This is a genomic window from Amycolatopsis sp. NPDC005961, assembly GCF_040629235.1.
Lineage (GTDB): Bacteria > Actinomycetota > Actinomycetes > Mycobacteriales > Pseudonocardiaceae > Amycolatopsis > Amycolatopsis camponoti.
The window spans coordinates 1-222138 of sequence record NZ_JBEXVF010000002.1; the positions used below are offsets into that span (position 1 = coordinate 1).

Genomic DNA, 222138 nt, shown 5'->3' on the forward strand with positions numbered 1-222138 from the left:
CCAGAACACGGCCGGCGGCGCCGGGTCAAGGCATCTTTCCCGCCTTGACGCGGTGTCGCCGGCCGTAGTCACAATGAGGGCTTCGGGGTGCCGGAGGGGCACAGAGGGGGCAAGCCGCGCCAAAGGCGCGTCGAGCACCCCGCGCCCCGAGCGGGTTCCGAGCCACCACAGGGCCGAGCCAAAACCGGATCAACCACCCATGCACCACTGACCGGGAACCACCCCAAGGCCCCCGCGCCAAGGCCCACCCCCGTCACCCACCCACCCTTAATTCGGGTTGAAAAAAAATGACCGCCCGACAGTTGCCCGCCTTGTCTGGACCATGCATACTTTGTTGCCAGGCACAACAAAGGTCTGAACCAACTCCGTGACCCACCCCCGCCCCGGGCCGCGGTGTCCGGTCCCGCCTGCCGCCGCCCCGGCATGCGAGGCCACCTCCCCCTCCCGCGTTTCGTGCTGCGCGCGGAACGCCGGTCCCCCTGGTGAGAGAGGCGACAAAGATGTCCACCTCGTTCCGCAAGTTCCGCGGCCTCCGAAGAGCAGCAGCCCTCTTCGCCGCCGGCTCACTGCTCTTCCTCGGGCAGCAAGCGCTGACCGCCCCCGCCGCCGAAGCCGCCGCCACCTTCACCGACGACTTCAACGGCCCCGCCGGGTCCGCCGTCGACGGGTCCAAGTGGCAGCTCGAAACCGGCGACAACGTCAACAACCACGAACGCCAGTACTACACGTCCGGCACCAACAACGCCCAGCTCGACGGCCAGGGCCACCTCGTCATCACCGCGAAGCGCGAAAACCCCGGCAACTACAACTGCTGGTACGGCCGCTGCGAGTACACCTCCGCCCGGATGAACACGGCCGGCAAGTTCAGCCAGGCCTACGGTCACTTCGAGACGCGCATGAAACTCCCGCGCGGGCAAGGCATGTGGCCGGCGTTCTGGATGCTCGGCGGCGGCAACTGGCCGACCGACGGCGAGATCGACGTCATGGAGAACGTCGGCTTCGAGCCGAACACCGTGCACGGCACCATCCACGGCCCCGGCTACTCCGGTTCCGGCGGCATCGGCGCGGCCTACAACGGCCCGAACTTCTCCGACGACTTCCACACCTACGCCGTCGACTGGGCGCCGAACCAGATCAAGTGGTACGTCGACGGCAACCTCTACCAGACGCGCACGCCGTCCGACCTGAACGGCAACCGCTGGGTCTACGACCACAACTTCTTCATCATCCTCAACCTCGCCGTCGGCGGGTACTGGCCCGGCGACCCCAACAGCAGCACGCAGTTCCCGCAGCAGCTGGTCGTCGACTACGTCCACGTCACCAACGACACCGGCGGCGGCACCCCGAGCGGGCGCACCGGGCGGATCACCGGCATCGGCGGCAAGTGCGTCGACGTCGCGGGCGCCAGCACCGCCAACCTCACGCCGATCCAGATCACCGACTGCAACAACAACGCGGCCCAGAACTGGACCATCGGCACCGACGGCACGATCCGCGCCCTCGGCAAGTGCATGGACGTCAACGCGGCCGGCACCGCGGACGGGACCGTGGTGCAGCTCTACGACTGCAACGGGACCGCCGCCCAGCAATGGGTCGTGACCGGCGCCAAGGACATCGTGAACCCCAACGCGAACAAGTGTCTCGACGCCACCGGCAACTCCAGTGCGAACGGCACCCGCCTGCAGATCTGGACCTGCGGCGGCGGCGCCAACCAGAAGTGGACCACTCCCTGATCCACCACCACGGGTAGGCGAACCCCGCCCGGTTCGCCTACCCGGCACTGTTTCCTTCCCCCACAAGGAGAATCCAAGTGCGACGATTCCTCGTCGCGCTAATGGGGTGTGCCCTGTTAGCGCTTTCCTTCTTGACCACCGGCTCCGCCCAAGCCGCCGTCGAGGCCGGCCCGTCCGCGAGCCAGCTGCTCGCGAAGACGACGTCCTGCCAGCAGATCTCGAACGGCAAGTACTCCTTCGACGAAGGCGGCGCGGCGACCGTGCCCGTCTGCCAGGCCAACGGCGCGGTCTTCTTCAAGGCCGACATGGACATCGACTGCGACGGCGTCCGCACTTCGCAGTGCAACGAGCAGACCGACTGCTGCTTCTACCCGGACACCGCGTTCCACACGTCGACCGACCAGCCCCTCAACGCCGCGCAGCTGCCGTACATCGTCCTGCCGCAGCCGACGTCCACTTGGGACTACCGCAATTACGGCATCGACGGCGGTTCCGTCGTGGCGGTGATCTACAACAACCAGGTGACCTACGCGGTGGTCGGCGACACCGGCCCGACGAGCATCATCGGCGAAGCGTCCTACGCCACCGCGGTCAACCTCGGCATCAACCCCGACCCGTCCAACGGCGGCACCGAGGGCCCGGTGACGTACATCGTGTTCCCGAACACGCACGTCAACCCGATCGAGAACCACGCCAACGCCACCAGCCTCGGTGAGCAGGTCGCCACGCAGTTCGCCGGCGGCACCACCACGCCGCCCACCCAGAACGCGGGCCGGATCACCGGCGTCGGCGGCAAGTGCGTCGACGTCGCGGGCGCGAACAACGCCAACGGCACCGCCGTGCAGCTCTACGACTGCAACGGCTCGACCGCTCAACAGTGGACGGTCGGCACCGACGGCACGGTCCGCGCGCTCGGCAAGTGCCTCGACGTCACCAGCGCGGGCACGGCCAACGGCACGACGGTCCAGCTGTACGACTGCAACGGGTCGAACGCGCAGAAGTGGTCGGCCAACGGATCGCAGAACCTCGTGAACGCCGGCTCGGGCAAGTGCCTCGACGCCACCGGCAATTCGAGCGCCAACGGGACCCGGCTCCAGATCTGGACCTGCGGCACCGGCGCGAACCAGAAGTGGACACTGCCATGAGGAAGCGCTCTCTCTTCAGCATTCTCGGCGTGACCGCGCTTGCCGCGGCCACCTTCGCCGTGCCCGCGCAGGCCGCGGGCGAGACCGTGAACGTCTGGCTCACCACGACCGACGACGCCAAGGGTGTCAACGTCACCCGCGGCCTGCAGCAGCAGACACCGATCAGCTTCACCGCGGGCACCGGCACCGGCGGCCAGACCATCAACGTCAACGAGAACACGACCTACCAGCAGTTCGAGGGCGCCGGCGCGTCGTTCACCGACTCCGCCGCGTGGCTGCTCAACTCGAGCAACCTGCTCAGCTCCACCACCCGCAACCAGGTCATGCAGAAGCTGTTCGACCCGAACGCGGGCATCGGCATCAGCTTCCTGCGCAACCCGATCGGCGCGTCGGACATCGCGCGCTACAGCTACACGTTCGACGACGTGCCGGCCGGGCAGACCGACCCGAACCTGACGAAGTTCTCCATCGCGCACGACCAGACCGACGTCCTGCCGCTGACCAAGCAGGCGCTGCAGCTCAACCCGCAGATCAAGGTCATGGCGTCGCCGTGGAGCGCGCCGCCGTGGATGAAGGACAACGACAGCTACCTGCTCGGCTGGGTCGAGTCGCAGTTCTACCCGGCCTACGCGCAGTACTTCGTCAAGTACGTCCAGGCGTACCAGGCCGCCGGCGTCCCGATCAACTACCTGTCGATCCAGAACGAGCCGACGTGCTGCGCGAGCTACCCGTCGACCAACTGGAACGGCGCCGGCCTGGCGTACTTCGCCAAGAACAACCTGCTGCCCGCACTGCAGAACGCCGGACTGTCCACAAAGGTCCTCGCGCTCGACTGGAACTGGGACCAGTACCAGTCCTTCGCGGCACCCACGATGGACGACGCGGCCATCCGCAGCCACCCGAACTTCGGCGGCATGGCCTGGCACGGCTACGGCGGCGACATCTCGCAGCAGACGACCGTGCACAACCAGTACCCGAGCGTGAACGCGTACTCGACCGAGCACTCCGGCGGCACCTGGGTGTCGAACCAGCAGGCCGAGGACATGACGAACATCGTCGACTACACGCGCAACTGGAGCCGCACGGTCACCAAGTGGAGCCTGGCGATGGACCAGGCGCACAACCCGCACAACGGCGGCTGCGACACGTGCACCGGGCTGGTGACCGTCCACAATGGAGACGGACGCAACGGCCAGGTCGACTACACCGTCGAGTACTACACGATGGGTCACCTGACGAAGTTCGTGAAGCCGGGCGCGTCCCGGATCGACTCGAACGACAACTCGACGGTCCGCAACGTCGCGTGGAAGAACCCGGACGGCTCGAAGGCGCTGATCGCGTACAACACCAGTACCGGCAACCAGAGTGTGCGCGTGAACTGGGGCAACTCCTCGTTCACCTACACCCTGCCCGGCCACACCTCGGCGACGTTCACCTGGAACGGCACCCAGGGCAGCGGGGGCGGCGGCACCGGCAAGACCGGCCCGATCACCGGGCTCGGCGGCAAGTGCCTGGACGTCGCGAACGGCAGCAGCGCGAACGGCGCCGCCGTCCAGCTCTACGACTGCAACGGCTCGGGCGCGCAAGCGTGGACGGTCGGCACCGACGGCACGATCCGCGCGCTGGGCAAGTGCCTCGACGTCACCGGACAGTCCACAGCGGACGGTGCGCAGCTGCAGCTGTGGGACTGCGGCGGGACGGCGAACCAGAGATGGGCGGCGACCGCGGCGCGCGACATCGTCGGGGCAGCGTCGAACAAGTGCCTCGACGCGACCGGCAATTCCAGCGCCAACGGCACCCGGCTGCAGATCTGGACGTGCACCGGTGCCGCCAACCAGAAGTGGAACGTGCCCGCATGAAGAAGACAGCAGCATTCGGCGCCCTGATCGCGGCTTCAGCGCTCGTGTTCGCCCCTGGCGTCGCGCAGGCGGCGACCGGGCCGATCACCGGCCTCGCCGGCAAGTGCGTCGACGTCAACGCGGCGAGCACCGCGAACGGCACGGCGATCCAGCTGTACGACTGCAACGGCTCGAACGCCCAGCAGTGGACGACCGGCAGCGACGGATCGCTGCAGGCCCTGGGCAAGTGCCTCGACGTCACCAGCGCCGGAACCGCCAACGGCACCACGATCCAGCTCTGGGACTGCAACGGCTCCAACGCCCAGAAGTGGACGGCCAACGCGGCGAAGAACCTGGTCAACACCGGTTCGGGCAAGTGTCTCGACGCCACCGGCAACTCCAGCGCGAACGGCACCCGGCTGCAGATCTGGACGTGCGCGAGCACGGCCAACCAGCAGTGGACGCTCCCCTCCGGCGGCACGACCCCGCCGCCGTCCGGGCCGGGCGTGATGGCCGTCGCGCCGTACCTCTACAACGGCTGGGGCAACCCGCCGAGCCCGCAGACGATCCAGAACGCCACCGGCGTCAAGTGGTTCACGCTGGCGTTCGTCCTGTCCAACGGCTACTGCAACCCGATGTGGGACGGCGGCCGGGCGCTGACCGGCGGCGTCGACCAGAACACGATCAACGCGGTGCGCGCGGGCGGCGGGGACGTCATCCCGTCGTTCGGCGGCTACTCCGGCAACAAGCTGGAGTCGTCGTGCGGCAGCGCGGGTGAGCTGGCCGCGGCGTACCAGAAGGTGATCAGCGCCTACGGCCTCAAGGCGATCGACATCGACATCGAGGCCGACGCCTACAGCAACCCGACGGTGCAGCAGCGCACGGTCGACGCGCTGAAGACGATCCGGGCGAACAACGCGGGCATCAAGCTGTACGTCACGTTCGGCACCGGGCAGTCCGGACCGGACAACAGCCTGGTCAACCGGGCGGCCCAGTCGGGGCTCACGGTCGACGGCTGGGTGATCATGCCGTTCGACTTCGGCGGCGCCGGCCAGAACATGGGCACGCTCACGCAGCGCGCGGCCGAAGGGCTCAAGAACGTCGTCAAGTCGGCTTACGGCTACGACGACGACACGGCCTACCGGCACATGGGCATCTCGTCGATGAACGGCATCACGGACAACAGCGAGACAGTCACGTTGAACGATTTCACCGCGATCTTGGCCTACGCGAACCAGCACCACCTGGCCCGGCTGACGTTCTGGTCGGCCAACCGCGACCGGCCGTGCCCGGGCGCCTACCCGAACGACGACACGTGTTCGGGTGTTTCCCAGCAGGCGTGGGACTTCACGAGGATCTTCGCCCGCTACGCCGGCTGACCCCGGTCCGACGACGAAGGCCCGGCTCCGGCCGGGCCTTCGTGCGTTCCGGGCTGCCGGACCGTGACACTGGGGAGGCCCCGGCCCGGCAGCGAGGTGGTTCCGCCTGCCGCTGGGGGTCTCCGGCGGCGAAACCGCTCAGAGGTTATCCAGCCGGGATCGCTTTTGGGGAGTCCGGAAACCAGAGATGCCCGAAGGGGCACCCTAGACTGGCCGCCGTGCCCGAACCGACGGTGAACGACGTCCTGGCCGAGCTGGCCGCGCTCGACGAGCCGCGTGCCCGCGAGATCAACGCGAAACACGGCGACGACCACGGCGTGAACCTCACCAAGCTGCGCGCGGTGGCGAAGCGGCTGAAGACGCAGCAGGAGCTGGCCCGCGAGCTGTGGGCCACCGACGACACGGCGGCAAAGCTCCTGGCGACGCTGATCTGCCGCCCGAAGGCGTTCGAGCGCGCCGAGCTGGACGCGATGCTGCGGACGGCACGCACGCCGAAGGTGCACGACTGGCTCGTCAACTACGTGGTGAAGAAGAGCCCGCACGCCGAGGAGCTGCGCGTGGCGTGGTTCGCCGACCCGGACCCGGTGATCGCGAGCGCCGGCTGGGCGCTGACCACCGATCGCGTGGCGCAGGGGCACGATGATCTCGGCAACCTGCTCGAAATCATCGAAAAGGAAATGAAGGACGCGCCGGAACGCCTGCAGTGGGCGATGAACCACTGCCTGGCCCAGATCGGGATCGAGCACGCCGAGCACCGCGCCCGAGCCATCGAAATAGGCGAACGCCTCGAGGTTTTGAAGGACTACCCGACGCCCCCGAACTGCACGTCGCCGTTCGCGCCGATCTGGATCACCGAGATGGTGCGCCGCAAGAGTTAGTCACTCCGCCGCGACCGCCGCCCGAGCTGCCTCGGCTCGGTCGGCGTACGCCTCGACCAGCTGTTCCTCCGCGTCCTCGAGGTACTTCATCAGCAGCTGCTCCGCGCCCGGGCCATCGCCGGCCTCGATGCGGTCGAGGATCTCGTGGTTGCGGGGCAGGTAGCGCTCGTGGAAGCGCCGGGGCTCGGCCATGATGTGGAACACCAGTCGCAGCTCGGCGGTCAGCCTGCCGACCAGCTCGTTGACGCGCTCGCTGCCCGACAGGGCCGCCAGCTCCTGGTGGAACCACACGTTCGCGGTGCCGAGGTCCTTCCAGTTGCCGGTGCGCGCGGCCTCGTCGCCGATCTCGACCTTCTCGCGAATCCGGGCGAACGAAGCCGGCTTCGCCGTCACCCCCCGGACGGCCGCGCACTCGATGATCTTGCGGACGCGGTAGATGTCGACGACGTCCTCGATGCTCGGGATTCGGACGAAGACCCCGCGGTTGAGCTCGTGGGCGAGCAGCCGCTCGTGCGTGAGCAGCCGGAACGCCTCCCTGAGCGTGTTGCGCGAGACGCCGAGCGCGTTGCCGATGTCCTGCTCCGACAGCCGGCCGCCGGGCAGGAAGAAGCCCTCCGCGATGCGCTTGCGCAGCACGCCCGCCACCCGCTCGGCCGTGCTCTTGCGACTGACCAGGCCCCGGTCGGCCTCCAGGCCCGGGAGCCCGCTGTCTTCGATGACCACGAGACAGATGGTACCCGTCACACTGAGGACGATGTAATTGCCGTCTTGTGGAATTGTTCAACAATCCCTAGTGTGTGAGGCACGCCACGATGAGAGACTGGCCAGGAGGTGCCCATGACTGCGACAACTGCTACCGAGGCCCGGCCGTTCGACTGGTTCCGCACGCTCGGCAAACGCGGGCAACGCGCGTTCGCGGGCGCTTTCGGCGGCTACGGCCTGGACTCGTTCGACTACCAGACCCTGCCGCTCGGCCTCGCCGCGATCACCGCGTACTTCGGCATTTCGAGCGGTGAAGCCGGCCTGCTCGGCACGACGACGCTGGTCGTGTCAGCCATCGGCGGGGTCGGGGCCGGCATGCTGGCCGACCGGATCGGCCGCGTCCGCACGCTCCAGATCACCATCGCGATGTACACGATCTTCACCGTGCTCTGCGGGTTCGCGCCGAACTTCGAGACGCTGCTGATCTTCCGCGCACTGCAGGGCCTGGGCTTCGGCGGCGAGTGGGCGGCCGGCGCCGCGCTGGTCGCGGAGTACTCGCAGGCCCGCTACCGCGGCCGGACCGTGGCCTTCGTGCAGAGCGCCTGGGCGGTCGGCTGGGGCCTGTCGGTGATCGTCTACACCGTCGTGTTCAGCCTGGCGAGCCCCGACCTGGCCTGGCGCATCATGTTCTGGACCGGCGTCATCCCGGCCCTGTTCGTGCTGTGGGTCCGCAAGAGCGTCAAGGACGCCCCGCGCGCCGAGGAACGCCTGAAGGCCGAACGCCCGAAGGGCACGCTCGTCAAGATCTTCAAGGCCGACCTGCTGCGCACGACGTTCTTCGCCGCGCTGCTCGCCACCGGCGTCCAGGGCGGGTACTACACGATCTCGACGTGGCTGCCGTCCTACCTGAAGAAAACGCGCGAGCTGACCGTGATCGGCACCGGCGGCTACCTCGCGTTCCTTATCACCGGCGCCTTCGTCGGCTACGTCTGCGGCGGCTACCTCACGGACCTGATGGGACGCAAGAAAACGTTCCTGACGTTCGCGCTGCTGTCGGCCGCGCTGATCGTCGCGTACACGCAGATACCCAAGGGCGCCAACGGGCTCGTGCTCGTCCTCGGCTTCCCGCTCGGCTTCTCGATGTCCGCGATCTTCAGCGGCTTCGGCGCCTACCTCGCCGAGCTGTACCCGACGTCGCTGCGCGGTACGGGTCAGGGCTTCACGTACAACTTCGGCCGTGCCGTGGGCGCGATCTTCCCGACCGTCGTGGGCTTCCTCGGCGCGGGCGGCGCGATCGTGTTCGGCGCGCTCGGCTACGGCATCGCCGTGCTCGCACTGCTCGGCCTTCCCGAGACCCGGGGTATCGAACTCGTCGACTGAATCTTGCGGGGGTGCAACCCCCACACCCCCGGGGGCCCGCCCCCGGACCCGGAAATTTCCCTGAGGGGGAACTCATGACGACCTTTGACGAACCCGCGACGTTCACTCCCGCTCAAGCGCGAGAAGCGTTCCGCCGCGGCACCGCCCGGCCGACCACCGGCTGGGCCAACGGCTTCACCCAGACCAACCTGATCGCCGTGCCCGAGGACTGGGCCTACGACGTCCTGCTGTTCTGCACCCGCAACCCGCAGCCGTGCCCGCTGCTCGACGTCACCGACCCCGGCGACCCGGAAACCCGGCTCGCCGCGGGCGCGGACCTGCGCACCGACCTGCCGCGCTACCGGATCTGGCAGAACGGCGTGCTGGCCGGCGAGGTGTCCGACGCGACCGGCCTGTGGCGCAGCGACATGGTCGCCTTCTCCATCGGCTGCAGCTTCACGTTCGAGACGGCCCTGGCCGCCGAGGGCGTCCCGCTGCGGCACGTCGACCAGGGCCGCAACGTCGCGATGTACGTGACGAACCGGCCGTGCGAGCCCGCCGGGCGGCTGTTCGGCCCGATGGTCGTGTCGATGCGGCAGATCCCGGAGGACCGCGTCGACGACGCCATCCGGATCACCCGCGCGATGCCGGCCGTGCACGGCGCGCCCGTGCACGTCGGCGACCCGGGCGCGCTGGGGATCGAAGACCTCTCGCGGCCCGACTTCGGGGACCCGGTGGAGGCGGAGCCGGGCGACGTCCCGGTGTTCTGGGCCTGCGGGGTCACCCCGCAGGCGGCGCTGATGGCGTCACGGCCCCCCTTTGCGATCACCCACGCGCCGGGGTACATGTTCATCACCGACCGCCACGACAGCGAATACCGGGTGGGCTGAAATGGATCTGAACAGCGATCTCGGCGAAGGCTTCGGCGCCTGGAAGATGGGCGACGACGAAGCCATGCTCGACATCGTGACCAGCGCGAACATCGCGTGCGGCTTCCACGCCGGCGACCCGTCGGTGATGCGGCGGGTGTGCGACCGGGCGGCCGAGCGCGGGGTCGCGATCGGCGCGCACGTCGGGTACCACGACCTGGCCGGGTTCGGCCGGCGCGCGCTCGACATCGCGCCGGCCGACCTGGCGGACGAGGTGCTCTACCAGATCGGCGCGCTCGACGCGTTCGCCCGCGCGGCGGGCAGCCGCGTGACGTACGTGAAGCCGCACGGCGCGCTGTACAACACCGCGGCGGTCGACGTCGAGCAGGCCGCGGCGATCGTCGACGGCCTGCGCCGGTACGACCCCGGGCTCGCGCTGCTCTGCCTGCCGGACTCGGAAATGCAGCGGCAGGCGGAAAAAGCGGGCGTGGTGGCGTACGCGGAGGCGTTCGCCGACCGGGCCTACACGGCCGACGGCAAGCTCGTGTCGCGCAAGAAGCCGGGCGCGGTGCTGCACGACGCCGACGTGGTGGCCCGGCGCGCGGTCGGCATGGCCACCGGCGGCGTCGTCACGGAGGACGGCACCAAGCTCGAGCTGCGCCCGGACTCCCTGTGCGTGCACGGGGACACGCCGGGCGCGGTGGAGCTGGCCAAGCGGATCGCGGCCGCGCTGACCGAGGGCGGCATCGAACTGGGGGCGTTCACCGGATGACCGTCCGGCTGCTGCCGTGCGGGCGGCGCGCGGTGCTGGTGGAACTGGACGACGTGCTGGGGTTCCAGGCCGCGCTTGCCCACCTCGCCCCGGCGGGCGTCGAGGAGCTGGTCCCGGCGGCGCGGACGCTGCTGGTCCGCTTCGACCCGGCGGTGACGGACGCGGACCGCCTGGGCGCCCTGCTGCGCGAAGTGTCCCCTGTGGACAGTGCGGTGTCCGCTTCGGCCGAGGTGGTGATCCCGGTGCGGTACGACGGCGAGGACCTGGCCGACGTCGCGGCCGAGGCGGGCTTGCGCATCTCCGAGGTGATCGCCCGGCACAGTGCGGGTTCGTACGTCTCGGCGTTCTGCGGGTTCGCGCCGGGGTTCGCCTACCTGTCCGGTTCGGACCCGGCGCTGCACGTCTCGCGCCGGTCGACGCCGCGGACGCGCATCCCGGCGGGGTCGGTGGCGATCGCCGGGGAGTACAGCGCGGTCTACCCGAGCGCGTCGCCCGGCGGCTGGCGGCTGCTCGGCCGGACGGACGTGCCGGTGTGGGACGTCGAACGCGACCCGCCGAACCTGCTGCCACCGGGCACGAGGGTGCGGTTCGAGGCGGTGACGGCGTGAAGCTCGAAGTCGTGCGGCCGGGGTTCACGACGACGGTGCAGGACCTCGGCCGGCCCGGGCACGCGGCGCTCGGCGTCGGCCGGTCCGGCGCGGCCGACCGCGCGTCGTTCCGGCTGGCCAACCGGCTCGTCGGGAACCCCGCGGACGCCGCGGCGCTGGAAGTGACGCTGGGCGGTCTGGTGCTGCGCGCTTCGGCCGTGACGACGGTGGCGGTGACCGGCGCGCTGTGCCCGGTGTCGCCGGGTGGCATGAACGCGCCGATGACGTTGTGGCCGGGCGACGAACTGGTGCTGGGCACGGCTTCGCACGGTTTGCGCTGCTACGTCGCGGTGCGCGGCGGGATCGACGTCACGCCGGTGCTCGGCTCGCGGTCGACCGACACGCTCGGCAAGCTGGGCCCGCCGCCGCTCGCCGCCGGGATGCTGCTGCCGGTGGGCACGCCCGGCGCCTTCCCGGCGGCCGACCTGGCGCCGCGTGCGGCGTTGCCGGCCGCGCCGGTCCTGCGCGTCACGCAGGGACCACGTCGCGACTGGTTCACCTCGCCGGACGACTTGCTGTCCACTGTGTACACGGTTTCGCCGGACTCGGACCGCGTCGGGATCCGCCTGATCGGGCCGCCGCTTTCCCGCGCCCGGGAAGGGGAACTGCCGTCCGAGGCGTGCGTGCCCGGGTCGGTGCAGGTACCGCCGTCGGGCCGGCCGATCCTGTTCCACGCCGACTCCCCGACGACGGGCGGGTACCCGGTGATCGCCGTCGTCGAGGAGGACGACCTCGACGTCGCGGCCCAGCTGCGGCCGGGCCAGACCGTGAGCTTCCGTCCCGCGTCGTGAGTGGGAAACCGGGTTCTAACCCGGTTTCCCACTCACGACCACCAGCAGCCAGACCACGTTCGTGAGGACGATCGCGAGCCACAGCGGCCACCGGCGCGGGATCCGCAGCCGGCCCGGCTCGGCCAGGTAGGCGTCGAGGGCCTCGGCGACCTGGTCGTCGATCTCGTCGCGCAGGCGCGGGCTCAGTTCAGACATGCGCCGGCACCGGCCGCGGGACCGCCACCGCCAGGCACGCCAGCGCCAGCGGGACCTCCAGACCGGCCATGAGCAGCGAGAACACCACGTCGTCACCGGCCGTCACAACGTCGAACCAGGCATCGGCCAGCAGGAGTGTCGCCGTGCCGATCGCGGCGAACGGCACCCGCGGGTCGTCGCGGCCGAGCAGCCAGGCCGTCGCCAGCAGGCCGATCGCCTCCGCCGCGTCGAAGCCCGTCCACGCGAGCCGCCAGTGCTGCGCCTGCACGACGTCCGGCAGCGTCACCCCCAGTACCGCGATCCACGGCAGCAGGCAGAGGCCCGCCGCCCAGAAGAGTCTTTTCATCGAAAACCCCCGTTCGCCGACCACGGTAGCGATTGCAGAGATTCTTTGCAAACATCCTCTGTAGTACGCTCCGGCCATGGTCGAACGTCCCGAACGGCGCGTCCTCACCGGCGCGGATCTCAAGGCCTTCTACAAGGCCCTGGCCAACCCCGTCCGCCGCGACATCCTGTCCTACCTGGGCAAACACGGCGAAGCGAACTCGACGAGCGTCGCGAAGGCCCTCGGCGAGAGCACCGGGACGACCAGCTACCACCTCCGCAAGCTCGCCGACCTCGACCTCATCGCGGAGATCGAAGACCGCGGAGACGGCCGCGAGCGCTGGTGGAAGTCGCTGATGAAGGACATCTACACCCCGCCCGGCCTCGAGATGACCGACGACGAGCGCGAAGCCGCGCGCAAGCTCGGCACGCTCAAGATGAGCCACGACCTCGGCCTGGTCGCGCGGGCGTACGCGGGCTACGACGACGCCAAGGGCTGGAACCAGATCTACCGCGGCGGGCTGACCCTGACGAAGGAGCAGATCGCGTCGTTCGTCGAGGAGTACCAGGCCCTGCTCTGGAAGTACGTCACCGAGCCGGGCCACCACCCGCCCGGCTCGCGCGCGGTCGCCGTCCGGCTGATCGTGGTGCCGGAAGAAGAGTCCATCGAGGACTAGAGGCCCGAGACCCGCAGCGTGATGTTCAGCCGGCCGGTCAGGCCGAGCGCCGGGTCCGCCGTGCCGGAGAGGGTCTTCGGCACGCCGTGGTAGGCGTACCGGGATGGGCCGCCGAACACGAAGACGTCACCCGAGTGCAGCTCGACGTCCGTGTAGGGCTTGTTGCGGGACTCGGTGTTGCCGAAGCGGAACACGCACGTGTCGCCGAGGCTGAACGACACCACCGGGGCCGAGCTGCGCTCGTCCTTGTCCTGGTGCTGCCCCATCTTCGTCTTCGCGGCGTAGAAGTTGACCAGCGCGGTGTCGGGCTCGTAGCCGTCGGCCGGCTCGCCGTACGCGTCCGCGAGCGCGCGGCGGCCCAGGTCGCCGAGCCAGTCCGGGAACGGCAGCACCGGCTTGCCGTCGTCGGTCGTGCGTGAGTAGCCGTTGGGGTACCAGTGCCAGCCGAGGCAGACCGTCTTGACCGACATCACGCCGCCGTTCGGATACGTCGTGTGGCGGTAGCCGGGCCAGCCGCGGCAGGCGGCGACGAGCTCGCGCTGTTCGTCGAAGCCGAGCCAGTCGGGCACGTGCACGGCACCGGGCGCGAGTTCGGCGCGCGGGCGCGGCAGGAGGGCGTCCATCACCTCGATTGTGCCGGAGACTCCAGCCGCACACGGTCGGTGATCGTCGACGGGACGACGTGGTGACCGCGGAACGTCACGTCGGCGATGGTGAACAGCCGCAGGAGACGTCCCAATGGACCAACGGGACGCTCCTGCGGCCGAATCCCCTCGCTTTGGGCCACCATGGCTAGACATTCCCACACCTGAATGTCACAAGCCAGCGTGGATCAGCTACGAACCGGTCACTTGACCTCGCCGCCGTGGATCAGTCACGAAAAGTCACGACGGTGACGCCCGGCTGAGCCGGTACCGGGTCGTTCATCGCGGCCAGCGCGGCCGGGACGTCGTCGAGACCGATCCGGCGGCCGATCAGCGCGCCGAGGTCGATCCCCGCCGTCTCGACGACGCGCAGCAGCTCCGGGTACTCGTGGGCCTGGAGCCCGTGGATCCCGACCAGCTCCAGCTCGCCGCCGATGACCCGGTGCATCGGGATCGGGGCGACGCCCTGCGCGGGCGGCATCAGCCCGGCCTGGACGTGCCGGCCGCGCTTGCGGAGGCTGCCGACGGACGCCGCGCAGGTCGACGGCGCGCCGAGGCAGTCGAGCGAGACGTGCGTGCCGCCGCCGGTCAGCTCGCGCACGTGCGCGGCGACGGCTTCGGGGCCGTCGAACTCCGATGAGTCGACGGTCGAGGTGGCGCCGGACTTCGCGGCGAGCCGGAGAGCGGCCGGCGAGACGTCGACCGCGACGACCTTCGCGCCCGCCGCGACGGCCAGCAGGACCGCGGAAATCCCGACCCCGCCGCAGCCGTAGACCGAAACCCACTGCCCCGCGGTGACGCGCCCCTGCCGCAGCACCGCGCGGAACGCCGTGCCGAACCGGCAGCCGAGCGCGGCGGCTTCGGCGGCGCCGAGCGTGTCCGGCAGCGCGACGAGGTTCGTCTCGGCGTGCTCGATGGCCACGCGCTCGGCGAACGAACCCCAATGGGTGGCGCCGGGCTGGAACTCGCGGTCGCAGATCTGCTGGTCACCGCGGGCGCACTGGGGGCACGTGCCGCAGGCGCAGACGAACGGCACGGTGACGCGCGCGCCGATTTCCCACCCGCGCACGCCCGCACCGAGCGCGACGAGGCGCCCGGCGAGCTCGTGCCCGGCGACGTGCGGCAGCTTCACCGCGGTGTCGTGGCCCTGCCACGTGTGCCAGTCGCTGCGGCAGACGCCCGTGGCGTCGACCTCGATCACCGCGCCTCCGGGCGGCGCGACCGGCTCCGGCACGTCCCGCACGACCGGCGGGACGCCGAACTCCTCCATGACGACAGCACGCATGCCCGCGAGCCTACGTGCTCACCTGAGCGGTTTCCGTTGGTGCCGCTCAATTGAGCGGCGGCGCCTGCACGTGGAAGCGCGCTCTTCCCCGCGGCGGCCCGAGGAGCCTGCTGAGCGCGCCGTCCGGCACGTTCAGGATGTCCTCGAGATTCCGCAACGCCTCCAACGATTCCGCCCGTTCGGGCCGGCACCGCCCGGACTGCCAGTGGCTGAGGGTGGCCAGGCTGACCGTGGTTCCCCTGCCGCGCAAGCGATAGCGGATCCGGTCGAGCCCGAGCCCGCGGGCCCGGATCGCCGCCCGCAGGGCCACGTCGAACGGCCCGGCGGAGAGCAGCTGGCTCAGCTCCGCCTGTTCCCCCCGGTCGATGGTGCGTGTTCGCTGACCGGTCATCACAACGCTCCGAAGCACTCCCGAGTACGAAAATTGGAGCGTAGGCCCAGCTTCGCAAGATCGGAAGGGCCCTCACCCACCTGCGAGCCGTGCCCGTTCGGCGATGGCAGCGAACGGTTCCGCGTAGCCCGAGTTGATCGTCACGTAGGAAATCCCCCACCGCTCCCGCCAGCCGAGAAGCCTTTCCACCGCTTGACCTGGATCAGCGGGCAGCACGGTGACGGCGCCGGCCGCGGCGAGCTCCGGGACGTCGACCCCGGCCCACCGCGCGATCCCGGGCGACGGCTCGTCCCCGACGGCCATGAGGTTCAGCCCGAGCTCGATGTCCGGCAGCCTTTCCTCAGCAAGCTTACGGAATCGATCCACAATGGACTCGGCTTCGGCTTCGGTGGTCTTGGGCGCCCACGTGAAGGTCACGGTGTCGGCTTCTTGCGCGGCGAGCGCGAGCATTTTCGGTCCCCCGGCGGCGAGCATCAGCCGCGGGCGGTCGATCGATCGCTTGAGGTGGGCGATCGTCTCCGCCATCCGTGTGATGCGCTCACCCGGTTCGGCGAACTCCCGGCCGAGGCTTTCGGTGTGCGCCTTCGCACCCGGCCGTCCGACGCCGAGCCCGAGCTCGAAGCGGCCGCCGGTCTGCTGGTGCAGGGTCTGGACCTGCCAGTCGAGTGCCTTCGGATCCCGGAAGGGATCGGCGAGGACGAAGGTGCCGACGGTGAGGTCCAGGGTGACCGCGGCGGCGGCCCCGAGCAGGACGAAGGGATCGGCCCGGCCGACGGGATCGGTGGCGAGCAGGGTGTCGAAGCCGAGCTTCTCGACCCGCTCGGCCTGGGCGGTCCACGAGGTCAGGTCGCGCGCGTGACCGGCGACGATACCGAAGCGGAAGGGTTTCATGCGGTCATGGTCGGGGTGGTGGGCCGGTCACCACATCCGCTTCACGACGTCACTCGCGCGTACGCACCCCGACGTCATCACGGCTTGGTCACCTTCCGTAACAGCGGCCATGGCGCGGCCGTCTGAACGCACATCCGGCGAGGTAGCAATCGCGGCTGTCGTTGCCGTCGTCCTCATGACGTCGGGCAGCACATCGGTCAACGGCACCCTGTCCCTGCTGTGCGACATGCAGTGCACCAAGTCCACAGCTGACGGTTACGACGGCTACACCGACCTGAGCAATGGCTCGCAGGTCACCCTCGTGAACGAAAGCGGCAGAGTCGTGGCCACGACGGAACTGCACCGGACTCCCGGCGAAGAGACGAAGATCGTCGACGGGATGTGGGTGCGCACGTTCACCTTCACGTTCGCCGACGTGCCGAGCGCCGAACGCTACGGAGTTCACGTCGGCAACAGCAACCGTGGCACGTTGTGGAAGGACGCCGACGAGGCCGAACGCGCCGGTTTCCAGCTCTCGATCGGCGGGTGAATCCACAGGTCGCCGGCACGGAGCGGGCTCAGCGCAGGGTGACCGACAGGGCCTGCGCGATCTCCTTGCCGATTGCGTGCGTCGCGGCGTCCGGCGGGGAGCCCACCTTCACCACCATCGGTCCCCCGAACGGCTGGCGCTCGACGACCTCGATGCGTTCGCCCAGGTTGATCGCGTGTTCCGTCAGGTAGCGCAGCAGCTCGGGGTCCGTGTCCCACACCCGCACGATCTCGCCCACCGCGCCCGGCTCGAGGTCGTCCAGGATGCGGACCGACAGCTCCTCGACGCTGCCGTCGGCGGCCGGGATCGGGTCGCCGTGGGGGTCGCGGACCGGGTTGCCCAGCTTGGCCGCGATGCGCTCGACCAGCCTGTCCGACACTGCGTGCTCTAGCGCGTCGGCCTCCGCGTGGACCTCGTCCCACGTGTAGCCGAGCTCGGACACCAGGTACGTCTCGATCAGCCGGTGCCGCCGCAGCACCGAGCGCGCCAGGAGCCGCCCGTCGGCGGTGAGCTCGATCCCGCGGTAGGGCACGTGGGTGACCAGCCCGAGCTGGGACAGCTTCGTGACCATCCCCGACGCCGAGGACGGGCTGACCTCCAGCCGGCCGGCGAGCGAGGTGTTCGTGACCGCCTCACCGCGTTCGACCAGGCCGTAGATCACCCGGACGTAGTCCTCGACCGACGAGGACCTCCGGACCGAACCATCTCCCATGCCGCACACGATACGGGGCCGGGATCTTTCTCGTGAAAGTTCAGGGTCGCCAGCGGTAGCGGACCCAGCCGGGGACGGGTTCGGCGCCGAGCTGGGCGTAGAACGCCTCGCCTTTCTCGTTGCCCGCCTGCATGTCCCACTCGACGCGCCCGGTCGTGCGGTTGCGCAGCTCGTCGAGCAACTCGCCGCCGAGGCCGTGGCGGCGGTGGGCGGGCCGGACGAACAGATCGTCCAGCCAGATTCCGGGCCGCGCTTCCCAGGTCGAAAAGTTCCAGCTGCAGAAAGCGAAGCCGGCGACGGTCCCGGGCTCGCCCGGCGGGGTCGCGATCAGCACCCAGGCCTTCGGGTCCGGCCCGAAGAGGTGACCGCTCATCTCGGCGCGGTCCAGCTTGAGGTCGTGGTTGTCCTCGTAGACGGCGTGCTCCTCGATGAGCGCGCAGATCTCTTCGATGTCGTCGAAGACGGCGTCGCGGACGGGCATCTCGCCTCCCGTTTCTGTCGGTGGTGGTCGTTACTGTCGGGCTTGAAGGATGCGGAGGTGGTCGATGTCACCAGAGGAGAGGTTCGAGGAGCTGGTCGACGAGTTCACCGGACGCCCGGGCATCACGCCACCCGGCGCGACCGGCGGCTTCGGGCGCACGGCCCTGCGCGTGCACGGGCGGATCTTCGCGATGTTCGTCCGCGGGCAGCTGGTGCTGAAGCTGCCCCGGAGCCGGGTCGACACGCTGGTCGAGGGCGGGCAAGGGGTGCGCTTCGACGCGAACAAGGGCACGCCGATGAAGGAGTGGCTGGCGCTGGACGTGGCGTCGCCGCAGCCGTGGGCGGAGCTGGCCGAGGAGGCGCTGGCGTTCGTGGGGAGGTGAGTCATCAGGCTTGGTAACGCAGTTCGCCGCCGACGGCTGTTCCCTGCACGGTCAGCTCGTCCAAAGCGGACTCCTCCAGCGGCGACCCCGACAGCACGGCGAAGTCGGCGAGCTTCCCCTCCTCCAGCGTGCCCAGATCACGCTCGGCGAAGGTCGCGTACGCCGACCCGTACGTGTACGCGCGCAATGCCTCCTCCGGCGTCAACGCCTCCTCGACCCCGAAGGGCGCCCCCGACGCCGCACGCCGGCGAACCATGTCGGCCAGCGCGAGCAGCGGAGCGCCGTCCACGACCGGGCGGTCCGAAGAGGCGGGAAGCACGCAACCCGCGTCGAGGACGCTTCGCAGCCGGTAGCACCAGGGGACGCGAGACTCGCCGAGCGCTGCGCGCATGCCGTCGCCAAGCTCGTTGACGAAGCGTCCCTGCGGCGAAGCGAGCATTCCCAGCGAAGCGAGCCGGGACAGCTCCGCGGGCTGAAGCACCGCGCAGTGCTCGATGCGGTGCCGGTGGTCCGTACGCGGCGAAGCGGCCAACGCGGCTTCGTACGCGTCGAGGACCACCGTGATCGCGCGGTCGCCGATCGCGTGCGTCGCGATCTGCCAGCCGGCGTCGTGCGCTCGCCGGATCGTCCGGGCCAGCTCGTCCTCGGGCACCTGGAAGTAGCCGACGTTGTCCGGTTCGCCGTCGAACGGCTCGTGCATCGCGCACGTACGCCCGACCAGCGAGCCGTCCGCGAACAGCTTCATCGGGCCGACGCGCAGCCACTCGTCGCCCAGGCCGGTGCGCAGGCCCAGGTCGAGGCCGAACCCGGCGCCGTCGGGCAGGTCGTGCAGCACGCTCGCCGCGACCATCACCGTGCTCCGGACGCGCAGCACCCCGGCCTCGCGCGCCTCCTGGTAGGCGGCCAGCTCCGCGGGCGTCTCGCCGACCAGCCCACCGCCGATCCCGGCCTCCTGGACGCTGGTGATGCCCTCCGACAGGTACCGCTCGGACGCCCGGTCGAGCCCGCGGACGACGCGCGAAACCGGCGTCGGGTAGGTCAGCGGCCGCAGCAGCAGCTGGGCCTGCTCGCGCAGCAACCCCGTCGGGGAGCCGTCCGGATCGAGCACGACGTCGCCGCCGACCGGCACGTGCGCCAGATCGAGCTGGTCGAGGACCGCCGAGTTCACCACGGTCATGTGCCCGGACGTGTGCTTGAGCCGCACGAGCATCCCCGGCGCGGCCCGGTCGAGCCCGTGCCGGTCCGGGTGCCCGCCGGCGAGCTTATTCTGGTCGTACCCGCTCCCGACCACCCAGCTCCCGGCCGGCAGCGTCGCGGCCCGCGCGGCGACGGCGTCGTACACCTCTTCGACGCTGCGGCAGCCGCCCAGCGCGACGTCGTCGAGGCCCATCCCGAACCACGCCATGTGGTTGTGCGCGTCGTGGAACCCGGGCACGACGAACCCGCCGCCGAGGTCGACCCGCGAGCGAGCGAACAGCTCGACGGCGTCGGAACCCAGCGCGACCACCCGGCCGTGCAGGACAGCAAGGGCGCTGGTCACACCCGCACCCGTCCACACTGTGGCGTTCTCGTACACCGCATCGACTCGCACGACTCCGAGGCTATCGATCGATCGATCGAACGTCTAGCATCGGCCGCATGCCCACCGTGGAGTTCGCCGTCGAGGACGGCATCGCGCACATCCGGCTGAACCGGCCCGAGCGGCTGAACGCGGTCGCCGCCGTCCTCGTCGACGACTTCCTCGCCGCGCTCGACGCCGCCGCGCGCAGCGATGCCCGCGTCGTCGTGCTGTCCGGCACCGGCCGCGCCTTCTGCGCCGGCCACGACCTCAAGGAACCCACCCCCGAGGGTGATTCGCGGGCGCGGCTCGACCGGCTCCAAGACGTCACGCGCCGGCTGCGCGGGCTGCGCCAGCCGGTGATCGCGGCGGTGCACGGCTACGCGATCGGCGCCGGCGCGGAGTTCGCGCTCGGCTGCGACCTGATCCTGGCCGCCGAGGACGCCGTCTTCGCGTTCCCCGAGGTTTCGCTGGGCCTGAGCGTCACCGGCGCGGCGTCGCGGCTGCTCCCGCTGCTCGTCGGCCCGCTCAAGGCGAAGGAGCTCCTACTGCTCGGCGAGCGCTTCGACGGCCGGAAGGCCGCGGAGCTGGGCATGGTCAACGCGGCCGTGCCCGCCGAGCAGCTGCAGGCCGAGGCACTGAGCTGGGCGAAGCGGATCGCCGAGCACCCGCCGGCGGCCGCGGCGATGGCGAAGCGCGTCCTCGACGCGCCGATCGACGTCGAGCCGGCGCTCGAACTCGAGGTCAGCCACGCGCTCATCACCGAAACCTCGGCCGCGGTCGCCGCGTCCACGGAGGCTTTCCGGAGCCGGACATGACCCCCCTCGCCGAGATCGGCACGCTCGCGCAACTCGCGACGCGGGCCGCGCGGCTCTGGCCGTCGCGCACCGCGTGGATCTTCGACGAGGGCGACCGGCGCTTCACCTTCGCCGAGGTCGATCGCGAAAGTTCACGAATCGCGGCGGCACTGGCCGAGCGCGGAATCGAGCCCGGCGACCGGGTCGCGGTGATGCTGCGCAACCAGCCCGAGTTCCCCCTGATCTGGCTGGCGCTGGCCAAGATCGGCGCACAGCTGGTGCCGGTCAACACGAACTACCGCGAGTTCGACGGCGCCCACGTCCTGCGCCACTCGGGCGCGAAGCTCGCCGTCGCCGCGCCGGAGTTCACGGACCTGCTCGGCCGCATCGGGCTGACCGAAGTGATCACCCCGGACCGGCTCCGCTCCGACGCCGAGCCGCCCGAGTTCACGCCGGTGCCCGAACTCCCGGTCAACATCCAGTACACCTCGGGCACGACCGGCGCCCCCAAGGGCTGCGTCCTGCCCAACCGGTACTGGACGACCCTCGCGGTGAGCCTGGCGACCGACTTCCCCGCCGTCGGCGAGGACGACGTGATGCTGACCGCGCAGCCGTTCCACTACATCGATCCACAGTGGAACGTCGCGCTGGGGCTCGCCGCCGGCGCCACCCTCGTCGTGCTGGACCGGTTCCACCCCAGCACGTTCTGGGCGAAGGTGCGCGAGCACGGCGTCACCTGGTTCTACTGCCTCGGCCTGATGCCGACGCTGCTGCTGCGGCAGGAGCCGTCCGAGGCCGACCGGGACCACCGCGTCCGCGCGATCTGCGCGTCCGCGATCCCGCACGAGCTGCACGCCGAGCTGGAGGCGCGCTGGGGCGTGCCGTGGTACGAGGCGTTCGGGATGACCGAGACCGGCAGCGACATCCGGATGACGGCGGAGGACCACGACGAGACCGTCGGCACCGGCTGCATCGGCCGGCCGAGCCGCGACCGCGAGGCGATGATCGCCGGCGAAGACGGGAAGCCGCTGCCGCGCGGGGAAACCGGCCGGCTGCTGATCCGCGGCATCGGGCTGATGCACGGCTACCACGACGACCCCGAGGCGACGGCCAAGGCGTTCGAGGACGGCTGGTTCCACACCGGCGACCTCGCGCGGATGGACGACGCCGGCCGCGTGTACTACATCGGGCGGACGAAGGACATGATCCGCCGCAGCGGCGAGAACGTCTCGGCCGACGAGGTCGAGCGCGCGCTGCTGCTGCACCCGGCGGTGCGGCTGGCGGCCGTCGTCGCGGTGCCCGACGAGCTGCGCGGCGAGGAGATCAAGGCGTACGTGGTGTGCGACGGCGAGCGCCCGGAACCGGCCGCGCTGGCCGCGTTCTGTTCGGAAAAGCTGGCGTACTTCAAGGTTCCGCGGTTCTGGGCGTTCGCCGACGAGCTGCCGATGACGCCGTCCGAGCGCGTCGCCAAGGGCGAGCTGCGGAAGGTGGCCGACCCGCGCGCCGGTTCGTGGGACGCGAAGGCGGAAGCGTGGCTGTGACCAGCCGGGAGCGCGTCCGCGCGGCAGCGGTGAAGCTGTTCGCCACCAAGGGTTTCCACGGCACCGGCATCCGGGATCTGGCGCAGGAGGCGGAACTTTCCTCGGCGAGCCTGTACCACTACATGGGCACCAAGGAAGATCTGCTCGCCGAGATCATGCACACGGCGCTGAACCGCCTGCTGGACGCGGCCCGCGAAGCGACGGCCGGCAGCGCGGACCCGGTGCACCGGCTGCGGACGCTGGTCGCGTTGCACGTGCTCGCGCACGCCGTCGGCCCGGCGGAAACCCGGGTGGTGGACAACGAAGTCGACGTGCTGTCCCCGGCCGCGCGCGAGCCGGTGGTGGCGTTGCGGGACGCGTACGAAAACCTGTGGGCGGCGGCGATCGAAGAAGGCGTCGCGGCGGGGGTGTTCCACACCGAACACCCGGCGGTGACCCGGCTCGCGCTGCTGGAGATGTGCAGCGGCGTCGCCCGGTGGTATTCGCCGCGTGGACCGCTGGCGCTGGACCAGCTCGCCGAGCACTACGCGGAGCTGGTGTCGAGGGCACTGGGCTGCACGTCTCCGCCAGGCGTGGCCGACTTGCGACGCTGCCGGGAAATCGTCGCGAAAGAGTGGGGCATGTCCGTTTAGCGGCGCTTTTACCTGTGTACGCCTTGCCCAGACGGCGTGCGTGGGGGACGCTCGAAGGGTGACTGAGGAAACGATCCAACTGGAACTGGACGACTCGGGTCTCGCGCCGGGCCTCCCGACGCCGGCACACCCCCGCGATCAGGTGCAGGACGTACCCTACCGCCCCGTCGAGTTCCGCGATGACGATCTCCCCACCGCCCTGGAGCGGTGCTCCAAATGGCTACGGCAGGCACAGGAATGGCTGGGCGAGCCCCTCGACGTCCTGGCGATCCACCTCGACTACGACGACCGCCAGGGTTCGCCGTACTACGACGTGAAGCTGCTGTGCAACGAAGAGGACCTGGCCGGCGTCCCGATCGCCATTCGCAACAAGAAGTAGCCCGAAGCAGCGCCGAGGCCGCCTCCCGGACGTCCGGGAGGCGGCCTCGTTCGCTTTCCGGGTACCTCAGCCGAGCACACCGCCCACCTTCACGTGCCCCTTGAGCAGGTTGCGCGCGATGGTGCGGCGCTGGATCTCGTCGGTGCCTTCGTAGATGCGCAGCAGCCGCAGCTCGCGGTACCAGCGCTCGATCGGCAGCTCGCGCGTGTAGCCCATGCCGCCGTGGATCTGCAGGACGCGGTCGACGATTTCGTTGGCCTTCTGGCCGCCGTACAGCTTCGCCATCGACTGCGCGTGCCGCGAGTCGACGCCCTGGTCGACCTGCCAGGCGGCGTTGAGCACCAGCCAGCGCAGCGCCTCGAGCTCGACGCCGGAGTCGGCGATCATCCACTGGATGGCCTGGCGCTCCGCGATCTTCTGCCCGAACGTCTCGCGGGTGTTGGCGTGCTCGATGGCCATCGAGATCAGCCGCTCGCACGAACCGATCGCGCGCGCCGGCAGCAGGTAGCGGCCCTGGCCGATCCACTGCATGGCCAGCTCGAAACCGCGGCCCTCCTCGCCGAGGATCTGCGTCTCCGGGACGCGGACGTCCTGGAAGATCAGCGAAGCCGGGCCCCACTCGCCCATGGTGTCGATGTACTCGGACTTCCAGCCGGCCTCGCGGTCGACGAGGAAGCACGTGACGCCGCCGTTCGCGCCCTTCTCCGGGTCGGTGATGGCGAAGACCATCGTGAAGTCGGCTTCGTTGCCGCCGGTGATGAAGGTCTTCTCGCCGTTGATGATCCAGTCGGTGCCGTCCTTGCGGGCGGTGGTCCGGATGGCCTTCGCGTCCGACCCGGCGCCCGGCTCGGTGATCGCGAAGCACGACTTGCGCTCGCCCGAGATGGTCGGCAGCAGGTAGGTCTGCTTCTGCTCCTCGTTGGCGTGGAACAGGATGTTGTCCGCGGCGCCGCCGAAGCGGAACGGCACGAAGGTGCGGCCGAGCTCCGCCTCCAGCAGCGCGGCCATCACGGCGGACAGGCCCATGCCGCCGTACTCCTCCGGCGTGAAGACGCCCCAGAAGCCGGACTCCTTCGCCTTCAGCTGGAGGTCCTTCAGCTCCTCGCCGGTCAGCCCGGGCTGGTGGGCGCGCTCGCGCCGGAGGACTTCCTGCTCGAGCGGGATCAGCTCCCGCTGGACGAACGTGCGGACCCAGTCGCGCACTTCACGTTCTTCGGTGCTGAGTGAAAAGTCCATGGGTGAGCTGCTCCTCCGACACTGGCTAAGCGCTTGCTTAGTTCAGGGTACCTCTTGGGAGCGTGATTACCCCAGACCTCTCCCCGAATTCGTGACAACCGCTTCGCCGCCCGGAAGGATCGGAGAGGTGATGGAGATCGTGGTCCGCTGGTCGTCCCTGCTGCCCGCCGAAGAGCGTTTCCTGCGCCTGCTGGACGACGTCGAGCAAGGCCGCTTCGAGGCGTACCGGCAGGACGCGGACAAGCGCCGCTTCCTCACCGGCCGCGTGCTGGCGAAGACGGTGGCGGCGGAGCGGCTCGGGCTGCCGGTCGACTCGGTGAAGTTCGACGCGACCTGCGAAGACTGCGGGAAGCCCCACGGCAGGCCGCGGGTCCCGGGCGCGGACCTGACGCTGTCGATCTCCCACTCGGGCGAGCTGATCGGCGTGGCGGCGACCCCGTCGGTCCCGGTGGGCCTGGACGTCGAGACAGCGACCCGCAAGGCCGACGACGGCCTGATCGAGTACGCGTTGAGCCCCGCCGAGGCGGCCCACCTGACCGGCCTGACGGACGCGGAGAAGGCGTCGGCGTTCTTCGTCTACTGGACGCGCAAGGAGGCCGTGATGAAGGCCACGGGCAAGGGCCTGCGCATCCCGCTGAAGAGCATCACGTTCTCCCGCTTCGACGAACCGGCGCGGCTGGTGGAGTCGGGAGACCCGGCTTTGGACCCGTCGACGACCCGCTTGGTGGACCTCAAGGCCGCGGACGGCTACCGGGCGGCCATCGCCGTCCTGACCACCGACGAGCTGTCGGTGACCGAGGAACTCTGGGCCCCCTAGACCGGCAGGTCCGCCAGGCCCATCGCGGCCAGCAGGGTCCGGAACTTCGCCGTCGTCTCGTCCAGCTCCGCCCGCGGGTCCGACGCCGGGACGATCCCGCCCCCCGCGTACAGCCGCATCGACGTCGACGCGATCTCGGCGCAGCGGATCGCCACCGCCCACTCGCCGTCGCCCGCGGCGTCGACCCAGCCGACCGCTCCCGCGTAGTAGTCGCGGTCGAACGGCTCCAGCTCCTGGACCAGCTCGCGCGCGCCCTCGGTCGGGGTGCCGCAGATCGCCGGCGTGGGGTGCAGGGCCGCCGCCAGGTCGAGCGCCGTGACGTCCGGGTCGGCCAGCTCGCCCGTGATCGGGGTGCGCAGGTGCCAGATCGCCGGGGTCGTGACCAGCTCCGGCTCCGCCGGGACCTCCAGCGTCCGGCAGAACGGCCGCAGCGCCTCGACCAGGTAGTCGATCACCACCGCGTGCTCCAGCTGGTCCTTGCGTGACGTCCGCAGCGCCTCGCCGTTGGCGCGGTCGGTCGCCGGGTCCGCGGACCGCGGCATCGAGCCCGCGTGGGGCGACGAGAACACCGTCCGGCCGGTGCGGCGCAGCAGCAGCTCGGGCGTGGCGCCGACGAGCGAGCGGCCGCCGGGCAGCTCGGCCGCGTACGTGAAGTGCCGGGGGTTCCCGACCGCCAGGTTGCGCACGATGCTCTCCGCGGACACCGGCGCGGCGAACTCGAGGTCGAGAGCACGGGCCAGGACGGCTTTGCGCAGGTCACGCGCGGCCAGCGCGTCGACGGCCGCCGAGACGGCCGCCATGTGCCGCTCAGGCGAGGGCACCGCACGCACCCGCACGGGCGCCGGCAGGACCTCACGCGGCAGCGAAGGCGCGCCCTCGGAGCGGTGGACGGTCCGGGGCACGACGAGGTGGCCCGGCACCTTCGTGGCGGGCCCGGTGTCGAACGGCAGGACACCGACGGCCAGCGGAGCACCGGTCTCGGCCAGCACGCCGGGGATCGCCGAGGCGAGCCGACGGGGGTCCGTCTCGGTGACGGTCCGGATCGTGCCCTGCGCGAGGAGTGCGCGCTCGGCCGTCGTGAAGAGGAAGTCGCCACGCTGGTAACGGGCGGCGAGGTCGAGTGCCGGGGTCGCCGGGTCAGGTGAACTCACGACTCCAGCGTCCCAGGCTTCGGGAGATCCGCGGGGGGAGTGTCACGAGCGACACTCCCCCCGCGGGAGCTCCTGATGACGGCTACTTGAGCGCGTCGATGAGCGCCTCGCGCTGGCGCTCGCCCAGGCCGGCCGCACGCCGGTCCGGGTCGATGCCGGCCTGCTCGAGCAGGGCGGCGACCTTCACCGCGCCGAGGCCGGGGACGGCCTTCAGCAGCTGGGTGACCTTCGTCTTCCCGATGGTCTTGTTCTCCTTGGCCTGCTTGAGCACCTTCTCGATGCTCTCCTTGCCGGACTTGATCGACGCAAGCAGTTCCGAACGCGCCTTGCGAGCCTCGGCGGCCTTGGCCAAGGCGTCAGCGCGCTGCTCCGGAGTCAACGTAGGCAGAGCCAACGTAGTAGTCCTTTCCTCTCAGGTCTCCGCTTTCGCGGCCGACGGCTTTTCGACGTGCTTGCTGATGCAAGCGCTGGCCAGCCGTCTCTTACCACGGCCCCAGTAAACGCCACCGGCTTCACGGCCGTGCAACCGACACGCACTTATTACCCCCCGAGGTGATACCGGGCAACCCGCTCCGGCCTGCGGAAACGCTCCCAAGAAGCGTCCCGGGTGGCGTCACTCACCCGGAAGTGAACCTTCCACTCGATGCTGTTCCCGGGCGCATTTCCTTGTCCACAAGGAAAAGCGTAAGAATTGATGATCATGATCATCGTCCGGTCGTCGCCCGATCGCGGGACGACCGTGACCGAACGGAGCCGTTGTTGACCATGCCCGCTTCACCCGATCCGCACTAGAGTCGGCCCAACCCCAGTTCACCGGCGAACAACCCCCGGGAGCGACCATGTTGAGCACCATGCAGGACGGCCAGCTGTCGCTGGCGAACCTGCTCCGCCACGGCACGTCGGTGCACTCGGCGAGCGAAGTCATCACCTGGACCGGTTCAGAAGCCCGCCGCGAGAGCTACGGCGACCTCGGTCGCCACGCCGCCCGCCTCGCGAACGCGCTCCGGAGCCTCGGCGTGACGGGCGACCAGCGCGTCGGCACGTTCATGTGGAACAACGCCGAGCACCTGGCCGCCTACCTGGCCGTCCCGGCCATGGGTGCGGTCCTGCACACCTTGAACATCCGGCTGTTCCCCGAGCAGCTGGTGTTCGTCGCCAACCACGCCGAGGACCAGGTCGTCATCGTCGACGGCACGCTGGTCCCGCTGCTGGCGAAGCAGCTGCCGGAGTTCAAGACGGTCCGGCACGTCATCGTGGCCAACGGCGACGCGGCGTCGCTGCAGGCCCCGGACGGCGTCCAGGTCCACTCCTACGCCGAGCTGCTGGCCGCCCAGCCGGACACCTTCGACTGGCCGGACATCGACGAGCGGTCCGCGGCCGCGATGTGTTATACGTCGGGCACGACGGGTGACCCCAAGGGTGTCGTCTACTCGCACCGGTCGATCTGGCTGCACTCGATGCAGGTCTGCATGAGCGACAGCATGAACCTCGCCCAGCACGACAAGGCGCTGGCGATCGTGCCGCAGTTCCACGCGATGGCGTGGGGCCTGCCGTACGCGGCGCTGATGGTCGGCGCGTCCCTGGTGATGCCGGACCGGTTCCTCCAGCCCGCCCCGCTCGCCGCGCTGCTGGCCGCCGAGAAGCCGACGTTCGCCGGCGCGGTCCCGACCGTCTGGCAGGGCCTGCTCGCCCACCTGGAAGCCAACCCGCAGGACATCTCGCACCTGCGCGAGGTCGTCGTCGGCGGGTCGGCGGTGCCGCCGTCGCTGATGCACGCGTTCGAGGAACGGCACCACGTCCGGATCCTGCACGCCTGGGGCATGACCGAGACGTCGCCGCTGGGCAGCGTCGCGCGCCCGCCGGCCTCGGCGACCGGAGACGAGGCCTGGCGCTACCGCTACACGCAGGGCCGCTTCCCGGCGGCCGTGTCGGCCCGGCTGATCGGCGACTCGGGCGAGGAGCTGCCCTGGGACAACGAGGCCGTGGGCGAGCTCGAGGTCCGGGGTCCGTGGATCGCGGGGGCGTACTACGGCGGCGCGGATGTCGACCCGGACAAGTTCCACGACGGCTGGCTGCGCACCGGAGACGTCGGCAAGATCAGCGCGGACGGCTACCTCACGCTGACCGACCGCGCCAAGGACGTCATCAAGTCGGGCGGCGAGTGGATCTCCTCGGTCGACCTGGAGAACCAGGTCATGGGGCACCCGGCGGTGGCCGAGGCCGCCGTCGTCGGCATCCCCGACGAGAAGTGGGACGAGCGGCCGCTGGTCGCCGTCGTGCTCAAGGAGGGGCGGACCGCGACCGCCGAGGAGCTGCGGGAGTTCCTGGCCGACAAGGTCGCGAAGTGGCAGCTGCCGGAGAACTGGACGTTCGTGGACGAAGTGCCCAAGACGAGCGTCGGCAAGTTCGACAAGAAGCGGATCCGCGCGTCCTACTCCGAGGGAAAGCTCGACATCGCACAGCTCTAACGGGTAAATCTCCGGCGTGCCTACAAGTCCGTGAAGGCCATCGTGAGGGACTCTACGTTCCTCACGATGGCCTTCACGTTCACGGAGGGGTTCTGGGGATGCAGCGGAACAGGCGGAGCTTTCTCGCGCTCGCGGGAGCGGGCGCGGCGGGCGCGCTCGCGGCGGCGTGCGGGTCGAACACCGGGCGGCAGGGCACCGCGCCGCCGTCGACGGCGTACTCGGCGGGTCCGCCGCCCTCGGCCGCGCCCAAGGTCACGCTCCAGCAGTGGTACCACGCATACGGCGAAGACGGTGTCCAGGAAGCGGTCAAGCGCTACGCCGCGACCTATCCCGCGGCCACCGTCGACGTCCAGTGGAACCCCGGCGACTACGACTCGAAGATCGTCACGGCGCTGCAGAACAGCAAGGTGCCGGACGTCTTCGAGGCGCAGGTCAAGATCGACTGGGTGCGGCAGAACCAGGTGGTGCCGCTCGACGACGTGATCGCGCCGGTCAAGGGCGACTTCAGCCCGGCCGTGCTCGCCGCGCAGACCGTCGAGGGCAAGGTCTACGGCATCCCGCAGGCCATCGACACGCAGGTGCTCTTCTACCGCAAGAGCCTGCTGCAGGCGGCGGGCGTGCAGCCGCCGCAGACGGTCGACGAGCTGATCGACGCGGCCGCCAAGCTCTCGAAGGACGGCGTCAAGGGCCTCTTCGCGGGCAACGACGGCGGCGTCGGCGTGCTCACCGGGCCGCTGCTGTGGTCGGCCGGCCTCGACTACCTGAAGAACGGCAACCGCGAGGTGGGCTTCGACGACCCGCGCGCCGCGACCGCGCTGGCCAAGCTGCACACCCTCAACAGCAACGGTTCGCTGCTGCTCGGAGCGCCCGCCGACTGGTCGGACCCGGGCGCGTTCATCGACGGGCTCGCGGCGATGCAGTGGACCGGGCTGTGGAACGTGCCGAAGATCCGCCAGGCGTTCGACGACGACTTCGGCGTGCTGCCGTTCCCGAAGCTGGACGGCAGCGGCGCGCCGTCGGTGCCGGTCGGGGCGTACGGCGCGATGGTGAACGCCAAGAGCGCGCACATCGCCGAGGCCAAGGCGTTCGTCAAGTGGCTGTGGATCGACAAGACCGACGACCAGCTGGAGTTCGCGACGAAGTTCGGCTTCCACGTCCCGGCGCGCCAGAGCCTGGTCGGCCAGGCGAGCAGCCTCGCGTCGGGCCCGGCGGCCGACGCCGCGAGGTTCGTCAAGGAGAACAGCCACCTGGTCGGCGGTCCGGTGTGGACACAGCAGGCGAACACGGCGCTGTCCGACGCGGTCGCGAAGATCGCGAAGGAGGGGGCCGACCCGGTCGCGCAGACCAAGACTGCGGTCGAGGTGGCGAAGTCCGAGCTGAAGCGCCTGTTCGGATGAGGGGGCGCGACGCGCGCGCGTTCTGGCTGTTCGTCGGGCCGTTCCTGCTGGGGCTCGCGGTCTTCGCGTACCTGCCGATCGGGTGGAGCGCGTACCTGTCCTTCTTCGACGCGCGCAACACGGTGACGCCGACGGAGTTCGTCGGGCTGGACAACTACGGGCACATGCTCACCGACGAGCCGTTCCTGTCGAGCCTGGGCACGTTCAGCGTGTTCGCGGTGTTCATCGTGCCGCTGACGTTCGTCCTTTCCCTCGCTTTGGCGCTGGGCGTCAACCGGCTTCGGCTCGCGCGGGCGTTCTTCCGGTCGGTGTTCTTCCTGCCGTTCGCGTGCTCGTACGTCGTCGCGTCGCTGATCTGGAAGACCTCGCTGTTCTCGGGTGTCCGCTACGGACTGGCGAACACGGTGCTCGGCCTGTTCGGTGCCGACCCGGTGGCCTGGACCGGCACGGTGAACCCGCCGCTGTACTGGATCGTGCTGGTGACCGCGCGGTTGTGGCTGCAGCTCGGGTTCTACATGATCCTGTTCATCGCGGCGCTGCAACGGATTCCCCGGCACCTGTACGAAGCGGCCTGGCTCGACGGCGCCAAGCCGGGCTGGCAGGTGTTCCGCTACATCACGTTGCCGCAGCTGCGCGCCACCGCGGTGGCGGTGCTCCTGCTGAACCTGATCAACGCCTACCAGGCGTTCGACGAGTTCTACAACATCATGGGCGACGCGCGCGGCTACCCGCCGTTCGCCCGGCCGCCGCTGGTGTACCTGTACTACACGTCGCTGGGCTCGGGCGGCCAGGACCTCGGCCGCGGCAGCGCGGGCGCGGTGATCCTGGCGCTGATCATCGCGCTGGTGACCCTGCTGCAGGGCCGCGTCTTCCGCTTCGGGCGGGTGGCATGAGGGCGTTCCTCCGGTGGACGGCGTTGGTCGTCGCCGCGGTGCTGTTCCTGCTGCCGTTCTACCTGCTGGTGCGCAACGGCCTGGCTTCGCGGGCGGAGATCACCGCTCCACAGTGGACGTTCTTCCCGTCCACAGTGCACTGGGAGAACTTCACGCGGCTGTTCTCCTCCGACGACGTCCCCTTCGCGCGCAGCCTGCTGAACTCTGCGGTGGTCGCCGCTCTGCAGACGGTCGGCCTGCTGGTGGTCTGCTCGCTGGCGGGCTACGGCCTCGCGCGGATCCCGTACCGGCATTCCCGGATCGTGTTCTACGCGGTACTGGCGACGCTGATGATCCCGACGTCGGTGACGTTCGTGCCGAGCTTCGTCGTGGTCTCGTCGCTCGGCTGGCTGTCGGACTTCCGCGGGCTGGTGATCCCCGGGCTGTTCAGCGCGTTCAGCGTGTTCCTGTTCCGGCAGTACTTCCTGGACTTCCCGCGCGAGCTGGAGGAGGCCGGGCGGGTGGACGGGCTGACCCGCTGGGGCGTGTTCTGGCGCGTCGTGGTGCCGAACTCGAAGGGCTTCTTCGCGGCGATCGCGGTGATCACGGTGATCGGCAGCTGGAACGCGTTCCTGTGGCCGCTGATCATCGCCCAGTCGCCGGACTCCTGGACGGTGCAGGTGGCGCTGTCGGGCCTGCTGACGGCGCAGAACCCGCAGCTGAACCTGCTGTTCCTGGCGGCGGCGGTGTCGATCCTGCCGATCGTGCTGCTGTTCGCGTTCCTGCAGCGGTACCTGGTCCGCGGGGTGACGGAGTCCGGTTTGGGCGGGTCGTAACACGCCCCGGGCCGCGGCCGACTCCGGGAACGTCCCGAAGGAAGCAGGTGCTCGATGACCACGCCCGACCACTATTCGCCGCCGCAGCCGGAAGACCCCGCGGCGCACGCGCCCATCCCGGTCCAGCCCGGCTGGCAGCCCCAGCCGAACCCGATGTCGGTGCCGTTGCCCGCGCAGCCGTACCCGGCGGTGGCGGGCCCCTACCCGATGCTGCGCACCAGCGGACTGTGCGTCGCGGGCATGATCGTCGGCATCCTCGCCCTGCTCGGGTTCTGGATCCCGTTCGGCGACGTGCTGATGGGCCTGCTCGCGATCGGGCTGTCGTGGGCCGGCATGGCCCAGGCCGCCAAGCCCGGGTTCACCGGCCGCGGCATGGGCGTCGCCGGCCTGGTGTGCGGCATCATCGCGATGATCCCCGCGATCATCGTCGTGGTCATCTTCGTCACCGCGGCGACGACCTGCGGTATCTACTGCTGACGTAACACCCGGGGCCGGCGCACCGACGACTCCGGGTAACGAGAGAGACAGGTGCGCGATGACCGACTTCGACCCCTACCGGCAGCCGGACCCGGCGAACCCGGGCTACCCGCCTTCGGCGCCGGTTCCGCAGCTGTGGGGGACGCAGCCGTACCCGGTGCAGCCGTACGCCCAGCCGTCCTACGTCTCCCAGCCGTACCCCGGGTACCAGCCGCTGGTCACCAGCGGAATGGCGGTGGCGGGCATGGTCATCGGCATCGTCGCCCTGGTCCTGTTCTGGGTCCCGTTCCTCGACCTGCTCCTCGGCTTCCTGGCGATCGGCCTGTCGTGGGCCGGCATGGTCCAGGCCGACCGGCCGGGGTACACGGGCAAGGGCATGGGCATCGCGGGCCTGGTGTGCGGCATCATCGCGGTGATCCCGGCGCTGATCGTGATGTTGTTCTTCTTCGGCCTGTTCGCGGCGGCCGGAACGGCGTGCGGCATCGCCTGCTGAGCGGTCCTGTCGCCCGAAATCACCACGACGTTCGGCGGTACTCCCCGCCCCGACACCTGTGACAGGGTGGCTCGAAACGTCACGTTCACCGACCGGACATCGGCGTCCGGCACGGTGCTGGGCAGCCGAGAAACTGGGGAGCGAACAACCATGGCCGAACTCACCCGGCGCACCTTCGCCACCGCGGGCGCCGCCGGTCTCGGACTCCTGCTGTGCACGCCGACCGCGAACGCCCTCGACCGCGCGCTGCGGCTGACGAGCGCCCGCTCGGTCTCCACCGCCGGCACCACCCTCGAACAGGTCGCCACGGGCGGCGGCACCGGGAGCTACAGCCGCCTGTCCGCCGGGCCCGGCTGGCCGCTGGTCGTGCGCGGCGACCTCGCCGCCCCGCAGACCGGCCGCGACGACCGGCGCCGCGCCCTCAGCGCGTTCGTGCAGTTCACCGACCTGCACATCACCGACACCGAGAGCCCCGCGCGCTTCGAGTACCTGCACCCCTTCATCGGCTCGGCGCACCGGCCGCAGGAGGCCCTCGGCACGGTCGCGACCAGCGCGCTCGTCGAACGCGTCAACAGCGTGCGGCAGGGCCCGTTCACCGGACGGCCGTTCGACCTCATGGTCACCACCGGCGACAACACGGACAACCACGAGCTGATCGAGCTGGACTGGTTCCTCAAGGTCCTCAACGGCGGCAGCGTCACGCCGAACTCCGGCGCCACGAACGCCTACGAAGGCGTCCAGAGCTCCGGCAACAAGGAGTTCTGGAACCCGTCCATCGCGGGCGTGGGCGACGACTACTCCGCCAAGGGCTTCCCGCAGCTGCCCGGCCTGCTCGAAGCGGGCATCGGGACGTTCACCGCGCCCGGCCTCGACGTCCCGTGGTTCTGCACCTTCGGCAACCACGACGACAGCATCGTCGGCTCGCTGCCGGCGCAGATCCCCGGCATCGACGCCTGGTACACCGGGAAGTACAAGGTCATCGGCAAGGACGAGACCACCGCGAAGAAGCTCGCCGACGCCATCAAGAAGCCCGGCTCCAGCGTGCCGGTCGCCGAGCTGTTCGGCGGCTCGGGCACCATCCGCGAGATCACGCCGGACGCGCGGCGCCGCCCGTTCACCACCGGCGAGTTCGTCCGCGCGCACCTCGACTCGGCCAACACCAGACCCGGCCCCGTCGGGCACGGCTTCACCAGCGCCAACGCCGACGGCAAGAACGTCTACTACACGTTCCGGATCGCGCCGGGCATCACCGGGATCAGCCTCGACACGACGACCGACGCCGGGTTCGCCGACGGCTCGATCGGCCTCGCGCAGTTCAACTGGGTCGAGGCGACGTTGAAGCGCAACAGTTCGACGTACTACGACTTCTTCGGCCGCAAGGTCACCCACGCCGTCACCGACGAGCTGTTCCTCCTGTTCAGCCACCACACCAGCGGCTCGATGGGCAACGTGCTGCCGGATTCGCGCCACCTGCTCGACCCGCGCCTGAACGGCGACGCGTTCGTCGGGCTGCTCAAGCGGTTCCCGAACGTGCTGGCGTGGGTCAACGGCCACACGCACCTCAACAAGATCACCCCGCACGCCGGGAACACGCCGCAGCAGGGCTTCTGGGAGATCAACACGGCGTCGCACATCGACTTCCCGCAGCACGCCCGGATCGTCGAGGTCGCGGACAACGCGGACGGCACGTTGTCGCTGTTCACGACACTGATCGAGGCGGAGGCCCCGTACGCGGTGGACTACGGCGATCGGACGCCGCAAGCGCTTGCGTCGCTGTACCGCGAGCTGTCCTACAACGACATCCACGTCGACCTCGGCCGCGTCGGGGACGCCGCCGACCACAACACCGAGCTGCTGCTGGTGAACCCGCTGAGCTGAGCGCGTTACCCGCGAGGTAATCGCCCCGCGGCCGGTCTTCGGGCAGGCTGCGGGGCATGACCGATCCCGAGGGCACCCAGCTCTTCCACCGCACCATGCCGTTCTCCGAGCGCCTCGGCGTCGAGGTGCTGGAGCACGGCAAGGCACTCGTCCGCAGCCGGCTGAAGTGGGACGAGAGCCTCTGCACGCTCGGCGGCGCCCTGCACGGGGGCGCGCTCATGGCACTGGCCGACTCGACCGGTGCCGTGTGCGCGTTCCTCAACCTCCCCGAGGGCGCCCAGGGCACGACGACCGTCGAATCGAAGACGAACTTCCTGCGTGCCGTGCGTTCGGGCTACGCCGTTGCGTCGTCCAGACCACTGCACGCCGGGCGCAAGTTCGTCGTGGTGGAGACGGAGATCCACGACGACGACGGCAAGTTGGTCGCGAAAGTGACACAGACGCAGGCCGTCCTGTAGGTACCTGTTTACATACCCGGCTCGACCGGCGAAAATCCCTGGCTACTGGGTGGGTCTATCAGGGAGCCGGGATGCGCGTACGCAAGTTGTTCACCTTATTGTCAGTGGTTGTGTTGACCGCTGTAACCGCGCAAGTCGCCGAGGCCGCGCCCGCCCGGCCCGGCGAAGACGAGGCGATCGGCTACCACGAGTGGAACGGCGGCGCGTTCTACGAAGGCCATTTCGCCGGGCTCGCACTGACCCACGACGGCCTGCGCATCACGCGCCCGGCCGGCACGGTCGAGCACACCGAGCCGGAGCTGGGCACGACGAGAACGTACGAGTACGGCCAGTGGACGTCGCCGTCGTACCGGCAGGGCTTCGGCGCGACGCAGCTGGTCGCGTCCTGGAACGCGCAAACGCCGGCGAAGACCTGGCTGCAGGTCGAAGCGCAGGGCAAGACGTCGGCCGGCGTCGAGACCGCGTGGTACGTGATGGGCCACTGGGCCAGCGGTGACGCCGACATCCTGCGCACCAGCGTCGACGGCCAGGACGACGCGAACGCGCTGGTCGACGTCGACACGCTGGTCATGAAGACCGGCGTCACGCTGAAGTCGTACAAGCTGCGGATCACCCTCTACCGGGAGAAGGGCTCCCGCGCGACGCCGTCGGTGACGTCGCTGGGCGCGATGACTTCGGCCGTGCCGGACCGGTTCGACGTGCAGACGACGAAGCCGGGGCGCGCCACCGGGATCGAGCTGAAGGTGCCGGCGTACGCGCAGAACCTCCACAAGGGACAGTTCCCGCAGTACGGCGGGGGCGGCGAAGCCTGGTGCAGCCCGACGTCGACCGAGATGGTGGCCGAGTACTGGGGCAAGAAGCCCTCGGCGGCGGAGATGTCCTGGATCCCGGCGGACTACGTCGACCCGTCGGTGGCGTTCGCGGCGCGCTACACCTACGACCACGCGTACGACGGCACCGGCAACTGGCCGTTCAACACGGCGTACGCGGCGTCGCGCGGGCTGCGGGGGCACATCACCCGGCTGCACTCGCTGAACGAGCTGGAGACCTACATCGCCCGCGGCATCCCGGTGATCACGTCGCAGTCGTTCCTGGCTTCGGAACTGGACGGCGCGGGGTACGGGACGGCCGGGCACATCATGGTGGTCGTCGGCTTCACGAAGGACGGCGACGTGATCGCGAACGACCCGGCGTCGAGCAGCAACGACCGCGTGCGGAACGTGTACAAGCGCGACCAGTTCGAGAAGATCTGGCAGCGGACCAAGCGGTACCGCGCCGACGGGACCGTGGCGAGCGGCCCCGGCGGCATCGCGTACATCATCACCCCGGCCTGACCCGGGACCGGTGCGGCGACCGGCCGGCTTCTACCAGGTCCGGCCGGCCGGCTGCCGCGTCGTGCGGTTGATCCGGTTGAAGAAGTTGGTGAGCGCGATGTTCAGCGTGATCGCGGACAGCTGCCGCTCGTCGAAGTGCTTCGCGGCTTCCGCCCAGATCTCGTCGGTGACGCCGGGTTCGCCGTCCTGGATCCGGGTCGCGGCTTCGGTCAGCGCGAGCGCCGCCCGCTCCGGCTCGGTGTAGAACGGCGTCTCGCGCCACGCGACCACGTTGTGCAGCCGTTCCTCGGTCTCGCCGTGCTTCTTCGCCGACTGGACGCCGCCGTAGACGCACGGGCTGCAGCCGTTGATCTGGCTGGCCCGCAGGTGGACCAGCTCCAGCACCAGCGGGTCGACGCCGCCGGCGTGCACCGCCTTGATGATCTGCTGGATCGCGCCGAACACCTCGGGGTTCCCCGAGTCCTTGAGCCGTGCTTCCATCGGTCCTCCCTTTGTTACCTGTGCCCCTCCGGGCCCGTCATCCCCATGACGGAGCCGAACGGAGGAAGGTAACGACATGCCCGACACGGTGACCGAGGCCTTCGAAGCGCAGCGCGACCGGCTGCGCGCGGTGGCCCACCGGGTGCTCGGCTCGCACGCCGACGCCGAGGACGTCGTCCAGGAGGCGTGGCTGCGGCTGTCACGCCAGGACGCGGGGAGCATCGACAACCTCGACGGCTGGCTGACGACGGTGGTCGGCCGGATCAGCCTGGACGTCCTGCGCTCGCGCCGGTCCCGTCCGGAGGCGCCGTACGACGAGATCGTCGTGGCGGTCGACGAAGGCCCCGAGGAGGACGTCGCGCTCGCGGATTCGGTCGGGCTGGCGCTGCTGGTGGTCCTCGAGTCACTCGGGCCGGGCGAGCGGCTGGCGTTCGTGCTGCACGACCTGTTCGCGGTGCCGTTCGAGGAGATCGGCCGGATCCTCGGCAAGTCGACCGCAGCGGCCAAGATGCTGGCCAGCCGCGCCCGCCGGAAGGTACGGACGCCTGCTGCTCCACCGGACGCGGGGAGGTCGCAGCGCGAGGTGGTGGACGCGTTCCTGAGGGCGGCCCGCGACGGCGACTTCGAGGGATTGCTGCGCGTCCTCGACCCGGACGTGCGGCTGACAGTCGACACCCCGGACGGCGTGGTGGTGGTCCTGGGAGCGACGAACGTGGCGGCGGGAGCCCGGTTCGGCGCGGCGGGCGGAGGGCGGGCAGTGCTGGTGGGCGGCCTGCCGGGAGTGGTGGCCTGGCGCCCGGACGGGACACCGCTGTCGGTGGTGGCGTTCACGGTGACGGACGGGCGGATAGCGGGGATAGCGGCGGTGGCCGACCCGGCACGGCTGGCGTCGATGGACCTGCCCGAGCCGCCCGAAACTGTCGGTACCTCCCGATAAGCTGGAAACCGGGGGCCGGAGGCACGCGCTCGTGCCAGACTGCCGAAGCCATGCGCCGCCCCCTGCTGTTCCTCGACGTCGACGGCCCCCTGATCCCGTTCGGCCGCGGTTCCGGCGCGTACCCGGTCTTCACCAACGCCGACCTCGGCAATCCCTTGCTGTCCCGGGTCGACCCGGCTCTCGGCCCGCGCCTGCTCGCGCTCGGGTGCGACCTCGTCTGGGCCACCACGTGGCTGGAGGACGCCAACGAGTGCATTGCGCCGTTGCTGGGCCTGCCGCCACTGCCAGTACTCGATTTCCCCGACGAGGACGCCGGCCCCGGGCTGCACTGGAAGACCCGACGCATCGTCGAGCATTCGGCGGGAGGCCCGTTCGCCTGGATCGACGACGAGACCACCCACGCGGATCGGGCCTGGGTGGCGGACCACCACCCGGGCCCTGCCTTGCTCCACACCGTCGATGCGAGCGCCGGCCTCACCGCCGGAGACCTCACCACCATCGCCACCTGGCGCGACACAGTTGCGTGAAGCGCAACACGTTGCGCATGAATCACCGAACCTCACTCATGCGGATGTCGCCATCTCCGCATGATCCGTGATTAGCTGCGGGCTGAGCCAGCAAAGCCGGAAGGGTGGATTCGCATGCCGTACGAGGTCCAGGGGGTCGTTTCGCGGGCGAAGGGCGAGCCGGTCTCGCTGGAGACCGTCCTCGTCCCCGATCCCGGGCCGGGTGAAGCCGTCGTGAACGTGCAGGCCTGCGGGGTCTGCCACACCGATCTGCACTACCGCGAAGGCGGGATCAACGACGACTTCCCGTTCCTGCTCGGCCACGAGGCCGCGGGCGTCGTCGAGGCGGTCGGCGAGGGCGTCACCGACCTCGAACCCGGCGACTACGTCATCCTCAACTGGCGCGCCGTCTGCGGCACCTGCCGCGCCTGCAAGCGCGGCAAGCCCTGGTACTGCTTCTCGACCTTCAACGCCACCCAGCCGATGACGCTCCAGGACGGCACCAAGCTGTCGCCCGCGCTCGGCGTCGGCGCCTTCCTCGAGAAGACGCTCGTCCACAGCGGACAGTGCACGAAGGTCAACCGCGAAGCCGAACCGGCGGTCGCCGGGCTGCTCGGCTGCGGCGTGATGGCCGGGCTCGGCGCGGCCATCAACACCGGCGCCGTCACGCGCGGCGACTCGGTCGCGGTCATCGGCTGCGGTGGCGTCGGCGACGCGGCCATCGCGGGCGCGAAACTGGCCGGTGCCACCACGATCGTCGCGATCGACCGGGACGACCGGAAGCTGGAGTGGGCCAAGGACTTCGGCGCCACGCACACGGTCAACAGCAAGGGCCTGTCCGAAGAAGCAGTCGTCGAAGCCATGCAGGACGCGACGAACTCCTTCGGCCCGGACGTCGTGATCGACGCCGTCGGCCGCCCGGAGACCTGGCGGCAGGCCTTCTACGGACGCGACCTGGCCGGCACCGTCGTCCTCGTCGGCGTCCCGACGCCGGAAATGCGCCTGGACGACCTGCCGCTGATCGACTTCTTCTCGCGCGGCGGCTCGCTCAAGTCGTCGTGGTACGGCGACTGCCTGCCCAGCCGCGACTTCCCGATGCTGGTGGACCTCTACCTGCAGGGCCGGCTGCCGCTCGACAAGTTCGTCACCGAGCGCATCGGCGTCGACGGCGTCGAGCAGGCCTTCGAGCGCATGCACCACGGTGACGTCCTGCGCAGCGTGGTGACCTTCTGACCCTCTTCACCGACGACGAATACCCGGCCGAGCCCTACCCGGGCACCCGGCCGGGCTATTCGTTCGTGCACGTCGACGGCGTCGGGCACCCGCTCGACGCCGCCCCCGCGGGCTGGCGCGACCGGATGGCCGTCCTCGCCTACGGCTCCAACGCGAACCCGTCGAAGATCACCTGGCTGCGCGGCCGGCTCGGGCTCGAAGGCCCGGTCGTCGTCGCGCACGCACGCTGTGGCGGGCTCGCCGCGGTGTGGGCCGCCGGGTTCCGCGTGGTCGACGACCAGCGCCCGGCCACCCTCACCGCGCTCGACGGCGTCGAAGAGCACGCCATCTGGTTCGTGACGCCGGATCAGCTCGCCGTGCTCGACCGCTGCGAGGGCCGCGGCACGCGCTACCACCTGGCCCGGCTGACCGAACCCGACATCACGCTCGAAGACGGCACCCGGCTGACCGAGGTCCACACCTACGTCGGCGCCGCGCCGATCCGCTACCCGCTGCTGGTGGACGGCAAGCCGGTGCGCACCGCCGACGTCCCGCAGGCCGACGCGGCGAAGCTCGACGGTGTCGCCGCGGACGGCCACGGCGTCCCCTGCGAAGTGCTCAGACCAGCTTCCCCGGGTTGAGGATCCCGGTCGGGTCGACCGCCGACTTCGCCGCGCGCAGCACCTCGACGCCCAGCGAACCGATCTCCGCCTTCAGGTACGGCGCGTGGTCGACGCCGACGGCATGGTGGTGCGAAATCGTGCCCAGCCCGGTGATCGCCTCGCACGCCGCCGCTTTCGCGCGCTGCCATTGGCCGACCGGGTCGGTCTCGTCGCGCGCCGTCAGCACCGTGAAGTACAGCGACGCGCCCGTCTCGTAGGCGTGCGAAATGTGGCACATCACGATCGACGGGCCCAGTGACGCCGTCAGCGCCGCGCGGACGTCGTCACGCAGTTCGTCCACAGTGGACCAGTAGGCCGCGGTCTCCAGCGTCTCGACGCAGACTCCCTGATCCAGCAGGGCATCCCGCTGCCGCGGCCCGGCGAACCGGCCGTGCCGCCAGGACTCGCCGAGCGCCTTGCCGACTCGCACGGCGCCCGACGCCTTCAGCCGGCGCGTCGTCTCTCGGCGGCGCAGCGCGACGTCATGCGCGGTGCCTTCCCAGCCGACGATGAGGAAGCACGGCCGCCGCACGCCGCGCGCGGCGAGGTACCGGCGCAGCGCCGTCGTCTTGAGCCCGGCGTTCAGCGACAGGGAGACTTCGGTTTCGTCCCCGTCGGACAGCCGGGTGATGTCGGCGAGCGCGTGGTTCTGCGCGAGGTCGCGGACGGCTTCCCGGCCCGCTTCCCAGCTCGGCAGCGCGTAGCCCTCGTACCGCTTGACCGGCGGCGCCGGCCGCACCCGCAGCGACACCTCGGTGATCACGCCGAGCGTTCCCTCACTGCCGACCGCGAGCTGCCGCAGGTCCGGCCCGGCGGCCGACGCCGGCGCGACTCCGAGCTTCCACTCGCCGCGCGGGGTGGCCAGCCGCACGCCGGCGACCATGTCCTCGAAGCGCCCGTAGCCCGACGACGCCTGCCCGGCCGAGCGCGTCGCCGCGAAACCGCCGATCGTCGCCCGCTCGAACGACTGCGGGATGTGCCCGAGCGTCAGGCCGTGCTCGCCGAGGAGGCGCTCGGCCTCGGGACCGCGGACACCGGCCTGCAGGACGGCGAGGCGCGACTCGGCGTCGACCGACACCAGCGCGTCGAGCCGGACGAGGTCGAGCGCGATCACCGACGCCTTCTCACCACGCAAGGCCGCGACCCCGCCGACGACCGAGGTGCCGCCGCCGAAGGGCACCACGCCGACGTCGTGCCGGACGCAGATGTCGAGTACCGCTTGGACCTCATCCGGGCCGGCGGGCAGCACGACCGCGTCCGGCACCGGGAAGTCCACCGAAGACGACCGGCGGCGCAGCAGATCCAGGTAGGACAGCCCGGTCGCGCGCGCCAGCCGCGCCGCGTCGTCGACCAGCACGTTTTCCGCGCCCACCGCCGCCGACAGCGCATCGACAGCAGATTCGTCCAGTTTCGGTGACGGTATTTCCACCGGCAAATCCGCCGGTGGGGCAGCACTGGGAGCCGCTTGGCCTATACGCTGTTCAAGCCACTTGGCCGCCCGCGCGGGCAGCCGGGCGGCGTCGGCGGCTTCCGAGGTCCAGGACCGTCGAAGGCGGTGGTCAATGAGCGCGTTCACCGATACAGTGTGACACATGGACGTGAAACGTCACACTATGGAGACCGCGGGATCGTCCGCGCTCGCGGACACCCGCAACCGCCAGACAGCAACGAGAGTGGCCGACGACGTGCTGCTCGACGCCGCGCGCTCGTGCGTGCTGGCCGTCGGTGTGCGCCGCACCACACTCGCCGAAATCGCCCGCACCGCGCGCGTCAGCCGGATGACGGTCTACCGCCGCTTCCCCGACGTCCGCAGCGTGCTCGCCGCTTTGATGACCCGCGAATTCAGCGGGCTGCTGCGCACGGCGAGCGAACGCGGCGCCGAGGCCGCCAACAGCCGCGAGCGGCTCGTGCTCATCGCGTCGGCCGGCGTCCGCGCGCTGTCGGACGACCCGCTGTTCCGCACGCTGCTCGACGTCGATCCCGAGCTGGTCCTCCCGTACATCGTGGAGCGGCTGGGCGCGACGCAGAAGTTCGCCGAGCAGGCGTTGCACCAGCTGCTGGAGGCCGGCCACCAGGACGGGTCGATCCGGCGGGCGCCGGTCGCGGCGCAGTCGCGGTCGGTGCTGCTGGTGGTCCAGTCGTTCGCGTTCTCGCTGCGACCGGCCACGGCGGACGTCGGCGAGGCGGCGTTGCTGGCGGAGTTCACGCACGTGCTCGACGCGGCGCTGAAGCCGTGACGTCCGGCTCGCTCAACGCGCGGCGCCGCGAACGCGAGCTCGCGGAGCTGGCGGCGGGCGAGCGCGTCGACATCGTTGTCGTCGGCGGCGGCGTCACCGGCACGGGCATCGCCCTGGACGCGGCGTCGCGCGGGTTGTCGGTGGCGCTCGTCGAGGCGCACGACCTGGCCTTCGGGACGTCGCGCTGGTCGTCGAAGCTCGTGCACGGCGGCCTGCGGTACCTGGCGCACGGCGAATTCGGCCTGGCGCACGAGAGCGCGGTCGAGCGCGGCATCCTGATGACGCGCACGGCCCCGCACCTCACGCGGGCGATGCCGCAGCTGTTCCCGTTGTACCCCAGCACATCCCGCGCACAGCAGGCACTGGTGGCGGCGGGCCTGCGAGCCGGCGACGGCCTCCGCCGGGCGGCGCGCACGCCGTCGTCGGTGCTGCCGCGACCGCGCTCGATCCCGGCGGCGGAAGCCTTGGCGCTGGCTCCGGGACTGTCCCCGGCCGGCCTGCGCGGCGCATTGCTGGCTTACGACGGCGCTTTGGTCGACGACGCGCGCCTGGTGGTTTCCCTCGCGCGCACGGCGGCATCGTTCGGCGCCCGGATCCTGACGCGGCTTTCGGCGTCCTCGGTGTCCGCGGACCGGGTGACGGCCGTCGACGGTATTTCGGGCGACACGGTGGAGATCCACGCGCGCCAGGTGATCAACGCGACGGGCGTGTGGGCGGGAACGCTGACCGGCGCGGTGCGCTTGCGCCCGTCGCTGGGTTCGCACTTGGTGCTCGCGCCGGGGACGGTGCCGATGGGCACGACGTCGGTGAACATCGGGGTGCCGGGCGAGAGCAACCGGTTCGTGTTCCTGCTCCCCCAGCCGGACGGCCGGGTCTACTTGGGACTCACGGACGAGCCGGTTTCCGGTTCGATCCCCGACGTGCCAGTGGTTCCCGAGTCCGATGTGGACTTCTTGCTGTCGTTGGCTTCCACAGTGCTGGCCCGGCCGCTGACCCGGGCGGACGTGGCCGGTTCGTACGCCGGTCTCCGGCCGCTGGTGGAAGGTGGCGGGCGTTCGGCCGATCTGTCCCGCAAGCACGCGGTGCTGGCGGGATCGGACGGGCTGCTGACGGTGGTCGGCGGGAAGCTGACGACGTATCGCCGGATGGCGGAGGACGCGGTCGATGCCGCTGTGCGCCTGGCCGGTCTTCCCTCGTCGCCTTGCCGGACCGCGCGGTTGCCGTTGCTGGGGGCGGCTTCCCGGGCCGACCTGTCTCTTGTGGACGCTGCGCCGCGGCTGGTGGCCCGGTACGGCACCGAGGCTCCGCGGGTCGCGGCGTTGGGTGAGCTGGACGCGGAGTTCGCGGCCCCGGTAGCCCCGGGCGCGGACATCACGGCGGCCGAGGTCGTGTGGGCGGTCCGCAACGAGGGGGCGCTGGACGTGGCGGACGTGCTGGAGCGCAGGACCCGGCTGGCGCTGATCCCGGCGGACGCGGAGGCTGCCGCGGGGCGGGTCGCGGAGCTGGTCGACAAGTCGCTCGCCGGCCTCGCCTGACACGGGCCCGGCAGCCGCTTCACCCGGCAAACCGCCAAGAACGGGACCGTATCGGCGTAGCGGCGGCAAATTGCCGCCGAGGCGGGTGGCCCCGTGACTCAGCGGGACAGCTGATGCCGCGCCAATGACTCATTCGCAACCTTCCCCGCCCGACACAGCCCCCGCCCGACACAGCCCCCGCCCTCCCGGGGGGGGCGTGCCCACGTCCAGCCTATCGGCGCCCACCGACAGCAACCCCCGCCCAACGGCCACACGCCAGACCTGTCCACATCGCGCCGACCCTGTGTACAACCCGACTTGATGTTCACTTAACTTGACGACCTGTTGGGTTTTTGCAACAGTTACCCCATGAGCCCGGTCAGACGCGGCAAAGAGCTGCCGATCTACAACCGGCTCCCCGTGCTCCGAGCCGAGCGCGGGCTGAGCAGGGTCGCTCTCGCGAACGCCGTCGAGGTCAATCCTCAAACCATCGGCGCTCTCGAACGCGGCGATCACTATCCGAGCCTGGACCTGGCCTTCCGGATCTGCGCGGTCTTCGACCTGCCGGTCGAAGCGGTGTTCAGCCGCGTGCCGTTCACGCCACTGTCCACTCAGGTCTACCGCGAGGGGGGAGCATGACCGAGCAGCCCGGCCGGCTCGCGGCCTACTGGGAACGTCAGCTGGACAAGATGGACGAGCGCGAACTGCGCCACTCCCGGCGGCTGCCGGGCTGGCGGACCCGCCGGCGCCGCCGGGCCCTCACCGCGGCGCTGGCGCTCGCCGATCTCGGGCTGATCGCCGGCGCGGCCGTCTTCACCACCGCCGGCGACTGGCTCTTCGGCGCCGTCTGGGTCGGCAGCGCTCTCCTCGGCGGCGTCTCGTTTCTGCTGCTGCGGATCCTCACCGGCCGGATGAGCGGCGGCTTCTCGCGGCTGCTGGACGAACGCGAGCGCGAGTGGCGCCACCGCGTCACCTACATCGGCTTCCAGGTCCTGAGCTACCTGATGATCGCCGCGATGATCTACAGCCTCCTGGTCGCCCACGCCGAAGACGGTGGCCTCCGCGGCGCGATGATGATCTCCGCGCTGCTGGTCACCGGGACGACCGTCCCGTCACTGCTGCTGGGCTGGTCGCTGCCGGACGACGACCCCGAAGACTTCGAAGAGGGGATGCGGAATGACTGAGGGGACACTGGAGATCGACGGGATCTCCAAGCGCTACGGCACGAAAGTCGCGCTGGACGGCGTCACGTTCGACGTCCGCGGCGGCGAGCTGTTCGGCTTCGTCGGCAGCAACGGCGCCGGCAAGACCACGACCATGCGGATCGTGCTCGGGGTGCTGGCCGCCGACAGCGGTGAAGTGCGCTTCAAGAACGAAAAGATCACGCACGAAGCCCGCACTCACATCGGCTACATGCCCGAGGAACGCGGGCTCTACCCGAAGATGAAGGTCCTCGAGCAGCTGATCTACCTCGCCGAGCTGCACGGCCTCAGCGCGAACGAAGCCCACCGCAACGCGGAGAACTGGATCAGCAGGCTCGGCCTGGCCGAGCGCCGCAAGGACGAGGTGCAGAAACTGAGCCTCGGCAACCAGCAGCGCGTCCAGCTGGCCGCCGCGCTGGTGCACGACCCGGCCGTGCTGGTGCTCGACGAGCCGTTCTCCGGCCTCGACCCGCTGGCCGTCGACGTCATGAGCGGCGTGCTGCGCGAGAAGGCCGCGGCCGGGGTGCCGGTCGTGTTCTCCAGCCACCAGCTCGACCTCGTCGAGCGGCTGTGCGACCGCGTCGGCATCATCCGCGGCGGCCGGATGGTCGCCGTCGGCACCGTCGGCGAGCTGACCGCCGGCGCGAACAGCAAGCTCGTCGTCACCGCGCCCGCCGCACCGGAGGGCTGGGCCGGGGGCCTGCCCGGCGTGCGCGTCCTGGAGAATCACGGCGCCACCACCGTGCTCGACCTCGACCCGGGCGCCGACGACCAGGCCGTGCTCGCCGCGGCGCTGGCCACCGGGCCGGTCACCGAGTTCAGCCGCCGCCACCGGTCGCTGACCGAGCTGTTCCGCGACGCCGTGTCTTCGAGTGCCACCGCCGACGAGGGGGTCAAGCGATGAGGAAGCTGAGCGGCCGGCGCGCCGTCTGGCTCGTCATGAAGCGCGAGCTGAACACCCGGCTGCGCACGCGGTCGTTCGTCATCGGCACCGTCGTGATGCTGGTGCTGCTGCTGGGGTACGTCGGCTTCCAGACGTCGCTGGCGGGGTCGGCGGACAAGAGCACGGTCGGGCTCACCGGCCAGGCGACCGGGATCGCGCGGCAGCTGCAGGTCGAGGCCGCCCAATCCGGGCGGCAGATCTCGACGGTCACCATCACCGACCCGGCCGAGGGCCGCCAGAAGATCGAGGACGGCGATCTCGACGCGCTCGTCTCGGGCAGCGCGGCGAAGCTCACCGCCACCTACAAGTCCTCTTTGGACGACCAGCTGCGCAAGGTGCTCGACCAGGTCGCGCAGCAGCAGGTGCTCGACGGCGTGCTGTCGTCCGCCCAGCTCGAACCGGCCGACGTGATGGCGCAGGTCGACGGCACCCACGTGCAGGACGACCCGATCTCGCCGGAGCCCGCGGACCACACGCAACGGCTCGTCGTCGGGCTGATCGTCGCGTTCCTGCTCTACATCAGCATCATCACCTACGGGATGATGGTGGCCCAGGGCGTCGTCGAGGAGAAGTCGAGCCGGGTCGTGGAGATCCTGCTCGCCAGCGTGCGGCCGTGGCAGCTGTTGCTGGGCAAGGTGATCGGGCTCGGCCTGGTCGGGCTGACGCAGCTGGTGATCCTGGCCGCGGCCGGGCTGGTCGCGGCGTCGGCGACCGGGGTGTTCACGCTGTCCGGCTTCGCCACCGGCGCGATGCTGTGGGGCCTGCTCTGGTACCTGCTGGGATTCCTGTTGTACGCCACGATCTACGGCGCGCTGGGCTCGCTGGTGTCGCGGCAGGAGGACACGCAGTCGGTGGTCGGGCCGCTCAACATCGTGCTGATCGTCGGGTTCGTCACGGGGTTCAACCTGCTGCTGCAGGACCCCGACGGCACGGGGACGAAGGTCATCTCACTGGTCCCGCTGTTCTCGCCGATCCTGATGCCGGCCCGGATCGCGACCGGCGCGGCGACGGGCTGGGAGATCGCGCTGTCGCTCGGGCTGACGGCCGCGCTGGTCGCGCTGCTCACCTGGCTGGGCGGCAGGATCTACGGCAACAGCGTGCTCCGCATCGGCAGCCGCATCAAGCTGTCCGAAGCCCTGCGCGGCTGACACTCACGAGGTGATCTTCCCGTACCGTTCCAGGGAAACCTGCCGCTCGTGGGCGTGGTCGACCATGGGCTCCGGGTACTCCTCGGGCCGCTCCTTCAGCTTGTGGACGGCCTTGCCCCCGACACCGCGCAGCTCCGGCACGTACTTGCGGACGTAGTCGCCGTTCGGGTCGAACTTCTCGCCCTGCGTCGTCGGGTTGAAGATCCGGAAGTACGGCGCCGCGTCGGTGCCGGAACCCGCGACCCACTGCCAGTTCAGCTGGTTCGACGCGAGGTCGCCGTCCACGAGGTGCTTCATGAAGTGCCGCGCGCCGAGCCACCACGGCAGGTGCAGGTCCTTCACCAGGAAGCTCGCGACGACCATCCGGACGCGGTTGTGGATCCAGCCCTCGGCCAGCAGCTGCCGCATCCCGGCGTCGACGATCGGGTAGCCCGTCTTGCCCGCGCACCACCGCTCGAAGGCGTCGCGGTCGTCGTCGTGCTTCATCCCGTCGAACCGCTTGTCGTAGTTCTTCCGCGCGGTTTCCGGGCGGTGCCACAGGACGTCGGCGTGGAACTCGCGCCAGCAGAACTCGCTGCGCAGCGACTTCGCGCCGACGCGGTCGTCACCCGCCAGGTCGGCCAGCAGCGTCCGCGGGTGGACGCAGCCCCAGCGCAGGTACGGCGAAAGCCGCGTGGTGCCTTCGCGGTCCGGGCGATCGCGATCGGAGTCATAGGTCTCGATGCCGTCGTCGAGGAACGCGTGCCAGGCGTCCAGCGCGGCCTGCTCACCCGGCTCCGGCAGCGTCGCGGAAACCTTGGGCGGCTTGGGGATCTTCAGCGACCGCGGCGGTTCGACCCAGTCCACAAGGGACGGTCCGGTGTCGGCGGGCGAGTGCCAGCCGTGCGCGGTCCACGCCCGGAAGAAGGGGGTGAAGACGCGGTACGGGTCGCCGTCCGGCTTGGTGACGCGCCCCGGGGTCACGGCGTACGACGAGCCCGTCTCGACCCAGTCGATGTTGTTGTCCGCCAGCGCTTTCGCGACTTCGGCGTCCCGGCGGCGGCCGTACGGGCCGGTGTCCGTGCTGACGTGCACGGCCGCGGCGCCGATCTTCTTCGCGGCCTTCACGACCTCGGCCGCCGGTTCGCCGCGCACCAGCATCAGCCGGCCGCCGAGCTGCTCGTTCAGCTTCTCGAGGCATCCGTAGAGGAACGCCTCACGCGGTGCGCCGCCCGGCTTCAGCAGCGCCTCGTCGAGGACGTACAGCGCGAGGACGTGCTTGCTGTGCTTCGAGGCTTCGAGCAGGGCGGCGTGGTCGCCCAGCCGCAGGTCGCGACGGAACCACAGGACGACGGGTGCTTCTTTGGTCACGACGGGCAACGATAAACGCCCCGTCGTGCGGGTGCACGACGGGGCGTTTATCAGGGTGAGCGGATCAGCGCTCCGACATCGGGGTGTAGTCCCGCGAAGCGTGGCCGGTGTAGATCTGCCGCGGGCGGCCGATCTTGGTGGCCGGGTCGTTGATCATCTCGCGCCAGTGCGCGATCCAGCCCGGCAGGCGGCCGAGCGCGAACAGCACCGTGAAGAACTTCGTCGGGAAGCCCAGCGCCCGGTAGATCAGGCCGGTGTAGAAGTCCACGTTCGGGTACAGCTTGCGCTCGATGAAGTAGTCGTCGGAAAGGGCGGTCTCTTCGAGCTTCTTGGCGATCTCGAGCAGCTGGTCGCCGCCCTTGAGCTTGCCGAGGATCTCGTCCGCGGTGTTCTTGATGATCTTCGCGCGCGGGTCGTAGTTCTTGTAGACCCGGTGCCCGAAGCCCATCAGCTTCACGCCCTTTTCCTTGTTCTTCACCCGCTCCACGAACTTGGCGACGTCGCCGCCGTCGTTCTTGATGCCCTCGAGCATGTCGAGGACCGCGGCGTTCGCGCCGCCGTGCAGCGGGCCGAACAGGGCGTTGATGCCGGCCGAAATCGAGGCGAACAGGTTCGCCTCGGACGAGCCGACCAGGCGCACGGTCGAGGTCGAGCAGTTCTGCTCGTGGTCGGCGTGCAGAATGAACAGCAGGTCGAGCGCCTTCGCGACGTCCGGGTCGACCTCGTACGGCTCGGCCGGGAAGCCGAACGTCATGCGCAGGAAGTTCTCCACCAGGCCGAGCGAGTTGTCCGGGTACAGCAGCGGCTGGCCCACGGACTTCTTGTACGCGTACGCGGCCAGGGTCGGGACCTTGGCGAGCAGGCGGATCGTGGACAGCTCGACGTTCGGCTCGTCGAACGGGTCGAGCGAGTCCTGGTAGAAGGTCGACAGCGCCGACACCGCGCTGGACAGGACCGGCATCGGGTGCGCGTCACGCGGGAAGCCGCTGAAGAACGCCTTCAGGTCCTCGTGCAGCAGCGTGTGCCGCTGGATCTTCTCGGTGAAGTCGGCCAGCTGGGCTTCGGTCGGCAGCTCGCCGTAGATCAGCAGGTACGAGACCTCGACGAAGGTCGACTTCTCGGCCAGCTGCTCGATCGGGTAACCGCGGTAGCGGAGGATCCCGGCGTCACCGTCGATGTAGGCGATGGCGGACGACGCGGCGCCGGTGTTGACGAAACCGGGGTCGTAGGTGATGTACCCCGTCTGCGCCAGCAGCTTCCCCAGTTCGATCCCGGGCGCGCCCTCGACCGGGTGGACGATCTTGAACTCGTGCTCGCCACTCGGCAGGGTCAGCTTCGCGGTTTCGCCGCCGGACTGCCCCGCAGTCGTCGCGTCGGACATACAAGTCCCTCTCACGTTCGGCACGGGGACGGCGGCGCCTGCGGGTTCCACAGGTAGCCACGTGTTCACGCGAGGAAACACTGGCGCCTCGCTGCACACCGCCCCGCTGGGGTATGAAGAATGCCCCTCTACGCTAGTCGAGAAACGTGTGTTCGCGCAGCGGTGGCGTTGCTCATGGGGCCCCCTTTGGGACCAGGTTCACACGACCGCCGCCATATCGGCGGACGTGGGCGGCTCGGCCCCGCTCCGCGAAACGGTGATGGACGCCGCCTTCGCCGCGAATCCCAGCGCCTCGCGCCACGCTCCCGCGTCGAGAGAGGCCAGGTCGGTGACCTGGCGGGTGTGCAGCCAGGCCAGCAGGGCGCCCTGGACGGTGTCGCCGGCGCCGATGGTGTCGACGACGTCGACCTTCCGCGACGGCACGTGGGCCAGCTCACCTGCGGCGGTGATCACCGCGACGCCGTCGGCGCCCCGGGTCAGCACCACGGCGTCCACACCGGACTCGATCCACGTCTTCGCGGCGGCGACCGGGTCGGCGCCTTCGGTGAGCCACGCGGCGTCGTCGTCGGAGATCTTGAGCAACCGGACGTCCGGCAGCCAGGACGCGAACCGGGCGCGGTAGGCGGCCGGGTCGGTGATCAGCGCCTCGCGGATGTTGGGGTCGAGAACGGTCAGCACGCCGCGGGCGGCCTCGCGCCGCAGCATCGCCTCGTACGCCGACGCGCCGGGCTCGAGGACCATCCCGAGGGTGCCGAGCGAGAGCGCGGTCACGGCGTCGGGCAGCGGTCCCGGGTCGGCGACGAGCCGGTCGGCCGTGCCCTCGACGTAGAACGTGTAGCGCGCGGCGCCCTTCGCGTCGAGCGCGACGACGGCGAGCGTCGTCGGTTCGTCGCCGCGCTGCAGCAGCGACGTGTCGACGGCCGAGGCGTGCAGGCGCTCGACCATCGCGTCGCCGAAGCGGTCGGTGGACACTCGCGAGAGGAAGGCCGTCGGGACACCGAGGCGGCCCGCCGCCAGCGCGACGTTGTACGGCCCGCCGCCGAGCCGCGGCAGCAGCGCGCGCAACCCACCGTCCACAGTGGAATCCAGGGGGTCGCCGGGAACCAGGTCGACCAGAGCTTCTCCGCCTACGACGATCACGCCGGGAGTTTAGTGGAGTTCAGGCTGACAATTCCTGTCCGCTATTTGTTCAGCCCGCCGAGGAGGAGTTCACCCAGAGCGGTGAACGCTTCGGCGTCGGATACGTCGATCCGCTGGCCGAGCACGCCGGTCTGGATGCCTTCGATGATCAGGCTGGTCATCTCGGCGATGAGCCGGGCGTGAACGTCCCGGAAGACGCCGTCGGCGACGCCCTTGCCGATGAACTGGTGAAGCCGCTGGGCGGCGAACCGGCTGTTGACCTGGTAGGCCTCGCGGGCCGGGCCGAACTCGGCGAGGTCGCGCATGAACGACGGCGACGCCCGGTTCAGCTGCTCGGCCACGCCGGCCAGGTACTCGCCGATGAGCTTGCGGGCGTCGTCGATCCCGGCGACGCGCTCCTCGATCCGCTCGCCGGCGCCCCGGAAGAAGTGGGTGACGACCTTGACGGCGAGCTGCTCCTTGCTCGGCGCGAGCGCGTAGAGCGTCGACTTCGAACAGCGCAGGCGGCCGGCGAGGTCGTCGAGGGTGAAGTCCGCGAAGCCCTCGGCGAGGAAGAGCGCCTCGAGGTCGCCGAGCAGGGCGCGCTGGCGCGCGGTCGGCCGTCGACGGGGTTCGGGGCGCATCGGCTCACTATCTCCTACGTCTTCCGGCCACCCCAGGCCCGTCTTACTGTACTCTGAGCGGGCCCACAGTACTGTTTTCAGTACCGCTTTGGAGGACGAAGATGCCCGCCGAACGCCTGCTGCCGGATTCGGACGCCGAGGACCTGGTCGCGCTGGCCCGGGAGATCGCGCGCGACGAGCTGGCGCCCCGCGCCGCGGCGGCCGAAGAAGCCGAGCAGTTCCCCCGTGAGCAGTTCCGCCTGCTGGGCAAGTCGGGCCTGCTGGGCCTGCCGTACGCCGAGCGCTGGGGCGGCGGCGAGGTGTCGTACGAGGTCTACCTGCAGGTCCTGGAGGAGATCGCGACGGCGTGGATGACTGTCGGCGTCGGGCTGTCGGTGCACACGATGTCCTGCTACGCGCTGTCGGAGTACGGCACGGACGAGCAGCGCCGCGAGTGGCTGCCGGAGATGCTCGAAGGCGCACTCTTGGGCGCGTACGCACTGTCGGAGACCCAAGCGGGCTCGGACGCCGCCGCTTTGTCGACACGCGCGCGTCTCGACGGCTCGGACTACGTCGTCAACGGCACGAAGGCGTGGATCACGCACGCGGGCGTGGCGGACTTCTACACGACGATGGTCCGGACGGGCGCGGACGAGATCTCCTGCCTGCTGGTGCCCTCTTTCACGGAGGGTCTTTCGGCCGCTCCGCGCGAACGCAAGATGGGCCTGACGGGCTCCCCCACGGCCCAGCTGATCTTCGACGACGCCCGCGTGCCCGCGTCACGACTGCTGGGCGCGCCCGGTGACGGACTGCGGATCGCGCTGTCGTCGCTGAGCTCGGGCCGGCTCGGCATCGCGGCGTGCGCGGTGGGCCTGGCGCAGGCGGCGCTGGACGAGGCGGTGGCGTACGCGAAGGGCCGCTCGCAGTTCGGCCGGTCGATCATCGACTTCCAGGGGATCGAGTTCCTCCTGGCCGACATGGCGGCGATCGTGGAGTCGTCCCGCGCGTGCTACCTGGAGGCGGCCCGGCGACGCGACCGCGGGCTGCCGTTCCAGCGGCAGGCATCGATCGCGAAGCTGGTGGCGACCGACGGGGCGATGAAGGTGACGACGGACGCGGTACAGGTGCTGGGCGGGGCCGGGTACACGCGGGACTTCCCGGTGGAGCGGTACATGCGGGAGGCGAAGGTGCCGCAGATCTTCGAAGGGACGAACCAGATCCAGCGGGTCGTCATCGCGCGGGAGCTGAAGAAGGCTTAGCCGGTCGAGGGAACGGTGTCACACGCTTGGTACAGATACGGTCACTCATGGTTGCACTTGAGCCGTGAGACAATTCCGGCGACGTGAGGAGAGGCTGTGACTGCACTTCCCCAGCCGGGCCCTGCTCGCCGGTGGGAGATCCCTGATCACCTGCTGACGATCGAGGAGTACGCGGCGCTCGGTGAAACCGAAACAGGTTTCACCGAGCTCGTGGAGGGTCGCGTCGTGATGTCACCAAGCCCCAGCAGACGGCACAACAAGGCCGCTTACCTGCTGGGCCGACAGCTGGAATCCCAGTTGCCACCAGAACTCGATTTCACCCTGGACATCGACGTAGACCTTGGTCTGGCGCCCCGCGGTGAAGCGGGGTTTTCACGGCGCCCCGACCTGCTGATCGCCTACCGCGAAGCGAATGCCCGCGTGGACGACGAAGACGGCATGTATCGCGCCGGGGACGTGCTCGTGGCCGTCGAAGTCGTGTCGCCGGGCTCGAAGCGCACCGATTACCAGGTGAAGCACGACGAGTACGCCGATGCGGGCATCCCGTATTACTGGATCGTCGACCTCACCGAGCCGGTCTCGCTGGTCGCGTGTCACCAGGCCGGCGAATTCGGCTATATGGACGCCGCCGCGGTCACCGGCACCTTCACCACCGATGTCCCGTTCCCGGTCGAGATCGACCTGGACGCGCTCCTCGACTGATCGGACGGCACGCCGGAACCGCCCGGTTACCGGCGTGCCGTCCGAAACTCACTGGGACTCGCGGTAGCGGCGGTCCTTCGACACGCCCTCGCCGAGAGTCTCGTCGAAGTGGAACACCTCGTCGCCCCGGACGAACACGCGCAGGGCACGGTTCATCACATCGAGCGGATCCCCGCTCCACAGCACGACGTCCGCGTCCAGGCCCGGCTTCAGCGAGCCGATCTGACCGTCGAGACCCAGCATCGACGCCGGGTTGACCGTCAGCGCACGTAGCGCCGTCACCGGGTCGAGGCCGTCCTTGACCGACAGGGCCGCCTGGTAGACCAGGAAGTTGATCGGGATCACCGGGTGGTCCGTCGTGATCGCGATCTTCACCCCCGCCCGCGTCAGGATGCCGGCCGAACGCAGGGTGCGGTTGCGCACCTCCACCTTGGACTTCGTGGTGAACAGCGGCCCCAGGATCACCGGGACGTCGCGCTCGGCCAGCAGGTCGGCGATCAGGTGGCCCTCGGTGCCGTGGTTGATCACCAGCTTGTAGCCGAACTCGTCGGCCAGCCGCAGCGCCGTCACGATGTCGTCCGCGCGGTGGACGTGCTGGTCCCAGTACAGCTCGCCGTCGAGGACCTTCGCCAGCGTCTCCAGCGTCAGGTCGACCTCGTGCGGCTTGCCCTCGGACTCCGCGTGGGCACGCTTCGCCTGGTAGTTGCGGGTCTTCGTGAACGCCTCGCGCAGGATCGCCGCGACGCCCAGCCGGGTCGACGGCGTCTGCTTCTTCTCGCCGTACACGCGCTTCGGGTTCTCGCCGAGCGCACTCTTCACGCTCACGTGCTCCGCGAAGACCATGTCGAGGATGCTGCGGCCCCAGGTCTTGACGCCGATCGTCTGGCCGCCGATCGGGTTGCCCGACCCCGGCTTGATGACGACGCTCGTGACGCCGCCGGCCAGGGCGTCGTCGAAGCCGGAGTCGTAGGGGTCGATGCCGTCGATGGCGCGGAAGCGGGCGCCGTTCGGGTCGGTCATCTCGTTGGTGTCGTTGCCGGCCCAGCCCTCGCCCTCCTCGTGCACGCCGAGGTGCGCGTGGGCGTCGATGAAGCCCGGCAGCACCCAGGTGCCGGCCGCGTCGACGAGCTCGGCGTCCTCCGGGATGTCGACGTCCGCCTCGGTCCCGACCGCGACGATCTTGCCGCCGTCGATCAGGACGGTGCCGCCTTCGATGGGATCACCGTCGATGGGGACGACATGGCCCCCGACAATTGCCTTCGCCATAGTTCGCCACGCTAACGAACTCGCCCGGGCGGGTGCCAGCGGGGCTCAGCTCGCCAGCAGATCGAACCCGAACCCGGCCACGACCAGCAGCACACCGATGACCCGCAGCGATCGGTCCGGCTGCGGGCCACGCAGCAGAACCAGCGGCGGCCACACGAAGAGGCTGTAGACGACCAGCGGCCACGCGCGCGCCAGCAGGTTCACCCCGACCGAGATCCCGGTGAAAGCGGCCCACAGCGAGAACGGGAAAGTCACGCCGAGGAGCAGGATCGGCACCCACCAGTACCAGGGCAGGTCCGGCTCGACGGTCTGGCCGTCCCACGCCGAGCGGGCCCAGATGGCCAAGGCGGACAGCACAGCCGACCAGACGAGCACGATGGTGACCAAGATGCGCTTCACCCGCCGGGTCTCCGCGTCGAGCGGTTCCCGCCTCGGCTCGCCGGGGCGTCCTTCCCACCGCCGGTCCCTCATCTGCTTCGGCCGGATGTAGTCGGCTATCAGGTCGCGGTAGGCACCGCGGAAGATCGCGCGGTTGCGCCGCCAGGTTTCGGCGAGCGTGCGGCGGTGCCCCTCGACCGGCCGGGCGCGCAGCCGCTCGCCCCACGCGCTGATCCGCGCCACCCCGACGATGTCGATGATCGCCACCAGGCCACCGGTGAACTGGCCCAGCTTGCCGATCCGGCCCCACCACAGCACCGGCACGCCCCAGAGCCGGTAGCCCGACACGGACTGACCGTCGAACCACAGTCCCCAGGCCTGCCAGAACGACACCGTCTGCACCGAAAGCAGCCTACGGAACCCTGGCCTTCTCCAAGTGCACCAGTTCGTGGTTGTTCTCCGGCGTCCGGTGCGTCTCGCGGTACCCGTGCTTGGCGTACAACGCCAGCGGCCCCACGCTCTTCGAACCGGTGAACAACCGGAAGACCGTCACCGGCGGCGGAGCCGCCGACTCCACGAAAGCCAGCAACCCGCCACCCAGCCCGCAGCCCTGACGGTCCGGCGCCACGACCAACCTGCCGATCACCCCGACTTCGCCGGAAACCGTCAAACGCACCGAAGCGACCAGCCGTCCGTTCTCCCGGATGCCCCAGGACAAGCACGACGAAAGCGCCGCACGGGTCTCGTCCAAGGTCTCCAGCAGCGGCGGCAGATCCCAGTCGTCGTGCGCGCGGGCTTCGGTCACGTACGCCGCGCGTTGCAGCGTCAGCACTTCGCCCGCGTCGGCGATCCCTAGCCGCTTCACCCGACTCGGATGCCCCAGCTGCCCGACCAGGACGTCGCCGGCTCGAGCTCGATCAGGTCCGTGCCCGTGTTGAGCGCGTCCGCCGGGCACGTCATCGGCTCGATCGCCACCGCGCGGCCGCGGCCGACCAGGTCGTCCGGGGTGAACACCTGCGCCCAGCGGAAGTCCGGGCCGGTCCAGACCACCAGCCGCTGGTCCTCGTGGCCCAGGACGAAGTGGTGCGTGCCGTCGTCAGCCGCCGCCAACGACCCGAACGCCGTGTCCAGGTCGACGCCCGCCAGCACCCGGCCGGCGCGGAAGTCGTACTCGGTGCCCTCGACGTCCTGTTCCGGCGCGTACGGCATCTGCTCGTCGCCCAGGTACGGCCGGACGCGGCTCGCGGGCAGCGTCAGGGTCAGCTCGTCGGTCGGGACGTCGCCGATCCGGAAGTACGGGTGCGTTCCGACGCCGACGCCGATCGGCTGCTCGCCCTCGTTGCGGATCTCGTGGGTGATGGTCAGCTCGCGCGGCGCGACCTCGTAGGTGACGGTCGCGCGCAGCGGCACCGGCCAGCCCGGCTGCACCTCGACGTCGACGGCCAGGGTGATCGACGACTCGGCGTGCTCCAGCAGCTCCCACTCGAGGTGGCGGGTCAGGCCGTGGATCGCGTTGCCGCGCGCCTCCTCGGTGATCTCGAGCTGCTGCTCCTCCCCCTGGAACGTCCACTTCCCGGCCTTGGTCCGGTTCGGCCAGGGCAGCAGCACCTGCCCGGCGCCCTTCGGCGGCTTCGCGTCTTCGGGGAACTCCTCGACGTACGGCACTCCGCCGACTTCGAACGCGCGCAGGCCCGCACCGATTTCGGTGACGACGGCGCGCGCGTTGCCGCGGGTGATCTCGAACTGCTGACCGGTCGGGTTGCCCATGCGACGACCTTACCGAGCACCAGACTCACTAGACCGGTCGTCATAGTTTGAGCTACAGTCGCCCCATGGTCCGTCGCACCGACACGCGGCAGCGGATGCTCGACACCGCCGCCGACCTGTTCCACTCGCAGGGCTACCACGCCACCGGGCTCACCCAGCTGACCACGGCCGGGGGCGCGCCGAAGGGGTCGCTCTACTTCCACTTCCCCGGCGGCAAGGAGCAGCTCGCCGCCGAGGCCGTCCGGCTTTCGAGCGAGCGCACGGGCGCGCTCCTCGAAGCGATCCTGCGGGACGCGCCCGACGTCGTGACCGCGATCGACCGCGCCGTCGACGCGCTCGCGAGCAACCTGGCCGAATCGGGCTTCCAGCGCGGGTGTCCACTCGCGACGGTCGCGCTCGACGCCGCCGCGGAGAGCGAGCCGATCCGGGAAGCCTGCGCCGACGGCTACTCGTCGTGGCACGTGATCCTTCGTGACTACCTTGCGAGACAACAGCTTTCTGCGGAACGCGCCGACGAGCTGGCCACCGTCGTGCTCGCCGCGATCGAAGGCGGGCTGCTGCTGGCCCGCACCCGCCGCGACCTCGCGCCACTGCGCGCCGTCGCCGCCCACCTGCACACGACCCTCGACCGGGAGTTCTCCTGATGCGCGTCCACCACCTGAACTGCGGCACCATGCGCCCGCTCGGCGGCGGCCTGATCGACGGCCGGCCGGGCCTTTTCCGGCGCGCCACGATGGTCTGCCACTGCCTGCTGCTCGAAACCGATACGGGTCTCGTGCTCGTCGAGACCGGCATGGGCACGCCGGCCGCCGTCGACCGGAACGCCTGGCTGGGCAAGGGTTTCGTCCGCCAGTCCAACCCGGTCGAAGACCCCGCGCAGACCGCGGTCGCCCAGATCCGCGCGCTCGGCTTCGACCCGGCCGACGTCCGCGACATCGTCCTGACCCACCTCGACCTCGACCACGCGGGCGGGCTCATCGACTTCCCGTGGGCACGCGTGCACGTCTACGCCGAGGAGCTGCGGGCGTTCCAGGAGCCGCGTGACGCCGCCGAGCGCGGCCGTTACCGCACGATCCAGTTCGCACATGGTCCACAGTGGACGTCCTATGCGGACAACGGGGAGCCGTGGTTCGGCTTCGACGCCGTCCGGCAGCTCGACGGCTTGCCGCCGGAGATCCTGCTCATCCCGCTCTCCGGGCACACGCGCGGCCACGCCGGGGTCGCCGTCGACACCGGCGACGGCTGGCTGCTCAACGCCGGCGACTCGTTCTTCTTCCACGGGCAGGTCGACGCCACCCCGCACTGCCCGCCCGGCCTGAGGTGGTTCGAGGGCCACATGGAGACGGTCAAGGGCGCCCGGCTGGACAATCACCGCCGCCTGCGCCAGCTTGTTCAGGAGCACGGCGACGAGGTGACCGTCTTCGCCGCGCACGACGAGACCGCGTTCGTCCGGCTGAGTTCCAGGAGCAAAGTATGAAGGTGCACCACCTGAACTGCGGATCGATGCGCCCGGCGGGCGGCAAGCTGCTCGACGGCGAGCCCGGCCTGCTGCGGCGCGCCGAGCTGGTCGCGCACTGCCTGCTGATCGAGACCGGCGACAGCCTGGTGCTGGTCGACACCGGATTCGGCAGCCAGGCCGTGGCCCGCCCCGGCGAGTGGCTGGGCCGGCCGTTCATGGCGATGGTCGGTGCCCGGCTCGAAGCCGCCGAGACGGCGGTCGCGCAGATCAAGGCGCTGGACCTCGACCCCGCCGACGTCCGGCACATCGTCGCGACGCACCTCGACGTCGACCACGCGGGCGGGCTGGCCGACTTCCCGAACGCCGTCGTGCACGTCCGTTCCGAGGAGCACCGGGCCGCGACGGCGCCGTCGAACGCGGCCGAGAAGAACCGCTACCGGGCCGTGCAGTTCGCGCACCGCCCGCTGTGGAGCACCTACGACGAGCGGGGCGAGCCGTGGTTCGGCTTCGAGGCGGTCCGGTCGCTCAAGGGCCTGCCCGAGGAGATCCTGCTGGTCCCGCTCACGGGCCACACGCGCGGCCACACCGGCGTCGCGGTCGACACGGGCGACGGCTGGCTCCTGCACGCCGGCGACGCGTACTTCTTCCACGGGCAGCTGGACCCCGTCGCGCCGCACTGCCCACCGGGCATGACGGCGTTCCAGAACCTCGTCCAGACCGAGCGCAAGGCTCGCCTGGAGAACCTCGAGCGGCTGCACGCACTGGCCCGCGAGCACCCGGACGAGGTCACGGTGTTCTCCGCGCACAGCCCGGTCGAGCTGGCCGCGCTGCGTCGCTGACTTCCGGAACCGAATGATCGTCCGCCCCATCTGAGCCTCCGACGAAGGAGGCTCAGCGGTGACGAAGAAGTGGTGGAGTGCGGCCTTGACCGGGGCGGTCGCGGTGCTGGTCACGGCGTGCGGGAGCGGCGCCCCACCCGCACCGGCCGCCGCCGCGGCGCCGGAAGCGCCGCCGCTCGACCTCTCCGGGGTCGTCCTGCTGCAGCATTCGACGCAGACCGGCCTCGACGACGTCGTCTTCGCCGATCCCGCCACCGGCGCGGCGAAGACGACCTTGTCGCTGCCCGGGTACGACAGCTCGCTGAACCGGTTCGACGGGCCGGCCACCAAGCTGGACCTCATCTCGCCCGACGGTCAGTACGCGACGCTCGAAACCGGCGACGGCGTCGACGTGTTCAAGCTCAACGCCGACGACCGGCGGTACGAACGCACCGGCACCGTGCCGGAACCGGAGCGGTCGATGAGCGAGAAGTCGGCCAAGTTCCGGAACCCGCGGTTCGGCCCGGCCGGGTCGAAGCTGTACTTCGACGACGGCAAGGCGGTGTACTCCGTCGACTACCGGCAGCTCGGGCCGCCGGTCGTGGAAGCCCCGATCGTGCCGAACAGCAGCTCCGACCAGCACGTGGAGGACTGGGCGATCGGCCCGCAGGGCGAGGTGCTGACCTGGAAGGACGCCCGGCACGCCGGCGCGGGCCTGACGTACCTGACCGACTCGGCGGGCGCGATCGCCTACGCCTTCTACGAAGAACCCGGCGCCGTCTACCAGTTCGTCACCGCACTCGACGCGACGACCGTGCTGATGTCCGCCGTCACCGGCTCGGACGAGCACGGCGTCCTGATGCGCCTGTCGCTCGCCGGCGGAACGCCGCAGCCGACCAAGCTCGTCGACCGGTCCGAGCCGATGATCGCCAAGACCGCGGCGGCCCCGGACAAGGCCACCGTGCTGTTCCAGACCGACCAGGACGAGTGGTCCCAGTCGCCGGCCACGCCGGGCGCGATCGCGCAGCCCGCGCTCGGTCAGCTGAAGCCCACCGGGACGCTGTCGGAGCGGCAGCTCGTCGGCTGGGCTTGATCAGCTGGCGTCGAGGGCCTGCTTGACCAGCGGCGCCATCTGCTCCGGCGTCATCTTCGCCGGACCGGTGTAGTTGACCAGCACCGGCGTGCCCGCGACCAGCTCGGCCGAGGCGAGGGTGGCCGTCTTCTGCTCGTCGACGTAGTAGACGGCGCCGTCCGGGAAACCGGCGACGTCCTTCGCGCCCGGCTTGCCCTTCTTGACGGAGGCCACCATCTCGGCGGGCTTGCCTTGGCGGCCTTCGTAGCGGGTCACCGCGAGCGCGCCCGCGGCCTTGCCGTTCAGCTGGTACTCGCAGCTGCGGGCCTTGCCGCCGTTGGCCGTCGTGTCCTGGACCGGGCCCGCCACCGCCTGGAGGTTGTCCAGGAACAGCGCCTTCGACACGGCGGCCGCGGGCAGCAGCTTGCACGGGTCGAGCGACGCAGCCGCGGCGGGGTCGGCGCTCGAGCTCGGCTTGGGCGCGGACGACGGCTTCGAGGAAGGGGGCGTCTTCGACGGTTCGTCACCCGAGGAGCAGGCAGTCAAAGCGGCAAAAGCGACCAAAACGACGGCGAGGGTACGCATGTCCGGCACCCTAGCCCGAACGGCCTACGCCGTCGGCGCCCGGTATCGCCAGAACGCCGGGAGCAGGAACATCGACGCGCAGACCGACACGATCACCAGCAGGCCACCGACGCTCGCCGCGGCCGCCGTGCCGAACGCGGCCGCGCCCCAGCCGTGGACGAGGTCGGCGATCCGCGGGCCGCCGGCGACCACGACCGTGAACACGCCCTGGAGCCGGCCGCGCATCTCGTCGGTGGTCGCGACCTGCAGGATCGCCATCCGGTAGACCGCGCTGACCATGTCCGCCGCGCCGGCCAGCGCCATGAAGACGACCGCGAGCCACAGCGAGTGCGCGAGCCCGAAGGCCGCCACCGCAGCACCCCACGCGCAGATCGCCACGACGACCGCGACGCCCTGGCGCGGGATGCGCGTCAGCCAGCCGGAGAACAGGCCGATCAGCATCGCGCCCGCGGGCAGGGCGGCGTAGAGCCAGCCGAGCGCGGGGCCGCCGCCGGGTGGATCGCCGAACGTGCGCTCGGCCATCTCCGGGATCAGCGCCCGCGGCATGCCGAAGACCATCGCGATGATGTCGGCGACGAACGAGGCCAGCAGCACTTTCTTGGTGGCGAGGTACTTGAAGCCGTCGATGACGTCGCTGAGCCCGGCGCGGCGCGACGGGCCGTTGAGCGGCGGGAGGGCCGGCAGCCGCCAGACCGCGAGCAGCGTGATCGTGAGGGCGACGACGTCGATCAGGTAGAGCGTCGAAAGGCCGAGGACCGGGATGAGCGCACCGGCGAGCAGCGGGCCGAAGACGGCGCCGAAGGTCGACATCGTCGAGCTCAGGGCGTTGGCCGAGGGCAGCAGCTCGTCCGGCACCAGCCGCGCGACGACGGCGCCGCGGGTGGGCATGTTGATCGCGAAGAGGGCCTGGTTGACGGCCAGCAGGGCGAGGACGAGCCACACCGAGCCGAAGTTCAGGAAGGCCTGCAGCCACAGCAGCGCGGAGGTGATGGCGACGAGGACGTTGGTGACGACGAGCAGCTTCCGCCGATCGACGGCATCGGCGACGGCCCCGCCCCAGAGCCCGAAGATCAGCAGCGGCACGAGGGCGACGAGCCCGGTGAGGCCGACGTAGGCGGAGGACCCGGTGAGGTCGAAGACCTGCTTGGGCACGGCGACGGCGGTCAGCTGGGTGCCGACGGCGGTGACCACAGTGGACAGCCAGAGCCGCCGGAAGGCCGGAATCTTCAGCGGCCGGGTATCGACGATGATGCGGCCGAGGAGCTTGCGAACGCCCCCGGGACGGGGCGGCAAGGTCTCGGGCTCAGAGGTCACAACCGACGAGTTTAGCTCGGCTAACTATCTCGGGTCGCGTGATTTCCGTCGCCCGGACGAGTGCTCGCCAGCCGGGGCCGTTGAGCGCTTTCGCAGCAGCGACGGTGTGCGAGCCGCGGTTCCCGGTGAGCGGCTCGCGGGCGAGGTTTCCGGTGAGTGGCTCCCGAGGGGCGGTTCTCGGTCACGGCTCTCGGGCACGTTCTCGGCGAGCGGCTCCCGCGGGATGGTTCTCGGGCCGAGGCTCCCAGGCGCGGTTCCCGGCGAGCGGCCCCCGCGGGACGTTCTCGGGCCGCGGCTCCCAGGCACGTTCTCGGCGAGCAACTCTCGGCAAGCGGCTCCGGAAGGGACGGTTCTCGGGCCGCGGCTCCCGAGCGCGTTCCCGGCTAGCGGCTCTTGAGGAGCGGCCCCCGGGTCGCGGTTCCCAGGCGCGGTTCCCGGCTAGCGGCCCCCGAGGAGCGGTTCTTGGGCCGCGGCTCCGGGCACGTTCCCGACTAAGGGGCCCCAGAGGAGCGGTTCTTGGGCCGCGGTTCCCGAAGAGCTACCCCGGCTCCCGGCGAACGGTTCCCGAGTCGCGGCTACCTGAGCGCAGTCCCGGTCAAGCATCCCCGTCGTGCGGCTCCCGCCCGACTGCCCACCGAACCGCCGCCGAACAGCACCCGCCCTCCTCCGGGGGAGCCCCCGCTTTCAGCCTATCGGCGCCGCCCGGCAGAAAGCCGGGAAACCGCAGGTGACCGCCGTGTTCGTCCACATCACGGACCAGCTGTGGACAACCCGGTGAGCGGTTCCCCGCCCACGAGAAGCCGCCCCAAAAGCCGCGGCCGTGACGTGGCTGTCCACATCACGGCCGCGGCTGTGCACAAAGCCAACCTCAGGGAGCCACGCGCTCGATGTTCCAGCCGTCGTCGTGCCGGACGAAGCGGAGCCGGTCGTGCATGCGGTCCTCGCGCCCCTGCCAGAACTCGACCAAGTCGGGCCTGATCCGCCACCCGCCCCAGTGAGGCGGCGCCGGGATCTGCTCGACGTCGGCGAAGCGGCGCTCGATTCCGCTCAACGCGTTGTCCAGCGCGCGGCGACCGTCGACCACCCGGGACTGCGGGGACGCCCACGCCCCCAGCTGCGAACCGCGGGGGCGCTGGGCCCAGTACTCCGCCGTCTCCTTGACGCCGACCTTCTCGACCTCGCCGCGGACGTGGACCTGGCGGTGCAGCGCGTACCAGGGGAACGTCACCGACGCGTAGCGCGTCGCGGTCAGGTCGTGGCTCTTCTCCGACGTGTAGTTCGTGTAGAACACCACGCCGCGCTCGTCGAGGCCCTTGCACAGCACCGTGCGGGACGACGGCCGGCCTTCGGCGTCCGCCGTCGCCAGCACCATCGCGTTCGGTTCGGCGATCCCCGCGCCGACCGCCTGGTTCAACCACCCCTGCAACTGGTCGGTCCACGTGGCCGCCAAGGCGGACTCGTCGAACGCAGCACCGTCGTACGCGACCCGCATTCCGGGCAAGCGAACTACGGCGTCTTCCACCTGGTCCTCGATCCTCGGCGTCATCGCCAAACCTCCACGCCCGGTCGGGGCATCAGTCGACTTCGGCCCTAGGCACGTTAGGGCCTTCCGAGCTGCGGCGGAACCCACTGAACGGTGACACCCGACACCCATTTCCGGCCATCGTCCCGTAACCGCTTGTCAGCAAGCCGTAACGCGGGCGTTACCCACCGGACCAGGATCGATACAGCGCAGCTTTACCTTCGGCCCGTTCCCCACCACCCGGAGGCGGGCATGACCGAGATCCTGTCGAACGCCGAAGAAACCGCTCCCCCGAAACGCCGGTACGCACCACTCGCGGCGAACGAAAACCGCGAGGACTACTCACTGCGCTTCGCCGCTCATTCGTTCCGGAAATGGTCACCGTTCGTGGTCGCGACGACGGCGCTGGGCGGCATCGCCTACCTCGCCGACTTCGCGATCGGGGCCAGCATCGTCCTCTCCTACGGCTTCACGTCCGGGGTCCTCGCGATCCTCGCCGCGGCCGTCGTCATCTTCGGGACCGGCGTGCCCATCGCGGCCGCCTGCGCGAAGTCCGGAGTGGACATGGACCTGCTGACCCGCGGAGCCGGCTTCGGCTACTTCGGGTCGACGCTGACGTCGCTCGTGTACGCGAGCTTCACCGTCATCTTCTTCTCGCTCGAAGGCTCGATCATGGGGCAGGCCTTCGAGCTGGCCCTCGGCATCCCGCTGCCGATCGGCTACCTGCTGGCGACGCTGATCGTGCTGCCCTTCGCGCTCTACGGCATGGGCGCGGTGGCGAAGATGCAGACCTGGACGCAGCCGCTGTGGATCGCCGGCCTGGTGCTGCCGTTCGTCGTCGTGCTGGTCCGCGAACCCGGCAAGTTCGCCGAGTTCGCCCGCTTCGGAGGCACCGAGGGCGCCGGCGCCGGGTTCTCCGCGATCGGGTTCGGCTTCGGCATGGGTGTCGCGCTTTCGCTGATCGGGCAGATCGGCGAGCAGGCCGACTACCTGCGGTTCATGCCCGAGAAGACGGCGGAGAACAAGCGGTCGTGGTGGGCCGCGGTGCTCGCCGCCGGGCCCGGCTGGGTGATCCTCGGGGCCGCGAAGCAGATCGGGGGCGCGCTGCTGGCGTTCCTCGCGCTCGGCGTCGTCGGGAAGTCGCACGCGCTGGAGCCGATCGCGCCGTACCTCGAAGCGGTGAAGCCCGCGCTCGGCCCGGTGGCGCTGACGTTCGCCGCGCTGTTCGTCGTCGTCTCGCAGATCAAGATCAACACGACGAACGCGTACTCCGGCTCGCTGTCGTTCGCGAACTTCTTCTCCCGCGTGCTGCACAAGCACCCGGGCCGCGTCTGGTACGTGCTGGTGAACTGCGGGATCGCGCTCGCGCTGATGGAGTTCGGCGCGTTCGGGTTCCTGAACAAGATCCTGGGCTTCTACTCGAACGTCGCGATCGCGTGGATCGGCGCGGTGTGCGCGGACCTGGTGATCGCGAAGCCGCTGGGGCTCTCCCCGAAGTACATCGAGTTCAAGCGGGCCTACCTGTACAAGATCAACCCGGTCGGGTTCGGCTCGATGCTCGTCGCGTCGGCCGTGTCGATCGCGGCGTACTTCGGCGCGTTCGGGCCGTTCCTGGCCGCGTTCAGCCCGCTGCTGGCGCTGGTCATCGCGATCGTGCTGGTGCCGACGCTGGCGGCGGCGACCCGCGGGAAGTACTACCTGGCCCGGCCGAACACCGTCGCGGGACCGGACCAGGACGTCGACCTGCGGGCCACGTACACCTGCTCGGTCTGCGGTGATCCGTACGAACTGCCGGACGTCGCCGACTGCGCCAAGCAGAGCGGGCCGATCTGTTCGCTGTGCTGCACGCTCGACAACAGCTGCCACGACCTGTGCCAGGAGACGGGCCCGGTTTCGCTGGGCATGCCCACCGCGCGCGAAGCGTAAAGTCCGTGAAGGCCCGCTCACCGCGTCCGCAGCGGTGAGCGGGCCTTCACGTTCGCCGGGTTCCCCCCTGTGCCCCCGCCCGGCTTGACTCTTCCACGCCGGAGGCGGCGCCGGGGTTGCCTGGGATTTCCAAGATCTTTTCCGGCCGCATGATGGCCGCCAGCATCATGGCGCGCAGCTCCCCGCCGACCTCCTCGACCGGCAGCGGCGGGTCGTGCGCCTGCCACTCGCGCAGCAGCCCGGTGCCCGCGCCGACCAGCGCGATCGCCGTGAGCCGGTAGTCCCGCACCGGCGCGACGCCGTGCTCGGCGGCGCGGCTCGCCTCGGCGGCGATGAAGTTCGCCCAGCGGTCGACCCACACCTGGTGCTGCGCCTCCAGCTCGGCGCTGACGCCGACGGCTTCGACGTAGGTGAGGCGCGGCATCCGCGGATCCGCGGTGACGGTCGCGATGAAGACGTCCAGCAGCGTCGCGATGCGGGTCATGGCGTCGGCGTCGGCGACCTTGTCGAGCTCGGCGGTGACGTGCGCGAGCGCGAGGCTGTTGATCTGGTCGTGGAGGGTGCGGAGCACGTCCTCCTTGCCGGTGAACTCCTCGTAGAAGTTCCGCGTCGACACGCCGGCGCGGGCGCAGACGTCGGTGATCTTCGTGTGCCGGAAGCCGGTGGAGGTGAAGAGCTCGAGCCCGGCCGTGAGCAGGCGCGCGCGACGATCGGCACGGCGTTGCTCGGGCGCGACGCCGCCGTACGTGCGAGCCACCGGTTCTCTCCTCCTTCCGAGGGATTGCCAGATCCTACCGGGCTGACTACCTTGTGAAAATCTCGATTACCAAAGGGTTCGCCGGAGAGGGCGCAGGGGGTCTTCTCCGGCGAACGCTCACCCCGTCCGCGCGACCGCGCCGATGAGTTCGGCGTGCCGCCGGAGCAGGTCCCGGTAGGTCTTGATCACGTCGCGGTCGAAGTCGCTCGGCCACTCGGTCTTGGAGTGCCACGAGTAGGCGATCCCCTGCTGCTTCCACCGCTCGTGCGACATGCGCCAGGAGTTGTAGTGGTCGATGAACTGCCGATAGGAGTCGGGCAGGTCACCACCGTCTATGAGGTGCGACTTGGTGGCCACCAGCTGCTGGACGGCGGCGTTGCGCGGCATGAAGTCGTGATCGACCCAGAACAGCCAGAGGTCGAGGATGTCCTGCGGGATCGGCAGCTCGGTGAGGGGGACGTAGTCCCGCCCCAGCGTCCCCAGGAGATCCCGGAACGAAGCCCGGCCCTCGTAGGACAGCACGGCGAGCGGTCCGTACAGCTCCTCGAGCTGCTTCCCGACGTGCGCCAGCTGCGCGGCCAGGCGGACCCGCCGCCGTTCGGCCCGGCTGTTCAGCACGTGGCTCACGAACCAGCCCACGATCGAGACCGACGCGGCGATGACTCCGACGACGACAGCAGCGTTCATCCACACCTCCCGGGTGACTTCGCCGAGACTATCGCCGGGCGGAATTGCGCCGGGAGGCTCAGAACACCTTCAGCGCCGTGACCGCGTCGGGGGCCAGGGAGGTCGTCAGCGTGCCGCCCGCGGCGAGGGGGCTGCGCGACCACCACTCACCCGAAGCCGCCGGGAGGTCCGGGCCGCCGACCACCAGGTCCGTCGCGAGGACCCGGCGGCCGGCCAGCACCGCCAAGCTCTTGTCCAAAGTGGATTCTCCGATCGCCAGCGTCTGCCGCAGCACCGGTACCGAACCCCGCGTGACGTGCGACGACGTCGTCAGCGACCCCGGGCGCTCCCCCGTTCGCCCCAGCACCAGCACCTCGCGCGTGTGCAGGTACGCATCCGACGCCAGGGAAGCACGCAACACCGCCGTGTGCCGGGCCCGCGCCGTGATCACCGTCGGCTCCGGCAGGTACTCCAGCGAGCCACCCTCTTCGACGACCACCGAAACCGTGGACAGCGAACCCTCGCCGTGCAGACCGGGCAGAGCGAGCGTGGCCGCCACGCCGGAAAGGCGCAGCGACGCGCCGGGGCCGACGTGGATCGAGAGCAGCAAGTCGTCCCCGCCCAGGGGCGAGGTCGCCGAGTTGACCAGGTGCACCACCGCCGCCGGACCGCACCCCCGGCGGGGGAACAACGTCAACGGCGCCATCGACCGCAGCTCGCGCAGCACCGTGCGCGTGCCGTCGAAGCACGCCGTCAGCCGGGCGTGGGCCTTCACAGCAGGGAACGGACCCAGGCGGCGACGTCGGGTGCGTCCGGAGTGTCCACAAGGGACTGCGTGATGACCGGCAGCTCGCCGCGCATCCGGTGCGCGTCCGACGTCATCACGGCCATGTCCGCGTTCACCAGGTGCGCGATGTCGATCTTGTTGATCACCAGCAGGTCCGCGGTCGTGACGCCGGGGCCGCCCTTGCGCGGCACCTTGTCGCCGCCCGCCACGTCGACCACGAAGATCTGGCTGTCGGCCAGCCCGCGGCTGAACACCGCCGTCAGGTTGTCGCCGCCACTCTCGATGATCACCAGGTCCAGTCCCGGGAACTTCTCCTCCAGCCGCTCGACCGCGTCCAGGTTCGCGGTGATGTCGTCGCGGATCGCGGTGTGCGGGCACGCGCCCGTCTGCACCGCCTCGATCCGGGCCGGGTCCAGAACTCCGGCGCGACGCAGGAAGTCCGCGTCCTCCGTCGTGTAGATGTCGTTCGTGACGACGGCGAGCTCGATCTCGTCACCGAGCGCGCGGCACAGGGCCGCGGTCAGCGCCGTCTTGCCCGACCCGACCGGGCCGCCGATGCCGATGCGGTACGCACGGCCAGCAGTGGGCGCCGCGTCGTAGTGGTCGGGATCGGCGGCCGTCGGGTCGAAGTTGACCTCGTGAACATGCCCGTGACCGTGACCTTCAGCTGGCAAAGAGACGCACCTCTTCCTGGTGGTGCCGGGCGTGCGCCTCGGCGAACAGATCCAGCGCCGGCGACCCCGGCGATGGCAACGACGCCGGGTCGTCCCCAGCCACGGCCGCCGCCTCCGAAGCAACGGACGCGAGGTCCAGCCGGGCGACGACAGCGTTGACGGCGAACGGATCCAGCCCCAGCAGCCGCACGGCCGCGCTCGCCGGACCACTCACCGACAGGTACGCGACGGCCATCGCGGCGTCGTACGGCGAGCCACCCGCGACCCCGACCAAGGCTCCCAGGATCACCGGGTGGTGCGGCCGCGGCGTCTCGGCGAGCAGCGCGTCGAGCACCGGAGACGGCCACGCGATCCGACCGGCCCGGGCGGTACCACGCCCCTGCGCCCGGGATGCTTCTCGCTGCGCGAGCGACGGGGTGCGCGCGTCCAGCTCACTGTCCAAAAGCGACCAGTTCGCGCCGGTGACGGCCGCGTGCGCCGAAGCGGCCGCGAAGATCGCCGCCAGGGCACCCGCTGTGCGCAACCGTCCGGAAAGGAAGCCCGGCAGATCGCGCACGGCCGTCACGAGCTTCCGGGAGACGACCTCCTCCAGCCCGCCGCTGTGCACGTGCCCGCCGCCGGGAAAGCGCGAGTCCGCGAGAATGAGTGCCGAGAGGTCCATCAGAACAGGAAGTATCGCTGGGCCATCGGCAACTCCGTCACCGGCTGCGGTTCGATCAGCTCGCCGTCGACGTGCACCGCGAAGCTGTCCGGCTCGACGCGGACGTCCGGCGTGGCGTCGTTGAGCACCATGTCCGCCTTGGTCCGCGCGCGCGTGTTCGCCACGGCGACCAGCGGGCGCGTGATGCCGAACGTCTCGCGCAGGCCACTGTCCAATGCGGACGGTGCGACGAAGTGCAGGCTCAGCGCCGCACCGATGTTCGCGCCGAACATCGGGCGGGCCATGACCGGCTGCGGTGTCGGGATGGACGCGTTCGCGTCGCCCATCGCGGCCCACGCGGGAAAACCGCCCTTCAGGACGACGTGCGGGCGGACGCCGAAGAACTTCGGTTCCCACAGCACCAGGTCGGCGAGCTTGCCCACCTCGACCGAGCCGATCTCGGTCTCCATGCCGTGCGCGATGGCCGGGTTGATCGTGTACTTGGCGACGTAACGGCGCGCGCGCAGGTTGTCGGCCGCGCCGTCGCCGGGCAGCGCGCCCCGGCGCTGCTTCATCACGTGCGCGGTCTGCCACGTCCGGATGATCACCTCGCCGATCCGGCCCATGGCCTGCGAGTCCGAGCTCATCATCGAGATGGCGCCGAGGTCGTGCAGCACGTCTTCGGCGGCGATCGTCGACGGCCGGATCCGGCTTTCCGCGAAGGCGAGGTCCTCCGGCACCGACGGGTTGAGGTGGTGGCAGACGACCAGCATGTCGAGGTGCTCGTCGAGGGTGTTGGCCGTGTGCGGCCGGGTCGGGTTGGTCGACGACGGCAGGATGTTCGGCAGCGAGACGACCTCGATGATGTCCGGCGCGTGCCCGCCGCCGGCGCCTTCGGTGTGGTACGCGTTGATCGAGCGGCCGCCGATGGCGTCCACAGTGGACTCCAGGAAGCCCGCTTCGTTCAGCGTGTCCGTGTGGATGGCCACCTGGACGCCGGATTCGTCGGCGACGGTCAGGCACGCGTCGATGGCCGCGGGGGTCGTGCCCCAGTCTTCGTGGAGCTTGAAGCCGCCCGCGCCCGCCGCGAGCTGCTCGCGCAGGGCCTCGTGCCGGACGGTGTTCCCCTTGCCCAGCAACAGGACGTTGACCGGGTAACCGTCCATGGCGGACAGCATCCGGCCGAGGTTCCACGCGCCGGGTGTCACCGTCGTCGCCTTCGTGCCCTCGTTGGGGCCGGTGCCGCCGCCGACCAAAGTGGTCAGTCCGGCGGCCAGCGCCGTGTCGACGAGCTGCGGGCAGATGAAGTGGACGTGGCAGTCGATGCCGCCGGCGGTGAGGATCTTGCCGTTGCCGGCCAGGACCTCGGTCGACGGCCCGATGACCAGGGCGGGGTCGACGCCGTCCATCGTGTCCGGGTTGCCCGCCTTGCCGATGCCGACGATCCGGCCGTCGCGCACGCCGACGTCGGCCTTGACGATCCCCCAGTGGTCGAGGATGACGGCGCCGGTGATGACCAGGTCGGGCGCGCCCTCGGCGCGGGTCGCCATGCCCTGGCCCATGGACTCGCGGATGACCTTGCCGCCGCCGAAGAGCACTTCGTCGCCCGAGCCGACGGGGCCCATCGAGCGGTCTTCGGTGACCTCGATGAGGAGGTCGGTGTCGGCGAGCCGGATCCGGTCGCCGGTGGTCGGGCCGAACAGCTCGGCGTAGCGCTCGCGGTCGATCTGCGGCATTTCAGAACTCTCCAGAGAATTCGGACCGCAGGCCCGGAACGCGGCGCGCGCCGGCGAGCGGAACAAGATCGACCTCGCGCTCGACGCCCGGTTCGAACCGCACCGACGTGCCGGCCGGGACGTCGAGCCGGTGGCCGCGGGCGGCGTCGCGGTCGAACTCGAGGCCGGGGTTCACCGCCGCGAAGTGGTAGTGCGAGCCGACCTGGATCGGCCGGTCGCCGAGGTTGCGCACGAGCAGCCGGACGCGCGGGCGGCCGGGGTTCAGCTCGACGGGCTCGTCGCCGGGAATGATCTCACCTGGGTGCATCCGGCCTTCCTCAGACGATCGGGTCGTGCACGGTGACGAGCTTGGTGCCGTCCGGGAACGTGGCTTCGACCTGCACGGAGTCCACCATTTCGGGGACGCCGTCGAGCACCTGCGCACGACTCAGCACGCTGCGGCCGCTCGCGACCAGCTCGCTGACCGTGCGCCCGTCACGGGCCCCTTCGAGGACGTGGTCGGTGATGAGCGCGACCGCCTCGGGGTAGTTCAGCCGGACGCCGCGGTCCAGCCGCTTCCGCGCGACGTCGGCCGCCACGTGGACGAGCAGCTTGTCGCGCTCCTGCGGGCTGAGGTGCATCGCTCAGGTTTATCACCCGGACCGCGGCAGCGCCTGGTTCGGAAACATACCTTTAACCTGGCCTTCGTCACAGTCCGTGGCAAAAATTCTCCCGTCGGACGGCCTCGGTGACTGAATCGTTCTCGTAATCGTGACCGAAACCACCGCTTCTTTCGATTGCCCCCCGGCGATCGAGGGAGCAAGGTCTATCCATCCGTGCGATGGTGCGCGCTTTCCCGCGCTATTCCGTCCGCGCGAGCACCACACCAAGACGGGGAAAAGCGCACCGAAAGGTTCCGCGAAACAGTGACTACCTCCACGATCAGCAAGCCACAGCCGTCCGGCCAACCCGACGACGGCTTCCGACCGGGCCTGGAGGGCGTCGTCGCCTTCCACACCGAGATCGCCGAACCCGACCGGGACGGCGGTGCGCTGCGGTACCGCGGCGTCGACATCGAGGACCTCGCCGGCAAGGTGACCTTCGGTGACGTATGGGGCCTCCTCGTGGACGGCCGGTTCGGCCACGGCCTGCCGCCCGCCGAGCCGTTCCCGCTGCCGGTGCACACCGGCGACGTCCGGGTCGACGTCCAGGCCGCGCTGGCCATGCTCGCGCCGATCTGGGGCTACCGCCCGCTGCTCGACATCACCGACGAAGAGGCCCGCGAGCAGCTGGCCCGCGCCTCGGTGATGGCGCTGTCCTACGTCGCGCAGTCGGCGCGCGGCATCGGCCAGCCCGCGGTGCCGCAGACCCGCGTCGACGAGGCCCACTCGATCACCGAGCGGTTCCTCATCCGCTGGCGCGGCGAGCCCGACCCGGCGCACGTCCGGGCGCTGGACGCGTACTGGGTGTCGGCCGCCGAGCACGGCCTCAACGCGTCGACCTTCACCGCCCGCGTCATCGCCTCCACCGGGGCGGACGTCGCGGCGGCCATGTCCGGCGCCATCGGCGCGATGTCCGGCCCGCTGCACGGTGGGGCCCCGGCGCGCGTGCTGCCGATGATCGAAGAGGTCGAGCGCACCGGCGACCCCACCGGCCTGGTCAAGGGCATCCTCGACCGCAAGGAACGCCTGATGGGCTTCGGCCACCGCGTCTACCGGGCGGAAGACCCGCGGGCGCGCGTGCTGCGCCGCACCTGCCAGGAGCTCGGCGCGACCCGCTACGAAGCGGCCGTCGCGCTGGAGCAGGCGGCGCTGAAGGAGCTGCGCGAGCGGCGTCCGGATCACCCGATCGAGACGAACGTCGAGTTCTGGGCCGCGGTCATCCTGGACTTCGCGCAGGTGCCGCCGCACATGATGCCGTCGATGTTCAGCTCGGCGCGCACCGCCGGCTGGGCCGCGCACATCCTGGAGCAGAAGCGCACCGGACGCCTGGTGCGCCCGTCGGCCAAGTACGTCGGCCCCGACCCGCGCAAGCCCGAGGACGTCGAGGGCTGGGAAATGGTCACCAAGCACTGACCCCGGCCGAAGCCGGAGCTTTCACGGGAAAGCTCCGGCTTCGTCGTGCTTGGCGGTCGCGTCGAGCATCGCCGTGAGCTGGTCGACCAGCCAGGAGTCCAGCAGGTCGCGCGGGACCGTGCGTTCCTGGAGCCAGCTCAGGAGCGCGCCTTCGACGACCGCCGTCCAGCAGCGCAAGGTCAGCGAGAGCAGCGGCGACGGATCTTCGACGCCCAGCGCGTCCAGGATCAGGGCCACCGCCCGGTTGCGGACCTCGTCGATCGCCGCGTCCGTTTCGGACGTCGCGATCACCGAACCGCTGCGCAGCAACGCGATGTACCCCGCGCGGTAGTGGTCGGCGACGTCGACCAGGCCGCGGACGGCGGCGCGCAGCCGGGTCTCCGGTGGTCCCTCCTCGAGCCCGGCCAGGCCGTCGATGAGCCCGACGGTGACCGTGCGCAGCGCTTCGACCTGCAGCTCGCGCAGGCTGGAGAAGTACCGGTAGAACAACGGCCGCGACACCTCGGCGCGCGCGACGATGTCGTCCACGGTGACCAGCTCCGGCGCCCGCGAGCCGAACAGGTCGAGCGCGGCGCCGATCAGGTCGTCGCGGCGGGCCTGCGGCGACATCCGCCGCGGCCGGCTCACGGCGTCAGGTCCCACTTGGCCGCCTGGCGCAGCAATCCGGGCGTCAGTCGCGAAAGGACCAGCGCCGCCTTCGCCTCCGGTGTGGACGGAGCGATCGCGGTGTCCTTCTCGACGGCTCGCAGGATGTCCTTCGCGACGCCCTCCGGGCCGAACCCGCGCCGGGCGTAGAGCTTCGAGCTCTGCTGCTGACGCCGTCGCTGCTCCTCTTCGGACACTCCGACGAACGTGGTCGTGTTGGTGATGTTGGTCTTGACGATGCCCGGGCACACCGCCGTGACGCCGATGTGGTGCTCGGCCAGCTCGGCCCGCAGGCAGACGCTCAACGTCAGCACGGCGGACTTGGTCGTGGCGTAGGCGGTGAGGATCTTCGACGGAAGGTAGGCGGCGGCCGACGCGAGGTTGACGATCTGACCGCCCTCGGCGCGTTCGGCGAGCATCGGCGCGAAGGCGCGGCACCCGTGGATCACGCCCCAGAGGTTGACGTCGATGACGCGTTCCCAGTCTTCGACGGAGGTGTCGAGGAACGGGCCGGACATGCCGATGCCGGCGTTGTTGACCACGATGTCCGGGACGCCGTGGTTCTCGCGGACCTCTTCGGCGAAGCGGTGCACGGCGGCGCCGTCGCTGGAGTCCACTGTGTACTCCGCGAGCCCGTGGCCTTCCAGCAGCTTGAGGGTTTCCGCGGCGGCCGCCGGATCGATGTCGGTGATGACGACGTCGGCGCCTTCCCCGGCGAAGGCGAGCGCGGTGGCCCGGCCGATCCCGCTGCCGGCGCCGGTGACCACGACCAGCTTGTGTTCGAAGCGTTTCGCACCCACCCGCGCCTTGCGCAGACCACGGCTCTCGGCGCCGGTTTCGACGTACTCGACCAGCTCGGCGGCGGCTCGCGCGACCACCGCCGGCTTGGCGCGGGTGACCCAGTGCGTCCCGACGATCGGGCGGATCCGCAGGTCCGGCACCCAGCGCGCGACCTCGGTCTGCAGCGGCGTGGTGACGTAGGCGTCGCCAGTCGGGGCCAGGACCTGCACCGGGACGTCGGCGGCGCGCGGCGCGGGGCGGGACAGGCGGGTGAACATGTTGGCGCGGTAGAGCTCGAGGCCGTGCAGGCCGTCGGACTTCTCCGGCGGCGCCGCGTCGGGTTCCATGCGCTGGATCTGCTTGCCCAGCAGTCCGCTGCGCCACAGCAGATCCGGGATCAGCGGGATCTGGAACGCGAGGATGTACCAGGAGTGCAGGAACTGGCTCAGCGCGTTCTTGAGCCGCTTCGGCGTGGGGCGGGTGAGCTGGGCGCGGAACCACGCGCCGGCGTGGTCGAGGCTCGGCCCGGAGATCGACGTGTAGGAAGCGACCCGGCCGCGCAGGCTGTCGCCGGTGACGGCGTGCCAGGTCTGGATCGAGCCCCAGTCGTGGGCGACGAGGTGGACCTTGCCTTCGGGCTGGACGGCGTCGACGACGGCCCGGAGGTCGTCGGCCAGCTGGTCCAGCCGGTAGGACGCGCGTCCCGGCGGCTTGTCCGACTGTCCGGCCCCGCGGACGTCATAGGTGACGACGCGGTGTTTGACGCCCAGCTCGGCGGCCACCCCGCCCCACATCGAGCTGTTGTCGGGGTAGCCGTGCACGAGCACGACCGTGGGCCCGTCTTCCCGGCCGTCGATGGTGACGGAGAGGCGGACACCGTCGCTGGCGGTCACCCACTTGTGAGACATTCTGTCATGTTAGACAACTTGTCAACAGTACGGTTCACCCGCGCGGCGGCTGGCGGCCGGATGTTGTTCATGCATTCGGCCGGTTTTTGCTTGTATGACAGCGTTTTCACGGTTTCCCGTGGAACCGGGGCGGGCCCGGCTGACGACTCTGTCCACCAATCGATGGACAGCCGGATTCAGCTGAGCGTCGCTCCCGCCCGCCGCCGCGAGCGAGCAGACTTCTCCCCATGACCACAGCAGTGAGCGTGCGCGGCCTGCGCAAGCAGTACCCCGGTCACCTCGCGGTGGCCGGGATCGACCTGGACATCGCCCGCGGCGAGGTCTTCTCCCTGCTCGGGCCGAACGGCGCCGGCAAGACCACCACCGTCGAGATCCTCGAAGGCCACCGGCAGCGGACCGCCGGCGAGATCAGCGTCCTCGGCGAGGACCCGGGCAAGGCCGGGCGCGCCTGGCGCGCACGCATCGGGATCGTCCTGCAGACCGCCAACGACGCCGCCGAGCTGAGCGTCGCCGAAACCGTGCGGCACTTCGCGAAGTACTACCCCGACCCGCGCGACCCCGACGAGGTCATCGAGAAGGTCGGGCTCACCGAGAAGGCGAAGGCGCGGGTCAAGTCGCTCTCCGGGGGACAACGGCGCCGCGTCGACGTCGCGCTCGGCATCATCGGGCGGCCCGAGCTGCTCTTCCTCGACGAGCCGACCACCGGCTTCGACCCCGAGGCGCGCCGGCAGTTCTGGAAGCTGATCAGCGACCTCGCCGCCGAGGGCACGACCATCCTGCTGACCACCCACTACCTCGACGAGGCCGAAGCGCTCGCCGACCGCGTCGCGGTGATCGCGCGCGGCGAGATCGTCGCGCAGGACACGCCGCAGAACCTGGGTGGCCGGGCCGCCGCGGAGGCCACCGTGCGGTGGACCGACGAGCGCGGTGAGCACGCCGAGCGCACGTCGTACCCGACCAAGCTCGTCACCGAGCTCTCTGCTGGGGGTAGAGAGCTCGCCGGGCTGACCGTGACGCGGCCGAGCCTGGAGGACATCTACCTGGACCTGATCGGAGACAAGGCATGACCACGCTCGCCCTCCCGGGCCCGCTGTCGCTCGGGCTCGCCCGCGGCGGCACCGAGCTGCGGCAGTTCTTCCGGCACAAGGAGCAGGTGGTCTTCACCTTCTCCCTGCCCGCGGTACTGATGATCCTGCTCGGGTCCATCCTGGACGGTCCGACCGCGCTCGCCGGCGTCACGTCCGGGCAGCTGCTCGCGGCCGGGATGATCGGCTCCGGCATCGTGTCGACGTCGTTCAACAGCATCGCGACCGGCGTCTCGGCCGACCGGGAAACCGGTGCGCTCAAACGGCTTCGCGGCACGCCGATGCCGTCGTCGTCGTACTTCATCGGCAAGATGGTGCTGGTCGCGGTGTCCAGCCTGGCGCAGACCGTGCTGATGGTCGCGGTGGCCGTGCTGCTGTTCGGGCTGAAGCTGCCCACCGAGGGCGGCAAGTGGCTGACGCTGCTCTGGGTGTTCGCACTGGGGATCGTCTCGTGCACGCTGCTCGGGATCGCGCTCAGCTCGCTCGCGAAGTCCACCACGGGCGCGGTCGCCGTCGTGCAGATGCTGTACTTGGTGCTGCAGTTCATCTCCGGCGTGTTCGTCACACCGATCACGAACCTGCCGAAGATCATGGTGGAGATCGCGTCGTTCTTCCCGTTGAAGTGGATCTGCCAGGGCTTCCGGTCGGTGTTCCTGCCGGACGGCGCGGTCGGAATGGAGATGGCTGGGTCATGGGAACTCCCGCGGGTGGCACTGGTGCTGGGGATCTGGTGCGTGGTGGGCGCGGTGCTGGCGCGGCTGAGCTTCCGGTGGACCGACACGAAGTGAAGGACGCCTGGGACCGGTTCAACTGGCTCTGGGAGATCCTCTTCGCGGTCGCTTACCTGGCCACGACGACGCTGGTGCTGCTGGACGAAGCCGATCCGGTCCGCACGGTCGTCGCGGTCGGGGCGCTGACGGCCTTGGCGCTGCTCTACCTGCTGTGGGGGCGGCGCATCGTCCGGTCCGATCGGCAGACCGCGGAGCAGTGGACGTTCGCGGTGCTGGTGGTCCTGCTGGTCGCGGTCGCGGTGTTCGCCGACGCGACGTCCAGCTTCATCCTGTTCATGGTGTGCCCGCTGCTGTTCTCGACGCTCGAGTTCCGGCCGGCCGCGGTGCTCACGACGCTGGTGATCGTGCTGAGCCCGCTGTCGTCGATCGCCGCCGACGGGCTGCGGGGGCCGGCGCTGCACATCCTGCTGCCGATGACCGCGATCCTCGTCGTGTTCGGGATCCTGTCCGGCAAGTTCATCCTGCACGTCATCGAGGAGAGCCGGGCGCGGGCGGACCTCATCGACCGGCTCGAGGCGAGCCAGGCCGAGGTCGCCCGGCTCTCCCGCGAGGCGGGCACGGCGGCCGAGCGCGAACGGCTCGCGCGCGAAATCCACGACACGCTGGCCCAGGGCTTCACCAGCATCGTCACCCTCGCCGAGGCCATCGAGTCCGAACTGGACAGCGACCCGGCGGCCGCGCGGCGGCACGTCGAGCTGGCCGCCCGCACCGCGCGGGAGAACCTCGCCGAGGCCCGCACGATGGTCGCCGCGCTGGCGCCGGCGGACCTCGCGTCCGGGTCCCTCGTGGACGCCGTCCGCCGCCAGGCCGACCGGCTCGCCGACGAGACGGGCGTGTCGGTCGAGTACGAAGTGGACGATGCGCTGCCCGCGATCGGCATGGCCGGCGAAGTGGTCCTGCTGCGGGGCGCGCAGGAGGCGCTGAACAACGTCCGGCGGCACGCGGCGGCGTCGTCGGTGTCGGTCCGGCTGTCCGTTGTGGACGATGCGGTGCGGCTGTCCGTCCGGGACGACGGCGCCGGCTTCGACCCCGAGGGCGTCAACGGGTTCGGCCTGCGCGGCATGCGGTCCCGCGCCGAGCAGGTGGGTGGCAGACTGAGCGTCCGAAGTGGCCCGCGCGGCACCGAACTCACCCTGGAGGTGCCGGCTTGATCCGCATCATGCTCGTCGACGACCACCCCGTCGTCCGCGAAGGCCTGCGGGGGATGCTCGAAGCCGAACCCGACCTGACAGTGGTCGGCGAAGCGGGCTCGGGCGACGAAGCCGTCGCGCTCGACCGCGTCGCGTTGCCGGACGTCGTCTTGATGGACCTGCGGATGCCGGGTCTGGACGGCGTCGGCGCGACAAAACGCATCTTGCGCGAGCAGCCGGGCCGCCGGATCGTCGTGCTGACGACGTACGAGACGGACGCCGACATCCTGCGCGCGGTCGAGGCGGGGGCGTCGGGCTACCTGCTGAAGGATGCGTCGCGCACGGAGCTGGCGAACGCGATCCGCGCGGCGTCGCGCGGGGAGACGGTGCTGGCGCCGTCGGTGGCCGGGAAGCTGGTCAACCGGGTGCGCAACCCGGAACCGCAGTCGCTGTCGGCCCGCGAGGTGGAGGTGCTGCGCCTGGTGGCGAAGGGCGGCACGAACGCCGACATCGGCCGCGCGCTCCACATCAGCGAGGCAACGGTCAAAACGCACCTCCTGCGAGTGTTCGGCAAGCTCGGCGTCTCAGACCGCACGGCCGCAGTAACAACAGCAATGTCCCGAAACCTCCTCACCTGACCCGGTTCCCTGTGCAGGAAGGGTCGACACGCGTGATCAGAAGGTCGACACGCGTGATGGGGAAGCCGACACGGCGGATCGGCCGGCGCAAAGCCGTGTCGACCCTTCAATCACGCGTGTCGACTCTCCAATCACGCGAGTCGACCCTTCAATCACGCGGGTGGGTGTGAGGTCTGGCCGAGAGTCCTGCTCCGCCGGCCGTGGCGCGGCAGAATGCCTCTCATGCTTGAGTCGACCGAACACGCCCTGCTCCGCCGGATCGCCCACGAGCAGGCCGCCTGCCGTGCTCCTTCGCTCGTCGCCGCCGTCGTGCGGGACGGGGAGATCGTCTGGTCCGGGAGCCGCGGGCGCGTCGGCGACCGGCCGCCCGGCACCGACACCCAGTACCGGCTGGGCTCGATCACCAAGACCCTCGTCGCGACCGCCGTCATGCGGCTGCGCGACGAGGGCCTGCTCGACCTCAACGACCCGCTCGAACAGCACGTCCCCGGCACGCCCTTCGGCGCCGCCACCGTCGCGCAGCTGCTGTCGCACACCTCCGGCCTGACCTCGGAGTCGCCCGGCCTGTGGTGGGAGCGGACCCCCGGCGCCGACTGGGACGCGCTCGCCGGGAGCCTCGCCGAGGGCGCGACCAAGCACCGGCCGGGCGCGCGGTTCCACTACTCGAACGTCGGCTACGGCGTGCTCGGCGAGCTCATCTCGCGCCACCGGGGCAAGGGCTGGCTGTCCGTGCTCGACGAGGAGATCCTCGGCCCGCTCGGGATGACCCGCACCACCCCGCACCCGGTCGGCGCGCACGCCGAGGGCTTCGCCGTGCACCCCTTCGCCGACGTCCTCCTGCCGGAGCCGAGCCCCGACGCCGGCGCGATGGCCCCGGCCGGGCAGCTGTGGTCCACCGCCACCGACCTCGCCCGCTGGACGGCGTTCCTCGGCGGCCACGACGGCGGCGTCCTCGCCGCGGAGACCATCGAGCAGATGCGGACCATGGTCACCGTCGACGACACCGACGTCTGGACGACCGGGTTCGGTCTCGGCCTGATGCTCGTGCGCTACCAGGGCCGCCGGCTGGCCGGGCACACCGGCTCGATGCCCGGCTTCCTCGCCGTCACGCTGGTCGACCCGGCCGCGCAGACCGGCGCGCTCGTGCTCACGAACTCGACGTCCGGCGTCGGCATCACCCAGCTCTGCCTCGACCTGATCACGATGACCGACGAGCGGGAGCCGCGCCTGCCCGCCGAGTGGCAGCCGTCGGCCGTCGACCCCGCGCTGCTCGCCCTGACGGGGCTCTGGCACTGGGGCCCGACGCCGTACCACCTGCGCATCCAGGGTGACGGGCTGCTCCTGCTGGCCCCGGCCGAAGGAGCCGGGCGCAGCTCGCGCTTCCGCGCCACCGGTCGTGACACCTACGTCGGGCTCGACGGCTACTACGCCGGCGAGACGCTCGTGGTGGGCCGCGACTCCGACGGCGTCGCCACGCACCTCGACCTCACGACGTTCATCTTCACGCGCACGCCGTACGACCCGGCCGCGCCGGTGCCGGGCGGCGTCGACGGCTGGCGCTGACTCCCGGGCCCCGCTCACACCCCCAGGGTGGTGGTGAGCGGGGCCCTAGGCCAGCGCGGCGGTACCGGCCGAGAAGGCGACGGCGGCCGCGAACCGCGTGGCGATGCGCTTGCCTTCGCCCCAGTCGAAGACCCCGAACTTGAGGTTCGTCATGATCGTGAGCGTCGAGCCTCCGGAGGCCGGCACCACCGTCGCGGTGATCTCCTGGCCCCAGCTGAGCAGGCTCATCCCGGTCCGGAAGGACACGAACCCGCGCTGCGAGTCGTAGAACGGGCCCTGCCCGCCGATCGCCGCGACTCCGGCGGGGAGCGCGTTCCACAACGCCTCGGGCGGCGCCGGGAAGCTCTGCTGCACAGTCTTCATGACCGGCAGCCAACCAGCGGTGACCACGTCCGGGAACCGTGTTTTTACCCCCACGGCCCGCCGCGAGAAGCCGCCGGACGGCCGAGCCGCCTAGAGTCGGAGACGGCGTCCCGGCGCCCGGGTCCCACATACCGGGCACTGGCGAACCGCTATCACCAGCCGCATCCCGACCTGAGAGACTGGCCACATGACCGACGCTGAGTTGACCATCCCCGCAGACCTCAAGCCGGCCGACGGCCGCTTCGGCTGCGGACCGTCGAAGGTCCGCGCCGAGCAGCTGAGCGCACTGGCGGAGTCCGGCTCCACCTACCTCGGCACGTCGCACCGGCAGAAGCCGGTCAAGTCCCTGGTCGGGCGCGTCCGGGCCGGCCTGTCCGAGCTGTTCTCCCTGCCCGACGGCTACGAAGTGATCCTGGGCAACGGCGGCACCACGGCGTTCTGGGACGCGGCCGCGTTCGGTCTGGTCCGCGAGCGCTCGCAGCACTTCACCTACGGCGAGTTCTCCTCGAAGTTCGCCAGCGTCACCAAGGGCGCCCCGTTCCTGGCCGACCCGATCGTCGTCAAGGCCGACGCGGGCAGCGCGCCGGACATCGCCTACGAAGCCGGCGCGGACCTGGTCGGCTGGGCGCACAACGAGACGTCGACCGGTGTGGCCGTCCCGGTCCGCCGCCCCGAGGGCTCCGGCGACGCGCTCGTCGCGATCGACGCCACCTCCGGCGCCGGCGGTCTCCCGGTCAAGGCCGAGGACTTCGACGTCTACTACTTCGCGCCGCAGAAGTCCTTCGCCGCGGACGGTGGCCTTTGGATCGCGCTGGCCTCGCCGGCCGCGGTCGAGCGCATCGGCGAGATCGGCGGCGGCGACCGCTGGATCCCGGAGTTCCTGTCGCTGACCACCGCGCTGGACAACTCCCGCAAGGACCAGACGTACAACACCCCGGCCGTCGCGACGCTGTTCCTGCTCGCCGAGCAGATCGAGTGGATGAACGGCCAGGGCGGCCTCGAGTGGACGACCGCGCGCACGAAGGACTCGTCGTCGCGGCTGTACGAGTGGGCCGAGAAGACGAGCTACACCACGCCGTTCGTGAAGGACCCGGAGCTGCGCTCGCAGGTCGTCGGCACGGTGGACTTCGCCGACGAGGTCGACGCCGCCGCGGTCGCGAAGGTGCTGCGCGCCAACGGGATCGTCGACACCGAGCCGTACCGCAAGCTGGGCCGCAACCAGCTGCGCGTCGGCCTGTTCCCGGCCATCGACCCGGACGACGTCACGAAGCTCACGCAGAGCATCGAGTACGTCGTCGAGCGGCTCGGCTGAGTCAGACGTCCGTGAGGGCCGCGTCGAGGGACTCCCTCGGCGCGGCCTTCGCTTTGCCCAGGCGGCGGGCGCCGAACGCGGCCAGGACCAGCAGCGCGAGGCCGAACAGCTCGTAGGACTCCGTCGCCAGCCACCAGCCCGCCGACGGCGCCGGGCGCGGGGCGAACCACATCGGGCCGACGATGAACAGCGCCAGCCCGGCTACGACGACCGCGGCCGCCATCCACCGGATCGCCCGGCCGAAGCGCCACGCGTACCACCCGGCGAGGACGAGGATCGGCACGCACCACGTCCAGTGGTGGGTCCACGAGATCGGCGACACGAGCAGGCCGCCGAGCGCGCAGGCGGTCAGCCCGAGCACCGGTTCGGCGCGCGCGACGATCACCGCGACCAGGGCGATCACCACCAGCGCGGCCAGCACCCAGGCGAACTCCGGCCAGCCCGCGCGCACGGTCAGACCGTGCAGCGACTGGTTGCCGACGTAGTCGACGCCGCCGATGCGGCCCGCGTCGAAGACGAGCTTCGTCCAGTAGGTGAAGGACGCCGACGGCCGGATCAGCCACAGCAGCGCCCCCGCCGCGACGAATCCGGCGACCACGCGCGCGGCCGAACGGAAGTCGCGGCGGACCAGGAAGTAGACGACGAAGACGGCCGGCGTCAGCTTGATCGCCGCGGCCACGCCGATGAGCAGGCCCTTCGTCCGCCGGCGGTCGCCGGGGAGCAGGACGTCGAGCACGACCAGGACCATGAGCAGCGCGTTGATCTGGCCGAAGCCGAGCGTCGAACGGACCGGCTCGAGCAGGGCCCCGGCGAGCTGCGCGCCGATCGCGACCAGGGCGGCGACCGCCCGGCCGTTGACCTTGGTGGCGTCGGTGAGCGAGCCGTTGAGCGTCGCGACGTAGAGGTAGGCGACGACGCCGGTCGCGACGATCGACGCGATGCTGACCAGCTTCATCGTGACGGCGAAGGGCAGCAGCGTGCCGGGCCAGAACGCGGCCGCGGCGAACGGCGTGTAGGTGAACGGCAGCAGGATCTGGTGCGTGGTCGGCACCCAGGCGTCGTACGGCGAGCCCTGCTCGGCCAGCGCCTTCGCCCCGCCGAGGTAGACCTCCAGGTCCAGGCCGTCGAACCGCTTGAGGACGAGCACGAGCACAACGGCGACGACTTCGAGCGCCGCGAGCGCCCACGCCAGCTTCCGCCCAGTCAACGCGCCCCCTCGAACCCAGGTCTTCGACCGGCCGAGATTACCGGGCGCTCAGCAGCAGCTGTGCACCGGCAACCGCGTTGACCTGGCGTTCGCGCCCGCACCGGCCGCCGCTTCGACGCCGGCCAGCATCCGGTCGAGCGCCGCGCGGTCGTACACGCGCCCCGCCGCGACCACCGTGTCGATCCGGCGGACCGCGCGGATGTCGGCCAGCGGGTTCGCGTCGAGGAGCACCAGGTCGGCCACCTTGCCCGGGGTGATCGTGCCCGCCGTCGCGCCGCGGCCGACGAACGCCGCCGCGTCGCGCGTCGCCACCTGCAGCGCCCGGTGGGGCGACAACCCGGCGTCGACCAGGTGAGCCAGCTCGTCGTGCAGGCTGAAACCGGGGAAGACGTACGGGTTCAGGCAGTCCGTGCCGGCGAGGAGGCCGATGCCCGCCCGGTGCGCCGCGCCGACCAGCTCGACCTGCGCGCGGAAGTAGGCGTCCTGCTGCGCGACCTCCGCCGGCGTGACCGGCGTCCGGGTCCCCAGCTGCGCGGCCCAGGTGTCCCGCACCGCCCCGGGCACGTACTTCAGCCGCCGGTCGTGCGCGAACGCGTCCGCGGGCGAGCACATCACCTTGTTCACGACCAGCGTCGGGGTCAGCCAGGTGCCGTCGCGGACGAGCCCGCCGAAGAACTCCCGGGCCCGCCACGGGCTGTACGTCTGCGTCGCCCGCCGGTCCAGGTCGCGGGCCATGGCGAAGAACGAGCGCGGGTTCGCCGGGTCGAACGGCGTCGCGGCGAGCGTCGCGAGGATCTCGTCGCGGTGCGCCGACGTGTACGCGGGGACGCCGAAGAGGTGCTCGAAGCTGCGCTGCCCGGCCTCGCTCGCCGCCGGTTGCGGGACCCGGTACGGCCAGTGCCCGGCGAACGGCAGCCCGGCGCGGCGGCACTCGGCGGCGACCCCGGCGAACGCCTCCGCGCCCAGGTACGAGTACACCTTCACGAAGTCCGCGCCCTCGGCCTCCGCGGTCCGGACGGCCGCGCGGCCCTGGGCGGCCGTCGTCACCTGTGTCACGGGTGGCCCGAGCATGGACACCGGGCCGTCGACGATCGAGCTGCCCATGACGACCCGGGGGCCGGCCAGCTCGCCGCGGACGATCTTGTCGCGGGCCGCGCGGTTTTCGGCGTAGCCCCACATCTCGCGGATCCCGGTGACGCCGTTGGCCAGGTACAGCGGCGGGAAGATCGTCTCGTAGTCGAGGCCGTGCGTGTGCAGGTCCCAGAGCCCGGGCACCAGGTACCGGCCGCGGCCGTCGACGACCCGGACGCCGGCGTGTGGCGGCAGGTGCGCGGCGGGACCGGCCCAGGCGATGCGGTCGCCGACCAGCACCACCGCCGCGTCCGGGACGGGTGGGGCGTCGGTGCCGTCGACGACGGTGGCCCCGAGCACGACGACGACGTCCGAGCCGGCCGCGGCGGCGTCCTGGGCGAACGAGGCGGGCGCGATCCCCGCGGCGGCGAGTCCCGCACCGGCGACCGCCAGCCACCGGAGGATGTCACGCCGGTTCGCCTCGACCCGCTCCACGGCCGCCCCCTTGGCTCGGGTTCGCCGCTCATTCAACTCGCCGGACGGCGGCCGCGAATCTCCGAGCGTGCGCAGTTCCCACTGCGCACGCTCGGAGGTAGCACCGGCGGCGCTCTCCCGTGAAACGCCTCGGAGAGGACGCTTTCACGGGAGAAACCCCGTCAGGCCAACGCCTGCGTCGGCGCCAGCCGGGCCGCGCGCACCGCCGGATAGGCCCCCGCGATCGCGCCCACCAGCGCCGCGACCCCGACTCCGCCGGCCAGTGCTGCCCACGGCAGCACCGCCGGCCAGCCCTGGCTCAGCGCGTATCCCGCCGTCACCAGCACCCCGGCCAGCACCCCCGCGAGCCCTCCGAGTCCCGACAACAGCACCGACTCGGCCAGGAACTGGCCGCGGATCTGGCGTTTCGTCGCCCCGAGCGCGCGGCGCAGGCCGATCTCGCGCCGTCTTTCCAGGACCGAGATGACCATCGTGTTGGCCACCCCGACCCCGCCGACCAGCAGCGCGACCCCGCCGAGCCCCAGGAACAGCGCGCTGTAGGTCGTGTCGGTCAGCTTCTGCGCGGCCAGCGCGTCCGACGGGCGGCGCACCTCGACCTCGTTCGGCGCCTGGGGGTTCAGCGTCGCGCCCAGCACCGACCGCACATCGTCCACTTGGGACTCTTCCGCGCGGACGTACACAGTGGACGGATGGCCGTCGAACCCGAGCAGCCGCTTCGCGACGTCCCAGCCGACCAGCACCGACCGTTCGACCTCCGGCGCCAGCGGCATCGGCGAGAGGATCCCGACCACCGTGAACCACTGCGCGCCGATCAGCACCTGCGGCGGCCGTGCCGGGTCGACGTGGTCGATCCCGAGCCGGGCCGCGGCCTGCGAACCCAGCACCGTGACCGGGTAGTCCTGGTTCTTGGCGCCCAGGAATTCGCCGGTCCGGACCTTGCCGCCGAGCACGCCCAGCAGGTCCGGCTTGGCGGCGTACACGGCGAGCCCGGACGTCTCGTCCGGCGCGATCTTGTCGCTGCGCCGCACGCTCGCCGACGTGTTCCCGGTCCCGCTCGCCGCCTGCACCGGCCCGATCCGCTTGGCCATCGGGACGGCGTCGTCGGGCAGGACGGCGTCCTGCCCGAACAGCGTCTGCCCCGGCCCGGCGGTGAGCAGGTTCGTGCCGAGCGCGGCCAGCCGGTCGTGCAGGGCCTGCGCGCCGGACGCCGGGATCGCCAGCACCGCGACCATCGCCGCGACGCCGATCGCGATGCCCAGCGCGGAAAGCACCGCGCGCACCGGCCGCGTCCGCATGCCGTGGGCCCCGAGCGCGACGACGTCCGGCGGCTTGAGCCGGGCCGGTTCCGGCAGCGTCACGAGGGTCATCGCGCACCCACCAGCCCGGTGTCCAGCTGCAGGTGCCCGTCGAGCAGCTCGATCCGGCGCGGCATGCCCGCGGCGATCTCCCGGTCGTGGGTGATCACGACGATCGTGGTGCCGCCGCTGGACAACTCGCCGAGCAGCGCGAGCACGGACGCGCCGGTGCCGGTGTCGAGGTTGCCGGTCGGTTCGTCGGCCAGCAGGATCGACGGCTCGTTGACGACCGCCCGCGCGATCGCGACGCGCTGGCGTTCCCCACCGGAGAGCTCGCCGGGCCGGTGCCACGCCCGGTGCCCCAGCTTGACGCGGTCGAGCGCGGCCAGTGCCCGGTCGCGGCGCCGCCGCCGCGGCACCCCGGCGTAGAGCAGGCCGGTGCACACGTTGTCCACCGCGCTCATCCCTTCGTCGAGGAAGAACTGCTGGAACACGAACCCGATCCAGCGCGACCGCAGCGCCGAGACCTTGCGGTCCGGGAGCGCGGCGACGTCGTGGCCGTGCAGCTCGATCCGTCCCGCCGACGGCCGGTCGAGCGTGCCCATCAGGTGCAGCAGGGTGGACTTGCCGGACCCGGACGGCCCGACGATCGCCACCATCTCGCCGTCTTCGAGCGAGAGCGAGACGCCGTCGAGCGCGGCGACCCCGCCGGGGTAGGTGCGCGTGACCTCGTGGACGCGCAGCACGGGCGTCACGACGTCGTCACCACCCGCATGCCCGCGGCCAGCCCGGTGCCGGTGACCTCCACCTTGCCGCCGCTGAACAGTCCGGTTTGGACGGCCACGAGCCGGCGCTGGCCGTTCTCGTCGACCTCGACCGCGTAGCCGCCTTCGGCGAGCGCGAGCAGCGCGCCGACCGGTACCGCGAGCACGCCCTGGTGGACGTCCTTGGTGAACCGGACGGTCGCCGGCGCCGAGTCGAGCGTGCCGCCCGCGGCGGGGTCGTCGAGCCGGACGGTCACGGTGATCTTGGGCTTGCCGTCGTCCTGCCCCGCCGCGTCCTTGCCCTCGACCGCGGACTTCCCGACGTCGGTGATCGTGCCCTGCGTCGTCTTCCCGTTGATCGTCACGGACGCCTTCGCGCCCTGCTGCGCGAGATCCTGCTTCGCCGCGTCGAGCTTGACCTGCACCGAACGGACGGTGCCGGTCGTCTTGAGCACCTCGCCCTGGGCCGGCGCACCCGGCTTGGCCGCGAGCGCCGACACGCGGACCTCGCCCGCCGCGAGCACGACGTCGCCCTGGCCGAACGCGCCGGTCTGCTCCAGCCCCAGCGAATTCTGCCACTTCTTCAGCGCGGCCGCCGTCGCCGACGTGAACTTCTTGTCCGGTGTGCCGAACCCGCCGAAGCCGCACGCCTTGAGGTTTTCCTCCAGCTGCTTGACGTCGGCGCCGTCGTCCGCGCCGGCGGCGAGGTCGCGGTAGAACGGCAGCGTGCCGTAGAACAGCGGCACCGGCTTCGCGTCCACCCCGTACACCGGTTTGCACCGGGTGATCGTGGCGCCGGCGGCCGGCAGCGACGTGACCGTGCCGGGCTTGCGGCCCTGGACGCTCTCCTCGTCGCCGTAGCCGAGGGTGCCGTCGGCTTCCTCTTCTTCGCTGAGATCGGTCTTGACGACCTCGGCGGTCTCGACCGACGGCGGTGGCGTCTCCTTCCCGGGGGTCGCGCTCGACACCTGGGTCAGGACCACGACCGAGCTGGTGCCGAGCACCACGACGAGGACCGCGCCGGCGATGAACCAGCGCGTCCGGCCCCGGCGGCGCGGTTTGAGGTGGGTCACTTCGCTCACGTCCTGCACGGTCACTTGCCCGCCTCGGCACGGCTGCTGGAGGCGAAACCGAGCCCGCACGCCTTCGCGGCGGCTTCGAACTTCTTCGGGTCGTCGCCCAGCCCGCCGGCCCGCGTCATGCCCTTGCCGCTCGGGTCCGGGTCCGGCATGTCGATGCCGTGCTCGCGCATGCACTTGGCGTCCTTGCGCATCTTGTCGAGCTCCTCGGCGCTCGGCGGCTTCATCTCGCCGCCGTTCGGCATGAGGCTCTTGCACGCCTTCTGCGCGGCTTCGATCTTCGACGCGTCGGCGCCGTCACCGCCCAGGGTGATGGCCATGCCGCCGCCGTCACCGGCCGGCTTGGGGTCGGGCATGTCGACGCCGTGCTCGCGCATGCACTTGGCGAAGTCGCGCATCTTGTCTTCGTCGCTCTTGCCGCTGGTGTCGGCGGCGGTGGGCCCGCCCGACTTCGGCGGGGTCGAGATCGACGCGACCTTGTCGCCGTCGTCCCCCTTGGCGCCGCAGCCCCCGAGCAGCAAGGCCGCCCCGAGCGCCGCGACGACGATCCGTGTCCGCATGGCTCGCTCCTCTCGTTCCGGATGGGTGCCAGGTCTACGGATCGGGGGATTCGGGCGCGCTAAGCGCCGTCGCTTATGCGGTCCTTATGGCCTCCCTGCGCAGACTGGGCGGGTGCGCGTGCTGGTGGTGGAGGACGAACGGCTGCTGGCCGACTCCGTGGCGGAGGGGCTGCGGCGGTTTTCGATGGCCGTCGACGTCTGCTACGACGGCGAGCAGGCCCTGGAGCGGGTCGGCGTGCACGGCTACGACGTCGTGGTCCTCGACCGCGACCTGCCCAAGGTGCACGGCGACGCCGTGTGCGCCGCCGTCGTCGAGGCGGGCGGCGAGGCGCGGGTGCTGATGCTGACCGCGGCCGCCGACGTCACCGACCGCGTCGCGGGCCTGGGCCTCGGCGCCGACGACTACCTGACCAAGCCGTTCGCCTTCGCCGAGCTGGTCGCCCGGGTGCAGGCGCTCTCGCGGCGCGCGCGGCCCGCGCTGCCGCCGGTGCTGGAGCGCGACGGCGTCGTGCTCGACCTGCCCCGCCACCAGGCCGCCCGCGACGGCCGGTTCCTGCTGCTCTCGCCGAAGGAGTTCGCCGTGCTCGAGGTGCTCATGCGGGCGGAGGGCGCGGTGGTCAGCGCCGAGGACCTGCTCGAAAAGGCGTGGGACGAGCACGCCGACCCGTTCACGAACGCGGTGCGCGTCGCGGTGATGACGCTGCGCCGGAAGCTGGGCGACCCGCCGGTGATCGAGACCGTGCCCGGCGCCGGCTACCGGTTCGGCACGCCGTGAACGCCCTTTCCGTCCGGACGAAGCTCACGGCCTGGTACGGCGGGCTGTTCCTGCTCGCCGGGCTGGTGCTGGTCGTCATCAACTACCTGCTCGTGCAGAGCCGGCTGCCGGACCCGGCCCGGATGGCCTTGACGACGGTCGGCTCGGCGGACCTGACCTACGGCGTCCCCGCGCAGACCGTGCCGGCGTCCGGTGTCGCGGTGCGCCTGCTCAGCGGCTCGCTCGACGAGTACCGCTCCTCGACGCTGTCCACGCTGGTCGTCGGCTCGGCGATCGCGCTGGTGTCGACGGCGGCGCTGGCCGTCCTCTTCGGCTGGCTGATGGCCGGCCGCGCGCTGCGGCCGCTGCACGACATCACGTCGGCGGCGCGGCGGCTCGAAGCGGGCAAGCTCGACCGGCGGATCAACCTGGAGGGGCCGCCCGACGAGCTGAAGGAGCTGGCGGACACGTTCGACGGCATGCTCGACCGGCTCGCGGAGTCGTTCGACAGCCAGAAGCGGTTCGTCGCGAACGCGTCCCACGAGCTGCGGACCCCCCTGGCGGTGCAGCGGACGCTGGTCGAGGTGGCGATGGCCGCTCCCGAGGTGCCGCCGGAGCTGCGGAAGCTCGGCACGCACCTGCTGCACACGAACGAGCGCAGCGAACGGATGATCGAGGGCCTGCTGGTCCTGGCCCGCACCGACCGCGGGCTCACCTCGCGGACCCCGGTCCGCCTCGACGAAGTGGTGGCGGCGGTGGTCCGGGCGACCTCGGCGCAGGCGGCCGCGGCGGGGGTGAAGGTCGAGACGCGGCTGCGGCCCCGCGTGGTCGCGGGCGACCCGGTACTGCTCGAGCGGCTGGCGACGAACCTGCTGGTCAACGCGATCACGTACAACGCGTCGGGCGGCTGGGTGTACGTCGAGGTCCGCGGCGATCCGGCGCTGGAGGTCCGGAACTCGGGGCCGGTGGTGCCGCCGGAAGCCGTGCCGACGTTGTTCGAGCCGTTCCGCCGGGTCGGTTCGGAGCGGACCGGCGACACGCGGAACGCGGGGCTCGGGTTGTCGATCGTGCGCTCGGTGGCCCAGGCCCACGGCGGGTACGCGGAGGCCCAGCCCGGCCGCCGAGGCGGTCTCACGGTGACGGTCCGCCTGCCGCCGTCGTGATCCACTCGATCGTGACTTAACGTGTCCGGCGTGTCACCCGGACGCCGCCGACCAGGGTGATCCATGATGCGGACGTCGCAAAGTGAACAGTGGGCAGTTCTGCACGGACTCGGCGCGCCTCGCACGTCAAGCCGACGCGCCGTTCTAACGTGGGCACCCACAACGGTGAAGCATCGGGGAAGGCGAACAATGCGCACGCTTCGGGTAGTCGGGTTGCACGAGGACGGTAAGTCCATCGTGTGCGAAGACTCGTCGAGCGGAACGCGTTTCCTCCTCCCGGCCGATGAGAGACTGCGCGCGGCGGCGCGGGGAGACATCACCCGCCTCGGCCAGATCGAAATCGAGTTGGAGAGCCAGATGCGGCCACGCGAGATCCAGGCGCGAATCCGCGCCGGCGAGTCAGTCGAGCAGGTGGCGGGCGGCGCGGGCATTTCGGTGCAGCGCGTCGAGCGCTACGCCTACCCCGTCCTGCTCGAGCGGTCCCGGACCGCCGAGCTCGCGCAGAGCGCCCACCCGGTCCGCGAGGACGGCCCCGACGTCCAGACGCTCGGCGAGGTCGTCGCGTACGGCTTCGGCGTCCGCGGGCACGATTACTCGCAGGCCACCTGGGACTCCTGGAAGGGCGACGACGGCCGCTGGGTCGTCGTGCTGCGCTGGAAGGCCGGCCGGTCGGACAACCGCGCGCACTGGGCGTTCGCGCCCGGGGCGCACGGCGGCACGGTCGTGGCGCTCGACGAGAACGCCGAGGTCCTGCTCGACCCGAACGCCTACCGCGCGCCCCGCACGGTCCGCGCCCTCGACCCGGCCCGCGACGCGGAGTTCCAGCCGACGCTGGACTCGGTGCCCCCGCAGGACCACGCCGAGTTGCCGGCCGCCGAGCCGGACCCGGACGACGACACCCGCGAGATCCCCCGCGTCCCGGCCGATCCCGAAGAGGATCACGCCGACCAGCCGCGGCCGAAGCCCAAGAAGAACCACCCGATCGTGCCGTCCTGGGAGGACGTGCTGCTCGGGGTCCGCTCTCAGCGCGGCTGAGTCCTACTCCAGGTCCTGCTCCAGCCGCGCCGCGAGCGTCTTCGGGGCCACCTGCCGGTAGGCCTCGCGCACGATCCCGTCGATCTCGGCCCAGTCGACGTCGACGTCCAGCCGCACGCCCAGCCAGCCGCGGTGCCCGACGTACGCCGGCCGGAAGAACCGCTCGGGCTCGGTGCGCACCAGCTCCTCCTGCGCCCCGGGCGGCGCCGGGCACCAGAAGGCGAGCCTGCCGTCGCCGTGGTGGTCGTCGGCGAACATGACGAACGTCTTCTTGCCGCGGACGAACCACGCGGGCGAGCCGTGGCTGAGCCGCTCGGTCGCTTCGGGCAGGGCCAGGCACAACTTCCGCAACGCGTCGAGCTGTCGCATGCCGCCAGGTTACGATGTCACGCTGAGGGAGGGATCGGTCATGCTGCGTGATGTCCGGTGTTGACGGCGACAGCGTCGCCCGGTGAGCAGGCGTGGCTGCTGCGCCAGGGCGAGCTGAAGTTCGGCGTGTTCTCCGGCGCGCCGGTGGTCGAGGTTTCGCCGGAGCGGTGGGGGCTCGACCCGGCCGTCGTCCGGCAGGTCGCGGCCGCCCGCCGGTACCGCGAGACCCCGCCCGGCCAGGCGGGCTGCCTGCGGTTCGCGTTCGCACCCGGCTCCTTCCCGCCGCACTTCGACCGCGGCCCGGGTACCGACGCGAGCCGTCGGCGGCTCGGGAAGCTGCTGACCGGGCAGGAGCAGTTCTGGGTCAGCCTGCGCCGGACGCGGCTGAGCCGGGCGGACGTCGGCGAGGTCGCGGCGGCCGCCGGGATGGCGGTGGTGGCCGAGGCCGCCGACCCCACGGACCGGCTCCTGCTGCTGCGCCGCGCCGGCCTGCCCGAGGAAGAGCTGCGGCCCCGCGCCGGGCGGCGGCTCACCCGGCACTTCGCCTGGTTCGGGGTGACCGCCCTGTTCGCCGCCGCCATGGTGGCCGCGGTCGTCTGGGGACAGCTGACGCGGTGGGCGCTCGGGCCGCTGCTGCTCATCTCCGGCGCCGCGCTCGTGCTGCTCGCCGGCACGGTGGCGATGCGCGTCGTCGCCGGTCGCTCCCCGCGTCTGGAGCTGGACGCGCAGTTCGACGGACGGCCGCGGGCCGCCGTCCCCCACCCGGTCTCGCTGTCCACGGACCTGCTGGCCGAGGTCGCCGCGTGGTACGGCTACTTCTACGGCGGCCCGGTCACCACCGGGCGCACCGAGACATCGCACCTCTTCGTCAAGTGCCGCACCGGGCTGGTGTTCGGCACGCCGGCCCGCCCCGGCCCGCCCGTCTTCGAGCCACCGGCCGGATCACCGGACCGGGAGCAGTGGCTGCGCAACCACCTCGACGGCCGCGACGAGCTGTGGGTCAGCGTCCGGCACGCGAAGCTGTCGCCGGCCCGGATCACCGGCATCGCCGCCGCCGCGGGCCTCTCGCCTGTCGCGGAGTTCACCGACCCCACCGACCTGATCCTGCTGCTGCGCCGCGCATCGGCACCGCCGCGCGCGCCGGGGAAGTTCCGGATGTCGTTCGTCGGTTTCCTCGCCCCGGCGGCGTGGATCCTGCTCTGCTTCGGCGGCAGCTGCGTGACGGCCGCGATCACCGGCGACGCCCACCTGGTCACCATCGGGTTCGCCCTCACGGTGCTCGGCGTGCCGCCGCTGCTGTGGGTGCTGCGGGTCTTCCCCCGCTCGGCCCGCGTCGGGTGGCTGGCCGGAGAGTTCACCGGGAAGGCCGGCGTCAGCTTCTTCACCGGCCAGTTCGCCGTCTCCCCCGAGCTGGAACGTCAGATCGCCGCCTTCCACGGCTACGCGTTCCGCTCCCAGACCTGGACGCGGGCCCAAGGCAGGCTCGTCACCTACGCCCGGTTCCGCTAGAAGGCGATCACCAGCACGCCGATCCACGCGATCAGGACGCCGCCCGCCGCGCCGTACGCGGCCCAGCGCAGGATCGGGGTGCGGCGGATCAGCCACAGCGACGGCGTGATCCCGGCCGTCACGATGACCGACGCCACCAGCGCCAGCCAGCCGCTCGTCTCACGGGCCAGCGTCGAAGCCAGCGCCAGCATGGCCACCACGACCACGGCCGCGATGAACGCCGACACCGTCAGGCCGGTCAGCCACGGCGTCGGCTCCCCGGGCGGGCCGGACGGGCCGAGCACCGAGCGGACGAACCGCTGGCCGGCCGCCTCGGCGCGCGGAGGCGGTTCGACGACCGTGTCGGCGCCGGTCACCGGGTCCACGAACCGCACGGTCGTGCCCATCACCGAAGCCAGCCGTCCGGCCAGCTGACGGCCGCGCTGCGAGACGACGGCACCCGCTTCGGCCCCGGAATCGGCCGACACCGCGGACGCGACGCGCGCCCATTCGTGCAGGGCCTGTGCGAGGTCCGAGCCGATCGCGAGCTTGTGCGGGTCGACTTCGCGCGCCTGCTCCCCACCGGGTCCGGCCAACACGGCGCGCTCACCGCGGATCCGCAGCTCCATGGGGTCCTTTCGCGCCGCCCGACTTGCCTCGGGCCCAGACTTTAGTCGGCTCGCGCCAATTCGTAGAAGGCCACGGCGGCGGCCGTCGCGATGTTGAGGGAGTCGACTCCGGCCGGCATGGGTATCCGGACGGCGTGATCAGCCGCCGCCAGCGCCGTTTCGGTCAGCCCGGGACCTTCCGCGCCGAACAGCAGCGCCACCCGGCCGGGTGCGTGCGCCCGCAGCTCGCGCAGCGGGACCGAGCCCGGCCGCGGCGTGAACGCGGCGACGGCGAACCCGCGCGCCCGCAGGTCGTCGAGCCCGCCCGGCCAGTCCGTCAAGTACCCGAAGGGGACACGCAGGACGTGTCCCATCGAAACTCGCACGCTGCGCCGGTAAAGGGGGTCGGAGCACCCGGGCCCGAGCAGGACCCCGCCGACGCCGAGCGCGGCCGCGTTGCGGAAGAGCGCGCCGAGGTTCTCGTGGTCCCCCACGCCTTCGAGGACGGCGACCGTGCCGGCGTTCGCGACGACGTCGGAGACCGTCAGCGGCGCCGGCCGGTCCGCGACGGCGAGGATCCCGCGGTTGAGGTGGAAGCCGACGACGTCGGCCATCGTCTCGGCGGAAGCGGCGTACTGGGGCACGTCGCGCCCGGCGAGGTCGTCCGCCAGCTCGGCGAACCGCCGTTCGACGCCCAGCAGAGCCCGTACCGGGTACCGGGACGCCAGCAGCCGGGACACCACGACGGTGCCTTCGGCGATCACGAGTCCCTTGCCGCCCGGGCGGTCCGGACGGCGGTCCGCTGTGGACAGGTCCCGGAAATCGTCGACCCGGGGGTCGTCGCGGCCGGCGATGTGGATCAGGCCCATCCGTCCAGTCTGTCATCCGCTTGCCGGGTGGCTCACTGGTCCGAACGTCGAGCCGCCGGTGGTGCGAATGGGGGTATTTTGCTTTCGGTTAACCCCCCGTGACGGAGAGCACCAGTTTGGCCGCTAGCCCGGTTGCATCGGCTGTGTAACGGTTGTCCGCCGGGACCTGAAAGACGTCCTAGTTCCACGCCGACGAAAAGCAGGGATGGTCATGGGGATGGACCTCGCGGCTCAACCGTTCAACACGCTCGACCGGGGACGGTACCGCCGCAAGGTGCAGCGTTGCCTCGACACGTTGGCCCGCATGCTCACCGACGGCAGTTTTTCGTTCCCCCGCAAGAACATCGGCCTCGAGGTCGAGCTGAACCTGGTCGACCGCGAGCTGCGCCCGTCGATGACGAACACCGCGGTGCTGGAGGCGCTCGACGACCCGTCGTTCACCACCGAGCTGGGCCAGCACAACATCGAGCTGAACGTGCCGCCGCGGCCGCTGGCCGGCGATTCGGCCCTCCAGCTCGAAGACGATCTCCGCGCGTACCTCGCCACGGCGGCGTCGAAGGCCAGGGACACCGGGTCGTCGCTGGCCATGATCGGCATCCTGCCGACGTTGAAGCACGAGCACTTCGACCAGAAGTGGCTCACCAACCAGACCCGGTACGCCACGCTGAACGACCAGATCTTCGCCGCGCGCGGCGAACGCACGGTGCTCGCGATGGAAGGCGCGCCGCTGCCGGGCCAGCAGCCCGAGCGCCTGCGCAGCTACGCGGAGTCGATCCTGCCCGAAGCCGCCTGCACCAGCGTGCAGCTGCACCTCCAGGTCGCGCCCGAGGAGTTCGCGGCGCACTGGAACGCGGCGCAGTGCCTGGCCGGGCCGCAGATCGCGCTCGCGTCGAATTCGCCGTTCCTGCTGGGGAAGGCGCTCTGGCACGAGACGCGGATCCCGCTGTTCCTGCAGGCGACCGACACCCGGCCGGAGGAGCTGAAGAACCAGGGCGTGCGGCCGCGCGTGTGGTTCGGCGAGCGCTGGATCACGTCGATCTTCGACCTGTTCGAGGAGAACGTCCGCTACTTCCCCGGCCTGCTCCCGGAAACCGACGTCGAAGACCCGATCGAGGCGCTCGACGCGGGCCAGGCGCCCAAGCTCACCGAGCTGCGCATGCACAACGGCACCATCTGGCGCTGGAACCGCCCGGTGTACGACGTCGTCGACGGCCTGCCGCACCTGCGGATCGAGAACCGGGTGCTGCCGGCCGGGCCGACCGTCGTCGACACCGTGGCGAACGCGGCCTTCTTCTACGGCGCCCAGCGCGCGCTCGCCGAGGCGGAACGCCCGGTGTGGAGCCAGATGTCCTTCCAGGCCGCGGAAGAAAACCTCTACGCCGGCGCGCGGCGCGGGTTCGAGGCGCAGCTGTACTGGCCGGGCATCGGCTGGATCCCGCCGGACGAGCTGGCGCTGCGCGTGCTGCTCCCGCTGGCCCACGAGGGGCTGCGCCGCTCCGACGTCTCCGACGAAGCGCGCGAGCGCTACCTCGGGATCATCGAGCGCCGCTGCCTCGCGCGGCGGACCGGGGCGACCTGGCAGCGTGACTACGTCGTGCGCGCGCAGGAGCGCGGCCTGGACCGCGAACAGGCGCTGTCCCGGATGCTGGGCCGCTACCTGGAGCTGTCGGAGTCCGGCGAGCCGGTGCACACCTGGACGCTGGGTGATTGAGCGCTAACCTGAGCCGATGCCGAAGATTCTCGGTGAGTCGCTCGAGGCGCACCGGCGCGAAGTCCGCACGCGGGTCTTCGAAGTCCTGCGTGCCCAGCTGTACGAACGCGGCTTCGACGCGATCACGCTCGCCGGGGTCGCCTCGGCCGCCGGCGTCGGCCGGACCGCGCTGTACAACCACTTCCCCGACAAGGAAAGCCTGCTCGTCGCGTTCGTCGAGGACGAGGCGGCGCGGTACGTCACGCGGCTGACCGAAGCCGTCGAGGCCCACGCCGACCCGGTCGAGCAGCTCGCCACGTTCGTCCGGCTGCAGCTGCGCGTCCTGGCCGAGTACCACATGCCACCGGGCACGGCGCTCGCGTCGGCGCTGGCTCCCGCGGCGTACCGGCGGATCAGCGCGCACGCCGACCCGATCACCGACCGGCTGCGCGCGATCCTGGCCGGCGGCGTCGACCTGGGGCGCTGGCCGGCCGAGGACCCGGACGTCCTGATCCCGATGATCACCGCGGCGCTGGGCAACCGGACGCTGGTCGACGGGCCCCCTGAGCAGCTGGAAGACGTCGTCGAGGCCGCGGTGCGGTTCGTGCTGCGAGCGGTCGGAGCTGTGATTTAGGGTATCCTAAGCCAGAAAAATGCCCTACGATCTTTCTGACAGCGTGTCAGATCGATCGCCGGGAGGCTGCCCCATGTCGGTGACCACGGACGCTCGCCCGTTCTCGGCGACCCTGCGCGCGTCGACGCTCGAGGTGCACGAGAAGGCGAACTACTCGACGTACATGCGCGCCCTGCTCGGCGGCGAGCTGACCCAGGAGGGCTACACCCAGCTCGCGGTCCAGTACTACTTCATCTACGGCGCGATCGAGGCGGCGAGCGACCGCCTGGCCGCCGACCCGGTCGCCGGCGAGTTCGTGTTCGACGAGCTGCGGCGGCTGCCCCACCTGGAGCGCGACCTCGCGCACCTGGTCGGCCCGGACTGGCGCTCGACGATCTCCCCGCTGGCCTCGACGCGGGCGTACGTCGCGCGAGTCGGCGAAGCGTCTTCGTGGGCAGGCGGGTACGTGGCGCACCACTACACGCGCTACCTGGGCGACATCGCGGGCGGCCAGGCGATCCGCCGGCTGCTGGAGAAGAAGTACGACGTCGCCGAGGCGGGCACGCTCTTCTACCACTTCGACGGCATCGGCAGCGCACCCCGCTTCCGCGACCGGTACCGCGCGAAGCTGGACAACGCCCCGTGGGACGAGGCCGAGCGGGCCCGCGTGATCGACGAGACACTGGTCGCGTTCGAGTGCAACGTAGCCGTGTTCGAGGAGCTGGCTTCCCGGCTCGACGAGTTCCGTGCCTGATCTCACAGCTCGTTGACCTCCAGTTAGGTGCAGGTAGCAGGCTCGGTTTCGGGTGCCGGACCCTCGGGTACGCCACTTGAAGAGCCGCCGTCTCACGCAGTGACGGCCACGCGCCCCCGCTCGCCGCGGAGTGGCGTGTGCTACTAGGTTCGATACCGGAATCTTGTGTCGAAGACAGAAGGAGGGCCAATGGCCCGCTACGAGCTCCCCGATCTCGACTACGACTACAGCGCCCTCGCGCCGCACATCTCCGGCGAGATCAACGAGCTGCACCACAGCAAGCACCACGCGACCTACGTCAAGGGCGCGAACGACACGCTCGACAAGATCGCGGAAGCCCGCGACGCCGGCGACTTCGGCAACATCGTCGGCCTGGAGACCACGCTGGCCTTCAACCTGGCCGGCCACGCCAACCACGTCGTGTGGTGGAAGATCCTGTCGCCGGAAGGCGGCGACAAGCCGACCGGCGAGCTGGCCGCCGCGATCGACGAGGCCTTCGGGTCCTTCGACAAGTTCAAGGCGCAGTTCACCGCCGTGTCGACCACGATCCAGGGCAACGGCTGGGGCGCGCTCTCCTGGGACCCGATCGGCAAGACGCTGATCACCCAGCAGCTGCGCGACCACCACAACAACCTGATCCTGCCGACCGTGCCGATCCTGCTGGTCGACGTCTGGGAGCACGCGTTCTACCTGGACTACAAGAACGTGAAGCCGAAGTACGTCGAGGCCCTCTGGAACATCTTCAACTGGGCCGAGATCAGCAAGCGCTTCGACAACGCCGTCGCCGGCGGCAACGGGCTGCTGCTCGGCTGAGCTTCTGCGGCAACGGGGTCCTCCTGCACGGGAGGGCCCCGTTTTTCGTCGGCGGGTGAAATCACTTGACCTCGAGTGCGGTCGAGGTGTGAGAGTGAACGCATGGACGTTGACGCGTATCTGGCCCGCCTCGGGGTCGCGTGGCCCGCGGCGGCCGACCTGGCGACCCTGCGCCACCTGCAGGAACGTCACCTGGCCGCGGTCCCGTTCGAGAATCTGAGCATCCACCTCGGCGAGCCGGTCGTGCTGACCGAAGACGCACTGGCGGACAAGATCGTGGGACGTCGTCGCGGCGGCTTCTGCTACGAGCTCAACGGCCTCTTCGCGGCGTTGCTGCGCGAACTCGGGTACCAGGTTTCCCTGCGCGCGGCGCAGGTCTTCCGTCCGGACGGCACCCTCGGCCCACCCCTGGACCACGCGGCGATCGTCGTCGACCTGGACGAACCGTGGCTGGTCGACGTCGGCTTCGGCCAGTTCTCCCGGCACCCGCTGCGACTGTCCGGCGTGGACGCCCAGTCCGACCCGGACGGTGAGTTCCTGCTGCTGGACGCGCCCCACGGCGACATCGACGTGGTGCGGGACGGCAAGCCGCAGTACCGCATGGAGCGCCGCCCGCGGCCCCTCTCCGACTTCGTCCCGATGGCCTGGTGGCAGGCGACGTCCCCGGAGTCCCATTTCACGAAGTCCCTGACGTGCTCCCGCCCGACGTCCCAGGGCCGGGTGACGCTGTCGGGCGACCGGCTGATCGAGACGGTCGACGGCGTCCGCCACGAGGTCGCGCTGCTGTCCGAGGCCGCGATCCGCCTGGCGTACCGCGTCTACTTCGGTCTCCCGCTGACCCGGCTGCCCACGCCACCGGGTGAGAGTCCCTTGACGAGCGGTGCGCTCAGCCCGACACTGCCGTGAAGTGAACGAAGCCCCGGCCTGGGGTTCCCAGGGCCGGGGCTCCGTCCGTTCCCGAACTGACTGCCGCTCCCACCACGAAGCGGACATGTATGAGGTTAGCCTAACCTCATCTCTCCAGGCAAGGGTCCCTTCGGGGAGACCCCGATCTCACTCGTCCGGGTGACTTAACGCCCCCGTTTTCTGTCGGTGCGTGCCGATACGGTTACGCCGTGAACATGAGGGGGATGAAGAAAGACCGCACCGTGCTGATCGCCGTTTCGCTGACGGCGGTCTTCACGCTGGTGTTCGGGCTGGCCTGGTGGTCGACCCGCGACTCGCCGGAGTCGCGCGCGGCACCGCTGGAGCTGCCCTCGCGGTGGCCTTCCATCGAGGGCGAGAACGTCCGGCCGGTCCCGATGCCGACCGGCGAGATGGCGGTGGCCCTGCCGTCGCGCACCCTCGGCCACGTGCTCTGCGGTGCCGTACCGGAGAAGACCTGGGCCGGTGTCCTGGGTGGTCCGGTCCTCCGGGAGGTCGACGAGAACGGGGCGTGCCACGTCGTCTCGGCCGGTCTCGACGTGTCGGCCACCCTGTGGGCCGACCCGGTGCCGATGAACGGCGGGTCGCCCGAACCCGTGACCGTCGCGGGCCACCAGGCCGCCATCAGCGAGTTCGGCGTGGGCTACGGCGAGATCCTCACGGTGCGGCTGAGCGACACCACGGAGAAGTGGACGCGGCCGAGCCTGCAGATCATCGTGCACCGCGTGCCGGCGGACCGGGCCGAGCACGACTACCGGAGCATGGCGCTGTCCTTGGCGGACACCATGACCGGCGCGATCACCACCCCGGGTCCGGCCTTGCCCGCGGACGGGGAGGACCGCGAGATGACGCCGATCCCCGGCTCGGGGATCACCGACGCGCCCTACCCGTTCATCACCTGGCAGCTGTGCACGCAGCTGTCCCGGGCGCTGAACGTCCCGCGAGACCAGCTGAAGCCGGATCCGTTCGGATCGTGCGCGCGGGAAAACGACGGCACCGTCGTCTCGTTCACCTACCACGACGAAGGCAAGAACTACTTCCCCGACCGGATCGCCGGCCGCCCCGCGCACGACGACGGCTCGGGCAGCACCGTCGAGATCCAGCTCCTCGACGACTCCCGGCAGACTCTCGAGCTGACCTGGATCGACAGCACGAAGCCGCGCGACGCCCTGCGCGAGCTGGCCGAGAAGGTGGTGCCCCCGCTCCTCGGCCGCTAGACCTTCGCCCGCTTGAGCACCCGGAGCCCGAACCCCCGCTGAACCGGCCAGGAAACCCCGCCCCGCCGGATCAGCACGACCGCGCACACCACCGCGGCCAGCGCCGAAACCGCGCCGCCGATGTAGAAGGGAGACCGCCCGCCGAACGCCTGCGCCATCCACCCGACCATCGGGCCGCCGATCGGGTTGCCGCCGATGAGCACCAGCACGTACAGCCCCATCACGCGGCCACGCATCTCGGGGCTGACCGAGGTCTGCACCAGCGCGTTCGCCGTGTTGAGGAACGTCATCGTGGCGAAGCCGAGCGGGATCAGGCCGAGGCCGAACGTCAGGTACGTCGGCATGAACGCCGTGATCAGCTCGAACACGCCGAGGAAGAACGCCGACACCAGCATCAGCCGCACCCGCGGGCGGCCCTTCGTGCCGCGGCGGGCCGACATGATCGCGCCGGTGAACGTGCCGACCGCGACCAGCGTCGAGAGGAGGCCGTAGCCGTCGGCGGCGGTGTGGAAGACGTTCGCCGCGACGATCGGCAGCGAGCTGAAGTACGTGATGCCGAACGTGCTGACGAACAGCACCAGCACCATCACCGTCATCAGGTCCGAGCGCCGCCGGACGTACCGCAGGCCTTCGGCCAGCTGCCCCTTCTCGCGCGGCACCGCCGCGACGCGGAACAGCTTGTCCGGGTTCATCAGGACCAGCCCGGCGATCACCGCGACCGTGCTGACCGCGTTCGCGATGAACAGCCAGCCGGTGCCGATCCACGTGATCGCGAACCCGGCGATCGCCGGCCCGACGATCCGCGCCATGTTGAAGATCGACGAGTTCAGCGCGACGGCGTTCGCGATCTGGTCCCGGCCGACCATTTCGGCGACGAACGACTGCCGCGTCGGCACCTCGAGCGAGGCCGTGATGCCGAGCGTGAAGCACAGGACGTAGACCTGCCACAGCGCCACGAGCCCGGTGATGTCGAGGACGCCGAGCACCGCGGCCTGCGAGCACGCCGCGGCCTGGATCCAGGTCAGCAGCCGCCGCTTGTCGACGCGGTCGGCGAGGACGCCGGCCCACAGCGAAAGGAAGAGGGTCGGCGCGAACTGCAGCGCCACCGCGATGCCGAGGGCGATCGGGTTGTTGCCGCTGAGGGTGAACACCAGCCAGTCCTGGGCGATGCGCTGCATCCAGGTGCCGATGTTCGAGATGACCTGGCCGGTGAAGAAGAGCCGGTAGTTGCGGATCCGCAGGGACGCGAACATGCTGCCGCGCTGGGGAGGGGATGGTGGTGAAGCGGACGGCGGTGGGGCCGTGTCCCGGGTAGCAGTGGTTTCGATGGAACGCTTCGTCTCGCTACCCGTGGCCGTCACCGTGGTTAGTTCCCCGCCATCCTGTCTATGATTTCGGCGGCTTTCGAGAGCACTTCACGCTCTTCGTCGCCGAGCTCCGCCAACTGCCGGTCCAGCCACGCCTCCCGCACGGAGATGGCCTTCTGCACGTAGGCCAGTCCGCTTTCGGACAGCTCGACGATGGCCTGCCGGCCATCGGTCGGGTGCGGGCGCCGCTCGACGAACTTCATCTCTTCGAGCGCGGCGATCACCCTCGTCATCGAGGGCGGCTGGACGCCTTCCTTCGCGGCGAGCTGACCCGGGGTCAGCGCACCGCACTTGTGCAGGGTGGACAGCGCGGCGACCTGAGTCAGCGTGAGGTCGTCCCCGACGCGCTGTGCCCGCAGCCGGCGGTTGAGCCGGACCACCGCGAGACGCAGACGGCTCGCCAAGGAGCGTTCGTGCGTGTCGCCGGACATATAGTTAGCATACCTTACGAAACTTCGGCCGCACGGGTGATCTCTGTCTATCCGCAACCTGGAATAGCCCCGTGCGTCTTCACCAGGAGCGGAACCTGGGGAGTCGGATGAACAAGAAGCTGGTGGGCTCGGCCGTGGTCGGCGCGGCGGTCCTGGCGATCGTGGTGGTCCAGTTCGTGGGCGGCGGCGAGGAAGCGCCCGCCGCCGCACCACCGCCGTCGCCGTCGATGCCGACGACCACCACGCTGCCGTCCCAGGGAACCCTGGAGGCCTACAACTTCCCCGACGTGGCCGGCGGGCGCGGCTGGTCGATCCAGATCCCGGTCCCGACCGGCTGGACCGTCACGCACGAGAACGACCGCGCGAGTTACCGCAACGGTCAGGTCCTCCTGGAGACCGACAAGGTGCCGATCACCCAGGAGGACGCCCTGAGCGGGCTCAAAGCTGTGGCCGCGAAGGCGCACCAAGACGGCTCGCTCGTCACGCCAGTGCAGGCCGGTGACATCGGAGACGCGGCGAAGTGGGACTACACCTACCTTCGCGACGGCAAGTACCCGGAACGGGTCACCGTCATTGGGCTCGGCGCGGGCGACAGCCTCGTCACGATCCGCTACGAGGCGCCGCCCGCCGAATTCGACCGCAACCGCGGCGTGCTGGACGCCGCGATGCACGTCAGTGCCCCGGGCTGATCAGCTGAACGCCGCCTGGAGCGGCCCGACCGCGAAGTACGCGACGAAGGCCAGCGCGATCACCCACATCAGCGGGTGCACCTGACGCGCCTTGCCGGTCGCCGCGCGGATCACGACGTAGCTGACGAAGCCGGCGCCGATGCCGTTCGCGATCGAGTACGTGAACGGCATGACGACGATGGTCAGGAACGCGGGCAGCGCGATCGAGTAGTCGGTGAAGTCGATGTCGCGGACCTGCGCCATCAGCATCGCGCCGACCACGACCAGCGCCGGCGCGGCCGCCTCGACCGGCACGACCTGGTAGAGCGGCGTCAGGAACATCGCGGCGATGAAGAGCACGCCGGTGACGATGTTCGCCAGGCCGGTCCGGGCGCCTTCGGCGATGCCGGCCGCCGATTCGACGAACACCGTGTTCGAGCTGGCCGAACCGAACCCGCCGGCCGCCCCCGCGAGGCCCTCGACGAACAGCGCCTTGCCGACGTTGGGCAGCTGACCGTCCTCCGGCAGCAGGTCGGCTTCCTTCGCGAGGCCGGTCATCGTGCCCATCGCGTCGAAGAAGTCGGCCAGTACCAGCGTGAACACCAGCAGGCAGACGGTGATGATCGGCAGCCGCGTCCAGGCGCCGAACGAGACGTCACCCACCAGCGAGAGGTTCGGCAGGCCGACGACCTGGTCCGGCAGCGCCGGGTAGCCGAGGTTCCAGCCCTTCGGGTTCGTGCCCTGCGACGGCCCCGCCTTGACGATCGCCTCGACGACGATGGCCAGCACGGTCGAGGACAGCACCCCGATCAGGATCGCGCCCTTGACCTTGCGCACCACCAGGACACCGGTGATCAGCAGGCCGACGACGAACACCGCGGTCGGCCAGGAGGCGATCGAGCCGTTGATGCCCAGGCCCACCGGGACGGTGGTGTGCGCGGCGTCCGGCAGCCGGCGCACGAACCCGGCGTCCACCAGGCCGATCAGGCAGATGAACACGCCGATGCCGACGGCGATCGCGGATTTCAGCGAGGCCGGCACGGCCTTGAACACCGCGGTGCGGAAGCCGGTGAGCACGAGCGCGACGATGATCACGCCCTCGATGACGACCAGGCCCATCGCCTCCGGCCAGGTCATCTGCGGGGCGATGGTGACCGCAACCAGGCTGTTGATGCCCAGGCCGGTGGCGATGGCGAACGGGTAGTTGGCGACCAGCCCCATCAGGATGGTCATGACGCCGGCGACGAGCGCCGTCACCGCGGCGACCTGCGATACGGGCAGGATGCCGCCGAGGAGGTCCTTGTGCGCGCCCGCGTCGTCGGCCGAGAAGCTGCCGATGATCAGCGGGTTCAGCACCACGATGTAGGCCATCGTGACGAAGGTGACCAGGCCGCCGCGCAGTTCGCGCGGGACGGTCGAGCCCCGTTCGGTGATCTTGAAGAACCGGTCCAGTGTGGACGTCCCGGTGCGGGTCGTCTCCTGCTCCGCCATTCGCCTGCCCATTCTCTCGCTGCTGCGGAGTACCCTGCACCTCGTGAGTGATCCGAGCAATCCACCGGAGGTTACGGGCTCGTTGCGGCACACGCCGGAGCTGCCCAAGAGGCTGACCGACCTGACGCCGGTGGTGATCGTAGGCACCTCGATCTGGGCTGTCGCACTGGTGGTGCTCTTCTTCACGACTTCGGGGCTGTGGGTGCAGACCGCGCTGTCCGGGTTCGTGCTCGGATTCGTCGGCCTGGCCATCATCGGCTGGCAGCGGGCCGCCGCCCGGCGCGGCTCGAAGTCGGCCCAGCGGCTCTAGGCTCCTACGCCAGCAGTGTCCTCGGCGACGGGTCGTCGAGCAGCGCGGTGATGAGGTGCCGGTCGGGCCAGCGGCCGGCCGCCCAGGCGAACGCGCGGGCCAGGCCCTCAGACGTGTCCGCAGCGTGCAGCCGGTCGTCGGACCACCACTGGACGTCGTGCTCGGCGCCCTGGATCGAGACGGTCAGGGGGTCGTGCACCAGGACGCCGCCGTCGGGCAGCCGGATGCCGAGCTGGTCGGCGACGAGCTTCAGCGCGGGCAGCTCGGCCCACGGCGCGTACTCGCCTTCGCTGGTCACCGTGGCCGCCTCGGTGCTCGCGAGCGGGAGGTCGAGCAGGTCCGCGAGACGCTCGGGTTCCTCGGGCGCGACGACGTACTGGTCGGGTTCCAGCGCCCCGGCCACCCAGGGCACGTCCAGCACCAGCGCACCGTCCACAACGGACCCGTCGGCGGCCCGGACCGCTTCCGGCGGCCGGGGCTGGAACCCGGACTCGACGACGGCGTCGTAGGCGCGGGTGGCCAGTCCGGCCGAGATCGTCCGGTCCGGGTCGGCGAGCCGGTTCAGGACGTCTTCGGCTTCGTCCACACTGGACAGTTCCAGGTCGGTGCGCACGCCGGCGACCCTCAGGAGGTCTTCGCCAAGGCCGAGTTCGGGAACTTCGTCGTAGAGCCCGGCCAGGTCGGCGCCGGGCAGGCGCCACTCGCTCGGGGCGAGCCCGCCGAGCACGGCGTACTGCGCGATCCACCAGGCCGCGTGCCCCCGGGGTACGCGCAGGGCGCGCAGCGTTTCCGGCCGCGCGGCGAGCAGGCGCAGCGCGGCGGGCCAGGCGTCGTCGGCGACGAGGTCGAGGTCCCGGATCGCGACGAGCGTCGACGGCGGTTCCGGCAGCGAGTCCCACCAGGCTTCCTCGTCGGGCAGGTCGTGGTCGGGCTCGTGCGGCTCGTCGTCGACGACCAGCGCGAACGAGTCGAGCACGCCGGCGGCCTTGAGCGTGTCGTCCGGCCAGTCTCCGGCGAAGTCCTCGTCGAGGACGTCGAGCGCACCGTCCTCGTCGAAGACCTCCTCGTCGAAGACGTCCAGCAGCGGCGACGTGGGCAGCACGAGTTCGTCGGCGCGTCGCCAGGTGTCGGTGGCGGGCAGGGCGAGGGCACCGACCCACCGCGGGGCATCGTCCCCGCAGTCGGCGATCAGCCGGAGGACGGCGCCGGCGAGCGTCGTACCGTCCAAACCGGATCGGACGTCTTCGACACTGCGCTCGACGGCGTCCCGCAGCTGATCGGCGTTGAGCAGCTCACGGGCGTCGGCTTGCTTGGCGCCCAGGCGTTCCAGCAGCGGGTGCGACGCGGCGGGGTGCACCAGCCGCAGCCCTGGAATGTCCACATCGGACAGCAGTTCGAGCAGTTCGGCCGAACCTTCGACCAGCAGGCAACCCCGCGCACCGGGCAGCGTCCGGCCGTCGGAGAGGGGCACGGGCAGCCCGTCGAGCCGTTCACTCGCGAGCGCGTGCGACTCGACCGCCTTGGCGAGTGCCGCGTAGACGTCGTGCCACCAGGTCGGCTCACGGGAGGCGCCGGTCAGCGTTTCCAGCACCTCTTCGATGCTGACGACCTGCGCCGCGACGGCTTTCAGCACCCCGGCGGGCGCCGAGCCCTTGAGCAGCCCGGGAACGACGTCGGCGATCAGTTCGGGCAGACCGGGCACGTCGACGTCGAGGACCTTCGCCTGCCGACCCGCGACTTCACCACCGTCCTGAGTGGACAGCCACGGCTCGGCGCTGAGGTTCGCCAGCACCTCGTCGCGCAGCTTCGCGTCCACAGTGGATTTCGGGAACCCCGGCACGGGCACGAGCGCGAACCGTTGTTCCGCCGGCAGCAACCGCACCAGCCGAACGTATTCCTTGGCCGCGTCCTCAAGTGCCTTGTCGAGTTCAGCCCCGGGCAGCGCCCGGCGTCGCGAAGGTTCGACGGGCACGGAGGCGATCAGCCTGGCCGGCAGGGAAAGTCCGTCGTCGGTCGGAGTGGGGGCGCGCAGGACATCTTCGCCGAGCGGCATCGGGACTCCGTCGGAGTCGACCGGTACCGCCCAGACGACGTCACCACGATGGGTGAGCCACCGGGTTTCCTGCTGCGGGCCGCGGATCTCGACCAGGTCGCCGTCGGTCGTTCGTGTCCAAACGCGACCGTCCACATCGGCCTCGGCCAGCCACGGCAAGGCGAGGAGCAGGTCCCCGATGTCGTCGCCGAGCTGATCGAGCAGAGCTTGTCCGTCGACGTCATCCCGGAGCGGAAGCCGGACTTCGGTGTCGAAGCCCTCCGGCGGGCTCGCCTCGACCGGCCAAGGCAGCCGCAGGACGGGGACGTCCCCCTGAATATCGGCGGCATCGCGGGTCTTCTCGGCGGAGAAGGCGACGCCACCCGTGGTGGAGACGACACTGGGAGCGTCGGAAACGGTGCGGACAGCGGCAAACCCGACCCCGAAGCGCCCGACGGTGTCCCCGGTCTTCCCGGAGGCCCGCAGCGAGGCAAGGGAAGCAACCCCGCGCGCGTCGAGCGGGGCGCCGGTGTTGGCGAACCTGAGTTCCCGGTCCACAAGGGACACCCGGACCCGCCCGGGCCGCCCGGCGGCCATGGCGGCATCGGCGGCGTTCTGGGCAAGCTCGACGAAGAGCCGATCCCGATAGGCGCCGACGCGCAGGTCCTGCTCGACGTTGGTGTCCTCGAGCAGCCGGGTGGGCGAGTCCCGCCAGGAACGCAGGGTGGAGTCACGAAGCCGCGCGGCGCCGAAGGGATCGGCCCCGTGCGGCTCAGAGGTTCCGCTGCTCACCGGAGGAATCGCGAGCGGCGTCGAGGTGGGCGGTCTCGTCCGCGGCGGCATCGACATCGGCCTGGGCTTCGTCGGTCTGAAGGGAATCCGCCGCAGGCTCATCCGCCTCGGCGGGCTGCCCCGTCTCGGTCTGAGCGGGCGCCGCGTCGCCCTGGGCGGACTCCGCCGCGGGCTGAGCGGATTCCGTTTCGGGCTCATCTGCTCGGGCGTGGTCACGCGCCTCGTGGGCATCGCTCCGCGCGGTTTCGGGCTCGTGAGCGCCAGTCGACTCTTCTGCCTCGGTGACCACACTGTCGGTGAGCGCAGCCTCAGGCAGCTCATCGACCTGCGCCACGTTCCCGGCCGCGAGAACCGCATCGGTGACCTCGGCCTGAGTGGGCTCAGCCTCGGCGGGCTCGACCGGCGCGGCACCCGTATCGGTTACCTCGGTCTGACCAGGCTCTACCTCGGCAGGCTCGGGAGCCTCCACCGGCGCTGCGGCCTCAACCGCATCGGCAACGTCAACCCGGGCCGGCTCGGCATCGGCGACCGGGGGTACAGCGTCGGTCACCTCAGCTTGGGTCGGTTCGGCCACCGGGGGCTCCGCCACAGCAGCTTCCACCGGCGCGGCAGTCTCGGCGGCCAAGGCGCTCGGCTCAGCCTGGCGCTGCTCGGCATCGCCCACGACCGGCGAGGCCTCGGGCCCCGCCTCAGCCGACCGCGGCTCGGCCGCGTCGGCCCGCGCCGCAGTCGGCTCAGCGACGACATCGGCCTGCGCCGGGATCGGCTCGGCGGTCGCCGCCTGCTCGGTCTGGGGAACCTCGGTCTGCCCAGAGTCCGCGCCGGCGGTCAGATCGGTCGCCTCGGCTTGCGCCGGCCCGGCGGCCGCATCGGCCCGGGCCGAAGTCACCTCGGAAGCCTGCGGTTCGGCAACCACACCGGCAGCCTCAACCGACTCGGGCGGCGCAGTCTGCTCCGCCCCGACCGGCTCAGCCGCCACACCAGCTGCCTCAACCGGCGCCGAGTCGGACTCAGCTGCTTCAGCCTCAGCGACAACCGGCTCGGCGACCGCGCCCGGCTCAGCCGCCACCGGCTCGGCAACCACGCCAGCCGCATCAGCAACCTCGGCCGGCTCCGCAACCCCGCCAGCCGCGTCAGCGGCGACCTCCGGCTCCACCTCGGCCGGCGACACGTCCGCCTCCGCGATCGCCGTCTCGGGCTCGGCCGCCGGGGTCTCCACCACCTCACCCTGACCCGGGGTGAAGTCCAACAGCGAGTCGTCGTAGACCAGCTCGGCCACCGGGATCGAGGATGTCACCTCGACCTCGACCTCCGAGTGCGCTCCGCAGCCGTACTCCACGTCCACCACGTGGCCGTCCGCCGGGGAAATGTCGTTGGTGCACACCCCGAACGCGCCGCGCAGGGAGCCCGCCAGCGGTACGAAGAACCCGCACGTCCCGCACACGTCCGGCGCGCTGCGGGCCATGTCGGACCGGGGCCCGAACTCGCCGCCGTGCCAACGGGACGCTGCCTCCGTGCGGCCGAAACGGGACAGCACGTGGACGCGGCCCAGGCCCGCGTCGTGGGCGACCTCCTCCACCGCCGGGTCGTCCGACTGCAGGTACGCCGGGACCAGGCGGGGGTCGTTCTCGTCCGTCGGGAAGATGTCGCCGACGCCCAGGTCGCCCGCCCGCACGCGGCGCTCCCACGGCACCCATGCCGGCGCGATCCGCGCCTCGGGTCCGGGCACCAGCACGACCTCGCTGACCGTCACCGGCTCGTCGTCGCCCGCCAGGGCGACCGTCACGCACCAGCGCCAGCCGCGGTAGCCCGGTACCTGGGCCTCGAACAAGTGACTCGCCGTGACCGCGTCCTCACGCGAGACACCCACGTGGGTGCCGATCTGCTCCTCGGGCGTTTCGTCGAGCACCGCCGCGCGCGCGAACTCCACCGCATCGGCGAGCTTGCGCTGCACGGAACCGTCATCGAGGGTCAGCAGCAGCGTCATGCGGCCAATTGTGCCGCACGCATCCTCGGCGCCCGTGCCAGGCTGTTCATGTGCGCACGCCGATCATCACCACGCTGCTGGTGGCCGCCGCGCTGGGCGGCTGCGCCGGGGCCCCCGGCCAGGAGACAAGCCCGGAACAGCTGACCGTCGAAGTGGTCTCGACCCTGCCGCACGACCCCGCCGCCTTCACCGAAGGCCTCGAGTTCGCCGGCGACACGCTCTACGAGAGCACCGGCCTCGCCGGGCAGTCGATGCTCACCGCGGGACCGCCGGGCGGACCGCCGAAAACCACCGCCACGCTCCCCTCGCCCCTCTTCGGCGAGGGCGTCACCGTCCTCGGGCCGACGCTCTGGCAGCTCACCTGGCAGGACGGCTTCGCCATCGAACGCGACACCAAAACCCTCGCCGAGCTGCGCCGGGTGCCGTTCCAAGGCGAAGGCTGGGGGCTCTGCCACCAGGCCGACGGCCGCCTGGTGATGAGCAACGGCTCGTCCCGGCTGACCTTCCGCGATCCGAAGACCTTCGCCGTCACCGGCAGCGTCGACGTCGGGCGCGACCAGCTCAACGAGCTCGAATGCGTGGGCGGCGACGTCTACGCAAACGTTTGGCACACCGACACCATCCTCCGCGTCGACGCCGCCACCGGGCACGTCACCGGAACGATCGACGCAGGTCAGCTGCGCGCGCAGCTGAACACAACCGGCGCCGAGGACGTGCTGAACGGTATCGCCGCCGTCCCGGGCACGGACGAATTCCTCCTCACCGGGAAGCAGTGGCAGATCACGTTCCGGGTGAGGTTCGTCCCGAAGAGCGCGTAAAGCACGGATGAGCAGGCGGAACCGACCCCCGGTAAGGCAGGATTGAGACGTGGCACTCTTCGGCTCCCGCTCCGACGGCTCCGGCTCGCAGCAGCGCGGCCGGAAGCCGAAGCGACGCTGGACGCCGGAGCCGGGCGCCGCGCAGGCCAAGCCGTGGCGGGAGGCCGTCGCCGAGCACCGGAGCGCGCCGCCGCCCACCCGCGTCGAACGGCCCGTCCCGCCGCCTCCGCCTCCGCCGCGGGGCGGCTACTACGGCGACCCCGTGCCGAACGCGAACGAAGCCCCGACCGCCGCCGCGCCGATGGGGCACCGGCCGCCGCCCCCGCGTGGCGCCCGGCCGTACGACCCGAACCGCACCGAGCCGGTCCGGCGCGAGCAGCCCGGCTTCTACCAGGGCGAACGTCGTCCCGGCAGCGGTGAGTACGAGCACTACGACACCGGCGGCTACGCGGGCGAGCCACGGCCACCCGAGCCGGAACCGCTGCCGCCGCGCGAAGAACCGCTGACTCCAGGCGGCACACCGAAGCTGCCGAAGAAGATCACCGTCACGCGGGTCGCGGCGATGCGCAGCCGGCAGCTGACCGGCCAGGCCGTCGGCGCTTTCCAGCGCGCGACGAAGGCCGATGGCGCCGAGAAGTCCGGCCTCACCTCGCTGACCTACGCCGTGATGCTGAACTACGCCAGCGACGCGGCGATGGCGATCGCGCTGGCCAACACCCTGTTCTTCGCCGCGACCAGCGGCGAGAGCAAGGGCAAGGTCGCGCTCTACCTGCTGATCACGATCGCGCCGTTCGCGCTGGTCGCGCCGGTGATCGGTCCCGCGCTCGACAAGGTGCAGCGCGGACGGCGGCTCGCGATGTGCGCGTCGTCGGTCGGCCAAGGGCTGATGGCCGTCGTGATGGCGCTGCACTTCGACGACTGGCTGCTCTACCCCGCCGCGCTCGGGATGATGGTGCTGTCGAAGTCGTTCACCGTGCTGAAGGCCGCGGTGACGCCCCGGGTGCTGCCGTCGGAGATCACGCTCTCCAAGACCAACGCCCGGCTGACGACGTTCGGCCTAGTGGCCGCAGGCGCGTTCGGCGCGGTGGCCAGCGGCATCAACGCGATCTCCGGCTCGGCGGGCGCACTGTGGTTCACGGCGCTGATCTGCGTCGCGGCCGCCGTTCAGTCGATGCGGATCCCGGCCTGGGTCGAGGCGACCGAGGGCGAGGTGCCGACGTCGCTCTCGGCGCACCCGACGGAGAAGAAGCGGCGCCAGCCGATGGGGCGCCAGATCGTCGTCGCGCTGTGGGGCAACGGCTCGGTGCGCGTGCTCACCGGCTTCCTCATGATGTTCGCCGCGTTCGCGGTGAAGGCCCAGACCGAAGGCAGCGGGCAGACGCCGTTCATGCAGCTGCTGCTGCTCGGCGTGATCGGCGCCGCCGCGGGGGCCGGCGGGTTCCTCGGCAACGCGCTGGGCTCGCGCCTGCACTTCGGCAACCCGGACCAGGTGATCGTCGGGTGCGTGGCGGGCTGCGTGCTGGCCGCGCTGGTCGCGACGATCCTGCCCGGCCTGGCCACGGCCGCGATCGTCGGCCTGGTCGGCGCGACGGCCAGCGCGCTGGCGAAGATCAGCCTCGACGCCGTCATCCAGACCGACCTGCCCGAGGAGTCGCGCGCGTCGGCGTTCGGCCGCTCGGAAACCGTGCTGCAGCTGGCCTGGTGCCTCGGCGGCGCGGTCGGCCTGCTCCTGCCGCCGACGTACTGGATCGGCTTCCTCGTGATCACCGTCCTGCTGGCGGTCGGGACGACCCAGACGTACCTGGTCCGCCGCGGCGGTTCGCTGGTGCCGGGCCTCGGCGGCGACCGGCCGCTGCGCCCCGAGCCGACCGGCAGCTTCCCCGCGCAGGGCCTGCCCAGGGACCCGTCGGCCCGCCGGTAGGGTCTGAGCCCATGCGACGTTCCCGGGTGGTGGCCCTGCTTGCGGCCGGTGGGTTCGCGGTGGCCGGCTGCTCGGCGCCCGGCCCGGCCGAGGTCACCTTCTACGCCGACGGTCACACGATCAACACCACGCCGGTGCTGTCGTGCGACTACTCCCAGCAGCTCGCGCAGCCGTGCAGCGCCAAGGGCGACACGAAGACGCTGAAGGTCCGCCCGGGCAAGCCCGTGCAGATCTCGGTGCCCGGCGAGGTCGCGGACGCGCCGTGGCAGATCGTCTACGAGTACGTGACCCCGCAGGGCGAGTTCAAGCAGAGCGACCCGATCCCGTTCACCTCGCTGGACCGCTACGCCTACACGGTCACGCCGCCGACGCCCGCGGACCGCATCTCGGCGGTCGACGTGCAGCGCTACACCGCCGTGCTGAACTCGAACACCGGCGAATCGGGCCTGCTGCCCAGCGACGTGTGGGGTCTCCGGCTGGAGGCCTAGGGATCGATGTCCCGGGCCACCGCGCGCATGATCTCGCCGATCTGCTTGGTGTGCTTGCGGTCCGGGTAGCGGTTGCGCCGCAGGTCCGGCTGCACCTTCAGCTCGAGGAGCTTGATCATGTCCTCGATCAGGCCGTGCAGTTCCTCCGCGGGGCGACGGCGCGCCTCGACGACGGACGGCGGCGCGTCGATCAGCCGGACGGAGAGCGCCTGCGGCCCGCGGCGGCCGTCGGCGACGCCGAACTCGAGCCGCTGCCCGGCCTTGAGCCCCTCGACGCCCTGCGGCAGCGCGGCCTTGCGAATGTAGACGTCGGCGCCACCGTCATCCTGCGTGACGAACCCGAAGCCCTTCTCCGCGTCGTACCACTTGACCTTGCCGGTCGGCACTTCCCTCACCAGTCCTTCTGCTGTCCGCTCACGACGAACGCGCCCGGGGGCGTACCCAGGGCGCGCTCCTGAAAGGGTATCCCGCCACCTGCCCCGGAGAGAAGTCGATACTCCGCCGTTCGGTACGGATCCGGCTCCAGCCGCGGCCGATGGCGCTCGTACCAGCGGTTTCTCGCCGCTGGGGGTCGGCCTGCTTCCAGCCGGATCGATACCGCCGGATACCCTCTCCGTCATGAGTAAGGCGACGAAGGAGGGCACCGTGTCCGCCCCCGGCAAACCGTTCCTGATGCGCCTCGGCATCGGCTTGTTCGGCATCGGCATGCTGGCCGTGCTCGCCGTGTTCATCATGTTCGCCGCCGGCCTGGAGAACCTGCCGATCTGGCTGTCCGTCGGCGCCGGCGTCGTCACCCCGCTGGGCCTGCTGCTCGGCCTGCTCGCGCTGGTCTTCGAGGCCAGGGGCAAGAAAAAGAGCTAGGGCACCACGCTCCCCGCGAAGGTCCGCTCGAACCAGTCCGGGAACTCCGTCAGCGAGTCGAACACCACCTCGGCGCCTTCGCTCAGCAAGAGCGTGCGGTCACACGGGCCCGTCGTGACGCCGACCGCGATTGCCTTGGCGGCCAGCGCGCCGCGGATGTCGCCGGCGTGATCTCCGACATACACGCGCGCGTCGTGCGCCAGGAGCGCCTCGGCCTTGCGCGTGGACCACAGCTCGCCGACGACCTCGTCGACCTCCAGGCCGAGCGCGTCGACGTGCAGCTGCGCGTTGGGCCCGTACTTGCCGGTGACGACCAGCGTGCGCCCGCCCGCCTCGCGTACGGCCCGCAGCGACTCGACCGCGCCCGGCAGCGCGACCGTGCTCGGCACGACCATGTCCGGGTAGAGCGCGCGGAACCGGTCGACGAGGCCGGGGATGCGTTCCTCGGGCGCCTCGAAGCCGCGCAGGATGTCGTCCAGCGGCGGGCCGAGGTTGGCCGCGAACGCGTCGCCGTCCAGCGGCAGGCCGGATTCGACGCCGAGCGCGTTCATCGCCGCGGCCATGCCCGGCCGCGCGTCGATCAGTGTCATGTCGAGGTCGAACCCCACTGTGATGCCCACACCAGCACCGTAGCCGGGACCACCGACAGATTTACACGTCACCTGATCATGTACAGCGTCTTGACAGCGGAGACATCTGTGTCAAGGTGAGGGTGTGACCAGCTTCACCGACCGGACGAAGGCGTCCCTCCGGGAATCCCTGCTCGACGCCGCCGCGGACCTGCTGCCGGAGGCCGGCTACGCGGGACTGCGGATGGCCGACGTGGCGGCCAAGGCCGGGGTGAGCAGGCAGACCGTCTACAACGAGTTCGGCAACAAGGCGGCGCTGACCCAGGCGGTGGCGCTGCGCACCGCGTCGGAGTTCCTCGACGGGATCCGGCAGCGCTTCGAGACGGCGGACGGGCTCCTTCCGGGCATCCACCACGCCGTCGTCTACACGATCGAGCACGCGCGGGAGAACCGCCTGGTCGCGGCGGCGCTCGGCACCGAAGCCGGCGAGGACCTGCTGCCCCTGCTCACGACCAGGGGCGAGCCGATCCTCAGCGCGGCCGCCGAGCTCGCCGCCGAGCAGTACCGCGAGCTCGAACCGGGCCTTTCGGCCGAATCCGCCGCGCTGCTCGCGGAGACCGCGGTGCGGCTTTCCCTGTCGCACCTGGTGCTCTCCACGCATTCGGCGGCGGAGGCGGCCGACGCCGTCACCGCCGTGCTGGCACCCGCCATCCGCCAATTCGTCCACAATGGAGTGAAACGATGACCGACACGCTCTCGGAACTGCGGACCGGTTTTTCCTCCCTGCGCAAGGGCGGCCTGAACTGGGACTCGTTCCCGTTGCGGCTGTTCGTCAAGGGCAACAAGAAGTTCTGGAACCCCGCCGACATCGACTTCAGCCACGAGCGCGAGGGCTGGGACACGCTGAACGACGAGCAGAAACGCAGCACGACGTACCTGGTCGCGCAGTTCATCGCCGGCGAAGAGGCCGTCACCGAGGACATCCAGCCGTTCATGCGGGCGATGTCGGCGACCGGCCGCTTCGGCGACGAGATGTACCTGACGCAGTTCTGCTTCGAAGAGGCGAAGCACACGGAAGTGTTCCGCCGCTGGATGGACGCGGTCGGGCTGACCGAGGACCTCCACCCGTACGTCGCGGAGAACCCGCACTACCGCAAGCTGTTCTACGAGGAACTACCGCAGTCGCTGCGGGCACTGGAGGACGATCCCAGCCCGCTCAACCAGATCCGCGCGAGCGTGACGTACAACCACGTGATCGAGGGCAGCCTCGCGCTGACGGGCTACTACTCGTGGCAGCTGATCTGCACCCAGAACGACATCCTGCCGGGCATGCAGGAACTGGTCCGCCGCATCGGCGACGACGAGCGCCGCCACATGGCGTGGGGCACGTTCACCTGCCGCCGCCACGTCGCGGCGGACGACTCGCTGTGGGACGCGGTCCAGCAGCGGATGGGCGAGCTGCTCCCGCACGCGCTCAACATGATCCAGTGGGTGCAGGACCAGTTCGAGGAAGTGCCGTTCGACAACGACCCGGAGGAGATCATCCGGTACGCGGCGGACCGGGCCCAGCGCCGGCTGGGCGCGATCGAGTCGGCGCGCGGGATGCCCGTGGAGCAGATCGACCTGGACTACTCGCCCGAACACCTCGAAGACACCTTCGGTGAAGAAGACGCGAAGGCGATCGCCGAGGCCGCGGCCGCGGTTTCCTGACGACGAGCCGTGCAGGGCCCATCGAGGGACTCGAAGTCCCTCGATGGGCCGTTCACGGACCGCTCACCAGTCCCAGCTGAGGATGATCATCTTCGCCCTCCCTTCGCACGATTGCGAAGGGAGAACGCCCGGACGTCTCGCGCGGTTTAAGCGTGCTTCGCGGACGCGGCGGCTTCGAGGCCCAGCAGCGTGATCGACTTCTCGCGCATCTCGACCTTGCGGACCTTGCCGGTCACCGTCATCGGGAACTCCTCGACGACGTGCACGTACCGCGGGATCTTGTAGCGCGCCAGCTTGCCTTCGCAGAACTCGCGCACCTTCTCCGGCGTCAGCGGCTCCGCGCCTTCGCGCATCCGGACCCAGGCCATCAGCTCTTCGCCGTACTTCTCGTCCGGGACGCCGATGACCTGCGCGTCGAGGATGTCCGGGTGTGTGTAGAGGAACTCCTCGATCTCCCGCGGGTACAGGTTTTCGCCGCCGCGGATGACCATGTCCTTGATGCGGCCGGTGATGTTGAGGTAGCTGTCGGCGTCCATGACGGCCAGGTCGCCGGTGTGCATCCAGCGGGCCGCGTCGATCGCCTCCGCCGTCTTGTCCGCCTGTTCCCAGTACCCGAGCATCACCGAGTACCCGCGCGTGCACAGCTCGCCCGGCTCGCCGCGCGGCACCGTCAGCCCGGTTTCCGGGTCGACGACCTTGACCTCCAGGTGCGGCCCGACCCGCCCGACGGTCGACACGCGACGCTCGATCGAGTCGTCCGCGCGGGTCTGCGTCGACACCGGCGACGTCTCGGTCATGCCATAGCAGATGGACACCTCGGCCATCCCCATCCGGTCGATGACCTGCTTCATCACCTCGACCGGGCAGGGCGAGCCCGCCATGATCCCGGTCCGCAGCGACGACAGGTCGAAGCTCGCGAAGTCCGGGTGGTTCAGCTCGGCAATGAACATCGTCGGCACGCCGTAGAGCGAGGTGCACTGCTCAGCGGCGACGGCTTCGAGCGTCGCCTTCGGGTCGAACGCCGGCGCCGGGATCACCATGCAGGAACCGTGGGTGGTGCACGCGAGGTTGCCCATCACCATGCCGAAGCAGTGGTAGAAGGGCACCGGGATGCACACCTTGTCCTGCTCGGTGTAGTTGCAGAGCTCGCCGACGAAGTAGCCGTTGTTGAGGATGTTGTGGTGGCTGAGGGTGGCGCCCTTGGGGAAGCCCGTCGTGCCCGAGGTGTACTGGATGTTGATCGGGTCATCGGCGGAGAGGGCGGCTTGGAGCTCGGTCAGCGACGACGGATCGCCCTGCCAGCCGGCGTCCATCAGCGCCTGCCAGCTCGCGCTGCCGAGGATCACGACGTGGTTCAGCGCGGCGCACTTTTCGCGGACCTCGTCGACCATCGCGGGGTAGTCGGAGGTCTTGAACTTGTCGGAGGCGACCACCAGCTTCACGCCGGCCTGGTTGAGCACGTACTCGAGCTCGTGCGACCGGTAGGCGGGGTTGATGTTGACGAGGATGGCGCCGATCTTGGCGGTCGCGTACTGCAGGAACGTCCATTCCGCCCGGTTCGGCGACCAGATCCCGACCCGGTCGCCCTTCCCGATGCCCTGCGCGACGAGTCCGAGCGCGAGCGCGTTCACCTCGGCGGCCAGTTCCCGGTAGGTCCACCGCCGTCCGGCGGTCCGATCGACGAGGGCATCACGATCGGGGTGCGCCGCCACCGTCCGGTCGAAGTTGTCGCCGATGGTGTCCCCGAGCAGCGGAACCTCGGAGATCCCCGAGGCATAGCTCGGCAGTGCGGGCGCGTCAGGCATGGTGCCTCCCGTAGACGTCTTCGTCGGGCGACCCGAGTCTAGGAAGCGAACCCGCCGGTCGCGACTGCTCGGGGCCGTTCCGTGATCGAAGCGCTGGTAATGTCCGGGCGGGATTCGAGGGGGCGATCGATGGCCGGCCAGGGGTTTCGCGATGAGCTGACCCAGTTGCTGCAGGCTCGGTACCCGCTGCTGGTCGTCGAGACGCACGAAGAGCAGCGCGTCGTGCGGGAGATCCGCGCCGTCGCCGAAGACCAGACCCGGCTTCGCACGCCTCGGCGCGTCTACGTCTGGTCGTCCACCACCGGGCTCGCCCCCGCCGGCGGGCCGCCGATCTCCGAGACGCGGGCCGCGTCCGCCGCGCTCGAGCGTGTCTACGGCTGGGGCGAACCCGCCGTCTTCGTCTTCGCCGACCTGCACCCCCAGCTCGTCTCCGAGGGCGGCCACCGCCCCGATCCCGAAGTCGTGCGCCGGCTGCGGGAGCTCGCGGCCGCTTTCAAGACGCGGCCGGTTCCGCTCAGCCTGATCCTCGTTTCGCCCTCGCTGCCCGTGCCGCCCGAGCTGGAGCACGACGCCACCGTCGTCGACTTCCCGCTGCCCGACCAGCGCCAGATCGGCGAGCTGCTCGACGGCATGGTCGCCGCGCACCGGCAGAACGTGCGGATCAGCATCGACCGGGACGACCGGGACATGATCGTCGCCGCCGCGCGCGGCCTCACGCTGCCCGAAGCCGAGAACGCGTTCGCCAGGGCGCTCGTCGAAGGTGGCGGCCTCGACCCCAGCGACCTCGAGCTGATCCTCGCCGAGAAGCGCCAGGCCGTCCGCCGGTCCGGGATGCTCGACATCGTCCCCGCGGAAACCAGCTTCGACGCCGTCGGCGGCCTCGACCGGCTCAAGCGGTGGCTCACCAAGCGCACCGGCACCTGGACGCCCGCCGCGTCCGCGTACAACCTCGCGGCGCCGAAGGGCCTGCTGCTCACCGGCGTCCCCGGCTGCGGCAAGAGCCTGTCCGCGGTGTGCGTCGCGAACATGTGGCGGCTGCCGCTGCTGCGCCTGGACCTCGGCCGCGTCTTCGCCGGCCTGGTCGGCTCCAGCGAGAAGAACATCCGCACGGTCATCCGCACCGCGGAGGGCATCGCGCCGTGCGTGCTGTGGGTCGACGAGATCGAGAAGGGCCTCGCCGGCGCAGGCGGCGGTGGCGACGGCGGCACCGCGCGGCGCGTCTTCGGCACCTTCCTCTCGTGGATGCAGGAGAAGACGGCGCCGGTGTTCGTGATGGCCACCGCGAACCAGGTCGGCTCGCTGCCGCCGGAGTTCCTCCGCAAGGGCCGCTTCGACGAGATCTTCTTCGTCGACCTGCCCTCCGCGCCCGAGCGCGTCGCGATCTGGCGGATCCACCTGCGCCGTCGCGTCACGGACGACTTCGTCGCCAGCGAACTCCGGCTGGACGACGCGCTGTTCACCGAGCTCGCCGACGTCAGCGCGGGCTACAGCGGCGCCGAGATCGAGCAGGCCGTGCTGGCCGGCCTGGTCGACGCCTTCGCCGAGAAGCGGCCGCTGCGCCGCGAAGACCTCGTGCGGGCGGTCAAGTCGACCGTGCCGCTGTCGGTCACCCAGGCCGACGAAATCCTGGCCATCCGGAACTGGGCGGAGACCCGGGCCGTCGCGGCGACGGACACCTCTGGCGACATCGAGGTTCCCGTCGCACCGCCGCAGCCGGAGTCCCCGAGGGGGAGGACGATCGACGTATGACGCACCGCGTGACCGTCACCATCGGCAAGGACGGCTCGATCAGCGCCGAGACGCACGGCGTGACCGGGTCGAAGTGCCTCGACTACATCCCGCTGCTGGAGGACCTGCTCGGCGCGGAGACCGTGACGTCGGAGTTCACCGAGGACTACCGGCGGACATCGGCTTCCGCGGAGAACACCGCGTCGCAGCAGCAGTCGCAATGGAACTCCTGAACCTCCACCGGATCGTCGACGTCACCGCGGCCGAAGGCCCGGGACTGCGGTGCGCGGTGTGGACGCAGGGCTGTTCGGTGCGCTGCCCCGGCTGCTTCAACCCGCAGACGTGGACGACTCGCGGCGGTTTTCGGCCGGCGTGGCCGGACCTGGTGTCCCGGGTGCTGGCGATCGACGGCATCGAAGGCGTCACGCTGCTCGGCGGCGAGCCGTTCGACCAGCCGGAACCGTTGGGGGAGTTCGCGGCCGCGGTGCGGGCCGAAGGACTTTCGGTGATGACGTTCACCGGGCACGTCCTCGAGGAGCTGCCGCCGTCGAAGCTCCTGGACTCGACGGATCTGCTCGTGGACGGCCCTTTCCTGGCCGACCGGCCGGAGACCTCGCGGCCGTGGGTGGGCTCGGTGAACCAGCGGTTCCACTTCCTGACCGGCCGCTACGACGAGTCGATCTTCACCACCCCGAACCGCCTCGAACTCACGATCGCCCCGGACGGCGCGATCGAGCTGAACGGGTTCGCCACCACCGAAGTGCTCGAAGCGCTGCTCGAAGGGGACCGCCGATGAGTATCACGCTCAAGCTGCGCAGCGAAGCGCTGGCCCAGCTCAACGCCGCCACGATCGCCGCGCACACGCAGGCGCAGCCCGGCGTCGTCACCGTGCGGACCCGGATGCGCCACCGCGACCTGCTGGCCCGCGCGCTCACCGGGCTGCGGGCGCAGGTCACCGACGACGGCAGTTCCGTCGTCGCCGCGTGGGAAGGACGGCGGATCACGTTCGTCTACGGCCCCGAGGGCGTCCAGCTGGCGCACGTCGACGGGCCTGGCCTCGCCGAGGCCGAAGCCCAGCGGCTGGTCCTGTCGGTCGACGAGGCCTACGCCGCCCAGGTGCAGCAGGCGGTGCTCGCGCGGCTCAAGGAGCGCGCGGCGTCGAACGGCATGCGCGTCGAATCCGAGCGCGTCAACGCCGACCAGTCGATCAGCGTCACCCTGGCCGCCACGTCGTGACCGAGGTCAGGGTCGGGCTCATCGAGTTCGGCAAGGCGCTCAACGACTCGGTCGCCCTCCCCGGCCTCGGGGAGCTGCCCGGCGGCCAGGTGAGCCTCGGGCGCGCGGTCCGCGGCGCCCGCGCGCGGCTGAAGCGCGCCGACCGGATCCTGGCGGACAACCTGCGCCTCGGGATCATGGTGCGGAAGAAGTTCTTCTCCAGCGACGTCGAGCCGGTGACCGACGCCGGGTTCCTCAAGGACGTCTTCGTCGCGGTGGGGCGACGCGACCTCGGGAATGGCGACGCGCTGGAGCTGTACACCGATGACACCGTCGGACCCGACATGAGCCGTCAGGACGGTGTGGCGCAGGTCGTCGCGCCGGCTTACGACGAGCTCACCGGGTTCCGCGTGCAGGTGCTCGTCCGGGACGGTGTCCTGCGCTTCGGAGCGTTGACGGCGTTCTCGCGCGGCGGCCAGCCGATGCGGGTGCTCGGGCTGTTCGGCCCCGGACCGGTGGACGAACTGCCGGCGGGCCGGCCGGGCACGGTGCTGCTCGGCTTCCAGTGCGACGTGCCGCCCCTGGCGGGCGACACGCTGACCGCGTTCGACGAGCCGTCGCACGACCACTTCGAGCGGCGCGAAGGCGTCGCGGTCGTGCACGGCCTGAACGACCTGGGCAACGGTTCGGTGGTCGCGGCGGTCGAAGTCCCGGAGGGGCGCGGGTCGGTGTTCACGGTGGGCACGCGGGCGCGGGTGCTGCGACCGGCGGGAACGACGTTCAACGAGCGGAGCACGGTCGTCGCCTCGGACCTGCGGATCCTGTCGCTGGCCCGGGGCGGGGTGGCCGTGCGGACGAACGGCGGGGTGCGGACGTTCACCGTCGGGCTGGCGTTCCGGGACCTGCGGCAGAACGACGTGATCGAGGCTTATGTCCCGGCCGACGCGGTTCCGTTGGCGCCTCCGCCTGTTGTTGCTGTGTCTGTTCCGTTGGTGGACGTCAACGCGGCTTCGGGGCCGGAGCTGGCTCAGCTGCTTTCGCCGGAGCAGGTGGCCAAGGCACTGGAGCTGCGGCAGCGCCAGGGCGGGTTCCCGGACGTGGAGGCGTTCGGCGTCGCGATCGGGTTGCAGCCGCACGAAATCGTCCGCTTGCGCAAACGGGCGACGGCCGGTCGGGTGGCGTTGCGCGAGACCGGCGTGCGGCAGCTCGACATCTGAGCGCGGGGTGGCCGTTCCGCTACGCTCGGGGACGTGCCGGAGGAATTTTCACTGGGCCTGGCTGAGGTCGACACGGCGGTCCGGCGTACCGGTCTTCCGGCGAACTGGCACCCGTTCGAGATCCGCAGCCCCGGCCGCACGCTCGCGGAGAACGAGCGCATCGCGGCGGCTTCGTGGGACGCCATGCGGGCCCGGGGCCTGGCCGGTCCGGACAAGCTGGACATCGAGGTGGAGCAGACGGTCCGGGCGTGGACCCAGCCGGACGTGCTGATCATCGTCCGCGCGGTGGAGGAGGGCCGCCAGGTCTTCTACCGCGCGGCCGTCGGCCACGGCCTCGGGGTGTTTTCGGAGCTGGTGGGCGAAGAGATCCTGTTCGCCCAGACCCGCCCCGACCGGCTGGCCGACCTGGTGGTCGGCATGCTCCCGGCGTACCGCCCGGTACCCCTGGCCGAGCTGACGTTCATCGAGCCGGGCAACCGCCGCGACGCGGACGCGGCGACGGAGTTCTCGTCGTGGCCCCTGCACCGGTACGGGACGTTCGAGCTGTCGATCCGCGCTTCGGGGGCGTTGAAGCCGGCGGGAACGGTGACGTTCGTGGACAACGCGGGCGGGCGGTTCCTGATGTTCAGCGAGGCCTTGCCGGGCGGCGAGACCCGGGTGACGTTCACCCCATCGGATGGTTCTCACCTGCGCACGTGGCTGGCGGAGGGTGGCCGGAACCACTGACGCGGCCGGTTCGTCACTAGTACAGTGCGGGAGGACCACGCAGGGTGGTGTTGACGGCTGGGAGGGCGTCATGGGCGGATCGCAGTTCGGCGCGCCGGGATCGTTCACGCCGCCGGCCGGTGAAGGGGACGCGGGGTCGAACTTCCTCTCGGGCATCGTCGCCGGACCGACGGACACCGAGGCCGCGCAGAAGGTCAGCACCGGCGGCAGCAACCTGAAGGCCCTCGCCGAGGGTGGCCAGTTCGCGGTGAACGAGCAAGGGTTCCAGGCCTACATCAAAGCTTGTGACTTCTTCATCGACGGCTACGACAAGATGCTCCGCGACGTGCGAGTCCTCGCCGGCGCGGCCCGCATGGGCGGCAGCACCTACGCCCAGGCCGTGGCCCAGTTCAACGCGACGGTGGCCGATGGCGACCCGGAGGCGTTGATCCCCAACCTCCTCCTCATGAAACGCGGGGTCGAAGACGCGCGTGAGGCGATGGTGATCGCGCGGAAGAACTACCGCGAAACCGAAGACGCCCACACCGTGGCATTCACCGCGCTGAACAAGAATCTGCAGGGGCAGTGATCTCTCAACGCATCCCTCTTTTCCTGGCCGCCGTCGCCTGCATGACGGTGGTCTTGGCCGCGTGCACAAGCCAGGTGGGCGGTCAGGCGAACCCCAGCTCGACCGTCGGGGGAACGGATACGTCCGGCACCCCGGCACCGTCCGGCGATCCGGATAATCCCTTCGCTTCCATGAATCCGTGCTCACTTCTCGACCAGGCTCTCGCCGGTCAGGGCTTTCCGGCGGCGGTTCCGACCGTCGCCGACGCGAAGGAGAGCTGCGCCGCCAACAAGCCGCGCGCGGGCGACGTGAGCCCGGTGGACCTCGCGCTCTCGCTTCAACCCGGCCGCGGCTACAAGAACAACGTCGGCAATCCGAGTCAAGCGAGTGAGGGAACGGTCCACGATCGCGCGGCGGTCGAGGAACGCGAACCGCAGCACTCCCCTGGACAGTGCGGCATTTGGCTGGAAGTGAAACCGGCGTCCCGAGCCCTGGTCCTGGTGACCTCGGGATCGGACACAGCGAACGCCTGCAAGCTCGTCGAAGGATTCGCGGAGAAGATCGAACCCCTGCTGCCGAAGAACTGATACGGAGTCCAGCCATGAGTCAGCCGCACCGGGCGCAGCATCGCCAGTCCGAGGGTGACTACTACGCGGAAACCGCCCAGAAGACCCAAGGTCACGGCGCCGACGGCCAGCGCGTCACGCAGCAGGCCGCTTCGGACTATTCGGTGGCCCAGGGAAAGCTCTTGCAGGAAGGGCAAACCCTGCGTGGCGGCGCACCTCAGCCCGGCGAGAACTACGCGAACCAGCCGCACGAAGTGCTCTATGACATGGTCCACAAGAACCTGGACCTCGAGGACCTCAACGACCGCAGCCGCGTAGCGAACGTCTATGGCAACTGGCTCGCCGACGCCTCCAACCAGTTCCGCGATGCAGCCACCGCAGCAGGCGGCTCATGGCAAGGCCCAGCAGCAGACCAGGCCAACGGCTTCTTCCAAAGCACCGCTGGCCACACCGAACAAACCGGCAACGCGATGCAACTCGCCTCGAACCACTACTCCCAGCAATCCGCGGCCGCTCACTACGCCAAGACCAACATGCCCGAGCCGACCGGCTTCAACCAGCAAGCCGAGCTCGACAAGGCCAAGCAGCAGTACAACTCCGGCGATCTCATCGGCATGAGCGGCACCATGGCCGGCATCCAGGCCAAGCAACAGCAAGCCGACGCCGCGCACCAGCAGGCCGTTCAAGTTCTGCAGAACCTCGACGGCACCTACCACGAGACCGCCAGCTCCCAGCCCACCTATGCGCCGCCGCCGCAGCTTGGTGGGGGGAACGACTCCACCTCCGTCTCCGGCTTCCACGGCACCAGCAGCACCTCCTTCACCGGCACCCCCACCGTCGGCGGCACCGGCCCCGGCGGCACGAGCGGGAGCTTCGTCCCCGGGGGAACCAGTGGCGGCATCACTCCGCCCGGCGTGACACCGCCGGGCACCACGCCGCCGAACTTCGTGCAGCCCGGGGTCACCAGCGGGACCGGGAACTTCGGGGGCGGCAACACCGGCCTCCGCGGCGGTCCCGCCCCGAGTGCCTTCCCCAGGATGACCCCGGACGGCCTCGCCATGCCCGGAACGGCCGGCGGCGGCGGGACCGGCGGCGGCGACATCACCCGCGGCAAGTCCGGCGCCGGACGCGCCGGGAGTGGGTTCGCCGGGTCTCGGGTGTCCGGTGGTGGGTACACCGGTGACCCGAAGGAAGCCCCCGGCGAAGGCAAAGCGGGCAAGACCGGCGGAAAAGCGCCGGGTGAGCGGCTCGAACGCGGTGCCACCGCCGCCGCGGCCGCGAAAGGCAAGGGCGGCGCCGGCGCAGCGGGCGCGGCCGGGGCCGGCAAGAAGAAGGACGACGACAAAGAGCACAAGAACAAGTACGCGATCGACGAGGACGCCTTCGACCTCAAGCCCGAACGCGGCCCGGACGGCGAAAAGATCGTCAAGCCCACCATCGGGGAGTAGTAAGGGACATCCCCGGGATCTCCCGGAGAAATGATCAACACACCCAGGTCGCGGGCTACATTGGGAGCATGCGCTTCTTCGTCGTCGACGCCTTCACCGACCAGGCCTTCGCCGGGAACTCCGCGGGCGTCGTCCTCTTGGACGAGCCCGCCGACCCCACCTGGATGCAAGCCGTCGCCGCCGAGATGAAGCACGCCGAGACCGCCTTCGTCGTCACGAACTCCGACGGCCCGAAGTCGCTCCGGTGGTTCACCCCCGCCGTCGAGGTCGCGCTGTGCGGGCACGCCACCGTCGCCGTCACCCACGTCCTCGGCGGCGAGCAGACCTACACCACGAAGAGCGGTGAGCTGCGCGCCAGGGCCGACGGCGACTGGGTCGAGCTGGACTTCCCGTCGGACCCGCCAACGCCCACCGACGACGATCTGTCCGAGATCCTCCCCGGCGTCGAGATCGAGTACGTCGGCCGCGGCGTCGAGAACCTCTTCGCCGTCCTCCCCGACGCCGAGACGGTCAAGAAACTCGAACCCGACCTGGCGAAACTCAAGACGACCTGGACCGGCCGCCTGCTGGTCACCGCGAAGGGCGACGACTACGTCAGCCGCTTCTTCGCCCCCGGCGTCGGCATCGACGAAGACCCGGTCACCGGCTCGGCGCACTGCATCCTGTCGCCCTACTGGTCCGAAAAGCTCCAGAAGAAAGAACTCACCGGACATCAGATTTCGGCGCGCGGCGGGGTCGTCCGGACCCGTCAGGACGGCGACCGCGTCCACCTCGCCGGCCAAGCCGTCACCATCGTGAGTGGGGAGCTGCACGTCTGATGCGCACGCTGCTGAACATCATCTGGCTCGTCCTGTGCGGCTTCTGGATGGCACTGGGCTACCTGCTCGCGGGCGTGATCTGCTGCGTCCTGATCGTCACGATCCCGTTCGGGCTCGCGTCGTTCCGGATCGCGAACTACGCGCTGTGGCCGTTCGGCCGCACGGTGGTGGACCGCCGCGACGCGGGCGCCGCTTCCTTCCTCGGCAACGTCATCTGGTTCATCTTCGCCGGGCTCTGGCTGGCCATCGGGCACGTGTTCACGGGCATCGCGCTGTGCATCACGATCATCGGCATCCCGCTGGGCGTGGCGAACTTCAAGATGATCCCGGTGTCCCTGATGCCGCTCGGCAAGGAGATCGTCGAGATCCCCTAGGACTCCGGCTCGTACGGCAGCTCCACCACCAGGCACGGCCCGCCGACGAACAGGCCGCCGTCGACGCCGAGGGCTTTCCCGCCCGCGTACAGGAACGGCCCCTCGATCTGCGTGGGGTGGATCCCGAGCTGGTCCGCGATGACGCTGTGCCCGTGCACGATCCGGGACCCGCCCAGCGCGTCCATCAGCTTCTGGGCGTTCTCCTCGCCGTCCGGGCCGCGGAACGCGTAGCGCGTCGTCATGCGGCGCCACACGTCCCACCACGCCTCGATGTCGGAGCCCGTCAGGATCTCCGTCGCCGCCGCGTTGATCTCCTCGACCGTGGACCCCCAGTCCAGGTACTCCAGAGTGTCGGAGTGCAACAGCAGGTGATCGGCCGCCACCGCCGCCAGCGGGCGGGCCGCCAGCCACTCGATGTGCTCGGGCGTCAGCCGGTCCTGGTCCGACAGGAGGCCGCCGTTGATCTCCCAGCTGCGGGCGAAGCTGCGCGGGCCGAAGTCGGACGGCACCGGCTCGTCGCCGAAGTGGTACATCCCCAGTGCCAGGATCTCGTGGTTGCCCAGCAGCGTCTGGACCTGGCCGCCGGCTTCGGCGGCCTGCTCCTCCAGCCGCATGACCAGGTCGATCGCGCCGACGCCGTCCGGGCCCCGGTCGACGAAGTCGCCGAGGAACCACAGCTGGTCCTCTTCCCCCGACCAGTTGTCTTCGTCGTCGACCAGGCCTTCGGCGCGTAGTGCCTCGGCCAGTTCGTCACGGTGGCCGTGCACGTCGCCCACAACGTAGGTGGACTTGCTCATCCGGTGACGATAAGCCCTCCGGCCACCCAGCCCACCGTCAGCCTTCGCCGAACGGGTTGCCGGTTCGCCCGATCAGGTCGGCGATCGAGTCGAGGACCAGCGTGGGCCGGTACGGATAGCGTTCGGCCGACTCCCGGGTGGAGATGCCGGTGAGCACCAGGATGGTCTGCAGCCCGGCCTCGATGCCCGAGTGCACGTCGGTGTCCATCCGGTCGCCGATCATCAGCGTCGACTCCGAGTGCGCACCCAACCGGCGCAACGCCGAGCGCATCATCAGCGGGTTCGGCTTGCCGACGTAGTACGGCGAGCGCCCGGTGGCCTTCTCGATCAGCGCCGCGACGGACCCGGTGGCGGGCATCGAGCCCTCGACGCTCGGGCCGGTCGCGTCCGGGTTGGTCGCGATGAACTTCGCGCCGCCCTCGATCAGCCGGATCGCGCGCGTGATCGCGCTGAAGCTGTACGTGCGGGTCTCGCCCAGCACGACGTAGTCCGGGTCGCGCTCGGTGAGCACGTAACCGACCTCGTGCAGCGCCGTCGTGAGGCCCGCTTCGCCGATGACGTACGCCGAGCCGTTCGGACGCTGCGACGAGAGGAACTTCGCGGTCGCGAGCGCCGACGTCCAGATCGACTCCTCCGGGATGTCGAGCCCGGTGCGTTCCAGCCGGGCCCGCAGGTCACGCGGGGTGTAGATCGAGTTGTTCGTCAGCACCAGGAAGTCGATGCCGTTCGCCTTCAGCTCGGCGAGGAACTCGTCGGCCCCGGGGACGAGGTGCTCCTCCTTGACCAGGACGCCGTCCATGTCGGAGAGATACGTCCACCGGCGTTCGTTCATGCGCGGAACCTATCACGCGCGCGAGGCACCTGCGGCCCACGACGAAAACGGCTACAGTGGGAATTGCCGGTATCGCGAGGGGAGTCGCGTGCTCGGCCACCGAGGGGGTTCGGGGGAATTCTTTTCGACGTCACCGGCGTAATCGCCGGGGCGCAATTCGTCCTGCCCCCGAACATGGAGGGGGAAACCGCATGACCGAAATCATCGAGCGTCCGGCCACGGCCGAAGCCGTCACCGGGCCGAACTGGGGACTCACCAAGTTCCTCGACGCGCTACCGGTTCCACCGGTGCTCCGGCCCCGCGGCCGGGAGACGATCACCATTCCGATGGTGACCAAGAAGCAGCGGCTGCACTCGCAATTGCCCGAAAGTACCTTGTGGACCTATGCGGGTCATTTCCCGGGTCCGACGATCGAAGTGCGCAGCGGTAAGCAGCTGCGGATTTCGTGGTCGAACGAAATCGACGGCGAGTTTCCGTTGGTCGCCGTTCAGGGCCCGGTGACGGACGCGCCGACCAGCCGCCCCGGCCGCGAGCTGGACCGGCCCGGCTACTCGATCGTCGAGGGCGTCGCCGACCTGCCGGCGTGGACCGTCGTGCACCTCCACGGCGCGCGCACCAACGCGGGCAACGACGGCTGGGCGCACAACGCGGGCCTCAAGGGCACGTCCCAGCTGGCCGAGTACCAGAACCGCCAGCAGGCGATGCCCCTCTGGTACCACGACCACGCGATGGCGATCACGCGTTTCAACGTCCACACCGGCCTGGCCGGGATGTACCTGATCCGCGACGACGAGGAAGACGCGCTCGAGCTGCCCCACGGCGACCGAGAGATCCCGCTGATCATCACCGACCGCAACCTCGACACCGACCCGGCGACCGGCGCGCTCACCGGGCAGCTGCTGTTCAAGTTCCCGTACGTCCCGAACGGCCCGATGATCCCGTTCTCCGGGCCGTTCAGCCTGGTCAACGGCGTGATCTGGCCGCACCTGGACGTCGACGCGAAGTGGTACCGCTTCCGGCTGCTCAACGCGGCCAACTCGCGGTTCTTCACGCTCAACCTGGTCGACGAGAACAACACCCCGGTGAACGACGCCGTCCGCCTGATCGGCACCGACGGCGGCCTGCTGCCCGCTCCCGCGCAGCTGCCCGCCAACGGCCTGACCGTCGCCCCCGCCGAGCGCTTCGACGTCCTGATCGACTTCAGCCGCTTCAAGGGGCAGAAGCTCAGGCTGCGCAACGCCGACCCGCGGCTGGGCGGGATCGAGCCGGACCTCATGGAGTTCCGGGTCGACGGCCGCGCGAAGCACGACTCCTTCACGCTGCCGGAGAAGGTCTCGACGTCCTACACGCGGCTGGTGCACGGCTCGACGCTGCCGGAGGACCACGACCACGTCTGGGTCGCGCTGCTGCTCAACGCGGAGGGCCACCCGGAGATGTGGGACCTCGAGCAGGTCGACGCGGACCCGGGCGGCGCGGGGATCATCCAGGTCCAGGACCCGGCCGGCGGGCTGAAGACGTTCCGGATGATCGGACGGCTCTTCGACGACACGACCGGCATCTTCATCGACCACGACCGGTGTGCGGTGTGGAACCTCGTGCACGTCGCCAACGGCGGCCCGGCGCACCCGGTCCACATCCACCTGACGGAGTTCCAGGCGCTGTTCCGGCGGAAGTTCACCACGACGTTCGACCAGGCGACCGAGCGGACGACGGCGCCGATCGGCGGCTTCACCGACGTCCCGCTGGAGAAGTACGAGGAGGGCTGGAAGGACACGATCATCGTGAACCCGGGCCAGTGGGTGAGCGTGGCCGGGCGGTTCGGCGGTGGCACCGGCGAGTTCATGTACCACTGCCACATCCTCGACCACGAGGACGAAGGCATGATGCGGCCGTTCGTCGTCCACCCGCCCGAGGTGGCGAAGTTCCACGTCCACCCGGGCGGTGGCCACCACCACGACGGCTGAGCCCCGTCGGGCTAGGAGGCCGCGGCCGGGTGCACCACCACGGTCGCGGCCTTCACCGACAGCGTCACCGCCGAGCCGGGCTCCAGCGCGAGCTCGGCCACGGCGGCCGGGGTGAGGTCGGCGGTCAGGCCGTGCGCCCAGCCATCTCCCTCGGTGCGGACGCGGATCACCGGCCCGTGCGGCTCCAGGGCCGCGACGACGGCGTCGGCCGTGTTGCGCGGACTGCCGCGGTGGTCACCGTCGTGCGGGTAGACCGCGACGGCGTTCGGCGGGAACACCGCCACCGCGGGCTCCCCCAGCACGACATCGGCTGCCGGGATCCCGCTCACGATCGAGCCGGACGTCGTCCGCAAGCCGTCGTCGACCGCCGTGCCCGCGACCAGGTTGAGGCCGGCGATCCGCGCGGTGAACGCCGTCCTCGGGGCCGAAAGCACTTCGCGGGTCGGTCCGCGTTCGACGATCCGTCCGCCGTTCATCACCGCGACGTGGTCGGCGAGGGCCAGCGCGTCCAGTGGGTCGTGCGTGACGAGCACGGTCGTCGGCCCGGTCTTGAGGACGCGCCGCAGCAAGCCGCGGATCGCCGGTGCGGCGTCGACGTCGAGGGCGGCGAACGGCTCGTCGAGCAGCAGCAGGTCCGGCTCGGCGGCGAGCGCCCTGGCGATCGCGACGCGCTGGGCCTGGCCGCCGGACAGCTGGCCGGGCCGGCGGTCGGCGAGCGCGACGGCGTCCACTTCGGCCAGCCAGTAGAAGGCGCGCTCCCGCGCGGCGCGGCGGCCGGCGCCGGTCGAACGCGGCGAGAACGCGACGTTGTCGGCCGCGGACAGGTGCGGGAAGAGCAGGGCGTCCTGGGAGAGCAGGCCGATCCCCCGGCGGTGCGGGGCCACGCCGGCTAGGGCGCGCCCCGCCACGGTGATCTCCGCCGACGTCGGCGTGATCAGCCCGGAGAGGCAGCCCAGCACCGTCGACTTGCCGGAGCCGTTCGGGCCGAGCAGCGCCAGCACCGAGCCGGCGGGGACGTCGAAGCCGACGTCCAGCGAGAACGAGCCGCGGACGGCTTCGATCCGGGCGGTCAGGCTCACCGCAGGCCGCCTTCCCACGATCGCGGGCGCGCGACGGCGATGACGACGACGGCCACGACGATGAGCAGCAAGGAGAGTGCGACGGCGCTGTCGATGTCCACTTCGGCCTGCGTGTAGACCTCGAGCGGCAGCGTGCGCGTGACGTCTTCGAGGCTGCCGGCGAAGGTGATCGTCGCGCCGAACTCGCCGAGCGCGCGAGCGAAACTGAGGACGACGCCGGAGCCGAGCGCGGGCAGCAGCAGCGGCAGCGTCACGCGCCGGAAGACCGTCCACGGGCGCGCGCCCAGCGTCGCGGCGACCTGCTCGTAGCGGTCGCCGGACCCGCGCAGCGCGCCTTCGAGGCTGACCACGAGGAACGGCATCGCGACGAACGTCTGCGCGATGACCACCGCGGTCGTGGTGAACGGGACGGACTCCCCGGTCAGCGCGGTGATCAAGGCGCCGAGGAAGCCCTTGCGGCCGAGGAGGTAGAGGAGGGCGAGGCCGCCGACGACCGGCGGCAGCACCAGCGGCAGCAGCACGATCGAGCGCAGCAGCCGGACCCCGCGGAACCGGGCGCGCGCGAGGACGACGGCCAGCGGGACGCCGAGTACCACGCAGGCCGAGGTAGACAAAGCGGCCGTGATGAGCGACAGCCGCAGCGCGTGCCACGACGACGGCGTGGCGACCAGCGACGGCAGCCGCGTCAGGTCCGAGCGGACCAGCAGCCCGACGACCGGCAGCACGACCAACGCCAGCGCGAGGGTGGCCGGGATGCCCAGGACCCACGGGACGCGCGAACGGCCGGCCGGGACGGATCCCGGCCGGCCGCTCGAGGGACGCTTACTGCGCAGGGCCGAACCCGACCTTGCTCAGTTCGGCCTTGCCCTCGGCGCCGAGGACGAAGTCGTCGAACTCCTTGGCCAGCGCGCCCTGACCGCCCTTGACCACGGCGATCGGGTAGGTGTTGATCGCGCCGCTCGCCTCGGGGAAGTCGACCTTGTCGACCTTGCCCGCGGCCGAGGTGGCGTCGGTGACGTAGACCAGGCCCGCGTCGGCGTCACCCGAGGCGACCTTGTTCAGGACCTGCTTGACGTCCTGCTCCTCGCTCTTCGGCTTGAGCGTGACGCCGGTCGCGGTCTCCACCTTCTTGGTGGCCGAGCCGCACGGCACCTGCGGGGCGCAGGTGATCACGGTCAGGCCGGCCTTGTTCAGGTCCGCGAAGGACTTGATGCCCTTGGGGTTGCCCGGCGCGACCGCGATGGCGAGCTTGTTGGTCGCGAAGACCGTCGGCTGGCCGTCGATCACGCCACCCTGGACGGCTTTGTCCATGTTGGCCTGGTCGGCCGAGGCGAAGACGTCGGCCTTCGCGCCGTTGGTCAGCTGCTGGACCAGGCCGGACGAGCCCGCGAAGCTGAACTTCACGGTGACGCCGGGGTGCTTGGCCTCGAACTGCTTGCCGAGTTCGGTGAACGACTCGGTGAGGGACGCGGCGGCGAACACGGTGAGCGTGCCGGAGCCGGCGTCACCGCTGCCCTTCGGCGCGGGCGCGCTGGCCGACGCGCCGCCGGTCTGCGTGCTGGGCTGGTCCGAGCTGCTGCAGGCGCCCGCGAACAGGGCCACAGCCGCCACGGCGAGAGCAAGCTTCTTCATCGACTTCCTTCCGGTGTTTCCACCACAACGGTGGTCGCTTTGACCACGGCGACCGCGAGCACCCCAGGCCGCAGGCCCAGCTCGCGGACGGCTTCGGTACTCATCAGGGACACCACCCGGTGCGCCCCGCACTGCAGTTCCACCTGGGCCATCACCTTGTCGGCGATGACCTCGGTGACCAGCCCGACGAACCGGTTGCGGGCGGAGCGGCCGACGGTGGAGGGGTCTTCGGGGCCGGAGGCCTGGGCGCGGGCGAAGCCCGCCAGCTGGGCGCCGTCGACGACCTTGCGCCCGGCGGCGTCGTCGGTCGCGGTCAGCTGCCCCGCGCGCACCCACCTCCGGACGGTGTCGTCACTGACGCCGAGCAGACGCGCGGCCTCGGACAACCGAAATTGCGGCATGCCGCAGACATTATCTCCGCAGTTGAGGAAAAGCTACGCGGGGCGGGAATTGTGCATGACTTCGGCGCGCAGCTGTTCGAGGATGACATTCTGATAACGCTCGATCGCTTTCCGCTCGGCCGGGGAGAACTGCGCGAGCGTCTCGCGGAGGTTGTCGAAGGCCGACTGGAAGAGGGGCGCGAAGCGGTCGGCGGCCCCCGGCACGACCTCGACGAGGACCTTGCGCCGGTCCTCGGGATCGCGGACCCGGCGGACCAGGCCGACCTTCTCCAGCCGGTCTATGACGCCGGTCACGGCGCCGGTGGACAGGCCCGTCAGCTCGGCGATCCGGCCCGCGGTCAACGGTCCGCCCGATTGGATGACCAGGTCGAACGTCTTGTGGTCGGTGCCGGACAGACCCATCCGCTCGGCGATCCGCGCGTGCCGCAGGACGGTGAACGTGCTGCCCGCGCGACCCAATTCCGCGAAGCGGAAGAGCTCCTCTTCGGTGACCGGGTAAGTCTTTTCCGTCACAGGCCCTCGTTAGTTCGGCAACTGAACCACTCACTCGGCAAAGGATCCTACTTGGCGCGACGGGATCGTGCGTTCCGGAGCTACTCTGTGCGTAATGACAGCAGTGGATCTCGGGTTTCCTCGCGTCCCCGGTACACGAGGGTCATCTCGCGTGCCCAGGCCCGAGAACCCGCAACTCATCGACACCTTCGGCCGGGTGGCCACCGATCTCCGGGTTTCCCTGACGGATCGGTGCAACCTGCGCTGCACCTACTGCATGCCCGCGGAGGGCCTCGACTGGATGCCGGGCGAGCAGGTGCTGACCGACGACGAACTGGTCCGGCTCATGCGGATCGCCGTCGAGCAGCTCGGCGTCACCGACATCCGGCTCACCGGCGGCGAACCGCTGCTGCGGCCCGGGCTCGAGGACATCATCGCGCGGGTCACGGCCTTGACGCCGCGCCCCCGGCTGTCCATGACCACCAACGGGATCGGGCTCGCGAAGCGCGCGGCCGGCCTCGCGGCGGCCGGGCTGAACCGGATCAACGTCTCGCTCGACACCGTCGACCCCGAGACGTTCGTGAAGATCACCCGCCGCGACCGGCTCTCCCACGTGGTCGCGGGCCTCGCGGCCGCGCGGGACGCGGGGATGACGCCAGTGAAGGTCAACGCCGTGCTGATCCGCGGGCTCAACGAGAACGAAGCCGTGCCGCTGCTGAAGTTCTGCCTCGCCGAGGGCTACCACCTGCGGTTCATCGAGCAGATGCCGCTGGACGCCCAGCACGGCTGGAACCGCGGCGAGATGATCACCGCGGCCGGGATCCTCGAGATGCTGGAGGCGGAGTTCACGCTGACGCCGTTCCCGGTCGCCCGGGGCGGCGCGCCGGCCGAGCGCTGGCTGGTCGACGGCGGGCCCGGTGACGTGGGCGTGATCGCGTCGGTGACCCGGCCGTTCTGCGCGGCGTGCGAGCGGACGCGGCTCACCGCGGACGGCGCGGTGCGCTCCTGCCTCTTCAGCAACGACGAGACGGATCTTCGCTCCCTCGCGCGCGCGGGCGCGCGCGATGAAGAGATTGCCGACGCCTGGCGCGCGACGATGTGGGGCAAGCTCGCGGGACACGAGATCAACGAAGCCGGGTTCGCGCAGCCGATCCGGCCGATGAGCGCGATCGGCGGCTGAGATGTCGACTTGGACCATCGTGGTGCGGTACTTCGCCTCGGCGCGGGCCGCGGCGGGCGAAGAAGAGGAGAAGGTGCAGCTGCCGGCCGGCGCGTCGGTCGGCGACGCCGTGGCCGAGCTGCGCCGGCTCCACCCGGACGGCCTCCCGCGGGTCCTGGACGCCGCCAGCTACCTGCTCGACGGCATCGCGGTGCGCGATCTCACCCGCCCGCTGCGGGACGCCGCGGAGCTGGACGTCCTCCCGCCCTTCGCCGGCGGCTGACCCGCCGTGCGCCAACGGTCGACACGCGTGATCCAGAGGTCGACACGCGTGATTGAAGAGTCGACACGGCGCCAGTGCCCCGGTTTGCCCGTGTCGACCCCCTGATCACGCGTGTCGACCTCCCAGACACGCGAGTCGACCGCTCAATCACGTGTGTCGTCCAGCCAGGTACGCGTGTCGTCCTCCTGGGGACGCGTGCCGTCCGTCTGAGTACTTGAGTTCGTCCTCTCTATATGTGCGCCGACCGTTCGGGTACGGCAGCCGACCGCTCGGCGAAGGCGTTTCCGGCTCCCCGGTGTGGCGCGTCACCGGATCCGGCTGTTCGCGAGAACTGATCCCGTCCCGCCGCGACGCCATCCGGTGACGGGTTTCGCCTGCTCCGTCGCGGTGCGTTGCCCCACTTCGGCACCGGCACCGGCCGGAGTCGCTCCAGGTGGGGGTTCAAACCCCCCGAAGGGGTGGGACCAATGTGACGCAAGGGGCTCCTGAGGCGCAGTTGTCAAGTCTGGCGCTCTCTCGCGAGCGGCCATAAGATGCGCGCTTCAATCGCGCGGAGGGCGTTGCGAATGGGCCATTCGCTGCGCAAAACACGTGATGCAAGCCTCACGATCCGTGTTTTATCTCGACTAGGAAACGGCCAGATAACGGCCCGCTGACCTGCGCAGATACCCACATCGACGGGGGTTGCGTGCTGTTACTGTGACGTAGGTCACGCCTCGAATAATTTCCGATCACGGCTCTCGTTACGTACCGTCGCTTTTCGGTTGGCCCCGACCAACCAGCACGACCGGGAATCCGTAGCGCCTAGCCCTGTCCGACGGATCCCCGGACCCATACCCCGAGCGAAAGCATTTCCGGACAGGGACGAGGGGACGAAGAAGACGCGCCGTGCGTCGGACTCGTCTGCCGGTCTGAGACGGCCGGCGCCAGGACCCCGATCCTGACCCTCAGCACAGGCTCGTAGGCGCAGGGAGCGAGATACATTCAGATGTCTTACCGAGGCAAGCACCGCAAGATGTCCGCTGCCACCCGCACCGTCGCTCGCGTCGCCATCGCGGGCATTGCGGTCGGCGCGCCCCTCGCTATCGCCGCGACCCCCGCGTCGGCGACCAACTGGGACGCCATCGCGCAGTGTGAGAGCAGCGGCAACTGGAGCACCAACACCGGCAACGGCTACTACGGCGGCCTGCAGTTCTCGCAGAGCACGTGGAAGGCCTACGGCGGCACCGGCAGCGCGGCCGGCGCTTCGCGCGACCAGCAGATCGCCGTCGCCGAGCGCGTCCTGCAGGGTCAGGGCATCGGTGCGTGGCCGGTCTGTGGCAAGAAGGGCGGCGGCTCGTCGGCCCCCAAGGCCACCCACAAGTCGACCACCAGCACCGCCAAGAAGTCGACCGCGCCGAAGAAGAGCACCGCCCCGAAGCAGGCGGCGGCTCCGGCGGCGACCGGTGTGGCCAGCTCGAACCCGGCCGGTGACTACACCGTCGTGGCGGGCGACACGCTGTCCAAGATCGCCAAGCAGTTCAACGTCGATGGCGGCTTCAAGAAGCTGCAGGACCTGAACGCGAAGTACATCCCGAACGCGGACCTGATCCTCGTCGGGCAGAAGATCGCCACCAAGTGACGATCGCGCAGTGATGCGTAGGTCCGGCCTGGTGCCGTGACATCACGAGCCCTCCACCGCCGATCCCCCGGGCGGTGGAGGGCTCGTGCGTTTGCGCTGTGGGCCTCCTGCCGCTCTTGCCCGCGCAAAGCGCTCTGAGCGGCTCTCAGCGCGCCCACGGGGCCGCCTGGGCCTCTGGCGGCCCGCAGAGCGTGCGGACCCTCTCAGCCGCCTTTGCCCGCCCCGGCGTCGCCGCCTTCCGGGTTACGGCGAGTTGACCCACTCGTCCGTGCCGTCGGTGAAGTGCTGGTGCTTCCAGATCGGCAGCCGCGCCTTCACCTCGTCCACCAGGTCCGAGCACGCCGAGAACGCCTGGCCGCGGTGCTCCGCCGCCACCGCGCACGCCAGCGCCACGTCCCCGATCGCCAGGTGACCGATGCGGTGGCTCACCGCCACCGCCCGGACGCCGGTCCAGCGCGCGGCCAGCTCCGCGACCACGTCCGCGATCACCTGGCCCGCGCTCGGGTGCCCCTCGTACGTCAGGTCGCGGACGCCCTTGCCGCCGTCGTGGTCGCGGACCACCCCGGCGAACGTCACCACCGCGCCCGCCGCGTCGTCCTCGACCAGGCGGGCGTGCTCCTCGACCGACAGCAGGTCCTCGGTCACCAGCGCCCGCGCGACGCGCACCTCAGGCTTTTCGGGGGTCCGGGTGGCGGGACGCGGGTGGTCGCCGCCGGCCAGCTGGTCGACCGCGTGGTCGAGGATGCCGTCGAGCACGCCCAGGCCGTCCTTCACGCCGCCGCTGGAGCCCGGGAGGTTCACGACCAGGGTCCGCCCGGTCACGCCCGCGACCCCGCGCGAGAGCACCGCCGTCGGCACCTTCGGCAGCCCGGCCGCGCGGATCGCGTCCGCGACGCCCGGCAGCTCGTGGTCCAGGAGCGCGCGCGTGACGTCCGGGGTGCGGTCGGTCGGCGAGATGCCGGTGCCGCCGGTGGTGAGCACCACGGCGACGCCGTCGGCCAGCGCGGCCCGCAGCGCGACGCCCACCGGGTCGCCGTCCTCGACGACGACCGGCGCCGGCACGTCGTACTCGCGCCCGGCCAGCCAGGCGACGATCACCGGGCCCGTCTTGTCCTCGTAGACGCCCTTCGCGGCGCGGTTGGACGCCACGATGACGCGTGCGGTGCGCTTCACGGCCGCTCCCAGGTCCCGGTCTTGCCGCCGTCCTTGCGGAGCAGGCGGACGTCGTCCAGCGTCGCGGCCGGGTCGACGGCCTTGATCATGTCGTGCAGCGTGAGCCCGGCGAGGGCCACGGCGGTCAGCGCCTCCATCTCGACGCCGGTGACGTCGGTGGTCTTCGCCGTCGCGCGGATCCCGACCTCGGCGTCGCCGAGGGTGAACTCGACCTTGACCCCGGACAGCGCGATCTGGTGGCACAGCGGGATCAGCTCGGGCACCCGCTTGGCGCCCATGATCCCGGCGATGCGGGCGGTGGCGAGGGCGTCGCCCTTGGGGAGGCCGTCGGTGGCCAGCAGCCGGAGCACCTCGGCGGTGGTCCGCACGGTGCCGGCCGCGAGCGCGGTGCGCGCGGTGGCGGTCTTGCCGGAGACGTCGACCATCCGGGCGGCGCCGGTCTCGTCGACGTGGCTGAGTTCACTCACACGGCGAGGCTACTTCCGACGCCGGCGGACGGTGTCGGCACCACCGCGACGAAGGACGCGGTCATCGCCGGTGGCGATGACCGCGGGACGCCGCATCTCGGTGATCGTCGCGGTTCCCGCGACCGGCGATCGTTCGTGCATGGTGATCGAGTCCCCGGGGGTGAGGTGGCGCCAGCTCGGAGGCGTGAGCGGGGCGAGCCTGACCGAGCCTCGTCCGCCAGGCTCGAGGGCGGGCGCGAACTCGACCCAGATCTTCGCGACATGCAGGTCACCGGGCCCGCCGGAAGCGGACTGGCCGAGTGCCCACATCGGCCGCAGCCGCCCGTCCCCGGGAATCGGGATGCGACGGCCGCCGGCTTCGGGGGCGACCAGCCGGAGGTCGGCTCTGATGACGCCGTGGCGGGTTTCCCATCCTCGCCACCGGCACCAGGCGGCCTTCCGCTCGAGGTACATCTGCCGGGCGGCCTCCGCGAGAAGGTCCCAGTACTCGACGGTCTGCCATGGGACGCCATCGAAGTCCTCGAGGATGTCGAGCGCGACTTCCCATTCGTCCTGGCGGAGGCAGTCGTGGACGTCGACGGCCCCGAACCCGGCGTCGCTTCGGGCGTCGTCCGGGATCAGGACGGTGGCGCGGCGAAGAAGCTCCGAAGTGTCCATGGGTCGATTCTCGGCCCTGGTGTCCGGCTCGCCGGCTCGGCCGCGCACGCCAGGTCCCGCGAGGGACGGACGCCAGTGGCCAGGAAGGTCGTCGCCGCGTCGTTGGCGCACGTGTTCGCTCCGAACAGATAGGTTCCGTGGCCGCCCTGGTCGGCGGTCACCAGGCGCGCCCGGTCGCCGAACGCCTGCCTCAGCCGGAGCGCTCCCGTCAACGGCGTCGCCGGGTCGCGGAGGTTCTGCAGCATCAGGACGTCCGACGGGCCGCGGTCGCCGATGCGAACCCGCGGTTCCGCCGGCTCGGCCGGCCAGAACGCGCACGGCCAGACGTTCGCCGCCGCCGGGCCGAACATCGGGTGGCGGATCCGGTCGACCGCCACGTTCTTCTGGTACGTCCACACCGATTCCGGCCAGTCCGAGTCGCCGCACACCACGTGCAGCTGGCTCGACAGCACGTTCCCGACGTCCGGGACCGTTCCGCCCGGCGGCTGCGAAATCGGCGCGCCGGTGTCGAGCGCGTGCCACGCCGAAGCCAGGTACGGCAGGGTCGCGTCGTAATAGAACATCCCGAAGGTGATCTGGCGGAACAGCTTTCCGTCGACACCCTGGGAGTTCGGCTGGGCGTCCAGCCGCCGGGCGAGGTCGGAGTACTTCGCCTTCACCTCCGCCGGTGTCCGGCCGAGGTCGTACTCCGGGTGCGCGACGGCGAAGGCCGCGAAGTCCGGGAAGCGGTCGTCGAAACCCTGGGCCAGCAAGCGTGACCCCGTGACGTCCAGGCCGCCCGGCGCCAGGTTGCTGTCCAGCACGATCCGGTCGCTCCGCTGCGGGAACAGCGTCGTGTAGACCGCGCCGAGGTACGTGCCGTAGGAAACCCCGTAGTACGACAGCTTCGGCTCGCCCAGCGCCGCGCGGATCCGGTCCATGTCGCGGGCCGTGTTCGCCGTCGTGATGTACGGCAGCGTCGACGCCGTCCGCGACGCGCCGCACTGCCGCGCGACGCCCTTCGCGTACTCGGCCTGCGCGGTGACGTCCGCCGGGCCGAGCGCGTACGGCGGGACGTTGCTCCGCAGCTGCGCCGGCGTCAGGTCGCACGTCACCGGGGTGCTGTGGCCGACGCCGCGCGGGTCGAACCCGATGACGTCGTAGGTGTCGAGCACGCTCTTCGGCCACCCGATCCGCGCCAGCACCGCCGGCAGGTCCAGGCCCGGCCCGCCGGGACCGCCCGGGTTCGTCAGCAGCACGCCCCGCCGCCGGGCCGGGTTCGTGCTCGCCAGGCGCGAGATCGCGACCTGGATCTTCGCCCCGTCCGGCTTCCGGTAGTCCAGGGGGACTTCGAGCGTCGCGCACCGCAACCCCGGCGCCGTGACGTCCGCCGGGCACGCTCCCCAAGTCACCGCGTCCGGCGCCGCCGAAGCCACCCCCGGCGCGACGGTCACCGCGACGGCCGCCACCAAGGCGGCCGTCATGATCTTGCGCATTCCGAACTCCCCCCACGCGAGCCGAAACCTCAGCGTAGGGGGACGCCCGTGCTCCCGGTGTCCGCCGGACGGACGACTCAGCGCTCGGCGCGCACGGCCTTCCGCACGGCCTCGGCGACCGCCGGCGCCACCGCGCTGTCGAACACGCTCGGCACGATGAACGACGCGTTGAGCTTGCCGTTGTCGACGACGTCGGCGATCGCGTCGGCCGCGGCGAGCAGCATCGTGTCGTCGATGTTGTTCGCGTGCGCGTCGAGCAGGCCGCGGAAGACGCCCGGGAACGCCAGCACGTTGTTGATCTGGTTCGGGAAGTCGCTGCGGCCGGTCGCGACGACGGCGGCGTGCTGCTGCGCTTCGAGCGGGTCGACCTCCGGGTCCGGGTTCGCCAGCGCGAAGACGACGGCGTCGTCCTTCATCGTGGCGACCTGCTCGGCGCCGAACAGGTTGGGCGCCGAGACGCCGATGAAGACGTCCGCGCCGACGAGCGCCTCGTGCAGGGTGCCGCTGACCTGGTCCTTGTTGGTGTGCGACGCGATCCAAGCGAGGTTGTCGTCGAGGTTGCCGCGCGCGGAGTGGACGATGCCGTCGATGTCCGCGGCCACGATGTCGCCCGGGTTCTTGTGCAGCAGCAGCCGGATGATCGCCGAGCCGGCCGCGCCGACGCCGCTGACCACGATCTTGCAGTCTTCGATGTTCTTCTTGACCACGCGCAGGGCGTTGCGCAGCGCGGCGACGACCACGATCGCGGTGCCGTGCTGGTCGTCGTGGAACACCGGGATGTCCAGCTGCTCGCGCAGCCGCTTCTCGATCTCGAAGCAGCGCGGCGCGGCGATGTCCTCGAGGTTGATCCCGGCGTACACCGGGGCCAGGGCCTTCGCGATCAGGATGATCTCTTCGGTGTCCTGGGTGTCCAGGCAGACCGGCCACGCGTCGACGTCGGCGAACTTCTTGAACAGCGCCGCCTTGCCCTCCATCACCGGCAGCGCGGCGGCCGGGCCGATGTTGCCCAGGCCCAGCACCGCGGAGCCGTCGGTGAGCACCGCGACGGTGTTGCGCTTGATGGTCAGCCGGCGCGCGTCTTCGGGGTTCGCGGCGATCGCCTGGCAGACGCGGGCGACGCCCGGCGTGTAGGCGCGGGAGAGGTCGTCACGGTTGCGGAGCGCGACCTTGGGGGTGACCTCGATCTTGCCGCCGAGGTGGATCAGGAACGTCCGGTCGGAGACCTTGCGGACCTTGACGCCGGGCAGCGAGTCGAGCGCCTGGGTGATGTCGTTCGCGTGGTTCTCCGACAGCGCGTTGGCGCTGATGTCGACCACGATCGAGTCGGAGTGGGACTCGACGACGTCGAACGCGGTCAGGACGCCGCCGACGCGCCCGACGGCCGTGGTGAGGTCACCGGCCGCGCTGGACGAGGCCGGGGCCTCCACCCGGACGGTGATCGAGTATCCGGGACCGGGAACCGGCATGGCGCTTACCCCCGCGTGGGAAAGGTGGGTTGGGACGGGAGCGAACCTACTCCCGTGACCGCCCTCACGAGGCCCCGATACCGGTACTGACCAGTAGCTCTGCCGCTGGTTGCCGGGCTAGCGGTTGATCTCGGTCTCCGGGTGCACGTACGGCACCGTGTCGAGGGGGAAGGTGATGTCACCGAACGGCGACAGCGAGCCCTGGCGGTCGGACGCGAGCTCGGTCACCGGGTGCTCGCCCGCCTCCCCCGGCCAGGTCGGGTCGACGCCCTTGTGCTTCTTCTCACCCTTGGCCACAACGTCCTCCACAGCCGCGTTCGGTTCCAGCCTGGACAGTCTGCCTGAGCCGCGGCGGCTTGTCTCAACCGCCCGGTACGCTGGCCTTCTATGCCCGCGACCTCCTTGGCGGACTGGCTGCGCGCGGAGTCCGACGCCGCTCTCGAAGAGCTGCTCCGCACGCGCCGCGACCTGTCCACGCCGCCACCCTCGGACAGCACCGTGCTGGCCACCCGCGCCGGCACGCCGGGCTCGGTCGCGCGCGCTTGCGAAGACCTGGACACGGTCGCCATCGCCGTGCTCGAAGCGTGCCTGCTGGCCGGCGCGGACCGCGACCCGGTGCCGGTCGCCGAGGTCACGGACCTCGTCGGCACCGACATCACCCGGCCGCTGGCCCGGCTGCGCGCACGGGCGCTGGCCTGGGGCCCGGACGACGCGCTGCGCGTGCCGCCCGCGGTCCGGGAGGTGCTCGGGCCGTTCCCGGCCGGGCTGGGGGCGTCGTCGCCGTCGCTGGCCGGCGAGGACCTCGGGGCGCGGCTCGCGGAGCTGCCCGACGACGAACGCGGCGTGCTGAACGCCCTCGCCGCCGGCCCGCCGATCGGCCGCACCCGCGACGCGGGCGCCGACCTGACGCTCGAGAAGGCCGGGACACCGGTGCAGAAGCTGCTGGCCCGCGGGCTGTTGCTGCGGCGCGACGACCAGACCGTCGAGCTGCCGCGCGAGCTCGGTGTCGCGGTGCGCGGCGGGGTCTTCGCCCCGGACGCGCTCACCGAGCCCGGGCTGCCGGTCCACCCGCACCAGCCGTCCACCTTGGACGAAGCAGCGGCCGGTGAGGCGATGGAGTTCCTGCGCCACACCGAATCCCTGCTCCGCTCGTGGTCCGCGGCGCCGCCGCCGGTGCTCAAGTCGGGCGGGCTCGGCGTGCGCGAGCTGAAGAAGCTGGCCAAGGACCTCGAGATCGACGAGACGCAGGCGATCCTGCTGGCCGAGCTCGTCGTCGGCGCCGGGCTCGTCGCGGACAGCGAAGCGACCGTGCCCGAGTGGGTGCCGACGACGCTGACCGATTCGTGGCTCGCGTCGCCGACCGCGCAGCGGTGGATGACGCTGGCCCAGGCCTGGCTGGAGCTGCCGCGGCTGCCGGGGATGGCCGGCGGGCGCGACGCCAAGGACAAGCCGATCGCGCCGCTGTCGGAGGAGCTGCGCCGCCCGCTGGCGCCGGTCGCGCGGCGGCGGGTGCTGGCCGCGCTGGCCGACCTGCCGCGCGGCGCCGGGGTGAAGAGCGTCGACGAGCTCGTCGCGGTGCTGGCCTGGCGGGCCCCGCGGCGCGGCGGCCGGCTGCGGGACGAGACCGTCCGCTGGACGATGTCCGAGGCCTCGGCGCTGGGGATCGTCGGGCTCGGCGGCCTCACGACGGCGACCCGGGCGCTGCTCGACGACGACCGGCCGGGCGCGGTCGAGGCCATCATGGACGCGCTGCCCGCGCCGGTGGACCACGTCCTGCTGCAGGCCGACCTGACGGTCGTCGCGCCGGGCCCCCTGGAACCGGAGCTGGCGGCGGAGATGGACGCCGTCGCGAACGTCGAGTCGGCCGGCCACGCGACGGTCTACCGGATCACCGAGACGTCCGTCCGGCGCGCGCTGGACACCGGCCGGACCGCGGACGAGCTGCACGCGCTGTTCAGGAAGAAGTCCGCGACACCGGTCCCGCAGTCGCTGAGCTACCTGGTCGACGACGTCGCCCGGCGGCACGGCCGGCTGCGCGGCGGCGTCGCGGCGTCGTTCCTGCGGTGCGACGACGAGGCGTTGCTGGCCGAGGTGCTGGCCCACCCGGTCGCGGCGGAGCACGACCTGCGGCTGATCGCGCCGACCGTCGTGATCAGCCCGGACCCGCTGCACGAGGTCCTCACCGGCCTGCGCGCGGCGGGGTTCGCACCGGCGGCGGAGGGCCCGGACGGCCGGGTCGTCGACATCCGGCCGGGCGGGCGGCGGCTGCCGGCGAAGGCCCGCGCGGCCCGGCGCAACCCGGGTGAGCAGGCGGTGCTGACGTCCGACCAGGCCACCCGGATCGTTTCGAACCTGCGGGCGGGCGACGCCGCGTCCGCCCGGCGCCGGGGGTCCGCGGTGCGGGCGCCGGTCGGCGGCGGAGCCGACACGTCGGCGACGCTGGAGCTGCTGTCGCGGGCGACGCTGGAACGCCGTGAGGTCTGGATCGGGTTCGTCGACTCCCGCGGGACCGCCAGCCAGCGGGTCGTGCGGCCCGTGCGCGTCGGCGGCGGTGTCCTCGAAGGCGACGACAACCAGCGGTATTCGCTGCACCGGATCACCTCCGCGGCGCTGGTCGAGGAGTAGCGCCGGATTCGGTGAATCACCGACGGAACGCCTGACCACGTGGTATGCCTGGTTCTCCGGATCTTCGGGAACCAGGGAGGGACCATGAAGTGGGGAACGCGCGTGACCGCGCTGGCCGCGGCGACCGTCGTCGGCGGGGTCGGGTTCGCCGGGGCGGCTGAGGCGATCGGGCCACCCGTCTACACCAAGTACGACGTCAACGGCACCACGCACGTGGCCAAGCCGAAGGCGAACGTCACGCTCGGGCCGGGGATCGCCGAGCTGTACACCGACATCGGGCCGTACTCCTTCTCCGGCACGATCACGCTGCCGCCGGTGACGATCACCCGGACCGTGCCGGGGGTGGGGACCGTCAGCGGCAAGCTCACGCTGGGCCCCGGCGCCGTCACCGGGCAGGCCTTCGGCGGGTTCACCGCCACCGCGAAGTGGCCGGTGAAGGTCTCGGACGTGACCGTGAACGGCAAGCCCCACGACGTCGGCCCGGCGTGCGGGACGGCCGAGCCGGTCACCACCGAGCTGACGTCGACCGACTGGCAGCTCGACAAGGGCGGCCACCTGACCTCGACGTACACCATCGGCGACTTCGCTAACTGCGGATCGGCGACAGCCCTCGTCAACGCGGCGGTGCCCGGACCCGGCAACACCCTGGCGCTCGCTCTCACCTGGCCCAAGGCCTGACGACGCGCGGGGCCGGGGATCGCCTCGGCCCCGTCCGCGGGGACTAGAGCGCCCGCAGGCCGGCCAGGACGCGTTCCATGAACTCGCGGGACGAGCGGTCCCCGAGGATCAGCTCGGTCTGGTGGATCAGCACCAGGCCGATGTCGGCCATGTCGCCGACCAGCACCTTCACCACGCCCAGCGGCAGCCGCAGGTGGGCCGCGATCTCGGCCACCGAGCGCGTGTCCAGGCACAGGTCGCAGATCCGGCGGTGCTCGACCGACCGGACGCCGCGGTACCGGCGCCCGTCGTCGGACGTCGAGACGAGCGCTTCCAGCGCCAGGTTGTGGTCGGACCGCGTGCGGCCGCCGGTGCGCGTGTACGGGCGCACCCGGGACCGCGCCGCGGCGACCGGCGGCGGGCTCAGCACGCGGGCCGGTTCTTCCCACGGCTCCGGCTGCGGGATCCAGCGGGTCTCCGGGTCCGGCGGGGGTGTCCAGCCGGTGCGCGGGTCGATCGGCGGAGCCCACGAAGGCGGGGGCGCCGCCTGGGGTCTGGACACCGGGGGCCTCGGGGCCGGCGGCCGGGGCACCGGGGGTGCCGGCGGGCGAGGCGGGGCGGGCGGCCGGGGCGGGGCCGGCGGGCGCGCGCCGCGCGGAGGAGTCCACGCGGGCTCCAGCGGCGGGGGCTCCGGCTCGTACGTCTCCTCGTCCTGCCATTCGGGCGCGGCCGGGTCGTAACCGCCGTCGTCGTCGTAGCCCTCGTCGAAGTCGGACGACGAACCCCACTCGCGGGTGTCCTCGTCGGTGTAGCCCTGCGGGTCCGGCTGGGGTCGCGCCGGCTTGCGCTTGGGCATGATCGTCGACAGCGTCGACATGTCGAACTTGCTGGGCGAATCGAAACCCTCGCGCTCGGTACCGCGGTGCAGTGCGTCCCAGCCGCTGGAGTCCGGATCGTCGAATCCCGAAATCCTCATCTCGCCCTACCCACGCACGCCGCCCTGGAGCTGCGCGCGCAGCTCAGGGGTGATCTGCTGGCCGACCCGCTCGACGAGCAGCGTCATCTCGTACGCGACCGTGCCGATGTCGCACGTCGGCGCGGCCAGCACCGCCAGCGACGAACCGTCCGAAACGGACATCAGGAACATGTAACCGCGCTCCATCTCCACCACGGTCTGGTTGACGCCACCCGCTTCGAAGCAGCGCGCGGCCCCGTGCGTCAGGCTGATCAGCCCGGACGCGACCGCGGACAGCTGCTCGGCGCGCTCTTGGGGCAGGCCTTCCGACGGCGCCAGGAGCAGGCCGTCGGCGGACACCAGAACGGCGTGCGCGGCGCCGGGTACCCGGCGCACGAAGTCCGTGATGAGCCAGCCGAACGAGCCCTGGCCGGATGCCGTCACTACTGCCCCTCCTTGCTCCTGCGGCGCCGCACGCCGCACCCCGGAGTGGCCGGCACGGCCCACGCTCAAGCGTATTCGCCCCGCCGGTGGTGTCGAGCCGACCACCGACCGGCCGGTGCGCACCCTACGTGTGCGCGCGACCGCGCTCCGCACCGGCCCGGTGCGGCCGGTGCGGCCGGAACTCGGTCCGCGGCCCGCGGTGGCGGGGTGTCCGCGCAGGTCAGCCCGGTGGACGGTGGGCCCGGCCGGGGACGCCCCCTTCGACGTTACCGAACCGCGGCGACCGTTCCGTCCTCCGGACGGCGGCAAGGCTCCCCGAAGTGGGTGAAGCCCGTGGAGTTCACTCCAACGGCCGCATCCGCTCCGGGGCATCCGCACCCTCAGCCTGCGCGCAGCGCCGAATCGTGCGCGATCGCGTGCTGGACGACGGAGATCAGCACCTGCTTGGCGGAGTCGCGCTCACGCGCGTCGCACGCCATGATCGGGACCGACGGCGCGATGGTGAGCGCGTGCCGCACGTCCTCGATCTGGTGGTGCAGAAGCCGGTCGAAGCAGTTGATGGCCACGACGTAGGGCAGCTTCCGGTTCTCGAAGAAGTCGATCGACGGGAACGCGTCGGCGAGCCGCCGCGTGTCCACCAGCACGACCGCCCCGATGGCGCCGACCGCGAGGTCGTCCCACATGAACCAGAACCGGTGCTGACCAGGGGTGCCGAACACGTACAGCACCAGGTCCGAGTCCAGCGAGATGCGCCCGAAGTCCATCGCCACGGTCGTGGTGGTCTTGTTGGGCGTGGCCGTGGTGTCGTCGTGTCCGACGCTCGCCTCGGTCATCATGGCCTCGGTGGTCAGCGGATCGATCTCCGAGATCGCCCCGACCATTGTTGTCTTCCCCGAACCGAACCCGCCGGCGACCACGATCTTGGCCGACGAGGTCGGACCCGTCACCTGCGGCGCGTTCGCGTCGGAGTCAAATTCTCCGAAGCCCACTGAGCACCCTTTCCATGAACTCGATACTCGGGCGGTCGCCCACGGTCGGGCTGCTGGAGTGCACCAGCACCAGCCCGAGGCCCGCCACGTCACCAATCAACACCCGCACCACGCCGAGCGGCAGCCGCAGCAGCGCGGCCACCTCGGCCACCGACCGGGTGTCGAGACACAGGTCGCAGATCGACCGGTGCTCGGGCACCCGGACCCGGTCGAGCATCCGGCCCTGATCACTCGTCGAGATCAGCGCCTCGATCGCCAGGTCGAGGGTCGCCTTCGTCCGGCCCCGGGTCCGGAAGTACGGCCGGACCAGGCCCGAGGTCTCCATCTCGGTCGGTGCCGGCTCGTCCACGTACTCCTGGTTGGCCTGCCGCGGCAGGGCCGCCGCGAACTCGCCGGAGTCAGGCCCCTGCGAGTAGTCGCGGTCGCGGCCGTTGCTGTACGCGGCGAAGTCGTGCGCGTCGTACAACGGCCCGCTCGACCCGCCGAACAGCTCGGCTCCCGGGCCGCCCAGCAGCCGGTCGCGGTATTCGCCGCTCCCGGGCTGGATCGGCCGGATCGGTTCCTGACCGGCGTTGCTGTCGGTCAGCCAGTTCGGGGGTTCTCGCACGGGGTCGTTGTCGGACGCCTGCACCCGGCGTGACCGCCACTCGCGGTCGACCCGTTCCCGGAACGACTGCCAGTCCTCCCGGCCGTCGTCCGATTGCTCGGACCACCCGCCGGAGAAGTCGTCACCGAGCCGGCCATCGCCCCTCAAGCGCCCGTCGTCCACGGCTCTCTCCTCGGTTCCCGTGTCCTCAGCGGCGGACTGCCGAGCCCTGCAGCTGGGCCCGCATCTCCGGTGTCAGCTGCTGACCGACCCGCTCCACCAGCAGGGTCATCTCGTAGACGACCAGGCCGATGTCGCTCTCCGGCGAACCGAGCACCGCCAGGCACGAGCCGTCCGAAACCTGCATGAGGAAGAGGAAGCCGTTGGCCATCTCGACCACGGTCTGCGCGACCGTCCCGCCTTCGAACACCTTGGCCGCGCCGCGCGCGAGGCTCGTGAGCCCCGACGCCACCGCCGCCAGCTGGTCCGCCCGGTCCTTCGGCAAGCCTCGCGAAGCCGCCAGGAGCAGGCCGTCGGCCGACACCACGACCGCGTGGGCCGCGCCGGGCACCCGGTGCACGAAATCCGTGATCAGCCAAGCGAAGCTGCCGGCGTTGTTCGTCTTGGCATGCGCTTGGCCGTTCGGCTGCGCGGAGCCACCCGGCTGCATTGCACCCGCCCGTGTCACTTTCGCTCCTCACTGCTGTCTGTGGTGTTGCCACGCCCCGGAACCCTGCTGCTTTCCAGCTGTTCTTCGGCCGGGAGCTCCTTCAAAGCGTGCCGTCCCGAGGTGTAGCCCCGCTGGAAGCTTGCCATCCTGCTCCGCGCCGCGGACGCCGAGCGGGTGATCGCACCCGTTCCGGGCATGCCCGCGGTGTTGTCCGCGAAGTTGTTCTGGGCCGGCGCACCGGCGGAAGGACTGTTGATCGACCCCGGAACCAGGTAGGCGTTCGGGACGCGCTTGGGCAGCCCGGCCGTGGTGATCTCCTCGTTCTTGGACTCGAGCAGCGACTGCGCCTTCTGCCAGCCGTCGTCGGAGGCACTGTGCCAGCCGTCGTCGGGCGGGAGGAGCGGGTGCCGGGTCGCCGCGGTCGGCAGCAGCTCGTCCACCTGTTCGCGCGGCTCGCGCTGCTCGCGCTCTTGGCGCCGCGTGACCGGTTCGGCGACGACGGTCCGCTCCGCGACCGGCTCGGAGGAGCCGGTGAGCGGCGGCAGGTTCGGGTCTTCACCGTCACTCTGCGCCGGAACCGGGTCGGCCGGCGAGTCGTCGCCCTCACTGAACCAGCGTGACAGCACCGACTGGTAGATGGGCAGCCGCCGGGTGGGTACATCGTCCTCGAGGGCCGACGGACCGACCTCCTCCGCACGCGGCGGGGGCGGTGGCGGCTCTTCCGGCGGGACGTACTTCGGCTCGCGCTTCGGCAGGACCAGCGGTGCGAACTGCGTGTCGCCCGCCCTGGAGCTGGCCCCGTCGCCGTTCGCCGACGGCGTCAGCGGGGCGAGGTCCTCGGCGGTCGGCCAGGCCGGCGTCTCGGGCTTCGGCAGCTCGGGCGACAGGAACGGGCCCGCCGCGCGGCCGCCGCTGACCAGGTCGTCCAGGCTGATCGGCTGGTCGAGCGGGACCAGCCCGCCCTGGTTCGCCACCGGCTCGTGCACCGGTGCCGGCGGGGGCGGCGGTGCCGAAGGCGGGACCGGCGTGTGCGATTGCGTCTGGTCGAAGTCCGAGCGAGCGGCCGGGATCGGGATGCTCGGCATGGACATCGACGTCTCGGAGCGGTTGGGCGGCAGCGGGGTCTGCCGCGCCATGCCCGGGCGGAGGTGCGTGAGCAGCTCGGCCGGGACGACGACGCGGGCGATCACGCCACCCTCGATGTCCTCGTTCTCGCGCAGCCGCACCTCGATGCCGTGGCGCTTGGCCAGCCGGGAGACCACGTACAGGCCCATCCGGCGGGTCACCGACACGTCCAGGTCCGGCGGCTCGGCGAGCCGGCCGTTGACCTCGGCCAGCCGCTCCTCGCTCATGCCGACACCGTGGTCGGTGACCTGGATGGCCAGTGCCTTCCGGCGGGTCACCACGGCGCGCACGATGACCTTCGTCTCCGGCTCGGAGAAGTAGGTCGCGTTGTCGAGCAGCTCCGCCAGGACGTGCACGAGGTCGTGGATCGCCAGGCCCTGGACCGCGACGTCGGGCACGATGCCGACCTCGATCCGGGCGTACTGCTCGATCTCGGACACCGCGGCGCCGATGACGTCGGCGGCGGGCACCGGCTTGGGCACGGACTTGGCCAGGCCGGCGCCGGAGAGCACCAGCAGGGACTCACCGTTGCGCCGCAGCCGGGTGGCCAGGTGGTCGAGCTCGAACAGGCTGGCCAAGTGGTCCGGGTCCTGCTCGTCGGCCTCGAGGCGGTCGATGACGCCGAGCTGGCGTTCCACCAGCCGCTGCGACCGCCGCGAGAGGTTCACGAAGATGCCGTTGACGTTCTCGCGCAGGAGAGCCTGCTCGGCGGCCATCTTGACGGCTTGTTCGTGGACGATGTCGAACGACCGCGCGACCTCGCCGATCTCGTCGCGGGAGGTGACGGGCACCGGCTGGACGGCCTTCCTCGAGGCGCCGACCGGGTCCGGGTCGTCGAGGATCGCCTGCACCGTCTCGGGCAGTCGCGTGTAGGCGACGTCGAGCGCGCTCTTCCGCAGCACCCGCAGCGGGCGCAGCATCAGGCGGGCGACGACGAGCATCAGCGCGATCGCGGCCGCCAGCGCGGCGAGCACCACGCCACCGCCGACCCACGCCGAGTTGACCGCCGCCGTGGCGAGGTCGTCGGCCCGGGTCTTCAGCTGGGCCAGCAGGTTCGACTCGACGGCGTGCAGCTTGTCCGCCGACACCGTGCTGTCCTTGCCGAGCGCCGTCGTGTCGATGCTCGGCGCGTCACCCGTCTGAGCGAAGGCGAACGCCGCGGTCTGGATCCGCCGCCGGTCGTCGACCTCCGGGCCGGAGTAGGTGTCGTTGTAGAGCTGGCGCTGGTCGTCGTCGGCGTTCGCGAGGAAGGCCGAGACCGAGGCGTCCGCACTGGAGGCCGAGGCGCGCGTCTGGTCCAGGAGGTCACCGGGGAAGCTCCCGCGGAACGCCGCGATCTGCAGCTCGGCGTCGGCGCGGGTGGTGAACTCCTTGGCCTCGCTGATCGCCTGCGTGCTCGTGCCGAGGCGCAGCACGTCCCGGTCGGTGACCGCGGTGGTCACCTCGCGGCCGAGTTCGATCAGCGCGTCGAGGATGCCGGAGTAGGCGGTCATCACCGTGATGTCGGGCAGGCCGTTCGCGGTGTTGAACGCCGCCCGCAGCGGACGCAGCGCGTCGAGGCGCTGGATACCGCGGGCGTACCGGTCCTTGGTCGCCTGGTCGTCGTAGGTGAGGGTCGAGGCCGCGCTGCGCAGGTTGGTGACCTCTCGGTCGACCTTCGCGATCTGCGAGTCGAGCCCGGTCTGCAGCAGCGGGTTCGCGGACGAGATCCGCGCGACCGCCAGCGACCGCTCGTTCTGCAGTTCGTGCACGACCGTGGTGACCTTGACGGCGAACGCGACCTGGTCGGCGGTCTGCTGGAACTCCGTCGCCTGCTGAGCGTCGTCGACCACGCGCAACGTGCCCAGCACGAGCGCGGTCAAGGTCGGGATCAGGAGGATCGCGGCCAGCTTGGACCGCACCCTCCAGTCGCGCATGCCGGAGAACAGCCCGGCCTTCCGGCCCGGAGCATCTCCGGGCGACTGCGCGGGGGGCCCTCCTACCCCCGCGGCGTCTTCGTTCGGCACCGCCGCACCACCATCATCGTTCGTGCTCGTGAAACCCTGGTCGGTCCAGCGCCCGCCAGGGCGCATCGCGTTCTCCTCAGCCACTCGTCAGCACGCTCCCGGCGCTCCGGCTCATCGACCGATCGGTAGGAGCCCAGCGCGAGACGCTACCCGTACGGGTGAAAAGATCGTCTTCGACGGGGGTTCCTGAACCCCGCCCGGTCGGGCGGAATCGGTTCAGCTCGAGCATCACGGTGGGGTCCCTGCGCTGGTCCTGCATCGGTCTTGGTTCGTTCGCCTAGCCCACCGGCACAGCGGCGGGGCACGGCCAGGCGGCGGTCTCTGCGGGGGAGATTCTCTCAGGAAAAGCACAGCGTGCCCTGGTAAACCGGGGATCGACTTGATCGGCCATCCAGGCACTCTCTCTCACTACATCGGAGGTTGATACCTCCCCGCAGGTGCAGAGGGTAGCGAACGGCCGGGGAAGATGTAACCCTCCCGACGCTTCGTGCCCGATGTTGCACAGCGTTCGCTCAGTCGGCGCACAGCTGGTGATCCTTTAATCAGGAACTCGGCCCTACGCTGGGTGAACAGCTACGGCGAGTGGAGCAGTGGGTCTAGACCAGAGGCCAAAAGAGTGACCTGCACCACCCTCTCGGGTATTTAACCCACCCGTTGTGAGCGAGCTGTCACCGCCTCTACAGTGACCCGCGTACTCCCGAGAATGAGTCACGTACTTCCCCGGGATTCGGTCCACCAACCGTCAATTTTCACTCAAGGAGCAGGCCTTGCTTGGAAACGCCATGAGCAGTGGCCGGGTTCGCACTCGCCGCGCCGCGCTCGGGCTCGCCCTCACCGTCGCAGCCGCGACAGCCCTCACCGGCTGCAGCGCGCTCGGCTCGGACGACTCGAACGCCTCGTCGAACGGGGGCGGCCTGGAGAAGTCGAAGATCAAGGTCTCGATTCTGCCGACCACCGACCTCGCGCCGTTCTGGCTCGCCCAGGACGGCGGTTACTTCAAGGCCGAGGGTCTCGAGGTCGAGCAGGTCATCGCGCCGAGCGGGCAAGCTTCGATGACGAAGGCGATTTCCGGGGAAGCGGACATCGCTCTTTCGACTTACACGCCGTTCTTCGTCGCCAAGAGCACCGGTGCCGCGGACGTGCAGCTGGTGGCCGACGGCACTTCGGTGAACGCCAAGAGCAACGCGATCGTGACCGTGCCGAACTCGCCGGTCAAGACCGTCGCCGACCTGGCGGGCAGGCGCATCGCGATCACCGCCAAGAACACCGCGTCCGACATCCTCACCAAGTCGGTGATGAAGGACCACGGCGTCGACTACTCCAAGGTCAACTGGGTGCCGATCCCGCTCCCGAACATGGCGGCCGCGCTGCAGCAGGGTCAGGTCGACGCGGCCTACATGCCGGAGCCGCAGCTCTCGCAGGCGGCGAAGGTGGCCGGCGCCACGCCGATCATCGACATCAACACCGGCGCCACCCAGGACTTCCCGCTGACGGGCTACGGCGCGGCGACGAAGTGGGTGCAGGCGAACCCGAAGACCCTCGCGGCCTTCCAGCGCGCCATGAAGAAGGCCACCCTCGACGCGATCAACGACCGCGCGAAGGTCGAGCCGCTGCTGGTGAAGTACGCGAAGATCGACCAGGACACGGCCAAGCTGCTCACCCTGCCGGGTTACGGCTCCACCCTGGACGCCCGGCGCCTCCAGCGGGTCCCCGATCTACTGCTGCAGATGGGCGTCATCACCAGCAAGGTGGACGCCGCGCCGATGATCGCGCCGCAGGCGAACAACTGACGTGACGAAGCTGTTTCGCGGCCTGGCCGGCCTGGTCGGTTTCCTCCTGCTGTGGGAGGTCGTCGTCCAGGTCGGCCTCGTCAGTAAAACGTTCATCCCCCCGCCGAGCGTCGTCCTGGTCACCGTCGGCGACCTGCTGGGCGACCCCGACTTCATCCGCGACATCGTCGCGACGATGCTCGCCTGGCTGATCGCCATCGCCATCGCGATCGCCGTCGGCGTGCCCGCCGGGCTGCTGCTGGGCAGTGTCCCGGTGCTGCGCACCGCCACCGCCGCGATCGTCGAATTCCTCCGCCCGATCCCGGTCACCGCGCTGGTGCCGCTGGTGCTGCTGGTGATCGGCTCCGGTCCCGACGCCAAGATCTCCCTCGCGGTGTACGCCTCGCTGTGGCCCATCATGTTCAACACCATCTACGGCATGGGCGAGATCGACCCGGTGCTGATGGAGACCGCGCGCGCGTGCGGGACCAGCCGGTTCCGCATCCTGTCGTCGGTCGCGCTGCCGCAGACCGCGCCGTTCATCTTCACCGGCCTCCGGCTGTCGGCGACCATCTCGCTGATCGCCGTCGTCAGCGTGGAGTTCCTGGCCGGCTCCGAAGTCGGGCTCGGCAGCTTCATCCTCGTCGCCAGCTCCGGTTCGATCCGGTTCGACCTGGTCCTGGCCGGTACCGTGGTGGCCGGGGTACTGGGGTACCTGATCAACGAAGGACTCGAACAGCTCGGCAAGCGGCTGTTCCGGTGGAGCACCGTCGACCGGGAGGCGATCGCATGACCGCGGCGACACTCACCGGCCGGGTCGGCAGGCGGGCCGCGCGCGGTGCCGCCACCATCGTCCGCAACTGGCTGCTCTTCGCGATCCTCGTGGTCGTCTGGGAGTTCGCCGCCCGCGCGGGCGGCAGCAAGTTCTTCCCGCCGCCGACGGAGATCGCGGTCGCCGCCGCGAAACTGTGGTTCACCGGGCCGGCCTCGCACCTCTTCCTCACCGACGCGGTGTTCGACAACGTGTTCCCCAGCCTCGGCCGGATGCTCGGCGGCTGGGCGCTCGCCGCGGTCGTCGGCATCACGCTCGGTGTGCTGGTCGGCCGGTCCGCGAAGGCGATGGACTACCTCGGCCCGCTGTTCGCGTTCTTCCGCTCGATCCCGCCGCCCACGCTGATCCCGGTGTTCGCGGTGCTGTTCGGGCTGAGCTCCGGGATGCAGATCGGGTCGATCATCTTCGGCTCGATCTGGCCGGTGCTGCTCAACACGGTCGACGGCGTCCGCTCGGTCGACCAGGTGAAGGTCGAAACCTCACGGTCCTTCCGCACGCCGAAGCGGTACTGGATCACGATGGTGGTGCTGCCCGCGGCGGCGCCGAAGATCTTCGCCGGGCTGCGGGTGAGCCTGTCCATCTCGCTGCTGCTGATGGTGGTCTCCGAGCTGGTCGGCGCGTACAACGGCATCGGGCGGTCGCTGATGAACGCCCAGCAGGACTTCGACTTCCCGACCATGTGGTCGTGGCTGGTGCTGCTCGGCATCCTCGGCTACCTCTTCAACACGATCTTCCTGGCCGCCGAACGGCGGGTGCTGGCCTGGCAGCCGGCCCGTCTCGGCCGCGACTGACGCTGGAAAGGCCTCTCCCATGTCAACCATGCTCGAAGTTTCCGGCCTCAGTCACCGCTACGGCACCGGCGCGAAAGCGCACATCGCGGTGAACGACCTGTCGTTCACCGTCGAGGCCGGGCAGCTGGCCAGCATCGTCGGCCCGTCGGGCTGCGGGAAGTCGACGCTGCTGCGCTGCGTCGCCGGGCTGACCCCGTCGACCGAGGGCACGGTGAGCCTGCACGGCGACCGCGTCAACGGCGTTCCGGACGACCTCGCCGTCGTTTTCCAGGACTACAGCCGGTCGCTCTTCCCGTGGCTTTCGGTGCAGAAGAACGTCGAGTTCCCGTTGCGCTGGCGGTCGATCTCCCGCGCGGAACGGCGTTCGCGGGCGGCCGAGGCGCTGGAGCAGGTCGGGTTGTCCACGGTGGGCGGGAAGTTCCCGTGGCAGCTGTCCGGTGGCATGCAGCAGCGGGTGTCGATCGCCCGCGCGCTGGCCAGCCGCCCGTCGCTGCTGCTGATGGACGAGCCGTTCGCGTCGGTCGACGCGCAGACCCGTTTCGAGCTCGAGGACCTGACCCGGCGGGTGCAGCGCGAGCAGGGCACCACGATCCTGGTCGTCACGCACGACATCGACGAGAGCGTCTACCTGTCCGACCGGGTGCTGGTGCTGTCGAAGTCGCCGGCGTCGATCGTGGCGGATCTCCGCGTGGGCCTGCCGGCCGAGCGCAACCAGATCACCACGCGCGAGTCGGCGGAGTTCGTGACGCTGCGCGGTGAAGTGGCGCGGCTGCTGCAGGGCGGCACCCCGGCGGACGCCGTCGCGGCCGCGTCGGACGCCGCCGAGTGGGACCTGGCCGAGCGGGCCAAGAACGTGACGGGGTCCAAGACCGGGAGCTGACCGGACCGTCCACAAGAGACACACGAAAGCCGCGGCGGGATCCCCCGCCGCGGCTTTCGTTTCACGTCAGTAGAGCGTCCGCTCCGACGCGGCGACCCGGACGTGCACCAGCGTCGGCCGGAGGTCGGCGAGCGCCGCGGTCAAGCCGGGGACCAGGCCCGACGGCTCTGTGATCGTCACGCCCTGGCAGCCCATGCTCGCCGCCAGCGCCGCGAAGTCGATGCCGCCCAGGTCGGTGCCCGGCAGCTTCGCGCCGCCGATCGTCTCGCCGAGGATGCGGACCGCCGCGTACTCGGAGTTGTCCATGATCAGGATCGTCACCGGGAGCTCCTGGCGCGCGGCTGTCCAGAGGGCCTGGATGCCGTACATGCTGGAGCCGTCGCCGACGACGCCGACGACCTTGCGGTCCGGCCGGGCGAGCGCCGCGCCGACCGAGCCGGGGACGCCGTAGCCGAGCGTGCCGCTGGCGATCGTCAGGAAGCCGGTGTCGGTCTGGGTGATCGGCAGGTGGTCGTGCAGGATGCCGCGGTGGCTCGGCGCCTCCTCGACGACGATCGCGTTGTCCGGTAACAGGTCCGCGAGCGTCGCGTAGACGAACTCGGCGGTGAGCTTCTCGCCGCCGGGCTTCGCGGGGCGCTCGATCGGCGCCGGCGCGGGCCGCGTGCTCCGGTCGACGACGTTCAGCAGGGCGCGGACGCCGAGCTTCGGCGTCGCCCGGATACCGGTGCCTTCGAAGGCGCGCGCGAGGATCTGCTCGTCGTCGCTGACGATGAACAGCGGCGGCAGCGGAGCTTCCCCGCGGCCGCGGTCGACGTGGTAGGTGAAGGCGGGCGCCCCGAGCACGACGACGAGGTCGTGCGCCGCGAGCTTGTCCGAGACGGCACCGCGCTCGGGGTCGAGGAAGCCCTGGAACAGCGGGTGGTCCTCGGGGAACGAGCAGCGGAACGACATCGGCGCGACGTACACGGCCGCCTGGAGGCGTTCGGCGAGCGCGACGGTTTCGACGACGGCGGCGTCCTGGTCGACGGCTCCCCCGACGACGATCGCCGGCCGCTCACTCGTTTCGAGCGCGGCGGCCAGCTCGTCGATCGCCTCGGGATCCGGTGCGAAGCCACGGATCCGCGGACGGCTGATGATCGGGCGTTCGGTGGTGGCGGTCCAGTCGTCGGCCGGAACGGACACGAAGACCGGCCCGGCGGGCGCCTGCGTCGCGACGTGGTAGGCCCGGGCGAGCGCGGCCGGGACGTCCTCGGCGGTGGCGGGCTCGATCGACCACTTGACGTAGGGCTTGGGAAACTCGGGAGCGTCCACGGCACCGAGGAAGGGATCGTGCGGCAGCAGTGACCGGTTCTGCTGCCCGGCGACGACGATGAGCGGCGTCCGGTTGCGGTAGGCGGTGAAGAGGCTGCCGAGCCCGTGCCCGACGCCGCCCGCGGAGTGCAGGTTGACGAGCACGGCCTGGCGCGTGGCCTGGGAGTAGGCATCGGCCATCGCCACGACGGCCGACTCCTGCAAGCCGAGGATGTAGTCGAAGTCGTCCGGCCAGTCGGTGAGGAACGGGACCTCGGTCGTACCGGGGTTGCCGAACACCGTGGTGAGGCCGAGTTCGCGGAGGAGTTCGCGGGTGGCGTCCAGCACCGTTCGCTTGATCATGCCCTCAGACTAATGCTTAGTCTTGCGAAGGAAAGCCCGCCAAGCGGCCGCATTGATCGATCACCGCCCCAGCTCGACGAGCACCGTCTGGATGAACCGGTGGGAATCGAGTTCGGTCAGCGCGAGGGAGGTCATGGTCGTGGCCGCCTCTCGGTAGTCGGTCACGTATTCGCGGTCGTAAAGGTGCGAGTTCCCGCGCAGGTGCTCGATGTGCACCACCGGTGGGAGCTGCGCGAAGTCGAACAGCACGAACGATCCTTTGAGGCCTGGGTGGTACCCGGAGTCCGAGGGCACCACACGGAGACTGATGTTCTCGAGTCGCGCCGCCTGCACCAGGTGCCGGAGCTGGCCAGCCATGGTCTCGGGATCGCCGAGAGTGCGGCGGAGTGCTTCCTCGCCGACCAACACGGAACAACTCAGCCTGTGCCGACCGGTGAGCACCTCCCGCCGACGCAGGCGGATCCGGGTCAGCCGATCGACCTCCTGACGCGGCAAGCCGTGCGATCCGAAGATCACCTGGGCGTACTCGGGTGTCTGCAGCAGCCCCGGGACGAGGTGCGGCTCCCAGTTGACCATCGCACTGGCGGCTCGCTCGTACTCGAGGTAGCTGCCGAGTGCGAACGACGTGCGCTCGAGCCAGTTGGGCTCCTTCGCGTACTCCGCCAACTCGAGCAACCGGCCGCGCTCCACCGGCTCCACCCGCATCGCCCCGAGCAGCAAGCCCACCTGCTCCACCCGGGGCACCCTCGTCCCGCTCTCCCAATGCGACAGCACCTGCGGCGCGACATCCACCAGCCGCGCCAGTTCGCGCAGGCCGAGGCCGCGCGCCACCCTCGCCGCGCGGAGGCCGAAGCCCAGCGCGCGGGACCTCGGTGTCGCTACCGGTGTTGCCATGTGCGCAGTCTGTCACCGGGCACCGACAAAAACCGGAACCGGGGCTGTCGCGCCCATGCGACAGCCCCGGCCCACAACCGAAACTCAGCCGATCAGGCCCGACAAGCCGCTGCCCTTGAACGACCCCCAGCCCGTCACCTGGTCATACCCGGTGCCCGCGCTGAAACCCGTGGTCCCGTGCAGGGTGTTGTTGCCCGTCGTCACGTCGTGGAAGCCCGTTCCGTACGACGATCCGTTGCCGATCGAGTAGAACTTCGGGTTCAGGTTGCCCAGGCCGCCGCCGTGGACCTGGTTCTGCAGCGTCGCGAACGCCGCCCACAGCGGGGCCGCGCCCGACGTTCCCCACACCGTCTCCCACGAACCCGCCGTGTAGATGTAGTAGCCCGAACCGCTCGCCGCGTCGGCCGAGACGTCCGGGACCTTGCGGTACGTCGTGCTCTGCGAGGACTGCCACGACGGCGCCGTGAACACCGTCGAGATGCCGCCGCCCGTCGAACCGTTGGACGCGCCGTCGTTCCAGGCCTTCTCGCTGCTGTACGCGTTCGACGACGTCACCGTCAGCTGCGTGCCGCCGACGCCCGTCACGTTCGGGCTCGACGCCGGGAAGTCCACGGCCTTCGCCGTCGACCCGGTCTGGCGGTAGCAGTCGGTCGTGCCGTCGTCGCCCGCCGCCGCGAAGTACGAGATGCCCTCCGCCGTGCCCGTCGCGATCGCGTTGCTGACGCTCTTCGCCGCGCTCGAACCCTCCGCGGATTCACAAGCGCCCCAGGAGATCGAGACGACGTTGACCGTGTGGTCGGACGCGATCTTCTGGTACATCGCCAGCTCGCCGGCGCTCGTGTTCGGCGCCTCGTACACGTAGTCGTTCGCCGCGGCCGCCAGCGCGTGCACGACCTCGATGTCGAGCTCGACCTCGATCTGGCCGTCGCCCGGCGCCGAGTCGTAGTTCGCGCCGCTCACCGGAACCGTGGTCACCGAGCCCGCCGAAAGGCCGTACGTGCTGTCGTACTGGGTGACATTGGCCTTCTTGTAGCCGTCGAACTCGACGAAGCCGACCTTCACGCCGCTGCCGGTCGCCGAGAGACCGCTGGTGCCGTAAGCGGTCTTGAGCACCGGCGGGGTCACCGCCTTGACGACGTTCGGCTTCGCGACGGCGGCAGTGTGCGTCCGCAGGGCGTGGTTGTCGAGGCCGACGACGTTGCCCACGACGCTCGAGACGTCCGCCGGCACGGTCGGCGCGGCGTCGTTGGCGAAGAAGTTCCGGCCGGAGGCCTGGTCGTGGTAGGTCCCGATCCGGGTGTGGAACGCCGATTCGAGCTGCGCCGCCGAGCCGGTGAACGTGATGGCCTGACGGTTGCCGGAAACCTCGATCCCGGTGGCACCCGCCTTCTCGAGGAATGAGACGGCCTTGCCGACGTCGGCCTGGGTCGGACCGAACTCCGCATTGAACTGATCCGGGGTCAGAAAACGGTGGTATTGCGGAGATGCCGGGTTCTGGACGTCGGCGAGGAACTTTTCCAGCGCCTGCTGGTTGTGCAGTTTCAGGGAGAGGGCCGCGGTGATCCACTGCCCGTCCGCGACGTCTCCGGCGCGGGCGCTGCCGACGAGCGGGGCGGCGTTGTCGGCCAGGGTGACCAGGGGTTCCGTCGCCGCGGCGGCGGGGACGACCACGGCGAGGCCGAGCAACGCCGGCAGCGGCACGGCGGCCGCGACGAGCTTGCGCAAGCGCATGGGGAATTTCCTCTCGGCGGTGGGGACCGGGCCTGCGTCGCAATACTCGCCGCAGGTTGCCGAGAAGCATAAGAAACCGCTGTCACACCGAGGAACCTACTTTTGTCTGCCCTTTCGCGGTTCCCATTTTCATTTTCCGGACGGTTTACCTCGCCATGGCCATTCGATTATCGTCCGGATTGCCCGAGATCGCCGACGCGGTCGACGATCTCCCTTGCGTCCGCATTGCCGGAAAACCGGCGGGCCGCCGCCGACAGCGAGTGCAGCCGGTGCCGCGTCCGCGGTGACCGCAGGACGACCGCCAGCTCGATCGCCTCCTCGCCGACGGCGGTGGCGACGTCGAGGTCGCCGTCCAGCGCGTGCACGGTGGCGAGCCAGATCAAGGTCAGCGAACGGCTGCGCGTCATGCCCCGGCCGTACCCGGCGATCGCGTCGGTGAGCGCGGGGATGCCGTCGCGGCCGTGCCGGATGTCGACCACCTGCGCCAGTTCGCCGTGCACCGTGCCGACCATCGCCGCCATGTCGGCGGCCCCGAAGAACGCGTCCCACGGCGACGGCTCGCGGCCCTCGGCCTCCGCGAACTCCTCGCGGGCGCGGCGCAGGTAGGTGAGCGCCTCGGCGACGTCGGCCTTCTTGGCGTGCGCCCACGCCTGGTTGGCCGACAGGATCGCCAGCGCGAGCTTGGAGTGCGCCAGCAACGCGGCCTCCCGGCCCCGCGCGAACTCCGCCAGCGCCGCGTCGACCGCGCCGTAGTGCAGGTGCAGCCGCCCGACGCGGTACCGGATGTTGGCCTGGAGATCGTCGTTCCCGGCTTGCACGGCCAGGTCCAGCGCCCGCGCGAACGCGGCCAGCGCGGCGGCGGGGCGGTCCTGGTCGAAGTTCGTCCAGCCGGCCAGGTTGTACAGGTCGGCGACGGCGGTGCAGAGCCTCGCCAGGACGACGGTCTTGGTCACGCCGTCCAGCAGCGCGACGGCCGCGGGCAGCCGCGACTCGACGGCCGCCTGGCAGGCACCGCCGCCGTAGCGGTAGTCCAAGCCCCTGAGCTCGGCGACGACGTCCTCGAGCCGTCGCGCGTCGGCGAGACCCACGCGTGCGCCACGCCGGTCGTCCCGCCCTCCACTGCCGTCCATGGCAGCCCTCCGTCCGTAGAGAGCTGCCGGGCAGCTCCCGTTCATTCCCCGCCAGGCCAGGCCGGAGCCCGCTCCTTCGAGGGACTGGCGCCGGGCAGCACCCCGGCGGCGGTCAGCACCACGCCCGTGGCGGTTTCCGCGATCTTGACGGCGGCCAGCAGGCCCGTGAGGGCGAGCGAGCCGCCGAGCCCCAGCTTCGCGAACTCGTCTTCGGAGGGTCCGGTTCCGCGTTGACGCGGCAGCGCGCCGGTCACGATCCGGCCTTCCGGCCCGGTCCGGACACCGTCGGGCGACAGCCGCGGAGAATCAACCGCTGCCGCGCGACAGAAATCCACCGCATGGTCGAAGTCCTGGTTTCCTGTTGTCCACGCCACGAGTTCTCGAACTGAATACGCGCGCACACGGCGCCGCCTCCCGCACTGCAGATCGATTCCTGATGATCGCCCGGATCGTCAAATTCCGGACCACCGTAGCCAGCCGATCGCCCCGAAATCAGCCACCAACCAGGTCATATCCTGAAATGCGCGTGCAGCCGCACGCGCGGCGCCGGTTCGGCGCCTGCACGCGCAGAATGCAATTTCATCGTAAAGAACCTGATTACCCGCACACGAAAACATCGGCGGAAATCGTTTTATCCCGCCGATGTTCCGAGAATTCCGGAAGTCGATCAGGATTTCACGAGTTCGACCCACGTGCGCACCGATTCGGCGTCCACGGGAGCCTGCCAGCCGCCGGGCCGGACCGCACTCCCGACATGGAACCCGCGTACCCCGCCCGCGCGCAAGAGGTGCACCTGCTGCGCGCGCAGGCCGCCGCCGACGAGCAGGTCCGGTCCGCTGTCGCGCTGCGCGAGCCGCTGCAGCACGGAAAGCCCACTGCCTACCCCGTTCGGGTGCCCGGCCGCGAGCACCGTGTCACAGCCCAGCTCGGCCAGCTGGTCGTACGCGCGCAACGGGTCCCGCGTGCGGTCGATGGCGCGGTGGAACGTCCACGGCAGACCGTCGACCTCCTTGATGAGCGCCTCACAGGCGTCCAGGTCGATCTCGCTGTCGATGTTGAGGAACCCGAAGACGAACTCGCGCGCGCCAGCGTCGATCAGCCGGGCGGTGTCGGCACGCAGCCCTTCGAGGTCGCCGACGGCGAAAGAACCGTTGTCCCGCAACATGACCCGCACCGGGAGGTCGGTCGCCGAAAGCACGTCGCGCAGGGTCTCGATCGTCGGCGTCAGGCCGTCCTGCGCCATGTCCGTCACCAGTTCGAGGCGGTCGGCCCCGCCCGCCTGCGCGCCTTCGGCGTCCGCCGCGTCCAGCGCGATCACTTCCAGCAGGGGCGTCTTCGAGCTCATGCCTCATCCGTTTCACTGGTTCCGGGTGTCGTCTCCCCTCGCATGACGCCCTCGCCGGAAGCCGCCTTGAAGGCTCGTCATCCGCTCGCGCACCGCTTCCGGGGAAAGAGAGAGTATCGGCCGCTGCTCCGGCACCGCTCCGGGGCTCGCCGCCGAATCGGCGGCCTGCAGGAACGGCCAGGTGTCCTCGGCGCCGTCCTCCTGCTCCAGCTCGGCCGGCGTCGGCCACTCGTAGTCGGGCTCGATCGCGGCCGGCGGCGGCGCGACGGGCGTGAGCCGCGGCTCGGTGTCCTCGTCGTCCGGGCTCGGCCCGGAGCTTTCCCGTGAAAGCGGCGGCGGAGGTGGTGGAGGCGGCGGCGGGGGTGCGGCCGCCAGCGCGTGGCGCGGCTCAGGCTGGACGGCTCGCGGTTGCTCGGCCACCGGACGCGGTTCCACCGCCGGCCGGGACGTCTCGGGCGCCCCGGGCGCCGCGGACGCGTCGAACCAGCGCGACAGCACGTCGCGGTAGGCCGGCATCCGCTCGGTCGGGGCGTCGAGGTCCAGGTGCGAGTCGTCATCCGCCGTCGGCCACTGCGGGCTCTGGTCGCGCGCCACCACCGGCGCCCGGCGCGGCGGCCCGGCCTCGATCGACGGCGGCGTCAGCTCCTCCGGCTCCGGCTCGGGCTCGGGTTCCGGCGGCGTGAGCGGGGCCAGCGGCGCCAGCAGCTCCGGTTCGGGGGCGGCGGCCGGCTCGGCAGGCGGCGGCGGCCCGGGCATCGGCGGCAGCTCGACGATCAGGCCGGTCGGCACCAGCACGGTCGCGATCAGCCCGCCGTCCGGGCCCGCGCTCAGGCTGACGTCGATGCGGTGGCGCGTGGCGAGCGTCGCGACCACGAACAGGCCCATCCGGCGGGACACCTCGACGTCGACGTCCGGGGGGTGCGCGAGCCGCGCGTTGGTGCGGTCGATCTCGGCCTGGGGCATGCCGGCGCCGTGGTCGATGATCTCGATCTGCCAGTCGCCGTCGTGGGTTTCGGCGCTCGCGACGGTGACCGTCGTGTTGCCGGAGTAGCTCGTCGCGTTCTCCAGCAGCTCCGAAACGACGTGCACGAGGTCGTTGACGGCCTCCCCGCGCACGGCCACCTGCGGCGCCGGGCCAAGCTCGATGCGCTGGTAGTGCTCGACCTCCGAGAGCGCGGCGCCGATGATCTCGTCGGCCGAGACGGCGCCGGCGTCCTCGCGCGCCGAGTCCTGGCCGGAGAGCACCAGCAGGTTCTCGCTGTTGCGCCGCATCCGCGTCGCGAGGTGGTCGAGCTCGAAGAGCCCGGCGAGGGTGTCCGGGTCCTGCTCGTCGGCTTCCATCCGGTCGAGCACCGAAAGCTGCCGCTCGACGAGGTCCTGGCTGCGCTGCGAGAGGTTGACGAACATCGCGTTGACGTTCTCGCGCAACATCGCCTGCTCGCCGGCCAGCCGGACGGCTTCGCCGTGCACCGCGTCGAACGCGCGCGCCACCTGGCCGAGCTCCTCGCGCGTGAACACCGGGACCGGCGCGACGGCGAGCCGTTTCCGCAGGTTCTCCTCGGCCGGCTGGCCGAGCCGCACGGCTACGACGATCTCAACCCGTTCCCGATCTTCCTCTAGCACTGCCCGTCGGCGAGGACCCAGTACCCCGGGGACGTCTCGCGCAGGGCGTGCGTGGTGAACGTGTTCCACAGGCCCATGGCCTGGTCGGAGCCGTTCGCGTACGTCTGGCCGCCGCTCTGGTGCGCCCGGCCGGCCTGCGTGTGGGCGTAGTTGCTGGCGTTCACGCAGGTGCCCGACGGCTGGGTGGACGTCGGCGTGGTCGTGGTCGTCGTCGGTGGTGTGGTCGTGGTGCCGCCGGAAGCCAGGCCCCAGAACACGCCCGTGTAGTAGCTGGAGCAGATGCCCGCCAGGAAGTACGCGCCGGTGCTGCCGCACTGCGTCGTGCCGGTGCCCGGGTCGACCGCGGTGCCGTGGCCCATGCCGGCGATCGAGTACAGCTGGACCTTGTCGGCGTAGTTCGTCAACGTCGTGCCGCCGGGCAGGGACTGCGTGCTCGTCGGCGTCTGGGAGACGCCGTGGACCGCGGTCCACTGGTCGCGCAGCTCGGTGCCGTTGACCGGGTAGACCGTGTAGTCGCCGGTGCCCTGCCAGATCGCGACGCGCGGCCACGGCCCGCTGTAGCCCGGGTTCTGCGCTGTCACCTTCGACGCCCACTGCGCCGGGGTCAGGTTCTGGTTGTTCTGCTGGCAGTTCGTCGCCTGCGTGACGCTCGTGGCGCACTGCGCGGGCAGCCCGGCGTCGATGCCACCGCCGGCGAAGACGTCCGGGTACGCGGCCAGCAGGTCCGCCGTCATGCCGCCACCGGCCGACAGGCCCGTCACGAACACGCGGGAGCGGTCCGAGCCGTGGTCGCCGATCGCCTTGTCCACCATGGACTTGACGGACGCGGCCTCGCCGTTGCCCCGGGTGTCGTCGGCCGTGGAGAACCAGTTGAAGCACTTGAGCGAGTTGTTCGCGGTCGACTGCTGCGGGAACACGACCTCGAAGCGCCACCGGTCGGCCAGTTCGGGCCAGCCGGAGTGGGCGTAGTAGTCGGCGGCGCTCTGCGTGCAGCCGTGCAGGGCGACGACCACCGGGCGGCCGGCTTCGAGCCCGGACGGCGTGTAGGTGTACATCGCGAGGGCACCCGGGTTGGCGCCGAAGTTCGCGACCTGGACCAGGGACGACGGTGGCGGGTCGGCGGAGGCCACGCCGACGGTGGTGAGCACGGCGGCGGTGATCGCGGCGAGTCCGGCGAGGGCGAGCTTGCGCATGGGCGAGTCCTTCTCGTCGTTGAGAGGGTTTACAGCGACGCTAAATCGGCCCGCTGGTTCGGACCATGTGGCCGTCCACCACATCCCCGCGGCGATTCATGGTGACCGGCGGGATGGCTCTCCCCGGGCGCACGCGCTTGGGTTCTGGTGCATCGAGACCGGAGGTGGACCGTGCGCAGATGGCTGGTTGTGGTTCTGGCGGGGGCGTTCGCGGCGGCGCTGCCCGCGTCAGCGTCGGCGTCGGCTGGGAGCTGCCGGGTGGACGTGCCCGGGGCCCAGCGGCAGGTCGCCGTGTGCCTGGACGACCTGACGACGACCGGCACGCTCGCGTCCGGGCACACCGTCGAGGCGGACTGGGCCGGGCTGACGTCGGCCGGGCTGCCGACGTACGGCCGGGTGCCGGGCGTCCAGGTCGACGGGTACTTCCCGGACACCTCGACGGCGAACACCAACCACGGCTGGAACCACGACTCGCAGTTCGTGCTGCGCCTGCCCGCGCGGTGGAACGGCGGGCTGGTCGTCTCCGGTTCGCCGGGTGTGCGGCGGCAGTACGCGAACGACCGCGCGATCGGCGACCAGGCCCTGGCCGAGGGCTACGCGTTCGCCGCGACCGACAAGGGCAACACCGGCGCCGCGTTCTACGACGACGGCGTCCGGCCGGGCGACGCGCTGGCCGAGTGGAACACGCGCGTCACGCAGCTGACGCTGGCCGCTCGTTCGGCGGCGGCCCGGCACTACCACCGTCCGGTCACGCGGACGCTGGCCGCCGGGCTGTCCAACGGCGGGTACCTCGTGCGATGGCAGCTGGAGAACCGGCCGTGGCTCTACGACGGGGGTGTCGACTGGGAGGGGACGCTGTGGCGTGCCGACGGACCGAACTTGCTGACGTTCCTGCCACCGGCCCTGCGCGCGTACCCGGCTTACGCGGCGGGGTCGTCCTCGGCACACCAGTCCATTTTGGACGCCGGGTTCGCGCCGGGGTCGGAGTTCTTGTGGGACTACCACTACCGCGTCTACTGGGACCTGACCCAGCGGATCTACCGGGAAGAGGTGGATCCCTCGTTCGACGGTGCCCTTTCGGCCGGAACTCCTTTCTGCGCTTCGGGAACGCCGTCGTGTGACGCGGACTACGCGTACGCGTCCCGGCCCGCTTCGGTGACGCGGGCGGTGGAGCGGATCTCGCTGACCGGGCGGATCGGCAAGCCGCTGCTCACGCTGCACGGGACGCTGGACACGCTGCTGCCGATCACGCGGGACTCCGACGTGTACGAGAAGATGATCGATTCCGCGGGACGCGGGTCGCTGCACCGGTACTACCGGGTGGTCGGCGGCAACCACGTCGACGGGCTGGTCGACGCGTACCCGGACCGGTTGCGGCCGCTGGGCCCATGCTTCCGGACGGCGTTCGACGCGCTGGGCGGATGGCTGCGCGGGGTCCGTCCGCCGGCTTCGGGGACGATCGCGCGTCCGCCCGGCGCGACCCCGGCCGACCTGGCCCGCACCTGCACGCTGGGCTGAGTCAGTCACCCTTGATCAGGTGGGCGGCCAGCACCGGCCGCTCCCGTTGCGGCTGGTGTCCACGACGAACGGCGCCGCGTAGCCCAGCGCCGCGTCGACCGCCTTGCCGTAGGTCGTCGAGTCGGCGGTCGTGAGAAAATTCGACACGTTCAGCACGAACCCGTGGATCGACTGCACGCCCGCCGACTTCAGGCGCGAAGCCATCGTCGGTGCCGGGATCCACGTCGCGTTGCCGCCGTCCAGGTAGGCCCAGGTGGTGGGTGCCTTGGCCGCGAACTGCGCCGCCGCGTAGTTCAGCAGGTCGAGGCGGGTCTGGCGGGCGTCACCGGGGAGGCAGTCGAGCTGGGCGAGCGCGTCCGGCTCGATGATCACCACCGCCGGCTTGCCGCCGATGCCGTCGGCGAACGCCGAGATCCAGTCGCGGTAGGCCTCGGGGCTGCCCGCGCCGCCGGTCGACTCGCCGCCGCAGTCGCGGCCCGGGATGTTGTAGGTCACGAGCACCGGCAGCTTGTCGGCGACGTCGGCGGCGTAGGTGTACTCGTCGACCGCCGCGCGGACGTCCCCGCTCCAGCTGCCGAACCAGCGGGCGCCCGGCTTGGTCGCGATGGCCGTCCGGATCGGGCCGGCGAGGCTGTCGTCCGGGTGGTCGCGGACCCACGCCGCCGGGTTGGAGCCCGGGTCGACGTAGAAGCCGTTCGTCTTCTCGAGCGGGTTGCCGCCGGCGGCGAGCGCCGGGGACGCGAGCCCGGCGAGCGCCAGCGTCGCGGCCACGAGGATGGTCGGAATACGCATTTCGCGAGTTTGCCGTGGCGGCGTACAGGGAACGTACGAAAAGAAAAGTGAACCGGACGGCGCCGGCGCCCGTACTACTGGGTGAGGGGCCCCGTCGCTGCTACCCTGAAACCGGTTCCCACCTGCGGTTTCACCGTCCGGACGGACCACCCCGTTCGGCCGCTTGCGGGAGCGTCGCCCGTCGTTCATGATGGGGTTCCGGGGTCCGCGAAACATTCGTTCACGTCGAATATCCAGGTGTCGGCCATGCTTCGGAAGAACCGCAAGTCCGGAAGTGAACGCCATGCTGCTACCCGTCGCCGAGGCCTCCTGATGGCCGCGGCCCTGTCCGGTTTCGCCATCATCGCGGGCCTGCTGCTGCCCGCGCTCGCCGCGGCGGCCTGGGCCATCACGCTCGAACGCCGGCCCCGCCGGGCGACCGCGGGCTCGGAGCCGGACCCCGAGCCGGACTGGACCGTCGCCGGGATCCAGGCCCGCCTCCGCTTCGAGCAGGCCTCCCGGCGGTTCGCCGAGGCGGGCACGATCGCGCTGCCGACCCTCCCGATCCCGGAACAGACCGGGCGCGACACGTCCCCGGACCGGCTGCCGTGGCGCGTGCCGCGCACGATCCCGCCGGCCGGCCCGTCCTCGGGCCGCTTCCCGGCGTCCCGGCTGGCGTTCGCGGCCCCGGACGGCGAGCTGATGCGCCGCATCCTCGAGGGCCTGCGCAAGCTGGACTGACCCCGCTGTCGATCCGCGGCGTCGCCGTTCGTTCAGGAGGGGAACCACCCCTGGACGAAAGGACACCCGATGCGTTCGATCAGCGTCACCATGAGCGTCACCCTCGACGGCGTCGTGCAGGGCCTCGGCCGGCCCGACGAAGACACCCGCGGCGGCTTCGCCCACGGCGGCTGGGGCAACCGCTACCAGGACGAGGTCATGGCCCGCGAGATGGGCCAGGGCATGAGCCGCCCCGGTGACATGCTCTTCGGGCGGCGGACCTGGGAAGACTTCATCGGCGCCTGGGCCGGGCGCGACGACGGTAACCCCTTCACCACCCACATGAACGCCGTCACCAAGTACGTCGCCTCGACCACCCTCGAGGACGCCGATGCCTGGCAGAACTCCGTGCTGCTCGCCGGCGACGCCGAGAAAACCGTCGCCGAGCTGAAGGCCCGTCCCGGGAACGACCTGTCCGTCATCGGCAGCGCCTCGCTCGTGCACTCGCTGCACGCCGCCGGCCTGGTCGACCGCTACACGCTGCTGATCCACCCCCTGACGCTCGGCGGCGGCCGGCGCCTGTTCGAGGGGCCGGCGCCGCTGACCGAGTTCACGCTCACCGGCAGCGTCACCACCACGAAGGGCGTGATCATCGCCCGGTACGAGCGTCGCTGAGCGCCGCGGGGGACTCCGCCTCCGGAATCAGCAGCCGGGCCGCACCGGATCCGTCGGCCGGGACCGACCACACGTCCGCGTGGCCCGGCCCGCGGGGCACGCCGTAGCCGATGGTGCGGTCGTCGAGCCACGCCGGCTGGTCGTCGACGCTGCGGGTCTCGGCCAGCGGCGTCACCTTCGACGTCGCCAGGTCCACGACGGACAGCCGCCAGCCCTTCGCCGGGTCGTCGTCCACAGCGGACTTGAACGCCACGCGGGTTCCGTCCGGGGAAAGGGACGGGCATTCGACGTTTTCCCGCAGCGTGCGGATCGTGTGCGCGGCGAAGTCGCCCGCGACGAGGTAGCGGTGCCCGGCCGTCGACATCGTCGCGTAGAAGTGACGGTCGTCGCGGGTGAACGTGACGCCCCAGAAGTTGAGGTCCGCGGCCTGGTACGGCTTCCCGTCGAGCGTCACCGCGTAGTCCTCGAGGGTGCCGGCCAGGTCGCCGGTCGCCGTGTCGAGGATGCCGGCGCGGGTGGAGAACATGCCGCCGTTGTAGGAGTCGCCGGTGACGAACACCGTCCACGCGAGCATCCGGCCGCTCACCGACACCCGCGCCCGGTTCGGCAGCCCGACCAGCGGGATCTCCCGGCTCACCGCGAGGCCCGCGTCGAGCACCGCCAGCTGGTAGGTGGTCAGGTCGCCGTCCTGGCGCAGGCAGAGCCCGGTGCCGCCGGCGGCGTACACCCGTGCGCACGACAGCGGCGACACCGTCCGTGAGCCGCCGGGGTCGGTGACGGACACCGTCGCGACGTGGCCGCGGTCGGCGTCGGCGGTGCTGCGGAACAGCAGCCGCGGGCCGGGGGAGAGGCTCACCGCGCCGGTGGCGGCGGTGTTGGCGGCGTCGTGGCTGCGCGCGCTCGCGAACCCGACGTAGGCGACCGCCGCCCCGGCCAGCACGAGGACGCCGGCGACGGCGATCAGGATCCGGGTCTTCACGCGGCGACCTTCCCGGGGGAGAGCACCACGAACGTCACGGCGATCGCGACCAGCGCCCCGCCCGCGGCGACGCCGACCGCGAGCCCGGCGCCCCAGAACTGCCAGGCCAGTCCGAAGAGGACGGACGAGGCGAAGTACGCAAGCGCTTGCGCCGTCTGGACCAGGGAAATCCCCGTGGTGCGCAACGACTCCGGCAGCAGCGGACCGGCCAGCGCCATCAGGACGCCGTCGGTCGCCGCGTAGAACGCGCCGTACAGCGCGAGCGCCAGCACGAACAGCGGCCAGCCGGACACCGGGCCGGCCAGCAGCAGGTAGACCAGCGCGAGCGCGCCGTAACCGCCGAGCACGACCGGCAGCCGTCCGACGCGGTCGGCCAGTACGCCCAGCGGCGCGGCCAGCAGCAGGTAGCTCAGGTTGGTGCCGACCGCGAGTAGCGGGAACCAGCCGGTCGCGATGTCCTCCTTGTGCTGCAGCAGGAGGTAGACGAACCCGTCCCCGACCGTCGCGAGCCCGAGCACGCACGCCGCCACGAGCAGGCGCCGTACGCCGCTGCCGCGCAGCAGGGCCGCCGCGGCGCGGGGCGAGACCGTGTTCGCCGCGGCTTTCGGCGTCCGGTGGTCGCGGACGAACAGCACGAGCAGCAGCACGCCGATGGCGGCGACGCAGAAGCTGACGACGAACACCGCGTCGAACGCCTCGGGGTCCGTCGCGCCGACCGCGGCCAGCACGGCGAGCGCGACCAGCGGCCCGGCGAACGCGCCCATGCTGTCCATCGCCCGGTGCACGCCGAAGGCGCGGCCGAGCAGCGGTTCCGGCGCCGAGAGGGTGATCAGCGCGTCCCGCGGCGCCGTCCGCAGGCCCTTGCCGGTGCGGTCGACGGTGATCGCGGCGCCGATCGCGGCGGCCGACGCCCCGGCCGCGAGCAGGCCGAGCTTCGCCACCGCGGACAGCGCGTAGCCCGCCCCGGCGACGACCTTGCGGCGGCGGACCCGGTCGGCGACGTACCCGCCGACGATCCGCAGCAACGCCGTCGCGCCGGTGTAGAGGCCGTCGACCAGGCCGTACGCGGCCGGGCCGAGGTGCAGGCCGAGCACGAGGTAGACCGGCAGGACCGCGGTGACCATCTCCGACGAGACGTCGGTGACCAGGCTGACCGCGCCGAGCGCGAAGACGTTCGCGCCGACCGCCGAGAGCTTGCCCTTCGCGGCGTGCTCTCGGCGGCCGATGGTGGAGAGGTACACGCGGGTTACTGCCAGACGTCGAGGATCGGCGACTTGCTCGCGGCGCCGCCGATGCCCGGCAGGCCGTAGGACGCCTCGATCGTGCGCAGCACGGTGTAGTGGTTGATGGACTCGCTGTAGCTGCCGACCTTGACGTGCGCGCCGGTGAAGCTGGTGAAGATCTGGTTCACCGACGTGCCGCTGTCCTCGTCGAAGGTGGTGATCAGCAGGCTGTTGTGCGTCTTGGCCCACTGGGCGTAGGCGTCGAGGTGGTTCTTCAGCCAGGTGTCGCCGGTGCCGATCGAGCAGTCGTGCATGTCGTTGCACATGTCGGGCGTCACGAAGGCGACGGTCGGCAACCGGGTGAAGTCGGTGGGGAAGCTCGAGTAGCGGACGTTGCTCGCGGCCGGGACGTTGGAGAAGTCGACCCAGCTGTTGTGCTTGCGGCGGTAGGTGCCGCTGGAGCAGCCGGTGTAGCCGTCCGAGGGCATGGCCTCGGAGTACCCAGTGAAGGTCTTGCCCGCGCCGATCAGCTGCTGGCCGAGGTTGGCCTTGGCGCCGAGGTTGGCCGGGCAGGAGTCGTCGGTGACGCCCTGCGTGGCGCCCGAGAAGAGGGCGACGTAGTTGGGCTGGCTCGGGTGGGTGATCGCGAAGGCGTTGGTGAACTTCGCGCTCTGCGAGGCGAGGGTGTTGAAGTAGGGCGCGCTGGAGCTGCCGTTGATCGACGAGTACTTCTTGTTCTCGAACATCACGAGGACGATGTGGTCGAACGCCGGCACGGTCGAAGCGGTGGGCTTGACCGCGGTCGGCTCGTCCGTTCCGGTGACGACGGCTGCCGTGACGACACCGGCTGTGACCAGGGTGGCGGCGGCGAACGCGGCGAAGATCCGCTTGCGGATCATGGGTCCTCCAACGGTGGCGGGTGAGGGCGCCTCATGGTGCCCACTCCACGAGGCCGGAACGTGGGCGTGTCGTGGTCCGGTTCGTGAACACCAGGAAACCTCCGGCGGACAACGGAAAGAGTGGGTTAATGGCTTTCCGCTGTCAACCTCCTAAGGTAGGTGTCTACTGTGGACAGCCAGGGACTTGACAGGTCGCTCCCAGGTCGTTCAAAGGAACGGCGCCGAGACTCGGTCCCATGGAACCCACCACGACAGGCGGAGCGGCCCGCCGCGAGCACGGCAGGCGCAAGGCCGCGCTGGTCACGGCGACGGTGGCGGTGCTGGGCGCGGCCACCGCCGGCGCGATCGGCTTCGGCCTTTCGACGGCGTCCGCCACCACTTCGACCAGCACTTCCGACTCCACCGGTACCCAGGACCAGCTCCAGTCGTCGGACAGCGGCGTGAGCGCCGGCTCGGGCAGCGCGCACACGGGCTCGGGCGCGTCGTGACCACGGCGGCGAGGACGTTCCCCGCGCTGGGCACGACGGCGTCGGTGGTCGTCACCGACCCGGGGCAGGTGGCGGAGGCGGCTTCGCTCCTGCGGGCGGAAGTCGACGCGATCGACCTGGCGTGCAGCCGGTTCCGCGCGGACTCGGAGATTTCCCGGCTGCACGAGCAGTCAGGGCGTCAGGTCCGGGTCGGGGTGCTGCTGGCGGAGGCGCTGGGAGCGGCGTTGCGCGCGGCTCGGCTGAGCGGGGGATTGGTGGACCCGACGGTCGGGGCCGCGGTGCGGGCACTCGGGTACGACCGGGACTTCGCGGAAGTCGTGAGTGGGAAACAGTGTTCTGACCCGGTTTCCCACTCACGACCTGCCGCTGCAGACCGCTCGACCGCCGGCCTGGTTCCCGCGCCCGGGTGGCATCGGGTGCTCTTCGATCCCGCTCTCCGCCTGGTCGTCCTCCCGCGCGGCGTCCACCTCGACCTCGGCGCCACCGCCAAAGCGCTCGCCGCCGATCGGGCCGCGCGCCGGATTCACCTCGCTCTCGGGTGCGGTGTTCTCGTCAACCTCGGTGGTGACCTCCGCGTCGCCGGGCCGGAACCCGCCGGGGGCTGGCAGGTCGCGCTCGGCGACGACCACGCCGACGCCGTCACCCACTCGGCCGCGAGTGTCGCCCTCAACGCCGGCGGTCTCGCCACCTCCGGGACCACCCGCCGGCGCTGGCGCCACCGCGGGCGCGCCGTGCACCACATCGTCGACCCGCGCACCGGTGATGTCGCGGAACCGCTGTGGCGCACCGTCACCGTCGTCGCGAAGTCCACTGTGGACGCAAACACGGCGAGCACCGCCGCCATCGTCCTCGGCGCGGAAGCACCGGCCTGGCTGGAAGAACGACGGCTGCCCGCGCGACTCACGTCCGACGACGGCGACGTCGTCACCACGCCGGGCTGGCCCGCGGAAGGGAAAGCCGCATGAGCTCCGCCGTCTGGTACTTCAGCCGCGCGACCGGCCTCGTGTCGCTCGTGCTCTTCACCGGCGTTGTCGTCCTCGGCGCGCTCGGCGCCGGCCGGTTCGCGACCCCGGCGTGGCCGCGGTTCACCGTCGCCGCCCTGCACCGGAACCTCGCGCTGACCAGCCTCGCCTTCCTCGTCGCGCACATCGCGTCGGCGATCCTCGACGGCTACGTCTCGCTGAGCTGGCTCGACGTCGTCGTGCCGTTCGGCTCGGCCTACCAGCCGCTCTGGGTCGGCTTCGGCGCCGTCGCGATCGATCTGCTGGTCGCGATCGTCGTCACCAGCCTGCTGCGCACGCGCATCCCGCCGCGGGCCTGGCGTGCCGTCCACTGGCTGGCCTACCTCTGCTGGCCGGTCGCGCTGGTGCACGGCTTCGGCATGGCCGAGGACGACGCCGCGTACGGCTGGATCGTCGCCTGCGACGTGCTCTGCGTGCTGGCCGTCCTCGGCGCCGTCGCCTTCCGCGCGACCCGCCACGACGCCGACACCGCGACCCGCAAGCTTTCGCCGCTCGGAGGTACCCGATGACCATCCTGCCGCCCCACCGCCTCGACCTGGCCGGCCACCGGCGCCGCACCGGCGTCGTGCCGTGGGTCGCCTACCACGGTGACGACGGCCGCGACCGGCTGATCGAAGCGGTCGCCGCCGCGGACCTGCGCGGCCGCGGCGGCGCGGGCTTCCCGACCGCGGTCAAGCTGCGCTCGGCCCGGAAACCGCGCTCGATCGTCGTCGCGAACGGCTGCGAAGGCGACCCGCTCAGCCACAAGGACGCCGCGCTGCTGGCGTTGTCCCCGCACCTGGTGCTGGACGGCCTGCAGCTCGCCGCGCACGCCGTCGGCGCGGGCGAAGCCATCCTCTGCGTGCACGCCGGGAGCCCGGTGCTGCCGAGCGTCTTCGCGGCGCTCGCCGAACGCGACGATCTTGTGCCGGTGCGCGTCGAGGAGATCCCGCGCCGGTACGTCGCCAGCGAGGAGACCGCGCTCGTGCACCACCTGACGTCCGGGGACGCGCGGCCGCTCGGCAAGTCGCCGCGGCCCGGCGAACGCGGGGTGCGCGGCCGTCCGACGCTCGTGGACAACGTCGAAACGCTGGCCCAGCTGGCTTTGGTGATCCTGCTGGGCCCGCAGCACTACCGCGCGGCGCGGGCCGACCTGGTCACGGTGACCGGCGCGGTCCGGCGGCCGGGCGTCGTGGAGACGGCGCCGGGCGCGTCGCTCGCGGCGGTGCTCGCCACGGCGGGCGGCGAGGCCGAGCCGGTCCAAGCGGTATTGGCCGGCGGCTACGGCGGGAGCTGGACGTCGGACCTGACGGCCGGCGTGTCCGGGATTCCGGCGGTGTACGCGCTTCCGGCCCGGGCGTGCGGGCTCGAGTACACCGCGAAGGTGCTGGCGTTCCTGGCGGCGGAGTCGGCCCGGCAGTGCGGGCCGTGCATGTTCGGCCTCCCGGCGATCGCGGCGGACTTCGCGGAGCTGGTGCGCGGCGGCCCGTCGACGGCCCGGCTGGCGCGCCGTCTCCCGTTGCTCACCGGCCGCGGTGCCTGCGCGCACCCGGACGGCGCGGCCCGGCTCGCGACGAGCGCGTTGCGGGTGTTCGGCGCCGATGTGGCGGCGCACGCGGCCGGTGGCCGGTGCCGGGTCCCGGAGCGTGTGGCGTGAAGGTGACGGTGGACCCGATCGGGTGCCGCGCGCACGGGCTGTGCGCGGACCTGCTGCCGGAGGTCGTGCGCTTGGACGAGTGGGGCTACCCGATCGTGGCGTCCGGCCCGGTGCCGCCGGGGTTGGTGGCGGAGGCCCGGCGCGCGGCGGCCGCGTGCCCGGCGCTGGCGTTGCGGCTCCGGAAGGACTGAGCGGCGAGGGAAATCCGGTCGTCGCGTCGCGGGCGGGTCGTTAACCTCGCTGCTATGAAGCTCCACGACCGGATCCGCGGTGCCCGGCTGATCGGCGTGCTGACCGGCGCCGGGATCTCCACGGCGTCCGGTATTCCCGACTACCGCGGGCCCGACGGCGTCTGGACGCGCTCACCGAGTGCGGTGAACGCTTTCACGCTCGAGAACTTCATGGCCGATGCCGCTGTGCGCCGGGAGTTCTGGCGCGGCTACGCCGGGCACGCCGCGTGGCGAGCCGAGCCGAACGCGGCTCATCGCGCCCTCGCGGACCTGGACGGTTCGGGGGCCGCGGTCCGCGTGCTCACCCAGAACGTCGACGGCCTGCACCAGAAAGCCGGCCTCGCCGCGCGGAAAGTCCTCGAGCTGCACGGAACCATGCACATGACGCGGTGCACGTCCTGCCCGCTGCGGGTGCCGACCACCGAGGTGCTGGAGCGCGGCGAGGAAGAACCGCGGTGCCCGGAGTGCGGGGGCGTTCTCCAGCTCGACATCGTCCTTTTCGGACAGAGGCTGGACAGCGAGGTTCTCGGGCGGGCACGCCACGTCGCGGCGGCCGCCGAGGTCTTCCTGGCCATCGGCAGCTCGCTGCAGGTAGAGCCGGCCGCGTCGCTGTGCGCGATCGCGGTGCAAGCCCGGGCGACGCTGGTGATCGTCAACCACCAGCCGACACCGTACGACGAGGACGCTGATTTCGTGCTGCGCGGTGACATCGAGACGGTGGTCCCGGAACTCTGCGCGGCGATCAGCGCCTAGTGCGGTGGTCGTGCGAGGTCCCGCCCGCCTGCTGCCCGGGGTGATCAGCCGGCCTGGATCGCGTCGACCAGCAGGCGCACGACCTCGTCGCCGCCGATCGTCCACTTCTCCTTGGCCAGGTGGCCGCTGAGCTCCAGCCCGGCGATGCCGTGCGCGCTCGACATCAGCAGCGCGCCGTAGCGGCGGGCGTCGGCCTCGCCGACCACGTCGGCCACGAGGGTGAGGAACTCGTTCTCCACCCGGGTGGCGGCCGCGGCGGCCACCGGGTCGCCGCCCACCGGGGTGCTGAACATCAGCGCGTACAGGTGCGGCTGACGGCGGCCGACCCCGATCAGGGCCAGCAGGCCGCGCTCGAGCCGGGCGGCCGGCGTCGCGTCGAGGTCGGCCCGGAGCTGCTGCACCTCGTCCGCCACCGAGTTCCATGCGTCGATGGCGAGCGCGGTCAGCAGGTGCTGCTTGTCCTCGAAGTGCCCGTACGGCGCGCCGCGTGAGACGCCCGCGCGAGCTCCGACCGCGCGGAGCGTCACCGCTTCGGGGCCGCCCTCGTCGAGCAGTTCGGACGCGGCTCGCACGAGGGCGCTCCGGGTCGCGGCGGCGGTTTCGGCTCGCGTCACCATGGCGCCCAGCATAGTTGACAGTGTCACATGAACGACGCATAGTGGTTCATATGACACTGTCACATCGAAACGAGACCATGGTCGTCACCGGCGCCTCGACCGGCATGGGCGCCGCGACCGCCCGTCAGCTGGCCGCCCGCGGCTACCACGTGCTCGCCGGCGTCCGCCGCGAAACCGACGGCGACACGATCCGGGCCGCCGGCGTCGAGCCGGTGATCCTCGACATCACGCGACCCGAGCACGTCGAGGCCCTCGTCGAGCGCGTCACCGCCGACGCGGACCGCCGCCCGCTGCGCGCCCTCGTCAACAACGCGGGCATCTCGGTCAACGCGCCGGTCGAGACGCTTCCCCTGGACGAATGGCGGCGGCTGTTCGACGTCAACCTGTTCGGGCACATCGCCGTCACCCAGGCGCTGCTGCCCTTCCTGCACCGCAGCCGCGGCCGGATCGTGAACATCAGCTCGGTCGGCGGGAAGGTCGCGATGGCCACGTACGGGCCGTACGCGGGGACGAAGTTCGCGCTCGAAGCGGTCAGCGATTCGCTCCGCCGCGAACTCGCCCCGCACGGCGTGCAGGTCGTGGTCGTCGAGCCCGGCGCGGTGCGGACCGAGATGGGCGACCGCGGCGCCGCCACCGCCACCGGTCTAGCCGAGAAGATGAGTCCCGAACACCGGCAGCGGTACGGCGGGCTCGTCCACGCCGTCGTCGCGCATTCGCTGCGCTTCACCCGGGCGGGCCTGCCGGCGGAGAAGGCCGGAGCCGTCATCGTCGAGGCCGCCACCGCGAGGCGCCCGCGCACCCGCTACACGATCGGCCGGGACGCCGCCTTCCTGACCCGCCTCACGCGCGTCCTGCCCGACCGGATCCTCGACCGGGTGACGGCGGCGACGCTCCGGCCGTACCTGCCGTAGCCCGGCTTTCGCCGAACGGGCCGCCGGCACCCCGGGAAACCGACCCGCTCACGCCGGCGCGAGCGGGACCGTCGCCAGCAGGTTCTGCGCCGCGACGCTCGCGCCGTCCGCGCGCACCTGCCCCGCGAACGCCCGCGCCCGCGTCGCCACCTCGGGCCGCAGCGCGACGTCGAGTGCCGACGTCAGAGCTTCAGCCGTCGGCACGCCCGGCTCGGTCGCCGCGCCGAGCCCCAGGTCGCGGACCCGGCCGGCGAAGTAGTGCTGGTCGTACATCTGCGGCACGACCACCTGCGGCGCGCCCGCGCGGGCCGCCGTCGTCGTCGTGCCCGCGCCGCCGTGGTGGACGACGGCCGCCACGCGCCGGAACAGGGCCTGCTGGTTGATCTCGCCGATGCCGAGGCAGTCCGGCGCGTCGCCGGCGACGAGGCCCGCCCACCCGCGGGCGACGACCGCCCGCCGGCCGTGTGCCCGCGCCGCGGCGAGCGCGGCCACGGCGACCTCGCCCGGCGCGCGCATGCTGCCGAACCCGAAGTACACCGGCGGCTCGCCGGCGTCGAGGAACTCGAGCAGCTCGTCCGGCAGCGGCCGCTCGTCCGGCCAGATCCAGGCGCCCGTCTGGACGACCCGCGGATCGCCCGGCTCGGGCCACGGCGCGAGCGCGGCGTCGGCGGCGAGCCACGGCCGGTCACCGAAGACGTGGCTCGGCAGGTCATCGACCGGGGCCTGCCCGGCCGCCACCCGGTATTCGTTGACCTTGCCGCCGAAAAAGGCGTTCCAGCGCCGCGCGTCTTCGTCCCAAAGGGCGCGGTTTCCCGCCTTTCCGGGCGTCCGCCACGGCATCGGCGGCGGCGCGTGCGAATCGGACGGCAAGGTGATGGGGCAGAAGCTCGCGTAGACGTAGGCGGCGCCGGTCCGTTCGGCGATCGAGCGGGTGGCGAACTGCAGGGCACCGCAGGCGACGAGGACATCGCACCCCTCGGCGGCGACGGCGACCGTCTCGAACTGGGTGGTGACGGTGTCCTCGGTGGACTTCCGGATCTGGTCCGGCGTCGGCTTTCCGTGGTGGTCCGCCGCGGTCCCCCGCAGTTCGGGACCGATCGGCACGACGTCGAAACCCAGGTCCTCGAGCCACTCCCGGAAATCGGGCGGCACGCACAGGCGGACGTCCTGCCCGAGCGCTCTCAGCTCCGAGGCCAGCGCCAGCACCGGCTGCACTTCGCCCCGCGAGCCGATCGTGGACAGCAGCACACGCATGAAGGAATCCCCTCGGCAGGAAATGGTGAGCCCGAATTGTGGACCCGCACCCGGGTCTTGCCACAAGCCCCGGGGTCCGCTATATCTTGGAATGGGGAGAGGCAAACCTTCAGCGTTTCGCCACGTCTTCGGCCCGGGTGAACGGATCCCGTGGGGCCGTCGTACGCGTTGATCCACACGGCTCCGTCTCGACGTCGAGCCGTGACGCTCTCAGCCTGCGGCCGCCCGTGGACGTGACGTAACCTTTTACGAAGAACCCGGACCGGTGGGAAAAACCCGGTCGGCAGGAGGTCGGGATGACACTTCGCAGCGTTCTCCTGGAAGACGAGGTCATCCTGACCGTCGACGGTCTCTTCGACGGCGGCCTGGCCCCCGCGTACCACCAAGCGGTCGAAGACGCCTACGCCGCCGGAGCCCGCCGCCTGGTGGTGGACCTGACGATGGCCACGGCGGTCGACGGCGGCGGAGCGGCGGTCCTGGCCGCGACGGCGGCCGGTTGCGCGGCGCGCGGCACCCACCTGATCATCGCGATGCCGGGCGGCGTCGAGGCGGAGATCCGGGACCCGGCGCAGGTCAGGCTGCTGTTGCGCAGCTTCGAACCCTGGCAGGACGCCGGCTGAGGCCCTCAGCGCACCCGGACTGTCAGCCGGAACCGGCTCAGCTCGCTCCCCGGCTCCCACGGGCGGGCGTGGCGTGCCACCAGCGTCGTCTCGCCCGGGGCGTCCGCGTGCAGGACGAAGCGGTGCTCACCGGTGCCGCCGGCCCGGTCCGTCGCCGGGTGGAGAGTCTCCTCGACCACCCGCAGCGGCGGTTCCGGACCGTCCAGCACCCACTGGTAGCCGGTGCCCGCGTTCTCGGGCAACCGCAGCTCCAGCCGCTCGCCGGGCGCGACGTCGGCCGCCGCGCCGTCGGCTTCGAGCGTGAGCACCTTCACCAGAGGTAGATCTCGTGGATCAGCCCGTCGGCGGCCTCGGGATACGTGATCGAACCGGCCAGCCGTCCCGACGAGGCGAGGGTCAGCAGGGCCTCGTGCACGCTGTCGCTGTTCGTCGCGAGGCGTTTCCAGCCGACGCCGTCGACGTAGGCGTACCCGTTGCGGTCGGCGTTGTTCGTCCAGAGCGCGAGCACCTTCTTGGTCGACTGCCAGGCCGCGGCGGTCGTGGCCTGGGCGGCGGCCTGCGGCGCGCCCGGCGGGCTGAGCACCGGGGCGACGCTCGGCTCGGTGGTCACGGTCGTCGTCGCGGCGTTCAGCTGGTCGAGGCTGAGGGGCTGGGGAGCGTTGTCCGGGCTGGCGGTGGGCGCCACCGCCGCGGGCGCGCTGGACGGGCTCTTCGATGCGGCCATCTCGCGGCTCCTAGAAGACGTAGGTCTCGATGATCGTGCTGTTGTTGTTGAACGCGTTGACCGGACGGCCACCCTGCTTCGCGGTGACGAGCTCGGTGAGCATCGCCTTGTTGATCACTTCGTCGTCCGAAGCGAGGTGGAGCCAGCCCAGGTCCTTGAGGTAGGCCCACGTGTTGCGGTCCTGGTCGTTGCTCCACAGGCCCAGCACCGACGTCGTGCCGGTCCACGAGCGCAGGTTCACCGCGCCGACCTGCTCGACCTGCCAGGTCTCGATGCCGCACTCGCCGTAGCCGATCCGGAAGAAACCGCCGTCGCCCCAGCTGGTGTTCCAGCTGTTCTTCGCGATCCAGCAGCCCTGGGCGTCGTCGTAGCCGACCAGCGTGACGCAGTGGCCGCCGGCCAGCTCGCCGGTGACGTGGCGGTACACGCCCGTCTGGTAGGAGAAGAAGTCCTGGTAGACGAGGAAGCACGCGATCAGCGCGCCGCAGGCGGCCAGCTTCTCCTTCATCGCCGCCGGGTCGCCGGTCAGCGCGGCGTAGGACGGCGTGGTCGCGAGCCGGTTCGGCCAGTCGGCGTTCAGCTTCGCGCCGGAGCGGTTGCGGGCGCTGTACGGGAAGTAGTCCTCGTAGGTGATGCCGACGTCGTGGCAGGCCTTCAGCGCCCGGTCGGGCATCCAGCCGGTGTCGCAAGTCGCGTTGTCGTTCGCGCCGTGGGTGTAGAACAAGTGCGCCTCGGACAGGTCGAGCTTCAGACCCGGCTGCCCGCGGGTGAACGCGGCGACCGTCTCCATCGTGGCCACCGTGCCGAACGAGACGCACGAGCCGCAGTCGCCCTGGTCCTTGATCGGTGTGACGTAATTGGCGCCGCCCGCGTTGCGGCTGTCGAACTGAGCGGGGGCGCCGGCCCCGGAAACGGCGGTCGCCCGGGCGGCTTCGCCCGCGGCGAGGGACTTCGCCCGCGACTCCAGGTCCCGCCGGTCGCTCTCCGGCGGCAGGGGCACACCCAGGCGGTGCCGGCGCTGGTCCTCTTCGAGGATGGTCATGGAGTTCTCGCCCATGACCCAGGGATGGCCCTGTGCGGCCAGTTCGGTGCGGACCCGGTCGAGCTCGACCGGCGACGCGGGGGTACCGGGATCGGCCATGGTGACTCCCTGATTCGGACGCCTCATGCGGCGCTTCGGTGACCGTGCCCGACCGTTGTACTCTCGCGCCGGTCGAGGTCACCAGAGTCGTCATCCCTTTGCCGAGGAGCAGTTTTGTGGCGCCGGGAAAAGATCTTTTCCGGTCAGGAGATCTCGATGCTCTCGCCGATTTCGGCAGGCGTTTCCCGGGTCAGTTCTTCGGCGAAGATGGTGTCGATCTTCCGGGCCGCGGTCCGCAGTTTCACGGCACCGGCGACGAGCAGCAGGAGCGCGGCGACGGGGACGACGAGCAGCACCGGCGGCCAGCCGGCCCCGACGACGGCACCGGTGGAGATCGCCGCGCACAAGAGGAAGAGCGTCCTGACGGCCATGCGCGGCCACGCGGAGCGGGGCTTGGCGTGCCGCCCGCGCGGTGTTCCGAAAACCGGCCGCACGAGGGCAGCGTGGACACTCATCAAGACCTCCGGAAAGTCGTCGAGCCGGCCGGAAGGGGATTCCCGGCGGTGATGTCCGTGGCCGGAACGCGGCCGGTGCGGACACGTGGTGTGTGTCGGGCCGCAACGGGTTCCGGTTACCGGTCGTTATTGCTTCGAGTCCGAATTCGGGGAAACAATTCGAGACGGCTTACGTTCTATTGCGAATGGGTGTCCGACGCTAGGGCCGTTGGGCCCGGATCGGCCCGGCCGGTGGTCCTAGTCGTGGCCGAGGCCCTTGCCTTTCCCCTTGCCGGTGCCGTGCGAGCCGGGGTTCGGCGGCTTGCCGGGTTTCGTGGTCTTCGAGGGGCTTTCGTGGGTGACGGCGGCGGGCTCGAGCGCGGCGGTCTCGGTGGCGCCGGGCCGCGGATCCGGAGTCCCGGACCCGGCGAGCGGCGCCTGGGTGGGAGCGACGGAACTGGGCGCGGGCGGCTGGGCCGGCGTCGTGGGCGTGGTCCCGGGCTCCTGAGCGGAGAGCAGCATGGCGGAGACGGCGGCAACGGCCGCGGCGGTAAGCCCGGCAGCCGCGGTGAACCGGCGGCGCTGGGCCGGGAGGCTCGCCGAAGAGAGCCCGACGGCGGCGAGGATCCTTCGGGGTCCGGTGGGGGCGGTTCGGTGGGGGATGCCGGTGTCGGCCACGGTGGGGTCGAAGGGGCCGAGACGGCCGGAGCGGTCCGACCTGGGGTCGCGGTGGCCGGGGTTGCCCGCGGCGAGGTCGCTCGCGGTGGGTTCGAGCAGGCCGTGGCCGCCGCTGCCTGGGCCGAGGTCGTTTGCCGCAGCGCCGAGCGAACCGGACTCGCCGATCTGCCCGCCGTCATCCGCCGCGCCACGGCCTCCCACCGCACCCGACCGGCCACGCCCCCTGCGATCCGCCGGGGCCGCTCGGTGCCATCTCCGCAGCACCCCCGCCGCGGCGAGGCGTCCCGTCGTCCAAGGCGGTGCCGGGGCGTGCAGCAGCTGCCGGACCTCCGCCGCCGTCGGGCGGTCGGCCGGTTCGCGGTGCGTCATCCGGCGGATCGTGTGGGCCAGCGAGGGGGGAAGCCCCTCCGGGATTCGCGGCGGCCTCGTCAGCCTCGCCATCGCCGCCTCGATCATCGTGCCCGGGTACTCGCGCCGGCCCGTCAGGCATTCCAGCAGGATCAGCCCCAGCGCGTACACGTCCGCCGGCGGGCCCGCCGGCTCACCGCCGACCTGCTCGGGGGCCAGGTACGCCGCCGTTCCCGGGACCACGCCCGTTCCCGTGATGTGCGTCGTGTCGAGGGCGTGCGCTATCCCGAAGTCACCGATCAGCGGGCCGTGCGCGGACAGGAACACGTTGGCGGGCTTCAGATCCCGGTGCACCACCCGCCGCGCGTGCACGTGGGCCAGCGCGTCGGTGAGCCCGTCCGCCAGTGCCGTCACCTCGGCCGCGGGCATCGGCCCGCCCAGGAGCCGCTCCGCCAGGTTCTCGCCCTCGACCAGCTGCATCACCAGGTACGTCCGGCCGTGCGTGGCCCCGCTGTCGAGCAGCGCCACCACGCCCGGGTGGGTGATGCTGCCCTGGATGCTCATCTCGCGCAGCCGGCGGCGCTGGTCCAGCGCGACCACTTCGCGGTCGTAGATCTTGACCGCGACTTCCCGCGCGAGCCGCACGTCGTAGGCGCGGTACACGCGCGCCGTGCCGCCGCTGCCGATCAGCCGGCCGACCTCGTAGCGTCCGGCCAGCAGCTCCGGCGGACGGTCGGGAAGGGAGCGTGGGTGGAGGGCGAACTCGCCGAGAGCGAAACGAGCACACGTGACGTCGTCCGCGTCGCTCATCGGCGCGTTCCCCGTTCCACCGGCGTCGTCGGCCACGGCCGCCATGTACCCCGAACGCGTGGCCGGCAAACGTCAGAAGATCACGCGAAAGCGTCCACACCGGTCAGCTCCGCCGACAGCGTCCACAGGCGACGGGCCTCGTCGCGGTCCACGGCGTACCGGCGGACGCCCGATTCGGTCATGCCCACGGCGTCCGCGGGCGACAGCTCGGCGACGTCGCAGTCCTCGAGGTACAGCCCGCCGAGCCCGGCCAGCTGCGGGGACGTCGCCGCCCAGACCGTGGTCGCCGCGCCCTGCTCCGGGGTCTTGAACTGCACGAGGTAGTTCCCGGCCTCGTCGATCCAGCCGCGCTCGATCTTCTCGGCCTCCGACAGGTGCCGCTGCAGCGGTGTCATGATGCCGCCGGGGTGCAGCGCGAACGCGTGGACGCCGCGGGAAGCGCCCAGCTCGTCGAGCCGGACGGCGAAGAGCACGTTGGCCGTCTTGGCCTGCCCGTAGGCCGCCCACTTGTCGTAGCCGCGGGTGAACTGGACGTCGTCCCAGCGGATGGGGGAGTAGTGGTGGCCGCGCGAGGACAGCGAGACGACGCGGGCACCCTCGGCGACGGCCGGCCACAGCCGGTTGACCAGCGCGAAGTGACCGAGGTGGTTGGTGGCGAACTGGGCTTCCCAGCCCGGGCCGACGCGCGTTTCGGGGCAGGCCATCACGCCCGCGTTGGCGATGAGGAGGTCGATCGACCGCCCGGTGGCCAGGAACCGGTCCGCGAAGTCGCGGACGCTGTCGAGATCGCCCAGGTCCAGGCGGTCGACCTCGACGCCGGCACGGTCGAGGACGGCCTCGGGGCGGCGGGCCGGGATGACGACGTGGGCGCCGGCGCCGACGAGCGCGCGGGTGGTTTCGAGGCCGATCCCGGAGTAGCCGCCGGTGACGACGGCGAGCTTCCCGGTGAGGTCGGCGCCCGCGATGGCCTCGGCGGCCGTGGTGGTGGCGCCGAAGCCCGATCCGATCTTGTGCTGTGCGGTGCTCATGCCCCGACCGTAAGAGCTGGAGCGCACTCCAGCGCAAGTCGCGCGGCCGGAGCCGAAACAGGGGACAATCGACGCCGAGAGGCGCCGCCGACCTAGGAAGGCTCTGATGGCCGACTACTACGGGAACCAGCCCCAGGACGTCCGCCCGGGGATCGACGCGCGCAGGCTGTGGGCGGGCGGCGTGGCGACGGCGGTGATCGCCGCCCTGCTCGCGGTGGTCGGGCTGCTGATCGCGCGCGGCGTCTTCGAGGTCGAAGTGCTGGCCCCAAAAGGCGAGGGCGTCTGGGGCAACGCGAGCACCACGACGTACGCGCTGGTCGCCGCCGCGGTGGCCCTGCTCGCCACCGGGCTGATGCACCTGCTCAGCGTCGCCACCCCCGCGCCGTCGCAGTTCTTCGGCTGGATCATGGTGCTGGTGACGCTGATCGCGGTGGTCCTGCCGCTGACGCTGACCGTCGCCCCGAGCGCGAAGATCGCCACGGCCGCCATCAACCTAGTCATCGGGCTGGTGATCGCCACGGTGGTGAACAGCATGGCGGCCAGCGCGCGCACCCTGCACCGGCGCCGCAGCCAGCAGCAACCCGCGCCGCCGACGCGCCAGTACCCGCAACAGCCGCCGCCGACGACCCGCTACTACGACCAGTGAGCGTGGACACCGCCGACGTGCGGACGACGAACCGCCGCGTGATCGAGCAGTTCCGGGCGGGTGGCGAGGTCGAAGGCATGCACCGCGAGCGGCTGGTGCTGCTGACGACGACGGGCCGGCGCTCCGGTAAGCGGCGCACGGTGCCGATGATGTACCACCGCGACGGCGACAGACTGCTGGTCGTGGCTTCGAACATGGGGGCCGCGAAGCACCCGGGCTGGTACCTGAACCTGATCGCGGATTCCCGGGTGAAGGTGGAGGTGGACGGCGCGACGTTCGACGGGGAGGCGTTGCCGCTGCTGGGGGCGGACTACGTGCGGACGTGGACGGAGCTGGAGAAGCACTACCCGTTCCTGGTCGACCACCAGGCGAAGGCCCGGAAGGCCAAGCGGGTGATCCCGATCGTGGAACTGTCCGAAGAGGACCTCGGCTGAAGTCCTCTTCGGACCGGGACTACTTGCTCGCCACCCGCCGGTACTTCGCCGTGGCCAGCGGGGCGAACACCGCGATGATCGCCACGCAGCACAGGATCGCGTACAGCGCCGCGTTCTCGGCCGGCCACCCCGTCGGCGCCGGCCCGAACCGGTTGCCGAACAGGTCGCGCGTCGCGTTGATCACCGCCGTGAACGGGTTCCAGTCCGCGATCGCCTTGAGGAACGGCGGCAGCGTCTGCGTCGGGACGAACGCCGACGAGATGAAGCTCAGCGGGAACATCCAGACCAGCCCCAGGCTCTGCGCCACCTCCACGCTGCGCGCCGCCAGGCCGATCAGCGCGCCGACCCACGACAGGGCCCACGCGAACATCAGCATCACCAGGTACCCCAGCAGCGCGTCCCAGAAGCTGCCGCGGATCCGCCAGCCCACGATCAGGCCGCACGCCGACATCACGACCAGCGCCACCACGCTGACCACCAGGTCGGACGTCGTCCGGCCGAGGACCACCGCGATGCGAGACATCGGCAGCGAGCGGAACCGGTCGATGATGCCCTTCTGCAGGTCGTTCGCGAAGCCGATCACGGTGAACGCCGAGTTGAACGCCACCGTCTGGGCGAAGATGCCCGCGATGAGGAACTCGCGGTAGGCCGCGCCGCCCGACTCGCCGCCGATCGCGTTGCCGAAGACGTACGCGAACAGCAGCACGAACATGATCGGCTGCAGGGTCGCGGCCATCAGCCAGTCGGGGTTGCGGCGGACGTTCATCAGGTTGCGCCACGTGATGATGCGGCCGTCCGAGATGCCCTTCGCGATCGCGTTCACTTCGCCACCTCCTCGGCGGGTTCGGCGCCGTGGCCGGTCAGGGACAGGAACACGTCGTCGAGCGTCGGCCGGTGCAGGGCGACGTCCTGGACGGCGATGCCGTGGGAATCGAGCCGGCGCAGGGCTTCGATGAGCGCCTTCGGCCCGGTGTCGACGAAGATCTCGGCGCGCCGCGTGTGGTCGTCGCCGGACGGTTCGCCGGTGCCCACCTCGCGCAGCACTTCCAAGGTGGCCGGCAGGTCGGCGGCCGAGGCGACGACGAGCTCCAGCCGTTCGCCGCCGATCTGCGCCTTGAGCTCGTCGGCCGTGCCGCGCGCGATCACCCGGCCGTGGTCGATCACCACGATCGAGTCGGCGAGCTGGTCGGCCTCTTCGAGGTATTGGGTGGTCAGCAGCACGGTCGTGCCGTCCGCGACCAGCTCCTTGATGACGCCCCAGGTGTCGAGGCGCCCGCCCGGGTCGAGGCCGGTGGTCGGCTCGTCGAGGACGACGACGGTCGGCTCGGCGACCAGCGCGCCGGCCAGGTCGAGCCGCCGCCGCATGCCGCCCGAATAGCCCTTCGCCGGCCGGTCCGCGGCATCCTCGAGCGCGAACCGGGCCAGCAGCTCCCGGGCGCGCGAGCGCGCGGCGGACTTCCGCCTGCCGTAGAGCCGCCCGACCATGTAGAGGTTTTCGAACCCGGTGAGGTTCTCGTCGACGGCCGCGTACTGGCCGGACAGGCCGATCCGCTGCCGCACCTCGTCGGGCTGGGTCAGGACGTCGTACCCGGCCACCCGCGCCGACCCCGAGTCCGGCCGCAGCAGCGTCGTCAGGATGCGGACCATCGTGGTCTTCCCGGCGCCGTTCGGGCCGAGCAGGCCGAGCACGCGCCCGGCCGGGATGTCGAGGTCGACCCCGTCGAGCGCGCGGGTCGAACCATAGGTCTTGACGAGCCCGCGCACTTGGACGGCGCTGTCCGGTTCCGGCATGGCGGTTCCCCTCTCGTGACCCCGCCAAGCTAGGCCACGGCGCCCGCTTTGTCGTCCGGGATTATCCCTGAGCCGCCGCGAGCGTGACGGCCAGTTCCGGCGGCGTCCGCAGCGTCTGGAACACGACGCAATAGCGCTCGGTCAGCTTTTCGAGCGTGGCGAGCTGCTCTTCGGAAGCGTCGGTGTCCAGGGCGAACGACAGCCGGATCGCGCGGAAGCCCACCGGCGCGTCCTTCGCGACGGCGAGAGTGCCGCGGAAGTCCAGTTCGCCTTCGGCGCGGACCCGGCCGCCGCGCACCTCCAGGCCCAGCGACGTCGCCACCGCCCGCAACGTCACACCGGCGCACGCGACGAGCGCTTCCAGCAGCATGTCGCCGGAACACGCGAGGGTGCCGTCGCCGCCGGTCGCCGGGTGCAGGCCGGCTTCCACGACCGCGCGGCCCGTTTCGACCTTGCAGGAGATCCCGAGGCCGTCGAGCTCGGCGTCGGCGTGCAGCGTGACGACGGCGCTCTCCGGCTGCTCGCGGTACTTGTCCTTCAACGGGGCCTGGGTCGCGCGCAGCTCTTCGGTGTCCATGGGCCGATTCTGCCCCCCGCGGACAGCGGAAAGCGAAAAGGCGGGGAGCCGGATTTTCCGGTCTCCCCGCCTTTTCAGTGCGGATTCAGCGGTTTCAGCTCAGCGTCACCGCGACGTCGTCGATCACGAACGACGTCTGCAGCGAGCTGTCCTCGGTGCCGGTGAACTTCAGCGCCAGGGTGCCGCCGGCGGCCGACGAAACGTCGATCGTCTTGAGCGCGTACCCGGACGCCTTGTTCAGGTTGGAGTAGCTGCCCAGCGTCGCGCTGCCGTTGGTGACGGTCAGCTTGTCGTAGGCGGTGGTGGTGGTCGTTTCCGCGGTGTCGATGTGCACGTAGAACGTCAGGCTGGCGTGGCAGCCCGCCGGGATGCTGACCGACTGCGCGACCGACTCCGTGTGCGTGGAGCCGTAGCCGTCGAGCCAAGCGCTGTACGTGCCGCCGTGCGCGGCTTCACCCGAGGACGCCCACTGGCCGATGGCACCGGTGGTGCCGGTCCAGCTGCCGCTGCCCGATTCGAAGCCGCCGTTGACGATCTTCTGGCCGGAGCAGCCGGTGGTGGTGCCGACGGTCCAGGAGAACGACGCCGTGCCGGTCTTGTTGGCCGCGTCCTTCGCCGTCACCGTGACGCTCGAGGTGCCCGCGGTGGTCGCGGTGCCCGAGATCGTGCCGGTGGAGGCGTTGATCGACAGGCCGGCCGGCAGGCCGGTGGCGGTCCAGGAGTACGGCGCGGTGCCACCGCTGGCCGACAGCGGCAGGTTCACCGCGGTGCCGGTGACGGTCGACTGGTTGCCCGGGTTCGAAACGGTGACCGTGCCGGTCGCCGAGCAGGTCGGGTCGGCCGACTGCGCCGGCACGCTGATCGCGTCCCACGCCGCCTTGACGGTGTTGAACTCGGTGCAGCTGCCCGGGAAGAGGTTCTTCGCCGCGGTCAGCGTCCAGGTGCGGTACTTCAGGTACGAGCTGCTGGTGGTCTTGAGCAGCATCGCGTTGTAGAAGATCTTCACCGCGGTCTGGACACCGAGGCCGGTGATCGTCGAGCTGTTGCAGGTCGAGCTGGTCGGCTGCCCGTTGGTCGGGTTGGTGCCTTCGGCCAGCAGGTAGAACCAGTGGTTGCCCGGGCCGGCGGCCGCGTGCACCTCACCGTTGGGGACGGAGCTGTCGTAGCAGTTCTTGTCGCCCAGCGCCGACGGGTTGTACATGTTGCGGATCGGGCCGGAACCGACGAGGTTGACCTGCTCGCCGACGAGGAAGTCCGGCTGGTCGTAGGGAGCGGGCTCGTTCGCGAACCACTCGGTCGAGGCGCCGAAGACGTCCGCGACGAACTCCTGCGTGCCCGCACCGGAGATGCCACCCGGGGTGTGGTCGTCGATGCCGTGGCCGTGCTCGTGCGCGACGACGTCGATCGAGCCGATCCAGCCACCGGCGGTGTTCTTGCCGATCTGGACCTGGGTGCCGTCGTAGTAGGCGTTCTGGTCGTTCAGGCCGACGCGGATCGGCCAGCCGCCGCCGCTGCCGTCGAAGCTGTTGCGGCCCAGCCACTGCGAGAGCATCTTGTTCTCGGTCTGGGCGGCGAACAGCGCGTCGACGCAGCCGGTTTCGCGGTTGCTGGCGGTGCCGTTGCCCCAGAGGTCGTCCGGCCCGCTGAAGGTGGTGTTGTTGGCCGCGTCCTGGCAGGACGTGTTGGTGATCGTCGGGTCCTTCAGCGAGTACGTGCTGCCCGAGTGCGTGGTGTCGAGGTGCACCGGGTTCGGCCCGTTCCACGCGCTGGTGCCGTCACCGTTGAGGACGTGCTCCTGCGTCTTCAGCACCTTGCCGGTGCCGGCGTCGACGATGACGTCGAGCCGGCTCGGGCCTTCGGCGTCGCGGCCGACGACCGTGCTCTTCCAGGCCAGCGTCGGCGAGCCGAGCGCGTAGACGACCTGCTGGGCGGGGCTCACGCTGTCCACGGCGGACAGCTGCTGCCGAGCGGTCGCCTCGGCCGCGGCCTTCGTCACCTTGCCGGTGGTCGAGGCGAGGTTGATGGTCTGGTCCTGCGCGACGGAGGTGCCGAGCACCTGGCCCGTCGAGTTGGTCGCCACGACGAAGTCGCCGCCGACGACGGGCAGGCCCTTGTAGCTGCGCTCGTAGGGGATGTACTGGAGGCCGTTCGTCGAGGAAATCGCTTTCTGGGCCTGGAAAACGTCGTCCGCGCTGGCGTGCAGCGCGGCGGGCCTGCTCGCCACGAGGCCGGCGGCCGCGGTCGTGGCCTGGGCCAGGGCGCTCGGAGCCGCGTCCGGGGTGGCGTTCGGGGTGGGTTGCGCCTGTGCGGTACCGGTGATGCAGAGCGCGCCGACGAGTATGCCGGTTGCTGCCAAGACGACTGGACGTCTCAGTTCCATCGAGGGATCTCCTCCGGGCAGGGTGAACCAGACCCGGGTTCGAGACCGGGCCGGATCAAGGGGACGAGAGGTGGTGCTGTGGAACGGAAATCAGAATCCGGTGCCGGAGCCTCGTGAACAAGCGACTAACGTACGGTCTTATCTACCGGACGCAATAACTCCCAAAAGGGACATATCCCGCTATTGGGATTCGATCGGCTGACCGTCCACTCAGGACGGGAGCCGGATCACCGCCGTTCGGGTGATCTTTCCCGCCTCCGAAACGACGAAGGCCCCTTCGCCAGTGGATCGGCGAAGGGGCCTTCGTGGTACGAGTGTGTCAGGCGGTCTTCTCGCGCTTCGGGAGCTTCCAGCCCGGGCGCACGAAGTGGCACGTGTACCCGTTCGGGATGCGCTGCAGGTAGTCCTGGTGCTCCGGCTCGGCCTCCCAGAAGTCGCCCACCGGGCTGACTTCGGTGACGACCTTGCCCGGCCACAGCCCGGACGCTTCGACGTCGGCGATCGTGTCCTCGGCGACGCGCTTCTGCTCGTCGTTTTCGAAGAAGATCGCGGAGCGGTAGCTCAGGCCGATGTCATTGCCCTGACGGTTCTTCGTCGTCGGGTCGTGCACCTGGAAGAAGAACTCGAGCAGGTCGCGGAACGTGGTCCGGGTGGGGTCGTAGACCACCTCGATGGCCTCGGCGTGCGTGCCGTGGTTGCGGTAGGTGGCGTTCGGGACGTCGCCGCCGCTGTAACCGACCCGGGTCGAGATGACCCCGGGCTGACGGCGGAACAGCTCCTGCATGCCCCAGAAGCAGCCGCCGGCCAGGACGGCCCTTTCGGTTGACGTGCTCACGGCGTCACTCCTTCTCTCGTCTGGTGCTGCCACCTGTACAACTTCGGCGGTACACCGATGATTCCACGAGAGGGTTACGGAAGCCTGACGTCACCCGGCCTGCAGCTTCGCCAGGGTGAGGACGTCGCCGCCGATGCCCCAGCCGCCGTCGGCGACCTCCTCGACCAGCACCATCGTGTTCGCGCGGGCGCGGTCGCCGTAGATCTCGGCGTACAGGTCGGTGGTGCGGGTCACGATCAGCTCCTTCTGCTCCGGGGTGAGGGTGCCGGTGGGGACCTTGAAGTTGGCGAACGGCATCGTGAGCGTCCTTTGTTATCGATGGTTTCGTGCTTGCGTAATCGACGCTAACACGAGCGACGAATCGACGCTACCCTCTACTTGATATCGATGATACTCGCTGGTAGCGTCGAGGGGGTGGACGTGAGAACGCGGATCCTGGAGGCGGCGGCCGACCTGCTGGCGCACTCCGGCGACTTCTCCACGCGGGCGGTCTGCGAAGCGGCCGGCGTCGGGGCGCCGGCGCTGTACCGGCAGTTCGGCGACAAGGAAGGCCTGCTCGCCGCCGTCGTCGACCACGGGTTCGAGCGGTACCTCGCCGGCAAGCGGGCCGCGAAGCCGTCCGGCGACCCGGTGCGCGACCTGCGCGACGGCTGGGACAACCACGTCGCGTTCGCGCTCGCCCACCCCAACCACTACCGCCTGATGTACTCGGGCCTGTCGACGCCGCCGGGGGCGGCCGCCGAGGCGCACGGCCTGCTGCTCGCGGTCCTGGAGCGCTGCGCGGCGGCGGGACGGCTGACGCTGCCGCCGCCGCTCGCCGCGCAGATGGTGATGGCGGCCAACGCCGGTGTCGCGCTGTCGATGATCACGCGGCCGGAGCTCTACCCGGACGCCGGGTTTTCCGTCCGGGTGCGCGAAAGCGTGCTGGCCGCGGTCCTCGCGGCGCCGCGGCCGGAGCCGGACGACGTCGCCGCGACGGCGACGACGCTCGCCGCTCAGCTGCCTTCCGCGGTACCGGGGGACCTGACGGCCGCCGAAGTGACCTTGCTACAGGAGTGGCTGGCGCGGTTGAGCGTCCACAGTGGACGCTGAGCCGGACGGCCGCGCCGGTTGGGCCGTCCGCGAGCAACTTTTCCTTCGGGGCGGCGGGGGTGGGACGATGAGCCGGGGCCGGTCCCCGATCCGGTTCCGGGGAGGCGCGCGATGCGCGACCACGACGTGACGCTCTCGGAGCGGACCAGCGGTGCGCTGGTCGTCGAAATCCAAGGCGAGCTGGACATCGGCACCGTGCTGCGGTGGACGACGGTGATCGAAGCCGCCATCTGCGAACTGCCGGAGCCGCACCTGCTGGTCCTCGACCTGACGGCGCTGCGGTTCCTGTCGGTGCGCGGGGCCCGGGGGTTGCTCGAGGCGGTGGAGAGCTGCCGGGACCGCGGCATCACCGGCTGCTTGATCGTCCCGCCGGGCGGCGCGGCCGACCGGGTGGTGCGGCTGACGGGGCTGGCCACCCGGGTCCCGGTCTTCCCGAGCCGGCTGACGGCGATCGCCGCCTGCCAGCCGGTGGAGATGCGGTGGCTGCCGGGCTGACCCGCACGCGGACGTCAGACGGCCGCACCTCGCCGCCGGGCGCCCGCCGCCGGAACAGCCCAGCCACCCCGGCCGCGGCTGCCCGCCCGCGGTGTCTTCGGCCGGGGCGGCTATTCGCCGCGCATCGAGCGGCGGATCTGGGCGAGCCGGTCCTTGGCCGCCTGGTCGCGGTCGGCGATCTGCTTGTCGAGGGCTTCGGCGGTGTTCTCCGTGCCCAGTCCCGCGACGTCGGCGGCGCCCAGCGACGTCGTGTAGCGGTTCTCGATCTTGTCGCGGACGAAGTCGAAGCTGGGCACCCCGCCCTCGCTGTAGTCCGGGTCGGGGAGCGGCGGCGAGGGGATCGCCAGCGCGGCGGTCGGCGTCTCGTCGACGATCTCGCCTTCGACGATGTTCTCGTCCTCGGGTTTGCTCACGCTCCGAGCTTAGCGCCGGTGGCGGCCCGCCGGGTCCGCCAGCGTCTCGCGGACGGCCCGCTCGACGAGGATCGGGACGAACGCGTGGATCCGCGCGGCGGCGAACCGGGTCCGTTCGCGTTCGACGAGGCTGTGGGCGGACGTCGGGTCCAGGTCCGCGTAGTCCTGACGCAGCCGGTCCTCGACCACGTGCAGCTGGAGGTCGAGCTGTTCGGAGGCGATCGTGTCGAGCGTCTGAGTGGTCATGGAGTTCTAGTACCGCGCCAGAAGAACCCCACGTGAACGGAAGATGAACGACAGGTGAGGCTCGGCCAGTGGGTAATTCGGCCGTGGGGCGGTGCGGCCCGGTGGGGAATTCTCGACCGCGCAGAGCCGGTATCCGGAGGGAGCAGACCATGAGTGCCGGGGCCTACCGCGCCGAGACCACCGAAATGGGGACGGTCGCCAAGGCGGTCGAGGAAGTCGGGTCGTCCTTCCTCTCGACCACCCGCGACCTGGAAGGCCTGGTGCTGGACGCGATGTCGTTCGCCGGCATCGGCAGCGGGGTCGCCGCCGCGAACTCGGCGTTGCACTCCTCGCTGGGCAGCGCGCTCCAGAAGTTCCTGAGCCTCATCACGAACGTCAACCAGAACGTCCAGACGGCCGCGAACGGCTACAACGCCGCCGACTCCGACGTCGCGCAGGCCTACGGCGGTGGTCGGAACGCCGCTGCTCAGGGTGGCGGGGGAGCGGCGGCCGCGGCGGCACCGCCGCAGCTCGACGCGCGGGTCGTCGACTCGATCATGCGCTCCGAAGGTGCGACCGGTGAGCAGGGCGGCGTGCCGGAGGCGTACGGCTTCCGGCAGAACATGCACAACGGCTACGACCGGATCATCGCCGCGCGCGAGCAGTACGGCATCGGCAGCGCCGAAGAACGCGCCGTCGTCTCGGACCTGATGACCGCGAACGCGCGCACCGCGGGCGCGCTCAACTTCACCGACCCCGGCGCGCAGGCCGCGGTCATGTCCGGCGCGCACATGCGGGGCGCCGGCGGCGTCCGCGCGATCCTCAACCACATGGCGGGCGACGACATCGTCCGCAGCTCGGGCGCGATCAGCGACGCGGCCGTGCAGCACGCGCAGGGCCTCACGCCGGAGCAGTTCCAGCAGGAGTTCCACGACGCGCGCATCGAGTACGACCGCCAGATCTACGGGGACACGACCACCCGTCAGGGCGGGCACACCGCGAACTGGTGGGACCGCTACGGCAACGGCCTGACCCAGCGCTACGACCGCGAGCAGAACGAGTTCCTCCGGCTGTCGCAACCTCAGGAGTGATCGCCGGTTCGAAGATCGGAAAACGGGGCACCCTACATCGTGTAGCCGAACGACAACGGGAGGCACGCGATGAACCGGAGGATGATCGCACTACTGGGCGGGGTCGCCGCGATGGCGGGGACCTTGGCGTTCGCGGGAACGGCCGAAGCGGCGTCATCGACGCCGTGCGCTGCCGCCGCGAAGGCCTGCGTCCAGCGCAGTTCGAATACGGCGTGGCTGACGGACGGCGCCGGCCACGTCACCTACGGCGGAGTCCCGATCACGGTCGGGCTCGCGAAGTACCCGACGCCGCTCGGGACGTTCCACGTGCAGTACAAGGACATCGACCACTACAGCAAGCAGTTCAACGGGCCGATGCCGTACTCGGTGTTCTTCACGAACACCGGCGTGGCGTTCCACCAGGGCAGCCTGAAGGTCAAGTCGCACGGGTGCGTGCACCTTTCGCACGCGGCCGCGGTGACGTTCTACAACTCGCTGCACCCGGGTGACGTCGTCCAGGTCGTGCCCTGATCCGTCCCGTGTGGACGGTCGAGGAGCGCGCCGGTGACGGCGCCGAAGACCAGGTGGTCCAGGACCTGCGGGACGCGGGGAAGCGTCTGCACGGCCGGGTAGGCCCGGCCGGCTACGCCAAGGTCCAGCGCCGCGATCGCCAGCCCGGCAGCCGCGCCTCGGAGCGGTCCGAGGCGGTGCCGCCGGGCGGTCGCGGCGAGGACCCCGGTCCAGGCGGCCGAGACGACGACGTGCGCGATCAGCCCGGCGGCGACGCCGGGCCGGTCGCGTCGGCCGGGCAGCAGGGTGCCCGCGGCGCGGGTGGCGGTCAGCGGGTCGCGCCCGGTGAAGAGAGCGTGGGCCGTGGACGGGATCCCGCTCACGACCGCGGCGACGGCTCCGGCGCGGAAAGCCCGGCGAGCCGACGCCGTGAACGGCCCTTTCACCCCGGCGTCCGGCTCACCCGGCCGCCAGGTACGCGGCGACGCGGACGCGCAGGCCGCGGACGTGCGGCAGCGCGATCGTGAAGCTGCGCGCCGGCCGGTACCCGGGCCACGGATCGCCGTGGGTGCACGGTCCGGTGAAGTACACGAAACCGTCTTCGTCGTCGTAACGGCCTGGTGACCAGCGCGTGGCGTCGCCCGCCCGGCGGTCCCGGCACTCGGCCCGCGCCAGCCAGTACGCCTCGTGCTTCATCACGCGCCTGAGCTGCGCGGCGAAGGCCGTCAGTTCGTCTTCGGGCAGGCCCAGACCGCGCCCGCCCCACACCCGCGGTGCGCGTTCATAGGTGCGCCCGGGACAACCGAACGTGACCGCGCCCTCTTCGTAGCGACGGGTCCAGTGACCGGTTTCCCTTGTCAGGGCGGAGAAAGAGGATCCGCCGGTGATCTCCAGCGTCATGGGGGAACGATAGTCGATCACGTGCCGACGGGTACCGCCGCGCGGGTGTCGATCGGTGATCTCATGGTGTATACAGTATGCAGTAGCCTGCCTGGGCAGAGGAGACCGCCATGTATTCCGTCACGAACCCCGCCACCGGTGAACTCGTGGAGGAGATCCCGAACTCGACCGACGAGGAGGTCCGCGCCGCGATCGACCGCGTCCACGGCGGGTTCGCGGCCTGGCGCGCCCGGCCGGTCGCCGAGCGGGCCGCGATCGTGCTGCGCGCGGCGGAGCTGTTCGCCGAACGCGCCGACGAGCTGGCCGCGATCATGACCCTCGAAATGGGCAAGCGGATCAACGAGGGGCGCGGCGAGGTCGGCGTCGTCGTCGACATCTTCCGGTACTACGGCGAGCGCGGCCCGGAGCTGCTGGCCGACGAGCCCCTCCCGATCCGCGGCGGCGAAGCGGTGCTGACGAAGGAGCCGATCGGGGCGTTGCTCGGCGTCATGCCGTGGAACTTCCCGGCCTACCAGGTCGCCCGGTTCGTGGCGCCGAACCTGGTGCTGGGCAACACGATCCTCCTCAAGCACGCGTCGATCTGCCCGCGCTCGGCGACGGCGATCGAGAGCGTGCTGCGCGACGCGGGGGTGCCGCCGGACGCGTACGTGAACGTGTTCGCGTCGAGCCGCCAGGTCCCGTGGATGCTCGCCGACCCGCGCCTGGTCGGGGTCTCGCTGACGGGCAGCGAGCAGGCGGGGATCTCCGTCGCGGCCGAGGCCGGGCGGAACCTCAAGAAGTGCGTCCTGGAGCTGGGCGGGTCCGACCCGCTGATCGTGCTGGACACCGACGACCTGGACGAGACGGTCAAGATCACCGCAACGGCCCGGATGCGCAACTGCGGGCAGTCGTGCAACGCGCCGAAGCGGATGATCGTTTTGGGTGAGCTTTACGACGAGTTCGTGGACCGGTTGGCCAAGCGTGTGGCGGAGTATTACGTGCCGGGCGACCCCGCTGATCCGGCGACGACGCTGCCGCCGTTGGCTTCCGTCGCGGCGGCCGACGAGGTGGCTGGTCAGGTCTCGACGGCTGTCCGGGAGGGCGCGAAGTTGCGCGCCGGCGGGCGGCGGGTGCCCGGCCCGGGCGCGTACCTGGAGGCCACGGTCCTCACGGACGTGACCCCGCAGATGGCGGCGTACCACGAGGAGATCTTCGGCCCGGTGGTCCTGGTTTTCCGCGCGGAGACAGAGGAGGAAGCGATCGCCTTGGCCAATGACACGCCGTTCGGGTTGGGGGCCAGCGTGTTCGGAACGGACCGGGAGCGGGCGGTTCGCGTGGCCCGGCGGATCGAGGCTGGGATGGTTTATCTCAACAAGTCGGGTGGGTCGGAGGCGGATTTGCCGTTCGGGGGGATCAAGCGATCGGGGATTGGGCGGGAACTGGGGCCTTTGGGGATTGAGGAGTTCATGAACAAGAAGCCTATTCGGCTTTGAGTCCCCTCCGCCCATCGCCGCCGTTCCTGCGGCAGTCGCTACGGGATGATGCCCTTCGAGTTCAGTGCGTCCGTCAGCCGCTCGCGCAGTTCCTGAGCCGTTGCCTGGACGTCGATCTCCGCCGGGGGTGACAGGACCTTCGAAATCACCGTCGACAGGTTCTGGTACGCCGGGGTCAACGGGCGGACCGCCGCGTCCGTCAATGCTGCCTGGATGTCGCCCTTCATCGGGTACTGGTCCGCCATGGTCGGGTTTTCCTTCGGGTCCGCCGGTTTCGCCGGATCCAACGGCGCGTTGTCGCGGTAGATCGAGGCGATGCTCGGGGGAATGCCGTCCACCAGGGCCTGGTACTTCTGCGATGTCGCGTTGCGCAGGCACAGCGCCGCTTCGAACGCCTCCGGCTTGTGCTGGGAATACGTCGACACCGCCAGGTTGAACCCGCCGATCGTGACGCGGCTCGGCTGGCCCGCGACCACCGACGGGTAGCGCGTCCACTTGAAGTGGGCCAGGTCCTGGGGCTTTTCCTTCGCGTAGGACGCATACACGAACGGCCAGTTCAGCTCGGTCGCCGCTTGGCCGCGCTGGAAGGCCTGGCGGATGTCGTCCTCCTTCTGGTTCGTCAGGGACGGGTCCGTGATCCCCGCTGTCGTGAGCGTCTTCAACAGCGAAAGCGCCTTCACCGCGCCGTCGTCCATCACCACGGACTTGCCGTCGTCGGACAGGATGTGGCCGCCTGCGGACGCCACCAGCGTGTTGTAGAAGACGACCAGCCCTTCGTACTGCGCACCCGTGAACACGACCTGGTACGGCTTCCCGGCGGCCTTCAGCTGCTGCGCCTGCGTCATGAGCTCGTCGAACGTCTTCGGCGGCGACGGCGTGATCCGGTCGTCGTACCAGAGCAGCTGGACGTTGGTGTTCTTCGTCGCGCCATAGAGCTTGCCGTTCCACTTCGCGGTGGCCAGCGGCCCCGGCAGCACGTCCTGCGTGGCCGCCGCCGCGCTCGCGCCGGTCCACTCCTCGGCCCAGCCCGCTTCCGCGAACTCCGGGACCCACGTGACGTCGAGGCCGAGCACGTCCAGCGACGTGTCGCCCGCGGCGAGCCGGCGGACCATCTGCTCGCGCTGGCCGTCCGCGCCGCGCGGCAGCTTGTTGTAGACGATCTTGTACCGGCCGCCGGCCTCCTGTGTGCACCGGTCGACCACGTTCTGGAGGTGGTCCTCCGGCGAGATGTACAGGTTGATCGTCAGCCCGCCGGCGGAGGAGCACGCGCTGAGCGTGGTGGCGGCCAGCAGGGCCGCGCCGGTGAGGGGGAGGAACAGGCGCATGTCGGCCTCCTTGCCGGGCAGGCGACGCCATTGCAAGCGCTTGCATCGATGATTAGCCTTGATCAAGGGCACTGTCAATGCCTGGAACTCGTCCGGTTGCAAGCGCTTGCAACGAATGGGGCAGGGGATGCCGGAGAAGCTCGACGACGTGGCGCGGCTGGCGGGAGTCTCGGCGGCCACCGTGTCGCGGGCGCTGCGCGGGGTGCCCGGCGTCGCCGCCCGCACGCGGACGCGGGTGCTCGCGGCCGCCGCCGAGCTCGGGTACGCCGTCTCGCCCGCCGCGTCGAGCCTGGCCACGGGCCGGACCGGGACCGTCGGGGTGATCGTGCCCTACGTCGACCGCTGGTACTTCTCGCGCCTCATCTCCGGCGTCGAGCGGGTGCTGCGCGACGCCGGGACCAGCCTGCTGCTCTACAACCTCGGCGACGACCCGGGCCGCGCGCGGTTCTTCGCCGGCCTCCCGCTGCGCCGCCGGGTCGACGCCGTGCTCGTGCTTTCCCTGCCGCTGAAGGACGCCGAACGCGAGCAGGTGCTGGGCCTCGGCGTTCCGCTCGTCACGATCGGCACCGAGGAACCCGGCGGGGACTCCGTCGGGATCGACGACCACGGCGCCGCGGTGTCCGCGATGCGCCACCTCGTCCAGCTCGGTCACCGCGAGATCGCGTTCATCGGCGAGAGCGCCCCGATCCCGCTCGGGTTCTCGACGCCGCTGCGTCGGCTGGCCGCGTATCGCGAGGTCTACCACGCGGTGTGCCGCGAAGACGGCCGCGAGCCGGAGGCGGCGTTCGAGACCGGGGGCGGGTTCACCGTCTCGGGTGGGGAGCGGGCGATGGGCGCCCTCCTCGGCTTGCCCCGCCGGCCGACCGCGGTGTTCGCCGCCTCCGACGAGATGGCCTTCGGGGCGCTGCGGACGCTGCGCCGCGCGGGACTGCGGGTACCCGGCGACGTCTCGGTGATGGGGTTCGACGATCACGAACTGGCCGGATTGCTCGAGCTGAGCACCGTCTCGCAGCCCGTCACCGAGCTGGGCGAGCGGGCCGGCCGGCTCCTCCTGGCGCGATTGTCCGGGGGAAAAATCGCGACATCTCCGGTGATTCTCGGGACACAACTAGTCCTTAGGGGCAGTACTGCGCCGCCCGCGCGCCGCTGACCTGCTGTTTTTCCGGTGTTGCTCTGTTCGGTCGATTGCGGCCTACTCGATCTTTAGGTCAAATAATCGCCGACAAGGATTAATCGCCGTGAGGAGCTGGCTGTGCACTGGGGGTCCGTGCTCGAACTCGAAGACAGCGGAGCGGGGATGGTCCGCCCGTACTTCCGCACCCACGGCAGGACCCGGCCGACCCGGGACCTCCCGATCGAGACGCTGGTGTCGATCACCCAGCGGGGGCGGGCCGTGGTGCGGGGCAGCACGCAGGAGGAGACGGAGATCTGCGCGCTGCTGCGGACTTCGCAGTCGGTCGCCGAGGTCGCCGCGCGCCGGCGGATCCCGCTGGGGGTGGCGCGGGTCCTGCTGTCCGATCTGGCGGACCGGGGGATCGTCGCCGTGCACACCGCCCGCAAGGGATCCGGGAACCGGCCGAGCCTCGAGCTGATGGAACGCATCCTCCACGGCCTCAGCCGGCTGTGAACTCCCTGATCAGCCGGGCGAACTCGGTCGGCTGGTCCAGCGGGAGCAACGTGTAGCTGTCGGCCACCTCCACGAGCTTCCCCTTCGGTAGCAACGCTTCCAGCCGCCGGCCGTGGTCGAGGGGCATGACGCGGTCCTCGGTCGCCCAGGCCAGGAGCACCGGCCGGTCGAAGCTCGGCAGCCGTTCGGCCGCCTCGAGCAGGAAGCCCGGCGAAGCGGCCGCCGCCCGCAGGACGCGGACCGTGTCGCGGCGGATCGCCGCGTCGGCCAGGAGCGGGCGGATCCAGCGGGCCGTCGCCGCGTCACCGCGCTTGGTCAGCCAGCCGAACGCGATCGGGAGCCGCCGTGCCGCGCGCAGCCGCATCTGCTGCATGAACACGCCGAACAGGCCCGGGGACAGCTTGCCGGTGGCGACCAGCGTCTTGCCGGTGAGCCCGGGCGGGAAGTTGTCGAACGCGTCGCACGAGCCGAGGACCACGCCACTCACCCGAGGCGCGCCGTCCGCCATCAGCAGCTGCACCAGCGCGCCGCCGGTGTCGACGCCGACGAGGGTGACGTCCCGCAGGTCGAGGCGCTCGAGGAACTCCGCGAGCAGCGCGGCGATGCCGCTCATCGAAAGGTCGGCGTCCTCGTGCATCGGCTGCCGGTGCGCGCCCAGCGGCAGCGTCGGGACGACGCACCGGTGGCCGGTCAGCTCGGCGACCGGCCCGTCCCGCAGGGTGCCGTCCATCAGCAGGCCGTGGACGAAGACGACGACCGGGCCCGGCCCGCCCGTGTCGGTGTACTCGACGGTTCCCGCAGTCAGCTCGATCCGCATGCCGAAAGTGAACCATGTGGTTCGCAAACTGTCGAGACGTCAGGAAGCCGCTTCCTCCCGTTCGACCGCCCGCAGCAGCGCCTCGAACCCGGCGGCCGCGCTGTCGCCGTCCGCGCTGGTCAGCAGGTCCACGAGGAAGCCGCGCAGCGTCGCGAGGATCATCGACGCGACCTCGAACTTCCGCTGCTCCGGCCAGTCGGGCGGGCAGAACGACACCAGCGTCGGCAGGTACTGCTGGGACGCGCCCCGCCCGAGCGCCGCGTACCGGCCCGGGTCGTACATCGCCAGGCCCATCGCCTGGTCGAGGACCCGCCGCAGTGCGGACTCCTCGTCGCGCAGGCTCACCCAGGCGGCGCGGACCCGGTCGGTCAGCGACGCCGACGACGCGGCGACCGCGGTAAGTGCGTTGTCGATCCGCCGCTCGCGCAACGAAAAGACCACTTGGCGGAGCAGGTCTTCGGCGCTTTCGAAGTGGTAGAGCAGCACCTTGTGCGTGGTCCCGGCCGACTTCGCCGCGCGCCGCAGCGAGAAGTCGACGAGACCGTTCTCGGCGACGTCGTCGGTGATCGTCGCCAGCAGTTCCCGGCGTCGTGTCTCGCCGCGGGCCGAGCCGGCCGAGCGCCGGTAGCCGGTAGCGTTCTCCATGCGGGACAGCTTGGCACGGGGAGGGGACGTTCATGCGGGTGCTGGTGACCGGGGGCAACGCCGGGATCGGCTACTTCGCCGCCGAACAGCTGGCTTCGGCCGGCGCGGAAGTGGTGATCGGCAGCAGGGATCCGGCGAAGGCGGAAAGCGCGCGGACCGCCATCCGGTCGCGGGTCGCCGGGGCGAAGGTCGAGCACGTCCGGATCGACCTCGCCGACCTGGCCTCGCTCGAAGCGGTCGACGCCGGCGAGCTCGACGCCGTCGTCTGCAACGCGGGAGTGGCGCTCGACAACCCGCCGCGGCGCGAGACCGCGGGCGGCCACGAGCTGATGTTCGGCACCAACCACCTCGGGCACTTCGCCCTGGTCGCCCGGCTGATGCCGCGGCTGGCGCCGGACGCGCGCATCGTCACCACCGGCAGCTTCGCCGCGAAGTCCGCGAAGCTCGACTTCGCCGATCTTCAGAGCGAGCGCGATTATCAGCCGAAGCGAACCTACGAACGGTCGAAGCTGGCCCAGATGCTCTTCGCCTTCGAACTGGACCGGCGGCTCCGCGAGGCCGGTTCGAAGCGGCTGAGCGTGGTGGCCCATCCCGGCGGCGCACTCGATGCGCTGACACCGTCGCGGCCGCCGGTGCACGTCCGCGGCGCGGGTCAATGGCTGCGCGGCCTGCCCATGCGTGCGCTGGTGCACGGCAAGGACGCCGGTGCGCGGCCCGCCGTCCGCGCGGTGCTCGGCCCGGACGTCACCGGCGGGCAGCTGTGGGGCCCGCGCGTGTTCGGCCTGCGCGGCCGTCCCCGCCTCGAGGAGCGCTGGACGAACCTGACCGACGACGCGGCCGCCGAGCGGCTGTGGGCGGAAAGTGTCACGCTGACCGGGCTGGACCCCCTGGGCTGAATGCACAGTCGTCAGGCGGGGACTGTGCACATCGCACGGTGACGTCGCCGGGACCGCTGCTTACGGTGCGGGGAACCAATCCCCGTCCCCTTAGGAGGTCGGCGTGGCCTCAACAGTCGGTGTCGATGACTATGCCCTCACCAGAGTGCCGGACCACGCCCGGTACTCGTGGTGGTCGGTCGCCGTCCAGCGGTTCGGCCAGGTGTCCGCCCTGTCCCAGTTCCTCCTCGGAGCCACCGTCGGCTTCGGGATGAGCTTCTGGAACGCGGTACTGGCGTTCACGCTCGGCTCGGTCATCCTGGAGCTCATCACGATCCTCGTCGGCGTCATCGGCGTCCGCGAAGGTCTGTCCACGTCCATGATCGCCCGCTGGACCGGCTTCGGCCGCGGCGGCTCGGCGCTCATCGGGCTCGCCATCGGGATCAGCCTCATCGGCTGGTTCGGCATCCAGTCCGCGGTGTCCGCGCAAGGTCTCGTCGCGCTCATCGGCGGCCTGCCGGAATGGGGCTGGGCGCTGCTGTTCGGCCTGCTCGTCACCGCGATCGTGGTGCGCGGCTTCCACTCCATGGCCTGGACGGCGTACCTGACCGTGCCGGCCTTCCTGATCCTCGTCGGCTGGTCGATCATCTCCGAGCTGACCCGCCACGACCTCGGCGCGCTCGTCTCCTCGGCCCCGCCCGGGCCGTCGCTGAGCCTGCTGCAGGGCACCACGCTGGTCGCCGGCGGCTTCATCGTCGGCGCCGTCATCACCCCGGACATGACCCGCTTCAACCGCACGACCGCCGACGTCGTCAAGCAGACGCTCGTCGGGATCACCCTGGGCGAGTACGTCATCGGCCTGTCCGGCGTCCTGCTCGCGCACGCCGTCGGCAGCGCGGGCATCACCACCATCGTGACGTCGTCGGTCGGCTGGATCGGGCTGCTGATCGTCATCGCCGGCACGATCAAGATCAACGACTGGAACCTGTACTCCTCGGGCCTCGGCGTCGTGAACTTCATCGGCACGGTGTCGGGGCGCAAGGCCCACCGCGGGGTCGTCACGGCGGTGCTCGGCCTGGCCGGCAGCGTGCTCGCCGCGGCCGGGATCCTGGCGAAGTTCACCGACTTCCTCACCGTGCTGGGGGTCGCGTTCCCGCCGATCGCCGGGATCATGGTCGCCGAGTACTTCGTCGTGAAGAAGTGGCGCGGCGACCTGGAATCCGCCCGGGCGCGGGGAACCGTGCCCGAGGACGCGCCGGTGTGGGTGCCCGCGACGCTCGTCGTCTGGGTCGCCGCCGCGTTGTTCGGCGAGTTCGTCGAATGGGGCCTGCCGAGCATCAACTCGCTCGTCGTGGCCTTCGTCCTGTACGTCGTCGCCGGGAAGCTCGGCCTGGTGCGGGGGATCGGCAGCAGCCGGACCGCCGAGGCCGCTCCCGCCGTCCAGTCTGCTTAAGGAGAACCTTCGTGCGCATCGGCATCGACGTCGGCGGCACCAACACCGACGCTGTCCTGCTCGACGGCCGTCAGGTGCTCGCCTCGGTCAAGACCAGCACGACCGCGGACGTCACCTCGGGCATCGTCGCCGCGATCGACGGCCTGCAGCGGCAACGCGCGTTCGACCCGGCGGCGGTGCGGGCGGTGATGATCGGCACCACGCACTTCATCAACGCGCTCGTCGAGGCCCACCGGCTCGCGCCGACCGCGGCCGTGCGGCTGAGCCTGCCGGCCGGGGCGTCGCTGCCGCCGATGGTCGACTGGCCGCAGCGGCTCGTCGACGCGGTGTCGGGGCGCAGCTACCTGGTCCACGGTGGACACGAGTTCGACGGACGGCACATCGCGGAGCTCGACGAGAGCGAGCTGCGCAAGGCCGCCGACGACATGGGGGAGGCCGGGGTGCGCAGCGTCGCCATCACCTCGGTCTTCTCCCCGGTCAACGCCGAGTTCGAGGCCCGCGCGGCGGAGATCATCGGCGCGCAGCTGCCGGACGTCGCGATCTCGCTGTCCCACGAGATCGGCCGGATCGGCTTGCTGGAAAGGGAAAACGCGACGGTGATCAACGCGGCGCTGCGCGAGCTGGCCGCGCACATCGTCGACGGACTGTCCGCTTCGGTCACCGGCGCGGGCATCACCGCGCCGCTGTACCTGAGCCAGAACGACGGCACGCTGATGGACGTCGACTTCGCCCGCCGCTACCCGGTGGCGACCTTCGCTTCGGGGCCGACGAACTCGATGCGCGGCGCGGCCGTGCTGTCCGGTTTGGACACCTGCGCGGTGGTCGACGTCGGCGGCACGACGTCGGATGTCGGCGTGCTGCGGCAAGGCTTCCCGCGGGAGGCGACCACGGACGTCAGCGTCGCGGGGATCCGGACCAACTTCCGGATGCCGGACGTGCTGTCGATCGGCATCGGCGGCGGCAGCCGGGTGCGGGGCGACGCCGGGAACGTCACCGTCGGCCCGGACTCCGTCGGCTACGAGCTGACGTCGAAGGCGCTCGTCTTCGGCGGGGACACGCTCACCGCGACCGACATCGCGGTCGCGGCGGGACGGGCCGACATCGGGGACGCTTCGCTCGTGGCGCATTTGGACAAGGCGCTGGTCCGGGCGGCGCTGGACAAGATCGCCGCCGATGTGTCCGATGTGGTCGAACGGATGCGGACGTCCGCGGAGCCGTTGCCGGTCGTCGCCGTCGGCGGCGGTTCGGTGCTGCTGCCGGACGCGCTCGCCGGGTGCGGCGAGGTGCGCCGGCCGGAGAACTACGCCGTGGCCAACGCGATCGGCGCGGCGATCGCGCAGATCGGCGGCGAGGTCGACCGCGTCTACGTGATCGAGCCCGGCCGCCGCGAAGCGGTCGTCGAGGAGGCGAAGCAGGAGGCCATCGACCGCGCGGTCGCCGCCGGCGCGTCGCCTGCTTCGGTCGGCATCGTCGACTTCGACGAGGTGCCCATCCCGTACCTGCCCGGCAACGCCACGCGCATCCGCGCCAAGGCCGTCGGCGACCTGCAGCTGGGGGCGTGATGCGCGAGATCACTTCGGACGACCTCGGCGACATCGCGCGCGGCGCGGCGATCCTCGGCACCGGCGGCGGGGGCGACCCGTACATCGGCCGGTTGCTCGCGCTGTCCGCGGTCCGCTCGCACGGTTCGGTACCGCTGGTTCCGCTCTCCGAGGTGCCGGACGGCGCCGTCGTGCTGCCCGTGGCGATGATGGGCGCGCCCACGGTGATGGTGGAGAAGCTGCCGTCGGCCGAGCAGGTCGGGCTCGCGGCGCGCACGCTCGCCGCGTACCTCGGCAAGGAGCTGACGCACATCGCGTGCGCCGAGGCGGGCGGGGTCAACTCGCTCATCCCGGTCGTCGCGGCCGCCCAGCTGGGGCTTCCGCTGGTGGACGCGGACGGCATGGGCCGGGCGTTCCCCGAGCTGCAAATGGTTTTGCCGACTTTGTACGGCATCCGCGCGACCCCGATGTCCATCGCGGACGAGAAGGGCAACCGCGGGGTACTGGACACAGTGGACAACCGCTGGGCCGAGCGGCTGGCCCGGTCGGCGACCATCGACATGGGCTGCTCGGCGATGATCAGCAACTACGCGATGTCCGGGACGCAGGCCCGGGAGTCGCTGGTGCCCGGCACGCTCAGCCTGTGCGCCGAGCTGGGTGCACTGGTCCGGGCCGCTCGTTCGGAAAACGCCGATCCGGTCGAGCGGGTCGTCTCCCGCTTGGGTGGGCGACGGCTGTTCAGCGGCAAGGTCGTCGACGTCGCCCGCCGGACGGTCACCGGGTTCGCCCGTGGCGAGGCCCGCCTGACCGGGATGGACGGTGACGAAGGTGCCGAGCTGGTGCTGCGGTTCCAGAACGAGCACCTGGTGGCCGAGCGCGACGGCGTCGTCGAGGCGTCGGTGCCCGACCTGATCTGCACGCTGGAACGCGAGACCGGGGAAGCCGTCACGACCGAAGGCCTGCGGTTCGGCCAGCGCGTCACGGTCATCGCCGCGCCCGCCGACCCGCGCTGGCACACGCCGGAGGGGATCGCGCTCGCCGGGCCGCGGTACTTCGGCTACGACATCGACCCGATCGGAGTCGCCGGGTGAGCTGGACCCTGACCGAGGCCGACCTGCCCGACCTCGCCCGCGGCGCCGCGGTGCTCGGTACCGGCGGCGGTGGCGACCCGTACGTCGGCCGGCTGCTCGTGCGCGAGGCGATCCGCGAGCACGGGCCGATCACGATCCTCGACCCGTCCGAAGTGGACGACGACGCGCTCGTGATCCCGACCGCCCAGATGGGCGCGCCGACCGTCGTGCACGAGAAGCTGCCCAACGGGTCCGAGCCCGTGCTGGCCCTGCGGACGCTGGAGAAGCACCTCGGCCGGCGCGCCGACGCGACCATGCCGATCGAGTGCGGGGGCATCAACTCGATGATCCCGCTGGTGGTCGGCGCGCGGCTCGGGCTGCCGGTCGTCGACGCCGACGGCATGGGCCGGGCGTTCCCGGAGCTGCAGATGGAGACGTTCGGCGTCTACGGCGTCACCGGGTCCCCGATGGCGATCGGCGGCGAACGCGGCGAGACGACGGTGATCGACACCGGCGCGGACAACAAGCGGATGGAGTGGCTGGCCCGCGGCGTCACCATCCGGCTGGGCGGCGTCGCGCACATCGCCGAGTACGCGATGAGCGGCGCCGACGTCAAGCGGACCGCCGTGCCGCAAACGCTTTCGCTGGCGCTGACCGTGGGCCGGACGATCCGGTCGGCTCGTGAACGCAACGAGGACCCGGTTTCCCGACTGGCCGCCGCGCTGGTCGAGACGCCGTACCAGCACCTGCGGGTGCTGTTCCGCGGCAAAGTGTCCGATGTGGAGCGGCGGACCGAGGCGGGCTTCGCGCGCGGACGCGCCGCGGCGGTGTCGTTCGACGGCTCGAGCAAGCTGGAGATCCTGTTCCAGAACGAGAGCCTCCTGGCCACTGTGGACGGTTCAATGCGGTGCGTGGTGCCCGACCTGATCTGCGTGCTGGAGGCGGCGACCGCCGAGCCGATCACCACCGAGACGCTGCGGTACGGCCAGCGCGTCACGGTCGTCGGCATCTCGACGCCGGCGCTGATGCGCACGCCGGAGGCGCTGGACACGTTCGGCCCGGCCGCGTTCGGGCTGCCGCACGGCTTCGTCCCCGTGGAGGAGATCGGATGAGCTTGGCCGGGAAGCACGTCGTGATCATCGGTGGCGGGTCGGGCATCGGGCTGGAGGTGGCCCGGCGGGCTGCTGCTTCGGGCGCGTCGGTCCACCTCGGCGGGCGCACATCCGAGAAGCTGGCGGCGGCGGCCGAGCCTCTCGGGGCGACGTGGCAGGTCGTCGACGGCACCGACCAGGACTCCCTGGCCGCGTTCTTCGGTGCCCTCGACCGCGTCGACCACCTCTTCACGCCCGGCGCGTCCTACACGGTCGGGCCACTGCGGGAGCTGAGCGACGAGGACGCGGCCAGCCCGTTCGTGACGAAGTTCTGGGGCCAGTACCACGCCGTCAAGCACGCGGTGCCGCGGCTGGCTCCCGAAGCGTCCATCGTGCTGATGTCCGGGGCGGCGAGCGTCCGGCCGCCGGGCGCGGCGCCCGCGTACGTCGCCTGCAACGCCGCGGTCGAAGGTCTTGGGCGGGGACTGGCGGTCGAGCTGGCGCCGGTGCGGGTGAACGTCGTCGCGCCGGGGACCATCGACGGGAACCTGTGGGCGGGGCGGCCCGCGGAAGTGCGTGAGGCGAGTTTCGACCAGTACTCGCGGGACACCCTGTTGCACCGTGTCGGGAAGGAGTCCGAAGTGGCCGATGCCGTGCTGTACCTGTTCGGCAGCACTTACACGACCGGGTCGACGCTCTACCCCGACGGTGGCTACGCCCTGCGCTGAGCTCGTCTACTGTGGTCAGTCATGCGCATCACCGCTGGTGACGTGGCCGCCCTCGAACGCGGGGTGGCCCTGCTCGGGTCCGGCGGCGGCGGGGACACGGTCACCGCCGCCGTGCTGCTGCGCCGGTTGCTCTCCGACGGCCGCGCGCTGGAGGTTTCGGCGGTGGCCGAGCTGGCGCCGTCGGCCGGGGTGGTGCCGATCGGGGTCGTCGGCGCGACGGCGGCGTTCACCGAGAAGCTGCCGGGCGGCGGGGAGTTCGCGGCCGCGGTGGCCGCCGTCGAACGCTGGACCGGCGAACGCGCGGACGCGCTGATGTCCATCGAGATCGGCGGGCTCAACGGGCTGCTGCCCATGGTCGTGGCCGACCAGCTCGGGCTGGGGTACGTCGACGCGGATCTTTCGGGCCGGGGGCTGCCCCGGCTCGACCAGTTCTCGGTCGCCGCGACCGGCCGCGGGGTCGCGCCGGCGGCGCTGGCCGAGCCCGGTGGGCAGGTCGTGGTGCTGGCGGCCGGGTCGGACGCCGTGATCGAGCGGGGCACCCGGGCGTTCCTGGCCGGTTCCGGCGGCTGGGCGGCGTTCGCGCTGGCCCCGATCCCGGCCGGCGAGCTGGCCGGGTGCTCGGTGCCGGGCACGACGAGCGGCGCGTTGGAGCTGGGCCGCCGGGTGCTGGCGGTGGGGGAGAGCCCGCCGCGCGACGCGCTCTCGGCGGCGTTGAAGGGCTCGGTGCTGGCGCGCGGGAGGGTCCTGGAGGTGGCACGGCACCTCGGTCCGGGGCAGCACGGCAGCCCGGGGTTCGGCCGCGGCAGCGTCACCCTGGCCGACCACCGCGACGGCGCACTGCTGCGGCTGGAGATGGAGAACGAGTACCTGCTGGCGCTGCGCGACGGGGCGCCGGTGGCGTCGACGCCGGACGTGCTGTCGGTGCTGGACCACCGAACGGGGGTCCCGGTGTCGTGCGACGCGATCCGCGCGGGGGTGGAGGTGGACGTGGTCCGGTTGGCGGCGGCGCCGTTCTGGACGGACCCGCGGTGGCTCCCGGTGGTGCGGCCTCGCGCGTACGGCATCGACTGCGACCCGGTGGGGGCGTGATGGCCCGGCGGTGGTGGGTCGGTCCGGAGGCCGCGGTGAGCTTGCGGTGGGTGCTTGTGCGGGTGGGGTGCGCCCTCACGACCGACCGGGCAGGGCTCCCGTGAGCCTGCGGCGGGTGCTCGCTCTTCCCGGGTGGGCGGAGCACGTCCGGCTCCTCGCCGGCTCGGCGGGGCTGGACCGTCCACTCGCGACGGTTCAGGCCACTTTGGACGCTTCACACCTCCCCGCCGCCGGGGAGCTGACCGTTGTCGCCCGTCCGGTCGCCGGGACCGACTGGCAGATCGATGCCCTGCTGCGACGCTGTGCCGACGTCGGCGCCACCGGGGTGCTGCTGCCCGGCGCCGAGCCGCTCGCCGCGTCGCGGCTGCTTGCCGATCGGCTTGCCGTGCCGCTGCTGACCACCGGTGCGCCGCCGCTGGATCTGCTCGTCGAGGCCCGGCTGCTGCTCGCGGCCCCCGAACTCGACCGGGCCGACCTGCTGCTCGCCACCCACCGCGCCCTCGGGGACCGGCTGCGGCCGCCCGAAGAGGTCGTTGCCGTGCTGCGGCGGCTGTTGCGGTCGTCCGTCGCGGTGCTCGACGACCGCGGGGTGCCGCTCGCCGGCGAGGTCACCGGGCACGTCCGGCTGGACGAGGCCGTGCCGCAGCGGACCGACACCGACGGCGCCGTCTTCCTGGCTCACCCCGTGCTGCTGCAGCGCCCGGCGATGTGGCTGGCGGCCGAGCTGCGGGGGACCGAAACCGCGCGGGCCGACGTCGTGCCGCCCGCGCTCGCCGTGGCCGCCGGGGCGCTGCAGCGGTGGCTGCTCGCCAACCGCCTCGAACTCGAACGGGACGCGCGGTCGCGCACGGCGTTGCTCGGCGACCTGCTGCGCCTGGACACCGAGCCGGGCGCGGACCTGCGCCGTCGCGTCGCCGACGCCGGGTGGCGGCTCGGCGGCTGGCACGTCGGGCTGCACATCGGCGTCCCGGCGACCGTCGACACCGTGGCGCGCACGCAGGAGGTCATGCGGGCGCTGGACGTCGAGGCGGTCGTCGTCGAGCACGGCGACGGCTGGACCGGCTGGGTCACCTTCGACCACGAACCCACGGCGGAACGCGTGCGCTCCCTCGCGACCCGGCTCCAGACGGCGCACCGGGCGCTGCGCCTGGGCGCGCACATGGGAGTGGGGCGGCCGCACCCGCGGCCGGACGGGCTCGCGGCGACCGTGGCGGAGGCACTCGACGCGGCCCGCCTCGCCGCGACCCGGCCCGAGACGGGCCACTTCCTCCACGTCGACCAGCTCGGCATGGCCCAGCTGCTGCTCGAATGGACCCGCACGGACACGTTCGAACCGGCGGCGCGGGCACTGGTCGCGCCGTTGCGCTCGGTGCCGGGTGACCTGGTCCGGACGCTCGCGGCCTACCTCGACGCGGAGTCGTCGATCGCCGAGACCGCCACGGTGCTGGGCGTGCACCGCAACACCGTGGCGGCCCGGATCGCGCGGGTCGAGCACCTGCTGGGGGTGGACCTGTCCCGCCCGGACGAGAGGCTGGCGCTGCACCTCGCGTCCCGGGCGGTCATCCTTTCCGACGAGTGACTAGTCGTCGTCCCCGCCGCCGGTGACGTTGCCGATGCTGGCGGGGACGCCCTTGATCATGTCGATGACGGTCTTCCCGGCCAGGCCCGACTTCCCGAACCACGGGTCGGTCATGATCTTGATGGCCGACTCGAACTTCTCGGCGCCTTCCTTGCCGAAGACCTTGCCGAGCTGCTCGACCGAGAAGTTGTTGATCTTGTCGAACTTCGCCATGATCTCGGGCGTGACCCCGTCCACCTTGGACAGCTTGTCCTTGATGACCGCGGTCATCTGATCGGTGAACGGCTTGTGCGGCTTGGGATCCGGAGTGGCCGACGTCGGCGTGGAGTCCGGCTTCGGCTCCGGCGTGGTGTCGGGCTTCGGTTCCGGCGTGGTCGAGGACGACGACGGCGCGGGTTCCGGCTTCGGCTCGGGCGTGGCCGAGGACGGCTTCGGCTCGGGGGTGGCGTCGGGCTTGGGCTCCGGCTTGGGCTCCGGGGTCGCCGAAGACGACGACGGTTCGGGCTTCGGCTCCGGTTTCGGGTCCGGCTTGGGCTCGGGGGTGGTGTCGGGCTTGGGCTCGGGCTTCGGTTCCGGCGTGGTCGAAGACGACGACGGCGCGGGTTCCGGCTTGGGCTCGGGCGTCGTGTCGGGCTTGGGCTCGGGTGTGGTGTCGGGCTTGGGCTCCGGCTTGGGTTCCGGGGTGGCCGACGACGGTGTGGTGTCGGGCTTCGGCTCCGGGGTGGTGTCCGGCTTGGGCTCGGGCTTCGGTTCCGGCGTCGTCGAGGAGGACGACGGCGCGGGTTCCGGTTTCGGCTCGGGCTTGGGTTCCGGCTTCGGTTCGGGCTTGGGCTCGGGCTTCGGCTCGGGCGTCGCCGAGGAGGGCTTCGGCTCGGGCGTCGCGTCCGGCTTCGGCAGGGGCGTCGCGTCCGGCTTGGGGGTCGGGGTCGGGGTGAGGCTGCTCGTCGGGGGCTTCGCCGCCGCCAGGTCGTCGCCCGCCTTGCCCATCTTCGCCAGCGCCTGGACCAGGTCGCCCAGCTTGCGGCCCAGCTGGACCAGCTTCGCACCGATCTTGCCCAGCGCCGTGGCCACCGTGCCGATCGTCGTGCCGATGAAGATCGCGATCGACGCGCCGAACGTCACCGGGGCCAGGGCCGCCGCGATCAGGGCGCCCTTGATGATCGTCGCCAGCAGCATCGCGATCAGGTCGCGGAAGATGCCGCGGAACGCGCCGACGATGCCGCCGGCGATCTTCATGTTCTTGCCGGCCTGGTCGAGGTACCCGCCGAGGGAGTTCAGCTGCTCGGTGACCGCGTCCATGTCCTTCTTGAACTGGTCCGCGGCGTTGCCGGACCAGTCCTTCATGAGCGTTTCGATCGCCGTCTGGTGGTCCGTCGACCACTGTTCCAGCTTCTTCTTCTCGGCCGAGAGCGCCTCGGCGGCCGCGTTGATGCCGATGGGGTCGCCCATCAGGATGTCCAGCGGCCACCGCAGGATCGTGATGTGCTCGATGAGCCAGCCGATCCCGGCGGTCAGCAGGCTGCCGATGGGGTCCAGCACGAGACCGATGGTCTCCAGCGCCATGCCCGCCGAGCCGATGCCGATCGCGACCTTGTCGTTCTCCTTGCGCGCCTTGTCCAGGCCGACCGCGGCCTCGAAGAACCCGGCGCCGGCGGAGGCGTTGTCGCTGTTGAAGAGTTCGGAGCCGTGGAGGCTGACGTCCTTGCTCTTGTAGTCGTCGCCCACTATTCGAACCTCACGATCGAGTCGACGGCGTCTTCCTCGCCCGCCTGGTAGCGCTTCGCGGCCTCGGCGACCTTGTCGGAGAACTCGCCGATGGTCTTGGCGTAGTCGCCGAACTGGTGGTGCGCCTTGTCGGTCCACGTGCTCGCGCCCGCCGCCATCAGCTGGCACGCCGGGTTGATGCCGAACATGCCGGGGTCGCAGGTCATGCCGCCGACGAGGTCGGCCGTGCCCTGCAGGTTGCTCTGGAGCTCGTCGAGGTGCTTGCCGAAGTTGGCCAGGGGCTCGGAATTGACCCTGAAGCCGCCGCCGCTCACCAGGGGTTCGATTCGTCGTCGGGGTGGTCGTCGGCCGGGGGACGGCGACGCGGGGCAGGCCCGGCGGCCGGCGGTGCGGGCGGACGGGCCGGGGGAGCGGCCGGCGGCGGGGTCCGCTCGGGCTCGGCGCTCTCCGGGGCCGCGAAGTCGCCGTCGGGCGGCGGGTCCGGGGGCAGGAACGAGCGGACCATGTCGGTCGACTCGCTGTCGCCGTTGATCGTGGCGAAGGAGTCCGCGACGGTGCGGGCGGTCTGGCGCTGGGCTTCGCGCACCGTGCCCATGATCGCCGCGGTCAGCCGCGCCGGGCCCAGGTCGCACGCCCGGAGCCCGAGCTCGAGGTTCGTGAGGGCGCCGTTCGGGGCGAGCGTCACGGTGACCGCGCCGTCGCGGGAGCGGACCGTGGCGCCCGCGGCGGAAAGCGCTTCACTCAGCGCCGCCGCCTTCGACTGCATGTCCCGGACCTGCCGTTCGAGCAGCAGCTCGAAGTCTTCACCTGGCCCCAGGTTCGGTTGCACGAAATCGACTCCTCGCCACGCCGGGGTACGGGGCCGCCGGGCCCCACGATCGGGCAAGATTAGCGCACCCCAGGAGTTCATTTCGGGCTAACCGGGAGGATGGCTCGTTTTCTCCCCGATGTTGCCCTCGAATGCCCTCGATCGGGTTTGACCCGGACCACGCTCCGGGTTGCACGATCGGGGACATGACACGACTGGACGACTACCGGCCGCTGGGCCGCTCCGGGCTGCGGGTCTCGCCGCTGGCGCTGGGCGCGATGACCTTCGGCACCGGCCCCTTCTGCGCCGACGACGACACCGCGCGCAAGACCTTCCACGCCTACGTCGAAGGCGGCGGCAACTTCGTCGACACCGCGGACAACTACAGCTCCGGCCGCAGCGAGGAGCTGGTCGGCGAGTTCCTGCGCGACGTCGGACGCGACGACGTCGTCCTCGCCACCAAGTACTCCGGGCCGGACTTCGCGGGCGGCGAGCCGCGGTCGGACCCCCGCCGGCGCAGCAACGGCCGCAAGAACATGGTCGCCTCGCTGGAGGCGTCACTGCGGCGGCTGGGCGTCGACCACGTCGACCTGTACTGGCTGCACGTCTGGGACGGCTTCACCCCGGCCGAGGAGGTCATGGCGGCGTTCGGCGACCTCGTCGGCGCCGGGAAGATCCGCGCCGTGGGGCTCAGCGACGTCCCGGCCTGGTACGCGACGAAGGCCGCCATGCTCGGCGGCCCGCCCGTGACGGCGCTGCAGCTGGAGTACTCCCTGGTCGAGCGGGCGATCGAGGCCGAGTACGTGCCCCTGGCGCGGGAGTTCGGCATCGCGGTCCAGCCGTGGGGCGCGATCGGCGGCGGCTTCCTGTCCGGCAAGTACACCCGCGACGGCGGGGGCACCGGCCGGCTCGCGGAGGGCGCGCCCCACCGGTCCTTGCCGGAAACCCGGTGGGCCGTGCTGGACGTCGTCCGCGAGGTCGCGGCCGAGGCGGGCGCGACCCCGGCCCAGGTCGCGCTGCACTGGGTGACGCGCCGGCCGGCGATGCCCGCGCCACTGATCGGCGCCCGGTCACCGGAGCAGCTCGCCGAGACCCTCGGCGCGCTCGAGCTGGCCCTGACCGACGCCCAGCTGGACCGGCTGACCGCCGTCAGCGCGCCGGAACTGCCGTTCCCGCACGGCATCCTGGCGCGGCTCAACGCCGGGCTGCCGCGCTAGCCGCGGCCGTGGTGGCCGCCGCTCTCGTCGGCGACGGATTCCGCGTGCGGCTCGCCGTCACGGCAGACGACGATCACCGTGTTCTCGGTCCCGCCGTTCTTGAACTTGACCGACGCGGTGGCGGCCGGGCCGCGGACGAAGTCGTCGACGCGGTAGCCGGGATCCGGGCTCCACGACATCAGCGTGACCTGGTCACCCGCGCACTGGGCGACGATCCGGCCGCCGGGGACGGTCAGGCCGCGCGGCGCCGGGGCGCTCGACGTCGTCGGCGCGGGCCGGGCCGGGGTCGTGCTCGGGGGCACGGTTTCGAGCGCGCGGGCCACGTCGTCCTGTGACAGCGGCTGGTTCTGCGGGCCGAGGATGCCGGCGCCGACGACGTCGAGGGCCACCGTGCCGACCCCCGCGGTGACGGCGGCGGCCAGCAGCCAGCCCGCCGCCATCAGCACCCTGCGCCTGTCCATCGGTCCACTGTGCCACCGGGAAGGGTTAAGGCACGGCTAAGACGCCCTTAGCGTTCGCCAGGAGCCGGGCGAAACGGCTTCGCGTGTGTAGCCTCCCGAGAATGGCGACCGTGCTGCTCGTCGAGGACGACCCGACCATCCGCGCGGCCGTGCTGCGCGCGCTGGGCGAGCGCGGGCACGCGGTGACCTCCGCGCCGACCGCGATGGCCGGGCTGCAGGCGGCCGTCACCGACCGGCCCGACGTCGTCCTGCTCGACCTGGGGCTGCCCGACCTCGACGGCCGCGAGGTGCTGCGGATGGTGCGGGCGGTGAGCGCGGTGCCGATCATCGTGGTCACCGCCCGCGGCGCGGAGGAGGAGATCGTCCGGCTGCTCGACGCCGGCGCCGACGACTACGTGGTCAAGCCGTTCGGCGGCGCGCAGCTCGACGCGCGGATCCGCGCGGTGCTGCGGCGGGCCGAGCCGGAGGAGACGACGGCCCCGGTGGTCGTCGGCGGCCTGTCGGTCGACGCGCGGACGCGGCAGGCCTCGCTCGACGGCGCGGCGCTGGACCTCACCCCGCGCGAGTTCGATCTCCTGCACTACCTCGCGAGCCGGGCCGGGACCGTGGTGAGCAAGCGCGAACTGCTCGCCGACGTCTGGAAGCTGCCCTACGCCGGCGCGGACAAGACGGTGGACGTGCACCTGTCGTGGCTGCGGCGCAAGCTCGGCGAGACCGCGCAGGAGCCGCGGTACCTGCACACCGTGCGGCGTGTCGGCGTCCGGCTGGCCGAACCGGAGGGCCGGGCGTGAGGAAGCGGCTCGCGGTGCTGGTCGCGGCCGCGATGTGCCTGGTGCTCGTCGCGTTCCTCGTGCCGCTGGCGATCCTGCTGCGGTCGGTCACCGCGGACCGCGCGGTCACCGCCGCGACGGCGAAGGCGCAGTCCCTGACCTCCCTGGTGGCGACGGCCGACGCGGTGACGCTGCGGCCGGCGGTCGACCAGCTCAACACGAGCTGCGACAACCAGGGCTCCGCCCCGGGCCGGGGGCTCCGCCACCCGGAACCCCCGAAAGAATGCGGGGGCCACCCGGTGACCGTGTTCCTGCCCGACGGCACCGTGCTCGGCGCGCCCACGCCGCGCACGCCGGGGGTCGCGCTGGCCGCGGCGCAGGGGAGCAGCCTGACCGTCGAGGACGCCGGCGGCCGCGAAATCCTCGTCGCGGTCCAGGGCCTGCCGCGCGGGACCGCCGTGGTGCGGGCGTTCGTCGACCACGCCGAGCTGACCCGCGGGCTGGGTGCGGCGTGGCTGGTGCTGGCCGGGCTGGGCGTGGTGCTGCTGGGGCTCGGGGTGTTCGTCGCCGACCGGCTGGCCCGGTCGATCGTGCGGCCGGTCCACGAGCTGGCGGCGGTCTCGCGCCGGCTCGCCGAGGGGGACCTCGACGCACGCGCGCGTCCCGGTGGGCCGGGGGAGGTGCGGTCGGTCGCCGCCGCGCTCAACCTGCTGGCCGCGCGGATCCGGGACCTGGTGCGGCAGGAACGCGAGGCCGTGGCCGACATCTCGCACCGCCTGCGGACGCCGTTGACGGTGCTGCGGCTGGACGCCGAGTCGTTGCGCGACCCGGCCGAGGCCGAGCGGATCACCGCCCACGCCGAGAGCCTGGAACGGCAGGTCACCGCGTTGATCGACCAGGCACGGGCCCGCGACTCGGCGCCCGGCTCGTGCGACGCGGTCGTGGTCGTCCGCGCGCGGGCCGAGTTCTGGTCGGTGCTCGCGCAGGACCAGGACCGCGCGGTGACGGTCTCGCTCGACGACGGCCCGCTGCCGGTCGCGGTCGGCGAGCCGGAGCTGGCCGCGTGCCTGGACGCGTTGCTGGGCAACGTCTTCGCGCACACCCCGGAGGGCACGGCCTACGCGATCCGGCTGACGGCGACGGCGGGCGGGGCACGGCTGGAGGTCGCCGACGAGGGCCCGGGCTTCGACTTCGACGACGTCTCACGCGGCGCGAGCGGAGCCGGGTCGACCGGCCTCGGGCTGGACATCGCCCGCCAGACGGCCCGCGCGTCCGGCGGGGAGTTCAGCGTGACGCGGGGGCCGGGCGCGCGGATCGTGCTCGATCTCGGAAAGCCTTTAGGGATGCCTTAATCCTCGCGCAGCGCGCCGCTATCGCCGGGCGCGTGATGCTTCTTTCGTTGTCGGAGAACGAGAAGGAGCAGACATGCGCAAGATTCTGGTGATCGCCGCGGCCGGCGCGGTCCTCGCGGTCGGCGGGACGACGGCGGCCCTCGCACAGTCCGGAGCCGACGACGGCTCTCGTGCACCGGCCACCACGACGAGCGGACCCTCGGCCACTACTGAAACCGCGCCCAGCAGCGAAATCACGGTGTCGTCGAGCGCGAGCCGCCCGGCGCCGAGCACGTACCCGACCCGGCCCGCGCCGAGCACGTACCCGGCGCGCACCCACGACCTCGGCGACGACCACGGCGGCCGCGTCGCCGAGCCGGGCGACGATCACGGCGGCCACGGGAACGAGCCGGGCGACGACCACGGCGGCCGCGTCGCCGAGCCGGGCGACGATCACGGCCGCCACGGCGGCGAGCCAGGCGACGACCACGGCGGGCACCACGAGGCCGGGGACGACCACGGCGGCCGCGGCTGACCGGTCCACAGTGGACGACACGCGTGCCCGGATGGACGACACGCGTGCCTGAGTGGACGACACGCGTGATCAGGGGGACGACACGCGTGCTTGGGCGGACGACACGGCGGATGTCGGCGTGTCGTCCGCCCGCGTGTGTGTTACGGCTGGGCCGGGACCGCGCCGACGGTCAGCCGGTGCGCCTCGGCGAAGGCGGTCAGCGACCCCGGGTGATCTTGACCGTCGTCACCGGTGAACCGCCGCGGCTCGCTCTATCTCCGCGCACCGCTCCGTCCAGAACTCGCGGTCCCGGGGCGGCGCGCTGGTCGCCCCGTCGAGCTGTTCCCGCAGGATGTCGGCGTGTCCCGCGTGCCGGCTCGCCTCGGTGAGCACGTGGACCAGGACGTTGAACAGCAGCACGTCCGGACGCGGCCACCACGGCACGTACCCGGGCGCGTCGATGGCGAGAACGTCGATCGTCGCGTCGGAGTGCTCCGCGGCGCGGCGGTAGCGGTCCACGATCTCCGTCCGGGTCTCGTCCGCGGTCGCCCAGAAGTCCCGGCCGCGCGCCTCGAGGTCGTCCCAGCGGGGCAGCGGCTCGGGGAACGGCCGGCCGAACACCTCGCCCAGGTACCGGGTTTCCCACAGCGCCAGGTGTTTCACCAGGCCGAGCAGGTTGGTGCCGGTCGCGGTCAGCGGGCGCCGCACGGAGTACTCGTCCAGTCCGTCGAGCTTCGCGAGCACCGCCTCGCGGGCCTCGCGCAGATCGTCGTGCAGGTACCGCTTCGCGAAGTCGTCGATCACCTCCGCCAGAGTGCCAGAATCAGCCCACCGGCACCCCGCGCACCGTGACCGGCCCGCGGGTCGGGTCCAGCTCCACGGCCTGGTCCACACCGGACGGCGTCAGCACATCCAGGGCCTTCGGGGCCGTCGCCGGGTCCGCCGCGCAGAGCGGCGCCGTGCCGCCCGCCGCGCACAGGCCGAACGTGTACTGCCCCGCCGTCGGCGTGAAGGGCCGCGCCTGGTCGGGGGAGTTGCCGTCCTGACCGGTCAGGACCACCGCGAACGTCCAACCGGCACTCGGTGTCCCGAAGGCCGACTTCGCCACGCTGACCGTGATGTACCGCGTCGCCTGCGAAGCCTGCACAGACGGCGTTGCCAGCGAAGCGCCCGTAGCGTCGACGAGCGCCGGATCGGCGAAGCCCTGGACCTCGAGGCGCCGGCTCCAGGCGTCCGAAGCCGCGATCGAGTACGCCCGGCTCGGGAACGGCGCCGCGGTCGACGTCGCCGTCGCGGCCGGGTCGTGCGCGTAGATCGTCAGCAGCTGCGCGCCCAGCGGCGAGCCGAAGGTCGGGGACAGGTCCCGGATCTGGGCGCGGAACACGAGGTTCGTGCCCGAGTCGATGACCTGGAACCGCTGCAGGTCGAACGCGCCCGCGTGGAAGTCGCCCGCCGTCGGGTAGGTGTACGTGCCCGGGCCGTTGTCGTCGCCGTCCGGGTCGGCCGCGTCGAGCAGGACCGTGCCGGTGACGAAGTCCGAGCTGATCGTCTTCTGCGCGTAGCCGGTCCCGGTGCCGGAAGTGGCGGTCGCGGTGACGACGTTCGCGCCCAGCGGCGTCGGCACGGTCGCGCCGAACTTCCCGTCCGCGGCGGCCCGCACCGACAGCACCGAAGTCGTGCCGGTGTCGGTGTTCGAGACGGCCAGGTCGACCTGGCTGCCCGCGGGCGCGGTGCCGGTGACGGCCGCGGTCCCGGTGGACACCGACGCGGGCGCGTCGAGGGTGACGGCCAGCGCCGCGGGCGGGGCGTGCGTGACGTACCGGGCGCGGACGTCGGCGGGCTGCTCGGGCAGGCGGCCGTCGTCCAGGGCCCGGGCCAGGCGCACCGACTGCGACTGCGCCCAGCTCAGCGGCGCGACCGAGCCGGCGGGCTGCCCGGGCGCGAAGCCGATCGACGCCGTGCGCGGGTCCGAGCCGTAGGGCGACGCCGGCACGGCCGGGTTTTCCCACGCCTGCTCGGGAATCAGCCCGGTGCCGCCGGTCTGGGCCCGCATGGCGCGCAGCAGCGCCGCCGCGCCGGCCCGGTCGCCGGTCTGCACCGCCTGCTCGCCGCGTTCACCGGCGAGCACCGGCCAGAGGTGCCCGGACCCGGTGTTCGGCCCCGGCCACGGTGCCCCGGTCGGCGCGCAGTTCGTCGGGTCGGGTTCGTAGCAGTCGCCGTAGCCGTCTTCGCTGCCCGGCG

233 protein-coding genes and 1 pseudogene (1 of these 234 only partly in view) are annotated in these 222138 nt (G+C 71.1%); 122 read left to right on the top strand and 112 right to left on the bottom strand.

All coding sequences use genetic code 11. The annotated features are described in order from the left end of the window. The first annotated feature begins 500 nt into the window (after positions 1-500). From ABZ342_RS01745 to ABZ342_RS01765, 5 genes are all read left to right on the top strand, one after another. A complete protein-coding gene (locus ABZ342_RS01745; protein ID WP_360468152.1) occupies positions 501-1733 on the top strand; it encodes a family 16 glycosylhydrolase in 1233 nt (410 codons plus the stop codon). A 131-nt stretch (positions 1734-1864) separates the two neighbouring features. After that, entirely contained in the window at positions 1865-2878 is a 1014-nt protein-coding gene (locus ABZ342_RS01750; protein ID WP_360468153.1) for an RICIN domain-containing protein, read from the top strand. Then, positions 2875-4737, top strand: coding sequence for a ricin-type beta-trefoil lectin domain protein (locus tag ABZ342_RS01755; RefSeq protein ID WP_360468154.1), 1863 nt, complete (start codon positions 2875-2877; stop codon positions 4735-4737). Before ABZ342_RS01750 ends, ABZ342_RS01755 begins: the two co-directional genes overlap by 4 nt. Further along, on the top strand, positions 4734-6095 hold the full coding sequence (locus tag ABZ342_RS01760; protein WP_360468155.1) for a ricin-type beta-trefoil lectin domain protein: 1362 nt from the start codon (positions 4734-4736) through the stop codon (positions 6093-6095). Before ABZ342_RS01755 ends, ABZ342_RS01760 begins: the two co-directional genes overlap by 4 nt. A 218-nt stretch (positions 6096-6313) precedes the next feature. Further along, positions 6314-6973 carry a DNA alkylation repair protein gene (locus ABZ342_RS01765; RefSeq protein ID WP_360468156.1) on the top strand — a complete coding sequence of 220 codons (660 nt, stop codon included), beginning with the start codon at positions 6314-6316 and terminating at the stop codon, positions 6971-6973. Here ABZ342_RS01765 and ABZ342_RS01770 read toward each other — a convergent pair whose 3' ends face one another. Beyond that, the gene (locus ABZ342_RS01770) at positions 6974-7696 is read right to left on the bottom strand and encodes a GntR family transcriptional regulator (RefSeq protein ID WP_360468157.1); all 723 of its coding nucleotides are present in this window, start codon (positions 7694-7696) and stop codon (positions 6974-6976) included. Between the two features lie 114 nt (positions 7697-7810). Between ABZ342_RS01770 and ABZ342_RS01775 the strand changes: the two genes are divergently transcribed. The 5 genes from ABZ342_RS01775 to ABZ342_RS01795 all read left to right on the top strand — a co-directional run bounded on the left by ABZ342_RS01775 (position 7811) and on the right by ABZ342_RS01795 (position 12113). Further along, on the top strand, positions 7811-9055 hold the full coding sequence (locus tag ABZ342_RS01775; RefSeq protein ID WP_155540779.1) for an MFS transporter: 1245 nt from the start codon (positions 7811-7813) through the stop codon (positions 9053-9055). Between the two features lie 74 nt (positions 9056-9129). Beyond that, complete coding sequence (locus ABZ342_RS01780) at positions 9130-9924, top strand: putative hydro-lyase (RefSeq protein WP_360468158.1); 795 nt, start codon at positions 9130-9132, stop codon at positions 9922-9924. A 1-nt stretch (position 9925) separates the two neighbouring features. Beyond that, positions 9926-10675: a 5-oxoprolinase subunit PxpA gene (locus ABZ342_RS01785; protein WP_360468159.1), complete on the top strand. Its 750-nt coding sequence runs from the start codon at positions 9926-9928 to the stop codon at positions 10673-10675. After that, positions 10672-11283 carry an allophanate hydrolase subunit 1 gene (locus ABZ342_RS01790; RefSeq protein ID WP_360468160.1) on the top strand — a complete coding sequence of 204 codons (612 nt, stop codon included), beginning with the start codon at positions 10672-10674 and terminating at the stop codon, positions 11281-11283. Before ABZ342_RS01785 ends, ABZ342_RS01790 begins: the two co-directional genes overlap by 4 nt. Beyond that, positions 11280-12113 (top strand): biotin-dependent carboxyltransferase family protein, encoded by an 834-nt coding sequence (locus ABZ342_RS01795; protein ID WP_360468161.1) that lies wholly within the window; start codon positions 11280-11282, stop codon positions 12111-12113. The genes ABZ342_RS01790 and ABZ342_RS01795 overlap by 4 nt, the downstream gene beginning before the upstream one ends. Positions 12114-12128: 15 nt before the next feature. Here the strand turns inward: ABZ342_RS01795 and ABZ342_RS01800 are convergent, their stop codons facing one another. Both ABZ342_RS01800 and ABZ342_RS01805 read right to left on the bottom strand, forming a co-directional pair. Then, a complete protein-coding gene (locus ABZ342_RS01800; protein WP_360468162.1) occupies positions 12129-12308 on the bottom strand; it encodes a hypothetical protein in 180 nt (59 codons plus the stop codon). Beyond that, positions 12301-12654 carry a hypothetical protein gene (locus ABZ342_RS01805; protein WP_360468163.1) on the bottom strand — a complete coding sequence of 118 codons (354 nt, stop codon included), beginning with the start codon at positions 12652-12654 and terminating at the stop codon, positions 12301-12303. Before ABZ342_RS01805 ends, ABZ342_RS01800 begins: the two co-directional genes overlap by 8 nt. A gap of 76 nt (positions 12655-12730) precedes the next feature. On the opposite strand from ABZ342_RS01805, the gene ABZ342_RS01810 reads away from it, so the two are divergent. Further along, complete coding sequence (locus tag ABZ342_RS01810) at positions 12731-13309, top strand: helix-turn-helix domain-containing protein (protein ID WP_155540772.1); 579 nt, start codon at positions 12731-12733, stop codon at positions 13307-13309. On the opposite strand, the gene ABZ342_RS01815 is transcribed toward ABZ342_RS01810, so the two are convergent. The 4 genes from ABZ342_RS01815 to ABZ342_RS01830 all read right to left on the bottom strand — a co-directional run bounded on the left by ABZ342_RS01815 (position 13306) and on the right by ABZ342_RS01830 (position 16520). Further along, on the bottom strand, positions 13306-13932 hold the full coding sequence (locus ABZ342_RS01815) for an alpha-ketoglutarate-dependent dioxygenase AlkB (RefSeq protein ID WP_196425140.1): 627 nt from the start codon (positions 13930-13932) through the stop codon (positions 13306-13308). The two genes, ABZ342_RS01810 and ABZ342_RS01815, sit on opposite strands and share 4 nt — an antisense overlap. 247 nt (positions 13933-14179) lie before the next feature. Beyond that, positions 14180-15238 carry an alcohol dehydrogenase catalytic domain-containing protein gene (locus ABZ342_RS01820; protein ID WP_360468164.1) on the bottom strand — a complete coding sequence of 353 codons (1059 nt, stop codon included), beginning with the start codon at positions 15236-15238 and terminating at the stop codon, positions 14180-14182. Between the two features lie 46 nt (positions 15239-15284). Then, positions 15285-15629 carry a transcriptional regulator gene (locus ABZ342_RS01825; protein WP_196425139.1) on the bottom strand — a complete coding sequence of 115 codons (345 nt, stop codon included), beginning with the start codon at positions 15627-15629 and terminating at the stop codon, positions 15285-15287. 72 nt (positions 15630-15701) lie between these two features. Further along, positions 15702-16520, bottom strand: coding sequence for an LLM class flavin-dependent oxidoreductase (locus ABZ342_RS01830; protein ID WP_360468165.1), 819 nt, complete (start codon positions 16518-16520; stop codon positions 15702-15704). 175 nt (positions 16521-16695) lie between these two features. On the opposite strand from ABZ342_RS01830, the gene ABZ342_RS01835 reads away from it, so the two are divergent. Beyond that, positions 16696-17049, top strand: coding sequence for a hypothetical protein (locus tag ABZ342_RS01835; protein ID WP_360468166.1), 354 nt, complete (start codon positions 16696-16698; stop codon positions 17047-17049). A gap of 28 nt (positions 17050-17077) precedes the next feature. Here the strand turns inward: ABZ342_RS01835 and ABZ342_RS01840 are convergent, their stop codons facing one another. Together ABZ342_RS01840 and ABZ342_RS01845 are read right to left on the bottom strand one after the other, a co-directional pair. Beyond that, entirely contained in the window at positions 17078-17761 is a 684-nt protein-coding gene (locus ABZ342_RS01840) for a metal-dependent transcriptional regulator (protein ID WP_155540766.1), read from the bottom strand. Between the two features lie 40 nt (positions 17762-17801). Beyond that, positions 17802-18242 (bottom strand): GNAT family N-acetyltransferase, encoded by a 441-nt coding sequence (locus ABZ342_RS01845; protein ID WP_155540765.1) that lies wholly within the window; start codon positions 18240-18242, stop codon positions 17802-17804. 64 nt (positions 18243-18306) lie between these two features. On the opposite strand from ABZ342_RS01845, the gene ABZ342_RS01850 reads away from it, so the two are divergent. Then, positions 18307-18624, top strand: coding sequence for a hypothetical protein (locus ABZ342_RS01850; RefSeq protein ID WP_360468167.1), 318 nt, complete (start codon positions 18307-18309; stop codon positions 18622-18624). Between the two features lie 4 nt (positions 18625-18628). Here the strand turns inward: ABZ342_RS01850 and ABZ342_RS01855 are convergent, their stop codons facing one another. After that, entirely contained in the window at positions 18629-20215 is a 1587-nt protein-coding gene (locus ABZ342_RS01855) for an amidohydrolase (RefSeq protein ID WP_360468168.1), read from the bottom strand. Positions 20216-20262: 47 nt separating this feature from the next. Here ABZ342_RS01855 and ABZ342_RS01860 point away from each other — a divergent pair, with 47 nt between their 5' ends. The 4 genes from ABZ342_RS01860 to ABZ342_RS01875 are packed head-to-tail and all read left to right on the top strand — an operon-like array spanning position 20263 to position 23531. Further along, complete coding sequence (locus ABZ342_RS01860; protein ID WP_360468169.1) at positions 20263-21000, top strand: enoyl-CoA hydratase/isomerase family protein; 738 nt, start codon at positions 20263-20265, stop codon at positions 20998-21000. Continuing rightward, the gene (locus ABZ342_RS01865; RefSeq protein WP_360468170.1) at positions 20997-22520 is read left to right on the top strand and encodes an ATP-dependent acyl-CoA ligase; all 1524 of its coding nucleotides are present in this window, start codon (positions 20997-20999) and stop codon (positions 22518-22520) included. The genes ABZ342_RS01860 and ABZ342_RS01865 overlap by 4 nt, the downstream gene beginning before the upstream one ends. Continuing rightward, positions 22517-23152, top strand: coding sequence for a TetR/AcrR family transcriptional regulator (locus tag ABZ342_RS01870; protein WP_155544174.1), 636 nt, complete (start codon positions 22517-22519; stop codon positions 23150-23152). The genes ABZ342_RS01865 and ABZ342_RS01870 overlap by 4 nt, the downstream gene beginning before the upstream one ends. A gap of 58 nt (positions 23153-23210) precedes the next feature. Further along, on the top strand, positions 23211-23531 hold the full coding sequence (locus ABZ342_RS01875; RefSeq protein ID WP_155540761.1) for a hypothetical protein: 321 nt from the start codon (positions 23211-23213) through the stop codon (positions 23529-23531). A gap of 66 nt (positions 23532-23597) precedes the next feature. Here the strand turns inward: ABZ342_RS01875 and ABZ342_RS01880 are convergent, their stop codons facing one another. Then, positions 23598-24767, bottom strand: a complete 1170-nt coding sequence (locus ABZ342_RS01880) for an acyl-CoA dehydrogenase family protein (protein WP_155540760.1) — start codon at positions 24765-24767, stop codon at positions 23598-23600. Positions 24768-24897: 130 nt separating this feature from the next. Here ABZ342_RS01880 and ABZ342_RS01885 point away from each other — a divergent pair, with 130 nt between their 5' ends. Beyond that, positions 24898-25584, top strand: a complete 687-nt coding sequence (locus ABZ342_RS01885; protein WP_360468171.1) for a 4'-phosphopantetheinyl transferase superfamily protein — start codon at positions 24898-24900, stop codon at positions 25582-25584. On the opposite strand, the gene ABZ342_RS01890 is transcribed toward ABZ342_RS01885, so the two are convergent. Beyond that, complete coding sequence (locus tag ABZ342_RS01890) at positions 25581-26735, bottom strand: isochorismate synthase (RefSeq protein WP_360468172.1); 1155 nt, start codon at positions 26733-26735, stop codon at positions 25581-25583. The two genes, ABZ342_RS01885 and ABZ342_RS01890, sit on opposite strands and share 4 nt — an antisense overlap. Before the next feature lie 82 nt (positions 26736-26817). Then, positions 26818-27129, bottom strand: a complete 312-nt coding sequence (gene mihF, locus ABZ342_RS01895) for an integration host factor, actinobacterial type (RefSeq protein WP_026468624.1) — start codon at positions 27127-27129, stop codon at positions 26818-26820. Positions 27130-27574: 445 nt separating this feature from the next. Between mihF and ABZ342_RS01900 the strand changes: the two genes are divergently transcribed. From ABZ342_RS01900 to ABZ342_RS01940, 9 genes are all read left to right on the top strand, one after another. Next, the gene (locus ABZ342_RS01900; protein WP_155540757.1) at positions 27575-29203 is read left to right on the top strand and encodes a long-chain fatty acid--CoA ligase; all 1629 of its coding nucleotides are present in this window, start codon (positions 27575-27577) and stop codon (positions 29201-29203) included. Between the two features lie 98 nt (positions 29204-29301). After that, positions 29302-30600: a sugar ABC transporter substrate-binding protein gene (locus ABZ342_RS01905; RefSeq protein WP_360468173.1), complete on the top strand. Its 1299-nt coding sequence runs from the start codon at positions 29302-29304 to the stop codon at positions 30598-30600. After that, positions 30597-31493: a sugar ABC transporter permease gene (locus tag ABZ342_RS01910; protein WP_360468174.1), complete on the top strand. Its 897-nt coding sequence runs from the start codon at positions 30597-30599 to the stop codon at positions 31491-31493. Before ABZ342_RS01905 ends, ABZ342_RS01910 begins: the two co-directional genes overlap by 4 nt. Then, entirely contained in the window at positions 31490-32308 is an 819-nt protein-coding gene (locus ABZ342_RS01915; protein ID WP_360468175.1) for a carbohydrate ABC transporter permease, read from the top strand. The genes ABZ342_RS01910 and ABZ342_RS01915 overlap by 4 nt, the downstream gene beginning before the upstream one ends. Before the next feature lie 54 nt (positions 32309-32362). Beyond that, positions 32363-32785, top strand: a complete 423-nt coding sequence (locus tag ABZ342_RS01920; protein ID WP_360468176.1) for a DUF4190 domain-containing protein — start codon at positions 32363-32365, stop codon at positions 32783-32785. A 58-nt stretch (positions 32786-32843) separates the two neighbouring features. Next, positions 32844-33278, top strand: a complete 435-nt coding sequence (locus tag ABZ342_RS01925) for a DUF4190 domain-containing protein (RefSeq protein ID WP_360468177.1) — start codon at positions 32844-32846, stop codon at positions 33276-33278. Between the two features lie 150 nt (positions 33279-33428). Beyond that, entirely contained in the window at positions 33429-35156 is a 1728-nt protein-coding gene (locus tag ABZ342_RS01930; RefSeq protein WP_360468178.1) for a TIGR03767 family metallophosphoesterase, read from the top strand. A gap of 56 nt (positions 35157-35212) precedes the next feature. Further along, positions 35213-35614, top strand: coding sequence for a PaaI family thioesterase (locus tag ABZ342_RS01935; protein ID WP_360468179.1), 402 nt, complete (start codon positions 35213-35215; stop codon positions 35612-35614). Between the two features lie 71 nt (positions 35615-35685). Beyond that, positions 35686-36948, top strand: coding sequence for a peptidase C39 family protein (locus ABZ342_RS01940; RefSeq protein WP_360468180.1), 1263 nt, complete (start codon positions 35686-35688; stop codon positions 36946-36948). A 30-nt stretch (positions 36949-36978) separates the two neighbouring features. Here ABZ342_RS01940 and ABZ342_RS01945 read toward each other — a convergent pair whose 3' ends face one another. Then, positions 36979-37428 (bottom strand): carboxymuconolactone decarboxylase family protein, encoded by a 450-nt coding sequence (locus tag ABZ342_RS01945; RefSeq protein ID WP_360468181.1) that lies wholly within the window; start codon positions 37426-37428, stop codon positions 36979-36981. A gap of 76 nt (positions 37429-37504) precedes the next feature. Between ABZ342_RS01945 and ABZ342_RS01950 the strand changes: the two genes are divergently transcribed. The 4 genes from ABZ342_RS01950 (at position 37505) to ABZ342_RS01965 (ending at position 40724) form a co-directional block, all read left to right on the top strand. Then, positions 37505-38365, top strand: coding sequence for a sigma-70 family RNA polymerase sigma factor (locus tag ABZ342_RS01950; RefSeq protein ID WP_360468182.1), 861 nt, complete (start codon positions 37505-37507; stop codon positions 38363-38365). Between the two features lie 50 nt (positions 38366-38415). Next, positions 38416-38892: an HAD domain-containing protein gene (locus ABZ342_RS01955; RefSeq protein WP_360468183.1), complete on the top strand. Its 477-nt coding sequence runs from the start codon at positions 38416-38418 to the stop codon at positions 38890-38892. Positions 38893-39006: 114 nt separating this feature from the next. Further along, positions 39007-40104, top strand: coding sequence for an S-(hydroxymethyl)mycothiol dehydrogenase (locus ABZ342_RS01960; protein WP_360468184.1), 1098 nt, complete (start codon positions 39007-39009; stop codon positions 40102-40104). A 65-nt stretch (positions 40105-40169) separates the two neighbouring features. Beyond that, positions 40170-40724, top strand: a complete 555-nt coding sequence (locus ABZ342_RS01965; RefSeq protein ID WP_360468185.1) for a gamma-glutamylcyclotransferase family protein — start codon at positions 40170-40172, stop codon at positions 40722-40724. Here ABZ342_RS01965 and ABZ342_RS01970 read toward each other — a convergent pair. Further along, positions 40702-42321: an FAD-binding oxidoreductase gene (locus ABZ342_RS01970; protein ID WP_360468186.1), complete on the bottom strand. Its 1620-nt coding sequence runs from the start codon at positions 42319-42321 to the stop codon at positions 40702-40704. The two genes, ABZ342_RS01965 and ABZ342_RS01970, sit on opposite strands and share 23 nt — an antisense overlap. A gap of 97 nt (positions 42322-42418) precedes the next feature. Between ABZ342_RS01970 and ABZ342_RS01975 the strand changes: the two genes are divergently transcribed. The 6 genes from ABZ342_RS01975 (at position 42419) to ABZ342_RS02000 (ending at position 47789) form a co-directional block, all read left to right on the top strand. After that, the gene (locus tag ABZ342_RS01975) at positions 42419-42982 is read left to right on the top strand and encodes a TetR/AcrR family transcriptional regulator (RefSeq protein WP_155544173.1); all 564 of its coding nucleotides are present in this window, start codon (positions 42419-42421) and stop codon (positions 42980-42982) included. Continuing rightward, a complete protein-coding gene (locus tag ABZ342_RS01980) occupies positions 42979-44517 on the top strand; it encodes a glycerol-3-phosphate dehydrogenase/oxidase (protein ID WP_360468187.1) in 1539 nt (512 codons plus the stop codon). The genes ABZ342_RS01975 and ABZ342_RS01980 overlap by 4 nt, the downstream gene beginning before the upstream one ends. 348 nt (positions 44518-44865) lie before the next feature. Beyond that, positions 44866-45135, top strand: coding sequence for a helix-turn-helix transcriptional regulator (locus tag ABZ342_RS01985; RefSeq protein ID WP_155540742.1), 270 nt, complete (start codon positions 44866-44868; stop codon positions 45133-45135). After that, positions 45132-45680, top strand: a complete 549-nt coding sequence (locus tag ABZ342_RS01990) for a hypothetical protein (protein WP_360468188.1) — start codon at positions 45132-45134, stop codon at positions 45678-45680. The genes ABZ342_RS01985 and ABZ342_RS01990 overlap by 4 nt, the downstream gene beginning before the upstream one ends. Then, the gene (locus ABZ342_RS01995) at positions 45673-46602 is read left to right on the top strand and encodes an ATP-binding cassette domain-containing protein (protein WP_360468189.1); all 930 of its coding nucleotides are present in this window, start codon (positions 45673-45675) and stop codon (positions 46600-46602) included. Before ABZ342_RS01990 ends, ABZ342_RS01995 begins: the two co-directional genes overlap by 8 nt. Then, positions 46599-47789 carry an ABC transporter permease gene (locus tag ABZ342_RS02000; protein WP_360468190.1) on the top strand — a complete coding sequence of 397 codons (1191 nt, stop codon included), beginning with the start codon at positions 46599-46601 and terminating at the stop codon, positions 47787-47789. The genes ABZ342_RS01995 and ABZ342_RS02000 overlap by 4 nt, the downstream gene beginning before the upstream one ends. 3 nt (positions 47790-47792) lie before the next feature. Here the strand turns inward: ABZ342_RS02000 and ABZ342_RS02005 are convergent, their stop codons facing one another. From ABZ342_RS02005 to ABZ342_RS02020, 4 genes are all read right to left on the bottom strand, one after another. Continuing rightward, complete coding sequence (locus ABZ342_RS02005) at positions 47793-49139, bottom strand: deoxyribodipyrimidine photo-lyase (RefSeq protein ID WP_360468191.1); 1347 nt, start codon at positions 49137-49139, stop codon at positions 47793-47795. A gap of 64 nt (positions 49140-49203) precedes the next feature. Next, positions 49204-50520: a citrate synthase gene (locus ABZ342_RS02010; RefSeq protein ID WP_155540737.1), complete on the bottom strand. Its 1317-nt coding sequence runs from the start codon at positions 50518-50520 to the stop codon at positions 49204-49206. 198 nt (positions 50521-50718) lie between these two features. After that, positions 50719-51660: a carbohydrate kinase gene (locus ABZ342_RS02015; protein WP_360468192.1), complete on the bottom strand. Its 942-nt coding sequence runs from the start codon at positions 51658-51660 to the stop codon at positions 50719-50721. A gap of 41 nt (positions 51661-51701) precedes the next feature. Then, positions 51702-52283, bottom strand: coding sequence for a TetR/AcrR family transcriptional regulator (locus ABZ342_RS02020; RefSeq protein ID WP_155540735.1), 582 nt, complete (start codon positions 52281-52283; stop codon positions 51702-51704). Between the two features lie 101 nt (positions 52284-52384). Here ABZ342_RS02020 and ABZ342_RS02025 point away from each other — a divergent pair, with 101 nt between their 5' ends. Together ABZ342_RS02025 and ABZ342_RS02030 are read left to right on the top strand one after the other, a co-directional pair. Then, entirely contained in the window at positions 52385-53521 is a 1137-nt protein-coding gene (locus tag ABZ342_RS02025) for an acyl-CoA dehydrogenase family protein (RefSeq protein WP_360468193.1), read from the top strand. A 96-nt stretch (positions 53522-53617) separates the two neighbouring features. Next, a complete protein-coding gene (locus tag ABZ342_RS02030) occupies positions 53618-54223 on the top strand; it encodes a Uma2 family endonuclease (RefSeq protein ID WP_360468194.1) in 606 nt (201 codons plus the stop codon). Between the two features lie 48 nt (positions 54224-54271). On the opposite strand, the gene ABZ342_RS02035 is transcribed toward ABZ342_RS02030, so the two are convergent. The 4 genes from ABZ342_RS02035 to ABZ342_RS02050 are packed head-to-tail and all read right to left on the bottom strand — an operon-like array spanning position 54272 to position 57634. Next, positions 54272-55489: an amidohydrolase gene (locus tag ABZ342_RS02035; protein ID WP_155540732.1), complete on the bottom strand. Its 1218-nt coding sequence runs from the start codon at positions 55487-55489 to the stop codon at positions 54272-54274. 45 nt (positions 55490-55534) lie between these two features. Further along, positions 55535-56269 (bottom strand): hypothetical protein, encoded by a 735-nt coding sequence (locus ABZ342_RS02040; RefSeq protein ID WP_360468195.1) that lies wholly within the window; start codon positions 56267-56269, stop codon positions 55535-55537. A gap of 10 nt (positions 56270-56279) precedes the next feature. After that, positions 56280-56762, bottom strand: coding sequence for a GNAT family N-acetyltransferase (locus ABZ342_RS02045; RefSeq protein ID WP_360468401.1), 483 nt, complete (start codon positions 56760-56762; stop codon positions 56280-56282). After that, positions 56729-57634: an aldose 1-epimerase family protein gene (locus ABZ342_RS02050; protein WP_360468196.1), complete on the bottom strand. Its 906-nt coding sequence runs from the start codon at positions 57632-57634 to the stop codon at positions 56729-56731. The genes ABZ342_RS02045 and ABZ342_RS02050 overlap by 34 nt, the downstream gene beginning before the upstream one ends. A 65-nt stretch (positions 57635-57699) precedes the next feature. Here ABZ342_RS02050 and ABZ342_RS02055 point away from each other — a divergent pair, with 65 nt between their 5' ends. From ABZ342_RS02055 to ABZ342_RS02070, 4 genes are read left to right on the top strand one after another with little or no spacing between them, the layout of a single operon-like run. Further along, the gene (locus ABZ342_RS02055) at positions 57700-58278 is read left to right on the top strand and encodes a TetR/AcrR family transcriptional regulator (RefSeq protein WP_360468197.1); all 579 of its coding nucleotides are present in this window, start codon (positions 57700-57702) and stop codon (positions 58276-58278) included. After that, positions 58278-59111: an MBL fold metallo-hydrolase gene (locus ABZ342_RS02060; protein WP_360468198.1), complete on the top strand. Its 834-nt coding sequence runs from the start codon at positions 58278-58280 to the stop codon at positions 59109-59111. Before ABZ342_RS02055 ends, ABZ342_RS02060 begins: the two co-directional genes overlap by 1 nt. Further along, a complete protein-coding gene (locus ABZ342_RS02065; protein WP_360468199.1) occupies positions 59108-59932 on the top strand; it encodes an MBL fold metallo-hydrolase in 825 nt (274 codons plus the stop codon). Before ABZ342_RS02060 ends, ABZ342_RS02065 begins: the two co-directional genes overlap by 4 nt. Positions 59933-59990: 58 nt before the next feature. After that, entirely contained in the window at positions 59991-61004 is a 1014-nt protein-coding gene (locus ABZ342_RS02070) for a hypothetical protein (protein ID WP_360468200.1), read from the top strand. Here ABZ342_RS02070 and ABZ342_RS02075 read toward each other — a convergent pair whose 3' ends face one another. The 3 genes from ABZ342_RS02075 to pdxH form a co-directional block, all read right to left on the bottom strand. Further along, complete coding sequence (locus ABZ342_RS02075; RefSeq protein ID WP_360468201.1) at positions 61005-61568, bottom strand: DUF3558 family protein; 564 nt, start codon at positions 61566-61568, stop codon at positions 61005-61007. A 24-nt stretch (positions 61569-61592) separates the two neighbouring features. Continuing rightward, positions 61593-62861, bottom strand: a complete 1269-nt coding sequence (locus tag ABZ342_RS02080) for an MFS transporter (RefSeq protein ID WP_360468402.1) — start codon at positions 62859-62861, stop codon at positions 61593-61595. Between the two features lie 889 nt (positions 62862-63750). Beyond that, positions 63751-64428, bottom strand: a complete 678-nt coding sequence (gene pdxH / locus ABZ342_RS02085; RefSeq protein ID WP_155540723.1) for a pyridoxamine 5'-phosphate oxidase — start codon at positions 64426-64428, stop codon at positions 63751-63753. A gap of 228 nt (positions 64429-64656) precedes the next feature. Here pdxH and ABZ342_RS02090 point away from each other — a divergent pair, with 228 nt between their 5' ends. Next, entirely contained in the window at positions 64657-66330 is a 1674-nt protein-coding gene (locus ABZ342_RS02090; RefSeq protein WP_155540722.1) for a hypothetical protein, read from the top strand. Positions 66331-66376: 46 nt separating this feature from the next. Here ABZ342_RS02090 and ABZ342_RS02095 read toward each other — a convergent pair whose 3' ends face one another. From ABZ342_RS02095 to ABZ342_RS02130, 8 genes are all read right to left on the bottom strand, one after another. After that, the gene (locus tag ABZ342_RS02095; RefSeq protein WP_155540721.1) at positions 66377-67087 is read right to left on the bottom strand and encodes a TetR/AcrR family transcriptional regulator; all 711 of its coding nucleotides are present in this window, start codon (positions 67085-67087) and stop codon (positions 66377-66379) included. A 117-nt stretch (positions 67088-67204) separates the two neighbouring features. Further along, positions 67205-67774 carry a hypothetical protein gene (locus ABZ342_RS02100; protein WP_360468202.1) on the bottom strand — a complete coding sequence of 190 codons (570 nt, stop codon included), beginning with the start codon at positions 67772-67774 and terminating at the stop codon, positions 67205-67207. Positions 67775-67832: 58 nt separating this feature from the next. Next, positions 67833-68528 (bottom strand): urease accessory protein UreD, encoded by a 696-nt coding sequence (locus ABZ342_RS02105; RefSeq protein WP_360468203.1) that lies wholly within the window; start codon positions 68526-68528, stop codon positions 67833-67835. After that, positions 68525-69214 (bottom strand): urease accessory protein UreG, encoded by a 690-nt coding sequence (ureG, locus tag ABZ342_RS02110; RefSeq protein ID WP_360468204.1) that lies wholly within the window; start codon positions 69212-69214, stop codon positions 68525-68527. Before ureG ends, ABZ342_RS02105 begins: the two co-directional genes overlap by 4 nt. After that, entirely contained in the window at positions 69204-69875 is a 672-nt protein-coding gene (locus ABZ342_RS02115) for an urease accessory UreF family protein (RefSeq protein WP_360468205.1), read from the bottom strand. Before ABZ342_RS02115 ends, ureG begins: the two co-directional genes overlap by 11 nt. Then, positions 69875-71590 carry an urease subunit alpha gene (locus tag ABZ342_RS02120; RefSeq protein ID WP_360468206.1) on the bottom strand — a complete coding sequence of 572 codons (1716 nt, stop codon included), beginning with the start codon at positions 71588-71590 and terminating at the stop codon, positions 69875-69877. The genes ABZ342_RS02115 and ABZ342_RS02120 overlap by 1 nt, the downstream gene beginning before the upstream one ends. Position 71591: 1 nt before the next feature. After that, positions 71592-71897, bottom strand: a complete 306-nt coding sequence (locus ABZ342_RS02125; RefSeq protein ID WP_360468207.1) for an urease subunit beta — start codon at positions 71895-71897, stop codon at positions 71592-71594. Positions 71898-71907: 10 nt separating this feature from the next. Beyond that, complete coding sequence (locus tag ABZ342_RS02130) at positions 71908-72210, bottom strand: urease subunit gamma (RefSeq protein WP_155540714.1); 303 nt, start codon at positions 72208-72210, stop codon at positions 71908-71910. Between the two features lie 285 nt (positions 72211-72495). Between ABZ342_RS02130 and ABZ342_RS02135 the strand changes: the two genes are divergently transcribed. After that, the gene (locus ABZ342_RS02135) at positions 72496-73644 is read left to right on the top strand and encodes a citrate synthase 2 (protein ID WP_360468208.1); all 1149 of its coding nucleotides are present in this window, start codon (positions 72496-72498) and stop codon (positions 73642-73644) included. A gap of 21 nt (positions 73645-73665) precedes the next feature. Here ABZ342_RS02135 and ABZ342_RS02140 read toward each other — a convergent pair whose 3' ends face one another. Both ABZ342_RS02140 and ABZ342_RS02145 read right to left on the bottom strand, forming a co-directional pair. Next, on the bottom strand, positions 73666-74253 hold the full coding sequence (locus tag ABZ342_RS02140) for a TetR/AcrR family transcriptional regulator (RefSeq protein WP_155544171.1): 588 nt from the start codon (positions 74251-74253) through the stop codon (positions 73666-73668). Positions 74254-74267: 14 nt separating this feature from the next. After that, positions 74268-75962 carry an SDR family oxidoreductase gene (locus ABZ342_RS02145; RefSeq protein ID WP_360468403.1) on the bottom strand — a complete coding sequence of 565 codons (1695 nt, stop codon included), beginning with the start codon at positions 75960-75962 and terminating at the stop codon, positions 74268-74270. Between the two features lie 242 nt (positions 75963-76204). On the opposite strand from ABZ342_RS02145, the gene ABZ342_RS02150 reads away from it, so the two are divergent. From ABZ342_RS02150 to ABZ342_RS02170, 5 genes are all read left to right on the top strand, one after another. Further along, complete coding sequence (locus ABZ342_RS02150; protein WP_360468209.1) at positions 76205-77044, top strand: ABC transporter ATP-binding protein; 840 nt, start codon at positions 76205-76207, stop codon at positions 77042-77044. Further along, positions 77041-77850 (top strand): ABC transporter permease, encoded by an 810-nt coding sequence (locus ABZ342_RS02155; RefSeq protein ID WP_360468210.1) that lies wholly within the window; start codon positions 77041-77043, stop codon positions 77848-77850. The genes ABZ342_RS02150 and ABZ342_RS02155 overlap by 4 nt, the downstream gene beginning before the upstream one ends. After that, positions 77847-79004, top strand: coding sequence for a sensor histidine kinase (locus ABZ342_RS02160; protein WP_360468404.1), 1158 nt, complete (start codon positions 77847-77849; stop codon positions 79002-79004). The genes ABZ342_RS02155 and ABZ342_RS02160 overlap by 4 nt, the downstream gene beginning before the upstream one ends. Further along, complete coding sequence (locus ABZ342_RS02165; RefSeq protein WP_155540710.1) at positions 79001-79621, top strand: response regulator transcription factor; 621 nt, start codon at positions 79001-79003, stop codon at positions 79619-79621. The genes ABZ342_RS02160 and ABZ342_RS02165 overlap by 4 nt, the downstream gene beginning before the upstream one ends. Before the next feature lie 222 nt (positions 79622-79843). Next, a complete protein-coding gene (locus ABZ342_RS02170) occupies positions 79844-81184 on the top strand; it encodes a serine hydrolase domain-containing protein (protein ID WP_360468211.1) in 1341 nt (446 codons plus the stop codon). Positions 81185-81229: 45 nt separating this feature from the next. Here ABZ342_RS02170 and ABZ342_RS02175 read toward each other — a convergent pair whose 3' ends face one another. Then, positions 81230-81547 carry a hypothetical protein gene (locus ABZ342_RS02175; protein WP_360468212.1) on the bottom strand — a complete coding sequence of 106 codons (318 nt, stop codon included), beginning with the start codon at positions 81545-81547 and terminating at the stop codon, positions 81230-81232. A 187-nt stretch (positions 81548-81734) separates the two neighbouring features. On the opposite strand from ABZ342_RS02175, the gene serC reads away from it, so the two are divergent. Next, positions 81735-82859: a phosphoserine transaminase gene (serC, locus tag ABZ342_RS02180; protein ID WP_360468213.1), complete on the top strand. Its 1125-nt coding sequence runs from the start codon at positions 81735-81737 to the stop codon at positions 82857-82859. A 1-nt stretch (position 82860) separates the two neighbouring features. On the opposite strand, the gene ABZ342_RS02185 is transcribed toward serC, so the two are convergent. The 6 genes from ABZ342_RS02185 to ABZ342_RS02210 form a co-directional block, all read right to left on the bottom strand. Further along, positions 82861-84066 carry a glycosyltransferase 87 family protein gene (locus tag ABZ342_RS02185; protein WP_360468214.1) on the bottom strand — a complete coding sequence of 402 codons (1206 nt, stop codon included), beginning with the start codon at positions 84064-84066 and terminating at the stop codon, positions 82861-82863. Positions 84067-84114: 48 nt separating this feature from the next. After that, entirely contained in the window at positions 84115-85632 is a 1518-nt protein-coding gene (locus ABZ342_RS02190) for an amidohydrolase family protein (RefSeq protein ID WP_360468215.1), read from the bottom strand. Positions 85633-85793: 161 nt separating this feature from the next. Beyond that, complete coding sequence (locus tag ABZ342_RS02195) at positions 85794-86999, bottom strand: ABC transporter permease (protein ID WP_360468216.1); 1206 nt, start codon at positions 86997-86999, stop codon at positions 85794-85796. Further along, the gene (locus tag ABZ342_RS02200; protein WP_360468217.1) at positions 86996-87682 is read right to left on the bottom strand and encodes an ABC transporter ATP-binding protein; all 687 of its coding nucleotides are present in this window, start codon (positions 87680-87682) and stop codon (positions 86996-86998) included. The genes ABZ342_RS02195 and ABZ342_RS02200 overlap by 4 nt, the downstream gene beginning before the upstream one ends. Then, positions 87679-88773, bottom strand: coding sequence for a peptidoglycan-binding protein (locus ABZ342_RS02205; protein WP_360468218.1), 1095 nt, complete (start codon positions 88771-88773; stop codon positions 87679-87681). Before ABZ342_RS02205 ends, ABZ342_RS02200 begins: the two co-directional genes overlap by 4 nt. A gap of 11 nt (positions 88774-88784) precedes the next feature. Further along, the gene (locus ABZ342_RS02210) at positions 88785-89330 is read right to left on the bottom strand and encodes a hypothetical protein (protein ID WP_155540703.1); all 546 of its coding nucleotides are present in this window, start codon (positions 89328-89330) and stop codon (positions 88785-88787) included. Between the two features lie 112 nt (positions 89331-89442). Between ABZ342_RS02210 and ABZ342_RS02215 the strand changes: the two genes are divergently transcribed. The 3 genes from ABZ342_RS02215 (at position 89443) to sepH (ending at position 92282) form a co-directional block, all read left to right on the top strand. After that, entirely contained in the window at positions 89443-90105 is a 663-nt protein-coding gene (locus ABZ342_RS02215) for a response regulator transcription factor (protein ID WP_360468219.1), read from the top strand. After that, entirely contained in the window at positions 90102-91247 is a 1146-nt protein-coding gene (locus ABZ342_RS02220; RefSeq protein ID WP_360468220.1) for an ATP-binding protein, read from the top strand. The genes ABZ342_RS02215 and ABZ342_RS02220 overlap by 4 nt, the downstream gene beginning before the upstream one ends. A 189-nt stretch (positions 91248-91436) precedes the next feature. Further along, complete coding sequence (gene sepH / locus ABZ342_RS02225) at positions 91437-92282, top strand: septation protein SepH (RefSeq protein WP_360468221.1); 846 nt, start codon at positions 91437-91439, stop codon at positions 92280-92282. A 3-nt stretch (positions 92283-92285) separates the two neighbouring features. Here the strand turns inward: sepH and ABZ342_RS02230 are convergent, their stop codons facing one another. Beyond that, positions 92286-92651, bottom strand: coding sequence for an MmcQ/YjbR family DNA-binding protein (locus tag ABZ342_RS02230; RefSeq protein ID WP_360468222.1), 366 nt, complete (start codon positions 92649-92651; stop codon positions 92286-92288). Positions 92652-92711: 60 nt separating this feature from the next. Between ABZ342_RS02230 and ABZ342_RS02235 the strand changes: the two genes are divergently transcribed. Then, positions 92712-94160 carry a hypothetical protein gene (locus ABZ342_RS02235; protein ID WP_360468223.1) on the top strand — a complete coding sequence of 483 codons (1449 nt, stop codon included), beginning with the start codon at positions 92712-92714 and terminating at the stop codon, positions 94158-94160. On the opposite strand, the gene ABZ342_RS02240 is transcribed toward ABZ342_RS02235, so the two are convergent. Beyond that, positions 94157-94768 carry a DUF2537 domain-containing protein gene (locus ABZ342_RS02240; protein WP_155540698.1) on the bottom strand — a complete coding sequence of 204 codons (612 nt, stop codon included), beginning with the start codon at positions 94766-94768 and terminating at the stop codon, positions 94157-94159. The genes ABZ342_RS02235 and ABZ342_RS02240 overlap by 4 nt on opposite strands. 41 nt (positions 94769-94809) lie before the next feature. Beyond that, positions 94810-95616 carry an RNA methyltransferase gene (locus ABZ342_RS02245; RefSeq protein WP_155540697.1) on the bottom strand — a complete coding sequence of 269 codons (807 nt, stop codon included), beginning with the start codon at positions 95614-95616 and terminating at the stop codon, positions 94810-94812. Between the two features lie 211 nt (positions 95617-95827). Here ABZ342_RS02245 and ABZ342_RS02250 point away from each other — a divergent pair, with 211 nt between their 5' ends. From ABZ342_RS02250 to ABZ342_RS02275, 6 genes are all read left to right on the top strand, one after another. Then, on the top strand, positions 95828-97327 hold the full coding sequence (locus ABZ342_RS02250) for a glutamate--cysteine ligase (RefSeq protein WP_360468224.1): 1500 nt from the start codon (positions 95828-95830) through the stop codon (positions 97325-97327). A 16-nt stretch (positions 97328-97343) separates the two neighbouring features. Next, positions 97344-97940, top strand: coding sequence for a TetR/AcrR family transcriptional regulator (locus tag ABZ342_RS02255; RefSeq protein WP_360468225.1), 597 nt, complete (start codon positions 97344-97346; stop codon positions 97938-97940). A 73-nt stretch (positions 97941-98013) separates the two neighbouring features. Then, positions 98014-98673: a biliverdin-producing heme oxygenase gene (locus ABZ342_RS02260; protein ID WP_360468226.1), complete on the top strand. Its 660-nt coding sequence runs from the start codon at positions 98014-98016 to the stop codon at positions 98671-98673. A 189-nt stretch (positions 98674-98862) separates the two neighbouring features. Beyond that, complete coding sequence (locus ABZ342_RS02265; RefSeq protein WP_155540693.1) at positions 98863-99486, top strand: superoxide dismutase; 624 nt, start codon at positions 98863-98865, stop codon at positions 99484-99486. Between the two features lie 102 nt (positions 99487-99588). Further along, positions 99589-100392, top strand: coding sequence for an arylamine N-acetyltransferase (locus tag ABZ342_RS02270; RefSeq protein WP_360468227.1), 804 nt, complete (start codon positions 99589-99591; stop codon positions 100390-100392). Between the two features lie 224 nt (positions 100393-100616). Continuing rightward, the gene (locus tag ABZ342_RS02275; RefSeq protein ID WP_360468228.1) at positions 100617-101627 is read left to right on the top strand and encodes a hypothetical protein; all 1011 of its coding nucleotides are present in this window, start codon (positions 100617-100619) and stop codon (positions 101625-101627) included. Here the strand turns inward: ABZ342_RS02275 and ABZ342_RS02280 are convergent. Then, a complete protein-coding gene (locus ABZ342_RS02280; RefSeq protein ID WP_360468229.1) occupies positions 101624-102880 on the bottom strand; it encodes an MFS transporter in 1257 nt (418 codons plus the stop codon). The genes ABZ342_RS02275 and ABZ342_RS02280 overlap by 4 nt on opposite strands. A gap of 113 nt (positions 102881-102993) precedes the next feature. Then, positions 102994-103425 carry a MarR family transcriptional regulator gene (locus ABZ342_RS02285; protein WP_086675176.1) on the bottom strand — a complete coding sequence of 144 codons (432 nt, stop codon included), beginning with the start codon at positions 103423-103425 and terminating at the stop codon, positions 102994-102996. A gap of 107 nt (positions 103426-103532) precedes the next feature. Here ABZ342_RS02285 and ABZ342_RS02290 point away from each other — a divergent pair, with 107 nt between their 5' ends. Then, positions 103533-104114: a hypothetical protein gene (locus tag ABZ342_RS02290; protein ID WP_360468230.1), complete on the top strand. Its 582-nt coding sequence runs from the start codon at positions 103533-103535 to the stop codon at positions 104112-104114. Here ABZ342_RS02290 and ABZ342_RS02295 read toward each other — a convergent pair whose 3' ends face one another. Beyond that, entirely contained in the window at positions 104115-105584 is a 1470-nt protein-coding gene (locus ABZ342_RS02295) for an NCS2 family permease (protein ID WP_360468405.1), read from the bottom strand. Between the two features lie 82 nt (positions 105585-105666). Here ABZ342_RS02295 and ABZ342_RS02300 point away from each other — a divergent pair, with 82 nt between their 5' ends. Next, the gene (locus tag ABZ342_RS02300; RefSeq protein ID WP_155544164.1) at positions 105667-105894 is read left to right on the top strand and encodes a DUF2530 domain-containing protein; all 228 of its coding nucleotides are present in this window, start codon (positions 105667-105669) and stop codon (positions 105892-105894) included. A gap of 4 nt (positions 105895-105898) precedes the next feature. Here ABZ342_RS02300 and ABZ342_RS02305 read toward each other — a convergent pair whose 3' ends face one another. Continuing rightward, complete coding sequence (locus ABZ342_RS02305; protein WP_360468231.1) at positions 105899-108718, bottom strand: molecular chaperone Hsp90; 2820 nt, start codon at positions 108716-108718, stop codon at positions 105899-105901. Beyond that, a complete protein-coding gene (locus ABZ342_RS02310) occupies positions 108699-110705 on the bottom strand; it encodes a DUF3027 domain-containing protein (RefSeq protein ID WP_360468232.1) in 2007 nt (668 codons plus the stop codon). The genes ABZ342_RS02305 and ABZ342_RS02310 overlap by 20 nt, the downstream gene beginning before the upstream one ends. A 50-nt stretch (positions 110706-110755) precedes the next feature. Between ABZ342_RS02310 and ABZ342_RS02315 the strand changes: the two genes are divergently transcribed. The 3 genes from ABZ342_RS02315 to ABZ342_RS02325 are packed head-to-tail and all read left to right on the top strand — an operon-like array spanning position 110756 to position 113932. Next, the gene (locus ABZ342_RS02315; protein WP_360468233.1) at positions 110756-111523 is read left to right on the top strand and encodes a glutaminyl-peptide cyclotransferase; all 768 of its coding nucleotides are present in this window, start codon (positions 110756-110758) and stop codon (positions 111521-111523) included. 49 nt (positions 111524-111572) lie between these two features. Beyond that, complete coding sequence (locus tag ABZ342_RS02320) at positions 111573-113444, top strand: MFS transporter (RefSeq protein WP_360468234.1); 1872 nt, start codon at positions 111573-111575, stop codon at positions 113442-113444. Positions 113445-113455: 11 nt separating this feature from the next. Beyond that, the gene (locus tag ABZ342_RS02325) at positions 113456-113932 is read left to right on the top strand and encodes a DUF2771 family protein (RefSeq protein ID WP_155540685.1); all 477 of its coding nucleotides are present in this window, start codon (positions 113456-113458) and stop codon (positions 113930-113932) included. Here ABZ342_RS02325 and ABZ342_RS02330 read toward each other — a convergent pair. After that, positions 113929-114318: a cold-shock protein gene (locus ABZ342_RS02330; protein WP_155544163.1), complete on the bottom strand. Its 390-nt coding sequence runs from the start codon at positions 114316-114318 to the stop codon at positions 113929-113931. The two genes, ABZ342_RS02325 and ABZ342_RS02330, sit on opposite strands and share 4 nt — an antisense overlap. Before the next feature lie 232 nt (positions 114319-114550). On the opposite strand from ABZ342_RS02330, the gene ABZ342_RS02335 reads away from it, so the two are divergent. Then, complete coding sequence (locus tag ABZ342_RS02335; RefSeq protein WP_196425132.1) at positions 114551-114793, top strand: hypothetical protein; 243 nt, start codon at positions 114551-114553, stop codon at positions 114791-114793. Here ABZ342_RS02335 and ABZ342_RS02340 read toward each other — a convergent pair. Continuing rightward, positions 114790-115413, bottom strand: coding sequence for an HAD family hydrolase (locus tag ABZ342_RS02340; protein WP_360468235.1), 624 nt, complete (start codon positions 115411-115413; stop codon positions 114790-114792). The genes ABZ342_RS02335 and ABZ342_RS02340 overlap by 4 nt on opposite strands. Before the next feature lie 94 nt (positions 115414-115507). On the opposite strand from ABZ342_RS02340, the gene ABZ342_RS02345 reads away from it, so the two are divergent. Beyond that, entirely contained in the window at positions 115508-116107 is a 600-nt protein-coding gene (locus ABZ342_RS02345) for a TetR family transcriptional regulator (RefSeq protein ID WP_155540683.1), read from the top strand. Further along, positions 116104-117072, top strand: coding sequence for a R2-like ligand-binding oxidase (locus tag ABZ342_RS02350; protein ID WP_155540682.1), 969 nt, complete (start codon positions 116104-116106; stop codon positions 117070-117072). The genes ABZ342_RS02345 and ABZ342_RS02350 overlap by 4 nt, the downstream gene beginning before the upstream one ends. A gap of 146 nt (positions 117073-117218) precedes the next feature. Here the strand turns inward: ABZ342_RS02350 and ABZ342_RS02355 are convergent, their stop codons facing one another. Further along, the gene (locus ABZ342_RS02355; RefSeq protein WP_360468236.1) at positions 117219-118877 is read right to left on the bottom strand and encodes an AMP-binding protein; all 1659 of its coding nucleotides are present in this window, start codon (positions 118875-118877) and stop codon (positions 117219-117221) included. Between the two features lie 129 nt (positions 118878-119006). On the opposite strand from ABZ342_RS02355, the gene ABZ342_RS02360 reads away from it, so the two are divergent. The 11 genes from ABZ342_RS02360 (at position 119007) to ABZ342_RS02410 (ending at position 127516) form a co-directional block, all read left to right on the top strand. Continuing rightward, positions 119007-120626 carry an AAA family ATPase gene (locus tag ABZ342_RS02360; RefSeq protein WP_360468237.1) on the top strand — a complete coding sequence of 540 codons (1620 nt, stop codon included), beginning with the start codon at positions 119007-119009 and terminating at the stop codon, positions 120624-120626. Beyond that, a complete protein-coding gene (locus ABZ342_RS02365; RefSeq protein ID WP_360468238.1) occupies positions 120623-120838 on the top strand; it encodes a DUF2997 domain-containing protein in 216 nt (71 codons plus the stop codon). The genes ABZ342_RS02360 and ABZ342_RS02365 overlap by 4 nt, the downstream gene beginning before the upstream one ends. Continuing rightward, the gene (locus ABZ342_RS02370) at positions 120826-121401 is read left to right on the top strand and encodes a 4Fe-4S single cluster domain-containing protein (protein ID WP_360468239.1); all 576 of its coding nucleotides are present in this window, start codon (positions 120826-120828) and stop codon (positions 121399-121401) included. Before ABZ342_RS02365 ends, ABZ342_RS02370 begins: the two co-directional genes overlap by 13 nt. Next, positions 121398-121841 (top strand): hypothetical protein, encoded by a 444-nt coding sequence (locus ABZ342_RS02375; RefSeq protein ID WP_360468240.1) that lies wholly within the window; start codon positions 121398-121400, stop codon positions 121839-121841. Before ABZ342_RS02370 ends, ABZ342_RS02375 begins: the two co-directional genes overlap by 4 nt. Continuing rightward, entirely contained in the window at positions 121838-123037 is a 1200-nt protein-coding gene (locus tag ABZ342_RS02380) for a hypothetical protein (RefSeq protein ID WP_360468241.1), read from the top strand. The genes ABZ342_RS02375 and ABZ342_RS02380 overlap by 4 nt, the downstream gene beginning before the upstream one ends. Before the next feature lie 33 nt (positions 123038-123070). Then, complete coding sequence (locus ABZ342_RS02385; RefSeq protein WP_360468242.1) at positions 123071-123763, top strand: ESX secretion-associated protein EspG; 693 nt, start codon at positions 123071-123073, stop codon at positions 123761-123763. 70 nt (positions 123764-123833) lie between these two features. Continuing rightward, the gene (locus tag ABZ342_RS02390; protein WP_360468243.1) at positions 123834-124331 is read left to right on the top strand and encodes a hypothetical protein; all 498 of its coding nucleotides are present in this window, start codon (positions 123834-123836) and stop codon (positions 124329-124331) included. 41 nt (positions 124332-124372) lie between these two features. Then, positions 124373-124897, top strand: a complete 525-nt coding sequence (locus ABZ342_RS02395; protein WP_360468244.1) for a DUF3558 family protein — start codon at positions 124373-124375, stop codon at positions 124895-124897. Positions 124898-124911: 14 nt separating this feature from the next. Then, complete coding sequence (locus ABZ342_RS02400; protein ID WP_360468245.1) at positions 124912-126324, top strand: hypothetical protein; 1413 nt, start codon at positions 124912-124914, stop codon at positions 126322-126324. Between the two features lie 68 nt (positions 126325-126392). Then, a complete protein-coding gene (locus ABZ342_RS02405; protein ID WP_360468246.1) occupies positions 126393-127142 on the top strand; it encodes a PhzF family phenazine biosynthesis protein in 750 nt (249 codons plus the stop codon). Beyond that, positions 127142-127516, top strand: coding sequence for a YccF domain-containing protein (locus tag ABZ342_RS02410; RefSeq protein ID WP_155540671.1), 375 nt, complete (start codon positions 127142-127144; stop codon positions 127514-127516). The genes ABZ342_RS02405 and ABZ342_RS02410 overlap by 1 nt, the downstream gene beginning before the upstream one ends. On the opposite strand, the gene ABZ342_RS02415 is transcribed toward ABZ342_RS02410, so the two are convergent. Further along, entirely contained in the window at positions 127513-128313 is an 801-nt protein-coding gene (locus ABZ342_RS02415) for a metallophosphoesterase (protein WP_155540670.1), read from the bottom strand. The genes ABZ342_RS02410 and ABZ342_RS02415 overlap by 4 nt on opposite strands. A 37-nt stretch (positions 128314-128350) precedes the next feature. After that, positions 128351-129145, bottom strand: a complete 795-nt coding sequence (locus tag ABZ342_RS02420) for an HAD-IIA family hydrolase (protein WP_360468247.1) — start codon at positions 129143-129145, stop codon at positions 128351-128353. Positions 129146-129336: 191 nt separating this feature from the next. Here ABZ342_RS02420 and ABZ342_RS02425 point away from each other — a divergent pair, with 191 nt between their 5' ends. Beyond that, positions 129337-131109, top strand: a complete 1773-nt coding sequence (locus ABZ342_RS02425; protein WP_360468248.1) for a multicopper oxidase domain-containing protein — start codon at positions 129337-129339, stop codon at positions 131107-131109. An 11-nt stretch (positions 131110-131120) separates the two neighbouring features. Here the strand turns inward: ABZ342_RS02425 and ABZ342_RS02430 are convergent, their stop codons facing one another. The 5 genes from ABZ342_RS02430 to ABZ342_RS02450 all read right to left on the bottom strand — a co-directional run bounded on the left by ABZ342_RS02430 (position 131121) and on the right by ABZ342_RS02450 (position 134734). Beyond that, positions 131121-132188: an ABC transporter ATP-binding protein gene (locus ABZ342_RS02430; protein ID WP_360468249.1), complete on the bottom strand. Its 1068-nt coding sequence runs from the start codon at positions 132186-132188 to the stop codon at positions 131121-131123. Next, on the bottom strand, positions 132185-132919 hold the full coding sequence (locus ABZ342_RS02435) for an ABC transporter permease (RefSeq protein ID WP_360468250.1): 735 nt from the start codon (positions 132917-132919) through the stop codon (positions 132185-132187). Before ABZ342_RS02435 ends, ABZ342_RS02430 begins: the two co-directional genes overlap by 4 nt. A 91-nt stretch (positions 132920-133010) precedes the next feature. Beyond that, a complete protein-coding gene (gene modA, locus ABZ342_RS02440; RefSeq protein WP_360468251.1) occupies positions 133011-133820 on the bottom strand; it encodes a molybdate ABC transporter substrate-binding protein in 810 nt (269 codons plus the stop codon). Next, a complete protein-coding gene (locus ABZ342_RS02445) occupies positions 133817-134221 on the bottom strand; it encodes a helix-turn-helix transcriptional regulator (protein WP_086675206.1) in 405 nt (134 codons plus the stop codon). The genes modA and ABZ342_RS02445 overlap by 4 nt, the downstream gene beginning before the upstream one ends. A gap of 33 nt (positions 134222-134254) precedes the next feature. Continuing rightward, entirely contained in the window at positions 134255-134734 is a 480-nt protein-coding gene (locus ABZ342_RS02450; protein ID WP_360468252.1) for a MarR family transcriptional regulator, read from the bottom strand. A gap of 151 nt (positions 134735-134885) precedes the next feature. Here ABZ342_RS02450 and moaA point away from each other — a divergent pair, with 151 nt between their 5' ends. The 3 genes from moaA (at position 134886) to ABZ342_RS02465 (ending at position 137776) form a co-directional block, all read left to right on the top strand. Then, positions 134886-135893, top strand: coding sequence for a GTP 3',8-cyclase MoaA (gene moaA / locus ABZ342_RS02455; RefSeq protein ID WP_155540663.1), 1008 nt, complete (start codon positions 134886-134888; stop codon positions 135891-135893). Between the two features lies 1 nt (position 135894). Further along, positions 135895-136155, top strand: a complete 261-nt coding sequence (locus tag ABZ342_RS02460) for a MoaD/ThiS family protein (protein ID WP_360468253.1) — start codon at positions 135895-135897, stop codon at positions 136153-136155. A gap of 988 nt (positions 136156-137143) precedes the next feature. Beyond that, positions 137144-137776 (top strand): transglycosylase family protein, encoded by a 633-nt coding sequence (locus tag ABZ342_RS02465; RefSeq protein ID WP_360468254.1) that lies wholly within the window; start codon positions 137144-137146, stop codon positions 137774-137776. Positions 137777-138019: 243 nt separating this feature from the next. Here the strand turns inward: ABZ342_RS02465 and ABZ342_RS02470 are convergent, their stop codons facing one another. The 6 genes from ABZ342_RS02470 to ABZ342_RS02495 form a co-directional block, all read right to left on the bottom strand. After that, positions 138020-138949: a molybdenum cofactor biosynthesis protein MoaE gene (locus tag ABZ342_RS02470; protein ID WP_360468255.1), complete on the bottom strand. Its 930-nt coding sequence runs from the start codon at positions 138947-138949 to the stop codon at positions 138020-138022. Then, on the bottom strand, positions 138946-139416 hold the full coding sequence (gene moaC, locus ABZ342_RS02475) for a cyclic pyranopterin monophosphate synthase MoaC (RefSeq protein ID WP_360468256.1): 471 nt from the start codon (positions 139414-139416) through the stop codon (positions 138946-138948). Before moaC ends, ABZ342_RS02470 begins: the two co-directional genes overlap by 4 nt. A 9-nt stretch (positions 139417-139425) precedes the next feature. Continuing rightward, entirely contained in the window at positions 139426-140073 is a 648-nt protein-coding gene (locus tag ABZ342_RS02480) for a hypothetical protein (RefSeq protein ID WP_360468257.1), read from the bottom strand. Next, positions 140034-141548: an alpha/beta hydrolase gene (locus tag ABZ342_RS02485; RefSeq protein WP_360468258.1), complete on the bottom strand. Its 1515-nt coding sequence runs from the start codon at positions 141546-141548 to the stop codon at positions 140034-140036. Before ABZ342_RS02485 ends, ABZ342_RS02480 begins: the two co-directional genes overlap by 40 nt. 77 nt (positions 141549-141625) lie before the next feature. After that, complete coding sequence (locus ABZ342_RS02490) at positions 141626-143014, bottom strand: NAD-dependent malic enzyme (protein WP_155540657.1); 1389 nt, start codon at positions 143012-143014, stop codon at positions 141626-141628. A 117-nt stretch (positions 143015-143131) separates the two neighbouring features. Beyond that, positions 143132-143311, bottom strand: a complete 180-nt coding sequence (locus ABZ342_RS02495) for a hypothetical protein (protein ID WP_155540656.1) — start codon at positions 143309-143311, stop codon at positions 143132-143134. A 90-nt stretch (positions 143312-143401) separates the two neighbouring features. Between ABZ342_RS02495 and ABZ342_RS02500 the strand changes: the two genes are divergently transcribed. Both ABZ342_RS02500 and ABZ342_RS02505 read left to right on the top strand, forming a co-directional pair. Then, positions 143402-145639 carry a helicase-associated domain-containing protein gene (locus tag ABZ342_RS02500; RefSeq protein WP_360468259.1) on the top strand — a complete coding sequence of 746 codons (2238 nt, stop codon included), beginning with the start codon at positions 143402-143404 and terminating at the stop codon, positions 145637-145639. A gap of 84 nt (positions 145640-145723) precedes the next feature. Further along, on the top strand, positions 145724-146317 hold the full coding sequence (locus ABZ342_RS02505) for a hypothetical protein (RefSeq protein WP_360468260.1): 594 nt from the start codon (positions 145724-145726) through the stop codon (positions 146315-146317). Between the two features lie 43 nt (positions 146318-146360). On the opposite strand, the gene ABZ342_RS02510 is transcribed toward ABZ342_RS02505, so the two are convergent. From ABZ342_RS02510 to ABZ342_RS02535, 6 genes are all read right to left on the bottom strand, one after another. Continuing rightward, the gene (locus ABZ342_RS02510) at positions 146361-147272 is read right to left on the bottom strand and encodes a DUF742 domain-containing protein (protein WP_360468261.1); all 912 of its coding nucleotides are present in this window, start codon (positions 147270-147272) and stop codon (positions 146361-146363) included. 6 nt (positions 147273-147278) lie between these two features. Continuing rightward, positions 147279-147695 carry a roadblock/LC7 domain-containing protein gene (locus tag ABZ342_RS02515; RefSeq protein WP_360468262.1) on the bottom strand — a complete coding sequence of 139 codons (417 nt, stop codon included), beginning with the start codon at positions 147693-147695 and terminating at the stop codon, positions 147279-147281. Between the two features lie 380 nt (positions 147696-148075). After that, a complete protein-coding gene (locus ABZ342_RS02520) occupies positions 148076-148684 on the bottom strand; it encodes an ATP/GTP-binding protein (protein ID WP_155540652.1) in 609 nt (202 codons plus the stop codon). After that, positions 148665-149453: a DUF742 domain-containing protein gene (locus ABZ342_RS02525; RefSeq protein WP_155540651.1), complete on the bottom strand. Its 789-nt coding sequence runs from the start codon at positions 149451-149453 to the stop codon at positions 148665-148667. The genes ABZ342_RS02520 and ABZ342_RS02525 overlap by 20 nt, the downstream gene beginning before the upstream one ends. Positions 149454-149478: 25 nt before the next feature. Next, a complete protein-coding gene (locus ABZ342_RS02530) occupies positions 149479-149940 on the bottom strand; it encodes a roadblock/LC7 domain-containing protein (RefSeq protein WP_155544159.1) in 462 nt (153 codons plus the stop codon). Positions 149941-149954: 14 nt separating this feature from the next. Further along, positions 149955-153137, bottom strand: a complete 3183-nt coding sequence (locus tag ABZ342_RS02535) for a nitrate- and nitrite sensing domain-containing protein (protein ID WP_360468263.1) — start codon at positions 153135-153137, stop codon at positions 149955-149957. A gap of 716 nt (positions 153138-153853) precedes the next feature. Between ABZ342_RS02535 and ABZ342_RS02540 the strand changes: the two genes are divergently transcribed. The 4 genes from ABZ342_RS02540 to ABZ342_RS02555 are packed head-to-tail and all read left to right on the top strand — an operon-like array spanning position 153854 to position 157343. After that, positions 153854-154861, top strand: coding sequence for an ABC transporter substrate-binding protein (locus tag ABZ342_RS02540; RefSeq protein ID WP_196425130.1), 1008 nt, complete (start codon positions 153854-153856; stop codon positions 154859-154861). Between the two features lies 1 nt (position 154862). Then, entirely contained in the window at positions 154863-155633 is a 771-nt protein-coding gene (locus ABZ342_RS02545; RefSeq protein ID WP_360468264.1) for an ABC transporter permease, read from the top strand. Next, positions 155630-156463, top strand: a complete 834-nt coding sequence (locus ABZ342_RS02550; RefSeq protein WP_155540647.1) for an ABC transporter permease — start codon at positions 155630-155632, stop codon at positions 156461-156463. The genes ABZ342_RS02545 and ABZ342_RS02550 overlap by 4 nt, the downstream gene beginning before the upstream one ends. A gap of 19 nt (positions 156464-156482) precedes the next feature. After that, positions 156483-157343, top strand: a complete 861-nt coding sequence (locus tag ABZ342_RS02555) for an ABC transporter ATP-binding protein (RefSeq protein WP_360468265.1) — start codon at positions 156483-156485, stop codon at positions 157341-157343. A 66-nt stretch (positions 157344-157409) separates the two neighbouring features. On the opposite strand, the gene mdlC is transcribed toward ABZ342_RS02555, so the two are convergent. From mdlC to ABZ342_RS02595, 8 genes and pseudogenes are all read right to left on the bottom strand, one after another. Beyond that, complete coding sequence (gene mdlC / locus ABZ342_RS02560) at positions 157410-158996, bottom strand: benzoylformate decarboxylase (RefSeq protein WP_360468266.1); 1587 nt, start codon at positions 158994-158996, stop codon at positions 157410-157412. Between the two features lie 60 nt (positions 158997-159056). Further along, positions 159057-159890, bottom strand: a complete 834-nt coding sequence (locus tag ABZ342_RS02565; protein ID WP_360468267.1) for a helix-turn-helix transcriptional regulator — start codon at positions 159888-159890, stop codon at positions 159057-159059. 84 nt (positions 159891-159974) lie between these two features. Further along, the gene (locus ABZ342_RS02570; protein ID WP_360468268.1) at positions 159975-161621 is read right to left on the bottom strand and encodes a S53 family serine peptidase; all 1647 of its coding nucleotides are present in this window, start codon (positions 161619-161621) and stop codon (positions 159975-159977) included. Positions 161622-161788: 167 nt separating this feature from the next. After that, the gene (locus tag ABZ342_RS02575) at positions 161789-162751 is read right to left on the bottom strand and encodes a hypothetical protein (RefSeq protein ID WP_360468269.1); all 963 of its coding nucleotides are present in this window, start codon (positions 162749-162751) and stop codon (positions 161789-161791) included. Between the two features lie 41 nt (positions 162752-162792). Then, positions 162793-163125: a hypothetical protein gene (locus ABZ342_RS02580; protein WP_360468270.1), complete on the bottom strand. Its 333-nt coding sequence runs from the start codon at positions 163123-163125 to the stop codon at positions 162793-162795. Positions 163126-163418: 293 nt separating this feature from the next. Further along, entirely contained in the window at positions 163419-164096 is a 678-nt protein-coding gene (locus ABZ342_RS02585) for a copper homeostasis protein CutC (RefSeq protein ID WP_360468271.1), read from the bottom strand. 12 nt (positions 164097-164108) lie between these two features. Further along, positions 164109-165665: pseudogene (locus tag ABZ342_RS02590) on the bottom strand (ATP-binding protein); the annotation flags it as partial. 47 nt (positions 165666-165712) lie between these two features. After that, the gene (locus ABZ342_RS02595; protein WP_360468272.1) at positions 165713-166912 is read right to left on the bottom strand and encodes a PHB depolymerase family esterase; all 1200 of its coding nucleotides are present in this window, start codon (positions 166910-166912) and stop codon (positions 165713-165715) included. Between the two features lie 189 nt (positions 166913-167101). Here ABZ342_RS02595 and ABZ342_RS02600 point away from each other — a divergent pair, with 189 nt between their 5' ends. Then, positions 167102-168430, top strand: coding sequence for a tannase/feruloyl esterase family alpha/beta hydrolase (locus ABZ342_RS02600; RefSeq protein ID WP_360468406.1), 1329 nt, complete (start codon positions 167102-167104; stop codon positions 168428-168430). Between the two features lie 15 nt (positions 168431-168445). On the opposite strand, the gene ABZ342_RS02605 is transcribed toward ABZ342_RS02600, so the two are convergent. Next, entirely contained in the window at positions 168446-169222 is a 777-nt protein-coding gene (locus ABZ342_RS02605) for a glycoside hydrolase family 6 protein (protein WP_360468273.1), read from the bottom strand. 246 nt (positions 169223-169468) lie between these two features. On the opposite strand from ABZ342_RS02605, the gene ABZ342_RS02610 reads away from it, so the two are divergent. Together ABZ342_RS02610 and ABZ342_RS02615 are read left to right on the top strand one after the other, a co-directional pair. Beyond that, a complete protein-coding gene (locus ABZ342_RS02610) occupies positions 169469-169942 on the top strand; it encodes a hypothetical protein (RefSeq protein ID WP_360468274.1) in 474 nt (157 codons plus the stop codon). Between the two features lie 69 nt (positions 169943-170011). Next, positions 170012-170596: a dihydrofolate reductase family protein gene (locus ABZ342_RS02615; RefSeq protein ID WP_360468275.1), complete on the top strand. Its 585-nt coding sequence runs from the start codon at positions 170012-170014 to the stop codon at positions 170594-170596. On the opposite strand, the gene ABZ342_RS02620 is transcribed toward ABZ342_RS02615, so the two are convergent. From ABZ342_RS02620 to ABZ342_RS02630, 3 genes are read right to left on the bottom strand one after another with little or no spacing between them, the layout of a single operon-like run. Further along, entirely contained in the window at positions 170571-171575 is a 1005-nt protein-coding gene (locus ABZ342_RS02620; RefSeq protein WP_360468276.1) for a hypothetical protein, read from the bottom strand. The genes ABZ342_RS02615 and ABZ342_RS02620 overlap by 26 nt on opposite strands. After that, positions 171572-172816, bottom strand: coding sequence for an MFS transporter (locus ABZ342_RS02625; protein WP_360468277.1), 1245 nt, complete (start codon positions 172814-172816; stop codon positions 171572-171574). The genes ABZ342_RS02620 and ABZ342_RS02625 overlap by 4 nt, the downstream gene beginning before the upstream one ends. Positions 172817-172821: 5 nt before the next feature. Further along, a complete protein-coding gene (locus ABZ342_RS02630; protein WP_360468278.1) occupies positions 172822-173697 on the bottom strand; it encodes an alkaline phosphatase family protein in 876 nt (291 codons plus the stop codon). A gap of 236 nt (positions 173698-173933) precedes the next feature. Here ABZ342_RS02630 and ABZ342_RS02635 point away from each other — a divergent pair, with 236 nt between their 5' ends. The 6 genes from ABZ342_RS02635 to ABZ342_RS02660 are packed head-to-tail and all read left to right on the top strand — an operon-like array spanning position 173934 to position 177826. Then, positions 173934-174185, top strand: a complete 252-nt coding sequence (locus tag ABZ342_RS02635) for a hypothetical protein (protein WP_155546307.1) — start codon at positions 173934-173936, stop codon at positions 174183-174185. Continuing rightward, the gene (locus tag ABZ342_RS02640; RefSeq protein ID WP_360468279.1) at positions 174182-175150 is read left to right on the top strand and encodes an FAD:protein FMN transferase; all 969 of its coding nucleotides are present in this window, start codon (positions 174182-174184) and stop codon (positions 175148-175150) included. Before ABZ342_RS02635 ends, ABZ342_RS02640 begins: the two co-directional genes overlap by 4 nt. After that, positions 175147-175716, top strand: a complete 570-nt coding sequence (locus ABZ342_RS02645; RefSeq protein WP_360468280.1) for a ferric reductase-like transmembrane domain-containing protein — start codon at positions 175147-175149, stop codon at positions 175714-175716. Before ABZ342_RS02640 ends, ABZ342_RS02645 begins: the two co-directional genes overlap by 4 nt. Further along, complete coding sequence (locus ABZ342_RS02650) at positions 175713-176843, top strand: NADH-ubiquinone oxidoreductase-F iron-sulfur binding region domain-containing protein (RefSeq protein ID WP_360468281.1); 1131 nt, start codon at positions 175713-175715, stop codon at positions 176841-176843. The genes ABZ342_RS02645 and ABZ342_RS02650 overlap by 4 nt, the downstream gene beginning before the upstream one ends. Further along, positions 176840-177034 carry a ferredoxin gene (locus ABZ342_RS02655; RefSeq protein ID WP_230862774.1) on the top strand — a complete coding sequence of 65 codons (195 nt, stop codon included), beginning with the start codon at positions 176840-176842 and terminating at the stop codon, positions 177032-177034. The genes ABZ342_RS02650 and ABZ342_RS02655 overlap by 4 nt, the downstream gene beginning before the upstream one ends. 54 nt (positions 177035-177088) lie before the next feature. After that, positions 177089-177826, top strand: coding sequence for a Sir2 family NAD-dependent protein deacetylase (locus ABZ342_RS02660; protein WP_360468282.1), 738 nt, complete (start codon positions 177089-177091; stop codon positions 177824-177826). 44 nt (positions 177827-177870) lie between these two features. On the opposite strand, the gene ABZ342_RS02665 is transcribed toward ABZ342_RS02660, so the two are convergent. Continuing rightward, positions 177871-178443, bottom strand: a complete 573-nt coding sequence (locus ABZ342_RS02665) for a TetR/AcrR family transcriptional regulator (RefSeq protein ID WP_360468283.1) — start codon at positions 178441-178443, stop codon at positions 177871-177873. A 50-nt stretch (positions 178444-178493) separates the two neighbouring features. Here ABZ342_RS02665 and ABZ342_RS02670 point away from each other — a divergent pair, with 50 nt between their 5' ends. After that, positions 178494-179354 carry an SDR family oxidoreductase gene (locus tag ABZ342_RS02670; RefSeq protein ID WP_360468284.1) on the top strand — a complete coding sequence of 287 codons (861 nt, stop codon included), beginning with the start codon at positions 178494-178496 and terminating at the stop codon, positions 179352-179354. Between the two features lie 48 nt (positions 179355-179402). Here the strand turns inward: ABZ342_RS02670 and ABZ342_RS02675 are convergent, their stop codons facing one another. Next, positions 179403-180608 carry a glycosyltransferase gene (locus ABZ342_RS02675; protein WP_360468285.1) on the bottom strand — a complete coding sequence of 402 codons (1206 nt, stop codon included), beginning with the start codon at positions 180606-180608 and terminating at the stop codon, positions 179403-179405. Between the two features lie 296 nt (positions 180609-180904). On the opposite strand from ABZ342_RS02675, the gene ABZ342_RS02680 reads away from it, so the two are divergent. After that, on the top strand, positions 180905-181228 hold the full coding sequence (locus ABZ342_RS02680; protein ID WP_360468286.1) for an STAS domain-containing protein: 324 nt from the start codon (positions 180905-180907) through the stop codon (positions 181226-181228). Between the two features lie 5 nt (positions 181229-181233). On the opposite strand, the gene ABZ342_RS02685 is transcribed toward ABZ342_RS02680, so the two are convergent. From ABZ342_RS02685 to ABZ342_RS02710, 6 genes are all read right to left on the bottom strand, one after another. Then, positions 181234-181542 (bottom strand): protease inhibitor I42 family protein, encoded by a 309-nt coding sequence (locus ABZ342_RS02685; RefSeq protein ID WP_196425602.1) that lies wholly within the window; start codon positions 181540-181542, stop codon positions 181234-181236. Then, entirely contained in the window at positions 181539-181952 is a 414-nt protein-coding gene (locus tag ABZ342_RS02690; RefSeq protein ID WP_360468287.1) for a hypothetical protein, read from the bottom strand. Before ABZ342_RS02690 ends, ABZ342_RS02685 begins: the two co-directional genes overlap by 4 nt. 10 nt (positions 181953-181962) lie before the next feature. Then, a complete protein-coding gene (locus tag ABZ342_RS02695) occupies positions 181963-183093 on the bottom strand; it encodes a C1 family peptidase (protein ID WP_360468288.1) in 1131 nt (376 codons plus the stop codon). Between the two features lie 143 nt (positions 183094-183236). Next, positions 183237-183464: a hypothetical protein gene (locus tag ABZ342_RS02700; protein WP_360468289.1), complete on the bottom strand. Its 228-nt coding sequence runs from the start codon at positions 183462-183464 to the stop codon at positions 183237-183239. 321 nt (positions 183465-183785) lie between these two features. Further along, positions 183786-185363, bottom strand: a complete 1578-nt coding sequence (locus tag ABZ342_RS02705) for a serine/threonine-protein kinase (RefSeq protein WP_360468290.1) — start codon at positions 185361-185363, stop codon at positions 183786-183788. An 80-nt stretch (positions 185364-185443) separates the two neighbouring features. After that, entirely contained in the window at positions 185444-186391 is a 948-nt protein-coding gene (locus ABZ342_RS02710) for an SDR family NAD(P)-dependent oxidoreductase (RefSeq protein ID WP_360468291.1), read from the bottom strand. A gap of 106 nt (positions 186392-186497) precedes the next feature. Here ABZ342_RS02710 and ABZ342_RS02715 point away from each other — a divergent pair, with 106 nt between their 5' ends. Beyond that, positions 186498-187037, top strand: a complete 540-nt coding sequence (locus ABZ342_RS02715; protein WP_155546321.1) for a DUF6069 family protein — start codon at positions 186498-186500, stop codon at positions 187035-187037. Further along, complete coding sequence (locus ABZ342_RS02720; protein WP_360468292.1) at positions 187034-187471, top strand: nitroreductase/quinone reductase family protein; 438 nt, start codon at positions 187034-187036, stop codon at positions 187469-187471. The genes ABZ342_RS02715 and ABZ342_RS02720 overlap by 4 nt, the downstream gene beginning before the upstream one ends. A 19-nt stretch (positions 187472-187490) precedes the next feature. Here ABZ342_RS02720 and ABZ342_RS02725 read toward each other — a convergent pair whose 3' ends face one another. The 6 genes from ABZ342_RS02725 to ABZ342_RS02750 all read right to left on the bottom strand — a co-directional run bounded on the left by ABZ342_RS02725 (position 187491) and on the right by ABZ342_RS02750 (position 193351). Further along, positions 187491-188294 (bottom strand): ABC transporter permease, encoded by an 804-nt coding sequence (locus ABZ342_RS02725; RefSeq protein WP_360468293.1) that lies wholly within the window; start codon positions 188292-188294, stop codon positions 187491-187493. After that, positions 188291-189262, bottom strand: coding sequence for an ATP-binding cassette domain-containing protein (locus tag ABZ342_RS02730; RefSeq protein ID WP_360468294.1), 972 nt, complete (start codon positions 189260-189262; stop codon positions 188291-188293). Before ABZ342_RS02730 ends, ABZ342_RS02725 begins: the two co-directional genes overlap by 4 nt. Before the next feature lie 61 nt (positions 189263-189323). Then, positions 189324-189839 carry an OsmC family protein gene (locus ABZ342_RS02735; RefSeq protein ID WP_360468295.1) on the bottom strand — a complete coding sequence of 172 codons (516 nt, stop codon included), beginning with the start codon at positions 189837-189839 and terminating at the stop codon, positions 189324-189326. A 94-nt stretch (positions 189840-189933) separates the two neighbouring features. After that, positions 189934-192219, bottom strand: coding sequence for a M4 family metallopeptidase (locus ABZ342_RS02740; protein WP_360468296.1), 2286 nt, complete (start codon positions 192217-192219; stop codon positions 189934-189936). 319 nt (positions 192220-192538) lie between these two features. Continuing rightward, positions 192539-193054 (bottom strand): peptide-methionine (S)-S-oxide reductase MsrA, encoded by a 516-nt coding sequence (gene msrA / locus ABZ342_RS02745; RefSeq protein WP_360468297.1) that lies wholly within the window; start codon positions 193052-193054, stop codon positions 192539-192541. A gap of 90 nt (positions 193055-193144) precedes the next feature. Next, positions 193145-193351, bottom strand: coding sequence for a 4-oxalocrotonate tautomerase family protein (locus tag ABZ342_RS02750; RefSeq protein WP_360468298.1), 207 nt, complete (start codon positions 193349-193351; stop codon positions 193145-193147). 117 nt (positions 193352-193468) lie between these two features. On the opposite strand from ABZ342_RS02750, the gene ABZ342_RS02755 reads away from it, so the two are divergent. Continuing rightward, positions 193469-194146, top strand: coding sequence for a TetR/AcrR family transcriptional regulator (locus tag ABZ342_RS02755; protein ID WP_360468299.1), 678 nt, complete (start codon positions 193469-193471; stop codon positions 194144-194146). 111 nt (positions 194147-194257) lie between these two features. After that, the gene (locus ABZ342_RS02760; RefSeq protein ID WP_360468300.1) at positions 194258-194641 is read left to right on the top strand and encodes an STAS domain-containing protein; all 384 of its coding nucleotides are present in this window, start codon (positions 194258-194260) and stop codon (positions 194639-194641) included. 110 nt (positions 194642-194751) lie between these two features. Here ABZ342_RS02760 and ABZ342_RS02765 read toward each other — a convergent pair whose 3' ends face one another. Further along, positions 194752-195054, bottom strand: coding sequence for a hypothetical protein (locus ABZ342_RS02765; RefSeq protein WP_155546331.1), 303 nt, complete (start codon positions 195052-195054; stop codon positions 194752-194754). Positions 195055-195063: 9 nt separating this feature from the next. Then, positions 195064-195300 (bottom strand): three-helix bundle dimerization domain-containing protein, encoded by a 237-nt coding sequence (locus ABZ342_RS02770; protein ID WP_155546332.1) that lies wholly within the window; start codon positions 195298-195300, stop codon positions 195064-195066. A gap of 149 nt (positions 195301-195449) precedes the next feature. Between ABZ342_RS02770 and ABZ342_RS02775 the strand changes: the two genes are divergently transcribed. Next, the gene (locus ABZ342_RS02775) at positions 195450-196370 is read left to right on the top strand and encodes a hypothetical protein (RefSeq protein ID WP_360468301.1); all 921 of its coding nucleotides are present in this window, start codon (positions 195450-195452) and stop codon (positions 196368-196370) included. Between the two features lie 69 nt (positions 196371-196439). Next, positions 196440-196880 (top strand): L,D-transpeptidase, encoded by a 441-nt coding sequence (locus ABZ342_RS02780; protein ID WP_360468302.1) that lies wholly within the window; start codon positions 196440-196442, stop codon positions 196878-196880. Here ABZ342_RS02780 and ABZ342_RS02785 read toward each other — a convergent pair. Together ABZ342_RS02785 and ABZ342_RS02790 are read right to left on the bottom strand one after the other, a co-directional pair. Next, positions 196835-197305: a hypothetical protein gene (locus ABZ342_RS02785; RefSeq protein WP_360468303.1), complete on the bottom strand. Its 471-nt coding sequence runs from the start codon at positions 197303-197305 to the stop codon at positions 196835-196837. The genes ABZ342_RS02780 and ABZ342_RS02785 overlap by 46 nt on opposite strands. A gap of 13 nt (positions 197306-197318) precedes the next feature. Further along, positions 197319-197759 carry a hypothetical protein gene (locus ABZ342_RS02790; protein ID WP_360468304.1) on the bottom strand — a complete coding sequence of 147 codons (441 nt, stop codon included), beginning with the start codon at positions 197757-197759 and terminating at the stop codon, positions 197319-197321. A gap of 110 nt (positions 197760-197869) precedes the next feature. On the opposite strand from ABZ342_RS02790, the gene ABZ342_RS02795 reads away from it, so the two are divergent. Next, the gene (locus tag ABZ342_RS02795; RefSeq protein WP_360468305.1) at positions 197870-199231 is read left to right on the top strand and encodes an NAD-dependent succinate-semialdehyde dehydrogenase; all 1362 of its coding nucleotides are present in this window, start codon (positions 197870-197872) and stop codon (positions 199229-199231) included. Between the two features lie 38 nt (positions 199232-199269). Here ABZ342_RS02795 and ABZ342_RS02800 read toward each other — a convergent pair whose 3' ends face one another. Continuing rightward, positions 199270-200556 (bottom strand): ABC transporter substrate-binding protein, encoded by a 1287-nt coding sequence (locus ABZ342_RS02800; protein WP_360468306.1) that lies wholly within the window; start codon positions 200554-200556, stop codon positions 199270-199272. 127 nt (positions 200557-200683) lie between these two features. Between ABZ342_RS02800 and ABZ342_RS02805 the strand changes: the two genes are divergently transcribed. Together ABZ342_RS02805 and ABZ342_RS02810 are read left to right on the top strand one after the other, a co-directional pair. Beyond that, the gene (locus tag ABZ342_RS02805; protein ID WP_360468307.1) at positions 200684-201706 is read left to right on the top strand and encodes a LacI family DNA-binding transcriptional regulator; all 1023 of its coding nucleotides are present in this window, start codon (positions 200684-200686) and stop codon (positions 201704-201706) included. 102 nt (positions 201707-201808) lie between these two features. Beyond that, the gene (locus ABZ342_RS02810) at positions 201809-202183 is read left to right on the top strand and encodes a DUF742 domain-containing protein (RefSeq protein ID WP_155546340.1); all 375 of its coding nucleotides are present in this window, start codon (positions 201809-201811) and stop codon (positions 202181-202183) included. Here ABZ342_RS02810 and ABZ342_RS02815 read toward each other — a convergent pair. Both ABZ342_RS02815 and ABZ342_RS02820 read right to left on the bottom strand, forming a co-directional pair. Continuing rightward, on the bottom strand, positions 202170-203000 hold the full coding sequence (locus ABZ342_RS02815) for an alpha/beta hydrolase (protein ID WP_360468308.1): 831 nt from the start codon (positions 202998-203000) through the stop codon (positions 202170-202172). The two genes, ABZ342_RS02810 and ABZ342_RS02815, sit on opposite strands and share 14 nt — an antisense overlap. A 39-nt stretch (positions 203001-203039) precedes the next feature. After that, positions 203040-203645, bottom strand: a complete 606-nt coding sequence (locus ABZ342_RS02820) for a TetR/AcrR family transcriptional regulator (protein ID WP_360468309.1) — start codon at positions 203643-203645, stop codon at positions 203040-203042. Positions 203646-203677: 32 nt separating this feature from the next. Here ABZ342_RS02820 and ABZ342_RS02825 point away from each other — a divergent pair, with 32 nt between their 5' ends. The 8 genes from ABZ342_RS02825 (at position 203678) to ABZ342_RS02860 (ending at position 213071) form a co-directional block, all read left to right on the top strand. Beyond that, positions 203678-204541, top strand: a complete 864-nt coding sequence (locus ABZ342_RS02825; protein WP_360468310.1) for an SDR family NAD(P)-dependent oxidoreductase — start codon at positions 203678-203680, stop codon at positions 204539-204541. A gap of 103 nt (positions 204542-204644) precedes the next feature. Continuing rightward, the gene (locus ABZ342_RS02830; RefSeq protein ID WP_155546344.1) at positions 204645-205973 is read left to right on the top strand and encodes a cytosine permease; all 1329 of its coding nucleotides are present in this window, start codon (positions 204645-204647) and stop codon (positions 205971-205973) included. Between the two features lie 11 nt (positions 205974-205984). Continuing rightward, positions 205985-207535 carry a hydantoinase/oxoprolinase family protein gene (locus ABZ342_RS02835; RefSeq protein ID WP_155546345.1) on the top strand — a complete coding sequence of 517 codons (1551 nt, stop codon included), beginning with the start codon at positions 205985-205987 and terminating at the stop codon, positions 207533-207535. Beyond that, complete coding sequence (locus tag ABZ342_RS02840; RefSeq protein ID WP_360468311.1) at positions 207535-208605, top strand: DUF917 domain-containing protein; 1071 nt, start codon at positions 207535-207537, stop codon at positions 208603-208605. Before ABZ342_RS02835 ends, ABZ342_RS02840 begins: the two co-directional genes overlap by 1 nt. Then, on the top strand, positions 208602-209696 hold the full coding sequence (locus ABZ342_RS02845) for a DUF917 domain-containing protein (RefSeq protein ID WP_360468312.1): 1095 nt from the start codon (positions 208602-208604) through the stop codon (positions 209694-209696). Before ABZ342_RS02840 ends, ABZ342_RS02845 begins: the two co-directional genes overlap by 4 nt. Beyond that, entirely contained in the window at positions 209693-210403 is a 711-nt protein-coding gene (locus tag ABZ342_RS02850; RefSeq protein WP_360468313.1) for an SDR family oxidoreductase, read from the top strand. The genes ABZ342_RS02845 and ABZ342_RS02850 overlap by 4 nt, the downstream gene beginning before the upstream one ends. A gap of 21 nt (positions 210404-210424) precedes the next feature. Further along, complete coding sequence (locus tag ABZ342_RS02855) at positions 210425-211492, top strand: DUF917 domain-containing protein (protein ID WP_360468314.1); 1068 nt, start codon at positions 210425-210427, stop codon at positions 211490-211492. A 115-nt stretch (positions 211493-211607) separates the two neighbouring features. Then, the gene (locus tag ABZ342_RS02860; RefSeq protein ID WP_360468315.1) at positions 211608-213071 is read left to right on the top strand and encodes a helix-turn-helix domain-containing protein; all 1464 of its coding nucleotides are present in this window, start codon (positions 211608-211610) and stop codon (positions 213069-213071) included. Here ABZ342_RS02860 and ABZ342_RS02865 read toward each other — a convergent pair whose 3' ends face one another. Genes ABZ342_RS02865 through ABZ342_RS02875 form a run of 3 tightly spaced genes read right to left on the bottom strand, consistent with a single transcriptional unit; the run spans position 213072 to position 215625 of the window. Further along, complete coding sequence (locus ABZ342_RS02865) at positions 213072-214796, bottom strand: hypothetical protein (protein WP_360468316.1); 1725 nt, start codon at positions 214794-214796, stop codon at positions 213072-213074. Further along, complete coding sequence (locus tag ABZ342_RS02870) at positions 214796-215110, bottom strand: hypothetical protein (protein ID WP_230862776.1); 315 nt, start codon at positions 215108-215110, stop codon at positions 214796-214798. The genes ABZ342_RS02865 and ABZ342_RS02870 overlap by 1 nt, the downstream gene beginning before the upstream one ends. Next, positions 215107-215625, bottom strand: coding sequence for a YbaB/EbfC family nucleoid-associated protein (locus tag ABZ342_RS02875; RefSeq protein ID WP_155546351.1), 519 nt, complete (start codon positions 215623-215625; stop codon positions 215107-215109). Before ABZ342_RS02875 ends, ABZ342_RS02870 begins: the two co-directional genes overlap by 4 nt. A 185-nt stretch (positions 215626-215810) precedes the next feature. Here ABZ342_RS02875 and ABZ342_RS02880 point away from each other — a divergent pair, with 185 nt between their 5' ends. Continuing rightward, complete coding sequence (locus tag ABZ342_RS02880) at positions 215811-216821, top strand: aldo/keto reductase (RefSeq protein WP_360468317.1); 1011 nt, start codon at positions 215811-215813, stop codon at positions 216819-216821. Here ABZ342_RS02880 and ABZ342_RS02885 read toward each other — a convergent pair. Further along, entirely contained in the window at positions 216818-217282 is a 465-nt protein-coding gene (locus ABZ342_RS02885; RefSeq protein ID WP_360468318.1) for a hypothetical protein, read from the bottom strand. The genes ABZ342_RS02880 and ABZ342_RS02885 overlap by 4 nt on opposite strands. Positions 217283-217383: 101 nt before the next feature. On the opposite strand from ABZ342_RS02885, the gene ABZ342_RS02890 reads away from it, so the two are divergent. The 3 genes from ABZ342_RS02890 to ABZ342_RS02900 all read left to right on the top strand — a co-directional run bounded on the left by ABZ342_RS02890 (position 217384) and on the right by ABZ342_RS02900 (position 219918). Then, the gene (locus tag ABZ342_RS02890; RefSeq protein WP_155546354.1) at positions 217384-218073 is read left to right on the top strand and encodes a response regulator transcription factor; all 690 of its coding nucleotides are present in this window, start codon (positions 217384-217386) and stop codon (positions 218071-218073) included. Continuing rightward, positions 218070-219404, top strand: a complete 1335-nt coding sequence (locus ABZ342_RS02895) for a HAMP domain-containing sensor histidine kinase (protein WP_360468319.1) — start codon at positions 218070-218072, stop codon at positions 219402-219404. The genes ABZ342_RS02890 and ABZ342_RS02895 overlap by 4 nt, the downstream gene beginning before the upstream one ends. 73 nt (positions 219405-219477) lie before the next feature. Beyond that, positions 219478-219918, top strand: a complete 441-nt coding sequence (locus ABZ342_RS02900; RefSeq protein WP_360468320.1) for a hypothetical protein — start codon at positions 219478-219480, stop codon at positions 219916-219918. A gap of 225 nt (positions 219919-220143) precedes the next feature. Here the strand turns inward: ABZ342_RS02900 and ABZ342_RS02905 are convergent, their stop codons facing one another. After that, positions 220144-220701, bottom strand: coding sequence for a DinB family protein (locus tag ABZ342_RS02905; protein ID WP_360468321.1), 558 nt, complete (start codon positions 220699-220701; stop codon positions 220144-220146). Between the two features lie 19 nt (positions 220702-220720). Next, positions 220721-222138: the final stretch of a glucodextranase DOMON-like domain-containing protein gene (locus ABZ342_RS02910; RefSeq protein ID WP_360468322.1), read on the bottom strand. The gene runs 1852 nt beyond the window's last position; only the last 1418 of its 3270 coding nucleotides appear in the window; its start codon lies beyond the right edge, outside the window; it ends in the stop codon at positions 220721-220723.

Bases quoted from the DNA above. Each gene is read 5' to 3' on its own strand.
- ABZ342_RS01745 (WP_360468152.1), top strand. From the start codon at position 501: ATGTCCACCTCGTTCCGCAAGTTCCGCGGCCTCCGAAGAGCAGCAGCC.
- ABZ342_RS01755 (WP_360468154.1), top strand. From the start codon at position 2,875: ATGAGGAAGCGCTCTCTCTTCAGCATTCTCGGCGTGACCGCGCTTGCC.
- ABZ342_RS01760 (WP_360468155.1), top strand. From the start codon at position 4,734: ATGAAGAAGACAGCAGCATTCGGCGCCCTGATCGCGGCTTCAGCGCTC.
- ABZ342_RS01775 (WP_155540779.1), top strand. From the start codon at position 7,811: ATGACTGCGACAACTGCTACCGAGGCCCGGCCGTTCGACTGGTTCCGC.
- ABZ342_RS01780 (WP_360468158.1), top strand. From the start codon at position 9,130: ATGACGACCTTTGACGAACCCGCGACGTTCACTCCCGCTCAAGCGCGA.
- ABZ342_RS01785 (WP_360468159.1), top strand. From the start codon at position 9,926: ATGGATCTGAACAGCGATCTCGGCGAAGGCTTCGGCGCCTGGAAGATG.
- ABZ342_RS01790 (WP_360468160.1), top strand. From the start codon at position 10,672: ATGACCGTCCGGCTGCTGCCGTGCGGGCGGCGCGCGGTGCTGGTGGAA.
- ABZ342_RS01800 (WP_360468162.1), bottom strand. From the start codon at position 12,308: ATGTCTGAACTGAGCCCGCGCCTGCGCGACGAGATCGACGACCAGGTC.
- ABZ342_RS01805 (WP_360468163.1), bottom strand. From the start codon at position 12,654: ATGAAAAGACTCTTCTGGGCGGCGGGCCTCTGCCTGCTGCCGTGGATC.
- ABZ342_RS01810 (WP_155540772.1), top strand. From the start codon at position 12,731: ATGGTCGAACGTCCCGAACGGCGCGTCCTCACCGGCGCGGATCTCAAG.
- ABZ342_RS01815 (WP_196425140.1), bottom strand. From the start codon at position 13,932: ATGGACGCCCTCCTGCCGCGCCCGCGCGCCGAACTCGCGCCCGGTGCC.
- ABZ342_RS01820 (WP_360468164.1), bottom strand. From the start codon at position 15,238: ATGCGTGCTGTCGTCATGGAGGAGTTCGGCGTCCCGCCGGTCGTGCGG.
- ABZ342_RS01825 (WP_196425139.1), bottom strand. From the start codon at position 15,629: ATGACCGGTCAGCGAACACGCACCATCGACCGGGGGGAACAGGCGGAG.
- ABZ342_RS01830 (WP_360468165.1), bottom strand. From the start codon at position 16,520: ATGAAACCCTTCCGCTTCGGTATCGTCGCCGGTCACGCGCGCGACCTG.
- ABZ342_RS01835 (WP_360468166.1), top strand. From the start codon at position 16,696: ATGACGTCGGGCAGCACATCGGTCAACGGCACCCTGTCCCTGCTGTGC.
- ABZ342_RS01840 (WP_155540766.1), bottom strand. From the start codon at position 17,761: ATGGGAGATGGTTCGGTCCGGAGGTCCTCGTCGGTCGAGGACTACGTC.
- ABZ342_RS01845 (WP_155540765.1), bottom strand. From the start codon at position 18,242: ATGCCCGTCCGCGACGCCGTCTTCGACGACATCGAAGAGATCTGCGCG.
- ABZ342_RS01850 (WP_360468167.1), top strand. From the start codon at position 18,307: ATGTCACCAGAGGAGAGGTTCGAGGAGCTGGTCGACGAGTTCACCGGA.
- ABZ342_RS01860 (WP_360468169.1), top strand. From the start codon at position 20,263: ATGCCCACCGTGGAGTTCGCCGTCGAGGACGGCATCGCGCACATCCGG.
- ABZ342_RS01865 (WP_360468170.1), top strand. From the start codon at position 20,997: ATGACCCCCCTCGCCGAGATCGGCACGCTCGCGCAACTCGCGACGCGG.
- ABZ342_RS01880 (WP_155540760.1), bottom strand. From the start codon at position 24,767: ATGGACTTTTCACTCAGCACCGAAGAACGTGAAGTGCGCGACTGGGTC.
- ABZ342_RS01885 (WP_360468171.1), top strand. From the start codon at position 24,898: ATGGAGATCGTGGTCCGCTGGTCGTCCCTGCTGCCCGCCGAAGAGCGT.
- ABZ342_RS01900 (WP_155540757.1), top strand. From the start codon at position 27,575: ATGTTGAGCACCATGCAGGACGGCCAGCTGTCGCTGGCGAACCTGCTC.
- ABZ342_RS01905 (WP_360468173.1), top strand. From the start codon at position 29,302: ATGCAGCGGAACAGGCGGAGCTTTCTCGCGCTCGCGGGAGCGGGCGCG.
- ABZ342_RS01910 (WP_360468174.1), top strand. From the start codon at position 30,597: ATGAGGGGGCGCGACGCGCGCGCGTTCTGGCTGTTCGTCGGGCCGTTC.
- ABZ342_RS01915 (WP_360468175.1), top strand. From the start codon at position 31,490: ATGAGGGCGTTCCTCCGGTGGACGGCGTTGGTCGTCGCCGCGGTGCTG.
- ABZ342_RS01920 (WP_360468176.1), top strand. From the start codon at position 32,363: ATGACCACGCCCGACCACTATTCGCCGCCGCAGCCGGAAGACCCCGCG.
- ABZ342_RS01925 (WP_360468177.1), top strand. From the start codon at position 32,844: ATGACCGACTTCGACCCCTACCGGCAGCCGGACCCGGCGAACCCGGGC.
- ABZ342_RS01930 (WP_360468178.1), top strand. From the start codon at position 33,429: ATGGCCGAACTCACCCGGCGCACCTTCGCCACCGCGGGCGCCGCCGGT.
- ABZ342_RS01935 (WP_360468179.1), top strand. From the start codon at position 35,213: ATGACCGATCCCGAGGGCACCCAGCTCTTCCACCGCACCATGCCGTTC.
- ABZ342_RS01940 (WP_360468180.1), top strand. From the start codon at position 35,686: ATGCGCGTACGCAAGTTGTTCACCTTATTGTCAGTGGTTGTGTTGACC.
- ABZ342_RS01945 (WP_360468181.1), bottom strand. From the start codon at position 37,428: ATGGAAGCACGGCTCAAGGACTCGGGGAACCCCGAGGTGTTCGGCGCG.
- ABZ342_RS01950 (WP_360468182.1), top strand. From the start codon at position 37,505: ATGCCCGACACGGTGACCGAGGCCTTCGAAGCGCAGCGCGACCGGCTG.
- ABZ342_RS01955 (WP_360468183.1), top strand. From the start codon at position 38,416: ATGCGCCGCCCCCTGCTGTTCCTCGACGTCGACGGCCCCCTGATCCCG.
- ABZ342_RS01960 (WP_360468184.1), top strand. From the start codon at position 39,007: ATGCCGTACGAGGTCCAGGGGGTCGTTTCGCGGGCGAAGGGCGAGCCG.
- ABZ342_RS01985 (WP_155540742.1), top strand. From the start codon at position 44,866: ATGAGCCCGGTCAGACGCGGCAAAGAGCTGCCGATCTACAACCGGCTC.
- ABZ342_RS01990 (WP_360468188.1), top strand. From the start codon at position 45,132: ATGACCGAGCAGCCCGGCCGGCTCGCGGCCTACTGGGAACGTCAGCTG.
- ABZ342_RS01995 (WP_360468189.1), top strand. From the start codon at position 45,673: ATGACTGAGGGGACACTGGAGATCGACGGGATCTCCAAGCGCTACGGC.
- ABZ342_RS02000 (WP_360468190.1), top strand. From the start codon at position 46,599: ATGAGGAAGCTGAGCGGCCGGCGCGCCGTCTGGCTCGTCATGAAGCGC.
- ABZ342_RS02010 (WP_155540737.1), bottom strand. From the start codon at position 50,520: ATGTCCGACGCGACGACTGCGGGGCAGTCCGGCGGCGAAACCGCGAAG.
- ABZ342_RS02020 (WP_155540735.1), bottom strand. From the start codon at position 52,283: ATGCGCCCCGAACCCCGTCGACGGCCGACCGCGCGCCAGCGCGCCCTG.
- ABZ342_RS02025 (WP_360468193.1), top strand. From the start codon at position 52,385: ATGCCCGCCGAACGCCTGCTGCCGGATTCGGACGCCGAGGACCTGGTC.
- ABZ342_RS02035 (WP_155540732.1), bottom strand. From the start codon at position 55,489: ATGGCGAAGGCAATTGTCGGGGGCCATGTCGTCCCCATCGACGGTGAT.
- ABZ342_RS02050 (WP_360468196.1), bottom strand. From the start codon at position 57,634: ATGGGCAACCCGACCGGTCAGCAGTTCGAGATCACCCGCGGCAACGCG.
- ABZ342_RS02055 (WP_360468197.1), top strand. From the start codon at position 57,700: ATGGTCCGTCGCACCGACACGCGGCAGCGGATGCTCGACACCGCCGCC.
- ABZ342_RS02060 (WP_360468198.1), top strand. From the start codon at position 58,278: ATGCGCGTCCACCACCTGAACTGCGGCACCATGCGCCCGCTCGGCGGC.
- ABZ342_RS02065 (WP_360468199.1), top strand. From the start codon at position 59,108: ATGAAGGTGCACCACCTGAACTGCGGATCGATGCGCCCGGCGGGCGGC.
- ABZ342_RS02075 (WP_360468201.1), bottom strand. From the start codon at position 61,568: ATGCGTACCCTCGCCGTCGTTTTGGTCGCTTTTGCCGCTTTGACTGCC.
- pdxH (WP_155540723.1), bottom strand. From the start codon at position 64,428: ATGACGCCGAGGATCGAGGACCAGGTGGAAGACGCCGTAGTTCGCTTG.
- ABZ342_RS02090 (WP_155540722.1), top strand. From the start codon at position 64,657: ATGACCGAGATCCTGTCGAACGCCGAAGAAACCGCTCCCCCGAAACGC.
- ABZ342_RS02100 (WP_360468202.1), bottom strand. From the start codon at position 67,774: ATGAACGCTGCTGTCGTCGTCGGAGTCATCGCCGCGTCGGTCTCGATC.
- ABZ342_RS02115 (WP_360468205.1), bottom strand. From the start codon at position 69,875: ATGGACCTCTCGGCACTCATTCTCGCGGACTCGCGCTTTCCCGGCGGC.
- ABZ342_RS02120 (WP_360468206.1), bottom strand. From the start codon at position 71,590: ATGCCGCAGATCGACCGCGAGCGCTACGCCGAGCTGTTCGGCCCGACC.
- ABZ342_RS02125 (WP_360468207.1), bottom strand. From the start codon at position 71,897: ATGCACCCAGGTGAGATCATTCCCGGCGACGAGCCCGTCGAGCTGAAC.
- ABZ342_RS02130 (WP_155540714.1), bottom strand. From the start codon at position 72,210: ATGCACCTCAGCCCGCAGGAGCGCGACAAGCTGCTCGTCCACGTGGCG.
- ABZ342_RS02140 (WP_155544171.1), bottom strand. From the start codon at position 74,253: ATGTCGCCGCAGGCCCGCCGCGACGACCTGATCGGCGCCGCGCTCGAC.
- ABZ342_RS02150 (WP_360468209.1), top strand. From the start codon at position 76,205: ATGACCACAGCAGTGAGCGTGCGCGGCCTGCGCAAGCAGTACCCCGGT.
- ABZ342_RS02155 (WP_360468210.1), top strand. From the start codon at position 77,041: ATGACCACGCTCGCCCTCCCGGGCCCGCTGTCGCTCGGGCTCGCCCGC.
- ABZ342_RS02170 (WP_360468211.1), top strand. From the start codon at position 79,844: ATGCTTGAGTCGACCGAACACGCCCTGCTCCGCCGGATCGCCCACGAG.
- ABZ342_RS02175 (WP_360468212.1), bottom strand. From the start codon at position 81,547: ATGAAGACTGTGCAGCAGAGCTTCCCGGCGCCGCCCGAGGCGTTGTGG.
- serC (WP_360468213.1), top strand. From the start codon at position 81,735: ATGACCGACGCTGAGTTGACCATCCCCGCAGACCTCAAGCCGGCCGAC.
- ABZ342_RS02195 (WP_360468216.1), bottom strand. From the start codon at position 86,999: ATGACCCTCGTGACGCTGCCGGAACCGGCCCGGCTCAAGCCGCCGGAC.
- ABZ342_RS02210 (WP_155540703.1), bottom strand. From the start codon at position 89,330: ATGCGGACACGGATCGTCGTCGCGGCGCTCGGGGCGGCCTTGCTGCTC.
- sepH (WP_360468221.1), top strand. From the start codon at position 91,437: ATGCGCACGCTTCGGGTAGTCGGGTTGCACGAGGACGGTAAGTCCATC.
- ABZ342_RS02230 (WP_360468222.1), bottom strand. From the start codon at position 92,651: ATGCGACAGCTCGACGCGTTGCGGAAGTTGTGCCTGGCCCTGCCCGAA.
- ABZ342_RS02240 (WP_155540698.1), bottom strand. From the start codon at position 94,768: ATGGAGCTGCGGATCCGCGGTGAGCGCGCCGTGTTGGCCGGACCCGGT.
- ABZ342_RS02245 (WP_155540697.1), bottom strand. From the start codon at position 95,616: ATGGGCCTGATCCACATCGCCGGCCGCGACGACCCCCGGGTCGACGAT.
- ABZ342_RS02250 (WP_360468224.1), top strand. From the start codon at position 95,828: ATGGGGATGGACCTCGCGGCTCAACCGTTCAACACGCTCGACCGGGGA.
- ABZ342_RS02255 (WP_360468225.1), top strand. From the start codon at position 97,344: ATGCCGAAGATTCTCGGTGAGTCGCTCGAGGCGCACCGGCGCGAAGTC.
- ABZ342_RS02260 (WP_360468226.1), top strand. From the start codon at position 98,014: ATGTCGGTGACCACGGACGCTCGCCCGTTCTCGGCGACCCTGCGCGCG.
- ABZ342_RS02265 (WP_155540693.1), top strand. From the start codon at position 98,863: ATGGCCCGCTACGAGCTCCCCGATCTCGACTACGACTACAGCGCCCTC.
- ABZ342_RS02270 (WP_360468227.1), top strand. From the start codon at position 99,589: ATGGACGTTGACGCGTATCTGGCCCGCCTCGGGGTCGCGTGGCCCGCG.
- ABZ342_RS02275 (WP_360468228.1), top strand. From the start codon at position 100,617: ATGAAGAAAGACCGCACCGTGCTGATCGCCGTTTCGCTGACGGCGGTC.
- ABZ342_RS02280 (WP_360468229.1), bottom strand. From the start codon at position 102,880: ATGTTCGCGTCCCTGCGGATCCGCAACTACCGGCTCTTCTTCACCGGC.
- ABZ342_RS02285 (WP_086675176.1), bottom strand. From the start codon at position 103,425: ATGTCCGGCGACACGCACGAACGCTCCTTGGCGAGCCGTCTGCGTCTC.
- ABZ342_RS02290 (WP_360468230.1), top strand. From the start codon at position 103,533: ATGAACAAGAAGCTGGTGGGCTCGGCCGTGGTCGGCGCGGCGGTCCTG.
- ABZ342_RS02295 (WP_360468405.1), bottom strand. From the start codon at position 105,584: ATGGCGGAGCAGGAGACGACCCGCACCGGGACGTCCACACTGGACCGG.
- ABZ342_RS02310 (WP_360468232.1), bottom strand. From the start codon at position 110,705: ATGACGCTGCTGCTGACCCTCGATGACGGTTCCGTGCAGCGCAAGCTC.
- ABZ342_RS02325 (WP_155540685.1), top strand. From the start codon at position 113,456: ATGCGACGTTCCCGGGTGGTGGCCCTGCTTGCGGCCGGTGGGTTCGCG.
- ABZ342_RS02335 (WP_196425132.1), top strand. From the start codon at position 114,551: ATGAGTAAGGCGACGAAGGAGGGCACCGTGTCCGCCCCCGGCAAACCG.
- ABZ342_RS02350 (WP_155540682.1), top strand. From the start codon at position 116,104: ATGACCGACACGCTCTCGGAACTGCGGACCGGTTTTTCCTCCCTGCGC.
- ABZ342_RS02355 (WP_360468236.1), bottom strand. From the start codon at position 118,877: ATGCCTGACGCGCCCGCACTGCCGAGCTATGCCTCGGGGATCTCCGAG.
- ABZ342_RS02360 (WP_360468237.1), top strand. From the start codon at position 119,007: ATGGCCGGCCAGGGGTTTCGCGATGAGCTGACCCAGTTGCTGCAGGCT.
- ABZ342_RS02365 (WP_360468238.1), top strand. From the start codon at position 120,623: ATGACGCACCGCGTGACCGTCACCATCGGCAAGGACGGCTCGATCAGC.
- ABZ342_RS02370 (WP_360468239.1), top strand. From the start codon at position 120,826: ATGGAACTCCTGAACCTCCACCGGATCGTCGACGTCACCGCGGCCGAA.
- ABZ342_RS02375 (WP_360468240.1), top strand. From the start codon at position 121,398: ATGAGTATCACGCTCAAGCTGCGCAGCGAAGCGCTGGCCCAGCTCAAC.
- ABZ342_RS02390 (WP_360468243.1), top strand. From the start codon at position 123,834: ATGGGCGGATCGCAGTTCGGCGCGCCGGGATCGTTCACGCCGCCGGCC.
- ABZ342_RS02395 (WP_360468244.1), top strand. From the start codon at position 124,373: ATGACGGTGGTCTTGGCCGCGTGCACAAGCCAGGTGGGCGGTCAGGCG.
- ABZ342_RS02400 (WP_360468245.1), top strand. From the start codon at position 124,912: ATGAGTCAGCCGCACCGGGCGCAGCATCGCCAGTCCGAGGGTGACTAC.
- ABZ342_RS02405 (WP_360468246.1), top strand. From the start codon at position 126,393: ATGCGCTTCTTCGTCGTCGACGCCTTCACCGACCAGGCCTTCGCCGGG.
- ABZ342_RS02410 (WP_155540671.1), top strand. From the start codon at position 127,142: ATGCGCACGCTGCTGAACATCATCTGGCTCGTCCTGTGCGGCTTCTGG.
- ABZ342_RS02415 (WP_155540670.1), bottom strand. From the start codon at position 128,313: ATGAGCAAGTCCACCTACGTTGTGGGCGACGTGCACGGCCACCGTGAC.
- ABZ342_RS02420 (WP_360468247.1), bottom strand. From the start codon at position 129,145: ATGAACGAACGCCGGTGGACGTATCTCTCCGACATGGACGGCGTCCTG.
- ABZ342_RS02425 (WP_360468248.1), top strand. From the start codon at position 129,337: ATGACCGAAATCATCGAGCGTCCGGCCACGGCCGAAGCCGTCACCGGG.
- modA (WP_360468251.1), bottom strand. From the start codon at position 133,820: ATGAAGAAGCTTGCTCTCGCCGTGGCGGCTGTGGCCCTGTTCGCGGGC.
- ABZ342_RS02445 (WP_086675206.1), bottom strand. From the start codon at position 134,221: ATGCCGCAATTTCGGTTGTCCGAGGCCGCGCGTCTGCTCGGCGTCAGT.
- ABZ342_RS02460 (WP_360468253.1), top strand. From the start codon at position 135,895: ATGTCGACTTGGACCATCGTGGTGCGGTACTTCGCCTCGGCGCGGGCC.
- ABZ342_RS02465 (WP_360468254.1), top strand. From the start codon at position 137,144: ATGTCTTACCGAGGCAAGCACCGCAAGATGTCCGCTGCCACCCGCACC.
- ABZ342_RS02480 (WP_360468257.1), bottom strand. From the start codon at position 140,073: ATGGACACTTCGGAGCTTCTTCGCCGCGCCACCGTCCTGATCCCGGAC.
- ABZ342_RS02485 (WP_360468258.1), bottom strand. From the start codon at position 141,548: ATGCGCAAGATCATGACGGCCGCCTTGGTGGCGGCCGTCGCGGTGACC.
- ABZ342_RS02490 (WP_155540657.1), bottom strand. From the start codon at position 143,014: ATGCCGGTTCCCGGTCCCGGATACTCGATCACCGTCCGGGTGGAGGCC.
- ABZ342_RS02500 (WP_360468259.1), top strand. From the start codon at position 143,402: ATGCCCGCGACCTCCTTGGCGGACTGGCTGCGCGCGGAGTCCGACGCC.
- ABZ342_RS02505 (WP_360468260.1), top strand. From the start codon at position 145,724: ATGAAGTGGGGAACGCGCGTGACCGCGCTGGCCGCGGCGACCGTCGTC.
- ABZ342_RS02510 (WP_360468261.1), bottom strand. From the start codon at position 147,272: ATGAGGATTTCGGGATTCGACGATCCGGACTCCAGCGGCTGGGACGCA.
- ABZ342_RS02530 (WP_155544159.1), bottom strand. From the start codon at position 149,940: ATGCAGCCGGGTGGCTCCGCGCAGCCGAACGGCCAAGCGCATGCCAAG.
- ABZ342_RS02535 (WP_360468263.1), bottom strand. From the start codon at position 153,137: ATGCGCCCTGGCGGGCGCTGGACCGACCAGGGTTTCACGAGCACGAAC.
- ABZ342_RS02540 (WP_196425130.1), top strand. From the start codon at position 153,854: ATGAGCAGTGGCCGGGTTCGCACTCGCCGCGCCGCGCTCGGGCTCGCC.
- ABZ342_RS02550 (WP_155540647.1), top strand. From the start codon at position 155,630: ATGACCGCGGCGACACTCACCGGCCGGGTCGGCAGGCGGGCCGCGCGC.
- ABZ342_RS02555 (WP_360468265.1), top strand. From the start codon at position 156,483: ATGTCAACCATGCTCGAAGTTTCCGGCCTCAGTCACCGCTACGGCACC.
- mdlC (WP_360468266.1), bottom strand. From the start codon at position 158,996: ATGATCAAGCGAACGGTGCTGGACGCCACCCGCGAACTCCTCCGCGAA.
- ABZ342_RS02565 (WP_360468267.1), bottom strand. From the start codon at position 159,890: ATGGCAACACCGGTAGCGACACCGAGGTCCCGCGCGCTGGGCTTCGGC.
- ABZ342_RS02570 (WP_360468268.1), bottom strand. From the start codon at position 161,621: ATGCGCTTGCGCAAGCTCGTCGCGGCCGCCGTGCCGCTGCCGGCGTTG.
- ABZ342_RS02575 (WP_360468269.1), bottom strand. From the start codon at position 162,751: ATGGACGGCAGTGGAGGGCGGGACGACCGGCGTGGCGCACGCGTGGGT.
- ABZ342_RS02585 (WP_360468271.1), bottom strand. From the start codon at position 164,096: ATGAGCTCGAAGACGCCCCTGCTGGAAGTGATCGCGCTGGACGCGGCG.
- ABZ342_RS02595 (WP_360468272.1), bottom strand. From the start codon at position 166,912: ATGCGCAAGCTCGCCCTCGCCGGACTCGCCGCGATCACCGCCGCCGTG.
- ABZ342_RS02605 (WP_360468273.1), bottom strand. From the start codon at position 169,222: ATGCGTATTCCGACCATCCTCGTGGCCGCGACGCTGGCGCTCGCCGGG.
- ABZ342_RS02610 (WP_360468274.1), top strand. From the start codon at position 169,469: ATGCTTCGGAAGAACCGCAAGTCCGGAAGTGAACGCCATGCTGCTACC.
- ABZ342_RS02615 (WP_360468275.1), top strand. From the start codon at position 170,012: ATGCGTTCGATCAGCGTCACCATGAGCGTCACCCTCGACGGCGTCGTG.
- ABZ342_RS02630 (WP_360468278.1), bottom strand. From the start codon at position 173,697: ATGATCCGCAAGCGGATCTTCGCCGCGTTCGCCGCCGCCACCCTGGTC.
- ABZ342_RS02635 (WP_155546307.1), top strand. From the start codon at position 173,934: ATGGAACCCACCACGACAGGCGGAGCGGCCCGCCGCGAGCACGGCAGG.
- ABZ342_RS02645 (WP_360468280.1), top strand. From the start codon at position 175,147: ATGAGCTCCGCCGTCTGGTACTTCAGCCGCGCGACCGGCCTCGTGTCG.
- ABZ342_RS02650 (WP_360468281.1), top strand. From the start codon at position 175,713: ATGACCATCCTGCCGCCCCACCGCCTCGACCTGGCCGGCCACCGGCGC.
- ABZ342_RS02660 (WP_360468282.1), top strand. From the start codon at position 177,089: ATGAAGCTCCACGACCGGATCCGCGGTGCCCGGCTGATCGGCGTGCTG.
- ABZ342_RS02665 (WP_360468283.1), bottom strand. From the start codon at position 178,443: ATGGTGACGCGAGCCGAAACCGCCGCCGCGACCCGGAGCGCCCTCGTG.
- ABZ342_RS02670 (WP_360468284.1), top strand. From the start codon at position 178,494: ATGACACTGTCACATCGAAACGAGACCATGGTCGTCACCGGCGCCTCG.
- ABZ342_RS02675 (WP_360468285.1), bottom strand. From the start codon at position 180,608: ATGCGTGTGCTGCTGTCCACGATCGGCTCGCGGGGCGAAGTGCAGCCG.
- ABZ342_RS02680 (WP_360468286.1), top strand. From the start codon at position 180,905: ATGACACTTCGCAGCGTTCTCCTGGAAGACGAGGTCATCCTGACCGTC.
- ABZ342_RS02690 (WP_360468287.1), bottom strand. From the start codon at position 181,952: ATGGCCGCATCGAAGAGCCCGTCCAGCGCGCCCGCGGCGGTGGCGCCC.
- ABZ342_RS02695 (WP_360468288.1), bottom strand. From the start codon at position 183,093: ATGGCCGATCCCGGTACCCCCGCGTCGCCGGTCGAGCTCGACCGGGTC.
- ABZ342_RS02700 (WP_360468289.1), bottom strand. From the start codon at position 183,464: ATGGCCGTCAGGACGCTCTTCCTCTTGTGCGCGGCGATCTCCACCGGT.
- ABZ342_RS02705 (WP_360468290.1), bottom strand. From the start codon at position 185,363: ATGAGCGACGCGGACGACGTCACGTGTGCTCGTTTCGCTCTCGGCGAG.
- ABZ342_RS02710 (WP_360468291.1), bottom strand. From the start codon at position 186,391: ATGAGCACCGCACAGCACAAGATCGGATCGGGCTTCGGCGCCACCACC.
- ABZ342_RS02715 (WP_155546321.1), top strand. From the start codon at position 186,498: ATGGCCGACTACTACGGGAACCAGCCCCAGGACGTCCGCCCGGGGATC.
- ABZ342_RS02730 (WP_360468294.1), bottom strand. From the start codon at position 189,262: ATGCCGGAACCGGACAGCGCCGTCCAAGTGCGCGGGCTCGTCAAGACC.
- ABZ342_RS02735 (WP_360468295.1), bottom strand. From the start codon at position 189,839: ATGGACACCGAAGAGCTGCGCGCGACCCAGGCCCCGTTGAAGGACAAG.
- ABZ342_RS02740 (WP_360468296.1), bottom strand. From the start codon at position 192,219: ATGGAACTGAGACGTCCAGTCGTCTTGGCAGCAACCGGCATACTCGTC.
- ABZ342_RS02750 (WP_360468298.1), bottom strand. From the start codon at position 193,351: ATGCCGTTCGCCAACTTCAAGGTCCCCACCGGCACCCTCACCCCGGAG.
- ABZ342_RS02760 (WP_360468300.1), top strand. From the start codon at position 194,258: ATGCGCGACCACGACGTGACGCTCTCGGAGCGGACCAGCGGTGCGCTG.
- ABZ342_RS02770 (WP_155546332.1), bottom strand. From the start codon at position 195,300: ATGACCACTCAGACGCTCGACACGATCGCCTCCGAACAGCTCGACCTC.
- ABZ342_RS02775 (WP_360468301.1), top strand. From the start codon at position 195,450: ATGAGTGCCGGGGCCTACCGCGCCGAGACCACCGAAATGGGGACGGTC.
- ABZ342_RS02780 (WP_360468302.1), top strand. From the start codon at position 196,440: ATGAACCGGAGGATGATCGCACTACTGGGCGGGGTCGCCGCGATGGCG.
- ABZ342_RS02790 (WP_360468304.1), bottom strand. From the start codon at position 197,759: ATGACGCTGGAGATCACCGGCGGATCCTCTTTCTCCGCCCTGACAAGG.
- ABZ342_RS02795 (WP_360468305.1), top strand. From the start codon at position 197,870: ATGTATTCCGTCACGAACCCCGCCACCGGTGAACTCGTGGAGGAGATC.
- ABZ342_RS02800 (WP_360468306.1), bottom strand. From the start codon at position 200,556: ATGCGCCTGTTCCTCCCCCTCACCGGCGCGGCCCTGCTGGCCGCCACC.
- ABZ342_RS02805 (WP_360468307.1), top strand. From the start codon at position 200,684: ATGCCGGAGAAGCTCGACGACGTGGCGCGGCTGGCGGGAGTCTCGGCG.
- ABZ342_RS02815 (WP_360468308.1), bottom strand. From the start codon at position 203,000: ATGCGGATCGAGCTGACTGCGGGAACCGTCGAGTACACCGACACGGGC.
- ABZ342_RS02820 (WP_360468309.1), bottom strand. From the start codon at position 203,645: ATGGAGAACGCTACCGGCTACCGGCGCTCGGCCGGCTCGGCCCGCGGC.
- ABZ342_RS02825 (WP_360468310.1), top strand. From the start codon at position 203,678: ATGCGGGTGCTGGTGACCGGGGGCAACGCCGGGATCGGCTACTTCGCC.
- ABZ342_RS02840 (WP_360468311.1), top strand. From the start codon at position 207,535: ATGCGCGAGATCACTTCGGACGACCTCGGCGACATCGCGCGCGGCGCG.
- ABZ342_RS02850 (WP_360468313.1), top strand. From the start codon at position 209,693: ATGAGCTTGGCCGGGAAGCACGTCGTGATCATCGGTGGCGGGTCGGGC.
- ABZ342_RS02855 (WP_360468314.1), top strand. From the start codon at position 210,425: ATGCGCATCACCGCTGGTGACGTGGCCGCCCTCGAACGCGGGGTGGCC.
- ABZ342_RS02880 (WP_360468317.1), top strand. From the start codon at position 215,811: ATGACACGACTGGACGACTACCGGCCGCTGGGCCGCTCCGGGCTGCGG.
- ABZ342_RS02885 (WP_360468318.1), bottom strand. From the start codon at position 217,282: ATGGACAGGCGCAGGGTGCTGATGGCGGCGGGCTGGCTGCTGGCCGCC.
- ABZ342_RS02890 (WP_155546354.1), top strand. From the start codon at position 217,384: ATGGCGACCGTGCTGCTCGTCGAGGACGACCCGACCATCCGCGCGGCC.
- ABZ342_RS02900 (WP_360468320.1), top strand. From the start codon at position 219,478: ATGCGCAAGATTCTGGTGATCGCCGCGGCCGGCGCGGTCCTCGCGGTC.